The 230686-nt window shown below is 36.3% G+C and carries 196 protein-coding genes, 16 tRNA genes and 1 pseudogene (2 of these 213 cut by a window edge); 88 read left to right on the top strand and 125 right to left on the bottom strand.

The features are described from left to right. On the top strand, window positions 1-1326 hold the 3' portion of the coding sequence (locus ACP3T3_RS19355; protein ID WP_426477367.1) for a carbon starvation CstA family protein. 516 nt of this gene lie to the left of the window's left edge; 1326 of the gene's 1842 nt are visible here — the last part of the coding sequence; its start codon lies beyond the left edge, outside the window; the stop codon is at window positions 1324-1326. 77 nt (window positions 1327-1403) lie between these two features. On the opposite strand, the gene ACP3T3_RS19350 is transcribed toward ACP3T3_RS19355, so the two are convergent. From ACP3T3_RS19350 to ACP3T3_RS19330, 5 genes are all read right to left on the bottom strand, one after another. Next, window positions 1404-4172 (bottom strand): TonB-dependent receptor plug domain-containing protein, encoded by a 2769-nt coding sequence (locus ACP3T3_RS19350; protein WP_426477366.1) that lies wholly within the window; start codon window positions 4170-4172, stop codon window positions 1404-1406. Between the two features lie 1598 nt (window positions 4173-5770). Next, window positions 5771-8101 (bottom strand): ATP-dependent helicase, encoded by a 2331-nt coding sequence (locus ACP3T3_RS19345; RefSeq protein WP_426477365.1) that lies wholly within the window; start codon window positions 8099-8101, stop codon window positions 5771-5773. 98 nt (window positions 8102-8199) lie between these two features. Next, entirely contained in the window at window positions 8200-10767 is a 2568-nt protein-coding gene (locus ACP3T3_RS19340; RefSeq protein ID WP_426477364.1) for a hypothetical protein, read from the bottom strand. Next, on the bottom strand, window positions 10767-11465 hold the full coding sequence (locus ACP3T3_RS19335) for a GLPGLI family protein (RefSeq protein ID WP_426477363.1): 699 nt from the start codon (window positions 11463-11465) through the stop codon (window positions 10767-10769). The genes ACP3T3_RS19340 and ACP3T3_RS19335 overlap by 1 nt, the downstream gene beginning before the upstream one ends. Before the next feature lie 114 nt (window positions 11466-11579). Continuing rightward, entirely contained in the window at window positions 11580-11843 is a 264-nt protein-coding gene (locus ACP3T3_RS19330) for a hypothetical protein (RefSeq protein ID WP_426477362.1), read from the bottom strand. Window positions 11844-12221: 378 nt separating this feature from the next. On the opposite strand from ACP3T3_RS19330, the gene ACP3T3_RS19325 reads away from it, so the two are divergent. Both ACP3T3_RS19325 and ACP3T3_RS19320 read left to right on the top strand, forming a co-directional pair. Next, the gene (locus tag ACP3T3_RS19325) at window positions 12222-13535 is read left to right on the top strand and encodes a M16 family metallopeptidase (RefSeq protein WP_426477361.1); all 1314 of its coding nucleotides are present in this window, start codon (window positions 12222-12224) and stop codon (window positions 13533-13535) included. Window positions 13536-13584: 49 nt separating this feature from the next. Further along, a complete protein-coding gene (locus tag ACP3T3_RS19320) occupies window positions 13585-15630 on the top strand; it encodes a M16 family metallopeptidase (RefSeq protein ID WP_426477360.1) in 2046 nt (681 codons plus the stop codon). A 59-nt stretch (window positions 15631-15689) separates the two neighbouring features. Here the strand turns inward: ACP3T3_RS19320 and ACP3T3_RS19315 are convergent, their stop codons facing one another. Together ACP3T3_RS19315 and ACP3T3_RS19310 are read right to left on the bottom strand one after the other, a co-directional pair. Next, window positions 15690-16532: an IS3 family transposase gene (locus tag ACP3T3_RS19315; RefSeq protein WP_426476643.1), complete on the bottom strand. Its 843-nt coding sequence runs from the start codon at window positions 16530-16532 to the stop codon at window positions 15690-15692. Window positions 16533-16555: 23 nt separating this feature from the next. After that, window positions 16556-16990 (bottom strand): transposase, encoded by a 435-nt coding sequence (locus ACP3T3_RS19310; RefSeq protein ID WP_426476642.1) that lies wholly within the window; start codon window positions 16988-16990, stop codon window positions 16556-16558. Between the two features lie 165 nt (window positions 16991-17155). On the opposite strand from ACP3T3_RS19310, the gene secG reads away from it, so the two are divergent. Further along, complete coding sequence (secG, locus tag ACP3T3_RS19305) at window positions 17156-17509, top strand: preprotein translocase subunit SecG (protein ID WP_426477359.1); 354 nt, start codon at window positions 17156-17158, stop codon at window positions 17507-17509. A 52-nt stretch (window positions 17510-17561) separates the two neighbouring features. Here the strand turns inward: secG and ACP3T3_RS19300 are convergent, their stop codons facing one another. Continuing rightward, a complete protein-coding gene (locus tag ACP3T3_RS19300; RefSeq protein WP_426479991.1) occupies window positions 17562-18401 on the bottom strand; it encodes a glycosyltransferase family 2 protein in 840 nt (279 codons plus the stop codon). Next, a complete protein-coding gene (gene recR, locus ACP3T3_RS19295) occupies window positions 18397-19008 on the bottom strand; it encodes a recombination mediator RecR (protein ID WP_426477358.1) in 612 nt (203 codons plus the stop codon). Before recR ends, ACP3T3_RS19300 begins: the two co-directional genes overlap by 5 nt. A 236-nt stretch (window positions 19009-19244) precedes the next feature. On the opposite strand from recR, the gene ACP3T3_RS19290 reads away from it, so the two are divergent. The 4 genes from ACP3T3_RS19290 to ACP3T3_RS19275 all read left to right on the top strand — a co-directional run bounded on the left by ACP3T3_RS19290 (window position 19245) and on the right by ACP3T3_RS19275 (window position 22662). Then, window positions 19245-19850, top strand: a complete 606-nt coding sequence (locus ACP3T3_RS19290) for a hypothetical protein (protein ID WP_426477357.1) — start codon at window positions 19245-19247, stop codon at window positions 19848-19850. A gap of 23 nt (window positions 19851-19873) precedes the next feature. Then, entirely contained in the window at window positions 19874-20365 is a 492-nt protein-coding gene (locus tag ACP3T3_RS19285) for a hypothetical protein (RefSeq protein WP_426477356.1), read from the top strand. A gap of 82 nt (window positions 20366-20447) precedes the next feature. Next, window positions 20448-21890 (top strand): aminoacyl-histidine dipeptidase, encoded by a 1443-nt coding sequence (locus tag ACP3T3_RS19280; RefSeq protein ID WP_426477355.1) that lies wholly within the window; start codon window positions 20448-20450, stop codon window positions 21888-21890. Window positions 21891-22080: 190 nt separating this feature from the next. After that, window positions 22081-22662: a TIGR00730 family Rossman fold protein gene (locus tag ACP3T3_RS19275; RefSeq protein ID WP_426477354.1), complete on the top strand. Its 582-nt coding sequence runs from the start codon at window positions 22081-22083 to the stop codon at window positions 22660-22662. 77 nt (window positions 22663-22739) lie between these two features. On the opposite strand, the gene ACP3T3_RS19270 is transcribed toward ACP3T3_RS19275, so the two are convergent. Both ACP3T3_RS19270 and ACP3T3_RS19265 read right to left on the bottom strand, forming a co-directional pair. Next, window positions 22740-23069, bottom strand: a complete 330-nt coding sequence (locus ACP3T3_RS19270; protein ID WP_136521702.1) for a 2Fe-2S iron-sulfur cluster-binding protein — start codon at window positions 23067-23069, stop codon at window positions 22740-22742. Window positions 23070-23081: 12 nt separating this feature from the next. Then, on the bottom strand, window positions 23082-24137 hold the full coding sequence (locus ACP3T3_RS19265; protein ID WP_034697025.1) for an NAD(P)/FAD-dependent oxidoreductase: 1056 nt from the start codon (window positions 24135-24137) through the stop codon (window positions 23082-23084). Window positions 24138-24290: 153 nt separating this feature from the next. Here ACP3T3_RS19265 and ACP3T3_RS19260 point away from each other — a divergent pair, with 153 nt between their 5' ends. After that, the gene (locus ACP3T3_RS19260) at window positions 24291-25061 is read left to right on the top strand and encodes a DUF3108 domain-containing protein (protein WP_426477353.1); all 771 of its coding nucleotides are present in this window, start codon (window positions 24291-24293) and stop codon (window positions 25059-25061) included. A gap of 271 nt (window positions 25062-25332) precedes the next feature. Here the strand turns inward: ACP3T3_RS19260 and ACP3T3_RS19255 are convergent, their stop codons facing one another. Together ACP3T3_RS19255 and ACP3T3_RS19250 are read right to left on the bottom strand one after the other, a co-directional pair. Then, window positions 25333-26343: a phenylalanine--tRNA ligase subunit alpha gene (locus ACP3T3_RS19255; protein ID WP_426477352.1), complete on the bottom strand. Its 1011-nt coding sequence runs from the start codon at window positions 26341-26343 to the stop codon at window positions 25333-25335. 125 nt (window positions 26344-26468) lie between these two features. Further along, window positions 26469-27128, bottom strand: coding sequence for a YceI family protein (locus ACP3T3_RS19250; RefSeq protein WP_426477351.1), 660 nt, complete (start codon window positions 27126-27128; stop codon window positions 26469-26471). A gap of 75 nt (window positions 27129-27203) precedes the next feature. On the opposite strand from ACP3T3_RS19250, the gene ACP3T3_RS19245 reads away from it, so the two are divergent. After that, window positions 27204-28139, top strand: coding sequence for a sulfate/molybdate ABC transporter ATP-binding protein (locus ACP3T3_RS19245; RefSeq protein WP_426477350.1), 936 nt, complete (start codon window positions 27204-27206; stop codon window positions 28137-28139). A gap of 247 nt (window positions 28140-28386) precedes the next feature. On the opposite strand, the gene ACP3T3_RS19240 is transcribed toward ACP3T3_RS19245, so the two are convergent. After that, window positions 28387-28731, bottom strand: coding sequence for a zinc ribbon domain-containing protein YjdM (locus ACP3T3_RS19240; protein WP_027373877.1), 345 nt, complete (start codon window positions 28729-28731; stop codon window positions 28387-28389). A gap of 431 nt (window positions 28732-29162) precedes the next feature. Here ACP3T3_RS19240 and ACP3T3_RS19235 point away from each other — a divergent pair, with 431 nt between their 5' ends. The 14 genes from ACP3T3_RS19235 (at window position 29163) to ACP3T3_RS19170 (ending at window position 43184) form a co-directional block, all read left to right on the top strand. Next, complete coding sequence (locus ACP3T3_RS19235; RefSeq protein WP_426477349.1) at window positions 29163-30368, top strand: RsmB/NOP family class I SAM-dependent RNA methyltransferase; 1206 nt, start codon at window positions 29163-29165, stop codon at window positions 30366-30368. A gap of 180 nt (window positions 30369-30548) precedes the next feature. Further along, window positions 30549-32216: a GLPGLI family protein gene (locus ACP3T3_RS19230; protein ID WP_426477348.1), complete on the top strand. Its 1668-nt coding sequence runs from the start codon at window positions 30549-30551 to the stop codon at window positions 32214-32216. A gap of 320 nt (window positions 32217-32536) precedes the next feature. Further along, window positions 32537-34204, top strand: coding sequence for an asparagine synthase B (gene asnB / locus ACP3T3_RS19225; protein ID WP_426477347.1), 1668 nt, complete (start codon window positions 32537-32539; stop codon window positions 34202-34204). A 426-nt stretch (window positions 34205-34630) separates the two neighbouring features. Continuing rightward, window positions 34631-35473, top strand: a complete 843-nt coding sequence (locus ACP3T3_RS19220; protein WP_426477346.1) for a hypothetical protein — start codon at window positions 34631-34633, stop codon at window positions 35471-35473. A 144-nt stretch (window positions 35474-35617) separates the two neighbouring features. Then, window positions 35618-37021 (top strand): MFS transporter, encoded by a 1404-nt coding sequence (locus ACP3T3_RS19215; RefSeq protein WP_426477345.1) that lies wholly within the window; start codon window positions 35618-35620, stop codon window positions 37019-37021. A 232-nt stretch (window positions 37022-37253) separates the two neighbouring features. Then, entirely contained in the window at window positions 37254-38129 is an 876-nt protein-coding gene (locus ACP3T3_RS19210; RefSeq protein WP_426477344.1) for a pirin family protein, read from the top strand. A gap of 151 nt (window positions 38130-38280) precedes the next feature. After that, entirely contained in the window at window positions 38281-38454 is a 174-nt protein-coding gene (locus tag ACP3T3_RS19205) for a GNAT family N-acetyltransferase (RefSeq protein ID WP_426477343.1), read from the top strand. 61 nt (window positions 38455-38515) lie between these two features. Continuing rightward, the gene (locus ACP3T3_RS19200; RefSeq protein ID WP_426477342.1) at window positions 38516-39415 is read left to right on the top strand and encodes a pirin family protein; all 900 of its coding nucleotides are present in this window, start codon (window positions 38516-38518) and stop codon (window positions 39413-39415) included. A gap of 10 nt (window positions 39416-39425) precedes the next feature. Further along, the gene (locus tag ACP3T3_RS19195; RefSeq protein WP_426477341.1) at window positions 39426-39965 is read left to right on the top strand and encodes an NADPH-dependent FMN reductase; all 540 of its coding nucleotides are present in this window, start codon (window positions 39426-39428) and stop codon (window positions 39963-39965) included. Continuing rightward, window positions 39958-40536 carry a TMEM175 family protein gene (locus tag ACP3T3_RS19190; RefSeq protein WP_426477340.1) on the top strand — a complete coding sequence of 193 codons (579 nt, stop codon included), beginning with the start codon at window positions 39958-39960 and terminating at the stop codon, window positions 40534-40536. Before ACP3T3_RS19195 ends, ACP3T3_RS19190 begins: the two co-directional genes overlap by 8 nt. Window position 40537: 1 nt before the next feature. After that, complete coding sequence (locus ACP3T3_RS19185) at window positions 40538-40756, top strand: (4Fe-4S)-binding protein (RefSeq protein WP_426477339.1); 219 nt, start codon at window positions 40538-40540, stop codon at window positions 40754-40756. Further along, window positions 40756-41151, top strand: coding sequence for an OsmC family protein (locus ACP3T3_RS19180; protein ID WP_426477338.1), 396 nt, complete (start codon window positions 40756-40758; stop codon window positions 41149-41151). Before ACP3T3_RS19185 ends, ACP3T3_RS19180 begins: the two co-directional genes overlap by 1 nt. Window position 41152: 1 nt before the next feature. Continuing rightward, window positions 41153-41440, top strand: coding sequence for a GNAT family N-acetyltransferase (locus tag ACP3T3_RS19175; RefSeq protein ID WP_426477337.1), 288 nt, complete (start codon window positions 41153-41155; stop codon window positions 41438-41440). Window positions 41441-41624: 184 nt separating this feature from the next. After that, entirely contained in the window at window positions 41625-43184 is a 1560-nt protein-coding gene (locus ACP3T3_RS19170) for a sodium:solute symporter (protein WP_426477336.1), read from the top strand. 68 nt (window positions 43185-43252) lie between these two features. Here ACP3T3_RS19170 and ACP3T3_RS19165 read toward each other — a convergent pair whose 3' ends face one another. After that, a complete protein-coding gene (locus tag ACP3T3_RS19165; protein WP_426477335.1) occupies window positions 43253-45484 on the bottom strand; it encodes a reprolysin-like metallopeptidase in 2232 nt (743 codons plus the stop codon). Between the two features lie 296 nt (window positions 45485-45780). Here ACP3T3_RS19165 and ACP3T3_RS19160 point away from each other — a divergent pair, with 296 nt between their 5' ends. The 3 genes from ACP3T3_RS19160 (at window position 45781) to ACP3T3_RS19150 (ending at window position 48302) form a co-directional block, all read left to right on the top strand. Further along, window positions 45781-46299, top strand: a complete 519-nt coding sequence (locus ACP3T3_RS19160) for a hypothetical protein (protein ID WP_426477334.1) — start codon at window positions 45781-45783, stop codon at window positions 46297-46299. A gap of 109 nt (window positions 46300-46408) precedes the next feature. Next, window positions 46409-47260, top strand: coding sequence for a transketolase (locus ACP3T3_RS19155; RefSeq protein WP_426477333.1), 852 nt, complete (start codon window positions 46409-46411; stop codon window positions 47258-47260). Between the two features lie 97 nt (window positions 47261-47357). Further along, window positions 47358-48302, top strand: a complete 945-nt coding sequence (locus tag ACP3T3_RS19150) for a transketolase family protein (RefSeq protein WP_213278207.1) — start codon at window positions 47358-47360, stop codon at window positions 48300-48302. A 171-nt stretch (window positions 48303-48473) separates the two neighbouring features. Here ACP3T3_RS19150 and ACP3T3_RS19145 read toward each other — a convergent pair whose 3' ends face one another. Both ACP3T3_RS19145 and ACP3T3_RS19140 read right to left on the bottom strand, forming a co-directional pair. Next, window positions 48474-49010: a hypothetical protein gene (locus tag ACP3T3_RS19145; RefSeq protein WP_426477332.1), complete on the bottom strand. Its 537-nt coding sequence runs from the start codon at window positions 49008-49010 to the stop codon at window positions 48474-48476. Then, complete coding sequence (locus ACP3T3_RS19140; protein ID WP_426477331.1) at window positions 48970-49449, bottom strand: hypothetical protein; 480 nt, start codon at window positions 49447-49449, stop codon at window positions 48970-48972. The genes ACP3T3_RS19145 and ACP3T3_RS19140 overlap by 41 nt, the downstream gene beginning before the upstream one ends. 1045 nt (window positions 49450-50494) lie before the next feature. Between ACP3T3_RS19140 and ACP3T3_RS19135 the strand changes: the two genes are divergently transcribed. The 4 genes from ACP3T3_RS19135 to gwsS all read left to right on the top strand — a co-directional run bounded on the left by ACP3T3_RS19135 (window position 50495) and on the right by gwsS (window position 53788). After that, entirely contained in the window at window positions 50495-50686 is a 192-nt protein-coding gene (locus ACP3T3_RS19135; protein ID WP_426477330.1) for a TIGR04139 family peptide modification target, read from the top strand. 90 nt (window positions 50687-50776) lie between these two features. Next, window positions 50777-51643, top strand: coding sequence for a hypothetical protein (locus ACP3T3_RS19130; protein WP_426477329.1), 867 nt, complete (start codon window positions 50777-50779; stop codon window positions 51641-51643). After that, window positions 51640-52545 (top strand): grasp-with-spasm system ATP-grasp peptide maturase, encoded by a 906-nt coding sequence (gene gwsG, locus ACP3T3_RS19125; protein ID WP_426477328.1) that lies wholly within the window; start codon window positions 51640-51642, stop codon window positions 52543-52545. The genes ACP3T3_RS19130 and gwsG overlap by 4 nt, the downstream gene beginning before the upstream one ends. A gap of 172 nt (window positions 52546-52717) precedes the next feature. Continuing rightward, a complete protein-coding gene (gene gwsS / locus ACP3T3_RS19120; protein WP_426477327.1) occupies window positions 52718-53788 on the top strand; it encodes a grasp-with-spasm system SPASM domain peptide maturase in 1071 nt (356 codons plus the stop codon). Window positions 53789-53869: 81 nt separating this feature from the next. Here the strand turns inward: gwsS and ACP3T3_RS19115 are convergent, their stop codons facing one another. The 3 genes from ACP3T3_RS19115 to ACP3T3_RS19105 all read right to left on the bottom strand — a co-directional run bounded on the left by ACP3T3_RS19115 (window position 53870) and on the right by ACP3T3_RS19105 (window position 59714). Further along, complete coding sequence (locus tag ACP3T3_RS19115) at window positions 53870-54247, bottom strand: hypothetical protein (protein ID WP_426477326.1); 378 nt, start codon at window positions 54245-54247, stop codon at window positions 53870-53872. 71 nt (window positions 54248-54318) lie between these two features. After that, on the bottom strand, window positions 54319-54789 hold the full coding sequence (locus tag ACP3T3_RS19110; protein WP_100075360.1) for an Lrp/AsnC family transcriptional regulator: 471 nt from the start codon (window positions 54787-54789) through the stop codon (window positions 54319-54321). Window positions 54790-54923: 134 nt separating this feature from the next. After that, window positions 54924-59714 carry a translocation/assembly module TamB gene (locus ACP3T3_RS19105; RefSeq protein WP_426477325.1) on the bottom strand — a complete coding sequence of 1597 codons (4791 nt, stop codon included), beginning with the start codon at window positions 59712-59714 and terminating at the stop codon, window positions 54924-54926. A 4-nt stretch (window positions 59715-59718) separates the two neighbouring features. On the opposite strand from ACP3T3_RS19105, the gene tsaD reads away from it, so the two are divergent. The 3 genes from tsaD to ACP3T3_RS19090 all read left to right on the top strand — a co-directional run bounded on the left by tsaD (window position 59719) and on the right by ACP3T3_RS19090 (window position 62081). Further along, complete coding sequence (gene tsaD, locus ACP3T3_RS19100; RefSeq protein ID WP_426477324.1) at window positions 59719-60735, top strand: tRNA (adenosine(37)-N6)-threonylcarbamoyltransferase complex transferase subunit TsaD; 1017 nt, start codon at window positions 59719-59721, stop codon at window positions 60733-60735. A gap of 219 nt (window positions 60736-60954) precedes the next feature. Then, entirely contained in the window at window positions 60955-61284 is a 330-nt protein-coding gene (locus ACP3T3_RS19095; RefSeq protein ID WP_426477323.1) for a transposase, read from the top strand. Between the two features lie 101 nt (window positions 61285-61385). Then, window positions 61386-62081 carry an RsmE family RNA methyltransferase gene (locus ACP3T3_RS19090; RefSeq protein WP_426477322.1) on the top strand — a complete coding sequence of 232 codons (696 nt, stop codon included), beginning with the start codon at window positions 61386-61388 and terminating at the stop codon, window positions 62079-62081. A gap of 47 nt (window positions 62082-62128) precedes the next feature. On the opposite strand, the gene ACP3T3_RS19085 is transcribed toward ACP3T3_RS19090, so the two are convergent. After that, window positions 62129-62803 carry a TrmH family RNA methyltransferase gene (locus tag ACP3T3_RS19085; protein WP_426477321.1) on the bottom strand — a complete coding sequence of 225 codons (675 nt, stop codon included), beginning with the start codon at window positions 62801-62803 and terminating at the stop codon, window positions 62129-62131. A gap of 167 nt (window positions 62804-62970) precedes the next feature. On the opposite strand from ACP3T3_RS19085, the gene ACP3T3_RS19080 reads away from it, so the two are divergent. The 5 genes from ACP3T3_RS19080 (at window position 62971) to ACP3T3_RS19060 (ending at window position 68285) form a co-directional block, all read left to right on the top strand. Beyond that, a complete protein-coding gene (locus ACP3T3_RS19080) occupies window positions 62971-63987 on the top strand; it encodes an asparaginase (protein ID WP_426477320.1) in 1017 nt (338 codons plus the stop codon). A 54-nt stretch (window positions 63988-64041) separates the two neighbouring features. Next, window positions 64042-64128 (top strand) — tRNA-Ser (locus tag ACP3T3_RS19075). A gap of 185 nt (window positions 64129-64313) precedes the next feature. Then, complete coding sequence (locus tag ACP3T3_RS19070) at window positions 64314-64730, top strand: hypothetical protein (protein ID WP_034696971.1); 417 nt, start codon at window positions 64314-64316, stop codon at window positions 64728-64730. A gap of 419 nt (window positions 64731-65149) precedes the next feature. Then, a complete protein-coding gene (locus ACP3T3_RS19065; protein ID WP_426477319.1) occupies window positions 65150-65947 on the top strand; it encodes a hypothetical protein in 798 nt (265 codons plus the stop codon). Window positions 65948-66197: 250 nt separating this feature from the next. Beyond that, window positions 66198-68285: a hypothetical protein gene (locus ACP3T3_RS19060; protein ID WP_426477318.1), complete on the top strand. Its 2088-nt coding sequence runs from the start codon at window positions 66198-66200 to the stop codon at window positions 68283-68285. 188 nt (window positions 68286-68473) lie between these two features. On the opposite strand, the gene ACP3T3_RS19055 is transcribed toward ACP3T3_RS19060, so the two are convergent. From ACP3T3_RS19055 to ACP3T3_RS19005, 11 genes are all read right to left on the bottom strand, one after another. Next, window positions 68474-69169, bottom strand: coding sequence for a hypothetical protein (locus ACP3T3_RS19055; RefSeq protein WP_426477317.1), 696 nt, complete (start codon window positions 69167-69169; stop codon window positions 68474-68476). Window positions 69170-69530: 361 nt separating this feature from the next. Next, window positions 69531-71063 carry a M20/M25/M40 family metallo-hydrolase gene (locus tag ACP3T3_RS19050; protein WP_426477316.1) on the bottom strand — a complete coding sequence of 511 codons (1533 nt, stop codon included), beginning with the start codon at window positions 71061-71063 and terminating at the stop codon, window positions 69531-69533. Window positions 71064-71233: 170 nt separating this feature from the next. Continuing rightward, the gene (gene map / locus ACP3T3_RS19045; protein WP_426477315.1) at window positions 71234-71998 is read right to left on the bottom strand and encodes a type I methionyl aminopeptidase; all 765 of its coding nucleotides are present in this window, start codon (window positions 71996-71998) and stop codon (window positions 71234-71236) included. Between the two features lie 583 nt (window positions 71999-72581). Next, window positions 72582-73043: a hypothetical protein gene (locus ACP3T3_RS19040; RefSeq protein WP_426477314.1), complete on the bottom strand. Its 462-nt coding sequence runs from the start codon at window positions 73041-73043 to the stop codon at window positions 72582-72584. A 10-nt stretch (window positions 73044-73053) separates the two neighbouring features. Then, complete coding sequence (locus tag ACP3T3_RS19035; protein WP_426477313.1) at window positions 73054-76653, bottom strand: DUF6443 domain-containing protein; 3600 nt, start codon at window positions 76651-76653, stop codon at window positions 73054-73056. A gap of 8 nt (window positions 76654-76661) precedes the next feature. Then, entirely contained in the window at window positions 76662-80414 is a 3753-nt protein-coding gene (locus tag ACP3T3_RS19030; protein ID WP_426477312.1) for a DUF5977 domain-containing protein, read from the bottom strand. 6 nt (window positions 80415-80420) lie between these two features. Further along, on the bottom strand, window positions 80421-82028 hold the full coding sequence (locus ACP3T3_RS19025; protein ID WP_426477311.1) for a T9SS type A sorting domain-containing protein: 1608 nt from the start codon (window positions 82026-82028) through the stop codon (window positions 80421-80423). Between the two features lie 275 nt (window positions 82029-82303). Beyond that, window positions 82304-83752: a TolC family protein gene (locus ACP3T3_RS19020; RefSeq protein ID WP_426479990.1), complete on the bottom strand. Its 1449-nt coding sequence runs from the start codon at window positions 83750-83752 to the stop codon at window positions 82304-82306. Further along, on the bottom strand, window positions 83733-86924 hold the full coding sequence (locus tag ACP3T3_RS19015) for an efflux RND transporter permease subunit (RefSeq protein WP_426477310.1): 3192 nt from the start codon (window positions 86922-86924) through the stop codon (window positions 83733-83735). Before ACP3T3_RS19015 ends, ACP3T3_RS19020 begins: the two co-directional genes overlap by 20 nt. A gap of 21 nt (window positions 86925-86945) precedes the next feature. Next, complete coding sequence (locus ACP3T3_RS19010; protein WP_426479989.1) at window positions 86946-88028, bottom strand: efflux RND transporter periplasmic adaptor subunit; 1083 nt, start codon at window positions 88026-88028, stop codon at window positions 86946-86948. 148 nt (window positions 88029-88176) lie between these two features. Next, on the bottom strand, window positions 88177-88563 hold the full coding sequence (locus ACP3T3_RS19005; protein ID WP_426477309.1) for a hypothetical protein: 387 nt from the start codon (window positions 88561-88563) through the stop codon (window positions 88177-88179). A 657-nt stretch (window positions 88564-89220) separates the two neighbouring features. Between ACP3T3_RS19005 and ACP3T3_RS19000 the strand changes: the two genes are divergently transcribed. Both ACP3T3_RS19000 and ACP3T3_RS18995 read left to right on the top strand, forming a co-directional pair. Continuing rightward, window positions 89221-89613 carry a multicopper oxidase domain-containing protein gene (locus ACP3T3_RS19000; RefSeq protein WP_426477308.1) on the top strand — a complete coding sequence of 131 codons (393 nt, stop codon included), beginning with the start codon at window positions 89221-89223 and terminating at the stop codon, window positions 89611-89613. A 37-nt stretch (window positions 89614-89650) separates the two neighbouring features. Then, window positions 89651-90085, top strand: a complete 435-nt coding sequence (locus ACP3T3_RS18995; protein WP_426477307.1) for an META domain-containing protein — start codon at window positions 89651-89653, stop codon at window positions 90083-90085. 68 nt (window positions 90086-90153) lie between these two features. On the opposite strand, the gene ACP3T3_RS18990 is transcribed toward ACP3T3_RS18995, so the two are convergent. From ACP3T3_RS18990 to ACP3T3_RS18950, 9 genes are all read right to left on the bottom strand, one after another. Continuing rightward, the gene (locus ACP3T3_RS18990) at window positions 90154-90414 is read right to left on the bottom strand and encodes a SemiSWEET transporter (RefSeq protein ID WP_426477306.1); all 261 of its coding nucleotides are present in this window, start codon (window positions 90412-90414) and stop codon (window positions 90154-90156) included. A gap of 34 nt (window positions 90415-90448) precedes the next feature. Further along, window positions 90449-91483 (bottom strand): NAD(P)/FAD-dependent oxidoreductase, encoded by a 1035-nt coding sequence (locus ACP3T3_RS18985; RefSeq protein ID WP_426477305.1) that lies wholly within the window; start codon window positions 91481-91483, stop codon window positions 90449-90451. Window positions 91484-91622: 139 nt separating this feature from the next. After that, the gene (gene gldN / locus ACP3T3_RS18980) at window positions 91623-92561 is read right to left on the bottom strand and encodes a gliding motility protein GldN (RefSeq protein WP_426477304.1); all 939 of its coding nucleotides are present in this window, start codon (window positions 92559-92561) and stop codon (window positions 91623-91625) included. 20 nt (window positions 92562-92581) lie between these two features. Beyond that, entirely contained in the window at window positions 92582-94174 is a 1593-nt protein-coding gene (locus tag ACP3T3_RS18975; protein WP_426477303.1) for a GldM family protein, read from the bottom strand. Between the two features lie 53 nt (window positions 94175-94227). Next, window positions 94228-94920 (bottom strand): gliding motility protein GldL, encoded by a 693-nt coding sequence (gene gldL, locus ACP3T3_RS18970; RefSeq protein WP_034693712.1) that lies wholly within the window; start codon window positions 94918-94920, stop codon window positions 94228-94230. A gap of 60 nt (window positions 94921-94980) precedes the next feature. Further along, a complete protein-coding gene (gene gldK, locus ACP3T3_RS18965) occupies window positions 94981-96402 on the bottom strand; it encodes a gliding motility lipoprotein GldK (RefSeq protein WP_426477302.1) in 1422 nt (473 codons plus the stop codon). Between the two features lie 108 nt (window positions 96403-96510). Continuing rightward, entirely contained in the window at window positions 96511-98364 is a 1854-nt protein-coding gene (gene glmS, locus ACP3T3_RS18960) for a glutamine--fructose-6-phosphate transaminase (isomerizing) (protein WP_426477301.1), read from the bottom strand. A gap of 33 nt (window positions 98365-98397) precedes the next feature. After that, window positions 98398-100041: a DUF4270 family protein gene (locus ACP3T3_RS18955; RefSeq protein ID WP_426477300.1), complete on the bottom strand. Its 1644-nt coding sequence runs from the start codon at window positions 100039-100041 to the stop codon at window positions 98398-98400. Between the two features lie 13 nt (window positions 100042-100054). Further along, window positions 100055-100825 carry a glycogen/starch synthase gene (locus ACP3T3_RS18950; protein ID WP_426477299.1) on the bottom strand — a complete coding sequence of 257 codons (771 nt, stop codon included), beginning with the start codon at window positions 100823-100825 and terminating at the stop codon, window positions 100055-100057. A 171-nt stretch (window positions 100826-100996) separates the two neighbouring features. Here ACP3T3_RS18950 and panC point away from each other — a divergent pair, with 171 nt between their 5' ends. After that, entirely contained in the window at window positions 100997-101845 is an 849-nt protein-coding gene (gene panC, locus ACP3T3_RS18945) for a pantoate--beta-alanine ligase (RefSeq protein WP_426477298.1), read from the top strand. 189 nt (window positions 101846-102034) lie between these two features. On the opposite strand, the gene ACP3T3_RS18940 is transcribed toward panC, so the two are convergent. From ACP3T3_RS18940 to ACP3T3_RS18930, 3 genes are all read right to left on the bottom strand, one after another. Then, window positions 102035-102107: transfer RNA gene (locus ACP3T3_RS18940), tRNA-Lys, on the bottom strand. Between the two features lie 55 nt (window positions 102108-102162). Continuing rightward, a tRNA-Leu gene (locus tag ACP3T3_RS18935) sits at window positions 102163-102245 on the bottom strand. 34 nt (window positions 102246-102279) lie between these two features. After that, window positions 102280-102352 (bottom strand) — tRNA-Lys (locus ACP3T3_RS18930). Between the two features lie 115 nt (window positions 102353-102467). Between ACP3T3_RS18930 and ACP3T3_RS18925 the strand changes: the two genes are divergently transcribed. Beyond that, window positions 102468-102983, top strand: coding sequence for a shikimate kinase (locus ACP3T3_RS18925; RefSeq protein WP_426477297.1), 516 nt, complete (start codon window positions 102468-102470; stop codon window positions 102981-102983). Between the two features lie 19 nt (window positions 102984-103002). Here the strand turns inward: ACP3T3_RS18925 and ACP3T3_RS18920 are convergent, their stop codons facing one another. Beyond that, window positions 103003-103440, bottom strand: coding sequence for an RNA-binding S4 domain-containing protein (locus tag ACP3T3_RS18920; protein WP_426477296.1), 438 nt, complete (start codon window positions 103438-103440; stop codon window positions 103003-103005). A 55-nt stretch (window positions 103441-103495) separates the two neighbouring features. On the opposite strand from ACP3T3_RS18920, the gene ACP3T3_RS18915 reads away from it, so the two are divergent. Next, window positions 103496-104254 (top strand): hypothetical protein, encoded by a 759-nt coding sequence (locus ACP3T3_RS18915; RefSeq protein ID WP_426477295.1) that lies wholly within the window; start codon window positions 103496-103498, stop codon window positions 104252-104254. Between the two features lie 72 nt (window positions 104255-104326). Here the strand turns inward: ACP3T3_RS18915 and ACP3T3_RS18910 are convergent, their stop codons facing one another. The 5 genes from ACP3T3_RS18910 to ACP3T3_RS18890 all read right to left on the bottom strand — a co-directional run bounded on the left by ACP3T3_RS18910 (window position 104327) and on the right by ACP3T3_RS18890 (window position 111085). Beyond that, complete coding sequence (locus ACP3T3_RS18910) at window positions 104327-105844, bottom strand: FMN-binding glutamate synthase family protein (protein WP_426477294.1); 1518 nt, start codon at window positions 105842-105844, stop codon at window positions 104327-104329. A gap of 53 nt (window positions 105845-105897) precedes the next feature. After that, window positions 105898-107244, bottom strand: a complete 1347-nt coding sequence (mtaB, locus tag ACP3T3_RS18905; RefSeq protein ID WP_426477293.1) for a tRNA (N(6)-L-threonylcarbamoyladenosine(37)-C(2))-methylthiotransferase MtaB — start codon at window positions 107242-107244, stop codon at window positions 105898-105900. A gap of 66 nt (window positions 107245-107310) precedes the next feature. After that, window positions 107311-107901, bottom strand: coding sequence for a DUF1572 domain-containing protein (locus ACP3T3_RS18900; RefSeq protein ID WP_426477292.1), 591 nt, complete (start codon window positions 107899-107901; stop codon window positions 107311-107313). Window positions 107902-107985: 84 nt separating this feature from the next. Then, window positions 107986-110088 carry a T9SS type B sorting domain-containing protein gene (locus ACP3T3_RS18895; RefSeq protein WP_426477291.1) on the bottom strand — a complete coding sequence of 701 codons (2103 nt, stop codon included), beginning with the start codon at window positions 110086-110088 and terminating at the stop codon, window positions 107986-107988. Window positions 110089-110287: 199 nt separating this feature from the next. Next, window positions 110288-111085: a hypothetical protein gene (locus ACP3T3_RS18890; protein WP_426477290.1), complete on the bottom strand. Its 798-nt coding sequence runs from the start codon at window positions 111083-111085 to the stop codon at window positions 110288-110290. 202 nt (window positions 111086-111287) lie between these two features. On the opposite strand from ACP3T3_RS18890, the gene glgP reads away from it, so the two are divergent. From glgP to ACP3T3_RS18855, 7 genes are all read left to right on the top strand, one after another. Then, window positions 111288-112952: an alpha-glucan family phosphorylase gene (gene glgP / locus ACP3T3_RS18885; protein WP_426477289.1), complete on the top strand. Its 1665-nt coding sequence runs from the start codon at window positions 111288-111290 to the stop codon at window positions 112950-112952. Between the two features lie 73 nt (window positions 112953-113025). Beyond that, on the top strand, window positions 113026-113499 hold the full coding sequence (locus tag ACP3T3_RS18880; protein ID WP_426477288.1) for a hypothetical protein: 474 nt from the start codon (window positions 113026-113028) through the stop codon (window positions 113497-113499). 12 nt (window positions 113500-113511) lie between these two features. Next, window positions 113512-113697 (top strand): DUF6496 domain-containing protein, encoded by a 186-nt coding sequence (locus ACP3T3_RS18875; RefSeq protein WP_426477287.1) that lies wholly within the window; start codon window positions 113512-113514, stop codon window positions 113695-113697. 444 nt (window positions 113698-114141) lie between these two features. Further along, window positions 114142-115737: a sulfatase gene (locus ACP3T3_RS18870; RefSeq protein WP_426477286.1), complete on the top strand. Its 1596-nt coding sequence runs from the start codon at window positions 114142-114144 to the stop codon at window positions 115735-115737. A gap of 15 nt (window positions 115738-115752) precedes the next feature. Further along, the gene (locus ACP3T3_RS18865; protein ID WP_426477285.1) at window positions 115753-117363 is read left to right on the top strand and encodes a sulfatase; all 1611 of its coding nucleotides are present in this window, start codon (window positions 115753-115755) and stop codon (window positions 117361-117363) included. Between the two features lie 131 nt (window positions 117364-117494). Continuing rightward, the gene (locus ACP3T3_RS18860; protein ID WP_426477284.1) at window positions 117495-118499 is read left to right on the top strand and encodes a formylglycine-generating enzyme family protein; all 1005 of its coding nucleotides are present in this window, start codon (window positions 117495-117497) and stop codon (window positions 118497-118499) included. A gap of 49 nt (window positions 118500-118548) precedes the next feature. After that, window positions 118549-120678, top strand: coding sequence for a S9 family peptidase (locus ACP3T3_RS18855; RefSeq protein ID WP_426477283.1), 2130 nt, complete (start codon window positions 118549-118551; stop codon window positions 120676-120678). Between the two features lie 62 nt (window positions 120679-120740). Here ACP3T3_RS18855 and ACP3T3_RS18850 read toward each other — a convergent pair whose 3' ends face one another. The 3 genes from ACP3T3_RS18850 to ACP3T3_RS18840 all read right to left on the bottom strand — a co-directional run bounded on the left by ACP3T3_RS18850 (window position 120741) and on the right by ACP3T3_RS18840 (window position 122751). After that, complete coding sequence (locus ACP3T3_RS18850) at window positions 120741-121565, bottom strand: GLPGLI family protein (RefSeq protein WP_426477282.1); 825 nt, start codon at window positions 121563-121565, stop codon at window positions 120741-120743. Window positions 121566-121690: 125 nt separating this feature from the next. Continuing rightward, the gene (locus tag ACP3T3_RS18845) at window positions 121691-122488 is read right to left on the bottom strand and encodes a GLPGLI family protein (protein WP_426477281.1); all 798 of its coding nucleotides are present in this window, start codon (window positions 122486-122488) and stop codon (window positions 121691-121693) included. Between the two features lie 89 nt (window positions 122489-122577). Further along, window positions 122578-122751 (bottom strand): bacteriocin-like protein, encoded by a 174-nt coding sequence (locus ACP3T3_RS18840; protein ID WP_426477280.1) that lies wholly within the window; start codon window positions 122749-122751, stop codon window positions 122578-122580. 265 nt (window positions 122752-123016) lie between these two features. Here ACP3T3_RS18840 and ACP3T3_RS18835 point away from each other — a divergent pair, with 265 nt between their 5' ends. The 6 genes from ACP3T3_RS18835 to recG all read left to right on the top strand — a co-directional run bounded on the left by ACP3T3_RS18835 (window position 123017) and on the right by recG (window position 131923). Beyond that, a complete protein-coding gene (locus tag ACP3T3_RS18835) occupies window positions 123017-124672 on the top strand; it encodes a peptide MFS transporter (RefSeq protein ID WP_426477279.1) in 1656 nt (551 codons plus the stop codon). Between the two features lie 131 nt (window positions 124673-124803). Beyond that, the gene (locus ACP3T3_RS18830; RefSeq protein ID WP_426477278.1) at window positions 124804-126558 is read left to right on the top strand and encodes a peptide MFS transporter; all 1755 of its coding nucleotides are present in this window, start codon (window positions 124804-124806) and stop codon (window positions 126556-126558) included. A 57-nt stretch (window positions 126559-126615) separates the two neighbouring features. Next, the gene (locus ACP3T3_RS18825) at window positions 126616-127545 is read left to right on the top strand and encodes a PDDEXK nuclease domain-containing protein (RefSeq protein WP_426477277.1); all 930 of its coding nucleotides are present in this window, start codon (window positions 126616-126618) and stop codon (window positions 127543-127545) included. An 83-nt stretch (window positions 127546-127628) separates the two neighbouring features. Next, window positions 127629-129104, top strand: a complete 1476-nt coding sequence (locus ACP3T3_RS18820) for a peptide MFS transporter (RefSeq protein ID WP_426477276.1) — start codon at window positions 127629-127631, stop codon at window positions 129102-129104. A gap of 41 nt (window positions 129105-129145) precedes the next feature. After that, window positions 129146-129679, top strand: coding sequence for a thioredoxin family protein (locus ACP3T3_RS18815; protein WP_426477275.1), 534 nt, complete (start codon window positions 129146-129148; stop codon window positions 129677-129679). A gap of 156 nt (window positions 129680-129835) precedes the next feature. Further along, a complete protein-coding gene (recG, locus tag ACP3T3_RS18810; RefSeq protein WP_426477274.1) occupies window positions 129836-131923 on the top strand; it encodes an ATP-dependent DNA helicase RecG in 2088 nt (695 codons plus the stop codon). A gap of 613 nt (window positions 131924-132536) precedes the next feature. Here recG and ACP3T3_RS18805 read toward each other — a convergent pair. The 4 genes from ACP3T3_RS18805 to dapA all read right to left on the bottom strand — a co-directional run bounded on the left by ACP3T3_RS18805 (window position 132537) and on the right by dapA (window position 135438). Next, a complete protein-coding gene (locus ACP3T3_RS18805; RefSeq protein ID WP_426477273.1) occupies window positions 132537-132983 on the bottom strand; it encodes a response regulator in 447 nt (148 codons plus the stop codon). After that, complete coding sequence (locus ACP3T3_RS18800; protein ID WP_426477272.1) at window positions 132976-133557, bottom strand: helix-turn-helix domain-containing protein; 582 nt, start codon at window positions 133555-133557, stop codon at window positions 132976-132978. Before ACP3T3_RS18800 ends, ACP3T3_RS18805 begins: the two co-directional genes overlap by 8 nt. A 294-nt stretch (window positions 133558-133851) precedes the next feature. Next, window positions 133852-134355, bottom strand: a complete 504-nt coding sequence (locus ACP3T3_RS18795; protein ID WP_426477271.1) for a GNAT family N-acetyltransferase — start codon at window positions 134353-134355, stop codon at window positions 133852-133854. Window positions 134356-134565: 210 nt separating this feature from the next. Next, window positions 134566-135438: a 4-hydroxy-tetrahydrodipicolinate synthase gene (gene dapA, locus ACP3T3_RS18790; RefSeq protein ID WP_426477270.1), complete on the bottom strand. Its 873-nt coding sequence runs from the start codon at window positions 135436-135438 to the stop codon at window positions 134566-134568. A gap of 107 nt (window positions 135439-135545) precedes the next feature. Between dapA and ACP3T3_RS18785 the strand changes: the two genes are divergently transcribed. From ACP3T3_RS18785 to recO, 4 genes are read left to right on the top strand one after another with little or no spacing between them, the layout of a single operon-like run. After that, window positions 135546-136304 carry a 5'-nucleotidase C-terminal domain-containing protein gene (locus tag ACP3T3_RS18785; protein ID WP_426477269.1) on the top strand — a complete coding sequence of 253 codons (759 nt, stop codon included), beginning with the start codon at window positions 135546-135548 and terminating at the stop codon, window positions 136302-136304. After that, window positions 136304-137254 (top strand): bifunctional metallophosphatase/5'-nucleotidase, encoded by a 951-nt coding sequence (locus tag ACP3T3_RS18780; protein WP_426477268.1) that lies wholly within the window; start codon window positions 136304-136306, stop codon window positions 137252-137254. Before ACP3T3_RS18785 ends, ACP3T3_RS18780 begins: the two co-directional genes overlap by 1 nt. A 1-nt stretch (window position 137255) precedes the next feature. Further along, window positions 137256-139511, top strand: a complete 2256-nt coding sequence (locus tag ACP3T3_RS18775) for a T9SS type A sorting domain-containing protein (protein ID WP_426477267.1) — start codon at window positions 137256-137258, stop codon at window positions 139509-139511. Next, complete coding sequence (gene recO, locus ACP3T3_RS18770) at window positions 139511-140197, top strand: DNA repair protein RecO (RefSeq protein WP_426477266.1); 687 nt, start codon at window positions 139511-139513, stop codon at window positions 140195-140197. The genes ACP3T3_RS18775 and recO overlap by 1 nt, the downstream gene beginning before the upstream one ends. Window positions 140198-140215: 18 nt before the next feature. Here recO and ACP3T3_RS18765 read toward each other — a convergent pair whose 3' ends face one another. The 10 genes from ACP3T3_RS18765 to ACP3T3_RS18720 form a co-directional block, all read right to left on the bottom strand. After that, window positions 140216-142885, bottom strand: coding sequence for an MGH1-like glycoside hydrolase domain-containing protein (locus ACP3T3_RS18765; RefSeq protein ID WP_426477265.1), 2670 nt, complete (start codon window positions 142883-142885; stop codon window positions 140216-140218). A gap of 117 nt (window positions 142886-143002) precedes the next feature. Further along, entirely contained in the window at window positions 143003-143812 is an 810-nt protein-coding gene (locus ACP3T3_RS18760) for a glucose 1-dehydrogenase (protein WP_426477264.1), read from the bottom strand. A gap of 73 nt (window positions 143813-143885) precedes the next feature. Further along, window positions 143886-144359: a GNAT family N-acetyltransferase gene (locus ACP3T3_RS18755; RefSeq protein ID WP_426477263.1), complete on the bottom strand. Its 474-nt coding sequence runs from the start codon at window positions 144357-144359 to the stop codon at window positions 143886-143888. A 5-nt stretch (window positions 144360-144364) separates the two neighbouring features. After that, window positions 144365-144982, bottom strand: coding sequence for a DUF1684 domain-containing protein (locus ACP3T3_RS18750; RefSeq protein ID WP_426477262.1), 618 nt, complete (start codon window positions 144980-144982; stop codon window positions 144365-144367). A 488-nt stretch (window positions 144983-145470) separates the two neighbouring features. Beyond that, window positions 145471-146271 carry a GLPGLI family protein gene (locus tag ACP3T3_RS18745; protein WP_426477261.1) on the bottom strand — a complete coding sequence of 267 codons (801 nt, stop codon included), beginning with the start codon at window positions 146269-146271 and terminating at the stop codon, window positions 145471-145473. A 70-nt stretch (window positions 146272-146341) separates the two neighbouring features. Continuing rightward, a complete protein-coding gene (locus ACP3T3_RS18740) occupies window positions 146342-146743 on the bottom strand; it encodes a hypothetical protein (RefSeq protein ID WP_426477260.1) in 402 nt (133 codons plus the stop codon). Between the two features lie 69 nt (window positions 146744-146812). Further along, complete coding sequence (locus ACP3T3_RS18735; protein ID WP_426477259.1) at window positions 146813-146986, bottom strand: aminoglycoside 6-adenylyltransferase; 174 nt, start codon at window positions 146984-146986, stop codon at window positions 146813-146815. A gap of 6 nt (window positions 146987-146992) precedes the next feature. Beyond that, a complete protein-coding gene (locus ACP3T3_RS18730; RefSeq protein WP_426477258.1) occupies window positions 146993-147394 on the bottom strand; it encodes a hypothetical protein in 402 nt (133 codons plus the stop codon). Between the two features lie 75 nt (window positions 147395-147469). Next, the gene (gene mqo, locus ACP3T3_RS18725; RefSeq protein WP_426477257.1) at window positions 147470-148975 is read right to left on the bottom strand and encodes a malate dehydrogenase (quinone); all 1506 of its coding nucleotides are present in this window, start codon (window positions 148973-148975) and stop codon (window positions 147470-147472) included. Window positions 148976-149242: 267 nt separating this feature from the next. After that, the gene (locus tag ACP3T3_RS18720; protein ID WP_426477256.1) at window positions 149243-150283 is read right to left on the bottom strand and encodes an NAD(P)H-dependent glycerol-3-phosphate dehydrogenase; all 1041 of its coding nucleotides are present in this window, start codon (window positions 150281-150283) and stop codon (window positions 149243-149245) included. Window positions 150284-150507: 224 nt separating this feature from the next. Here ACP3T3_RS18720 and ACP3T3_RS18715 point away from each other — a divergent pair, with 224 nt between their 5' ends. Then, window positions 150508-151536, top strand: a complete 1029-nt coding sequence (locus ACP3T3_RS18715) for a M23 family metallopeptidase (RefSeq protein WP_426477255.1) — start codon at window positions 150508-150510, stop codon at window positions 151534-151536. A gap of 341 nt (window positions 151537-151877) precedes the next feature. Here ACP3T3_RS18715 and ACP3T3_RS18710 read toward each other — a convergent pair. From ACP3T3_RS18710 to ACP3T3_RS18685, 6 genes and pseudogenes are all read right to left on the bottom strand, one after another. Then, window positions 151878-152778: pseudogene (locus ACP3T3_RS18710) on the bottom strand (IS982 family transposase). Window positions 152779-152881: 103 nt separating this feature from the next. Beyond that, entirely contained in the window at window positions 152882-154054 is a 1173-nt protein-coding gene (locus tag ACP3T3_RS18705) for a MoaF-related domain-containing protein (protein ID WP_426477254.1), read from the bottom strand. A gap of 17 nt (window positions 154055-154071) precedes the next feature. Next, window positions 154072-154725: an NAD(P)-dependent oxidoreductase gene (locus tag ACP3T3_RS18700; RefSeq protein WP_426477253.1), complete on the bottom strand. Its 654-nt coding sequence runs from the start codon at window positions 154723-154725 to the stop codon at window positions 154072-154074. 58 nt (window positions 154726-154783) lie between these two features. Next, complete coding sequence (locus tag ACP3T3_RS18695; RefSeq protein ID WP_426477252.1) at window positions 154784-155194, bottom strand: Rrf2 family transcriptional regulator; 411 nt, start codon at window positions 155192-155194, stop codon at window positions 154784-154786. A 66-nt stretch (window positions 155195-155260) separates the two neighbouring features. Further along, the gene (locus ACP3T3_RS18690) at window positions 155261-156211 is read right to left on the bottom strand and encodes a hypothetical protein (protein WP_426477251.1); all 951 of its coding nucleotides are present in this window, start codon (window positions 156209-156211) and stop codon (window positions 155261-155263) included. Between the two features lie 139 nt (window positions 156212-156350). Beyond that, window positions 156351-156785 carry an FKBP-type peptidyl-prolyl cis-trans isomerase gene (locus ACP3T3_RS18685; RefSeq protein ID WP_426477250.1) on the bottom strand — a complete coding sequence of 145 codons (435 nt, stop codon included), beginning with the start codon at window positions 156783-156785 and terminating at the stop codon, window positions 156351-156353. A gap of 285 nt (window positions 156786-157070) precedes the next feature. Between ACP3T3_RS18685 and ACP3T3_RS18680 the strand changes: the two genes are divergently transcribed. After that, window positions 157071-158078 carry a catalase gene (locus ACP3T3_RS18680; RefSeq protein ID WP_426477249.1) on the top strand — a complete coding sequence of 336 codons (1008 nt, stop codon included), beginning with the start codon at window positions 157071-157073 and terminating at the stop codon, window positions 158076-158078. 361 nt (window positions 158079-158439) lie between these two features. On the opposite strand, the gene ACP3T3_RS18675 is transcribed toward ACP3T3_RS18680, so the two are convergent. The 7 genes from ACP3T3_RS18675 to ACP3T3_RS18645 all read right to left on the bottom strand — a co-directional run bounded on the left by ACP3T3_RS18675 (window position 158440) and on the right by ACP3T3_RS18645 (window position 164438). Further along, window positions 158440-159414, bottom strand: coding sequence for a TerC/Alx family metal homeostasis membrane protein (locus tag ACP3T3_RS18675; RefSeq protein ID WP_426479988.1), 975 nt, complete (start codon window positions 159412-159414; stop codon window positions 158440-158442). Between the two features lie 157 nt (window positions 159415-159571). Next, entirely contained in the window at window positions 159572-160180 is a 609-nt protein-coding gene (locus ACP3T3_RS18670; protein ID WP_149835168.1) for a TerD family protein, read from the bottom strand. A gap of 69 nt (window positions 160181-160249) precedes the next feature. Next, window positions 160250-161197, bottom strand: a complete 948-nt coding sequence (locus tag ACP3T3_RS18665; RefSeq protein ID WP_426477248.1) for a hypothetical protein — start codon at window positions 161195-161197, stop codon at window positions 160250-160252. Between the two features lie 16 nt (window positions 161198-161213). Then, a complete protein-coding gene (locus tag ACP3T3_RS18660) occupies window positions 161214-162389 on the bottom strand; it encodes a toxic anion resistance protein (RefSeq protein WP_426477247.1) in 1176 nt (391 codons plus the stop codon). 2 nt (window positions 162390-162391) lie between these two features. Beyond that, window positions 162392-162949: a TerD family protein gene (locus tag ACP3T3_RS18655; protein WP_426477246.1), complete on the bottom strand. Its 558-nt coding sequence runs from the start codon at window positions 162947-162949 to the stop codon at window positions 162392-162394. Further along, window positions 162939-163763 carry a phosphoribosyltransferase family protein gene (locus tag ACP3T3_RS18650; protein ID WP_426477245.1) on the bottom strand — a complete coding sequence of 275 codons (825 nt, stop codon included), beginning with the start codon at window positions 163761-163763 and terminating at the stop codon, window positions 162939-162941. The genes ACP3T3_RS18655 and ACP3T3_RS18650 overlap by 11 nt, the downstream gene beginning before the upstream one ends. Window positions 163764-163769: 6 nt before the next feature. Continuing rightward, the gene (locus ACP3T3_RS18645) at window positions 163770-164438 is read right to left on the bottom strand and encodes an HAD family hydrolase (protein WP_426477244.1); all 669 of its coding nucleotides are present in this window, start codon (window positions 164436-164438) and stop codon (window positions 163770-163772) included. 628 nt (window positions 164439-165066) lie between these two features. Here ACP3T3_RS18645 and fusA point away from each other — a divergent pair. Beyond that, window positions 165067-167133 (top strand): elongation factor G, encoded by a 2067-nt coding sequence (fusA, locus tag ACP3T3_RS18640; RefSeq protein ID WP_426477243.1) that lies wholly within the window; start codon window positions 165067-165069, stop codon window positions 167131-167133. A gap of 917 nt (window positions 167134-168050) precedes the next feature. Here the strand turns inward: fusA and ACP3T3_RS18635 are convergent. After that, window positions 168051-169589 carry a SulP family inorganic anion transporter gene (locus ACP3T3_RS18635; RefSeq protein ID WP_426479987.1) on the bottom strand — a complete coding sequence of 513 codons (1539 nt, stop codon included), beginning with the start codon at window positions 169587-169589 and terminating at the stop codon, window positions 168051-168053. A gap of 617 nt (window positions 169590-170206) precedes the next feature. Here ACP3T3_RS18635 and ACP3T3_RS18630 point away from each other — a divergent pair. From ACP3T3_RS18630 to ACP3T3_RS18610, 5 genes are all read left to right on the top strand, one after another. Further along, window positions 170207-170635: a transposase gene (locus ACP3T3_RS18630; RefSeq protein WP_426477242.1), complete on the top strand. Its 429-nt coding sequence runs from the start codon at window positions 170207-170209 to the stop codon at window positions 170633-170635. 44 nt (window positions 170636-170679) lie between these two features. Continuing rightward, entirely contained in the window at window positions 170680-170985 is a 306-nt protein-coding gene (locus tag ACP3T3_RS18625; protein WP_426477241.1) for a helix-turn-helix domain-containing protein, read from the top strand. A gap of 511 nt (window positions 170986-171496) precedes the next feature. After that, on the top strand, window positions 171497-171727 hold the full coding sequence (locus ACP3T3_RS18620; RefSeq protein WP_426477240.1) for a hypothetical protein: 231 nt from the start codon (window positions 171497-171499) through the stop codon (window positions 171725-171727). 11 nt (window positions 171728-171738) lie between these two features. Next, a complete protein-coding gene (locus tag ACP3T3_RS18615; protein WP_426477239.1) occupies window positions 171739-172542 on the top strand; it encodes a GLPGLI family protein in 804 nt (267 codons plus the stop codon). A 259-nt stretch (window positions 172543-172801) separates the two neighbouring features. Continuing rightward, window positions 172802-173254 carry a VOC family protein gene (locus ACP3T3_RS18610; RefSeq protein ID WP_426477238.1) on the top strand — a complete coding sequence of 151 codons (453 nt, stop codon included), beginning with the start codon at window positions 172802-172804 and terminating at the stop codon, window positions 173252-173254. A gap of 238 nt (window positions 173255-173492) precedes the next feature. Here ACP3T3_RS18610 and ACP3T3_RS18605 read toward each other — a convergent pair whose 3' ends face one another. The 25 genes from ACP3T3_RS18605 to ACP3T3_RS18485 all read right to left on the bottom strand — a co-directional run bounded on the left by ACP3T3_RS18605 (window position 173493) and on the right by ACP3T3_RS18485 (window position 192411). Beyond that, a complete protein-coding gene (locus ACP3T3_RS18605; protein WP_426477237.1) occupies window positions 173493-176189 on the bottom strand; it encodes a DUF6493 family protein in 2697 nt (898 codons plus the stop codon). A 704-nt stretch (window positions 176190-176893) separates the two neighbouring features. Beyond that, the gene (locus tag ACP3T3_RS18600; protein ID WP_426477236.1) at window positions 176894-178885 is read right to left on the bottom strand and encodes an AAA family ATPase; all 1992 of its coding nucleotides are present in this window, start codon (window positions 178883-178885) and stop codon (window positions 176894-176896) included. Window positions 178886-178988: 103 nt separating this feature from the next. Further along, window positions 178989-179540, bottom strand: a complete 552-nt coding sequence (locus ACP3T3_RS18595; RefSeq protein ID WP_426477235.1) for an exonuclease domain-containing protein — start codon at window positions 179538-179540, stop codon at window positions 178989-178991. A gap of 103 nt (window positions 179541-179643) precedes the next feature. Continuing rightward, window positions 179644-180060, bottom strand: coding sequence for a cyclic-phosphate processing receiver domain-containing protein (locus tag ACP3T3_RS18590; protein ID WP_426477234.1), 417 nt, complete (start codon window positions 180058-180060; stop codon window positions 179644-179646). 80 nt (window positions 180061-180140) lie between these two features. After that, window positions 180141-180626, bottom strand: coding sequence for a ribonuclease H-like YkuK family protein (locus tag ACP3T3_RS18585; RefSeq protein ID WP_426477233.1), 486 nt, complete (start codon window positions 180624-180626; stop codon window positions 180141-180143). Between the two features lie 157 nt (window positions 180627-180783). Beyond that, a tRNA-Gln gene (locus ACP3T3_RS18580) sits at window positions 180784-180855 on the bottom strand. 373 nt (window positions 180856-181228) lie between these two features. Beyond that, a tRNA-Glu gene (locus tag ACP3T3_RS18575) sits at window positions 181229-181300 on the bottom strand. Window positions 181301-181378: 78 nt separating this feature from the next. Further along, window positions 181379-181512, bottom strand: a tRNA-OTHER gene (locus ACP3T3_RS18570). A gap of 186 nt (window positions 181513-181698) precedes the next feature. Continuing rightward, window positions 181699-181780 (bottom strand) — tRNA-Cys (locus ACP3T3_RS18565). 220 nt (window positions 181781-182000) lie between these two features. After that, window positions 182001-182072 (bottom strand) — tRNA-Asn (locus ACP3T3_RS18560). A 4-nt stretch (window positions 182073-182076) separates the two neighbouring features. After that, window positions 182077-182150 (bottom strand) — tRNA-Ile (locus tag ACP3T3_RS18555). A 2-nt stretch (window positions 182151-182152) separates the two neighbouring features. Then, a tRNA-Glu gene (locus tag ACP3T3_RS18550) sits at window positions 182153-182227 on the bottom strand. 6 nt (window positions 182228-182233) lie between these two features. Further along, a tRNA-Pro gene (locus tag ACP3T3_RS18545) sits at window positions 182234-182305 on the bottom strand. 66 nt (window positions 182306-182371) lie between these two features. Continuing rightward, window positions 182372-182445 (bottom strand) — tRNA-Arg (locus tag ACP3T3_RS18540). Window positions 182446-182450: 5 nt separating this feature from the next. Then, a tRNA-Lys gene (locus ACP3T3_RS18535) sits at window positions 182451-182527 on the bottom strand. A 76-nt stretch (window positions 182528-182603) separates the two neighbouring features. Further along, window positions 182604-182671, bottom strand: a tRNA-His gene (locus ACP3T3_RS18530). 574 nt (window positions 182672-183245) lie between these two features. Next, a complete protein-coding gene (locus tag ACP3T3_RS18525) occupies window positions 183246-183374 on the bottom strand; it encodes a penicillin-binding protein (RefSeq protein WP_120233400.1) in 129 nt (42 codons plus the stop codon). A gap of 234 nt (window positions 183375-183608) precedes the next feature. Beyond that, entirely contained in the window at window positions 183609-184637 is a 1029-nt protein-coding gene (locus tag ACP3T3_RS18520) for a hypothetical protein (RefSeq protein ID WP_426477232.1), read from the bottom strand. After that, on the bottom strand, window positions 184624-186321 hold the full coding sequence (locus tag ACP3T3_RS18515) for an APC family permease (protein WP_426477231.1): 1698 nt from the start codon (window positions 186319-186321) through the stop codon (window positions 184624-184626). Before ACP3T3_RS18515 ends, ACP3T3_RS18520 begins: the two co-directional genes overlap by 14 nt. Then, on the bottom strand, window positions 186311-188689 hold the full coding sequence (locus ACP3T3_RS18510; protein ID WP_426477230.1) for a hypothetical protein: 2379 nt from the start codon (window positions 188687-188689) through the stop codon (window positions 186311-186313). The genes ACP3T3_RS18515 and ACP3T3_RS18510 overlap by 11 nt, the downstream gene beginning before the upstream one ends. Then, the gene (locus tag ACP3T3_RS18505) at window positions 188680-189423 is read right to left on the bottom strand and encodes a hypothetical protein (RefSeq protein WP_426477229.1); all 744 of its coding nucleotides are present in this window, start codon (window positions 189421-189423) and stop codon (window positions 188680-188682) included. Before ACP3T3_RS18505 ends, ACP3T3_RS18510 begins: the two co-directional genes overlap by 10 nt. Then, complete coding sequence (locus ACP3T3_RS18500) at window positions 189396-190529, bottom strand: AAA family ATPase (RefSeq protein ID WP_426477228.1); 1134 nt, start codon at window positions 190527-190529, stop codon at window positions 189396-189398. The genes ACP3T3_RS18505 and ACP3T3_RS18500 overlap by 28 nt, the downstream gene beginning before the upstream one ends. A gap of 12 nt (window positions 190530-190541) precedes the next feature. Beyond that, on the bottom strand, window positions 190542-191120 hold the full coding sequence (locus ACP3T3_RS18495; protein WP_426477227.1) for a DUF4919 domain-containing protein: 579 nt from the start codon (window positions 191118-191120) through the stop codon (window positions 190542-190544). Further along, the gene (locus tag ACP3T3_RS18490) at window positions 191107-191763 is read right to left on the bottom strand and encodes a hypothetical protein (RefSeq protein ID WP_426477226.1); all 657 of its coding nucleotides are present in this window, start codon (window positions 191761-191763) and stop codon (window positions 191107-191109) included. The genes ACP3T3_RS18495 and ACP3T3_RS18490 overlap by 14 nt, the downstream gene beginning before the upstream one ends. A 255-nt stretch (window positions 191764-192018) precedes the next feature. After that, the gene (locus ACP3T3_RS18485; RefSeq protein ID WP_426477225.1) at window positions 192019-192411 is read right to left on the bottom strand and encodes a VOC family protein; all 393 of its coding nucleotides are present in this window, start codon (window positions 192409-192411) and stop codon (window positions 192019-192021) included. 261 nt (window positions 192412-192672) lie between these two features. Here ACP3T3_RS18485 and deoD point away from each other — a divergent pair, with 261 nt between their 5' ends. Beyond that, window positions 192673-193383 (top strand): purine-nucleoside phosphorylase, encoded by a 711-nt coding sequence (gene deoD / locus ACP3T3_RS18480; protein ID WP_426477224.1) that lies wholly within the window; start codon window positions 192673-192675, stop codon window positions 193381-193383. A 64-nt stretch (window positions 193384-193447) separates the two neighbouring features. Here deoD and ACP3T3_RS18475 read toward each other — a convergent pair whose 3' ends face one another. From ACP3T3_RS18475 to ACP3T3_RS18465, 3 genes are all read right to left on the bottom strand, one after another. Continuing rightward, the gene (locus ACP3T3_RS18475) at window positions 193448-194233 is read right to left on the bottom strand and encodes a TatD family hydrolase (RefSeq protein ID WP_426477223.1); all 786 of its coding nucleotides are present in this window, start codon (window positions 194231-194233) and stop codon (window positions 193448-193450) included. 241 nt (window positions 194234-194474) lie between these two features. Further along, on the bottom strand, window positions 194475-195125 hold the full coding sequence (locus tag ACP3T3_RS18470) for a hypothetical protein (RefSeq protein WP_426477222.1): 651 nt from the start codon (window positions 195123-195125) through the stop codon (window positions 194475-194477). A gap of 3 nt (window positions 195126-195128) precedes the next feature. Next, the gene (locus ACP3T3_RS18465) at window positions 195129-195842 is read right to left on the bottom strand and encodes a DUF434 domain-containing protein (protein WP_426477221.1); all 714 of its coding nucleotides are present in this window, start codon (window positions 195840-195842) and stop codon (window positions 195129-195131) included. Window positions 195843-196078: 236 nt separating this feature from the next. On the opposite strand from ACP3T3_RS18465, the gene ACP3T3_RS18460 reads away from it, so the two are divergent. Then, window positions 196079-196918: a DUF4822 domain-containing protein gene (locus ACP3T3_RS18460; RefSeq protein ID WP_426477220.1), complete on the top strand. Its 840-nt coding sequence runs from the start codon at window positions 196079-196081 to the stop codon at window positions 196916-196918. Window positions 196919-197001: 83 nt separating this feature from the next. Here ACP3T3_RS18460 and ACP3T3_RS18455 read toward each other — a convergent pair whose 3' ends face one another. The 13 genes from ACP3T3_RS18455 to ACP3T3_RS18395 all read right to left on the bottom strand — a co-directional run bounded on the left by ACP3T3_RS18455 (window position 197002) and on the right by ACP3T3_RS18395 (window position 210754). Next, the gene (locus tag ACP3T3_RS18455) at window positions 197002-198051 is read right to left on the bottom strand and encodes an MBL fold metallo-hydrolase (protein WP_426477219.1); all 1050 of its coding nucleotides are present in this window, start codon (window positions 198049-198051) and stop codon (window positions 197002-197004) included. A 203-nt stretch (window positions 198052-198254) separates the two neighbouring features. Continuing rightward, window positions 198255-199181: an alpha/beta hydrolase gene (locus tag ACP3T3_RS18450; protein WP_426477218.1), complete on the bottom strand. Its 927-nt coding sequence runs from the start codon at window positions 199179-199181 to the stop codon at window positions 198255-198257. Between the two features lie 112 nt (window positions 199182-199293). Continuing rightward, window positions 199294-200217, bottom strand: a complete 924-nt coding sequence (locus ACP3T3_RS18445) for an alpha/beta hydrolase (RefSeq protein ID WP_426477217.1) — start codon at window positions 200215-200217, stop codon at window positions 199294-199296. Window positions 200218-200595: 378 nt separating this feature from the next. Then, window positions 200596-201462, bottom strand: coding sequence for a helix-turn-helix domain-containing protein (locus ACP3T3_RS18440; protein WP_426477216.1), 867 nt, complete (start codon window positions 201460-201462; stop codon window positions 200596-200598). 96 nt (window positions 201463-201558) lie between these two features. Then, window positions 201559-202083, bottom strand: a complete 525-nt coding sequence (locus ACP3T3_RS18435) for a hypothetical protein (RefSeq protein ID WP_426477215.1) — start codon at window positions 202081-202083, stop codon at window positions 201559-201561. A 395-nt stretch (window positions 202084-202478) separates the two neighbouring features. After that, window positions 202479-204626 carry a peptidase domain-containing ABC transporter gene (locus tag ACP3T3_RS18430; RefSeq protein WP_426477214.1) on the bottom strand — a complete coding sequence of 716 codons (2148 nt, stop codon included), beginning with the start codon at window positions 204624-204626 and terminating at the stop codon, window positions 202479-202481. A 48-nt stretch (window positions 204627-204674) separates the two neighbouring features. Then, window positions 204675-205598 carry a hypothetical protein gene (locus tag ACP3T3_RS18425; RefSeq protein ID WP_426477213.1) on the bottom strand — a complete coding sequence of 308 codons (924 nt, stop codon included), beginning with the start codon at window positions 205596-205598 and terminating at the stop codon, window positions 204675-204677. Between the two features lie 10 nt (window positions 205599-205608). Beyond that, on the bottom strand, window positions 205609-206964 hold the full coding sequence (locus ACP3T3_RS18420; protein ID WP_426477212.1) for a radical SAM protein: 1356 nt from the start codon (window positions 206962-206964) through the stop codon (window positions 205609-205611). Between the two features lie 56 nt (window positions 206965-207020). Next, window positions 207021-207221: an ecotin gene (locus tag ACP3T3_RS18415; RefSeq protein WP_126653576.1), complete on the bottom strand. Its 201-nt coding sequence runs from the start codon at window positions 207219-207221 to the stop codon at window positions 207021-207023. Between the two features lie 90 nt (window positions 207222-207311). Further along, window positions 207312-207512, bottom strand: a complete 201-nt coding sequence (locus tag ACP3T3_RS18410) for an ecotin (RefSeq protein WP_426477211.1) — start codon at window positions 207510-207512, stop codon at window positions 207312-207314. Between the two features lie 40 nt (window positions 207513-207552). Further along, a complete protein-coding gene (locus ACP3T3_RS18405; RefSeq protein WP_426477210.1) occupies window positions 207553-207771 on the bottom strand; it encodes a hypothetical protein in 219 nt (72 codons plus the stop codon). A gap of 628 nt (window positions 207772-208399) precedes the next feature. After that, window positions 208400-208597, bottom strand: coding sequence for an ecotin (locus ACP3T3_RS18400; RefSeq protein ID WP_426477209.1), 198 nt, complete (start codon window positions 208595-208597; stop codon window positions 208400-208402). Between the two features lie 30 nt (window positions 208598-208627). Further along, window positions 208628-210754, bottom strand: coding sequence for an outer membrane beta-barrel family protein (locus ACP3T3_RS18395; protein ID WP_426477208.1), 2127 nt, complete (start codon window positions 210752-210754; stop codon window positions 208628-208630). A 209-nt stretch (window positions 210755-210963) separates the two neighbouring features. On the opposite strand from ACP3T3_RS18395, the gene ACP3T3_RS18390 reads away from it, so the two are divergent. The 5 genes from ACP3T3_RS18390 (at window position 210964) to ACP3T3_RS18370 (ending at window position 218343) form a co-directional block, all read left to right on the top strand. Then, window positions 210964-212694: a helix-turn-helix domain-containing protein gene (locus ACP3T3_RS18390; RefSeq protein WP_426477207.1), complete on the top strand. Its 1731-nt coding sequence runs from the start codon at window positions 210964-210966 to the stop codon at window positions 212692-212694. Window positions 212695-212838: 144 nt separating this feature from the next. Next, a complete protein-coding gene (locus ACP3T3_RS18385) occupies window positions 212839-213012 on the top strand; it encodes a hypothetical protein (RefSeq protein ID WP_426477206.1) in 174 nt (57 codons plus the stop codon). Window positions 213013-213068: 56 nt separating this feature from the next. Continuing rightward, a complete protein-coding gene (locus ACP3T3_RS18380) occupies window positions 213069-215294 on the top strand; it encodes a CocE/NonD family hydrolase (protein WP_426477205.1) in 2226 nt (741 codons plus the stop codon). Then, window positions 215294-217489 (top strand): lantibiotic dehydratase family protein, encoded by a 2196-nt coding sequence (locus ACP3T3_RS18375; protein ID WP_426477204.1) that lies wholly within the window; start codon window positions 215294-215296, stop codon window positions 217487-217489. The genes ACP3T3_RS18380 and ACP3T3_RS18375 overlap by 1 nt, the downstream gene beginning before the upstream one ends. A 5-nt stretch (window positions 217490-217494) precedes the next feature. Further along, window positions 217495-218343, top strand: coding sequence for a thiopeptide-type bacteriocin biosynthesis protein (locus tag ACP3T3_RS18370; protein WP_426477203.1), 849 nt, complete (start codon window positions 217495-217497; stop codon window positions 218341-218343). Window positions 218344-218467: 124 nt separating this feature from the next. On the opposite strand, the gene ACP3T3_RS18365 is transcribed toward ACP3T3_RS18370, so the two are convergent. Beyond that, a tRNA-Ile gene (locus ACP3T3_RS18365) sits at window positions 218468-218541 on the bottom strand. A gap of 62 nt (window positions 218542-218603) precedes the next feature. Next, window positions 218604-219002: a methylmalonyl-CoA epimerase gene (gene mce, locus ACP3T3_RS18360; protein ID WP_426477202.1), complete on the bottom strand. Its 399-nt coding sequence runs from the start codon at window positions 219000-219002 to the stop codon at window positions 218604-218606. Window positions 219003-219095: 93 nt separating this feature from the next. Here mce and rbfA point away from each other — a divergent pair, with 93 nt between their 5' ends. The 8 genes from rbfA to ACP3T3_RS18320 all read left to right on the top strand — a co-directional run bounded on the left by rbfA (window position 219096) and on the right by ACP3T3_RS18320 (window position 227259). Beyond that, window positions 219096-219455 (top strand): 30S ribosome-binding factor RbfA, encoded by a 360-nt coding sequence (gene rbfA, locus ACP3T3_RS18355; RefSeq protein ID WP_089697032.1) that lies wholly within the window; start codon window positions 219096-219098, stop codon window positions 219453-219455. 3 nt (window positions 219456-219458) lie between these two features. Beyond that, window positions 219459-220664, top strand: a complete 1206-nt coding sequence (locus ACP3T3_RS18350; RefSeq protein WP_426477201.1) for an ABC transporter permease — start codon at window positions 219459-219461, stop codon at window positions 220662-220664. Window positions 220665-220743: 79 nt separating this feature from the next. Further along, entirely contained in the window at window positions 220744-222537 is a 1794-nt protein-coding gene (locus ACP3T3_RS18345) for an endonuclease (RefSeq protein ID WP_426477200.1), read from the top strand. 63 nt (window positions 222538-222600) lie between these two features. Beyond that, window positions 222601-223338, top strand: a complete 738-nt coding sequence (locus tag ACP3T3_RS18340; protein WP_426477199.1) for a shikimate dehydrogenase family protein — start codon at window positions 222601-222603, stop codon at window positions 223336-223338. 75 nt (window positions 223339-223413) lie between these two features. Continuing rightward, complete coding sequence (locus tag ACP3T3_RS18335; RefSeq protein WP_426477198.1) at window positions 223414-225216, top strand: DUF349 domain-containing protein; 1803 nt, start codon at window positions 223414-223416, stop codon at window positions 225214-225216. A 64-nt stretch (window positions 225217-225280) separates the two neighbouring features. Continuing rightward, window positions 225281-226306 (top strand): bifunctional diaminohydroxyphosphoribosylaminopyrimidine deaminase/5-amino-6-(5-phosphoribosylamino)uracil reductase RibD, encoded by a 1026-nt coding sequence (gene ribD / locus ACP3T3_RS18330; RefSeq protein WP_426477197.1) that lies wholly within the window; start codon window positions 225281-225283, stop codon window positions 226304-226306. A 62-nt stretch (window positions 226307-226368) separates the two neighbouring features. Beyond that, a complete protein-coding gene (locus tag ACP3T3_RS18325) occupies window positions 226369-226542 on the top strand; it encodes a bacteriocin-like protein (RefSeq protein WP_426477196.1) in 174 nt (57 codons plus the stop codon). A 111-nt stretch (window positions 226543-226653) separates the two neighbouring features. Next, on the top strand, window positions 226654-227259 hold the full coding sequence (locus ACP3T3_RS18320) for an IMPACT family protein (protein WP_426479986.1): 606 nt from the start codon (window positions 226654-226656) through the stop codon (window positions 227257-227259). Here ACP3T3_RS18320 and ACP3T3_RS18315 read toward each other — a convergent pair. Further along, on the bottom strand, window positions 227256-227966 hold the full coding sequence (locus ACP3T3_RS18315) for a zinc metallopeptidase (RefSeq protein ID WP_426477195.1): 711 nt from the start codon (window positions 227964-227966) through the stop codon (window positions 227256-227258). The two genes, ACP3T3_RS18320 and ACP3T3_RS18315, sit on opposite strands and share 4 nt — an antisense overlap. 104 nt (window positions 227967-228070) lie before the next feature. On the opposite strand from ACP3T3_RS18315, the gene ACP3T3_RS18310 reads away from it, so the two are divergent. The 4 genes from ACP3T3_RS18310 to ACP3T3_RS18295 form a co-directional block, all read left to right on the top strand. Beyond that, the gene (locus ACP3T3_RS18310; protein ID WP_426477194.1) at window positions 228071-229201 is read left to right on the top strand and encodes a GNAT family N-acetyltransferase; all 1131 of its coding nucleotides are present in this window, start codon (window positions 228071-228073) and stop codon (window positions 229199-229201) included. A gap of 58 nt (window positions 229202-229259) precedes the next feature. Continuing rightward, entirely contained in the window at window positions 229260-229436 is a 177-nt protein-coding gene (locus ACP3T3_RS18305; RefSeq protein ID WP_426477193.1) for a hypothetical protein, read from the top strand. Between the two features lie 274 nt (window positions 229437-229710). Next, on the top strand, window positions 229711-230082 hold the full coding sequence (locus ACP3T3_RS18300; RefSeq protein WP_034693436.1) for an NADH-quinone oxidoreductase subunit A: 372 nt from the start codon (window positions 229711-229713) through the stop codon (window positions 230080-230082). Window positions 230083-230182: 100 nt separating this feature from the next. Next, window positions 230183-230686, top strand: partial view of an NADH-quinone oxidoreductase subunit B gene (locus ACP3T3_RS18295; protein WP_002983540.1) — the 5' portion only. 57 nt of this gene lie beyond the right edge of the window; only the first 504 of its 561 coding nucleotides appear in the window; the start codon lies at window positions 230183-230185; its stop codon lies beyond the right edge, outside the window.

Raw genomic sequence — 230686 nt, 5'->3', positions numbered from 1 at the left:
ATCACTATGCCAATTGCGATCATTATGGGACTGATTATGCGGTATAAAAATAACAGTGTTCTGTTTGCGAGTATCTTAGGCGGTATTCTTCTGATTGCCGGGATCATCGGAGGGCACAGCCTGATGCAGAATCCTACAATGAATAATTTATTCTCGTGGGATATTAAAACGATTTCTATTGCAATTCCTCTGTATGGATTTATTGCTTCCGTGCTACCGGTATGGCTTCTTTTAGTTCCGAGAGATTACCTTTCAACTTATTTAAAGATAGGAACTATTATTATGCTGGCTATCGGGGTTATTGTCATCCATCCTACTATACAAATGCCTGCTATTACAGCTTTTGTTAACGGTGGCGGCCCTATCATTGGTGGCCCTGTACTCCCTTTTATCTTCATTGTGATTGCCTGTGGAGCGATTTCCGGATTCCATGCGGTGATTGCTACGGGAACAACTCCGAAGATGCTTAATAAAGAAAGAGAAATTCTTTTCGTAGGCTATGGAGCTATGCTTGTAGAAGGATTTGTAGCATTAATGGCACTTATTGCTGCCTGCACATTGATGCCTGGTGATTATTTTGCGATCAACACTCCAAAAGAAGCCTATGATTCTTTCCTTGCAGCACATCCATCCTTACACGGTGTAGATATTGATTATTATTCACAAAAGATAGGTATTGATCTGTATGGAAGAACCGGAGGTGCTGTATCGCTGGCTGTGGGAATGGCTCATATTTTCAACAAAATTCCGTACATGGATCAGCTGACCGCTTACTGGTATAATTTTGCGATTATGTTTGAAGCCGTATTTATTCTTACGGCTATTGATGCAGGAACAAGAGTCGGGCGTTTCTTTTTACAGGAAATGCTGGGATCTGTTGTTCCAAAGTTTAATGATAAAAACTGGATTCCGGGAATTATCATCAGCAGTCTTCTTTTCACTTTTGCCTGGGGATACCTGGTGTATACCGGAAATGTAAACAGCATCTGGCCGTTATTCGGAATCAGCAATCAGCTGCTTGCGGCCTGCGGACTTATTGTCTGTACAACAATGCTAATCAGGATGAACAAGGGAAAATATGCTTTATGCTCAGCTGTTCCGGGTGTTTTTATGGCTGGAATTACCTTTTGGGCAGGTTATATTCAGGTAACAGCTATCTATATTCCGAAAGGACAGTATTTACTGGCTGCCCTGGCAGTAACGGCAATGGTTCTGATGCTTATCGTATTCATAGGAGCTTTCAGGAAATGGTATCAGCTTCTTCAGATCAACAAAACCGGGATTGATCATTATGGTGAACCTGTGAAGGAGCTTGTAGAAAGATAAGATTCATGTTATTCATAAAGAAAAAACAGTTCAGGATTTCTGAACTGTTTTTTTATAAGCAGTATCTTTTGTTTTGTTTAAAAATTGAAATTAAGTCTTGCAAAAACGTATCTTCCATTCTGTCCAAACTGTGATGTGGAACGTGAATAGATGAATTGGTCGTTATTCGTAGAGGCAGTAAGATTTTTTGTCGGATAGATATCAAACAAATTGTTTACACCTAACGTCAGTCCTACATTTTTGGTAAACTGATAAGCAGCAGATAGATCAGTAATGATCTTATCACCAATCTGCTGGTGTTCATTAAAATCAGTAATTCCGTCTCCGTTCACATCAATAATATCAGCACCCGTTACTTTTCCGAAATAGGTATTTCTCAGATATAAACTTGCATTTTTCCCTGAAAGCGTATGCGAAAGGCTGGCTTTCACCCTGGGAACAGCTTCCTCCAGATACACTCTTGATTTTTCAGAGAAGTATACTTTCTCCAATTGTGGCGACTGTAAAAGCCCTGAAGAGTGGATATCCCCAACCTGTCTGGTTTTATTAAGGTTAATAGCAAAGCCGTTATCCAGTTTTATTCCTGAAAATCTCACATTATGTGAAATTACTACATCCAACCCTTTTGTTTCCGTATCAATGGCATTGGTAAAGAACTGGGCACCATTCACATTTAATTTATCATATTCTTTTTGTGCATCAGAAGGCACATCCTTTCTCAGGAACTGATCCGTAAGAATAATACGGTTATCAATTCTCGTGAAATATCCATCTGCTGTAAAGCTAAGTCCCACCGAAGGAATTCTATAAGTAAATCCTACACTTGCAGATTTGGAGGTTTCCTGCTTCAGTTTTGGCATATCCAGTAATCCAGCCAGCTGAGAATCATTGCTGAAAGTTCCTATTTCCAACAGTTGATTATTCGTAAATAATGTAGATGTTACATTATAATAAATCTGGTGGATAGATGGTGCTCTGAATCCTGTAGATCCAGCAAATCTCACATTGAAATCAGGAGCCACTTTGATCCTTGATGCCAGTTTATAATTGAAAGTCGATCCGAAATCTGAATAGTTTTCATATCTGGCTGCTGCATCTATCAATAGCCAGTTTGTAAAATTAAACTCTACATCTGCATACGCTGCTACCGACTGTCTGTTTTTATCCACAGCATTTCCTGGTTTAAATCCGTTGAATACCTGAGATCCTCCTGGAAGTAATGCGCCGAAGAAGTCTGTAGGTCTCACAGAATTTCCGCTCCATACATTTCCGGAAACGTCATATGTCGCATAAGAAGCTTCTTCTCCCTGGGTGATTTTAAAGTTCTCGTAACGATGCTCTGCTCCAAACGCTACGTTGATTCCTTCCCATACATCATATTTTTTTGAGAAATCTAAATTGATGGTATTTTGAGAAAATCTTAGTCCACCCGCATTAAATTCCCTTGGTGAAGCAAAACGCAAAGAAGTATTTCCTGTATTCTGGATATTATAGGAAAATGAATTCTGTCCGTACGTAGTACTGAAATCTATATTCCAACCGTCCCAGTTTCCTTTTATTCCGGCGGCTAATGAGATATCCTGAATATCTGTCCCGATCTTTGGAAGGTATCCGCTAGGATATAACCCTGTGAAAGTTCTGCTTTCGCTTGGTCTTCTGTAAAATCCTCCGGAAGTTCCGTGTCTTAAGCTGTACCCGCCAAAAGTATATACTTTCCAGTTATCACTTACAGGAATCTCGGCATTTACAAAAAGCTGGTGATTATTAAGCTTAGACTGCCCTACCTGCATATTAAAATCTTTTCTGGTCTGCCCTCTGTAAGCCAGCTCCTGATCTGTGATATAATTAAGCTGATCCTTGGTGAAATTCGCAGATTTCAAAACATTCTGTAACGCAGAAATGGAATTGGCTCCCTGGATAGAATTTTGCAGGTCCGGAGAGAAATAGCTTACATTCTGTGCATACTGATGGATGTAATTCACTAGCTGTTGTGAATTGGGTGTAGTACCTATATCTGTAAAAAGAGAAGAAAGATTCACACCGTCATTCAATGCACGCTGTTCAATGGCATTGTAAGCGTTGTAAATAGGACCGCTTTCTGTTCCTGCTCTGTACGTTGGATTTCTGAATTGTGAAGACCAGGTAATATTAAAGAAACCACCTTTGGTTCCGATTTTATTCCCATAGTTCAGATCCAGCTGAATATTCTGACCGTCAAAATCTCCGGTATGATCATTAGCTGTTGGCGTAAGATTTCCTCCATAGCTGATCTGTCCTGCCAGTTTTCCTGTATCTCTTTTCAGATCAAGATTGATCACGCCGGCAATAGCATCGGAACCGTATTGGGCAGCAGCTCCATCTCTTAGTACTTCAATTCTGGTCAAAGCAAAAGACGGAATAGCATTCAAATCGGTTCCTACCGTACCTCTTCCGGGAGTTCCGTTGACGTTTACCAATGCCGAAGTATGTCTTCTTTTTCCATTCACCAGAACCAAAACCTGATCAGGCCCCAACCCTCTCAGCTGGGCAGGATCCAAGTGATCTGTCCCATCAGAATTGGTCTGAATAGTGGAAGTGAATGAAGGCGCTACAGCATTCAAAATTTGTCCGATATTGGTTTGTGGAAGTATTATTGAAGATTCTTTTACATTGAATACATCTACGGGAACCGGGCTTTCTGTTTTAGATCTGGCACCGGCTCTTGAACCCAATACAACTACTTCTTCTACAGTATTGGTTTTTATGCTGTCTTTATTTGTTTTTATACTGTCTTTTTCCTGTCCGTAAGTAAATACGCCAAGGAAAAATAAAACAGAGGCCGAAAGAATAGTTTTTTTATTTCTCATAGTTTAGAATTTGATTAACATTTATGTTTTTACAAGGTGCAAATGTAAAATTTATTTATTAGTCTACAAAATCAATAGACTTTGTTTTTATGAAAAATGATTATCGTTTCTTTCTATTCCTCACTTAAAGTTATGATAAATTAAGGCAACATTCATAAAACATTGTTATAGAAGGTTAACTTCAAAATAAATACTGAAAACGCGATGTACGCTAAGAAAAATACATTATTTATTTATTATTTCGATCGCAAAGGCACTTCGTTCAGCAAGGTTAATTACTTCGCTAAGTGAAACGCCTTCGCGTTCGTAAAAATATACATAACGTGATAGTCACATTGCGAACTTTCCGTTAAAATGATTTTGATAAAAACGCGATGCATGCTAAGAAAGATACATTATTTATTTATTATTTCGATCGCAAAGGCACTTCGTTCAGCAAGGTTAATTACTTCGCTAAGTGAAACGCCTTCGCGATCGTAAAAATATACATAACGTGATAGTCACATTGCGAGCTTTCCGTTAAAATGATTTTAATAAAAACGCGATGCACGCTAAGAAAAATACATTATTTACTTATTATTTCGATCGCAAAGGCACTTCGTTCAGCAAGGTTAATTACTTCGCTAAGTGAAACGCCTTCGCGTTCGTAAAAATATACATAACGTGATAGTCACATTGCGAGCTTTCCGTTAAAATGAATTTTATAAAAATGCTATATACGCTAAGAAAATACATTACTTGTCTACTTATTCTTTTGATCGCAAAGGCACTTCGTTCAGCAAGGTTAATTACTTCGTTAAGTGAAACGTCTTCGCGATCGTAAAAATATACATAACGTGATACTCACATTGCGAGCTTTCCGTTAAAATGATTTTAATAAAAACGCGATGTACGCTAAGAAAAATACATTATTTACTTATTATTTCGATCGCAAAGAAACTTCGTTCAGCAAGGTTAATTACTTCGCTAAGTGAAACGCCTTCGCGATCATAAAAATATACATAACGTGATACTCACATTGCGAGCTTTCCGTTAAAATGATTTTAATAAAAACGCGATGCACGCTAAGAAAAATACATTATTTACTTATTATTTTCGATCGCAAAGAAACTTCGTTCAGCAAGGTTAATTACTTCGCTAAGTGAAACGCCTTCGCGAACATAAAAATATACATAACGTGATACTCACATTGCGAGCTTTCCGTTAAAATGATTTTAATAAAAACGCGATGTACGCTAAGAAAAATACATTATTTATTTATTTTCGATCGCAAAGGCACGTTCAGCAATGCAGATTATTTCGCTAAGTGAAACGCCTTCGCGATCGTAAAAATATACATAACGTGATAGTCACATTGCGAGCTTTCCGTTAAAATGATTTTAATAAAAACGCGATGCACGCTAAGAAAAATACATTATTTACTTATTATTTCGATCGCAAAGAAACTTCGTTCAGCAAGGTTAATTACTTCGCTAAGTGAAACGCCTTCGCGAACATAAAAATGAAACAGTTCAAATAGTAACTTTGCGAACTTTGCATTTAAATAAAAAAACGGATCCAAAAATTGAATCCGTTTTATTTATATTTACATTTTGAAATTAAATCTTGGTCAGTTTAGCATATTTCAGAATCAGGTTTTTCTCACCCTCATGCATGAAAACTACTTTTGCTTTGATATTCTGGGGATCTGTTCCATCAAGGAAAGTAACTTCTCCAATTCCGAAACGGTCATGCCGCACTTTATCTCCCACTTCAATATCCTGAGAGGAGGCACCACTCGGATTGATTATTTTAGCTGTGCTTACCGGTTTCAGTTTTCTAGCTTCTGGCGCTGGTTTTGAAGCATCACCTCTGTCGATGGTCTTTTTCTCAACCTTTTTGAAAGATTTCATTTCGGAAGGATGTTCATCAAAAATATTGGATTTCACTCCGGAATTATTGATAAATCTTTTTTCCAAAGCCGGATTAAGGAATTCAATATATTCATCATCAATTTCGCTTAGGAATCTTGAAGGTTCTGCATCCGTAATTTTTCCCCATTGGAAACGGGAAACGGCATAGGAGAAAAAGGCCTGTTTTTCAGCTCTTGTCAATGCCACATAGAATAATCTTCTTTCTTCTTCCAGATCTTCTCTGGTTGCAGAGCTCATAAAACTTGGGAAGAGATTTTCTTCCAATCCTACCAGATGTACAACCGGGAATTCCAGTCCTTTTGAAAGATGAATCGTCATCAATGAAACCATATCATCTTCCAGATTTTTATCCTGAGTATCTGCTGAAAGTGCAATATTCTCAAGGAAGTTGGAAAGACTCGGATCTCCATCTTCAAGCTGCATCTGTTCTTCAATGAAACCCTGCATAGAGTTCATCAATTCCTGTACGTTTTCTACTCTTGAAATTCCTTCCGGAGTCTGATCGTCTTTTAAAAACTTAATTAAGCTGCTTCGTTTTGCGACTTCCATTGCCACACTGTAAGCTGTTTCTGTTTTCAGCAATACCTGAAAAGCTTTGATCATAGACCAGAAATCGTTCAGCTTATTCAATACTCCATTGTTCAGCCCCAGTTGTGGTGCATACATCGGAAGATTGTCCAATACTTTTGAAACCGCAATATTGTGAGCATCTGCAAAAACGATCAGCTTATTCTGTGTTGTTTCTCCAATTCCTCTTGCAGGATAATTGATAATCCTCATCAACGCTTCAGAATCATTTTCATTAATTAACAAACGAAGATAACCAATAAGGTCTTTTACTTCTTTCCTTTGGTAGAAAGAAAGTCCTCCATATACTTTGTACGGAATATTTTTACGTCTCAGCGCGTCTTCAAAAGCACGGGTCTGAGAGTTGGTTCTGTATAAAATGGCAAAATCGCTGTATTTTCTCTGGTCGCGGTTTCGGAGCTCCCAGATATTTCCCGCAACGAAGTTCGCTTCATCGGCATCGGAAAGAGACCGGTATATTTTGATCTTGTCCCCTTCTTCATTATCACTGAAAACATTTTTCTTAAACTGCTGCAGGTTTTTAGCAATAACAACATTAGCTGCATTTACAATATTCTGTGTAGAACGATAATTCTGCTCCAACGATACTGTTTTGGCGTCTGTATAATCTTTTTTAAAGTTTAGGATATTGTAGATATTCGCTCCACGGAAAGAATAAATAGACTGGGCATCATCCCCTACCACACAGATATTCTCAAATTTTGAAGCCAAAGCTTTTACAATAAGGTACTGAGAGTGGTTGGTATCCTGGTACTCATCTACCATAATATACCTGAATCTGTCCTGATATTTTGCCAATACTTCAGGAAAACGGGTTAACAGCTCATTGGTTTTCAACAGCAAATCATCAAAATCCATCGCTCCGTTTCTGAAACACTGATCCACATACCGCTGGTAAATCTGCCCGATGAATTTCATATTTGCTTTCTCATCCGCTTCCATCAGCTCAGGATTGTTGAAATAAGCTTTTACGGTGATCAGGTTATTCTTATAGGTTGAAATTCTAGCCTGGACTTTCTTAGGTTTATAAAGATCGGCATCAATATTCATATCCTTCAGCACTTTTTTAATCACGTTCAAAGCATCCTGCTGATCATAAATGGTAAAATTGGAAGGGTATCCAAGGTAATGCGCCTCAATTCTTAAAATTCTTGCAAAAACCGAGTGAAACGTTCCCATCCAAAGACTTCTTGCATTACTCTCGCCTACTACTTTCGCGATACGGTCTTTCATTTCACGGGCCGCCTTATTGGTAAAGGTAAGTGCCAGGATATTGAAAGGATCTATTCCATTGTGTATTAAATGGGCGATACGCATGGTCAATACACGCGTTTTCCCGGAACCTGCTCCGGCAAGCACCATCAAAGGCCCTTGTAAAGAGGTAACGGCTTCATATTGTGATTCATTGAGTCCTTTCAAATAATCCATACAGCAAAAAATTTTGGGACCACAAAATTAAGGTATTCGGAGGAGAATTCAAACTTTCGTGGTAAAAGTTGAAAATCAGAGTAAAAGTAGATTATTGATCAAAAACTAAATTTCATACCTCCCATGATAAAGCCATGTAAAGCTGTAGTAATAGTTTCTTCAACACCCAGCTGGCTTGTAAAGCTATTAATGTATGCAAATGAATGTATGTTCAGAATATTATTAAATTGTAAATTGTATTCAAAATTTGATTTTTCTTTTTTATAAGAAAACTGACCTCCTATTAAGAAGTTATAAAGTGTATTATGTTCTGTCTTCTGAATCAAATACTCACCTAATACATTGCCAATCCACTCTTTTCGAATGTTTGCTCTTATTCCTAAGGATAATTTTAGATTATTTTGCTTAGAAACAGTGTTATAAAAACTTTGTTCAAAAACACCTTTGCTAAAAGTATATCCCAAATCAAATTGTAAAGGTTTATTTTTAAAGTTTGTAGTCAATTTTTGAGATATTTCAAAATTCTTAACAATAGATAAATTCTCATTACCGTTAATGAAGTTTACTTCTTCATTTTTCACACCAGTTAGTTTATTTCTTAATATGTAGTTTTTACTGAATCTCTGTTCATCAGAAAACAGGAATATCAGCCGGGTTTTATATTTGCCAATTATATTACCAATCTCTGAAAATGTTCCATAATTAATTGTATTTGTTGTATAACCTGGGCTTGTTTTATTATACATAAACATTACAAAAAGGCTATTTCCCTTCTCAAAATAAGCTCTATGCCATGTCAATTTATAACTATCTGTTTTACTTAATAAATCAGGAATTACATTTACGTTCTTGTAAAATGACAAATTCTTAGTATATAATGGACCATATTGTAAAAGTTTCAACCCCGGCATTTCATATCTTGAATTATATTCAATCCCGAACTCACTAAATGCTCTTGCAGCCGGACTGTATTTTACACTCATTTTCTTTTCGAAATAGTGATTATTAAAACCATTGATATTTAAAAAATCAGAACCCATTGAAGCAGACAGATCAAATCTTCCTAATTGCTTATAAATATTTAAATCATTTACATAGTGATAAATTTCTAAAGTCCTATTCTCAGAGCCTCCCCCAAACAATTCTGTAAGTTCAGAATTATCCTTTTTAAAAGAAAACCCGGAATGAAAATTAATATTCAGAATCTTGTTTTTATTCTTTAAGTAAAAATCAAGTCCGTATTTATTTGAAGTCGTTATAAACTGCTGAGAAAGCACATTGGTATCTCCTAAAAACAGATTATTATTAGAACCAATATTCAGATCCTCCTTATAAGATTCATTTAACTGGCTGAATGCAAGTATCAATTTAACTGTCGAAATATTCTTATTCCATGAAAGATAATTACTCACACTATTATTAAGTACTTTATTCCCGACATTGAAAAAATTGGAATCAGATGAGTACCTGTCAATTTTTTGACTGAAACGATCTTCTGTTGGATTATATCCAAAATTATAATAAAGAAAACTATTATCGGAAAAGGACTTTTTAAGCTTTATTTGTGTAGTTCCAAAGAAACCCCTGTTGGCTTCAGCCTTATTTTCTAAAAAATTAAAACTCAATGGTTGCCCTTCAAATGCTATTCTCTGAGAGGTTGAAAATTTATTTAATTGAGCATTATTTAAAATCGAAAATGCTGTAATACTAAAGCTTTTTTTTGATTTGGAATATTGCAAGGCCCCAAACTGATTGTCTTTAGACTTAACCTTTCCATCATTATTTAGAAAGCTTGGAATATCAATGTTCCCTTTTGCGTCAGAGTTATCTATATCTTCCTGAGTATTCATTTCATAAAAGTCCATAAAATTGATAGGGTCTTTTGCTATGTTATTGACATCAGCTATTAATGCCAAATTTCCCATCTTTCCAAACTTAAAAAGATTTGCATGTCCCAGGTATAAATTTTTAACACCATAATTACCTTCAATATTACCTGTTACCTTTCCTTTATACCCTTCCTTTAACTTTAAATTAAGAGCCGTAGACTGATTTCCATTTATTGTAGTAAAATTCTGCCAAAGGTCAATACTTTCAACCATATCAGCAGAAATATTTTGTGTAGCCATTTTATGGTTTTTCCCAAAAAATTCATTTCCTTCTATGAGAACCTGGCCAATAGCATTGCCTTTATAGGTGACTTTTCCATTCTCATTAATATCTAATCCGGGAAGTTTTTTTATTAAGTCCTCTGTAGTTCTTTCAGTACCATCTCTCACAGCTTTCAAATTAAAAGCAACAGCATCTTCTTTAGCACTTGCTATTTTCGGCCTGGATTTAATTTCTACTTCCTGAAGTACTGTTATTTGAGACTCCAAAGAAAAATCAAAATTCAGTTTTTCGCGGGTATCAATATCTACAATTTTTGTTTTGTAGAATAGAGAAGTGAATTTTAATGAAAAGACTCCCTTTTCAGAGAGTTGAAAAATACAGTTACCTGCATTATCTGTTTTTTGAAAAGCTAATGTTTTCCCATCTTTTAAAAGCTGTACATTAGCATCTTCTATAGCTTTTCCATTAGTATCTTTTATATGAATGCTTATATCTTGTGAAAATGAATAACAAAACAATAGTGAAAAAACAATAATTAAATATTTAGAATTCATTATAAATGAACATCCTTTTCAGTCCTTTTAATTTTTTTACTTTCCTCAATATAGCCCTCTTTTTTCTTAAAAAACTCTCCATCGTTTAAAACTTTCAAATTAGGATTAATAGATTCAAAGTCTTCTTTGGCAGCATTATTACTTATTTTTGTTGCATAAACCAGCTGGGTTTCAGTTTCAACTTTTAATACGAGGCCAGGCAGATTATTATAAACAAACGGGCCTGCACTTGTTGGGATATCTTCGGTATACCATACTTTAATTATTTGCCCTTTATCTGTTACTAATTCAGCCAGTTTACATTGGTATTTTTCAATATATTCTATCTCATTTTTATAATCAATCTTTTGGAATTTCGGGACAGAGTAATGATAAAATTCTTCATCACCAATCTTCTGATACTGGTAAAATCCTTTATCTCCTTTTTTATGGTAAATTTTAATTTTAGGGAAGGAAAAGCTTTCTTTTTTCCTCATAGTAGTATATTCATCCATTTGTTTCTTCTCTCCATCAACCGTTATATCTTCTTTTAAAATATTTTTAAAAAAAGTATCTCCATCAAAGAAATATAAAATTTCTTTTTGTGGCTTTTTTAATTCTTCATCCACTTTTCTTTTAAATGCTTCCGATGAATTAACATCCAATGTACGAGGCTTAATTATTGCATCATATTCAACTTTTAAATTTTGTGCACTCATAAAATTTAAAAGGAGTATCGAAATAAAAGGAACATATCTCATAATTTTCATTTTAATTAATAGAAAGGACTGTCTAAATAGTTAAACAGCCCCTTAGATTTGCTTATTATCTACTTAACAACCATACCAGTAAGTGGTAACATCCCAATAGTACTCAGTCACCTGCCAAACATTCCCCACCATATCTGTTTCAGTATAAGTTGTACTACCGGGTGTAATTACGGTAGTGTGACAAATGCCATACATTTTTTGCACCTCCTCAAGAGAATTTGCCCTAACTGTTGTTGACTTAGAGAAGTTTTGAATTGACATATTGCTTTTTGCAAAGCTTAAGGTTGTACCCGCAAATAAAATTGCAACAAATAATACTTTTTTCATAATTGGGTAATTTTAAATTAATTAGTGTTTTTATTGAAAATAACTAAGTAAATATATATTAATTTTAAATAAAAAATAAAAAGAAACAACAAAAATCAATAAATTCATTTTAATAAAAATCAATAATTTAACCAAATAAAATGGTTTATAATTTTAATTTCTTAAAAGAAATTTTTTTAGGTAATTTATTTCTCATTATAAGGATTAATTATTTAAATTTTATTTTAAAAAAAAATAATTTTAAAAATTGTAATCCGTAGAAGGACATTTACTTATATTATTGAACAGAAATTTTCAGAAATGTTATCAATTCCAAAGAATTATCCTGTAACATTTAATTCACTTTTCATACTAATAGATAAACAATTTCTAAATTTTATGAAAAAGCGACTTCTTTCTGCTGCTGCCGTAGCTTTCTTCGGGCTAATGCTGAATGCACAGCAAATCAAATTCGAAGAGTATGACCTTCCCAATGGTCTTCATGTAATTCTTCATAAGGATAATTCGGCACCTGTTGTCACAACGGGGGTGATGTACCATGTAGGTGCAAAAGATGAAGTAAAAGGCAGAACAGGTTTTGCTCACTTCTTTGAACACCTTTTATTCGAGGGAACTCCGAACATCAAGAGAGGAGACTGGTTTAAGATCGTTTCTTCAAACGGAGGACAGAACAATGCCAACACCACCAATGACAGAACGTATTACTATGAAACCTTCCCTTCCAACAACGAACAGCTTGGACTTTGGATGGAGGCTGAAAGAATGCGTCACGCTGTCATCAACCAGATTGGTGTGGATACACAGAGAGAGGTTGTAAAAGAAGAGAAAAGACTGAGAATGGATAACCAGCCTTATGGAAATCTTTTCACAACAATTCAGAAAAATTTATTTACCAATCACCCGTACAACTGGCCGACAATTGGTTCTATGGAGGATTTAAATTCTGCTAAATTAGAAGAGTTCCAGGCGTTCTACAAGAAGTTTTACGTTCCGAATAACGCTACTTTAGTAGTTGCAGGAGATATTAAACCTGAGCAGACCAAGAAATGGATCGAAACATATTATGGAGGAATTCCAAAAGGAACACTTTATCCAAAAGATTTCCCGAAAGAAACCCCTATCACTCAGGAAAAAGAAGTTACGGCTACTGACCCGAACATCCAGCTTCCTGCTTATGTATTCGCGTACAGAACTCCGGCTAACAAAGAAAAAGATGCTTATGTTTTAGACATGCTTTCTTCTTATTTAAGCAGTGGTAAGTCTTCAGTTTTATATAAAAAATTAGTTGACCAGGATAAAAAAGCACTTCAGGTAGCTGCTTTCAACCAGGGACTTGAAGATTACAGTATTTTCGCATTCTTTGCAATTCCGATGGGCCAGACTACAAAACAGGCTTTACAGACCGATATTGATGCAGAAATCAAAAAGCTTCAGACTACTTTAATCTCTGAAGAAGATTATCAGAAACTTCAAAACCAATACGAAAACCAGTTTGTAAATGCCAACTCAAGCATTCAGGGAATTGCTGCTTCATTGGCAACCAATCACGTACTGATGGGTAATACAAATCTGATCAACAAAGAAATCGACATTTACAGATCTATCACGAGACAGGATCTTCAAAATGCAGCTAAAAAGTATCTTAATTCTAACCAAAGAATAATCATTAACTACGTACCTGAGAAAAAGTAATCATTTCAACTTTTGGGTTAAAATATGATTAAAATTTAAATTTTTACAAATGAAAAAGCAATTAACATATATAGCTGCAGCGTTTTTCTTTACAGGAATGGTTTCAGCACAAAAAATAGATCTTAATGCAATGCCAAAACCGGGACCTACTCCTGCAATCAACATTGCAAAGCCAAAAACTTTCCAATTAAGCAACGGTCTTACAGTAATGGTGGTTGAAAATAACAAACTGCCGAGAGTAAGCGCAAGTCTTTCTATGGACAGACCTCCGTACAATGAAGGAGCTGTAACCGGAGTAAGCGAAATTATGGCTGAGCAGTTCGAAAACGGAACTACCAATATCAGCAAAGATGATTTTAACAAAAAAGTAGACTACCTTGGAGCGAACCTTAATTTCTCTTCAGGAGGTGCTTCTGCCAATTCACTTTCAAAATATTTCCCTGAGGTATTAAGCCTGATGGCTGACGCGATTATTAATCCAAAATTCTCGGCTGAAGAAATTCAAAACTCTAAGGAAAGAGCTGTCGAAGGATTAAAATCTGAGGAAAAAAATGCTTCTTCTATTGCGGAAAGAGTTTCCAATGCTTTGATGTATGGAAAGAATACGTCTAGAGGTGAGTTTGAAACCGTTGAATCCATCAATAAAATCCAGCTTGCTGACGTACAGAATACTTATAAAAAATACTACGCTCCCGATAATGCTTACTTAGTAATCGTAGGAGATGTAAAATTTGATCAGGTAAAACCTTTGATTGAGAAAGCTTTCAGTGGCTGGAAAAAAGCGAATACTCCTATCACCCCGTTAGAACCGGCTTCTAATGTTGCTAAAACGGAGATCAACATAGTGGATGTTCCTTCTGCAGTACAGTCTGTTGTTTCTTTAAACAACCTGAACAGCCTGAAAATGAAAGATGCCAACTACTTCCCTGCAACAATTGCCAACTATATTCTTGGAGGCGGTGGTGAAGCCAGACTTTTCATGAACCTTCGTGAGAAAAACGGATTCACGTATGGTGCTTATTCCAGTATGGTGGCCAGCAAATATTCGCCACAGTTCTCTGCAAGTGCCAGTGTAAGAAATGAAGTTACCGACAAAGCGGTTAAAGAATTTATGAATGAGCTTAACGCTATCTCTACAGTAAAACCAGAAGAGCTGGAAAATGCTAAAGCTAAGCTGAAAGGTTCTTTCATCATGTCTTTAGAGCAGCCGGCTACTATCGCAAGATTTGCTTTAAATCAAAAAGTTCAGGATCTGCCTGCTGATTTCTATACCAATTACTTAAAATCTATCGATAAAGTAACTGCCGCAGACGTTTCCAATGCTGTGAAAGCTACCATTTTACCAAACCAAAGCAGAATTTTCATCGCCGGTAAAGCGTCTGATATTTCTGAAGGACTGGAAAAACTGGGTTATCCTGTAAAATATTTCGATAAGGAAGCCAATCCTGTTGCGAAACCGGCAGTACAAAAAGTGGATGCCAATGTAACGGTTGCATCAGTAGTGGATAAATACATCAATGCTATCGGAGGAAAAGCCAATCTGGCAAAAATCACATCTTATACAACCAATGCTTCAATGTCTATGCAAGGGCAGAATATTGATTTCAAAATCATTAAAGCACAAGGCGGAAAGGAGCTTACCACGGTAACAGCAATGGGACAGGTGGTTCAGAAGCAGGTATTTGATGGAAAGACTGGTTATTCTATGCAAATGGGACAAAAAGTTGACATCACACCGGAAGAAATTGCTGAAAAGCAAAAGAATCTCGAGCTTTTCGAAGAATTAGGTTTTGCAAAATCTGCCGATTATAAATTGGGCGGAATTGAAAAAATCGCTGGTGAAGATTCTTATGCGATTAAAGGTGGAGATACAACGTATTACTACAGCGTTGCAACGGGGTTAAAAACCGGCGAAACCAAAAAAGTAAAAGCTAAAGGTCAGGAAATGACAATTCCAACTACATACTCCAATTACAAAGAGGTAAATGGGGTAAAAATGCCTTACACCATCTCTGTAAGCCAAATGGGAATGGACATGACGATGACTGTAAAGTCTTATGAGATTAATAAGGCTACAGATGCTGATTTTAAATAATAACATCCTATTGACTAGTCCTGAAATAATGATACAAATTAAAGGATAAAAATAAATAATTAAACCAGAGTAAATTTACTTTTGCTTTGGTTTTTTGTTTTATAAGTTTTCATTTTTAATTTGGACTGTTCATGCATTTGATTTGGTGTTAAATAATGATTTGAAAAATGTGGTCTGAACTCATTATAGATGCTAATGGATTGCTCCACAATTTTTCTTCTCATTGAAGTCTCAATATCATATTTATCAATATCGAATTCCTGTTTTAAAATACCATTTACTCTCTCTGCAATAGCATTTTCATAAGGATCAGAGTTCTGTGTCATACTGCATTTTATCTTATGCTTTATCAATATTTTCTGATACTCATTTGAGCAATATTGCAATCCCCTGTCAGAGTGATGAATCAATGATTCTTTATCAGTTTTATTGTTCTTTAATGCCTTTTTCAATGCCATCAGGCTACTTTCCGTATTGAGATTATCTGCAACATAGTGACCTACAATTTTCTTAGAATAAGCATCAGTTATCAGACTTAAGTAACTCGGTTTTTTCCTGTTTCCAATATAGGTAATATCTGCTACCCACACCTGGTTGGGTTTGTTGATACAGTACTCCAAAATCAGATTTTTATGTTTTCTGAATCTATGATGAGAATTGGTTGTGATATGATAGCTTCTCTTTGATGTGATCAATAAATGATTAGCTCTCAAAATATCAAAGAACTTATCCCTTCCTATTTTCAGAGATCTTAAAGGTTCCCTCAAAATAAAATATAGCTTTCGACCTCCTAATTTTGGCATTTTTATGCGGATATCTTCTACGAGGGTTATTACTTTTAATGCTTTGCTTTGTGAGCGTTTATATCCTCGGATACTTCTGTAATAGACTTGTCTATCCAACCCGAACAATTCGCAGGTAAAAACTATGGTTTCTTTTTCTTCACTGCGGAAGTTGGTGATTGTTCGGGTGATGAGTTTTTTCTGATATCAATATCATATTCTTTCTCAGCAAGATTTATCATCATATCAAAAAATATAGCTTTTTTATCAGCAATGTAAGCCTGTTTCTCTAAAAATGCTTTCTGTTTTTCAAGCACTTTAACTTCTGCCTCTAATTCCATGATACGCTGTTCAGGAGTCTTTTTCATGGTAAATGGTGTTTGGTATTCCCAATCAAAGGTACCATATTTTCTCAACCAACTAACAATTGTTGAGCGTGCTTGTATACCATATTTTTTCCGACTGTCTGTAATTCCTGATTTTCCCGTTTCTATTTCTCTTACAATTTGAAGTTTCAAATTCAAACTGTAATCTTTCTGGGTACGCTTGACATAGCGCGTTTCTAAGTTTTCTTCCATAACGATTGTTTTTTTGTGTATCGCTATTTCAGGACGGGACATATTTTTATACAAAAAACGGCAACAATTGTTGCCGTTTTTATTTTTGTCAACATTTGGCGACTTCTTTTTTTGTCATTCAGTAAAAAAAGATTAAATTTGCCCATTCAAAAAGATATCAAATTAATGGATACTATATTTACACTATTGATGGTTCTTGTTATGGTTGCCAGTGTTTTATTGGTAATTATCGTTATGGCACAAAATCCTAAAGGAGGAGGCCTTTCAAGTACATTCGGAGGTGCATCATCTGCACAGTTTGGAGTACAGAGAACCAATGATTTCATGGAAAAAGCAACATGGACTCTGGGCGGAACTATCATCGTTCTTATCCTTTTAAGTGTTGTGATTACAGGTAAGCCGTCTCAGGCACTTCCTACACAACAGCAGCCTGCGAAGAAAGAAGCTCCTGCAAAACAGTCAGCTCCTGCTTCTAAAACGGCAACTCCGGCACAGACTCCTGTAGCACCGGCAAAATAAGAAGAATATTATCTTACATAAAAACAAAAGCAACTCGTTTTGAGTTGCTTTTTTATTTTAGCTTAATCTTTTCAATCTGATGACGAAGCTTCAGTCCTGCCTTTAAAAACGAATATTGTACAGGTTTTGATGCTTTATAATACTTATCAATAAAAATCTGCATAGCTCCGTAGAATCTCTTAAGATACACTTCATCTTTAATCGTGCTTTCTCCTTTGTGATGAAGAATTGAAACTTTCCCGTAATAGAAATTCTTATATCCGTTCCTTAAAAACGTATAGCAGAGATCAATATCTTCTCCATACATAAAGTACGCTTCATCTAACCCTCCTATTTTTTCATAAACATCTTTTTTGGCTAGTAAAAATGCTCCTGTGAGAACTTCTACTTCTGCGACAGCATTTTCTTCTATATCATTTCTGTAATAAGATTTTGAGCTGTTCTTTTTAAAGTTGGTAAACAGCTTTTCAAAAGAATTAAACATATCCGGAACGGAGCGCTTGCTTTCGGGCAGAAAATTTCCTTTTGCATCATGCATCCTGACACCGAGACATCCGAAAGAAGGCTGCGAGTCCGCAAAGTCTAACAGTTCTTTCATATAAAACCCTTCCAATTCTGTATCCGGGTTCAAAAGCAAAATATATTCTCCTTTCGCAGTCTGAACCGCCTGGTTATTTGCTTTTGAAAAACCACCGTTTGTTTCAGAAGATATAAAATGTACGTTGGAAAATTCAGGAATAAGATTCCGCCAGGAAGTATCTGCAGAAGCATTATCAATGACAATTACTTCATATTCCACCTCTTGCATAAATTTCTGAAGGGACAGGAGACAGCTTCTGAGTAATTGGGTAACATTATAATTAACGATAATAACAGACAGCTTCATATCAATCTTTTTCGTTGTAGGGCAGCCTGTTGATAATAGATCTTCCTAGAGAAATTTCATCTGCATATTCCAACTCATCACCCACAGAAATCCCTCTTGCAATGCTTGAAAAATTCACATTGAAGGTTTTAAATTTCTTGTAAATATAATAAGCTGTTGTATCTCCTTCCATTGTGGCACTCAGTGCAAAAATGAATTCCTTTACCTTCCCATCGTTCAGTTTCTTTTCAATGCTTGGAATATTCAACTGGCCGGGGCCTACCCCTTCCATTGGAGAGATCTTCCCCCCAAGAATCAGATATTTCCCTGCATATTTTCCTGTATTTTCAATAGCAATTACATCCCGCACATCTTCAACGATACAGATCAGTTCGTCATTTCTCTTTTCATTGCTGCATATTTCGCAGATGTCAAAATCTGAAAAGTTATGACATTCTTTACAGTATTTAATTTCGTTGACAAGATTAATCAGGGAGTTTCCAAGACTTACGGCTCTGGAATTAGGCTGTTTCAATAAATGTAATGCTAATCTCAAAGCTGTTTTTCTACCAATTCCGGGTAGTCCCGAAATCTCATCTACCGCTTTTGCCAACACTTTACTAGGGTAATCCATAGGTGCAAAAATAAGGATTAAAGTTGATAATTAACAGTGAATAATGAATCGTCAATACGCTTCACTTGTGAATTTATATAAAGTGATTATTGACGATTGACTTTGCGCAGCAAAAATTAACCATTGACCGTGAGATTAATGTCTCATTATGATATTTTACATTTCTCCCATACCTGAGAACTCTAAAAAAACCTTTATATTTGCGGCTTAAATTAAATATGAAAAAATAAACTGATATGGTACTTAACAATTTAAATTATCCTCTGGATTTCAAATTCAAAATCACTACTTTAGCAAGTGACTTCAACATTACTGACAAAAACGGAAATTATGTAGCGTATGTTCGTCAGAAAATGTTCAAGTTGAAAGAAGATGTTATCGTTTTCAATGATGAGAGCAAGTCTAAAGAATTATTCAGAATCAAAGCCAATCAATGGATTGATTTCAATGCTTCATATTCCCTGAATGATCTTATTGACAATAAAAACTTCGGCAGACTGGCCAGAAAAGGAATGCGCTCCCTATGGAAAGCAAGCTATGATATTCTGGATGCCCACGATCAGCCTAAGTTTAAAATTCAGGAAGACAGCGCATGGGTAAGATTCTGGGACAGCTTTGTAGGGGAAATTCCTATCATCGGAATGTTCACAGGGTATTTCCTTAATCCATCTTACACGGTAACAGGTATTGATGGAAAGGCTTATTTTAAACTGAAAAAAATGCCTTCATTCTTTGGAAGAAGATTCCAGCTGGACAGGCTGATCGATATTGATGATGAGGAAGAAAGCTTGGTAATTCTTTCCTTATTAATGATGACACTTCTTGAAAGAGCAAGAGGATAAACCAATAATAAAACCACAAACACATGAAATATTTAATCATTTTATTTTCCGCATTTCTGCTGACAGCCTGTAAAAAAGAAAAAGAAACTGTTTCCAGTTCCGCTCCTGCCGATTCTTTACATATTGCTAAAGATTCTGCTTCCACGGGTTCGTCTTCCGGAAATATTCTGGTGGGAACTATTCCGTTTCCTAAAGAAATCAAAGAATGTTCCTGCTATTTTGCAGTAAACAAAACTGATTTTGAAAAAGAAAGATACATCTATGCCGATGATGCCGGAAAAACAGCTTATATGATGCTTGACGGGAAAAGACTGGCCATGAATCTTATCTCATCAAGTGATATGGAGGTAGATGAACTGCTTACCAAGGAAATAGAAAATGATGATTACAAGATTTCTGTAAAAGGTAAAAAAATAAAGGGCGAAGAAGCTTTGCTGTTTGAAGGGACTCTGACTATTGAGAAACCGGATGGCACTACCTTCACTACTCCGATTTATGGAGAATGTGGATGTTAATAAAACGAAATCATACAAAAATGCTTCTGTGTATTCCACGGAAGCATTTTTTATTTCGTAAATTTGAGAAAAATAAAATTCAATGGAATTATCTAATATAGAACCGCAGATTATATGGAAAAATTTCTCCAAATTAAATGCTGTTCCAAGACCTTCAAAAAAGGAAGAAAAAGTAATAGCTTTTATCAAAGGATTTGGTGAAAATTTAGGACTGGAAACTACGGTAGATGAAGTAGGAAACGTTATTATTAAAAAACCTGCCACTGCAGGAATGGAAAACCGTAAATCTATCGTGCTTCAGTCGCACCTTGATATGGTTTGCCAGAAAAACAATGACGTTAATTTTGATTTTGATACGGAAGGAATCAAAATGGAAGTTGATGGTGACTGGGTAAAGGCAAAAGGAACTACCCTAGGAGCTGACAATGGTTTAGGAGTAGCAACCATCATGTCTGTCCTTGAAAGTTCAGATATTCCACATCCTGCATTGGAAGCTCTTTTTACCATTGATGAAGAGACAGGAATGACAGGTGCTCTAGGATTAAAACCGGGACAGCTGACAGGACAAATTCTATTGAATCTTGATACTGAAGAAGATGACGAAATTGATATCGGCTGTGCAGGAGGTGTAGATGTAACAATCACTCAAACGTATGCTGCAGAAACTTCAAAAGGACAAATTGTAAGAATTGAAGTAAAAGGTCTTCAGGGAGGACACTCCGGAATGGATATTCATAAAGGTTTCGGAAATGCCAATATTATTTTGGGAAGACTTCTTTACATCGGACTGGAAAACCAGAATATTGAACTGGTTTCTATTGACAGCGGAGGTTTGAGAAATGCAATCCCAAGAGAAGGTGCTGCTCTTATTTCCGTGAGAAACGCTCAGGAATTTATCGAAAATGCAACTGCTCTAAAAAAAGATATCTTAGAAGAATTTGCAACGGTAGAACCTGGAATTCAAATTAATATTGAAAACTCTACATCTTCTGATAAAGCGATTTCAGAACAAGATTCCAAAAAAGTGATCCTTACTTTAAAAGCTCTTCACAACGGAGTGTACAGAATGAGCCCGGATGTAGCTAACCTTGTAGAAGCTTCTAACAACGTAGCAAGAGTTGAACTGAAAGGCGGAGAGCTTAAAATCCTAAACCTTACGAGATCTTCTGTAGATTCTTCAAAATATTCAGTGGCAGAACAATTAAAATCTGTAGCAGAACTGGCTGGAATGAAGGTTGAATTCAGCGGTTCATATCCGGGATGGAAACCAAAACCAGGTTCAGAGATTGTGCAGCTGATGGAGAAGCTTTATACTGAAAAGTTCAGTGAGAAACCTCATGTAGTAGCGTGTCACGCAGGTCTTGAATGTGGGATCATTGGTGCCAACTATCCTGAAATGGAAATGGTAAGCTTTGGACCAACCATCAGAGGAGCGCATTCACCTGACGAAAGAGCCAATATTCCTTCAGCACAAAAATTCTGGAGCTTCCTGAAAGATATTTTAGCGAATATTCCTCAGAAATAGAACATTAAAATAGCTATATTGAATATCCAAAGTCTGATGATTTTGGATATTTTTAGTTTTAATTGAAATAAAGATGCTTCAACAAGCTCAGCATGACATCTCTAATACTAACGGTTTTTTTAGAGATAAATTTTTAGCTGTGTCATGCTGAGCCTGTCGAAGCATCCAAACCATAAAAAAATCTTATACAATGAAAAGTATCACCGTATTCTGCGGCTCAAGCTTTGGCTCGCACAACATTTACAGAGAACAGGCATTTTTATTGGGACAAACATTAGCAAAACAGGATATACAGCTTATTTATGGAGGTGCAGATGTTGGCCTGATGGGAACCATAGCAGACGGAGCATTGGCCGAGGGAGGTAAAGTAACAGGAGTTCTGCCTCAGTTTTTACAATCCAAAGAAATTGCTCACAAAAATCTGACAGAGCTTATCATCGTGGAAACCATGCATGAAAGAAAAACTAAAATGAATGAACTCTGTGACGGAGTGATTGTTCTGCCAGGCGGTTATGGAACACTGGAAGAACTCTTCGAAATGATCACTTGGGCACAGCTCGGACTTCACAAAAAACCCATCGGAATCTTAAATATTGACGGATTTTATGATGATCTGATCAAACTGGTTCAGGCCATGGTGGACAAAGGATTTTTAAAACAAATAAACAGAGATATGCTGTTGATCAGCGATACCATTGATGAACTGCTGGAAAAGATGAGAAATTATCGTGCTCCTACAGTTGGAAAATGGATTTCTAAGGAAGAGATTTAAACTGTAAAGCTTTTATAAAAGAAAAAACCCGTCCGGAAAATCCGGACGGGTTTCTTATTAAGATTAAAAAATATTTTCTAAGGATAAGGAGCAATCTCCACTTCGAGCCCTTCCATGGCATCGGCAATATGCAACTGGCATCCCAATCTGCTGTTGTCTTTCACGTGGAAAGCTTCAGCAAGCATGGCATCTTCTTCATCTCCCATTGGTTCCAAACCGGGATCATTAATTACATATACCTGGCATGAAGCACACATCGCCATTCCTCCGCATACCCCAATAGTACCTTCTTCTGCCAATTCATAGGAACGGATAATTTCCATTAAGTTCATGGACATATCCGTAGGCGCTACGACCTCGTGGGTTACCCCTTCTCTGTCGGTGATTTTAATATTAACGTCTGACATAATTCTGCAAAATTAGTCAATTTTTTTCACAACTGCCTTCTCTGCTTCTTTACGGCTTCCGTCAAATCCGTCTACTCCACTTACGGTTGTATATTTTAATACGAATTTTTTACCTGGATTTAGTCTGTTATAAACACTCTGGCACATCAACGTAGCTTCATGGAAACCACAAAGGATCAGCTTCAGTTTTCCGGGATATGTATTAATATCTCCAATGGCGTAGATACCATCAATGTTTGTTTGATAATCAAGAGCATTATTTACAACAATTGCATTTTTCTCGATGTTCAGTCCCCAGTTTCCGATCTCACCCAGTTTTGGAGTTAATCCGAATAATGGGATGAAATAATCTGTTTCAATATCATAAGCTTCCTGCCCTTCCACTTCCACAGTGATTGCTTCTACTTTTCCGTCACCTTTAATACCGGTAACTTCTGCAGGTGTAATTAATTTAATTTTTCCCTGGTTTTTCAGATCCTGAACTTTTTCTACAGAATCCAGAGCCCCTCTGAACTCGTTTCTTCTGTGAATCAAAGTCACCTCACTGGCCACATTTGACAAGAAAACACTCCAGTCAAGAGCAGAGTCACCACCTCCGGCAATCACCACTTTTTTATTTCTGAAGTGCTCAGGTTCTTTCACAAAGTACTCAAGACCTTTTTCTTCATAATCAGCAAGATTGTCGAAAGTAGGTTTTCTAGGTTCAAATGTTCCCAGTCCGCCTGCAATTGCAATCGCTTTACATCTGTGAACAGTTCCTTTGTTGGTGATCACTTCAAACCACTCATCATCTACTTTTGTATAAGAAACAGCGGTTTCTCCCAAAGTAAATCCAGGTTGAAACTGTTTGATCTGCTCCATCAAATTATCCACCAATTCTCCAGCATTCACTGAAGGATAACCCGGGATATCGAAAATAGGTTTTTTAGGATAAAGTTCCGCTAACTGCCCTCCCGGTTGTGGAAGCGCATCAATAATATGGCACTTCATTTTTAATAAACCAGCTTCAAAAACTGCAAAAAGTCCTGTAGGTCCCGCACCTATGATTAATATATCAGTGGTTATCATAATCTTTAAGATAATTTAATTATACATGTAGCTGCAAATTTACTAATTTTAACGCTACGCCTATTTAATTGATTCTAAATAAAAACCTGAGATTTGTCAAATATCTATTAATTAAGTTTTTAAATTTGGCAGTGTTTTTGTAAATGTCTTGTTATGAAGAAAATTTTAACTCTTTTTGCAGTACTTATATTCTTTTTAGGCTCAGCCCAGATTGATAATATCGCAGATGGCGAATCTATTACTCTCAGGATTCACTATGGCTTCCTGAATGCAGGAACAGCGAACCTTACTACAAAACAGACCAACTACAGGGGCATACCTCATCTCTATGTAAAGGGTACAGGGCAGACTACGGGCGCCGTAAAAGCATTCTTCAAAGTGGAAGATTTATATGAAAGCTTCATCAATACGCAGACCGGACTACCAAGTTTCTACGTCAGAAATGTGCGTGAAGGAAGCTACCGCCAGCATTTTGAAACGGTTTTTAATCATGATAATAACACGTTAATTTTAACAGATAAAAAAACTCCGGCCAATGGTTCTAAGGTTTTAAAATCAGTAAAAGGAGTTCAGGATATGCTTTCCTGTTTTTATTATTTAAGAAGCAAAAGCCCGGATGAATTGAAAGTGGGAACGGTCATCAATATGAATGTATGGATTGACGATGAAATGTTTCCTTTCCAGCTGAAAGTAACTGGTACAGAAAATTTAAAAACAAAATTCGGGACCATCAACTGTTTAAAGATTATTCCATCTGTAAAAAGCGGAAGAGTATTCAAAGAAAAAGAAGGTGTAACTATGTGGGTTTCCAATGATGCCAACCACGTTCCTATGCTGTTGAAGGCGGAACTTGCAGTAGGATCACTGAAAGCCAGCATTGATGATTATAAGAATGTAAAATATCCTTTGAAATTCAGCAAATAACAACTATACGTTTTTAAAGATACAGCCTGTAAGTTTTACAGGCTTTTTTATATTCAATGTAATAGAATGTTACCATGGATTGTCTTAATTATAGAGGCAGACAAAGAGCTGCAGCATGTCAATACTTCAATTCAACAGCGGTTGATCCAAAGTATGGGCATAAGAAACAGACACGTGTAAATTTTTCAATAAGATCAGTTTTTAATTACGTTTTGTTTCTTAGGTCAGTAATTAAAAACAAAAACCTCCGGAGCTCCGGAGGTTTGATTTTTTATAGTGTCTTGAACTGTTCCAGTGTTCTGATATCATTTTCGAAGAACATTCTGATGTCGCTCATCTGGTAAAGCAGCATGGTGATTCTTTCAATACCCATTCCAAATGCATATCCTGAATATTTCTCAGAATCAATATTTACATTTTTCAGTACGGCAGGGTCTACCATTCCGCAACCCATGATTTCCAGCCATCCTGTTCCTTTCGTAATTCTGTAATCTGTTTCAGAGTTTAATCCCCAATACACATCAATTTCAGCACTTGGCTCTGTGAACGGGAAGAAAGAAGGTCTCATTCTGATTTTAGATTTTCCGAAAAGTTCAGTTGTAAAAAACTGGATCGTCTGCTTCAAATCTGCAAAGCTTACATTCTCGTCAATATATAATCCTTCAATCTGGTGGAAGATACAGTGAGAACGTGAGGAAATTGCTTCATTTCTGAAAACTCTTCCTGGAGATAAAATTCTGATTGGCGGCTGATTTTCTTCCATATAACGGGTTTGTACGGAAGAAGTATGCGTTCTTAAAAGAATATCCGGATTCTGCTCAATAAAGAATGTATCCTGCATATCTCTAGCCGGGTGATATTCCGGAAGGTTAAGTGCCGTAAAGTTATGCCAGTCGTCTTCAATCTCTGGTCCGTCTGCTACCGCAAAACCAATAGATTTAAAGATTTCAATAATTCTGTTTTTTACGAGATTGATCGGATGTCTTGATCCCAATTCCAATGGAAAAGCAGGTCTTGTAAGATCTTCTTTTTCTATCACAACAGAAGACTCTGAAGCATTTTTCAAGTCCTCCAGTTTTACAGCAACTGCCTGCTTCAAAGTGTTGATCTTTTGGCCGAATTCTTTCTTTTGGTCGTTAGGAACTTCTTTAAATTTTTCAAAAAAATCGTTAAGAACCCCTTTTTTACCGTTGTACTTGATTCGGAAGTTTTCGATATCTTCCTTAGAGGTAGCATTGAAGCCGTTTACTTCGATCAGTAGTTCTTCTATCTTTTCTATCATTATTTTACCCTTTCAAAATGTTTTGCAAAAATACGATTTTAAGTTGAATAATAAGTCCGTCATAAAAAAATCTGCCTCTTTTTCGGAGGCAGACTTCAATCACTTATTTCACTTAAATAAAAAAATTATTTCTTTTCTAAAGCTTTAACGTTGATCTGAAGAGTCACCTCGTCTTTAATCACACCGTTTTCAGCAGGAGCCTGGAACTTCACTCCAAACTCTTCTCTTTTGATATCTTTGGGTTCAGTAGCCACACTCACCTCTCCATTTTTCACAGAAACATTAGCTTTAAACTGAACAGGTTTTGTAATTCCTTTAATGGTTAAATTACCATCCAAAAGAGTATTGTAATCACCTTCTGTAGCCGGAGTAACCTTTGTAATCTCATAAGAAGCTGTTGGAAATTTTTCAACTTCAAAGAAATCACCGCTCTTCAGGTGGCCATTTAATTTTCCTAAATCTTCAGGACTGTCTTTCAAATCCACAGAAGTTAAAGAATTCATATCAGCAACGAATTTTCCGCTTTCCAGTTTTCCGTCTTTCACCGTTACATCTCCACTTTCAAACCTGATTGTTCCAAAATGGCTTGTATTTTCAGATTTAAATACTTTATATCCCTTCCATTCAACCTTACTGTTTAGCGTATCCAAAGTGAACTGGCTACCTTCTTTAGTAGTCGTCACTTCATTACTTTCGCTCGCAAGTGGTTTGTCTTTTTTACAAGAAACCATTACAGCAGCAATAAATAATGCAGGAATCGCTAACGAAAACAGTTTTTTTCTCATTTTTGATTTATTTTTATTAGTTCCGCTAATATAATAAAAAAAATTATGTTTTCATAAAAACCTTACATTTGTAATATGCTATTAGAAATAAACAATTTATTTTTCTCTCACAACAAAGAAAATCCCCTGTTTCAGAACCTTAATCTAAGGTTTGAAGAAAACAGAATCATAGCTCTTGCCGGGGAAAGCGGATGCGGAAAATCCACTCTTCTTAACCTGATCTATGGCCTTTTGGATTGGGAAAGCGGAGAAATTATTTTTAACGGAACAAAGCTTTTAGGACCAAAAGGAAATCTTGTTCCCGGAGAGCCGGAAATGAAATTTGTAGCACAGAATTTTGATCTTATGCCGTATGCTACGGTTGCCGAAAACGTAGGGAAATTTATTTCAAATATCAATTTAAAACAAAAAAAAGAAACCGTAACAGAACTTCTGGAAGTGGTAGGTCTTCAGGAATTTGCCCATGTACTTCCCAAATATTTAAGCGGCGGGCAGCAGCAGCGGGTAGCTATTGCCAGAGCCTTGTCTGTACTTCCCAAGCTTCTCATTTTAGACGAACCATTCAGTAATCTGGATTTTCCGAGAAAAATTGAGCTTAGAGAAAGACTTTTCAGATATGTAAAGCAACATGGGGTTTCTTTAATTATCTCCACTCACGAACTTCAGGATATCATGCCATGGCTGGACCAGATTGTTATTCTGCAGGACGGAAGGCTGATTCAAAATGAGAATCCGGAAGAAACCTACAGAAATCCCTACAACTCGTATGTTGCGAAATTATTCGGAGAAGTGAATATTTTCAGCGAAACTGAAGCAGAAGATTTTCAGCTTCCAAAATTTTCTTACTATCCCAAAGAAATCAAAATTACAGAAACCGGTCTCGAAGCCGAAATTCTGGAAAGCCGATTTGCAGGAAATTACTATTGGAATAAGCTAAAGGTAAGAGGAAAAGAACTTGTTGTTTATACCGATGAGAAAATATCCGGAACGACATCTGTTTCGTTTATTTAAGGCAACCCTTTACTATGCATATAACTTATAGATTTACTTATACTTATCCATAAAAAAATACAAACGTAAGAAACTGTTATAAAAACTTTTTCTTACATTTGTATCTCTAAAGCATAAGGAAATTTTTGGTTAATTCTCTTTCTGCCTTCCAGACGGACATTAGCAAAATCTTGCAATTAAGTCTTATGAAAGATTACACTGTCCAATTTTTTCCTTTTTTATTGTGAGGCAAAAAAATGAAGCTTTCTTATGCTTTCTTCACAAATTCTGATTTAAGAGCCATCGCTCCGAACCCATCAATTTTACAGTCAATATTATGATCACTCCCCGGTCTTAAACGGATATTTTTCACCTTAGTTCCGGCCTTTACCGGTTTTGGTGCTCCTTTTACAGGAAGATCTTTTACCACGACTACAGAATCTCCATCCTGAAGCTCATTTCCGTTGGAATCCAATATTTTTCCTTCATTAGCTGCTTCAGAAGCAGCTTCCTCAGGATTCCATTCGTAGAAACACTGGGAACACACCATCATATTATCGCTCGGGTATGTAAACTCGGAGCTGCATTTTGGACAAAGTACTGTGTCACTCATATTTTTATTTTTTGCAAAGGTAGAACTTTTTAGAGGTTGAAGTCAATAGATAAAGCTCAGTATAGTAGATCATAAGCGCCTGTTAATTTTACACACATAGGTGAATTAAAACAAATTAAATAAACTTACTGCAAAGAAAATACAGTATAGCAATGAACAGTGTATATTTTGTCAGCAAATATTTTTCATTAAGCAAAAAACACAGGTTTATTCGTCTTAGAGTAAAAGGCTATCGTCAACAAATAAAAAATATAAATAATCGGAAAATCTTTACAAATTCAGCATGAAAAATTAATTTGCAGTATAAAAATTCACCAGCAAAGCGGATTGACCATTCACAATTCACAACCCTTCATCAACTCTCTCACCCCAAATTCCAAACTCTCAATTAAAAGTCGTATTTTTGCAGATTCAAACAGCGAAGCAAATTTATGGAACTTATTCACAGAAACTTGGCAATCGGAATTCACGATGCCTTACAGGAGACATTTTTTGAGAAAAACAAATACGCCGATAAAGTTATTGAGAGACTTTTGAAGGCAAACAAAAAATGGGGAAGCCAGGACAGAGCCGTTGTTTCTGAAATTTTCTACAATATTATCCGTTGGAAAAAACGCCTTGAATACTATATGGGTGAAGGTGTGAAGCCCAACAATATTTACAAACTGATTATTGCGTATTTACTTTGGAGTAAAACCAATTATAAAAAATTTGAAGAATTTGACGGAATTAAAATTGCCGACATTCTTACCAAACTTAAAAAGAATACTGTTCCTACAAAAGCAATAGAACATTCTATCCCCGAATGGCTGGCTGAAACTCTTGAAAAAGAACTGGGTACCAACTGGGAAAGAGAAATGCTGGCTTTAAACGAGCAGGCTCCTACAGTTTTAAGAGCGAACTCCTTAAAAACAACCACTAAAGAACTTATCTCTGATCTTTCGGATGAAGGTGTTGTTTCTTTTCCTATTAAAAATTATCCGGATGCTGTTCAGCTGGAAGAAAAGAAAAATGTTTTCCTTACCACAGCGTTTAAAGAAGGATTATTTGAAGTTCAGGATGCCTCTTCTCAGAAGATCGGATATTTCCTTGATGTACAGGAAGGCCAGAGAGTTGTAGATGCGTGTGCAGGTGCAGGTGGAAAAACACTGCATTTAGCAGCATTAATGAAAAACAAAGGCCAGATCGTAGCATTAGATATCTTCGAGTGGAAACTTGCAGAATTAAAGCGCCGTGCAAAAAGAGCCGGAGCTCACAATATTGAAACCCGTATGATCTCTGACAACAAGGTGATCAAACGTCTTCATGAAAAAGCAGACAGACTATTGATTGATGCGCCATGTTCAGGTCTTGGAGTTTTAAAAAGAAACCCGGACAGTAAGTGGAAAATTGATCAGGACTTTATCGACAGAATTAAAAAAGAACAGCAGCAGATTCTTCAGGACTATTCTAAAATGCTTAAGAAAGGAGGAAAAATGGTATATGCTACATGCTCTATTCTTCCATCTGAAAACAATCTGCAGGTAGATGAGTTCATCAAAAATAATCCTGGATTCAAGTTGGTTAAAGACGAAAAAGTAATGCCTAGCGAAGGATATGACGGATTTTATATGGCTTTGATTGAGAGAGTATCTTAATCTAAATCCAACAAATAATACATAAAACTACTCTATTTTGGAGTAGTTTTTTTGTTTATAATCTTCTGAAAATGTAACATTTTTTGTAACATTTCGGCTAAATTTTCTACTATTAATAGATTAAACCGTTTTGACGCTGTAGAAAGTTTAGAATACCTTTGCAGCAAACTCATTTTATTTATGCATACAAGAATTGTTTTCAATTTTCTGGCTGTTTTCCTATACTGTCTGTTTTCTGCACAGACATACGAGATTCAGTATACCAGCTCTTATAACGGAAAAGCAATAACTGATCAGCCCTCAACAATCGTTTGGGTCAATGAGAAAGAAAATTTCATTCTCAACAGTACGATCAAAGAACAAAAAAACAGCTATCCTTATGAGATCACTAAAGTTGAAAAACCATCCAATACTATTATTTCTTATGCTTTTTTAAAACCGGGATCTATTATTTCAGCATCAGATGCCGAGTCCGTTGGAAAACAGGATTTTGAGCTTACCCATGAAACAAAAAAAATCTTAGGATACAACTGTAAAAAAGCGGTTACCAAGGTCAATTCAAATACCATTGAAGTCTGGTACACGAATGATCTGAAACTGAAAGGCGGTCCATCTGTTTTAGGACAGAATCTGGGACTGGTTCTGGAAGTGGAGAGAAATAAAAACTCCTTAATCACGGCAAGCTCAATTAAAAAAATCAAAAATACCGGAATTGAAAACATTCTAAAAGGAAACATCCAGACTACCGATCAGCTGGGATACAAAGATTTACTTTGGAAAAGCAGATTTACTACGCTGAATGTTTTTGAAAATGAAACCATCAATTTCTCAGACGCTTCAAAATCTGACGACCAGATTAAAAGATACGCCAACGGAACCATCATTCTTAAAAAAGTAAAATTCCCTGCGATTACAGAAGGGGAAAATATTTTTGTGGAATTGAAACAACAGTCTAACGGTGATGCCTATGACAGAACGGGAACTGTATTTTTTATTCCGCAGGATAAAGAGAAATCTTTTTTTGACGGATTGGAAAAAGGAGTAAAAACACTTCCCCTCTATGAAAACGGAAACGGAAAACAATATTACGGAGTAACAGCTACCGACAACTATAATCCTGCTGTGGAAATGATGCGATTCTTTACCGCTTTTGGAATTCAGAAATTCAATCATATTCAGCTTAAGGGAAAAAACTGGCAGACCATAAGCCCTTACCGACAGGATATCACAGAATTGAAACCCGCTTTATCAGGGAAAGAACTTTGGGTAGGTGCATTTATTGGGAACTATGATAAAGGCGGACATACGGTAAGTCTTGATATTACCATTCACAAAAGCGATCAGACCGTTAACAGAAACAATATAGCCATTCCCTTGTTTAATACTTTAAATATTATGGAAATGGCAGGACAGGACTATTCTACTATGTTTAATCAGGAAAAAGGACTCCTTATCAATTTCACTTTAAACAAAGATGTGAAAAATGCACAGCTAAGATATACCACAACAGGACATGGCGGCTGGGAAAACGGAGACGAATTCATTCCAAAAGCTAATTCTATTTTGGTTGACGGAAATCCTATATTTTCATTTGTACCGTGGAGAACAGACTGTGGCTCATACCGTTTATACAATCCGGCTTCAGGGAATTTCCAGGACGGACTTTCCTCGTCAGACCTCAGCAGATCAAACTGGTGTCCGGGAACGGTTACTAATCCTAATTTCATTCCTCTCGGAGATCTGAAAGCAGGAAAACATACTGTTCAGATAAAAATTCCTCAAGGACCTACAGAAGGAACAAGCTTCAGTTCATGGAATGTTTCGGGGACGTTACTGGGAGTACAATAAAAAACAAAACCTTCTTGCATGAGAATTGCAAGAAGGTAAAAACACAAATGATGAAAAAAAATTATTTCGAGCCACAAAGTAAAGGGTAAAATTCATATAATTAATTACCATAGATTAATAAATATGTCATTTTTATTTCGTATGGATTAACATCATTTCGGGCTCAACGAAAAAAATTAATCAAAAACATCTTAATTTCAATAAATAGTTAAAAATTTTAACTTTAAAAAATTAATTGATTAAAAATTTTCGTTTTTAAATATTTTTCATTGTTAATTATAAACATCACTAATACTTTTGTTCCATAAATAATAAAAATTATGTGTGGAATTGTATGTTTATTTGACGCCAAACAGAAAACGGATCTGTTAAGACCTCAGGTGTTGGAAATGTCAAAAAAAATCCGTCACAGAGGACCGGATTGGAGTGGAGTTTTTCAGGATGAGAAAGTAATTTTCTCCCATGAAAGACTTGCTATTGTAGATCCTACCTCTGGAAAACAACCTTTATTTACAAAAGACGGAAAAGTAGTATTAGCTGTAAACGGTGAAATCTACAACCATAGAGAATTAAAAGAAGAATTTCCTGATTACGAGTTTCAGACTCAGTCTGACTGTGAGGTGATCCTTGCGCTTTACAGAAAATACGGAAAAGATTTTGTTGAAAAACTGAACGGGATTTTCGCATTCGCATTATACGATACTGAAAACGACATCTACCTTATCGCCCGTGATCATATGGGAATCTGCCCACTTTATCAGGGTTGGGATAAAAACGGAAACTACTATGTTGCCTCTGAATTAAAAGCTCTTGAAGGCATCTGTAAAAAAATAGAAACCTTCTTACCGGGACATCTTATGTACAGTCCGGACGGAGCTGAACTCCAGCAATGGTATACAAGAGACTGGGACAGCTTTGATCATGTAAAAGAAAACAAGACAGATATCGCAAAATTGAGAAAAGGTCTTGAAGATGCCGTTCACAGACAACTGATGAGTGACGTTCCTTATGGAGTACTTCTTTCCGGAGGTTTGGATTCATCGGTTATTTCAGCAATTACTGCAAAATTTGCCCGTCAGAGAGTTGAAAGTGGTGATACCCAGGAAGCGTGGTACCCAAGACTTCACAGCTTTGCAGTAGGACTTGTTGGTTCTCCGGACCTGGCAGCAGCTCAAAAGGCTGCAGAACACATCGGATCGGTTCACCATGAAGTTAACTTTACCGTTCAGGAAGGATTGGATGCAGTACGTGACGTCATTTATCACCTTGAAACTTATGATGTGACAACGATCAGAGCATCCACCCCGATGTATCTTTTGGCAAGAGTCATCAAATCTATGGGGATTAAAATGGTTCTTTCAGGAGAAGGTTCAGATGAACTGTTCGGCGGCTATTTATACTTTCATAAAGCTCCTAACGCAAGGGAATTTCACGATGAAACAGTAAGAAAACTGGGTAAACTTCACCTTTACGACTGTCTAAGAGCTAACAAAGCATTAATGAGCTGGGGAATTGAAGGCAGAGTCCCTTTTCTTGACAAAGAGTTCATGGATATTGCCATGACCCTTAACCCGCAAGATAAAATGATCAGTGCCGCCGAAGGGAAGATTGAAAAATGGGTATTAAGAAAAGCTTTTGAAGATATGCTTCCTGATTCTATTGTCTGGAGACAGAAAGAACAGTTTTCCGACGGTGTAGGATATTCATGGATCGATACCTTAAAAGAAATTGCTGAAAAAGAAGTGACAGATGAAATGATGGCTAATGCAAGATTCAGGTTTCCGCTAAACACTCCTCAGAACAAAGAGGAATACCGTTACAGAACTATTTTTGAAGAACATTTTCCAAGCGAAACCGCAGCAGCTACCGTTCCATCTGTTCCATCTGTTGCCTGCTCCACCCCTATTGCCTTAGAATGGGACGAAGCGTTCAAAAAAATGAATGATCCGAGCGGAAGAGCTGTGAAAGTGCATGAAACTTCGTATTAGAGAGGCATGCTGATGAATGGTCAATAGTCAATCCGCTGCGCTGGTGATTTTGTTGCGTGATTCGGGTTTCTGGGATTCGGGATATTTTAACGCTATGTCCGCTAAGCTATTTATTAATTTTTGAGAACGATCGCAATGGCATTTCACTTAGCAATACACTAAACTAATGCCCTCGCTGAATGAAGTGACTTTGCGAACGAAATATATAAGATTAAAGATAAACCTTTGCGCCCATTGCGTTTGTTTTTCAATTATTTACCATAATAATTCGCTGTTGACATTTACATTTTTCTCATTGAAACCTTTAACTCCCTCAGTTATAATTTATCAATCCTGTAGCAATACAGGATTTTTTCTTGAATTAACAGTAACAATATAGCATAATTTAACTCACAATCAAAAATAATATCTAATAAATAATTATATTTGGAAAACGAAAATATCAATTATAAAAAAATGAGAAGAAACCTTACTGTTTTATTTGCCTTATTATTCATAAGTTTTGCTTTTGGACAGGGAAAATACGGCAAATATCTGAATTCAAAGAAGCTTGCTTTGGCTTATAAAAGTGTGAAAGATCAAGATAAAGATGACTATTATCAACAATACTATTGGCTTGTAAAGGCAGAGCAGCTGAAAACTTATCCTCACTTAAAAGATATAAAACCTGTCGTTTTATATCAGTTTGTAAAATATGTAAATCCACAGAATCCTACAAAAAAGCTGGATGACAGAGGTAAAGAATTGAGAGCAACTGCAGAATTATCTTTAAATCAATATTTTAAAAATAAAAAATTTGAAAACAATTCTGTTTTAATGTATAACCTTGAGACGTATGTAGATCCTTCAAAAGGCCAGTACTACACTAAAGTTGATCCGGAAAAAATAAAGGAGCTTGTACCGAAAGAATTATTTGCTTTCAATTCATTCAATAGGAATATAGGGGAAGAGAAGACTTATTACCTTTGGATTGACAAGAAAAAAGAGGATCTGAACATTGTGGATATCATCCCTAACGAAAAAGAAGACAAAGCTTTCTACACAAGATTGAAACAATATCTTCCAAGCTATAAATTTTCAAAATATGTTCCTTCTGTAAAAAAAGGAAACAAATCTGATAAAACGGATATTGAATACTATTACATTATGCCGTTTGAGCAGAATACCGATAATATCGAATACAAAACAAAGGATTTCAAAACTTTCATTTTAAGCCAGTACAGAAAAGCGGGTGATGAATGGAAAGGCGTAGAAAAACCTAGAAAATAAATCAAAAAGTCCTGTGAAATTTCGCAGGACTTTTTTAATTTTATATGGATTTCTTTATCTAAAGATCAGCCTGCTTAAAGCAAGCAGGATTCTTCAAATAAAAAAATAAGTCTGGAAGTTTTTATACTGCCCAGCCTATATCAAATGACAGAAGCAACCACACAGCAGACATCCATAAAAAAAATATTACCCCTGATTCTGGCTACCGCTATCTTTATGCAGATGCTGGATTCAACTATACTGAATACTTCCCTGCCTTCCATTGCAAAAGACCTGCACGAGTCTCCTCTTAATATGCAGAATGCCATTATCAGTTATGTACTGACATTAGCTGTTTTTATGCCGGCCAGCGGATTTCTGGCAGACCGGTTCGGGACCAAAAAAATATTCATCTTTTCATTGGTACTGTTCAGTTTAGGTTCCCTGTTTTGTTCCTTGTCTCAAAATCTCACGCATCTGGTTATTTCAAGGGTTATCCAGGGCGTCGGAGGAAGCCTGATGACTCCCGTTGGAAAACTGGCGCTCATTAAAACATTTGATAAAAATGAACTTCTCAAGGCGATGAACTTTGCCATTATTCCTGCCCTTATCGGACCTGTACTGGGGCCATTAGTCGGAGGCTATATGGTAGATTACCTTTCCTGGCACTGGATATTCCTGATCAATATACCAATTGGTGTTTTGGGAATTCTACTGGGATTAAAATTCATGCCTAATTATAAATCCGATGATGTGGATTTTGATTTAAAAGGCTTCTTAATCTTTGCTGCAGCTTCCCTCCTGCTTTCTGTCTCACTGGAACTTTTCGGAGATATGCAGAATATAACTCCGGTTTTACTTGTATTCATCATGGGTTTCCTGTTCCTGTACTATTATTACAAGCATGCAAAAAGAGGAGGAAATCCTATCTTCCCGTTAAATCTCTTTCAGGTAAGAACTTTCCGTGTGGGCATTGTAGGAAACCTTGCCACCAGATTAGGAATAAGCTCTGTGCCGTTATTGCTTCCACTGATGATTCAGATCGCCTACAAACAATCTGCAGTAACATCAGGCTGGATTATAGCACCTATGGCTCTGACCGCCATTTTCGGGAAATCATCTGTCATTAAAATCTTAGATAAATACGGTTATCGCCAGACTTTAATGGTGAATACCTTCATCATCGGAACACTGATCTGCCTACTTGCTATTCCCAATATACACACCTCTTTATATTGGTTTATTCCTATTATTGCAGTATTGGGTTTTTTCAACTCTATACAGTTCACTTCTATGAACACCATTTCCATTGCCGATCTCCGAAATTTTCAGACGAGCAGCGGAAACTCTTTAATCTCAGTCAATCAACAATTAGCAATCGGTTTTGGAATTGCCTTTGGCCTTATTGTTTTAAAGCTGTTTGAAAATACAGATCTGATCAGAGGAGAAATCCACAATGCCTTTCGGCTCACTTTTCTCACTGTGGGCATCTTAACGATTTTATCAGGATTTGTGTTCAGAAGACTGCATATTTCAGATGGAAAGAATATGAAATCGAAAGATGAATAGGCAGGAAAACAGGCAGAATCGTCAATTAGCGCTCAAACCTTTCAATATTCATTTTTTATTTCATTTTGGAGATTATTTTCCTGAAAATAAATAAAGATAATGCATATCATTCATAAGTTTTGCCTATCTGCATCTTACCATTTCTACTTTCTGTTCTACCTACGAACTTAACACAGATCAATGCTTTTCGCATATAAGTATGGTAATTTTGTTTACATAAATCAACAATGTGATGGCAACTAAAAAAATAGAAATCGTAGTATCTCCAAGACCTGCACACTTTGTAGGCGATGGGTTCAGGGTTCACAATTTCATTCCGGGAGTCCCTGGATTGGATATGAAAAGAATGGATCCGTTTATTATGCTGGATTACAATTCGAAATTTCATTTCAATGGATCAGACAGACCAAGAGGCGTGGGAGTTCACCCGCACAGAGGTTTTGAAACGGTAACCATAGCATATAGCGGAAAAGTAGAACATCATGACAGTGCCGGAGGCGGCGGGATCATCGGAGAAGGTGATGTTCAGTGGATGACTGCTGCCAAAGGGGTTCTTCATAAAGAATATCATGAAACGGAATGGGCAAAAGAAGGAGGTATTTTCCAGATGGTGCAGCTTTGGGTGAACCTTCCTGCAAAAGATAAAATGAGCTGCCCGAAATACCAGGCTATTGGAAACGCTGCAATGGAAAGAGTGGATCTGGGTGAAAATGGTTTTGTAGAAGTGATTGCCGGAGAGTATGATGGGCATAAAGGACCTGCCAGTACATTCACACCGGTTCATATGATGAATGCAAAGCTTAAGGCAGGCGGAAAAGCAGACTTCAATTTTCCCGCCCATTTCAACACTGCAGCTTTGGTTATTGAAGGAAGCATTATCATTAACGGGGAAGAAACAGTTAAGGCAGATCATTTTGCTCTGTTTAAAAACGAAGGGGAAACATTCACTATCGAAGCAAAAGAAGATGCTGTTGTTTTGATCATCAGCGGTGAACCTATCAACGAACCTATTTACCCTCACGGACCTTTTGTGATGAATTCCAGAGAAGAAATCATGCAGGCTTTCGAGGATTTTAATACCGGAAAATTCGGATATCTGGAAGATTAAAAGATTTAAATGTATCTTAATCTTAAAGTACTCCTTTTTTATTAACTTTATATAATGGCAAACCTTATAGGTTTTAGAAACCTATAAGGTTTAACTGTTATTTCAAGAAATACCATCTTTACAGAAACAAATACCCTTAGCATAAAAATATATGAAACCAGAATTTGAAAATATACCTCTTGTAAAAGCCGAAAAAAGATTCGAAATAGAAGAAAGTGGGAAAAAGCTTCTTCCGTTCTGTCCCTATGTTTTCGCTTTTATCAGGAAACATCCTGAATGGAAACGTATTGTTGATGAGAGATTTGAAGGCTACGATAAACTTTAACCTTCATCAGAACTTACCAATTGATTTTAAATAACAATATCTTAAAAAGTAGTACATTATCATGTCAAATATCGGACTTATTATTGAAGAAAAAGCAGCAGATATCGGAAATTTCCTGGTAGGAAGACTCCTCCCATTCCGTGAAAAAAGAGCGGTTGGCCCTTTCGTTTTTATCGATCATATGGGGCCTTCGGAATTGAAGGATTATCAGAATCTTGATGTCCCTCCGCACCCGCATATCGGCTTATCTACCTTAACTTACCTGCTGGAAGGTTCTATTTTCCACAGAGACAGTATCGGAAGTGCTGTTGAAATAAAACCGGGTGCCGTGAACTGGATGACCGCCGGAAAAGGAGTTGTACATTCAGAAAGGACACCAGAATATTTAAGACACAGTGATAAAAGGCTACATGGATTCCAGATCTGGGTGGGTCTTCCTAAGCACCTTGAGCAGTCGGAACCAACTTTTCATCATATCGAAGAAGACGAGATTCCGGTTTGGGAGGAAGAAGGTATTCAGTATAAATTAATTGCCGGTGAGGCATTCGGGCGAACATCTCCGGTCCCGGTACACAGCAAGCTATTTTTTCTGGAGATCAAAACAAAAGACGCCAAGAAAATAAGTATCGGAAAAGATCTTTATGGAGAAGCAGCCATGTATGTGCTGGACGGAACAGTGACTACAGACGGAAACTCTTATGGTTCAAAACAGCTGATGATCGCTAAAGACACCAAGCTTTGTGAGTTTGATATGAGCGAAAACGGAACGGTTTATCTTTTCGGTGGTGAGCCATTCGATGAGGAACGTTTTATATTCTGGAATTTTGTTAACTCGGATAAAGAATTAATTGATCAGGCCAAAGTAAACTGGAATGATCAGAATCACGAAGCGTTTCCTTTGGTTCCAGGCGATGAAAATGAATACGTTCCGCTTCCTAAGGCTATTTTAAACAGAAAATAATTTTCAGCACATGAAAATATTAGCATTTGCAGGAAGTACATCTTCCACTTCGATCAACAGGGAACTGGTAAAATTTGTTCTGAAAGATTTTCAGGATGAAGAAATCAATCTGATTGACCTCAACGATTTTACCATGCCCGTTTTCTCTGTAGACCTTGAAAAGAAAGGGTTTCCCGATGAAGCGCATCAGTTTTTAAAAGTTATTGAAGAATGTGATGTGATCATCTGCTCTCTTGCCGAGCACAACCGTTCTTACAGCGCAGCTTTTAAAAATGTTTTTGACTGGTCTTCAAGGATCAATGTAAAAGTATTTCAGAATAAGCCCATGTTTTTGATGAGCACTTCTCCCGGAGGTTATGGAGGAGGAAATGTAATGAATACAGCAAAGACATTTTTCCCGCAGTTTGCTGCAGATATCAAGGATACCTTTTCACTGCCAAAATTCTATGAAAACTTTGACATGGAAAGCGGAGTCATCAATCCTGATATGCTGAATGACCTGAAAAGCAAAATACAGAACTTCAAAAACCAGGTTAAAACAAATGACTAAAGGAAGACTAGAAGCCTTCAGTGATGGTGTTCTTGCTATTATTATCACCATTATGGTACTTGAACTGAAAGTGCCGGAGGGCAATAGCTGGGCCAGCCTCAAGCCTCTTCTGCCCAGATTTCTCGCTTATATTTTCAGCTTTATTTATGTAGGAATCTACTGGAACAATCACCATCATCTGTTTCAGGCTGTAAAAAAGGTGAATGGAAGCATTCTCTGGGCCAATCTTCACCTGCTGTTCTGGCTTTCGCTGATGCCGGTTGCTACAGAATGGATTGGAACCACTCATTTTGCCCAGAATCCGGTGGCAGCTTATGGGATCTGTCTCAGCATGTCTGCAGCAGCCTACACTATTTTAGAGAACCTGATTCTCCGGCAGGAAGGTGAAGATTCCAAACTTAAAGAAGCTATTCATTCAAAATTTAAAGAATATATATCGCTTGTATTTTATATTCTGGGGATCGCCACTTCATTTTTTTATCCTTATATTGCCATAGGTTTTTATTATATCGTGGCTCTCATATGGCTGATTCCGGACAGAAGAATCGAAAAAACATTAAAAGAAAACTGATATGGAAACACACGAATATCCCAACGGCGAAACCACTGTTATCTGGCAGCCCCAAAAGTGTATCCACTCGGCTGTATGCGTAAAATTACTTCCAAAAGTATACAACCCTAAAGAAAGACCTTGGATAAAAGCAGAGAATGCAAGTCCGGAAGAGCTTAGAAAACAGATAGATCAATGCCCTTCTGGTGCATTAAGTTATAAATTCAATACAGAAAAATAATGGCGGTAACGGTAAAAGCAAGTTTAGGAAAAACAAAATATTATACACAAGTAACAGCCGGCGAAAATCAGATCATTACTGATGAACCGATTGATAAAGGCGGACAGAACAAAGGTCTTAACCCAATGGAAATTCTGGCAACGTCACTGGCAAGCTGTACAGCTGCTACATTGAGAATGTATATTGAAAGAAAGGAATGGGATGTGGAAAACATCCATGTAGATGTAGAGCTTGAAAATTTCCCATTAACAAAAAGAGCCATCTTCAAAAGAGATATCAGCTTTGAAGGAATTCTGGATGATGAGCAGAGAAAAAGACTGCACACCATTGCTGATGCATGCCCTGTTCATAAAATATTAACCAACGATATAGAAATACTAACTAAATTCTCATAACATGATCGAAGTAAAACAAAACAACGACGAGAAACACGGAAGTTTTGAAGCTTTCACAGATGGAAAACGTGCAGGAATAATGACGTACACCTGGGCAGGAGAAGAAAGATTTATTATAGACCACACTGAGGTGGAAGAGGCTTACAACGGAAAAGGTGTAGGCAAGGAAATGCTTCTGGCAGCAGTGGATTTTGCCAGAAAGAACGGGAAAAAGATTATTCCCCTCTGTCCTTTCGCTAAGGCAAGTTTCCAGAAAAGTGAGGAGCTTCAGGATGTTTTAGTGAATTAACCACTATTTTCACCCTTACAATATAATCCTTCCGGAGATCGTTCCGGAAGGATTTTTATTTTCGTATAAATTACAGACTTCAAGTAAATGAATAGCTATAATTGGTTCCGAAGCTAACAGTATTTCAAATTCATGATCCCCGACTGATCTTTTTTATATATTTGCTAAAATTTAAAAATCAAGCATGAATCCAGGAACTATCCTTTTGCTATTTGTTTTCATCTATTTTATCGGCCTGTTGGTGATTTCTTATTTCACCAGCCGGAATTCTGATAACCAGTCATTTTTTATCGGTAACAAAAAGAGTAAATGGTGGCTCGTAGCATTCGGGATGATAGGAACCAGCTTAAGCGGAGTTACCTTTATTTCAGTTCCGGGAACTGTGGGAAAAATGACAGGCTCGGAATACATCTATGGAGGTTTTGAGTACTATATGATGGTGATCGGGTTCTTCATCGGGTATTTTATTGTGGCAGCAATATTGCTCCCACTCTACTATAAGATGAATCTGACATCTATTTATACCTATCTGGGAAAAAGATTCAACGTGGAGGCTCATAAAATCGGCTCCATCTTTTTTATTATTTCAAGGGCAATTGGTGCTACGGCAAGATTATACCTGGTCGTGAATGTTTTACAGATATTTTTACTTGAAGGTTTGGGAGTTCCGTTTTGGGTAACTTCTCTTGTCCTTTTGCTGATGGTACTTCTGTACACTTTTGAAGGAGGCGTAAAAACCATTGTCATCACAGATACGCTGCAGACTTCTTTCATGATCATCAGTCTTGTGGCGTGTATCGTTTATATTTTATCCAACCTGAATCTGTCGTTTGGTGAGGCTTATACCATTCTGGAACAGAAAAACTATACGCATTTCATCAATTTGGATCCGAATTCCAAGACCTTTTTCCTGAAGACGATTCTGGGAGGAATTTTTATTACGATTGCCATGACAGGATTGGATCAGGAAATGATGCAGAAAAACATCTCTGTGGATAATCTTCAGAATTCAAAGAAAAACATGCTGACTTTTGCAGGAACACTTCTTATTGTGAACCTTGCCTTTTTATTCCTGGGAGGATTATTATACCTTTTTGCATTACAGCATGGAGCAGAATATGGAACGATAAAAGCTGAAACTGTAACCCATATCTTCGGATTTAAAGATACAGCCGGAAATATTAAAAACGTCATGGGAGATGACCTTTTCCCGGCCTTATCACTTCAGGGATATTTCCCGATGGCCATTTCCGTTATTTTCATCATCGGATTAATTTCAGCGCTATTCCCTTCAGCTGACGGAGCCTTAACAGCTGTTACAAGCTCATATTGTGTGGATTTATTAAATCTTAATGAGGATAAAACCAAAACAGAAAAAGAAAAGAAACGCCTCCGTATGAAAGTACATTTAACTTTCACTGTAGTTTTCTTTATCCTGATCATGGTTTTCAAAGCATTAAATGACAAATCTATTGTTTATCTGATCATGGAAATTGCAGGATATACTTATGGACCGCTTTTAGGACTGTTTGCTTTTGGAATTTTCACCAAGTTCCAGATTTCAAGAAAATATGCTATTCTTGCGGTTACCCTTTTAGCACCGGTATTGACTTATTTAATCAATCTTGCTGTTACCACTTACACAGATTACAAAATTGGTGTAGAACTGATTGTCCTGAACGGATTGCTCACCTTTATTGGTTTGTGGCTGGTAAAAAACAAGCAACATTTAAGAATAGTTTAACCTCTATAAAAAATAAAATGCTGTCCTCAATTGAAGACAGCATTTTTTATTAGAATCAATGAAATAGTTTATTCTTTAATCCATTTGATTGTTTTCTCAAATTTTTTAGATTTAACTTTGATCAGATAGTCACCTTTAACCAAATAAGATAAGTCAAAAGTACCTGTTTTATCATGGCTCACTTTGTTGTTTGCCTGGCTGAATACCAATCTTCCGCTTATATCGTATACGGTAATATCATATGCTTCGTTTGAATTGGTAAATTGAACATTCAGTAATCCTTTACTTGGGTTAGGATATACAGCAAATACATCTTTATTTCCTGCTGTTTCATTTACACCCAATGTCTGCGTAATGGTAAAGTTAACAGGATTAATGTTGTAGAAAACATTTGTCTCTGCAGCCACCATAATTCTGGCCTGTGTCGTATTTACATTAGGAATGGTAATGGTTTCAGAACCATCATTCGGAGTGGAGGCCAGGATCACTGTAGGATAAGTAAGCCCGCCATCTGTTGAAAGGTAAATATTGACAGTAGCGCAATTCACGGGGAAGGCAGTGGTGTTTGCTACATCCCATGTAATGGTCTGAGTAGAATTACCTGCCCAGTTTACAGCAGTAACGGGTGCTGTCACATTGAAAGGTCCGGAATTTCCATCAACGGTAATAATAGCATCATCATTAGATACTCCTGCACAGCCTGCGTTATTATCTCTTACAGTCAGTCTGAACTCCATCGTTCTTGCATACGATGGTAAAATTTCGCCTTTAGACACCGTACCATTGATTACATCTGTAATTTTCGGAAAATATCGGTAAGGAACGGTTACCGGTATAAATGATCTGAACAGGGGTGCATTTAATGTTGGAGCATTCCAGTCACCTGCAGGGCCTACATCATTCTGTTCCCAGCTGTACGTCAGCGGATTGTTATCTATATCAGTAGCAGAACCTTCCAGTCTGAACGGTGTACTCTTAGGGATGGTATAATCACCGCCTGCATTTACAGTTGGAGCGAAATTATTAACAGGAAGTGTAACCTGGCATGTTGTTGACTGTACTTTCGTCGTGATAGACTGGAATGATTTGGTATGGAAAGTAGGAATACTGTTAGCAGCCAGATTATTTGTACTTCCACAAATTCCTGCATAAGCCATAATGGTAATTCCACTTCCCGGCTCTACAGCATTGGCTGCACTCCGGTTACCACTACAGTTACCTGTAATTGCATTAAATGTATGCGGACCTCCAAACTGATGTCCCACTTCATGGGCTACATAATCAATATCGTAAGGATCTCCAACAGGATTCGGTGAGCCGGTGATTCCTCTTCCTTTATTTGTTGTATTACAGATTACTCCTAATCCCGCCAGCCCGCCACCACCGGTACTGAAGGTATGGCCGATATCATAATTCGCATTTCCTATCAGTAAATCAATCTGGGTCTGGCTTTCATTAATCAGCGTATTCGCATTATTATTGCCGTTAAATGGATCTGTAGCAGCATTTGTAAAAACTACATTTACCTCATTAGCTACTAATATCAATCTTGAAGCCACTTCCTGCTCATACACTCCATTTACTCTGTTTACGGAGGTTACAATTGCTGAAAGCGTTTGTGCAACGGTAGGCGTCGCTGTACCTGTTGCTGCTACTGCATATTCCCCTGTACATGCTACGGCAAGTCTGAAAACTCTAATTTGGCCTCCTACGCTTGGGGAAACGGTCTTTTGTTCGCTTTTTTTTTCAAGCGTAGCATCATCATTTTTCAGTCCGCAAGTTCTTGGATTTTTATCAATTAAATCACTTTTTCTGTAAATGATATAATGGTTAATATCTTGTTTTGCATAAGGATCAATATAGGTATCTCCCGCTACCACAGACTTTATCTGCGCATGGAATCCCAGCTCGGTAAAATCCATTTTTATTGTAGCATACTTATCATCAATCCCCTGGCCCGTAAAAGTAACAATCTGAGGAAACTGACTGGCTAATCCCGGAGCCATCACCGAAGATTTCCAGATTCTGAATTTTGCTTTTGTACCGTCCGGCATTGGCAGTACAATGATTGGAGCGTTGTCTTTACGGTCACTGTCTTTTAACTCCGGAACAGAATTAAAATAGCTTTTCATTCCAGCCACATCCAATGTGCAGGTCATTGATTTTTCCGGCTGAACTGTCCTGTTTTTAGGGTCCGCTTTAATGGATCTTTCGCTGATCACAGTAAAAAAATCCTGTGCTTTCCCTGAAGAAATGGATATAATGAATATCCCCAAGTAAAATAATTGTTTAATTTTCATATATAATGGTATGTAATTTTTATGTGCTCAATTATTAAAATCAGAGACTGAAAACATTCAGCCCTAGGAAATAAATCAAATAATATTGAATTATAAATTTAATTAAATTTATCCAAATTATTGATATGAAGGAATAAAAAAACGGATATAATTTTAAAGAAACAACAAGAATCCGCTTAAATAAAGTAATAAAATCAAAATAATCCGACTTATTTTTTTTCTTATTATTAAATAAACACCTGCAGTATTTCAATATCTTTGACACGGATAAAATAAAAAAACAAAAATTAAAAACTATGAAAAAAATTATTCAAATTTTTGTATTTGTATTAACATTCAGCTGTATGAATGCTCAGGAGAACTTTGAAGTATCAACATTAAGAATCGGGCCGTTTAAAGTGTTTATGCCAAAGGTTGAGGCTGAAAAAATTGCAGGAACAAAACTGGCTAACTCTAACGGAGAGAAAAAAAATTTAGTCAGGTATAATGGGGAAACCATTCAGATTGACCTTTTTGATAATTACATCAATGAGGCCAATCCCAGTGTCCCATCCATTACCTACATGACGACGACAAGCAGAAAATTCAAAACCAAAAGCGGAATCGGTGTGGGAAGCACCCGGGATGACCTGATTAATGCCTACAGAAACTATCCCAACTTCAGCGTACGTCCGGATTCGGATAAAAATGATAAGCCTGTTAAAGATTCCGGTTATTTCAATATTGAAGACAGCCAGGCGGGAACCTTATTAAGCTTTAAGTTCGTTAATAATATCATTACTGAAATTTCCGTTTATCTTAATGAAGGCTGTTAAAAATGGTAAAATATTCAAATCATGCAAAATCCGGATGTAAAAATCCGGATTTTTGCATTCCATAAGCCGGCAAAAAATTGTAAATTCGCATGCAAATAAATCAGATATAATGAGTAAAAGTATTGAAGAACTAAAATCTCTTACCACACAGATCAGAAGAGACATTTTAAGAATGGTTCACGCTGTAAATTCAGGACACCCGGGCGGAAGCTTAGGCTGTACAGAATTCTTCACAGCTCTTTATGGAAAAGTGATGAACTATAAGCTTCCTTTCACAATGGAAGGCAAAAATGAGGATCATTTTTATCTATCAAACGGGCATATTTCTCCCGTATTCTACTCTACTTTAGCAAGATTTGGTTTCTTCCCTGTAGAAGAACTGAGCACTTTCAGAAAACTAGATTCAAGATTACAGGGACACCCTACTACTCATGAAGGACTGCCGGGAATCAGAATCGCTTCAGGATCTCTGGGGCAGGGGCTTTCTGTGGCACTCGGAGTTGCCCAGGGTAAAAAAGTAGATGGTGACCAGTCTCTTGTTTACACTCTTCACGGAGATGGTGAACTTCAGGAAGGTCAGATCTGGGAAGCATTAATGTATGCTGCCGGCAAAAAGGTAGATAATATTATCTCTACTATTGACTATAACGGTCGTCAGATCGATGGTGATACAGATGATGTATTAAGTCTGGGAAATCTTCATGCTAAACTTGAAGCATTCGGATGGATTGTTCTGGAAGAAAAGAATGGTAATGATCTTGAAGCGGTAATTGCAATCCTTGAGAAAGCAAAAACAGAAACAGGAAAAGGAAAACCGGTATCCATCATTCTTCATACAGAAATGGGTTACGGAGTTGATTATATGATGGGATCTCACGCATGGCATGGTAAGGCTCCAAATGACGAACAGCTGGAAACAGCATTCAAGCAATTGTACCTGGAAGCTCCGGCTGATTATTAATTATAAATGATAAATTATTATTGGTAAATGATGCCTTTAGAACTTTATAATATTGTTAATCTGCCATCATTTATCAATGATCAAAAACTTAAGTAAAATGAAATATACATATACAGAAAAAAAGGACACTCGTTCAGGATTCGGAGCCGGATTAGCAGAACTAGCTGACAAAAACCCTAATGTAGTAGCACTTTGTGCAGACCTTATCGGTTCTTTGAAGATGGAGAAATTCATTGAGAAAGCTCCTGAAAGATTTTTTCAGATTGGTATTGCAGAAGCTAACATGATGGGAATTGCCGCAGGTCTGAGCATTACAGGAAAAATTCCTTTTACAGGAACTTTTGCAAATTTCTCTACATCAAGAGTATATGACCAGATCCGTCAGTCTATCGCCTATTCTAACAAAAATGTAAAGATCTGTGCATCTCATGCAGGCCTTACATTAGGAGAAGATGGAGCAACTCACCAGGTTCTTGAAGATATCGGTATGATGAAGATGCTTCCGGGAATGACAGTGATCAATACTTGCGACTACAACCAGACCAAAGCTGCTACCCTGGCGATTGCAGATTTTGAAGGCCCTGTATATTTAAGATTCGGAAGACCAGTAGTTCCTGTATTCATTCCAGAAGATATGCCTTTTGAGATCGGAAAAGGGATCATGCTTCAGGAAGGTACTGATGTAACGATTGTTGCAACAGGACACCTGGTATGGGAATCTCTTGTAGCTGCTGATGAGCTTGAGAAAGAAGGTATTTCTTGTGAGGTTATCAACATTCACACGATTAAACCACTTGATGAAGAGATCATTTTGAAATCTGTTGAAAAAACAGGTAAAATTGTAACGGCTGAGGAGCACAACTACCTTGGAGGTTTAGGAGAATCTGTTGCGGGTATGCTTGCAAGAAGAAGACCTACAAAACAGGAATTCGTAGCGGTAAATGATACTTTCGGAGAGTCTGCAACCCCTGCTGAACTGATGAAGAAGTATAAAATTGATGCTGCTGCAGTGAAAGAAGCTGTAAAAAGAATTTTAGCTTAAAATAAGTTATTATATAGACAAAAACCCGGCGGTTTCTTCGAAACCGCCGGGTTTTTTTATTATTGTATATAAACCACCCCGGCGAAAATTCAAAGAATTTTCGCCACCCCTCCAGCAGAGGGGAATGGTTATACCATCCATTCTTTATTGTATTAGTTTTTACCCTGATTATTATTGTTCCGGTTGATTCAAAGGAATTCCTAAAGCAATAAGAACCGGGCACAATATTTCTTTGATGTATTCATCTTCTCTTCTGCCGAAAGCTTTTGACCCTGAAAAATAATTACTGATTCTATAGCTTTTTACAAACTGATTTCTCTTTTTCCCGATTGAGTAATAATATCCACCTCTTTCATCATTTATAAAATAAGTCATTTCATCAAAATTCATGAGTTTTCTAGAAAATAATAATTTTCGGTAAATGCACTTCTCTGACTTATCAAAAATATATTTAACCGGAATTCTGAAAAAAAGGTCAAACAGGAAGCAGATCATATAAATTGCCCACAACCCCATTACAATTTTGAATTGGTCACCGGATATTTTATCCCTGACATAATACATAATAACAGGAAAAGTCATTACGCCCAATGCCAGCCACCATACCAAAGTACGAAGGAAGTTATAATTGGGCATAAAGCTTATTTCACCTCCGTTCTCTTTAAACTTATAACGGTCGATTACGTTCATGATCTGATCCTTTGACATTCATAATATCTTCTGTTTCGTTTACCATTTTCTGTATTCCTTTTTGGGTAACTGACTGTCCTATAGTAAGGTATTTTTCTTTACCGTCAACCTCAAAACAAATTGATAACACCACATTTGTGGTGATAAAACCGAGATATTTGGTCGCCAGTACATGAAAATTCCTGAAATCCTCTATCGGGTATGTTCTTGCAGGAACAAAAATCGTATGCTTTCCTGTGATAGTCTTCCGGTCCATATCAATAATGAATTTCTTGGTGAAGAAATTGATCATAATAAGGGCTGCCACAGCAATAATAATATAGCTGACGGTTCTTGCATTATTAAAGATCAGTCCTGCAATGATGAGAAAAATAATACAAAGCACCGTTATAAATACCGGCTGGTTTTTAAAAATATATTGATTTCCTTCTTGTTTATAAAATTGGTAGTTGTTCATAATTAATGTAAATGTTTTTTAAGTTTTGGTTAAAATCTGATGCTGTAAAGTTGCTTATGGTAGTGGTTATTTATAAGAGGCTTCTGAGACAATTATTTTATCAGCTTCATAGTATATATTTAACGTGTTTTTTTATTCATCATACTTTTAATTGCCCCAGGCAGCCATCCAATTCAGAGCTTCACTTTTTACTCGTTATCATTAAGCCTGATAATAAGATCTTTTAAGATCTTTTTTCTCAACTCATAATCTGAAACCGTGAAAATCAGGAAATTTCAAATCTATATTTCTTTTTAAAATGGCCGGTAAAATTACCTTTATCCTGTTAAATCAGCATAATATATTCTCTATAATACCAGCCAGTTTCATGATTATAGCTATCCTATTTTTAAATTTTGCCTGTTAAAGGGGAATTTTTACCTCAAATATTTTACCGATTAATGATAAAGGTTTTTCGACATTTACATAATTAGTAAGAAATAACCATATAACGTTTAAAGAAGAAATTCAACGGTCTCATTTCAATTCAAATATAAAAATCAGTATTTTTTGTCAAAGTTTACAGCATAATCGCGCCACTTTTAGACTGAAAACCATTGTTTTTTTGCAAACAATATCTCTTGTAGCATGCAATTTCTTTTAAAACAGGTTTAAAAACACCTGACTTTCCAGTATTGATTCCAATTATTTCACTGTATTGTACAATAGAATATATTACTATACAACATCCTATTATGCTTAGGGGCTTTCTTTAGATTTTGTTACTTCACTTTATACTTTTCAATGTTTGAAATATTTCACTAATCCTATTGATATATGAACAATCTGCATGTGCATATATGTACAAAAAATAAACAAATCACTTACACATTTTATCCCATTGAAGTGATATGAATATGTATAGATTTGAAAACATCAACGTTGACAGAATACATTTTCAACTTTGGATTGTATGTGTACAGTACATGATAAATATGAAAATTATTCACCCACATGTCAGGGTTTATATGGCACAAATGTTTACATAACACAAAAAATTACAAACATGAAAAAGTTAAAAGGAATGAAGAGCAACTTCTCTTCTTTGGAAAACAAAAAATTAAATGATTTGAAATCAATCACAGGTGGTTTAATGGCTTCAACTGCTATCAATTATGTTTCTACAAACAATGGAGATTGTTATGATAAAGAAACATGGGTTGATCATAAGCTTTCTTCCACTTTAGAAATCTGCTAAGATTAATCTTAATTAATTATGTAGGGGAGGAAAGTATTTCCTCCCTTTACAAATAAGAGTATCGCAAAACCAATAAATACTGATTGTCTGATGAAACAAAATTCAATTTTGGTATACCTACTCATTATTATTTTCATCGTTCTTTCCTGCAAAAGCAATGATTATATTGTTTATTATAACAGAGTGAATGAAATTGATAGTCTTTACCGGATTGCAAACCAACCTGAGAACGCTATAAATCAATACCGAAAGCTGTTTAAAAAATACAAGCCTAAAAATCAGGAACGCATTAAAGAATATGAGACTTATATAAAGCTGGCAGATCAACATCAAAAGAATTTCGGTGGAAAGAAAAGTCTATATAAGCTTATCCCTCTAATAGCTCCCTATGAAGGTTCGGAAAAAAGTTATTTCGGTCTGTTTCAAAAATACGGGATTGACAGTACTGAGGTGAGACAAAGAATTGCAAGCTGGAAAAAAGGGTTGAATAGGCGGCTGGTAGATTCTTTCAGCATTGCTTTTGTCCGTGATCAGGCGGAAGGCAGGAGAAACCCTCAGCTCATGGAAAAAAATGACAGAATAAATGCACAACTGTTGAAATGGACCTTTGAAAACTATGGTTATCCTTCAGTTCAAAAAATAGGTCTCATAGGAAATGGCGGTGTTTTTATGCCAATGCACCCTTTGTTCAGCCATATGGCAGATGCAAAAGAATACTCTTATTTCAAAGCCAAAATGCTGGAATATATAAAATCCGGAGACTGCATCCCAAAAGACTATGCTAATATGGTAGACCGTCACAATCTGCAAATCAGTAAGGAAGGAACCCTATATGGTATTTACCTAAGCTATGATGCTATTGTGGATACCATAAAAGCCAATCAGGAAAGAAAAAAAATAGGTCTACCTAGTATTAAACATTCTTCTAAAATCACAAAAGATTACTTTAAAAAATGATTCTTATTATTTCCAATAACAATGAAAGAACCACTAATAAAATTATAGAATGGCTCCTTCAGATGAAAAAGAAATTTATCCGTATCCATGAAGATGAAGTTTTCGAAATTGCAGTTGAGAACAAAAAAATATTTTTAAGAAGTACCAGAAATTCTTTTTTTCTTGATGAAATTACCAGTGTATGGTACAGAAGAGGGCGATTAAAGATTAAACGCCTGCAGTATAATAATGTTTCTGTGAATGCTCATATGAACGAAGTACAGCATTGGTTGGAAGATTATGTACGAGTAAGCCTGGAATCTAAAAAACATATCAATAAAGAAAGTAATAGTGATATTAATAAATTATTGGTATTGGAAGAAGCTATAAAAGCAGGTTTAGAAGTTCCAAAATATTTTCTGGCAGATAATACGGATCATGTCCCGCTGGATAAAACCATTACAAAAACGATCGGTGGAAATCCTATACTGGATAATATCGTTAAAAATCAAAACGGTATAATGTACACCTCAACAGTACAAAAAAGAGAAAAAAAACAGTTCTTCATTACATTCTTTCAGGATAAAATTGATAAAGAATTTGAAATCAGAACATTTTATCTTAATGGCAAATGCTATTCAATGGCTATTTTCTCTCAAAATGATGAACAAACAAAAACTGATTTCAGAAAATATAATTTAGAAAAGCCTAACAGGAATATACCATATAAGTTATCCTTTGATATTGAAAAAAAAATTAAGCTTCTGATGCAGGCATTAGATCTTAATTGTGGGTCATTGGATTTCATCAAAGGAAAGGATGCTAAATTCTATTTTTTAGAAGTTAATACAATTGGGCAGTTTCTGGGATTATCTCATACCTGTAACTATTCATTGGACAAAGAAATAGCAGATTACCTATGAAAATTAAAGTTAAAGAAAAAAATAAGCTTCCGCTTACCTTCAAGCATATTGAACCCTTCAATGATCAGAAAATCAAAAAACCAAATGATATAATTTATGTTTTAGATTGTGAAAAATACCAAACCAGTTTCCATATAAGAGAAACACCAATTAAATCATTGACCCGGTTATTATGAAATACTTTAATTTATTCTCAACCATCATTATCACCAAAGGAGCCAGCAGAATTCTCATTTCGGATTTACAAAGAAACGTATCTGAACTATATCCCCTGGAACTATATGAGATTACAGAAGAGCTGAAAACCCATTCCATTGAAGATATGATGAAAAATTATGATCAGGAATCCAGATCAATTGTTCATGAATATGTTAATCTTCTGTTGGAAAAAGAATATGGATTTGTTACCGAAAACGATTGGGACAGAAACTTCCCCCCTCTTTCTTATGAGCATCATGAACCCAGTGCCATCACTAATCTCTTTATCGAAATGGAAGATATTGGGATCATAAAGAAAATACATCCGTCCGTTGAAAATCTTGGGATTAAGCATTTGATAATTTATAGTCTGAAACCTTTAACCTTAAAAAATTGTATAGAAATTGACAAAACTTTCAAAACCTCAGTCTTATCCGGAATAGAAATTTTTTCACCATATCATCAGAAAATCAACCTATCTTTTATACAGGCCCTTCAAAAAAACACGGTCAGAATATACAGTCTCATTTTCTACCATTGTGCGAAAACTCCTTTCAAAGCTAAAAATGAATACAGATTCTCACTGCAATTCCTGAAAGATGACCTGAAACTTTCTGCCTGTGGAAAAGTGGAACTGAAGTATTTCAACACCAATATTTCTAAAGTTACAGAAGCTATGAAGCACAATTCATGCCTGTATAAAAAGATAGGCATTGACAAAAACGGTGACATCAAAAACTGTCCGCTTATGAATGAAAGCTTTGGAAATATCAATAGCCAAAGTCTTGAAGAAGCAACCAATCAACCGGGTTTCAAAAAATACTGGAACCTCACCAAAGACAGTATACAAATCTGCAGCGACTGTGAGTTCCGTTATGTGTGCACAGACTGCAGGGCATATACTGAAAATGCAGAAAAAAACAAAGAAGGCCTCAATGTATCAAAACCTCTGAAATGCGGGTATAATCCCTATACGGCAGAGTGGGAGGATTGGTCCGAAAACCCTTTAAAGCAAAAGGTTTTCCATTCGCTGGAACTCAAATAATGTTTTTCCCTTATTAATTATTCAAAAACCGCTTTTAAATTGAATTTAAAAGCGGTTTGTTATTTTATAATTAATCAGGTTTTATTTAAAAAACTTCCATTTCGGGATAATGGCAAGCATTCCGAATCCTGTAAACAGAAAAAGATTGGTAACATCCGTATACAGAAATGTAGACAGGTAATAGTTGTGCATAAAGAAATGCAGCACCAGTAAAGCCGGAAACATAAAAATTCCTATTTTTCTGTAGAAAAACATCAGCACCAGGCCGATCATCATCAGTAGATCAATAGAAAAAATAACATAGAAGTACCACCTTGGAATTTCGAGGTATTCATGCTGCAGATATTCATCCACATCTATTCCAAGCCCCATTACAGTAAACAACATCAGGGCAGCAAATGCCAGTATGAATCCCCATCCTTTCTTCGGGTCTTCGTCAAAATAGCTGTATTCTTCCATACCTGCAAAAATAAAGAACTTATGAGAGATTTCATAAGTTCTTTTATAATTATTCGTTTAAAAAATTTGACTTACACAGAGATTGCGTCAATCAGTCTGTTTTTATCACTTAAGTATTCCTCCATAGAGATCATACTTTCAGTTCTCATTACATCCTGAATGTCATCGATCTGGTAAATAATTCTTTTAGCATCATCAGTATTCTTAGCTCTTACTTTACAGAAAATATTATATTTTCCGGAAATAACGCTAGCCTCGATTACGTTAGGAATAGTTGACAATTCTTTTAATACTTCCTGAGTACGGTTTGATTTTGTCAACAGGATACCTATGAAAGCTGTAAAGTGATAATCCAGCTTACCATAATCAATGTTAAGAGATGATCCCAAAATAATACCTGCATCTTCCATCTTTTTCACTCTTACGTGAATTGTTCCAGCAGAAACATCCATCTGCTTTGCAATTTCAGTAAAAGGCATTCTTGTGTTTTCTACTAAGAAATCAAGAATTTTCTTGTCTATTTCGTCCAGTTGATAGTTCATATTAGTTAAATTACAATTTCTTTAAAAAATCTATGTATTTTTTGCAAATTTACGAAAAATAATTTAACTAAAAAATATATATCAAATATTAACAATAATTAACACAGATGATAAAAATCATTAAAATATTCTAATTATTTACCATTTGATTTTATAGAATCTGTTTTTATTTCACCTTTTGCTTCAGGAGTTTTTTTGTCTTTTTTCTTCTTTTTAAACAAAGAATTGAAGCTTTTACTCCATACTACCCCTCCTCCATAGGCTTGATTTGCAGAACCGTTTGTACTTACCATTCCGATGTTCGTAGGCTTGGAATAGGCACGTATCACCAATGAACCGTCATTCTTTTTAGATAAATCATATTCTACAGATCCTTCCGTGGAAAGATAATTGTTTTGGGCACCATCTGTTTTTGATAATGGAATACCTAAACCGGTTTTGATATTAACTCTTGGGGAAAGAGCCACACTCACTCCGGCATTGGCCCGGTCTCCAAAATTTGAATTCTGGTCTCCTTTTACATAATTAAGGTCAATCTGGAACTCGTTACTCATTGTATTCAGAACAGATCCCAGCTGTTTCAGAAGCATATTGTACCCGGAAGATTCTGCAACATTTCCTACATTGACATCGAATCCACCCGAGTTTGATACATTGAAGGTACTCAACAACAGGACAGATCCGAACTGCAGAACCTTCTCTCCTTCCTGGCTCATTTTTGCAGCAAGAGTTTCCCTAACCTGGCTGGATACATCCATAGCAGTTACATTAAGGTCAATCTGAGGGTCTACCAACGACTGGGTAATGTGGGCCTGCAGCAGGATACTGATTGGCTGCAGTTTTCCCATGCTCAGATATTCTCCGGCATTGGAAACCATTCTTATATAATTGGCATTAATATCCAGTGCAGGTTTCATCGCATCCCCATCCCATCTGATGCTGCTGTTTCTTTCAATCTGGAACGTCTTATTAAGGATCGCTTTAGAAACAAATGTTCCGTTATCCACTTTATAGGTCCCGTTCATTGAAATATTTCCCTGTCTGTTCATATGGAATCTTAACGGATCGGCAGATCCTTTTACCGTAATATTTCCCACATCATCTCCTACCAGTACATTTACGGTAGTTCCTTTATCTACTGCCAGATTGAAATCAATATTCATATTGGCTCCTGTTTTTTTCTTTTCTTCCAGCGTGATCAGCCCATCTTTCCCTTCTTTCAGGAACCGCAGCATTTTAAATTCTTCCACATTGGAAGTAGAGCTTGAATTAAAGGTAAAGGTACTTCCGTTAAGCGCCTTCATATTAGGAGTTGTTATACTCAATCCTGAAACAGGTCCATCCACGTACAGATCTCCCTGCCCGTAGACTCTTCCCCAGAACAGATCAAAATCTTTTTGCGTGGTATTCAGCATCAGCAGGTTGTCTGCTCTCATTACGAGAGATACCCCCATTGAAGAAAGGGTTTCAAACTGAATCGCCCCGGAAATATTCCCTTTGGAATTGGTTCTTCCGTCATGTACTTCAATATTGTTGAGGATCGCAAGTCCTTTGGTGAGCTGAATCACTGTATCATCAAATGAATAGTCTACCCCGGTAAACAGAAGTTTCAATCCAAAATCTTTTAAAGCAATATCCCCGCTATAGTCAAGATTGTTAAGCTTACCGTTTATTTTAAGATCTCCTGTGGCCTTTCCGCGAAGATTGCCGAAAACAGTCTGTACAAACTGCTGGGTAAATGCCAGATCAAAATCACGCATTTCTGCGGTAAGGTCAATAATTGGTGACGATGTATTATTATTAACGGTTCCTGTGAGGTTAAGACTGTTATTTCCAAGTACACCTGCAGAGTGAACTTTTACATCAATATCATAAACATTCAGTGAGAAACCATTCGTTGCGGAGATAGAAATATCTCCCATATCATTGCCGTTCATCTTAATGTCATCAATGTTTAGATCTACCAGTGGCTGAAGGGTACTTTTATCCATTTTGATCTTGACACTTCCGTTAGCAAGACCTTTTATATCCATAGTATTTCCTCCGGACTGCATTTCCAGCAGTTTTTCCACAGCAAAATCATTGATGTCCGCATCTATATAAAAATCTTTTGCTGATTTAAACTGTGCTTCTTTAATAAACAAAGCACTTTTATCGGAATAAACCCTCAGATTTCTAATGTCAAAATCTCCTGTTTTTCTTCTGTATGTAATAGAATGATTCAGTTCAGGGCTTGTATCTATAGCCCAGGTCACTTCATTGAATTTTACTTCGGTAGGCTCAAACCTGAATACATAATCTCCCGCCGCATCAGTAGACTGATCTACATTGATGGCGTATTCTTTCAGTTTTTCATTAATCTCATCATCAGGACTTCCATGTTTAAATACGGTAGCTAAATGAAGGGTATTCCCATTCTCATTATTCCCTTTAAGCTCGAAATCTTTAATTACATTTTTATTATAGAGTATCCTATTGATTTTAGCATACAATTGCTGATTAAGGTCTGCCGTGTTAATTCTCACCTTAACACTATCCACCATGGCACTGTCTCTGCTGATATTCTTACGGTCGTTAACTGTATAATCGGGATTGGAAGCTGCCAGCGCTTTATCGGCATCTGTAATTTCTTTCTCCTTCGTCATCATATATTTCAAAGAAGCAGCATCAAGATTCAGGATCAGATTATTTGAGTTACCATCATATTCCCCTTCTACAAAAGCTCCCTGAGGTATTTTCAGTTCAGGTAAGAAGTAATTAACCAGTCCCTGCTGAATGTCAAACTTCAGTGCAAAATTCTGCCCACGGTACAATTTTCTTGGTGGTGGTCCCACTAATATTTTTCCGACTCCGTTTTCTACCATCCCGGCAAGATCCGCCAGACTGTATTTTCCCGAAATCTTACCTGTAGCGGCTCCCGGAGCATCCACATCAATCACACGTCCTCCTGCTTCTATAAATGTCTTTAATTTAGCATTTGGAATCGTATATTTTTGAGTTGCCGTAGCAAAATTCAGATTATTAGCATTGACATCTAAAGTAAGATCATTAATAGAAGACATAGCCATCTTTCCTTCAACCTGACCGCTTACCACCTGACTGCCAGGTTTATTGGTAAAATAATTCATATTCAGATAACTGACATCCGCATTCACATCCATGGATACTCTTGAAGTACTGAAATCTATTAATCCTTTAATATTCGCTTTAGCCTGCTCATCATTAACGGTAATAAGACCGTTGTATTTTTTATGATCCAATAATCCGTCAAGGTACAGATTATTGATCGTTTTATCCATAATTTCAACACTTGCAATCTGAGATTTAGTTGTCAGACGCATAGTATTGACATCAAAGCTTTGTCCGTTAACATCAAATTTTCCGGAAATCAAACCTACTGTTTTATTCTTTGTAATGACAGACGTATTAAGGTCTTTCACATCAAGATATCCGGAATATTTTGGCATTGCGGTACTGTAGCCTGTTAAGGTAAGTTTGGAAATTTTAGCCTGCCCTATTCCGGTCATTAGATTTCCGCTGTCCACATAGATCTGGTCCGGATTTACTTTTGCGGTTCCGTTATATTTCAGCTTCCCGAAATCATCTGCAAAATTCTTCATCTTTTTGGAGATAAATGAAGGCATCATGGCTTTTAAATCCTTGTAGGTAAAATCTGTGGAAAGATCTTTCGTTTCAATGGCAAAATTTCCTTTCAGCAGGTTGTCAACCTTCATTGTTTTGGTGGCAATATTGACATCAGGATTTCTGATCAGGAAGTTTTCCAGATGGAATTTGTTCAGAGGACCTGTCATTGTTCCTGCAAGGTTGAACGGTTTGATATTATCCCAGTTCGTTACAAAATAGCTGATATCGTAACCGCTCAACTGGCTTCCCTGCTTGATATTCATATCCCACCGTACCTTGTCAGCAAAATCTGCCCAGGATCCGTCGTGAAGATTAAACTTAATATCTCCCTGGAGTAAAGTGTGATCTGTATTCAGCGTAAGGTCTTTTAATGATAAAAACTGCTTCGTTAGAGACAGTTCTGTTGAAAATGTATCTACAATATGAGATTTCCCCCATCTTGACGTTACAAATGACATATTATTGATCAGCGCTGAAACATTCGGTCCGTTGACTTTTACGTTCGGTGCTTTTAGATTGAAATTTGTTGCAGTAAGCCATTTCCCCTGTTCTCCTGAAGAGTTTTGATTGACAATGGAAACTTTGGAATCTATAATCTGTACCCTGGAATTCAGCTGAAAAGGAGGTTTATTCGGGTCTCTTTTCTTTCCATTATCAAAAAGGTCTACAAACCTGACAAAATTGGATATACTGTCTCCTTTATAGGTAATCACTTTTATATCAGCATTGACAAGTGCAAGAGAATTGAAGCTTAAAGAATTACTGTTTCCCGAAATGGCATTCACCGCCAGAGACATCCAGTCTGAATCTGCACGGAATTCACGGGCTGTGATAAAATTAAAACCTTTGTAATCTTTTACTTTTAACCCTTTTATCGTTACGTCCCCGAAATAATTTACATTTACACTTTCTGTAGAAAAATCAGACTTAAAATCGTTATTAACCAGCTTCAATGCCTGATCAGCTGCCCATTGCTTGGTAACCGGAAGATTAATGGCAATAAGCACACCTCCAACCAGAACAATTCCAAGCCAAAAGAGAATCAAAAGAAGCTTTGCCCACCAGGTATAACTGGTCACGTCTTTCACCGCCTGCTTTCCAAACTCTTCAGCTGTTTCCACAGGATGATGTATGGCATCTGAAGCCAGCTCAGATGCTTCTTTCACTGTCTCCCGAACTTTTTCTTCTACATTTCCGACAGTTTTCTGTACCTGATCACCTAGGTTCTCAGCTACTGATTTTTTATTCTCATTCTCGTTATTATTCTCTAACTTTGCCATTATTATGAGCGACTCTATAATTTTAGGTATTGAATCGTCCTGCGACGACACCTCAGCAGCTATCATCAAGGGAAATTCTATTCTTTCAAACATTGCCGCGAATCAGGCCATCCACAAAGAATATGGTGGTGTTGTTCCTGAATTGGCTTCACGGGCCCATCAGCAAAATATTATCCCCGTTGTTGAAAAATCTTTTTCCAAAGCAAATATACAACAAAATGCTATCTCAGCTATAGGATTTACACGCGGACCCGGACTTTTAGGATCTCTTCTTGTAGGAACATCATTTGCTAAATCTCTGGCTATGAGCCTAAATGTACCATTAATTGAAGTAAATCACCTTCAAGCCCACATTCTGGCCCATTTCATCGAAGATGCAAATCCTGTGCCGCCTGCCTTCCCTTTCTTATGTCTTACGGTAAGCGGCGGACACACCATGATTGTATTGGTAAAAGACTATTTCGAGATGGAAATCATTGGAAAAACTATTGATGATGCCGCAGGAGAAGCTTTTGATAAAATCGGGAAAATCTTTGACCTTGATTATCCTGCCGGACCTATTATCGACAGACTGGCCAAAGAAGGAAATCCTGATGCTTTTAAATTCAATAAACCGAAGCTTGAAAACTATGATTATTCTTTCAGCGGTATAAAAACTTCTGTGTTGTATTTCATTCAGAAAGAAGTCAGAAAAAATCCGGATTTCATCAAAGAAAATCTTAATGATCTGTGTGCCTCTGTACAGAAATCCATTATTGAGATCCTGATGCATAAGCTTGAAAAAGCGGCCAAAGATCTTAACGTAAATGAAGTGGCCATCGCTGGTGGTGTTTCTGCCAATTCTGCTCTGAGAAAAGCAATGGAAGACAATAAAGAAAGATTAGGCTGGAATATCTATATCCCCAAGTTTGAATATACTACAGACAATGCTGCGATGATCGCTATGGTAGCTAAGCTGAAATTTGAGCGGGGAGAATTTACGGATTTAAGAACTTCCGCAACAGCAAAATACGATTTGTAGAGTGTGGAGCCACGAAGTGGCGAAGTAAAAAGCAAAGGGTTTCAGCCCTTTGAAATTAAATAGACCAACAGTAACGAGCTACGAAGTAGCAGGATAGAATGGGACAATCTCTTGTTAAAAATTATGTTCATATCATATTCTCTACTAAAAACAGAGAACCGCTAATTGATGATAATACAGGAAGAATTATTTTCATATCTGGCAGGAATTTGCAAAAATATGGAATGTAATCCCGTAAGAATTGGAGGCTATAAGGATCATGTTCATATCCTTTGTCTTTTATCAAAAAAAGTAACTCTTGTAAAACTTTTGGAAAGTTTAAAATCTCATTCTTCAAAATGGATTAAAACTAAGGATAAAAAATATTCTCATTTTTATTGGCAAAATGGCTATGGAAGTTTTTCAGTTAATCCGAAAGAAATAGAAACCGTAACACAGTATATCAACAATCAAAAAGAACATCATAAAATTAAAAGCTTTAAAGATGAATTTTTAATATTTCTAAAAAATTATGTGATAGAATTTGATGAAAGATATATTTGGGATTAATATTTCGCTCTTTCAGAGCTCATTAAATAACCTCAATTCAAACAAAGACCTACAGTCTTTGCTAATTATTGCACCACTTTGTGGCTCTTAAAAAAAATAAAATGAAACTATTCTACGGAGAAATTAACGGAAATAAAGTAATTATCCACGATGAAGAGCAGCAGCATATTGTAAAAGTTCTTCGGATGAGGGATGGAGAAGATATTCACGTGACAAATGGCAAAGGGAAACTGGCTTCCGGAAAGCTTGTCATTGAAGGTAAGAAAGCAGGTATTGCTATTTCCGGGATCAAAGAAGACCTGCCAGGGTTTACTCCTAAGCTTCATATTGCCATTGCCCCGACCAAAAATATTGACAGAATAGAATTCTTTGTGGAAAAGGCTGTGGAGATGGGTATTTCTGAGATCAGTATTATCCTAACAGAGAAAACAGAACGTAAAAACATCAATATTGATAAGATCAGGAAACAGGCTGTTGCCGCATCCAAGCAAAGTCTGAGGTTTCATTTTCCGGTTATCAATGATGCTGTAAAACTGACTGACTTTCTGAAAAACATTGATCCGGAACATACTTTTGTAGCGCACTGTCATGAGAATCTGGAAAGAATTGACCTTAAAAATATCCCTCAGCTTGAACAGCTTACATTTTTAATAGGTCCTGAAGGCGATTTTTCTGAAAAGGAAATTGCATTTCTGGCAGAAAATAAGGTAAGAGCCGTATCTCTCGGAAACCAAAGACTGAGAACAGAAACGGCCGGTGTTTTCGTCGCCGCATGGAATTATTATAATATGATATAAATAACAAAAGAGAAGGTTTCAGGCCTTCTCTTTTTATTTCCGATTCATTATTTCCAGTCAACATTATTTTCGCTTAGGTACTTTTCAAAAATCTGCTGTCCGCTTCTGATTGAATTAACTGTCCAGAGGATTTTCATTCTTAAAAGCTTTTTTTCATTTAATTTATACTCAATATCGGATTTTATCAGCTTTTGTTTCAATTCATACATACAAATGGAAGCCGCTACAGAAACATTGAAGCTTCTCGTAAAGCCATACATCGGAATAGCCAGTGTTTCATCGGCAAAATCTAAAATTTCCTGTGAAACCCCTTCCATTTCAGTTCCAAAAACTAAAGCAATAGGCTCTGTAATTTCATATTCAGGAAGCATTTTTGCATTATTTTCCAGAGAGACAGCTACTATTTTATATCCACGGTCTTTAATATTCCGGAAGGATTCCATATTCCGGGGAAGTTTTTCAACCTCAACCCAGGTATCGGCCCCTTTTGTTACGCGAAGATTGGGCTCAAAACTATATTCTTCCTGCAACGCCACTACTTTATGGAAACCGCAAGCTTCCACAGAGCGTACAATGGCTGCTGCATTTCTAAACTGATAGACGTCTTCTACAACAGGAAGCACAAAGTCTGAACTTTCCTGGGAGAAATGTTCAATTTTTGCCAGTCTTTCCTCTGTTAAAAACTGTTTTAAATATTCATAAGTCTGTGCTAAATCATTCATCTGCATTTAGTTATTTTTTCAATAGCCTCGTGAAACGTCTTCATTTCTCATCATATCTTTACAAAATTTTATGATAAGCGTTTCATTCATTTTCAAATCTTTGCAAATTAACGTAATTTTGGCCTATGAACCCTAATCGGGCTCCAATTCTTAATTAAAATTAGTACATGAAGCGAAAAGTCCTGCTCATCTATACCGGTGGAACCATCGGAATGGAAAAAGATTATGAAACCGGAAGTCTCCGTGCCTTTGATTTTGGAAATATATTTGAAAAGATGCCTGAAATGAAGCTCATGGAATGTGAAGTCTTCGTTCATCCTTTTGCCAAACCACTGGATTCTTCGGATATGGGGCCTGAAGAATGGAGAGTGATCGCTAATTATATTCAAAAAAATTATGATGATTATGATGGTTTCCTGATTCTTCACGGAACGGATACGATGTCTTATACCGCATCAGCATTAAGTTTCATGCTAAAAGGATTAAGAAAACCTGTGATTATGACCGGTTCTCAGCTTCCGATTGGTGATCTGAGGACAGATGCCAAGGAGAATCTTCTGACCAGCCTTTATTATGCCAGCCTTTATGAGAATGACGAAGCAGTTATCCAGGAGGTTGCCATTTACTTTGAATACAAATTATTAAGAGGAAACAGAACCTTGAAATATTCTGCAGAATATTTTGATGCCTATGCCAGTCCGAATTATCCGATCCTGGGGCAGTCCGGAGTTCATCTGAATATTATTAAAGACAATTTATTCCGTTGTGATCCAAAGGCAAAATTCCATGTGGACGAGCATATTTCTGAAGATATTTTATTCTGGAGAATTTTTCCTGGAATGCACCTGAGCCACTTCAGGGAAATCCCTAAAATGAAGGTTCTGATTCTTCAGGTTTTTGGTTCGGGAACTATTTTCAGCAGTGCAAAAACTCAGGAAACGCTTCAGGAAATCAGAAATAACGGAACTGAAATAGTGGTGGTAAGCCAGTGTATTTCAGGAGGTATCTCATTCGGGAAGTATGAAAACAGCAACATCTTCTCCAGAATCGGAGCGATCAGCGGAAGAGATATGACTGCGGAAACAGCAATTACGAAAGCAATGCACCTTATTGATAATCCTAGCTACTCCGGAAGCTTTGCTGAAAATTTCACCAGAAGCCTTTGTGGAGAAATTACTGATTAAATTGCAAAATAATTTGGATATTCCAGAAAATACGCTATTTTTGCAATCTCAAAAAGAGAGGTGTCCGAGTGGTTGAAGGAGCTACCCTGGAAAGGTAGTATACGGGTAACTGTATCGAGGGTTCGAATCCCTTCCTCTCTGCAAGAAAAAATAAAAGCCTGCGCTAATTTTTAGCACAGGCTTTTTTGTGATTAATAATTTCCGGATTACCCTGCTTTCCCAATAGGTATTTCTACCCAAAACAACAATTAGTAATTTACACCCTATTCTATCCGCCTGATTCTTTGTTACTTTGGAATATAAAATAACCTAAAAACCAATTTAATATGACATCAACAAGTGTAAATGCAAATTCTTCAGGCCAGCTGGTACTTGGAAACGGAGCACAGTTCTGGGTGTATCTTTCACCCCAAAATGATACTTCTAAAATGATTTCTACATGGCGGGTAACTTTTTCACAGGGAGACTGGAGCGACTTCATCTCAAGTGAGAATCCTACCAAGCAGATTCAGACCCCTAATCTTTCAGGGATTTTTGAAATCAAGGTAGAATTATTAAGCGGATCTACCGGTACATGGCGCCAGATTCCGCCTCAGGCTGGAAGCCATAATGAGATAGGCTGTAATTCCAACTGTGCTTCAATGGTAGGCATTGTTGCTGACAGTACGAATCCGCCTATCGGAGCTATCAATGCTCATTTCTGGACAACATGGGATGCCATGTGCGGAGTAAGACAGAACTAAAGTGTAAAAATAAACCAGTCCATAAAAATCAGATTGCCACAGTATTTATATTGTGGCAATTTATTTTTGTATGTATACCACATACAATCAAATAATTACACAATAAGCTCATAGCTTTAAAACTCCTTTTCCATAAATTACTAACAAGTTATCCACAATTTACCCACAATTAAAATACTGTTCTGAAATTCATTTTTTTTCCTTAGAAAGTTTTATTCCTAAATCTGTCCCAAATCCTCCTTTTACTTTGTCTTGTTTTTAAACAGTTTTAAAAGTTTTTGAATAAACATTCTATGAACCAAGTTTCTAATTTTGTGATTACTAAGTATTTTCTCTGCGTATCAACAGTATTCTTATCCGTCTCATGGTTTCGCAGTTATTTAAAATTAACAGTAAAACAGTTATCCATACTATTGAGCATGAAGAAATTTTTTACAGCATTATTTTTATGGGGATGTATAGGAACATCTATAAAGGCCCAGATCAGTCCGCCCGGATTGGGAGATGCCAACAATGCATTCTGGGGAGCCTTCGGAGTGAAGCGACGGTTAGATTCTTTGGGTAAAAAACAAGCTTTGAGTTATATTGCAATCGGAAGAAAGAGCAGTCCGGATGATCATAATCTATTTTCGAAACAGGCTATTGTTGTCTTGAATCACGAAGTCTACCATTCTTTTGCTCCTCATCAGCAGTATAGCTATGCGTTAAGTTACCGCCGTCAGCCACAGTATGAAAGTACGGCACCATATGACAGGGAAAATACGGAACAGGAATTCAGAATTTACGGAAGATATGCCTATACATTTGATCTTGGAAAAAGATGGAGGCTGAAAAATACCATAAGGCAGGAATTCAGGAAGTTTTTTGATGCAGATTTCCATCAAACAGAGGAAGACTTTCAACTGAGAACGCGCATCAAGAGCCAATTGACCTATAATGTATCTCCTAAAAACAATCAGAAACTGGCATTAAGCGCAGAAGCCCTGTTTTCTGTCAGTCATCTTAATGAACCCGAGTCCAAATGGGGTTCGTTCGGATATCGCGAAATGCGGATTGCAGCTTATTATATGTTTACCATCCCTAATTCACCTTTTACAGTAGATATAGGATATATGGATGATCTGATCAGGGATAGCAGGAGCATTCATCATGGAGGTGTTCATTATCTGGCAGCCGACCTGATCTGGAATATTCCTTATAGGAAGAAAAATTATTAAAACAACTTTTAAAAAGTTTTGTACAATAGGTATAAGACTTTTTATTTTTAAACACGTCAAGTTCTGTCGTATCAGCTTATTATTTTTGCCATAGATCAAAACAAGAATCTTGCAAGAGTTGTACATCTATCATTAAAATAATAACACCAAATACAAAAACAATGACTTACACCAATGATTTTTCGCAGCAGGGAGCTCATATCCTAATGACAATCTAGTACAGCTGGTAGATAGCTTCACTGACGAAAATGTGAATTTTAAAAAAGTAACTACATGGCACGACGGATCAGCAATGACTCCAACAAAAGCCGACGGTATTATTTACAGACAAAAAGGCAGCGATTACTATGCAGATGTAGAATGGCTTTCTAATCGAACGGTATATGTCAAAAGGTTCGGGGCAAAAGGAGATGGAATAACCAATGATGCACCCGCCATCAGAAGAATGATTTCTTTTCTTCCTCAACGAGATTTTATTATGTCATTTGAAAATGCAAAATATATGCAGGGGGACGGAAGTTTTACAGAGAGATATGCACTTGGTACAAATCCTGAGACCGGAGCACCTGTGTACATCGGAGGAGAAAACGGAAAAGACAATATAGGACATGAACTCTTTTTCAGCTTTACAGATAAATCAAATTTTACTATCTATGGTAACGGAGCTGCGGTAAAGGCTCATCCTGATAATCCCCCAATTATTAACATGCGTGGTTTTGAATTTTTACGATGTAAAAATTTTAAAATAGAAAATCTCAATTATGACGGTTCTAAAAATGACAGAAAGCCAGATGGCGGTGATCCACATAAATATAATAATCAATCGGGTTTCAAAATAAGTTCATCACAAAGATATGAATTACTAGATTGTAGATCTGATAACTGCTGTATGGATGGTTTTTATATTTCTTCAGATGAGCTTTTTGCAGAAGTAAAAACCAACATCTGGAATGAAGATGGAGTTTTAAGAAATTGTCATGCAGACAATAACTACAGACAAGGATGCTCCGTTGTAAACAGCAAAAGATTCAAAGTGATTGGAGGATCATATACCAATACAGGGAAAACCTATGGAACATCACCGGAAGCAGGAATTGATATTGAAGAAGGCACCCTGTCTGATTTTGGACGCGGCAGTGTTGATACGGTGATTGATGGTGCTTTATTTGAAGATAACAAGAATACAGGTCTGTCTCTTCATGTAGGAGCACGAGATAGCAATGTTACCAATTGTGTTTTCAGGAACAATCCATTATTTGTAGCTCCGGATGAGCATGGATTAAGCTGTAATAATACCATCTATAACAATAATTTTTATGATTCTCATGCCGAATTAAGAGGTGGTGGAGAGCATTTCTACGGCAATCGCTTTCATTTGTCACCACAATATTCATTTCATTTACAAGTAATTTATAAGTATCCGCATTTTATAAATAAAAAATGTCGTGAAACTCTGGTTTACAATAACTATGTTGAAAGAGAATCCGGAACCGGTCCTATTGGACAAGTAGCAGGGTCCTTAACTATAGGAGAGTATAAAGATGGTGTAAGAGTCTTTAACAATACTTTCATCAATCTGGCATCAAAAGATAATTTTCTATTCATCTATGGTCCGCAAAACAGAACATTAGAATGTTACGACAATACTTTCCATAATACGGATACATTTATTATCAATGCACCTATTAGTAATCTTACGTATACCAATATTGAAAGCTTTCTCAAAAACGCTTACAATAACAAAATTGAAATCCCCGGAATTTCTCCCATGGTCACTACAGTCAAAAAGGCCCAAGCAGACAAACTAGTGAGAAGCTTTCATCTGACAGATATCCACACAAATAAATTTGTAGATATCACCTTTGATCAGTTCACTTCTGCATTTGAAGCCAGAGATCTCTATCTTAAAGTTACAACAAAAGGCTACTGGTATGAGAGTGATTCTACCCAGGTAAAAGAAGAAATTATTTCTTTTACAGATGTAAAACCTATAAGCTATACCGGTACATTAGACGATTTTAAAAGACTTCCTGTTTCAACAGGTATTTATACTAAAAACAATAAGGCGGCCCTTACTTTTGCTCAAAGCAGTTTAGATTCAGCCAATCAAAAGTGGGTTCTGGACATTGTTATTGAAGTACTGGGGAATTATACAGATGATTTTCCGGTAAATATTTCTGCTCCTTATGATACCAACAGTCAGCCAATGATTATCAATTTACCACAGATCAAATCAATAAACCAGGCAGATTCATCAGCGATTGATATTACTGCACTTCGTAATGATTTTAACAGTCTGCTATTAAAGTTAAAAAATGCAGGGGTAATGCAAAACTAATATAAATACTACACTTAATCAAGGTTGTCTCATTACTGAGGCGGCCTTTTTATTTTATCTGTTTATAAAAATTATTTATTCTTGAATTAAGAGGTTATTATAAAATCCCAATCATTACTGACCGGGATTTTTGTTTGAAACATAAGTTTCTCTGCAATATAATTAAGTATGAATGTTTGGTGTAAAATTTAGTTGCACAATGTCAGAAACTCACGGCTCGTCTGCACGTTGAATTTCGCTTCTGCTCTTGAACGTGCATAAATAGTATGTTTAAACGCATGTACGGTTTTCAGTTTCTGATCTATGAATTCAGCAATCTGTGCTACAGAAAAAAGAAAATCTCTGTATACCGCCATATTGACCGTTTGACCATAGTATGGAAGATAAGCTTTTAAAAAAGGAATTGTTTTCTGATGGCGGTTGTAGCTGATACAGTATCCTACTCCTTCTACGGACGTAATAATAGCATAGTTATTAATATAATCCTGAATATTTTTATTACCCTCTAAGGCGTGCGCATTTTTTGAACAAAACTTATTGATCTTATCCAGAATGTGCTGGGCATATTCCATCATGGAAATATTTTTAAATTCAAAAACCTGGTTTATTCCATGGGAAGAAGAAGTTCCGTTTTGACAATCAATACAGAAAGAAATCCCGATTTTTTCATGGTAAGGGAAAAAACAGTCTTTCACTTCAATAGAGGCATCCGGCTTTAAGCTGTCATCCGTAAAGTTATAATAGACATACGGACTGTAAAGTTCAGCAAGAGCTTTCAGATAATCTGTTTCACTGGTATTATGATATTCTTCAAACCATTTTTCAAGGTTATCGTAATAATTACTTTCGAAGTCGTTAAAGTTTAAGTAAAATGGCAATTCCATAGCTCTGTAATTTTGATATGACAAAGCTATATCCGTAATGCGACAAAACTTGACGCAATATATTTTTTTGTAAAAAGATTTGAAAGATTGTTCAGCCAATCGTCAATTTTTGCTTCGCAAAATCAAGAGTGAATCATTATTAACGCGAAGGTTCGCAAGGTTTATTGGGTAACGTTTTATATTTTGTTCGCAAAGGCACTTCGTTCAGCCAAGATCTTAGTGTATACATTGCTGAGTGAAATACCTCTGCGATCGAAAGAAATTAAACATTATAAAAAACTTTGCGAACGCTGCGCTTAATAACATGCTAACTTATATAAAAATTCACAAGCGCAGCGAATTGACCATTCACCATTGACATTTACTTGTCGTAATTCTTCATAATGTACTCAAAGTAGTGCATCATCTTCAGATAGTTTTCAATGCTAAGGTATTCATTGGTGCTGTGAATGCTTTGCTGTTCGGCACTGTTGATTTTAATCGGCATGAATCTATAGACATTTTTACTTACAATCTCGTATTTACCGGCATCCGTTCCAGCCATGGTAAGGTATGGGGAAACAATAGCTCCGGGATGAATTTCTTTAACTCCGGCTTCTATCATTTTAAAAGCTTTTGTATGGGTTGGAGAAATAGCAGAGGCTTCTCTTGTATTGTCAATTTCTTCTACCTCAACATCAAATCCTTCCGTGGCTTTGGCAATATGATCACGGACGTCCTTTACCGAATTTCCGGGGAGCAGTCTGAAATTAACGACAAATTCCACTTCAGGGGAAAGAACATTGGTACCATCGCTTCCTTTCATCATAGTCAGGGCCGTGGTGGTCCTTACCAAGGCATTGGTTGTATTGTTTTTAGTAAGCTGTGAGATCAACACCGGTTTTAAAAGCCATTGATTGGCCAGTGCCATTCTTGTGGTAAAAGGCATTTCACCACCAATATTAGTAAAGAATTCTTTGATTAACGGGGTAATAACAGGCTTCATCTGATGGTCTTCCAGACGCTGCATAATCACGGCAGCTTTTCCGATGGCACTTTCCATAGGAGGCATTGATGAATGCCCGCCAAGTCCTTTTACTTTTATTTTCGCAGAAAGAAATCCTTTTTCCGCACATCCTATAACGGCTACATCTGTATCTATTCCTGCTACATTTCCTTTTCTCATAATCAATCCACCCTCATCATAAACAGCATCGAACTTCAATCCTTTTTTCTTAAAATAATCGGCGATCTGAATCGCTCCTTTTTGTCCGCCCACTTCTTCATCAAAGCCGAATGCCAGATATACATCACGTTGTGGAATCTGCTTATTTTTAATCATGGAATTCATGGATTCCATTAGGGAGAATAACATTCCTTTCATGTCTATTGCTCCTCTTCCGTAGATTCTCCCGTTGGCAACAGCTCCCGAAAAAGGGGCAAAATCCCAGTCTTCAGCTACTTTTGCAACAGGTTCAGATGGTTTATCATCCGGACGGAATACATTTTCTTCATTATTTTTTATATCGGCATCTCCGGGAGGTACCACATCCATATGGGAAAGAAATAAAATGGGCTCCAGTGCAGGATTGCTTCCTTTAAGCCTGAACACCAATCCATACTGATTGACCTCAACATTTTCTGTATTCTGATATACCAGTGGGTAAGATGCTTTTAAATAGGTTTTGAACTGATCAAACGGGGTATAATCGAATTCTCCCAAACTGCCCGTAGAAACAGTAGGAATTTTTATTCCCCCAGACAATCTCATAACTGCTGAGTCATTTTTTACAGGCTTCCAGTCTTCGCCAGCGCCTATATTGTTTTTCTTAAATGGATAGGTGTAGGTTTTAACCAATACTATGGCAGCCAGAATAACCACGATTCCCAAAAGGATTAAAAGAAATTTTTTCATAGAAATAGTTGTGAAGTGATTTATTTCTATAAATATAGCAAAGTATTGGGTGCCTGACAATTTAAGCCTCGCTTTTTCAACCGGAGGATCTCCTGAATACATGGTGGCCAGGAAATGATGATAAATCCTGTGCCTTTGCGATTCACTTTCTATGAATAAACAATTCTGGTTTAATTCAGGATTTCGTTCATTTCGGTTAAAATGATTGGCTTTCCGTCGGTAATGACAATCGTATGTTCGTGCTGAGCCATATAGCCGCCTTTATTTCCTGCCATGGTCCATCCGTCTTTTAGTTCTACAGCAATATTGGAATCGGTAGAAATAAATGTTTCAATAGCCACGACAGAGTTTTTCTTAAAACGTCTGGAATCATAACGGTTTCTGTAGTTCAGCAATTCGTCAGGCTGCTCGTGTAAGCTTCTGCCTACTCCATGCCCTGCAAGATTCTTTATCACTTTAAAGCCTCTTTTCTTTGCTTCTGTTTCCATCAAATGTCCTATGTCAGCTATTCTCACACCACCTTTTATATTATCAATAGCTTTTCTCAAAATATCTTTGGAAGCTTCCACCAGTTTTTGGTGCCCATGGATATCTTTTCCAATCACAAAGGAACCTCCGTTATCAGCCCAATAACCGTCCAGCTCTGCAGAAACATCAATATTGATCAGATCACCTTCTTTCAAAATCCTCTGATCCGTTGGAATACCGTGGCAAAATTCGTTATCTACACTGATACATGTCCAGCCTGGAAATCCATACGTCAGATAAGGAGCAGATTTCGCCCCGTAACCTTCCAGGATTTTAGCGCCATACTCATCAAGATCTTTCGTGGTCATACCCGGTTCAGCATACTCCATCATCTTCTTCAGGGTATAAGCAACGGCTTCACTTACTTTTTGCATTCCGATCATCTGATCTTCGTTGGTGATTGACATAGTTTTAATTATTGTTGATAACTACAAAGTTAGGAAATTAAAATATTCAGATACGTACCGTTTTAGCACAAATCTATGTATTGAAAAATAGGGTTACTACCCCCTTCACCAACCCCCTCTGCCCCCTTGGGTAAGGGGGTATACCCGGTTATATAAGAGGCTAAAGGGGGGTCCAAAGGGGCTCCAGGCACTTTGATAAGGGGTTAGAGGGGCTTATACAACTGGCTAGAGGCCGTTGGCCAAGGGTCTGAAGGTACTTATGAACTGTCAATAGCTACTTGATGAAGTGGGTGGAGAGGCTTGTCATAGTGTATGGAGACAGTTTACGAAATGATTATAGCAAATTAATGAGCGGCTGCGGAGACTTACTGTAGTGATCGAAAGCATTTCCGAGCTGTTGAAGATAGTTGATAACCAGTTCCAAACACTTTAATACTATGAGGATATTTTACCGGATATTTTTTAACCTTTACTTTACAGAATATATTGGCTTCCAATAAAATGATAAAAACCACTGCTGTGCAGTGGTTTGGTTTTATTTGAGGACACGAGCGAGACGATCGCGCCAGTGAGTATATTTTGCCTATGTTATTTTACTAACATCCAAATCACTTATCAAGTGTATATCACCTTCAATTTTAGTTTGCATCAAAATATCTAAAATATCCGGAGGTAAATCAATTATTTCTAAGGGTTTTATAGGAGTAGCAACCAAATGATAATGATTATCTATAAAATCATTTAAATTAGTCTTATCAAAAGAGTAAAGACCTCTTTGAGTAAAATAGATAAAATCTCTTAAATATCTTTCATCAACACCACTTCCAAATATTCTAGTTAATAATTCATCTAACAAAGGATTTACTATTGGATCGGATATTTTTGGCAACCCCTTAAAATAAGATACTAATTTTTTATTGTTTACTTCTGAATTTGCAACTGTTTCAGGTAATTTTCCTGCTCCAGAAGCAACAAAACTAATATATTTACCATCAGTAAAAAACCAGTCAATGTCTAATGTTTGTTGTTCTATTTCTGTATACATAAAAATATAATTATTTTCCAAAAGTTGCTTTGCAATTACCACACATTTGAACAACTTTTCCTGTTCTAGGTCGTATTGCTCCTGTGAAATTAACTTGCGATGGAAAGGCCTGTGGATTTTTTAGGAGCAATTCATTTCCAGCATGAAATTCCGCACAACATGCTACTGATGTTTTATGAATATTTTTTGTTCCAGCTCCACCTAGCATTTCTACTACACCTTGTAATTGTGGTGCAATTTCAGTCGGAGCATCTGCGCTAATTCCAATCACTGTTTGCCCATTTAGTTCTGCCCCCACCACTGCCGATGGTGCACTTCCAGAAGCATATATATCAGATGCTGTCTTTTCAACTCGAGAGCTCAATCTCCTGATCCTATTAGCAGTTCTTAGTGAAGATATAGCGGCTCCTGTACCTCCAGTAAGCAAATCAATAGCTGCACCTTGTACTAATGGATTCTCAGAAACTTGCATCTGTAATTCCGTTTTACCACGTGATTCAGGAACAGAACCAAATGTAGGTCCCCAAGGATCACCAGATGATGGTGGAGTACCTATACCTCCTCCTCCAGCACTTCCAACATAAAATGTACTAACATGACCTTCTGAATTAAAAGTATCTGTAATACTTAAGTTAGTAGTATGAGAACTTACATTCCATGTTCCATTACCTCCTTTATTAACCGCTATACCATAAGAACCTGAACCTAATTTATCTGCCCACTGCTCAGCATGAATTCTAGCATCAGATTTGAAAAGATTATTAAAAAAACCTGCTCCTCTAACCCATCTACCATCGGGGTCTGTATAATTTATTGGGTTATCTAGGGTATAGTTATAAGGTGAATATCGTCTATACATTTCCCCCAAAGGATCTACAACTCCCCATCTTCCCAAATCCGGCATGTACATCCTCGCTCCATAATCGTACATTCCAGTCTCCTGCAATTCCTTGCCATTATACTTGTAATTCAAATATCCTCCTAACAAACCTTTCACTCCTCCAATATGGTTTAATCCAAACGGATAATAATTATTGGTATCTATTGATTCCAGAACTCCAGCATTATTTTTAGCAAAAGTCACCCTGGTATTTCCCAAGTGATCCATATAGTTGTAAATATAACGGTTTTCTGCGAAACTGTAAAAACCCTCTGATGTAGCAACAAAATCAAGTATCCATGAAGGTTGAATTGGCCTAAAAACATTGGTATCATTTTCATTTTTAAAAGCTTCCTGCTCATAGGCAACACTTGTCCGGCACCAAAGGCAAGTGGAGACCTCTGAATATTGATACTGGAACCCGTCCAGATAATCTGTCATATTAGTGGTGATCATTGTACTTCCTTTTCCTCCTTCACTTCTATAGGTTTTGCGGACTTTTGTTCCATCTGCTCTGTAAAGATAATTTAATCCAAAACCTGTGACCACACCAAGTGGACTGTTCTGGCTAATTGTAAAAGAGTTAGGCAAATTGAGATGATTGTATACAATAGTTTGGATTCCCTTATCTTTCATATCGGTCATATTTCCATTAAGGTCATAACCAATAATATTGTTTCCTCCTTCATATCCCGAGTTGTTAGGTGAATTTTCTATCACCTGATTTAGACGGTTCCCTGTATATTTATATTCAAGATTATCCACTTGTGTTGCGGTAGTTCCCGATACTGGATAAGCATTCCTCTTCAAAGTCATGATATTTCCATTCAGATCATAGGTTAGGTTCTCATTGAAATTGTTATTATACGGATTGGTAGCCCCAGGTTCTGTATAGATGGCATCTTTCAGCCTGTTAAGAGGATCATACGAATACGAATATCTTTTCAGAACATCTTCTGAAGCGTTTCTCCAATTCACCTCTGCAATATTTCCATTATACCTTCCTGAGGCTAAATTGGTGTATACAGGATTAGTATATTTAATTTCATACCCAAAGAGTTTTCCGTTCAAATTTGCTGGATCGTTGATTTTCGTCAACCATCCACGGATATTATACTTATAATCTATTGATTGCAGTGAATTGCCAAGATCTGTTCCTCCCACTTTTTTATTGGTAACCTGAGAAATTTCATTATAGGTATTTTGTGTCAGAATTTCTACCGGGTTACTGTCTACCTGATGTTTGTGTACTAATAACCTGTTCTGATTGTCATAATCAAACGTTTCTGTGATGACTCTTTCAGTATCAGTATCTAATCTTTTATGTCTAGTGACAGCCTGCTTCGTAACACCTGCAAAATCAAGCTTGGATTCTGTATGGGTATATCCACCTAAATGATTGATAGAGTGGCTTCCAATTATTCTTCCCTTGTTATCATAATAGGTATAGTTTTTTGTCCAATTATCATCTTCAATATTCTTTACAAAGCTTATCACAGGTAGTCCTTTGGTACTTCTTCCATCGATTGTAGGCATCTCGGAGAGTACGGGCTCTCCCTGAATATTTGAAGGAAAGGTAGGATTAAAACTGTATTCAGGATAAGTATCATAGTAATTAACACTTAAGACTTGAGTAACATTGGAAGGAGTGGAAACCTTAGTATAATATACAGGCATACCGTTTAAAGTCAAACCAGCTGCAGCAGTTCTGGTTTCATATAGATTAACATTGACATTGGCACTGTTTTGCATCGATGCCCTGCTGGCAGTATTATTGGTGATTCCCGTGTAAACGGTTCTTCCAAACTGGTCATATTTGGTAAAGAGCCATTGCTCTTTTCCTTTAAGCTCAGTATCCTGAGTCAGAATAAGCTGGTCAGCTTTATTATATACCATATACTCCCAGCCTTTGCCAGGAAGCTTCTTTTCTACCAGCCGGTTCCTCCCATCATATTTATATTGGTAGCATAAATCATTAAGTACCATATTGGGATCTGCTTCTACAGAAGCCTTGGGAGGAATCACATAAGCCAGCTGGTTATAATCATTGTAAACATAATAAGTATCTGCGTTTTCTGTAGCACTGATTACTTTTCTTACCAATGTAACCTGTCCCTGTCCGTTTTTAAATTCAATGGTAGGGTTTCCGTCTTCATTGGTAACTGTATTTTTATACAGCTGCCCTATTCCATAGGTCCCGGATAAGGAGAGTTGGGAAGTAAAAGTGGTATAGTTAAAAGTGGCAGTATACTTTTTAACCTCGCCATCTGCATTAACATCATATCCAAATTGTACGGGTTTATTGTCCCAGGCAGTTCCAACTTGTTTTTGCGCTAAAATACGGTCTAATGGTGAGGTCTCCAGAATTTTCTCTGAATAGATCTTTTCATTGCCATAGGTGGTAGGGTAAACGCCCAAAGGACCTGAATAGTAACTTCCGTTAGCTGTAGAAAGCTGGGGAACGGGAAGGTAATCTTTCACCTGCCTTCCAAACGGATCATATTCGATATGGGTCACAACATCACGACCCAAAGGTGATGCTTTTACATTCACGATTTGTTTGGGCCTTCCGAGTCCGTCAAAATATTGGACGGTTTCGGAGGTCTTAACATTAGCAAGGGTAGGGTCGGACAGGTAGGTCTTTGAATAGATATAATTTTCCGTATTGGTAAGCTGTCCCTGTGCAGTTCCCATGAGAAGAGTTCCTATTATAATTAGTATATTTTTCATTCTTGTTTTTATTTTTGGTATTGAAAATAAAAATTTATTGAATTCTGCGAAGCAGGATCAACCGTTCCAGAAATAAGTGTTGCATTGCAATTTCCAGAGGTATCAATAAAAATTCTCCATTTGCGATTAAAGCTTGTTTCTGTATAAATTATTTCTCTATTTACTGAAGGTATACAAGATGCTCCTACCTTACCAAAGGTTAACCCACTTCCCCAGCTCTGCCAAATTCCATAACTTGAAAATGAAACATAAAAATTAACATTGCTATTTACTGTCGTTGTTGAATTATAAATATATGATGGATTTCCGAGTACTGGAGAGAATGTAAAATCGCAAGATACAATCGGTATACAAGCACCATTTTGATTAGCTATATTTTGTCCATTAGTATTAACGTCTTCTATTGCCATCAAATTTGCTGCTAGTTTGCTCACATCAGAAGTATATGTTCCACTAGGAACAATATAGGTATAAGAACCTCCTACTGTATTACCAGTACAGTTTGTTCTTGTAAACACTCCACTTTTTTCATCATTAGTATTCACTGTAGGAGAGCTATTACCGTATCTATATTTAAATTCTTTTATTATTTTATTATTAACATCTACGATTTTTTCTAATCTATTAGTAATATCATATTTATAATACTCTCTAACTCCTGAAGGTGGTGTAACACTTGTTACTCCAATTAAAGGGTCATGAGTATAAGTAGTAACCTGATAATTGTTTAAATTATTATTTTTTCTAAGATTATCCTGTGCAACTAATAGCAACTCTTCTTTAACAGGATTTCCTGCATCTTCATTAGATAATGTAATGATGTTCTGAATATATGTACTTACATCATCATATTTAGCTCCTTCGATTTTTGCTATTGGTAAGCTAAAGTTATATCCCCAAATAATAGATACTGGGGATCCGTTTTTGGTTGTGTATTGGATAAGATTTCCTTTTGCATCATATTTATCCAATGTCACCTCTGTTGAAGATGTATTATCAATCAAATCAGAGGATTTTACAGATTTAGGGAGTATAAAATCACCAATCTGAACATCGGGTAATGAAGTAGGATAAATAGTTTCTATTTTTGATAAAGTTTTGGTTAATCCATTTTTTGTTTGTGTTACAATAGTCTCCATTGGAATTTCAACCATGTTCTTACTAATCATTAACTGATTTCCTTTTTCTTCAGCATAACTATAAGAAGTTTCATTTATCGACGTATCGGGAAATGTTGTTTTCTCTGTTTTAGGTAAATATCTGTTATTATAAGTCGTAAATAATTTTGTTTCCATATAATTACCAGTACCAGCTGGAAAATATTCTTTAGTTACGATAGATTCAAGCAAAGACTTATATAGGCTAATCGTATAAGTATGAATAAGTCCTCCAAATGGAGCATAACCATTTGTTGTAAAATTATGATCAACAAACGTACTTACAGGTTCTAATACTGCTCCAGATATAAAATAGGTATTTAAGTTATCTTGAGAATTAAACTTATAATTATATCCTACCTCTTTAATTAATGAATTATTTTCATCATAATATCTTTGTTTGGTTATATCCCCATTTCCAATAACATAATTCTTTCCTCTAGGCATCATGGTCAAACAAGAACCACTTACATTATTAATAAAATAGTTCTCGGTTTTTCCTTTTCCATTAACCTGTTCTATAACTTTAGAATACCCTACAGCGCCTTTTTGGGTAAGAGTTGATACACCTTCAGCCAGAGTACCTTCATATACTGATATCCTAAATGGATATTCTGCATATGTACTAGGTAAATATTGAATTGAACAACTTGGATTTGATACTATTGAACCTCCACCGAGATCACTTTGTAAGGTATAACATCTGTTTTCTATTTCATAAAATTTTGGAAATTCAGCTAAATTTCCATTGGATATAATTTTTGTTTTATTATTATTGAGTTCTTCATAAACATAATTTTTAATTAAAGGAACTGCACCTGGCTTTTCTATTGTTTTAATATTTTTTATCCTCACTCCTCCTCCCAAACTATAATCCTTTTCGGGATTTGAACTAATATTATCCATTAATGACTGTATTGGATAATTGGAAAATGTATTTAATTCATATTCGAACTCTGTTCTTCCCCCTGTTGGATAATTTATCCCTGTCAAAATTCCCGCTAATGCACTAAGAGAAGCTCTCCTATCGGATAAATATTTTTTACCATCTGCTTTATAAGTATAAAGCATAGTTGTCTCTTCATCAAAAATAGGTGTTGTTGGACTTGGAATTTGATATGCAGGGAGTTGATACCAGTATCCTGTTGGGTCTTGATTAAAAGATGTAAGGGTAAATGGATTTGTTCCTTTTACAAATTTATCCGGAGATGGAATAAAAGTATCATCATTATTCTGCCCATTGTAATATCCCCAAAAATCTACAGCAAAACTCAATTTATTAGGTAAGTTATATGCTGTATTATAATCAAAAGAATATCTTTCATTAGTCAGTGATTCGGTAAGGCTTAATAATCTCAATCTGTGTGTTAGGACTTTATTGTTTGGTGCTACTAACCAGCTAGCTATTTTTTCTGTATTAAGATTATCGTTAGCTATTAAATAGTCATAATTGAAATCATATTGTTTAATAAGTTTATAGTTGTTATATATTTTAACAGAAGTTAATTTCTTGGATTTATTAATATCCTCCCTGTCTTCCCAAGTAAATTCAACTTTACCATTGGTAAATTCAATTTTCTGAATATAATTTTCATCTATTCTTTGTTTATTATAATAATTTGCTCCAAAATTATTATTAAAATAGCTAGGTCCTGTACCACTTCCTGAAGGTATTCCTTGAGTAGGGGTAAAATTTACTCTTGTACTTCTTGAACCTGCTAATCTCCATATTCCGCTAAGTGAAAAATTAGAATAAAAAAACTTAATACTTTTTCCTTTTGTATCTTCTATTTTCGAAAGAAGATCAGAAATTCCGGTAGCGGGTGTTGTATAATTAGATCGTGTTATCTCTCTTTGATCAAAATAATAATTTAATCCTTTTTCGTCAGTAATCTGAAAATTATAATCTCCAAAAGCATTAGGCTGAAAACCCATACTAGGAATGATTTTAAAATTAATATTAGCCTGTCCCTCTATAGCAAATTTTGGATAATTAGTTTTAGTTGTTTTTGTCATATCCAAATAGGCTTTATAACTTTTACCTGGCAAATTAATAAGAAACAAATCAGGCTGAAAATCATATTCTGGATATAGAGAACCTTGCGGATCATTAACAAGCATTCGAAAAGTATTACTATAGTATGAGCTTACAGCAGTACTGTTATTCCATGTAGGAGTAGGGCAACCTGTTACTGATCCAACATAACCAGTGGCATTTTTAGGATAAATATTATAGTATCCATATGTACTAAAGTCATTGGCTCCCGCCATAATATGTGATACCATCCCACCTGTATTTAATGACCACCCTAATCCTACAGAAGAAGCTTCATCATTTACTTTTATTCCGCCAGAATGATATGAAATAGAGATTGGAACTTCAATATCACCTTCTTTAATTGTGTAAAGAGGTATAGTAATATCAGGTACTCCTGTATACAAAGAAACTGGTGTTTCGGCATACCTGAATAATGCTGCCGTATTAGGAGATACTACTGCTGTATTATTTACAGCGTTTTGGATAATAGAATTTGAAGCAGTTTGGATTTGAGCCTGAATTACCATTGTAGATAAGCAAGAAATCAATAGGATTATTTTTTTCATTATGTTTTATTTCTTAATCAATTTAGCATTAGCCATTTTATTAGTATCAGTTTTTATAGTTACCAGATAAGCTCCCTGAATGAGTGCTTGAGTATTAATCTTCGTTACTTTATTTTTTGTTTTAATACTTTGAAGCTGTCTTCCGCTCATGTCGTACAACAGAATATCAGCTTCTTTAAAGTCAAAGCCTATTTCTACGTAAGCATAATCTGATACTGGGTTTGGATAGATCTTGATATCGTATTTTTCGATTAACTGGTCAACCTGTTTGTCGCCAAGCTTTACTATTTTCCAGTTTTCTTTGCCGAGTTCTTCTGCACTGGTTCCGGCAAGGATAATGGAGCCGTCTCTGTTTAGCTTTAAATCAGAAAGTCTCTCTTCCTTCTTGCTTGATTCTCCTTTCACGTGTTTTCTCCACTGCTCATTTCCATTTTGATCCAAATACAGCATCCAGAAGGTTTCATCATCCGTTTCTATTCTTCCTTCAGCCTGGGTGTAGCCTCCCAGCAGAATGCCTTTAGACTTCTCGCTTCCATCTTCCATCCTTCCGTTTACTACGCTCATTCCCATCAGGATATCTCTGTTTTTGAAGTTGTAGGATTTTTGCCACTGTTCATCACCTTTTTCATTTAAAGAAATCAGCCATAAGTCTGTACCTTCTTCAATTCCAACCGTTTTATTGCCTGATCTTTCTGATCTGGATTCTCCCCCGATGATAAAGCCGGTTGAAGTTAACGCCAGGGTTCTGATATGATCATCGCCTTTCCCTCCAAAGTTCTTTTCCCATTCAACTTTTCCGGTCTTATCCAGCTTGACAATCCAATAATCGCCTTCACCAAAGTTGTTGCTGGCTTTGGAATAAGAGTCGTTCTTCACACTACTTCCAGCCTCCAGCTTCCCGCTTCCAGCCTTCACTTCAGAACTCCTCGAATACATTCCCAATAACGCTCCGCCATCTTTCGTTGGAATCATCTTCTCTACTTCATCCAACCCTTTTCCTCCTAAAATTAATTGGGAGAGTTCTTTTCCGTCTTTGTCCAATCTGGTAATTAAGACATCTTTGGAGCCGTATCCTTTTGCAGCGTTTTGCACGTTACCTGCAACAAAAAATCCCAGATCTGTCGTTTGAATCACTGCTCTGGCTTCTTCATCGGCGGGCGAGCCAATGGTTTTTTGCCAGATTTGGTCCCCAAATTCATTGATCCTGATCAACCAAAAATCAGATCCTCCGTTGGAGTCGTCTTTTTTATCCAGCCCTTTTCCAGAATAAGAAGTTCCGGCTAAAAGAAATCCACCATCCTGGGTGGTAACGGTTGCTGATAAATAATCATGGTTCTGCCCTGAGAAATATTTTTCCCAGACTTCTTCACCCTGCTGGTTTAATTTGACCAGGTGAAAATCGTAACCGTTGTTTTGCTTACTTCCAGCCTCCGGCTTCCCGCTTGCTGACTGTATAGAACTTCCAGTGATCAGATACTGCTGATCGATGGTTGTGGTGACCTGGCTCAGGAAATCCTGGGTAGAGGATTGGATGTCTTTCTGCCATACCACTTCCTGGGCAGATGTGCCCAGAACAGCGCCTAAGGTGAGCGCTCCGAGATAAAGTTTTTTCATTCCCGTATTGTTGTTTTTGAGTTAGTAATTAGTTTCTTAAAACTTCGCGAATTTAACATTTTTTAAGACATGAAAGTCACTTCCGTGAGATCTAATGTAAATCATACTATTTATTGTTTTATTCTCTTTACATATATTTAAAATTAATCTTATTCTGATGCAAAAACATCTCTGTATAACGACAGAACCCGTCGTATTAAAAATAAAAAGGGCCAACTCAAAAGAATTGACCCTTCCAAAAAACATTAACTGTTTATTGATAGAATTATGATGTTTTATTTCCAGCCTCCACCTAAACTTTTATAGATGTCGACTACTGTGCTGAGCTGTTTCTGTTTTGCTTCAATAAGCTCCATTTTGGCATCCAGCGCATCTCTCTGGTTCAGAAGAACTTCAAGATAATCTGCTCTTGAATTGCGGAACAACTGATTAGCTATATCAATAGACTGGTCCAGGGCTTTGGTTTCCTGTGATTTCAACTGATAATACTGATCAATATTTTTAACCTTCGACATTAAATTGGCGACATCCAGATAAGCATTCAAAATAGTTTTGTCATATTCATATAATGCCTGGATCTGTTTTGCATCCGCCGTCTGAAAATTAGCTTTTATCGCACTTTTGTTGATCAGGGGCCCCGCCAGTTCACCTGCCAGATTGTAAGCAATTGATTCCGGCAATTTAACAAGATATGAAGGTTTGAAAGCCTCCAGACCTAATGTTGCCGAAATTTCCAGAGAAGGATAAAACTCTTTTCTTGCTGCTTCCACATCCAGCTTTGAAGCTTTTAATTCCAGCTCCGCCTGCTTGATATCAGGTCGGTTGGCCAGTAACTGTGACGGAATTCCGGTATACACAGTTGGAGGAATGGTAGACATAAAATTTTCCTTTGTTCTCACGATCGGTTGTGGATATCTTCCCAGCAAGGCATTGATTTGGTTTTCCTTCTCCGTGATCTGCTGGCGGATCGTATATTCTGCCGCTTTGGATTTTGCCAGTTCTGCTTCAAATTTCTTTACCGCAAGTTCCGTTGCAGCAGCAGCTTCTTTCTGAATTTTGGAAATTTCCAATGCTCTTTGCTGAAGCTTGATATACTGCTGTATGATATCCAATTGATTATCAAGAGCCAACAATTCATAATAATTGTCAGCAACTTCTTCAATAAGATTAGACAGGACAAAGTTTTTTCCTTCAACGGTAGAAAGATAATGGGCCACTGCAGATTCTTTTTCTGTTCTGAGTTTTTTCCAGATGTCAATCTCCCAGCTTGCGTTTAATCCTGCTTCAAAATTGCCCAGTGGATCCGGCATTTCTTTTCCAGATTCAATCTCTGTGGTAGCATCACCGGCACCTTCACTGGTGTAACGTCCGGATTTTTTTAATCCTGCTCCTATTCCGGCGGAAACTGTTGGAGTAAGCCTTCCTTTTTTAGCTAAAACTCCACTTTTGGCAATTTCAATCTCCTGAAGAGTGATTAATAATTCCTGATTATTTTTTAAAGCTGTTTCAATCAGGGTTACCAGGTTTGGATCTGTAAAGAACTGTCTCCATGGAGTTGTTCCGCTATTGTTATTAGCATCCTGCTGCTCTTCCTGATTAAAGTTCTGAGGAATATTTTCTTTTACCTCGTCTTTTATGACAGTCGCCATCGGCGCCTTACAGCTTGCGAGTACAAGCGATAAGGCAATGGCTGTGATTATATTTTTAGTCTTCAAATTTTCCATCATGTTCGTAAGGTTCAGTTTGTTCTGTTAAAGGATTCTCTTCTTCATATTTTGCCAGTCTGGACTTGTCTGCAATGGTTCCGAAGATATAATATAATCCCGGGATAATCATCAATCCGAAAATGGTTCCGATCAACATCCCTCCTGCTGCTGCCGTACCAATGGTTCTGTTACCAACCGCTCCCGGTCCTGTTGCAATAACCAATGGAATCAAACCGGCAATGAATGCAAACGATGTCATCAGAATCGGACGGAAACGAATGGCAGCACCTTCAATAGCTGCTTTTGCTACAGGAATTCCCTCTTCGGCTTTCTTCTGTACAGCAAATTCTACAATTAACACTGCATTTTTACCCAGAAGCCCGATCAGCATGACCATTGCTACCTGCGCATAGATATTGTTTTCCAATCCTAACAGTTTTAAACATAAAAAGGCCCCAAAAATACCTACCGGAAGAGAAAGAATAACCGGAAGCGGCAGGATGAAACTTTCATATTGTGCCGAAAGGATCAGGTAAACGAATCCTAAACATACGAGGAAGATAAATACGGCTTCATTTCCCCGGCTAACTTCGTCTTTGGAAATACCTGCCCAGTCGATACCAAAACCTCTCGGAAGTGTTTTATCCGCAACTTCCTGAATCGCCTGAATCGCCTGTCCGCTACTATATCCGGGTGCCGGAGTTCCACTTACCTCTGCGGAGTTATACATATTATGTCTTGTAATCTCCGATAATCCGTATACTTTTTCCAATCTCATAAAGTCTGAATACGGAACCATCTGATCCTTATCATTTTTAACATACAGCTTCAGCAGGTCAGTTGGCAGGGCACGGTATTGAGGTCCGGCCTGAACAATCACCTTATATGGTCTGTCGAAACGGATGAAACTCGTCTCATAGTTGGAACCGATCAATGTAGATAGGTTATCCATTGCTTTTTCAATGGTGACTCCTTTTTGTTCTGCAAGATCGTTATCAATTTTAAGCATATATTGCGGGAAACTCGCAGAGTAGAATGTAAATGCCGACCCAAGTTCCGGGCGCTTCTTAAGCTCCTTCACAAAGTCATTACTTACCTGCTCCATTTTATGGTAATCTCCACTTCCTGCTTTATCCAGCAGACGGAGTTCAAAACCTCCTGCAGCTCCATATCCGGGAACGGAAGGCGGCTGGAAGAATTCTATATTGGCTCCCGGAATATTTTTGGCTTTTTCCTCAAGCTTTTCAATAATTTCTGCGGCAGATTCTTTACGTTCTTCCCAGCTTTTAAGGTTGATCAGACAGGTCCCTGAGTTGGATCCGGTACCTTCCGTTAAAATTTCATACCCGGCAAGGGAAGAAACGGACTGTACTCCATCAATATCTTCAGATTCTCTCAAAAGTTCTTTGGCAATCTGATTGGTTCTTTCTAAGGTAGATCCCGGAGGGGTCTGAATAATGGCATAGATCATTCCCTGATCTTCAGCCGGGATAAATCCGGAAGGCAGAGAGTTGCTCAGGAAGAATGTACAGGCACAAAATGCCAGCAGTAACGGCAATGTTATTGTCTTTTTTGTCACTGTTTTATTCAGCATCTTCTCATATCTTCCTGCTCCTTTTGTAAACACATTATTGAATTTATCCAGGAAAAGAGTAACCGGAGTTTTCTTTTTAGCTTTTCCGTGGTTATTTCTTAAGATCAGAGCACATAAAGCCGGTGTCAATGTAAGTGCCACCACTCCGGATAAAATAATGGATGAAGCCATTGTAATAGAGAACTGGCGGTAGAATACCCCAACCGGACCGGACATAAATGCAATCGGAATAAATACAGATGCCATTACCAATGTAATTGCGATAATCGCTCCACTGATTTCATGCATCGCTTCTTCTGTTGCTTTCAATGGAGAAAGATGTTTTTCTTCCATCTTGGCGTGAACGGCTTCAATTACCACAATTGCATCATCTACCACAACCCCGATCGCCATTACCAGGGCAAAGAGGGAAATCATATTCAGGGTAATTCCAAAGGCTGACATTACAGCGAACGTTCCCACTAATGAAACCGGAACGGCCAAGGCTGGAATCAACGTTGAACGCCAGTCGCCCAGGAACAGAAATACCACGATAGCAACCAGAATGAAAGCCTCAAATAAGGTATGGATCACTTTTTCCATAGAAGCATCCAGGAACCTTGAAACATCATAGCTGATGTCGTAATGCATTCCTTTCGGGAAGTTATTTTTTTCAAGATCCTTCATCAAAGCTTTCACATTTTTGATAACGTCACTTGCATTGGAACCATAGGATTGTTTTACGGTGATCGCCGCAGAAGGTTTTCCGTTCAATGTGGAATAAATATCATACATGGAACTTCCAAACTCTATATCGGCAACATCTTTCAGCCTTACAGATTCTCCGTTAGGTTTTGCTTTTAATATAATGTTTCCGTAATCTTTTTCATTATTGAAACGTCCCGGATATTTTAATACATATTCAAAAGACTGTGAGCGTTTTCCTGAACTTTCTCCCGTTTTACCCGGAGATGCTTCCAAACTCTGCTCATTCAGAGATTCCATCACTTCATCAGCTGAAATATTATAGGCTGTTAACCTGTCCGGTTTAAGCCAGATACGCATGGCGTATTCACGGGTTCCCAGGATATCGGCAAAACCAACACCACTTACCCTTCTCAGCTCAGACATCACATTGATATCTGCATAGTTGAAGAGGAATTTCTGGTCAGCCTTGGGATCATCACTATACAGGTTAATGTACATCAACATGTTAGGCTCTTCACGCGTAATCTTTACCCCCTCACGTACTACAAGAGGCGGTAATTTATTGACTACCGAAGATACACGGTTCTGAACGTTTACTGCAGCTACGTTGGGATCGGTTCCCAGATCAAATACAATCTGGATAGATGCTTCCCCGTCATTTCCGGCATCTGAAGTCATATATTTCATACCGGGAACCCCGTTCAATCCTCTTTCTAAGGGGATTACTACGGACTTAATCAGCAATTCGTTGTTAGCTCCGGGATATTCCGCTGTAATATTTACTTTAGGCGGAGAAATGGATGGAAACTGCGTCACCGGAAGTTTCACCAATGACAATATCCCCATAAATACAATAATCAATGAGATTACTATGGACAGAACTGGTCTGCGAATGAATTTTTTAAACATACTGCTTCATTTTAGAGACCCCTACTCTGCTTTTAATTTCAATGATTGAAGAACTTTCTTAGGATCCTGGAATTTTGTTTTCACTTTTTGATCATCCTTTACTTTCTGAACTCCTTCAAGAAGGATCTGATCCCCTTTTGAAATTCCTGAACCTACTACATAAAGATCCTGAAGCTCATAGGCTACTTTGATATTCCGGGATTTTGCCACTCCGTTTTTATCAACTACAAATACATATTTCTGATCCTGAATTTCATAGGTTGCTTTCTGTGGAATAATCAGAGCATTATGGACCGGCACTGACATCTGTACTTTACCTGTTTCGCCGTTTCTTAAAAGTTTATCCGGATTTGGGAATTTTGCCCGGAAAGCAATATTTCCCGTTTCATTATCAAACTCTCCTTCAATCGTCTGGATTTCTCCTTTCTGCGAATAGGTTTCTCCGTTTGCAGTGATCAGAGATACCTGATTACTGCCTCTGTCGGCCGCATGGGTCTGATAGCTTAAATATTCCGGCTCAGAAACGTTGAAGTATGTATAGATACTTGTATTGTCTGATAACGAAGTCAGCAGATCACCTTCATCTACAAGACTTCCTAATTTAAGAGGAATTCTATTGATAATACCGGAGAACGGCGCTTTGATATCGGTAAAGGAAAGATGGATCTGAGCCAGTTTCATTTCTGCATTGGCCGCATCAAGCTTAGCTTTTGCCATTGCTTTTTCATTCTTGGAAACAATGTTGTTTCCTGCTAATGTGCTTGCATTTTTAAGTTCGATAGAAGCCTGTTCTACCTCTGCTCTTGCTTTTAACAGTTCTGCCTGGTAGAGCTTAGGCATAATCCGGAACAATGTCTGTCCTGCCTGTACGTATTGTCCTTCATCTACAAAGATTTTTTCCAGGAAACCTTTTTCCTGAGCTCTGACTTCAATGTTTTTTACCGACTGAATCTGGGCTACATATTCCTTATTGATTACTGTATCCATTACTACAGGGGATGTTACCGGATATACGGTAACTTCTTCTTTTTCTTCTTTTTTCTTATTGCAGCCAACTGCCAATAAAAGGGCACTCAACGCAATTCCCGAAGCAACTCTCTTTATCATAATTCTAGAGTTTATATAAATCGTTAATGTTTTTGAATAAAAATAAACGGTAATAAAAGGGGTACGGTGTGCTGATTACCAACATATACACAACGCAAAGTATTTCCGCCGTAATAAGGCAGAAAGAAAACAGATCGTCAGAATTTTAAATTCTGATTGAACGGATAAGAATAAACCTTTTAGTGGCAACGCCAAGAACAAAGCCATGAATATCCGGATTAAACCGCTTGTTGCTTTTTAATCCAAAAATATAGACAAGACTGAAAACTGCAGAGAAAACAACAATCGCCTGCCATACATCAGACAGCTGGAAATCATTTTCGGCAAGTTCTAAAGTGGAATTATCCATATTATCGGCCATTTGCTGAATAGAAAGCTTTTCAAAAGTCTGATTCAAACGGTTGGCTTTTTTTGGCATATGATGAGAAACATGGCCGGAATAGTCATTTCGAAGAATTTTAACATTGAGTCTGCTTTCTACTACAAAGAGCAGAAAAAGACCGGTTAAAAGGTATACTATAAAGTTTCTCATTTTGAAGTCGCAAATGTACACCCAGATTATGATATTATCATAATAGATTAACAAAATTTAACTCTCCTTTAAATTAGCTGAATACAGAAATCTGATAAGTATTAAATATTTCCTTTATTCAGCCATAATCCGGGCAATTATGACATTTCATCTGTGCAGTTTTTGATTCTCAAAAATCAAGCCAATTTTATGAATTAAAAAAAATTCTGTTATAATGCTGTTGCTTTTTTAAACATTTTTAAAGGCCTGATGACCCAATTTTTGAAAACAGTACAGAAGCTTAGTTCAAAAAAAATGAAAAACTAAACTTTATCATAATTTCAGATTATTAACATTAACTTATTGTTATTCTCTTCTTTTTGAGTTATTTTTGCCGAAAATTTATACAACAAATGAGAACTGAAAAAAAAGCATTCTATACTACTGAAGATAAACCGGTTAAAAACCCTGAATTAACAACAACTATCCTTATTATTCAACAATAATTATTACTTTCTTTTTCGTGAATAATGTTTCAAAAAGCAGTGAGTTAAATTGACGTCAATTTAAATTTTCTGTTACTTTATGTAAAATTAACATATATTTATTAAAAATATTTGTAAATTTATATAGCATTAATACCATAATTCATGAAACACTTTAAAATCACTTATCACTATGAAAAAATTATTTACTCCGATCATTCTGGGATTGTCCATTCTTTCCTTAACAGCATGTAAACACCCCGGAAAAGAAACTGAAACAATTACTGCTGTGGCTCCTGAAAATACAGATGACATTTCAAAAAATGTGTATGTTGACAGCTATGGAGAAAAAATAGAAGTAACCATCAACAACACCAAAAATACGGCAACAATACATTTAAACGGTAAAACTTTTGACCTGAAAAAAAGCGGTGCCTTACCCGAGTATACAGCCTCTAATGAGGAGTATCAGTACTCTGATATTAAAGGAAATATAACTTTCCTGAAAAAGAATGCAGATATGGTCCTGTTCCATCTTAAACAGGCAAAAAAAGAGTCTGGTCCTGCAAAAATGGCATCGTATTAGCATAAGGATTAGCATTCATATTAAAAAAATAAACATTATGAGAAGTTTATATTATTATTTTTCAGCATTGATTATCGCAGCATTGTTCGTGGTTTCTTGTAAAACACAAAATACTCAAAAAGCCAGTACCGATATTACGGGGAAAACATGGAAACTTACTGAGCTTAACGGGAAGCCGATTGAGCTGAAAAATCCTAAGAACAATCCCTATTTTAAACTTGAGATGGATGGAATGAGATATCAGGGACATGCCGGATGTAACGGTTTAGGAGGAACATTTGAGATTAAACCTGAGGTCATGACAATTAAGTTTAATCAGGGGATGTCTACTATGATGGCCTGCGAAGATCTTGATATTGAGAATCAGTTTACCAAAGCAATCCTTGCAGCAGATAATTACTCTGTAAATGGAAATACCCTTACTTTAAACAAAGCAAGAATGGCTCCTTTAGCTAAGTTTGTTCTTCAGTAATTTGTATGCAGCAATAAAAATATAAAGACGCTTCGTTGAATGAAGCGTCTTTTTTATGTTGATAGGTTTTACTTTTTTTTGTTATACATGATGTAACAGACCAGAAGACTGAGATTCACAAGAACAGCAAATGAGTTTGACAAAATAATAGGAAGTTCGTCTTTTTTAAGGCCATACCATACCCATAGGGAAAGTCCTGAAATAAGAACCAAAAGCATAAGCAAAGAAATATCCTCCACGTTCTTTTCTCTGATTACCTTGATAAGCTGAGGAATCATTGAAACAGAAGTAAGAACCCCTGCCACTATCCCTAATATATTTTCATTCATAAATTTTACATCTTTGAATATCTGCTAAGATACATTATTGAAACCTGTTCATAGAAATTTCTTCATGTAATGGAATATTTTCTTCTATAAAGCGGAATAAATCTCTTGAAAAGTAACAGCCATTCAGGATACCACGTGCTCCGAGTCCATTAAAGACATACAGATTACTGAATTTTTCATGTTTGCCAATAATAGGCCTTCTGTCCTTTACCGTAGGGCGGAATCCAAAATGCACTTCTTCCACTTCGAAATCATAAGGATAAAATGCTGAAAGCCCTTTAATTAATTGTTCCACTGCAGATTCATCAATATGATGGTGAAGCTGCTCCCTGTCATAAGTTCCTCCATAAAAATACAATCCGTTTCCTGTTGGAAATAAGAAATGTTTCTTTTTAATCGTTATGTTTTCCGGAACCGGCCGGGAAAGTTTCACTTTTATGTGGTGCCCTTTATTCGGGTTCACTGTAATCGCTGAAAAGTACGGGTTATATTTTACTCCCATTCCTTCGCAGAAAATAATATTTTTGAAAGTAAGATCTTTATAAACCGATTCAGATGGGTTCAATTGATTGTAATCGAATTTTTCTTTTACCAAATGATCATTTTTTTCAAAATAACTGAATAAACCACTGAAAAATCCATTAACATTCAACCTCGCAGACTGATTCACCTTGCCGGTAAGAAAATCATTTTTTACCACGTCTAAACGATCAAAATTTTGATCAAGAAAATTCGACAATTCTTCATTACCTGATTTTTTCAGCCATAAGTGCTGTTCGTTCTCATCATGAAAAATTCTGTGAATAGGAGCATTGATCAGATAGTTTTCTCCGGCATATGATTCTATTTCTTTAAGATTCTCTTTAAGAAAATCTATTTGTTCCTGCGCCTTCCAGAATGTGGTAAACTTCTTCAGGACAACCGGATTAATAATTCCTGCTGAAACCTGAGAAGCACTTTTTCTTCCTTCAGAAAAGATCACAAAGGATTTGTTATTTTTAATTAGCTGATGAGCCATAAAAAGTCCTGCATAACCGTCTCCTACAATAATATAATCTACATTTTTCATATGAGAAATTTCATTTGTTTAAAGGTCATATGTAATTGCCTATGTCATTGATTATTGCCTGGCAATAAACAAAGGGTGATTTCATAATAAAAAAACCTGAGTAAAAATACTCAGGTTTTCTATAAATATCAAGTGAAATCTAGTAATTCCACATATCATTTTCCATTTCAAGAATCTGTGCCTTGATTCTGTCACTTTCTTCCAGCTGCTCATCAGCATTTTTAGGAATATAGTCTTTAATAGTACCGTCTCCTAAACCGCTTGAGGATTTATAAATGATAGAAGAGAATCTTCTTGCGTTGATAACATCATCGAAAGACAGGTCAGCAGAAGAATTTTTTCTATTGAAAACAAAATTATTCGCTAAAACATCTCTTGCACTTGGATAATAGATCCAGAACAGGTCAATAAGTTCATCGTTGCCGGCAATTGGCTTCCCATCAGGACCGATAACTCCCTGTACTGCAGGATCTGGTCCCATAGCAGCAATACCCAGAGGTCTGTATTTCATCTGTCCGTCTCTTTTATCAATAAACCACATACCCATGATCTTAAGAACCTTTACTTTGTCAGTAGTGGTCTTAAAAACGTCAGTATATTGTTTCTTTTCAGCCTCAGTCAGTTGTCTTCCTGAGTTTAAGATATCAATAGCCGCGTCATTGATGATCACTTTTTCCAGTCTTTTCTGGATTCCTTCCGGGGAAAGCTTTACAGTAAAGTTTTCATCATCATATACCTGCTCAATTTTTCCGCTTAAAGCTGCATCAAGCAGTAACTGATATAAAGATCTTGTAGGAGTAGCAAGGAGACCATCAGGATTATCATAGTAGAATGGCTGGTTGATCTTATCATTCATATCAATGATCTCCCATACAAACATGCTCTTAAGGATATCTTTATCTTCTACAAAACCATATTCAAGAGGCTTTACTGTTTTATCTACAATAGTATCACCAACTTTTTGTTTGTTTTCCGCTCTCATCTGTCTGAACTCTTCCGGAGAAGATGCGTTCAGAATAGTCTGGGAAAAAGCAAATCCCGAAACTAATACTAAAAGGGTGCTAATATATTTTTTCATAATAAATTACAATTTTAGTCCTATGGAATGTTAATGATTATAGGAGTAATGTTTTTAATAACCTGACCATCTAAACCTTGAGCAGTAACTTTAATATCAAAGACAGAAACTACATCTCCGGATCTGAGATTTTTCACTAATCCAGCGGCATCATTCAATGAATTTCCGTGAACTAATAATGCTGCTCTACCTGGTACTCTCACCATAAACTGAGTTACAGTAAACGAAACCGGGAAGTCAAAGTCAGGAATTGCTGCCTGTACTGTTTGGTTCTGGATAGAGGTTGCCGGCATAGACACTATACTACTTCCTCTGATCTGACCTTGTGGTGGCGGCACATTCTTAATTCTATATTCAAATACCTGAGATACTGTTTTTCCATAAGGATCTATTCCCGATAATGTTAATTTAACGGTGTTACCAGAAGTTGGTTTCACACTCCATTTACCAGGTCCTGTATTTTTCACTGATGCTCCCGGAGCAGATAATGAAAGTTTAGAATTATCAGCGCCTAAGATTGATCCTGAAACAGGGTTCTCAAGTCCTCTATACATTACATTCATTTTATCAGCAGAAAGCAATAGTCCTTTTTCAAGTTTTACTTCTCTAGGTCCTGCGATTACATTATAAGTATGTGTCCATGGGAAACTTTGTGGTTTACCTGAAGCATCTGTTAATGTAATAGTACCTCCTAATTTATGTTCACCAATTCCAGAACCTGAAATTTGGGTAATACCTTTACCGTTTTCTACTCTGCCTACACCAGAGATACTGATCTTGTTACTGTTAGAATAAGTTCCTAACATTACTTTTACTTCCGCTTGTTTTCCAGCCTGGATATCTACCGGACCTGAAACGATAGGCTCGTAGCTTGAGAATTTGATATTCGCATCTACTTTTTCCTGAAGTAATAGTGCCAATGCATCAGACTGTACGTTTCTGGCATCATTTTGGATAATTTCCAAATTAGATATGGCAGCGATTAGCGGCTGATGATAGAATTTATTCTGGAACCAGGTCTTTTCGTTTGGAGAAGTTCCTTTTGGATACTCCGCAATCAGAGACTTGTTAGCTCTTTCCACTAAATCTTTAAGCTGGCCATTATTTCCAAAAGTAGCATTGATATAGTTTTTGACATCATCAATTTTACGTTTTAATTCTAATGCATTATTCGAAGGGGCATTTTCATCTCCTTCTTTAAAGAAGTATTCAGTTGTTGCTTCATTATTATTAAGTGCCGCAAAATTTTCACTTACATCAATCTCTTTTCCTGTTTTAGGATCTTTGTCATGAAACTCAGATTGTTTCTTTAACAGAGTTTTGATTTCCTGAGCAGAATTTACCAGCACATCAATTTTGGTTTTCAATACTTTGTACTGAGCCCAAGGCTGTGCGTAAGTATCAGGAACTTGCTGAGCCTTCGCTTCCAGTGTTCTTTCAAAGATCTTCTCGTTTTTTCTTTCTGTTAAAGTTCTGGTTTCATTCAATGCTCTGGTAGAGTCATAGTATGATCTGATGATTTCTGCATCAATATTTAGGGCCATCATCGCGATGAACACCAAATACATCAGGTTGATCATCTTCTGACGAGGGGTCTGTTTTCCTTGTGCCATTCTCTTTTCTTTGTTTTTTTGATTAAGTAGTTAAATTTAGAAATGGTTAGGAATTAAGACTTCATAGCAGTTAGCATACCACCATAAACTCTATTTAAGTTATTAAGATTAGATGTTAAACCTTGTAGCTCTTGATTGAATTTCTCAGATTGCTCTGCAGACTTCTGCATATCTGCAACATACTTGTTGGCAAATTCAGATTGTCTTTTGCCGCTTTCAAGCTGCATTGCATAAAGGGCATTCATGCTTTCCATATGCTGAGCAGCCTTATTTAATTGATCATTATATTTATGAGTAGAAGCAGATACGTCAACAGTTTGATTGATCTGATCAACAGAGTTTGAAAATTTATCAATTCCTGTTCTTAATCTTTCAAATAACTGAACATCTAATCTTGCATCCTGAAGCATTTTATCCAATTTGTTAGAAAGAGAGTTTTCTAATTCTGCAAATTGGGCGCTTGTATTTTTAGTAGTTACATTAGAGTGTAAAGGGTTTGGATTAGCATGCTTATCTAATAACTCAGGATAAACATTTTCCCAGGCATAAGACTCTTCAGTTTTTGGAGGGTCAAATGCAAAAATGATAAAGATAATTGCCTCAGTAATAAGCCCTACGGTAAGAGCAATATTCCCATTAATTGGTCCCAGGGTAATGTGAGTAATTTTAAGCCAAGCTCCAAGAATTACAATTGCAGCACCGAATGAATAAAAGAAATTCATCCAAGCATCTTTAGTCTTAAACATATTGAGTTAGTTTTTTTAATGTTAAATAAAATTGTTATTGAAAAATAATTATCTGATTAGTTATCTGTTAACTCTTCTTGGCTTAACTGCTGCTTCAGGAATATCCTGTACAGTTCTGAATCCGATATAGCTTCTTGCGGAATCTTTTCTTTCCCAATCTCTGGCACCTGTCATTAGTGCATATCCTATATCTTTCCAAGATCCACCTCTTACAGATTTCTTCGTATCATTCTTATCTTTAGTAGAAGGATTTAATGTAGAAGAGAATCCGTATGAAGAATTGTTATACGAAGATGATGTCCATTCAGAAACGTTTCCAGCCATATCAAATAACCCAAACCCATTTTTCTTAAATTTCTTAACTGGAGCTGTATATGTATAAGTACCCTTTTTCTCGTCTTCCATGTAATTACCTCTCTTAGGTTTGAAGTTAGCCAGGTAGCAACCTCTGTCATCCATTAAATATGGACCACCCCAAGGGTAAGTAGCATTTTGCATTCCTCCTCTGGCAGCATACTCCCATTCGGTTTCTGTTGGCAGACGGAATATTAATGGTCTTTGTTTTTTTCTTTTTAAACTTTCGTTGTAATCTGTTTTCAATTTAGATCTGAAGTTACAATAAGCCCTTGCCTGATCCCAGGTTACCCCCACAACAGGATAGTCTTTGTAAGCCTTGTGCCAGAAGTACTGTTCAAACAAAGGCTCATTGTAAGCAAAGTGGAAATCTTTTACCCAAACTGTAGTATCAGGATAGATCGCGATACTTTCGCTTCTCAGGTAATTAGCTCCTCTTTCGTTATCTGCAACAGCAGCATCCATATCTCCCCAACGGTAAGTATATTTCAGCTTGCTTACGTCTAAAATTCTTTCGTTTCCGATTCTTGAAGAAGAAGGCAGATACATAGATTCTAAAACTTCTGCGTATTCTACATCCGGATATTTTGTTGTACTCCAGTGTAAAGGAATTTTCCAATCTAATCTTTTGCTGGCATCATAGCCACCATCTTCCCGGCCACCCTGGCCTTCCATATATTCTTGATAAGGTGTTAAATTTTCTTCTTTTTTAGCAAGATATGCATAATCTCCTATTGCAGCCCCTTTACGTCCGCCTTCATCACCACCTTCTCCGGCAGCTTCAGCTAGTAAAGTTCTCGCGATAGAGTCTCTTACATAATTGATAAATACTCTGTACTCCGCGTTGGTAGTCTCTGCTTCATCCATGAAGAAAGAAGAAACAGTAACTGTTTTCAATGATGCTTTTTCAGGGGTATTTGTCGGATCCTGGTCTGCTAAACCAGCAACAAATGAACCTGCAGGAATGGCAACCATTCCGTATGGTCTTTCCGCAACAAATGATTTAGTTTTTTCTCTTGGTATCAATTCTCCTTTTGTTCCTGGCTTCCCTACAGAAGAGCTGCCACCACCTGAACAAGATACCGATGCTACCGACGCAGACAATAATAAAAGAAATATCCTTTTCATGTTAATTTTTATAATTAAGCCGTAAATATATAATTTTTTTAAGAAACTTTTAAGATTTTTTTTGAAATAACGGAATAAATCTAAATTTATTTTATTTACAACAACTTTTTATTCAACAGTTACAGATTTTGCAAGGTTTCTCGGTTGGTCTACGTTGGCTCCTCTATATACTGCAATGTAATAAGCAAGCAATTGTAGAGGCACGGAAGCCACGATTGGAGAGAAACATTCTGAAGTTTCAGGGATTTCGATAACATAGTCTGCCATTTCACTCACCTGACGGTCTCCTTTATTCACTACGGCGATAATTTTTCCTTTTCTCGCTTTAATTTCCTGAACATTACTTACAATTTTATCATAGTGACCTTTTCTAGGTGCTATAATTACAATCGGCATGTTTTCATCGATCAGGGCAATCGGACCGTGCTTCATTTCTGCAGCCGGGTAACCTTCTGCATGGATATAAGAAATTTCTTTTAATTTTAATGCTCCTTCTAAGGCAGCAGGATAATTGTATCCTCTTCCTAAATAAAGGAAATTGGTAGCTTTCACAAAATCTTTTGCAATATTCTGAGTAAGCTCATGCGTGGTATTCAGCACTTCTTCAATTTTCTTAGGCATAGCATCAAGCTCAGCAATTAAGCTCATAAATTCAGCATTTCCTAAGTTTCCGTTGTGTTTCCCTAATTTTAATGCAATTAAGCTAAGAATAGTAAGCTGTGCCGTAAATGCTTTTGTAGAAGCAACCCCGATTTCAGGACCGGCATGTGTATAAGAACCTGCATCTGTAATTCTTGCGATTGAAGAGTCTACAACATTACATATTCCATATATAAATGCACCTTTTTCTTTTGCCAGTTTTAAAGCTGCCATTGTATCAGCAGTTTCTCCGGACTGAGAAATGGCAATCACCACATCTTTATCTGTAATGATTGGGTTTCTGTATCTGAATTCTGATGCGTATTCTACTTCAACCGGAATTCTTGCATATTCTTCTATCAGATATTCTCCGATAAGACCTGCATGCCATGAAGTACCACAGGCAATGATAATAATTCTGTTGGCATTTTTGAATCTCTCCACATGATCCCAGATCCCCGCCATTTTGATCACTCCTTCATCTACAAGAAGTCTGCCTCTCATCGTATCGTGTACGGATTTAGGCTGTTCAAAAATTTCTTTAAGCATAAAATGCTCATAGCCGCCTTTTTCGATCTGCTCAAGGCTCAGTTTAAGTTCCTGAATTTCTGGCTCAATTTTAGAGTTATCATTGATGGTTCTGATATCTACTCCTCCTTCAAGAGAGATGGTAGCCATGTGTCCTTCTTCAAGATAAATGGCTTCTTTTGTAAATTCCACGAAAGGGGAGGCATCAGAGGCAATAAAGTATTCTTTCTCACCGATACCGATTGCAAGAGGAGAACCTAATCTTCCTACCACCAATACTCCGGGATAATCTTCATGAAGTACAGTGATTGCATAGGCTCCATATACTTCATTTAATGCATATCTCACCGCAGTTGGGAAATCAATATCAGGATTAAGATCCATAAAATACTGAATCAGGTTTACCAATACTTCTGTATCTGTTTCTGATTTGAAAGTAAAGCCTTTTTCAGTAAGCATTGTTTTAATCGTATCATAGTTTTCGATAATACCATTATGTACAATTGCTATTTTTCCGTTGTTTGACAAATGCGGGTGGGAATTTCTGTCACTAGGAACTCCATGGGTGGCCCAACGGGTGTGTCCCATTCCAATTTTAGACTTTCCTTTCAGTTCTTTCGAAATATTCACCAAATCCTCAACCTTACCTTTTGTTTTTTCTACTTCCAGCTTATTACCTGGGCCTTCTAAAACAATTCCGGCACTGTCATACCCCCTATATTCCAATCTTCTAAGACCATTAATTACAATTTCATAAGCGTCTTGAAATCCTGTATATCCTACTATTCCGCACATATTTTATTTTTGTCTAGTGTTGTTTGTTGTTTTCTATTTTTTCGTACCATAAGTCACCATCAGCTGGATTCTTTTGGCATTGGTATTTGTTTTATCTACTCCTGTCAGAATAATTCTGTTCATATCAAATGCTCTTGTTGTATTACGCACTCCTAAAAGGGCTCCTGTAGGATTGGCGGCAAATGTTCCGGCAGTGATTATTAAAGGTTTATTAGGAATCAGCTGTTCAACTTCATCTACTTTTTCTTTCTTCTCTTCCACAAGATCCTTGATCGTTTTTGTAACTACAAAATCGTAATAACCAGGGTTTTCTTTATAATAATACAATCCAAGCCCGTTTGTCAGATCTGAAGTGAATTTCAATGCTGAATAATCGATCAGATTTGTAGTCATTGGGTTTGTTAAAAGTGTAAACCTGCGGTCTTCAGTAGAACCTGTATTTTTCCATGTTGCAGGATCTACATATACTCTTATCTTAGCACTTAAAATACCTGCTTTCTTTTCAACATAGATTTTCTTAAGGTCTGCAATTGTCTCATTCTTAATTTTCATTACTACAGAAGGTCCTCCCATTCCCTGAACAAAAAGTCTTGCATCACCTTCACTAGGGTTACTTCCAGCCAATGCAGTGGCAGCAGCCGATCCGGTTCTGTCATATTCATACAGTCCGATATGAGCATTAGCGCTTCCTAAGTTGAAACTAAGCGAAGTCTGTGGTCTTGTTGTTGTTCCGTTATCTGTTTTATCATATTTATAGTACATGATAAGCTGCAGATCATTAGGAGAGAACTGATACAGATATTTATCCGTTTCATCCACAGAAATTTTTATTCCTTTAAAATACCTGATAAAGTTAGCAGCATCCTGAAGTTCAGGTTTTCCTTTTTTATCAAGAATATGAGTCTGGAAAAAGTCTGTATTGCTCAACTTCATTCTGAAACCAAGGTTTCCTGTAAATACAACTGAGTTGTCAGATTTTTTTGTGATGGATACAGAGCTGATATTACCGTTAAACACACCCGATCCTAACAGTTCGCCAGTAGTTACAGGAGCATTGGAACGTTTATACTTATCATCATTTGCATCCAGGAACGTTGTTACTTCATGTACATTGATTTTCATTGATTTTGAAGCCCCGCCTATTTTACCGTATTTACGTACAGGATACGTTTTCTTCTCAATGGAAACAGCAGTAGCTACTCCATCTACAGGAAAGTCACTTTTATCAAATGTATTGGTCTTTAATGAATCGCTTTCAAAGAAATAAGTATTCGTAGTAGTATTCGCAGGTGGTCTTACTACAAGCACTACAGAGTCTACTTTTGGATTGGCTCCGTTAAAGTCATAATTATCTACCGGCATTCTGAGCTGAGTAACATAAGATGCTCTCTGCATCCCAAACTGATTTTCAGTAAAAGCACCAAGAACGCCAACCGTGGAAGCAGCACCTGATTCGCTTAATCCACTGATCAGTCTGGCTGCATCACTTCTGATTGAATCGTTGTTGTTGTAATTGTATGCTATGACAGGATATGAAATTTCGTTACCTTGTGCTGCATCACCATTAAACAACTGCTCACCAAGAGAATCCGGATCAGGTTCACAGTTATAAAGGAATGTACTTCCGAAAATCGCCAATAGAAGCATGGCGAAGGTCCTTTTAAGATTATGAGTCATTAAAAATGTGTTTTTAATAAAGTTGATTTATAGAATCTATGTCCAGATATTCCGATTTTTGGATTGCTGTTTCATTGAAGGCCTTATCCAGATCTTCATCCAGAAACTCGTCACCTTTCACAACGGCATCTACATAGTTCATACTCTCGATAACAAAACTTTTAATAGTTGGGTTATCTAACGCTTTTAATCCTGAAATATTATCAAACTGCAGCTTTTCATTGATCTTTTTATCCAGATCAGCATCTTTCTCATTGTAAAGAGAAAGTACAATTTTAGCGTCTTTGAAATAAGTATCTGATTCGTAGTAAGTTTTAAGATAAATCGGAACAAAAGAAGCCATCCATCCATTTAAATGAATAACATCCGGCACCCAATTCAGTTTCTTAATTGTTTCAATAACTCCTCGGGCAAAGAAAATAGCTCTTTCGTCATTGTCTTCGAAAGGATTTCCTTCATCATCGAAATAATATTGTTTTCTTTTGAAGTATTCTTCATTGTCAATAAAGTAAACCTGAAGTCTTTCCCCCGGAAGAGACGCTACTTTAATGATCAGAGGCTGGTCCAGGTCATTGATAATAATATTCATCCCTGAAAGACGGATAACCTCGTGAAGCTGGAATTTTCTTTCACTTATTTGTCCAAATCTTGGCATAAAAACTCTTACATCATTGCCTTCTTGGTGCATCTTAAGTGCCATTTTGTTTACCACTGCAGCCATATTTGTATCTTCCTGATATGGATACATCTCTGTAGTAATGTACAGTATTTTTTGATTCGGCATAAATTTTCTATCTAATTTTTGTAAAAATGCTTTAATGTGCAAAATTACAAAAAAACATCCAACATTATTTTAATTAACATTTTTTTACGATAATTCCCTTTTCCAAATTAGTAAAAGCACATATTATTATGCGATATTTTTACTATTTTTGAAATAGCATTAAAATAAACTATGGAAGTTATAAAAAACAGGAAAGTCCTTCAGGATTTCATTGAAAGACAGAAAGAAATGGGAAAAAGAATCGGCTTTGCTCCTACTATGGGTGCCTTACACAAAGGCCACCTTTCCCTGTATGAGGCGGCGAGAAAAGAAAATGACCTTGTTATTTCTTCAATTTTTGTAAATCCAACCCAATTCAACAATCCTGAAGACCTTGAAAAATATCCTCGGGATATCAACAGGGATATACTTATTCTTCAGAATTCAGGGCTTGTAGATGCTGTTTATATCCCGGAGGTCATAGATATTTATCCTGAGAAAGCTGAAAGCCGGCACTATGATTTTGATGGATTGGAAAATGAGATGGAGGGAAAATCGAGACCGGGGCACTTTGACGGAGTAGGAACTGTTGTAGAAGAGCTTTTCAGACAGGTACAGCCTGACAATGCTTATTTTGGCGAAAAAGATTTCCAGCAGCTCGCTATTATTAAAAAGATGACTGAGAAAAAACATCTTCCTGTTAAAATAACCGGAGTTCCTATTTACAGGGCAGAAAACGGATTAGCATTAAGCTCAAGAAACCAAAGGCTTCATGAAGACCGAAAAGAAGTTTCCAAAGTAATTTATGAGACTTTAAAAAAAGTAAACGACTGGTTCAGAACCGTTACTATTCCGGAGATCAAGGAAAGAGTAGCTGATATTTTTGATGACCAGCCGGGAATGAAGCTGGAATATTTCCTGATTGCGGATGAAAACACATTACAGGAAACTGATTTTTTCTATAAAGACAGAAGTTTCAGAGCATTCATCGTCGTTGTTGTAGATGGAGTAAGGTTAATTGACAATATGCATCTGGATTAATCCTTCTGAATTAAAATATAATATCCCTGATTATCTGATATAGTTGGGGATTTTTCATTGAATAAATCAGCACGAAAATACTGTTTGAGCTTATTGCATACAAAAAATCAAAGGCCTCCTGAAGGAAGCCTTTGAAACACCAAATCACAAAATATTAATATGAAAAAAATTTACTTTTCAGTAAACTTGTGACCCGGCTGGGATTCGAACCCAGGACCCATACATTAAAAGTGTATTGCTCTACCAGCTGAGCTACCGAGTCGGCCACAATTAAAATGAAATAAATTTCAGTATTAATTATAAAATTTTCTTTGCAGTGCCTGCGACTGGACTCGAACCAGCACATCCTTAGGAAACCACCCCCTCAAGATGGCGTGTCTACCAATTTCACCACGCAGGCAATAAAATTACAAAAAAGTAATTTTTATTGCTAGTGACCCGGCTGGGATTCGAACCCAGGACCCATACATTAAAAGTGTATTGCTCTACCAGCTGAGCTACCGAGTCGGCCACTTATACAACAAGTTTTCATTTAAGTAATGTCCCTTGTTTTAAGTGGTGCAAAGATATGACTTTTTTCTTTATCTCAAAACTTTTTCGCAAATTTGTTTAAAAAAAATTCATGGTAATTTCATTGATCGGATACATGGGAAGTGGCAAATCGCACATTTCCAAAATATTAAGCGAAAAAATCAATTTTAAATTAATTGATCTCGATAAAGAGATTTCCAGAAGAAATAAATTAACCATCCCTGAGATTTTTGAAAAAAAGGGAGAGATTTACTTTAGAAAGCTTGAAAGAGAAGCTCTGGAAGAGATATTGGCGTCTGAAGAAAATGTGGTTTTAAGCCTTGGCGGAGGAACTCCTGTGTATTATAATAATATGGAAATCATCAATCACAACTCCAAAAGTTTTTTTTTAAGAACAGGGGTAGGAACTTTGGTAGAAAGACTTTCAAAACAGAAAGAAAAAAGACCATTAATTGCCAATATAGCTGATGAAGACCTGCCGGAATTCATTGCTAAACATTTATTTGAAAGAAATCAGTTTTACAGTAAAGCGCAATTCACGGTAGGAACAGATTCCAGAACACCTGAAGACATTGTAAATGAAATAGTAGAAAAGCTCTATCTCTAGAGCTTTTTTATGTTTATTATTAATCTTCATCATCTGTTTCGGTGTCTGTCTCTCCAAAGAAATCATCCCAGTCTGTAAAATCGGAATCGATATCGTTTCCTACATAACCGTCCATATCTCTTCGGTCTTTTTTGGTAGGCCTTCCTTCTCCTTTATTTCGGTAATAGTCTTGTGACATCTTGCGAAGTTTCAACAGTTCGTATTGTTCTTTATCTGTCACATCCTGGATATGAAGGGGTACCAGCTTGGCTCCTATCCTGCTTTTAGGAATCTGAATTACTTTTATTTTATAATCAATTTGATTCTTACGGATTTTAATAGTATCTCCTTCTTTTACCTCTTTAGATGACTTTACGGCAGACGTTCCTATAGAAACTCTGTTCTTTTTAATCTCCTCTGCTGCAATACTTCTCGTCTTATAAAAACGAATGCTCCATAAAAATTTATCTATTCTCATAATTTTTTATACTTTTGCCGTTATATTATTTGTAAAGTAATTAAAGTTTTTTGAAATGAAAAAAATATTTTTATATATCCTTGCAGGATCTTTATGTTTTTCTGCTTGTAAGAAAGATGATGATGTATCAACCTATGTAGAACCTGAAGATGTTGCTACACAAAACACATATGATGATCAGGCCATTAAAAAATTCATGGATGAAAACTATCTGGATGCACAGGGTAATATAAAAGCTTTCAGCTCTACGGACACAGCAGATGATAATGAAAAGAAGCTGTCTGAACTGAGCCCTGTAACGCTACCTTCAGGAACGATCTATATTGTCAGAAGCGGAGCTCAGCCTGTAAATCCTGGTGCGGATCAGATTATTAAAAATAATGACATCCTTACCTTAATGATGAAAGCTACGACTTATCTTGCGATTAATACAGACGGGCAGTCTTCATTTACTTCTTCAGCATCCTTTGTAAACACAATCAACGGCAGTGGTATTCCTATAATTGATCCAAAATTCTATTATATTTCTAATGTAGAGGGCAAGAAGGATCCATTGATAGCAAACGCAACAACCGATGCCGCCAAACAGCCAAGTTATTATACAATTGAAGGGTTTAATGAAGCTATGCAGAAGTTTACAGCATTTAAAGACTATTCCAGCGGATCACCTTATAACTTACAAGGAGTAATTATTGTTCCTTCGAGAGCTGCTTTTGCTAGAGATCCATATTATACCCCTTACAGCTCTGTTTCACTTAGAAATAAGACTTTTGTTTTCAACTTCCAGGTGTACGGAAGAGCAGACAGACCATAAATAGCATCAAATTTAAATAAAATAATAACCCCACAATTATTTGCGGGGTTTATTTATATCCATTTCATCAAATTACCATCTTGTCTTCTGTTTTACATTTCCTAAAATATCCGGGAAATAAAGGTCTGCAAGGTGGTCAAACTCATCACCTCTCATAAACATGGTAGCGTCTACTTCTTCATAAGAGCTTCTTCCGGCAGCAGCAATCAGTTCATTGCAGGTGTGAAGTGTATTTTTATGGAAGTGATATACTCTTTCTGCCTTATCCGTGACATCAAGCCCTTTAATAAGCATTTTATCCTGCGTTGCTACTCCCGTAGGACAGTTGTTGGAGTTACATCTCAATGCCTGGATACATCCCAGAGAGAACATAAATCCTCTGGCATTGTTACACATATCCGCTCCCATTGCAATTGCTCTCAGGATATCAAGGCTGGTAAGAACTTTACCGCTGGCAATTACTCTTAATTTACTTCTTACATTATAGTTGTTAAGCGTTCTGTTCACAAATATCAAAGCGGGCTCCAATGGCATTCCTACTCCGTCAGAAAATTCCGGCGGTGCCGCTCCTGTTCCTCCTTCTGCTCCATCTATGGTAATAAAGTCAGGGTAGATTTTCAGCACATTCATTTGAACACAGATGTCCTCAAATTCTTTCGTATCTCCGATACAAAGTTTAAAACCAACCGGTTTTCCTCCAGACAGGTCTCTTAATTGCTGCACAAACCTCAGCAATCCTGCCGCATCAGAGAAAGCACTGTGTGATGGCGGTGAAATAACAGTCATTCCCGGTGTTACGTGACGAATGGCTGCAATCTCCGGGGTATTTTTCACTCCCGGAAGTACCCCTCCATGTCCTGGTTTAGCACCCTGTGACAATTTGATCTCAATCATTTTCACATTAGGAAGAGTAGAATATTTGGTAAATAATTCAGGATTGAATTTTCCTTCATCATCACGGCATCCGAAATATCCTGTCCCGATCTGCCAGCATAAGTCTCCTCCTTCCATATGATAAGGTGAAATTCCTCCTTCTCCTGTATTATGGTAAAAGTTTCCTTTTTTTGCTCCTCTGTTTAATGAAATCTGTGCCCTGTCGCTCAATGCTCCGAAACTCATTGCTGAGATATTAAGTAAAGAAGCGTGGTATGGCTGTGTACACTGCTCTCCCCCAACCCATACTCTGGGGAGCTCTTCTGCTGGTGACTTTGCATAAATAGAATGCTTGATCCCTTCATATTTTCTGTGATTAACTTCCAGCTGTGTACCAAAAGCTACCGTATCACTTAAGTTTTTTGCACGTCTGTATACTGCAGAACGCTGGTTTCTTGGAAAAGGCTTCCCATCTGTTTCCCTTTCAATAAAGTATTGCTGCATTTCGGGTGAAATACTCTCGAAAAAATACCTGAAATATCCCAATACAGGAAAATTCCTCAAAATAGCATGTTTCGATTGGTAGGCATTGTACACACCCAATGCATAAATTGCGGATAACAGCGTGGGTATCCAATAATGCGCTCTGATCAGTATTGCTATAATCCATGTAGCAACTACTAATACAATTCCCCAAGATAAAAACTTATCTCTCATGAATGTAGTATTTAAAGTTTAAAAATAAATTTAGTAGAATTTTTGCAAAGGGCCTATGCTTTTGCTAAAAAATTTTGATAGGAAGATTGCACAGAAACCGTGCCATCTGACAGGATTTTTTCTAAATTCAGAAATTCAATTTGATTTACAGAGACAGGATCAAAGTCTTTCTGGACTCTCACATAGTTTTCTGTGAAGCCAAACATTTTCCCGTCTTTATTTTCATGCTCCCAAAGAACAGGAAGCGTTTTTCCAAGTTGGGTCTGATAAAATGCCATTTTCTTCTTTTCAGAGAGAATTCTCAGCATTTTATTACGCTTTTTTCTTTCCGCTACAGGAACTACACCGTCCATTGCTGCGGCTTCTGTATTTTCTCTTTCAGAATAAGTAAATACGTGAAGGTAAGTAATAGGAAGCTCATTAAGGAAATTATAGGTTTCCATAAATCTTTCCTCTGTTTCTCCCGGAAATCCTACAATAACGTCTACACCGATAGCGGCATCAGGCATTACTTCGCGGATCTTATTGACCCTGTCATTATAAAGCTTCGTCAGGTAACGGCGTTTCATCTTTTTCAGGAGATCATCGCTTCCGGATTGTAACGGGATATGAAAATGCGGAACAAAGCTTCTGCTTTTAGAAACCAGGTCAATACTTTCATCTTTCAACAGGTTGGGTTCGATAGAAGATATACGGATTCTTTCTATTCCTTCTACTTTATCCAGCTCTGAAATAAGGTCAAGGAAAGTATGCTCATGCCTTTTATTTCCAAATTCTCCTTTACCGTAATCACCGATATTCACCCCTGTAAGAACAATTTCTTTGATGTCTTTTGCGGCAATTTCCGTAGCATTTCTGAGAACGTTTTCGATTGTATCTGAACGTGAAATTCCTCTCGCTAACGGAATGGTACAGTAGGTGCATTTATAGTCGCAACCATCCTGTACTTTAAGGAAAGCCCTGGTTCTGTCGCCAATGGAATAACTTCCGATAAAGAAGTCGGTTTCTTCAATTTCACAGGAATGAACTATTCCTTCATTCTCAGATTTCTCCAAATCATCAAGATAGCTCAGAATATTGAATTTTTCCTTTGCTCCCAACACAAGGTCTACCCCTTCAATCTGTGAAATTTCTTCAGGCTTTAGCTGGGCATAGCATCCTACAATAACGACCAGTCCTTCCGGATTGGCTTTCATTGCTCTTTTTACATGAAGTTTACACTCACGGTCAGCATTTTCTGTCACAGAACATGTATTGATAACATACACATTTGCTTTTTCATCAAAACTTACCTTATCATAACCTGCATCTGTTAATTGACGGGCAATAGTAGATGTTTCTGCAAAGTTTAATTTGCAGCCAAGTGTATGAAACGCGGCAGTTCTGTGAAAAGTAGACATTTGTTACTCCTGAATTTTATGGGTGCAAAGATAGTAATTTTAATAAGAATGCAAGATTGATTCAATCTATTGTTTATATTCGTCCCGTACTTCAGGACTGTTTTGAAAGCAGACAGGAGATGAATTGATTTCGGGGTCCTGCTTTGAAAACCTTGTTTCCATTTCTGTATTAAATTCCTGGGAACGGTTTCTGGCGATGGAAAGAGTGCTCCAGTCTTCATTTTTTATCATCTTTGCAATATAAACGATCTGACCGATATGGTAAGGATAATGAGCCAATTGACGAAGAACCGCATCTATCACCGGATGTTCTTCTCCTCTGATATATGTTGTTGAATAGAGGTTATCTTCATTTATTTTATCCAGAGCATCAAAAAAGCAGGCCCAGCCTTTTTCCCAGTACTCAAGAACTTCTTTTTTCGTTGTAAAGGTATTGACAAATTCTCCATCACGGTTGCGCCAGGACTTTTCACCGTCTTCAGTCAGGAAATTGGTCCATCTTGAAAGCATATTTCCTGCAAGGTGTTTCACTATTATGGCAATGGAATTACTTTCTTCATTATACTGCCAGAACATCTGCTCATCCGTAAGCTGGTCAAAGGTTTTATCACCCAGTGATTTATAATATTCAAAACGTTTCACAAAAAGGTCTTTCATGCTTTCTATTTTGTGATCTAATTTATAAATTAAAAAAAATAAAAACCACTTCATTGAAGTGGTTTTATCTATATATTGTATTTATTATTCTCTGTTTTTCACCAGTACCCAGCCTGTAAATTTAATTGCTGTATTCTTTTTATCATTTTCATTCCATGTGATAGAATACCAGTATGTCCCTGTAGGCACTCTTCTTGCACCCTGGGTACCATCCCATTTATACCCGTTTGATTTGTCTGCCTGGAATATTTTATTTCCATATCGGTCAAAAACATTCATGATAAGATTTTGTTTGTTTGCCAGTGCAGAATAATCGATCACATCATTTATTCCATCTGCGTTAGGGGTAATTACATTCACCAGATTAGGGACAACGATTCCTATTTCTATTGGATCACAGTCATAAGCATCTTTTACGTATACTTTATGATCTCCTCTGGAAAGATTATTGAAGACATTGGAATCCTGCCAAATGATATTGTCTATTGAATATTTATAAGCCGGTGTTCCTCCGATTACCGATACTGTGATTGTATTATTTGAAATATCAATACCGGAAACAACAGGCTGCTCTGAAGGAAGTACTTTTACAGTCTGTGTTGTAATACATTCTCCTGTTTTAAGTTTTACCCAATATACGCCTATTCCAGCTTTGATACTCTGTGTAGTGGCACCTGTGCTCCACTCATAACTTTTAAATCCAGGCCCGGCATCCAGTGTCGTCTGATCTTCCGCGCAAATAGTCACATCTTTAAGTTTATCAGAATATACAGGCGCAATAACAATTAAAGTAATTCTGGCTATCGTATAACATCCCTGGGCATTAGAAACCCTTACATATACAAATCCGTCTGGAGCAATATAATTATTGGCATTCAGTATCTCATTGGACTGATTGACAGCATCGGTCAATGAAGGATAGTATTTTTTTGTCGGATTCGTTTGTCCTGTTACCGAAGCATTCACAAGATTGAAAGAAGCGGTAGATGGGCTTGCTTCGATAAAGCATGATCTCAGGATTGCTTCATTCACGACCACAACCGGATAAAATTTTAAGGCAATCTGAGCTACAGCAGTACAACCGAATTCTGAGATCACCTTCACATAAATAATTCCCTCCGCAGACACAAATGCCATTGGATTGGTAATCTCATTAATCCCGGCATTAAGATCTGCCATGGTGTGGTAATATTTTTTGATAACATTCGGGTTTGCAATAACATCCGCTGTGGTTAAGTCAAATAAAGCCGTTCCTGCATTATTATTGTTACACTCGGTCAATGTTACATTTTTCACCGTAATAGAACCATTTTTGAATTTAAATGTTCCTACCTGTTTACATTTATTAAGCGGATTGGTTGCATTGGCGGGATCGGTATAATTGATGCTGTAATAATAGACTGTAGTAGTATTGACAGTTACAGGAGCTGTAATAGGGTTATTTCCCGTTAGAGCATCATTCTGGCTCAGATGATAGCTCACCCCAAAGTTTTGATTTCCATTAACAATACCTGCAGATAACGTTGAGAAATCAAATAATGCGGTAGGAGAACATATAACGACTTCTCTTGGATCAGCAGGATTCGCCGCCGGAATTCCGGGAGGATTAAATGGCTGGGTCTGAATATTCGGATCTGTAAATGGTGACGCGAGTGTTGCTGTTCCGCCCCAGGTTAAAGAAAACGGAGCGGTGGTAGAACTGGTGCTGCTTACCCAGTTGTCAATAAACAAGTAATAGGTTTGTCCCGGCAGAACATCAAGGTATTTGCAATAAGGAGTCAGAGAACCACCTGCAGCGCTTAAAAGCGTACTTGTCATATTCAGTCCTGTAGCAGGGCCGGGGCCAATAACCGTTGCCGCATTACAACGAATGGGTGAGCCCAAACTACCACACGTTACATTAGGCCCAAAAATCGCCCAGTCATAATCAGCATCCGGATTATTCGGGACCAGATTAAAGGTAAGTGTTCCTCCTGTAGCGATTGTAATTTTATACCAAATTGAGTTGTGCTCTCCTGTAAAGTCTATGCAGCTTCCAGAGTTGACCAACTCTTTTATATTTCCATATCCTGTTGGACTATAAGTGATATTTGAGTTTCCGCAAACGGACAGTGCAGTAGCGCAGTCGGCTTGAGCATAGAAAGTATGAGAGAGGTATAGAAGTATGAAAAGTAAAAGTTTTCTCATAGATTATATGTTTTATGGTTACATTAGTTATTCATCGTATTGATATTCAACACGCACCAAATATACCCATATTTTAATTACAAACAATAAAATCTAAATAATTTTAAACTATTACAAATTAAAAAGCCAAATAAGTCAATATTATTTACATTATTTTAAATTAATCCATGAAATAATCAATACAAACAAACCTTTAACTTTATTTTATACTTGTAATATTTCCACACAGATTTTCCAGGTGAAATATTTTGTGGAAAGGGCTTTTTACTTCTCTCAGATGCTCTCTATCCTGGATAAAAGTATATCGGGAAGCGATAGAATTCATATCGGAAACAATTACCAGCCAGCATTCATCTACCGAAGTATCATAATAAGGAAATTTTTCATTCTTCTTTTCAATGAGTTCCAGGATTTTTTCCGAGCAGAGTTCATCAAATAGATTCATGTTGTATTCATGGGTGATAAAAACATTTCTCCGGTGGAAAGATTTTCTTACACTTTTTACGCAGCCTGTAGCTTTATTTTTTTTAATGCTCTTATAAATGCTGATGATATTTTCCTGCTGTACTTCCAGGTTGTCAAATTTAGTTTCCGGGTGGAATTCTAAAAAATAAACACCACGATATTTCGTGGTGTCTTCCTGTTCTAATAATATTTCTGCCTGGCGGAACATTTTATTCAAAGTGCTTTCCACTTTCTTCATTTCCAGATGATTGATCACTTCTGTCAGTTCTATTCCGATTTTTTTGTCGTTTAATTTTGCGATAAAGTCTGGACTCTCGCAGGTAAGGTTCTCGAATTTAACATCGGGGAAATGATGCATAAAAGAGTTGAGAAGAAGGATCTCGGATTTTTTTCTGTACTTTTCACGATCATGCAGCGGAGATTCGTCTATGGTACGGTGATACTTCTCTATGGGCTTTTTTTTCAAATGCCTGTTCAGATAATATAAACTCAGATTCTTGATCAGATCTTCTTCAGAAAACGTCTTTTTCATGTGAATTTTTTATTTAATTAAAGAACACATGCTGCCATGGGCTTTCATCATTAAAAGTTTTTGATAATCATAAATTTACACTCTTAAAGATAAGTAAAAAAACAATTCAATACTTAGTTTTTAAATTAATTTATCGATTAATTAATGTAAAGTTTATTTTCATAATGTATACCTTTGCTTTTTCTAACACAAACGCACATTTATGGATTTTAGGAATTTCAAAATACCCTACAATATCAATCCTCAATATTCCAAAAAAGCCGTCTATTTTTCAATGGAATTTGCCCTTGAGCAGGTACTGAAAATATATTCGGGAGGACTTGGTTTTCTGGCAGGATCTCACATGAGAAGCGCCTATAATCTTAAGCAGGACCTTATCGGAATCGGTATCCTATGGAAGTTCGGTTATTATGATCAGGCGAGAAATCACGATCAGACTTTACAACCTGTATGGACAAGAAAGATGTACAGTTTTCTTGAAGACACCGGAATAAAATTTCAAATCGAAATCCATAGTGCCCCGGTATGGGTAAAAGTATGGTACCTTGATCCTGAAATTTTCAATACAGCACCCATGTTTTTTCTTTCCACAGATGTTCCGGAAAATGATCATGTTTCCAAAACGATCTGTCACAAATTATATGATGCCAATGAATCCACCAAGCTTGCCCAATATATTTTATTGGGAAAAGGAGGAGCCAAATTACTGGATGAAATGAATATTGAAAGAGATGTCTACCATCTTAATGAAGCTCATGGGCTTCCGGCAGCCTTTTATCTTCTGAAAAAATATAACGGAGATCTTAATAAGGTTAAAGAAAAACTCGTTTTCACCACGCATACTCCTGAAGAAGCAGGTAATGAAAAGCATAGTTTCAGATTATGTTATGATATGTCTTATTTTTCGGGATACAGCATGGAAGAAGTAAAAAAGATTGAAGGATCTGCTGATGACCGGTTCAATCATTCTCTTTGTGCATTAAGAATGGCCCGAATCGCCAATGGAGTTTCCCAGCTCCATGGTGTAGTTTCCAGAGCCATGTGGAACAAATATCCGGGAATCTGCGAAATCACTTCTATCACCAACGCCCAGGAATTTAAATATTGGTCAGATAAACCTTTATACAATGCAAAAGATGAAAATGATGCAACGGCTTTCGATTTCCGTAAAAAGTATTTAAAGAAAAAGCTGTTCAATATTGTTGCAGACCAGACGGGGAATTTATTCAACCCTAATATTTTCACCATGGTATGGGCAAGAAGATTTGCGGGCTACAAAAGAGCCGAACTTCTTTTGCATGACAAAGAAAGGTTCTACAAAATGCTGAACAATCCGAAATATCCGGTACAGATCATTTGGGCAGGAAAGCCATACCCAATGGACTACTCTGCAATTTCTACATTCAATACATTGGTTGAGGAAAGTAAAAACCATAAGAATATTGCTGTTCTTACAGGTTATGAACTCTCTTTAAGCAAGTCTTTAAAACAAGGTTCTGACGTATGGCTTAATAACCCGAGAGTTCCAAGGGAAGCATCAGGCACTTCAGGTATGACGGCTGCTATGAACGGCTCTGTCAATTTATCCACAGATGACGGCTGGATTCCGGAATTTGCCAGACATAGAGAAAACTCTTTCGTAGTTCCCAAAGCAGATTATCTGAATATGAGCATCTATGAACAGGACAATTATGATTTAAATAAATTATACGAAATCCTTGAAAATGAAATCCTTCCAACCTATTATGACCACCCTGAACAGTGGAGAAAAATCCAGCACAATGCAATGAATGATGTAAAAGATCATTTCAACAGCGACAGAATGGCGGATGAGTACTACAGAATCCTCTACAATAATCAGGAATAGAAAAAAGCTTTTCAAATCGCTTTTTGGCAAAAAAATTGATTGTCATTATATATAATCAAACCAAATAGTAATTATGGAAACGAATGCATACAACCAGAAACTGAACCGTTATGTATTGAACGACCAAATCGTTTATACAGGTTTTTCAAGCTTTAATGACGCTGAAGAATGTGCTCAAAAAAAAGGAGGAACATTGGTGGAAGTGGTGTTTAGAGATGGAAATGATAATCCTGAAATCACCGATGAGGCGGGCTTGATAGAAAAAAAACTTCATTACTATGTGTATGCAGGCGATGAATATAAATTTATCCATTCCTCAGATCCGGGATTCAGAAAGTATGCGGATGAACTGCAGAAAATTAAAGCAAAACAACAGCAGTCTCCACCAGATGAAAGATACTTAGCCAATTTTGAAATTGAAAATGCGGAAGACCCGATTATTGTGATCAAAAATGATCATTTTGAATCAGTCACATCCAGAGAGCGTTCAAAGTATTTGAAGCATGCCTGCGTTTATGAATTAGGGGTATCCCTGCCAAAATCTTAAAAAATTCTGATCATGAGTAAAACAAAATATTCAGAAAAAGCTCAGGACAAAGTAGGAAAAGTTATGCACGAATTCAAGGAAGGAAAACTGAAATCTTCTTCCGGAAAGAAAGTGACAAGCAGAAAACAAGCCGTAGCAATAGGTATTTCTGAAGCGAAAGAAGAAGGTATGAAAGTACCGAAAAAAAAGAAAAAATAATGAACTCATACATCCGGAAAGAATTCTTTCCGGATTTTTTTTATCTTATATTCTCACCAATTTCAAATAATGAAGAGCTGAAAAAATAAAAAAATACCGGAAAAATAAGCTGATCTTTTTTTAAAATGTAATTTATATTTAGCGTTAGCAGCAGCGTTAAATATTTAATTCATTGAAAATTAAAACATTACACTATTGATGTATATCTGATGTAGATCACTTTGAGGTATTTATTCTTTTTTGTTGCAAATTCGCATCATTCATAACATTATTCTTATTTCTTTCAAATAAACACAAATGATGAAAAAGAATCTTCAAATGTTGTATGAATAGGCAAGGCCCTTCTTTGCCTAGTGTTTAATTAACAATCAGCCTTGGAAATCTTTCTCTGCTAGTACACTTAGCTAACATTCTAACAAGGCTGATTATTTAAAACTAATTAATATGTTTGGAATCTCAACTTTAAAATCTGTATGTATTCTTCTGTTGATTTTACCGTTTAGTATACTTGCGGGACAAACACAACAAAAATCCAGACCCAATGTAATCTTTATTGTAGTTGATGACCTAAGGCCGGAACTAGGAGTTTATGGCAATTCAGTCATTAAAACCCCCAATATTGATAAACTGGCAAAAAGAGGTACAACTTTCACAAATGCATTTTGCCAGGTAGCTGTTTGTGCTCCTTCCAGAGCAAGTGCCTTAACAGGCTTACGGCCGGATTCCACCAAAGTATGGGTGCTGGGAGAAGAATTTCGTAAAATACATCCTGATGTGGTTACCATTCCTCAGCAATTTGAGAAGTTTAATTACCACACGGTGTCCATCGGAAAGATTTTTCATAACCATATGCCTGATTCTATCTCTTTTCGTGAGCCGGATCTCCGTCCTGACGGATATACCACTAAAAATATGATAGACAGGGATCCCGAATCTTTTTATTTCAGCGGAGAACTGAAGGCTGAGCTTGCTGCCAAAAGATTAGAAAGAATGGCTAAAGATCCTAAAAGATATGGCGACGGCTGGGCATACGGGCGTTCTGTAGAAATTGCCAACTGTCCTGACGATTCATTATATGACGGTGCTCAGACCTCACTTGCCATTAAGACTATCAACCGTATTAAAAATAAAAAGAAACCTTTCTTTCTGGCACTAGGGTATTTCAGACCACATTTACCATTTGTAGCTCCTAAAAAATACTGGGATTTATACGATCCTATGCAAATACCTATGGCAGATAACAGCTTTATTCCGTTCAATGCACCGAGTATGGCAATGTATAATCAAAGAGAGATGACGGCCTGCTATGACCTGGAATACGTGAAGCATCCTGCCTACTTCAGAATGCCGGAACAGGAAGCGAGAATACTTAAGCATGGATATTATGCATCCGTGAGCTATGTTGACGCCTGTATTGGGCGACTCGTGGATGAGCTTGAAAAACAAAAGCTGATGGATAATACCATTATTGTGCTATGGGGAGATCACGGCTGGAAATTAGGTGAGCATAATGCATGGGGCAAACAGACCAATTATTTAAATGATACCCGTGTTCCGCTTATTGTATATGCGCCGGGAATGAAAAATCCAGGCAATAAAAGCAATGAACTGGTAGAAATGGTAGATCTTTATCCTACCCTCTGTGATCTTGCAGGAATAGAAACACCAAATTACCTGCAGGGGCTGAGCTTTAAAAAACTGCTGAATGAAAAAACTGCTGAATGGAAAGGAGCCGTATTCAGCCAGTTCCTGCGCCCTGCCGGAGAAGGAATACATCTTGACAAAAAAAATTACATGGGATATTCAATGGTGACCAAAGACTATCACCTGATAGAATGGTACTATTGGGATAAAGAGACGAAAAAGCCCGGAGAGCGTGTGGCCCGGGAGCTTTATAATCTTACTTCAGATCCCAAAGAGAATTTTAATATTGCTCTTTATCCTGAAAACAAGGATATCCTCGAAAAGCTTTCGGATCAGCGTAGGAAAGGATGGAAAGAAGTAAAAAACAAGCTGATAACAACCAGCTCTTATCAATAAAAAAAATTATTCCTGATGAAAAAAAACACTTTTATAAAAATATTATTCATTATATCACTCTGTAATTGTATGGTGGTATGGGGAGGAAATTTTAATAAAGACAATCCTAAACCTAAAAAGAATATACAATCCAATATAAAACAGTCAAGACCTAATATCTTATTTATTCCTATTGATGATTTAAGACCTGAAATGGGCTGTTACGGAAATACCGTTATAAAAACGCCCAATATGGATAAGCTGGCAGCAAGAGGGGTGGTTTTTAAACGGGCATATTGTCAACAGGCAGTATGTAATCCTTCGAGAGCAAGTCTTCTTACAGGGCTGAGACCTGATTCCGTTCGTGTCTGGGATCTGCAGACAGATTTCAGGAAAAATCTGCCGGATGCAGTAACGCTTCCCCAGATTTTTAAGAATAACGGATATTATACGGTAGGTATCGGAAAAACCTTTCATAATACGTTGCCTGATGAAATATCCTGGAATGAAGAACTTCATGTAGCCGGATATCCTTTTGATCCGGACGCTGTGTATCAGCTGGAGAAAAATAAGATGATTCAGAAGGAAAAGGAGCTTACTCTTCAGAAAATTGGCAAAAGCAAGCCAGATGCTTATGGATTTATCTACACAAAGGCCAATTCCGTTGAAATGGCAGATGTAAATGATGATGCTTATTATGATGGAGCACAGACAACCATGGCTATTCAAAAGCTGAAAGAATTAAAAGGAAAAGACAAGCCTTTCTTTTTTTCAGTGGGATATTATCGTCCGCATTTACCATTTAATGCGCCAAAAAAATACTGGGATTTATATAACAGAAATGATATACCTCTTGCGAAAAATCAATTCATGCCTGAAAATGCTCCTGAATTTGCCGTACATGGTGATACCGAACTCAGAGCCTATAATGACAGATCAGATCTGCCGTTACCTTCGGAAAAACCTTATGATGTAGAAAAGCAACGGGAACTTCTTCATGCGTATTATGCATCTGTTTCTTACGCAGACGCTCAGATAGGAAGACTGTTAAAAGCGCTTGACGAATTGGGTTTGAGTGAGAACACCATTATTGTGTTGTGGGGAGACCACGGCTGGAAACTGGGAGAACATAACGGCTGGTGTAAGCAGAGTAACTATGAGATTGATACCAGAGTACCGCTTATTATCAGCGGAGCTGGAGTAAAAGCGAAAGGAAAATCAAGCGATGCCCTTACAGAGTTTGTTGATATTTATCCTACCTTATGCGATATGGCCGGAATAAAAGCTCCGGACTATCTTCAGGGAACCAGTATGAAACCTCTGCTTACTGACCCTGCCCGTACATGGAAAACAGCAGCCTACAGCCAGTTTTTATTGGGTAGATTCGGAGGGAAAACCAGAGGTGCACAGCATATAGAAAGAATGGGATACGCTATCCGCACCGATCGGTATAGGTATGTAGAGTGGTTCCAATGGAATAAAGAAACTGAAAAGCCAGGAACCTATCTGGCCAGGGAACTCTATGATCATAAAAATGATCCTGATGAAAATGTGAATATTGCCGAAGAGGTTTCTTCTAAAAAACTTGTTAACCAATTGTCATTACAGCTGCAAAAGGGATGGAGATATAGTAAGCCTAAATCATAAAACCCTGTAAATATCCATATAAAATGATGTTTTCCCTAATAAAGATAATTATATGTACAGGCCTGTTAAGTTTATATGCCTGCAATAAGAATAAAATCTTACCGGAAAAAGAGAAACCTGGACACACCTGCATGAATGTACCGAAAAAACTTGGAACTGCAGATTCCTCTCCTGTCAGCTTTAACGGGAAAACTTCTCTGGAAGGAATGGTATTGATTCCCGGGGGCGAATTCGATATGGGAGGTGATAACAGTCAGGCTGATGCAGATGAATATCCGAAACATAAAGTAAAAGTGTCTCCGTTTTATATGGATATAACGGAAGTAACGAATGTACAGTTCCGTAAGTTTGTCAATGCCACAGGATACATCACAACTGCAGAACGTAAACCTGATTGGAATGAATTAAAAAAGAACCTGCCCGAAGGAACTCCCAAACCTCCAGACAGTCTTCTGGTAGCAGCATCATTAGTGTTTAAACCTACTGCTAAGCCAGTAAATCTGAATGATTTCAGCCAATGGTGGAGATGGATAAAAGGGGCTAACTGGAAGCATCCCCAGGGGCCAAAAAGCAATATTGAAGGCAAAGACAATTATCCCGTAGTGCATATAAGCTGGGATGATGCCCAGGCGTACTGCAAATGGTCCGGTAAACGCTTGCCTACAGAAGCAGAATGGGAATTTGCAGCACGAGGTGGATTAAAAAATAATATTTATCCATGGGGAAATCAACCCATAAATACAGGAGCCCCAAAAGCAAACAGCTGGGAAGGAAAATTTCCCTACCTTAATGAAAAGAAAGACGGTTATATTACCCTTGCACCTGTACAATCATATAAAGCCAACGGATACGGGCTGTATGATATGGCTGGAAATGTCTGGGAGTGGTGCAGTGATTTATACAATTATGATTACTATAAAAAACTTGAAGGAAAGCTCGTTATAAACCCTCAGGGGGCAGACCGGTCTTATGACCCTCAGGAACCCTATAGTGTAAAACGCAGCCTGCGTGGGGGAAGCTTTTTATGTAACGACAGCTATTGCAGTGGATACAGGGTAGCACGGCGGATGAAAAGCAGTCCTGATACCAGTCTGGAACATACCGGATTCAGATGTGTTCAAGATATTATTCATTAATTTAAACATTTAATAAAATTACTATCTTTGGAATCCATTAATGTTAGAAATGAAAAAATTACTTTTAACTCTTACTGTAGCTGTAGTATTTCAAAATGTGTCGGCACAGGAAATCACCTTAGATAAAATATATTCAGGATATTACCGTGGGAAAGGAATCGCAGGGATTACTTCTATGAAAAACGGAGAGAACTATCTTGTGATTGAACCATCAGGAATTGCAAAATATTCTTACAAAACTTCACAGAAAGAAGGCAATCTTGTGGATGGAAAGTTTGAAAGCTATATCTTTTCGGATGATGAGTCTAAAATCCTTTTACAGATAGAAAGCAAGCCGATTTACAGACACTCTTTTCTGGGAAAATTTGATGTAAAAGATTTAAAATCCGGCAAAGTAATCAGTCTTAATGAAGGTAAACCGGTTCAGGAGCCTACATTTTCCCCGGATGCTACGAAAGTAGCCTTTATTTCTGATAACAACCTGTTCTATCAGGATCTTACTTCAGGAAAAATTATACAAATTACTACAGACGGTAAAAAGAATTCAATTCTGAATGGCCTGGCAGACTGGGTATATGAAGAGGAATTCGGACATGCAAGACAATATGAGTGGACTAAGAATTCCGATGCCATTGTATTTGTAAAGTCTGATGAAGGCCAGGTTCCGGAAATTTACATTCCGATCTATGGAAAAACCCTTTATCCAACTGAAATGCGTTATAAATATCCGAAGGCAGGTGAGAAAAATTCTGTAGTTTCAGCACAGCTATACCGTCTTGACAGTGGTAAAACAATGCAGCTGAACTTAGGTTCTTTCAAAAACTATTATATCCCGAATGTATTCCAGACTGCAAAATCTGATGAAATCGTTTTAATTACTTCCGAGAGAATCCAGAATGCTTCAGATATTTTAAAAGTAAATACCAAAACAGGAGCAGTTCAGAAATTATTTACTGAAACTGATGATAAATGGGTAGATACAGATAGTCCTACTCTTGAATTCCTTGAAGATGATTCTTTCCTTTGGTCTTCTGAAAGAGATGGAAACCGCCATCTTTACTGGTATGACAAAGATGGCAAGCTTAAAAAACAGATCACAAAAGGGAACTGGGAAGTAACTGACTATTATGGATTTAATCCAAAATCCAAAGAAGTTTATGTTCAGACAACTGAAAAAGGAAGCATTAATAAAGTGATTTCCAAAGTAAATATTGAAAACGGAAAAACTCAGCTGATCTCAAATGCAGAAGGAAATAACTCTGCCAAGTTCAGCAAAAATTATAATTATTTTATTGAAACCTCTTCTACGGCATCAAGACCTTACACTTATGTTTTAAAGGACAGTAACGGAAAAGCAGTAAAAGAACTTCAAAACAACAACGATCAGCTGCAGAAGTTAAAGGCTGATAATTTTGTTGAAAAAGAATTCATCACCATTCCCAATGCGGTAGGTGATCAGATGAATGCCTGGATTATGAAGCCTAAAAATTTCGACCCGAATAAAAAGTACCCTTTATTTATGTTCCAGTATTCCGGGCCGGGATCTCAGCAGGTTGCCAACTCTTGGGATAACGGAAATGCAATGTGGTTCAATCACCTGGTACAAAAAGGATATATCGTTGCTTGTGTAGACGGACGTGGAACCGGTTATAAAGGAGCTAAATACAAGAAGGTAACGTACATGAATTTAGGAAAGTATGAAATTGAAGATCAGATCACTGCAGCAAAGTGGTTCGGAAATCAATCTTATATTGACAAAAGCAGAATCGGCATGTTCGGATGGAGCTTCGGGGGTTATATGACCAGCCTGGCAATGACGAAAGGAGCTGATGTTTTCAAAGTGGGAATTGCTGTAGCACCAGTAACCAACTGGAGATATTATGATTCTGTATACACGGAAAGGTTCATGAGAACTCCTCAGGAAAACCCTGATGGATATGATAAAAACTCACCAACAGAATATGCCAATCTGTTGAAAGGTAAATTCCTTCTGATTCACGGAACGGCTGATGACAACGTTCATTTCCAGAATTCTATGGAGTTTTCTGAAGCTTTGATTCAAAACAAGAAACAGTTTGATTTCATGGCCTATCCGGACAAAAACCACGGAATAAATGGCGGACAGACAAGACCCCAGCTGTATCAGAAAATGACAGATTTTATCCTGAATAATTTATAAGCAGTCAATTTTATAATAAAACGCCCTTTCAGAGTTCTGAAAGGGCATTTTACTTATATTCATTAAGGATATCTTACGGCCTTATCCAGCTCAATAGGATTATTAAAAGATTTTAACTTTTTCCTTTCATTGGCTTCTGCAGGCTTTAGCTGCTCTTTTGTAAGGATCGTTCCATCATCAAGTTGCAATTTCTTTCCCTCAGTAAGGGCCAGCCTGCCATTCATAATATATTTGAAAGGGTTGTCATACAATTCTAATCTCAATTTATTCAATTTAGCATGATCCACAGGAATTGCCCGGGAAATAGAATTATCTAGCGAAACCCGTTTATATGAATCCTGGATTTTTTCACTTTTAATGACTTTGAAGTGATAGTCCTTCTTTATATCATACAGTTCCATAATAAGCCCGGGTAAACCATTAAATTTATAGGGCCCGTAAGGAATCGGGATATCTTTGGAAAACCATGCCACCCAGCTTCTTCCCCCAAATTCCGTTACAGCTTTTTGAACGTGATAGTCTCCGAATGTTTTGGTGCTATCTGAAATTTTCCAGTTCTGCTCTGCCTTTTCGTTAATTTTGTAAAAATTCACATCTCCTATATATTCATAGTTCTGATATTCATTGCTTTTATTTTTTTTAATCAGAAATGAAGTCAGCTTATAACCTTTATACCCATACAGATTTTTAGCGGCAAACAAAGAATCATTAACATAATAGACTCTATTGTAATAGACGATATCATCAGATGTAATATCCAGATAATAATTTTCCCTGGTGATATCTTTTGAGGTTGAATCTCTCTTATACTTCACCTCATAGATGAACCTGTTGTTCTGAGCGAACATCATACATGTTCCCAGCAATATAAATAATAAGCTTTTCATAACAATTTAATTTTCGGATAATAATTCCGGGATAAAGAACTCCAGATCTGCTCATTCATACTGAACCGGGTATTCCATGTCATTGATAAAGATATTAATTAAAAGGATAAGTCATAGTTAATTGGTTAAGGATATTTTACCGCTTTATCCAATTCTATAGGATTGTTACCTCCTTTTATCTGATTCTGAATACTTTCTGTAATTTCTTTAAAACTTATATTAACAGGATTTCCATTGGCATCGCCAATTTTTGTTTTAATATTTCTGATTTTTATTTCAGCTAATGGATCATTATAATAATCTATTTGTAATTTCTTATATGCATCCCAGGTTATTTCTTTTCCCTTTCTTAAATAGAACATATTATTTTTACCAGACTTTTTAATTTTGATAAGATTAAAATCAAAATCCTTTTGTTCATCTGAAAGTTTAATAATTAATCCCGGAAGCCCATAAAATATATAGGGTCCCTCTTGTATTGGACTTGTAGGATCAAACCAGGCAATCCAATTTCGCCCACCATACTGTGTTGTAGCTTTCTGGCATTGCACAGCATCAACTTTCATTGTATCAGATAGAACTTTCCAGTTTAATTGATCATTAATATTGATATAATATAAATCGTACATAGCAGGATGTGTGACACTTTTGTAAACTTTATTATTGATTAAGTTTTTGAAAGAATATATATCTTCAAAAATAGGCTTACGACTATTCCAATACCCATTTTTTTGCATTAATGAGTCTGCCTCACGTGCTTTTTCTGATCTAAAAACAGATTGCTTACCCAGAACATCCAGATAATAATATTCTTGTTTTACATCTTTTTTTTCAGTTCTGAAGGTAAGCTCATATATAAAAGTAATATTCTGTGCAGCTAAAATATTCGATATGAGTAATAAGATAAAAAGTAATACTTTCATGACAGTTTAAGTAGTATTAAGTATAAGAGAATAAAGAAAAAGAGATACTAATTGTATCTCTTAAAAACCTATCATTCAGGTTAACATCATTACATACAAGCATTATGAGATTCAACCACCTCGCCATTCTGTACCGTATACCAAAAGCCACACTCTAATCCATATTGTGCACATACATCATTAGCTCCCGGCTGACAAAAATCTTTGAAGCCTCCTTGGACACTTTTTAATTTTTCTCTCGAAATCTTTTTTAATTTTTTCATAATAGATGTTTTTTAATTATGTGTCACTATTGACGTTTCGAAACTAGAAAACAAATATCACTTTATAGAGAAATTAACTTGCATATTTTGTGTACAACCCGTTTTTACACTATTTATATTCTGTGTACAAGTTAAATCCAGCAACATAAATCACTCTTTACACTTAAAATTTTATATTCATTTCATTAATCATTTACGGTAATTATTATTTATTTTATCAATTAAAATTAAAAACCTATTTTTGGGAAATTTGAAAATTGATTATATGAAGACTAAACATCCTAAAGGGCTGCCCTTTCTCTTTTTTACAGAAATGTGGGAGCGTTTCGGGTATTACCTGATTCTTGGAATCTTTGTTCTGTATGTTATTGAGCCTACGGGTATGAAAGGCGGACTTGGACTTCCGGATAAAACTGCTGATGATATTTTCGGAACTTATATCGCTTTAACCTACCTGACACCATTTATTGGCGGATTTCTGGCAGACAGGGTTTTAGGATATATCAAATCTATTTATCTTGGAGGCTTTTTAATGGCTGCCGGATATATAGGAATGGGTGTTTTTAAAGATTTGCCTCTGTTTTATGCATCTTTGGCACTCATTATTATCGGAAACGGCTTCTTTAAGCCTACTATTTCAACTCTACTGGGAAACCTTTATTCTGAAGAACCTTATAAAGCCAATAAAGACTCCGGGTATAATATTTTCTATATGGGAATCAATATCGGAGCATTTATCTGTAACATTATTGCGGCTTTCATGCGTAATAAATTCGGATGGGGAGAAGCTTTCATCACGGCTGGTGTAGGAATGCTTATCGGGATGATCATTTTTACCATAGGAAGAAAGCATTACATCCACGCTGCACAGATGAAACCCGTACAGGAAGGAGATACCAAGCTTTCAGAAATTCTGATCAAAGTTTTCGTTCCTGCTATTGCTGCCGGAGCAATAGGTTGGTTCATTCCCAATAATATTTTTGGAAGTGACAGTACTGATGCCTTTATTTTTGCATGTGTACCTGTTATTTACTTTTATGCCTCTCTTTACTTTAAAGCTAAGCCTGACGAAAAAGCGTCTATCGGAGCATTGCTTTCCGTATTTCTGATCAGTATGTTCTTTTGGGCTGTTTTCAAACAAAATGGTACAGCTTTAACAAGATGGGCCAATTATTATACAGACAGAAGTGTTCCAGCTTCTCTTGAAAAGCCACTGGAAGGCATTTATATGGTGGATGGAAAAAGCTACGGGGACAAAGAAACGCCTGTATATGATAATCAGTTCCGTTCTCAAAAAGATGACAACGGAGAGACTAAAAAGGAAGTGGGAAAAGATGTTTATTTTAAAAATATATCTCCTGAACAACGTGCCGCCCTTGAGAAAAACCCTGAAAATAAAGTTTATCTGTACAATACAGAATTATTCCAGTCTATCAATCCATTCTGGGTTATTGCTCTAACACCTGTTATCGTCGGATTCTGGGCATTGTTGAGAAGAAAAGGAAAAGAGCCTTTAACACCTACTAAAATTGTGTTAGGGCTATTCATATCCGGACTTTCCTGTCTGGTAATGGTTTTAGCGGTGATGGCCGGAGATAACGGCGCTGTGAAAGTCTCTCCTTTATGGCTGGTTGCGAGTTATGGAGTAATTACCATTGGTGAACTATGCCTGTCTCCAATGGGCCTTTCTTTCGTTTCTAAACTTTCTCCTGCAAGAATTACAGCATTGATGATGGGAGGGTTTTTCCTGGCCAACTCTGTTGGAAATAAGCTTTCAGGAATTCTTGCCAGCACATGGTACAGTTACGAAAACAAGACGAATTATTTCCTTGTCAACTTCGCTTTGTTAATATTCGCTACAATTTTGGGTCTTTCTATGCTAAAAAGACTGAATAAAATTATGAAAGAAAAGGGACATTAATTCCTGATATTATAAAGATTAGCAAGCTGCGGAGTCGTTCCGCAGCTTTTTTATTTAAAAATAAAATTAAAATCTTGCCAAAAACCCAAAATAAACTATATTTGTCAGTCTTAACAAAAATTAACAATAGAATGGATAATACTGAAGCATTGAGTCCGAAACCGGATGAATTTGTAGAGAATAAGAATTCCAGGCATCCTAAAGGATTATGGGTTCTTTTCGGAACAGAAATGTGGGAGCGTTTCAACTTTTATGGAATGAGAGCACTTTTGACGCTCTTCATGGTAAATTCCTTATTAATAAAAGAAGCTGATGCAGCAATCATCTATGGTGGATTTTTAGCTTTATGTTACTTAACACCTCTTTTAGGGGGATTTATTGCTGATAAATATATCGGGAACAGATATGCGATCATCATTGGAGGATCATTAATGGCTATCGGCCAGTTCTTGTTATTCATCAGTGCCTCCACTTTTTCAGCGGATATTGGCAGTGCTAAACTGATCATGTGGCTGGCATTATTCGTGATCATCTTTGGTAATGGATTCTTCAAGCCGAATATTTCTTCAATGGTAGGAAGTCTTTATCCAAAGCAGGAAAAGTCTAAACTGGATTCCGCGTTCACCATTTTCTATATGGGGATTAACATCGGGGCATTCTTAGGCCAGTTTATCTGTCCGTACGTAGGAGACGTAAAAGATGCTGCAACAGGAGTAAGAGATATTTTCGCTTTCAAATGGGGATTCTTGGCTGCTTCAATTGCGATGGTAATTGGAACTGTAACATTCTTTATCCTTAAAAACAAATATGTAGTAACTCCGGAAGGAAGACCTATCGGAGGTTTACCAAAAAATAATACAAGTGCAGATTTTGAGGAAGGAGAAACTCAAACAGCTAAATTCTCAGGGATGTCTTTAGGAATCACTGTAGGTATATTTGTTGCTCTGTTCTTCGTATTCAGATATTTACTTGTAGGAGAATTTGGGTTCAACTCAGTGGAAATGGGGCAAATGATCAAAGGAATCATTTATCCGTTTATCTATTCAGCGGGTATTGCTCTTGCCTTCTTAATTATGTCTTCTGCAGAAAATAAGGTTGAAAGACAGAGAATTTGGGTAATCTATATCGTATCATTCTTTATCATTTTCTTCTGGGCAGCATTTGAACAGGCAGGATCTTCGTTAACCTTTATCGCAGATAACCAGACTGACAGAAACATTTTCGGATGGAATATGCCGCCTTCAATGGTTCAGATTTTCAACGGTATCTTCGTTGTTCTTTTAGCGGTTCCTTTCAGTTTATGCTGGGACAAGTTAAGAGCTAAAGGAAAAGAACCGGTATCTCCGTTCAAACAAGCTATGGGATTAGCGTTGATTGCTCTTTCCTATTTCATTATTGCACATAACGTAAAAGACCTTGGAAGTTCTGGTTTATTAGCGATCAAATGGTTGATGTTACTCTATTTCATCCAAACATGTGGTGAGCTTTGTCTTTCTCCGATTGGTTTATCATTGGTGGGTAAACTGGCTCCAAAAAGATTTGCTTCATTACTGTATGGTGTTTTCTTCATTTCTAACGCTGCCGGTTATGCATTGGCAGGTTCACTAGGAGCTCTTATCCCTGCAACAGGTGATAAATTCAAGAAAGCTGAAGAACTGGGAGTTAATCTACAGGATGTGCTGGACAAAAAAGTAACTCTTACTGCGGATCAGGTAGCTGCTTTTGATAAAGCTCAGCTTCCGTTACACAACCCTACTTTTGTAGGATTTGAAATCCATAACCTATTCGAATTCTTCATGGTATTCGTAGTACTTTGTGGTATTGCGTCTGTCATTTTAGGGTTAATCTCACCTATCTTAAAGAAAATGATGCACGGTGTAAACTAATTGTATCAACAAAATATAATAAACCTCTGCTAAGTCAGAGGTTTTTTTTATTTTCGTATGATGGAAATTTCCGAAGATTCTTTATTCCAGTCCGTAAAGGAAATTGTTAGACAGTCGCGCGAAAAAGTTTTTCGAATAGCGAATTCTACTTTATTGCTTACTTACTGGCAGATTGGAAAATTGATTGTTGAAGATGAACAACAGGGAAAAGAACGTGCAGAATATGGGAAATATACACTGAAAAAACTTTCTCAGAAGCTTACCCTGGAATTTGGAAAAGGGTTTGATGAAAGTAACTTAAGAAACATGCGCTCTTTTTATCATGTATTTCCAATATGTGACGCATTGCGTCACGAATTGAGCTGGACTCATTACAGATTACTGATAAGGCTGGACAACTCTGATAAAATGAATTACTATATCAATGAATCCGTTCAAAATAACTGGAATTACAGAGATCTCAAAAGACAAATCAATTCGCTTGCTTACGAAAGGGTTTTAGAACATAAAAAATCTTCTCCGGAAACTATTCACAGTGTTTTAAAAGATCCTTATATTTTCGAGTTTCTTGGATTAAAAGCTGATGAACAATTTTCTGAAAAAGAAATTGAAACAGCCATTATTGATCATATTCAAAAGTTTTTACTGGAGTTTGGAAAAGGCTTTGCCTTTGTAGCCAGACAACAACATATTTCTACGGATACATCAGACTTCTATATTGATCTTGTTTTCTACAATTATATCTTAAAATGCTTTGTCATCATTGACCTAAAAACAGGAGAACTTTCTCATCAGGATATCGGACAGATTGATATGTATGTAAGAATGTATGATGATCTGAAACGTGGTGAAGGAGATAACCCTACCATAGGAATTTTACTCTGTTCAGAAAAAGATGAGACCATTGTAAAATATTCCATTTTGAATGATAAAACAATTTATTTGCCAGCAAATACCTGCTGTACCTCCCAAAAGAAGAAGAATTAAAACAAATTATTGACCAGGACAGAATCCGTTTTGAACTGGATCAGGAAAATAAAAACCCTAATTAGAACTTAATCATACTCATTATGAGCTTAACTTTAGATGAAATACAAGATTTCAAAGGAAAATATCCAAAACAGCTTTGGACCTTATTCACTGTAGAAATGTGGGAACGTTTTTGTTTTTATGGAATGCGAGGCGTCCTTACCATTTTCATGGTAGATCAATTAGGTCTGTTAGAAGACAAAGCAAATTTACAATATGGAGCCATACAGGCTTTTATTTATGCTTTTACTTTTATAGGCGGTATTTTTGCTGATAAAATCTTAGGCTTTAAAAAATCTTTAGTTTTTGGTGGTATTATTATGTCTGTTGGTAATCTAATTATTGCACTTTCTCCCCACGACTTCTTTTATTTCGGGATTACTTGTTCTATTATAGGTACCGGATTTTTTAAACCCAATATCTCCTCTATGGTTGGAGAACTTTATAAAGAAGATGATCCAAGAAGAGATGCAGGGTATGGTCTTTTCTATGCCGGAATCAATATTGGTGGGCTTCTAGGTGGAGCTTTATGTGTTTACCTTGGAAAATATCACTCTTGGTCATGGTGCTTTCTGGCAGCTGCTATTGTAATGATCTTAGGTCTGATTACTTTTTTTGCTACCAGAAAAACATTAGGTCCTATTGGTGATTCTCCACTGCAATTCATTCCTAAATCCAAGAGAACTTTACGTGAAGTATTGGTATATATTGGGGCATTATTAAGTATGCCACTTATTTTCATCATGGTTAAAAACACAAGCTTTACAGATTATTTCATGTACCTCATTGGTATTGCTGCTGTAGGCTATTTCATTATGGAAACTTTAAAACAGACTTCTTCTTATCAAAAGAAACTGATCGCAGCATTCGTATTTATATTCATGTACTTTGTGTTTAATTCTATTTATGAACAAAGTGGTGGTTCCCTATCTTTATTTGCAAAAGATAACCTTGTACACAATTTGCTGGGATTTGGTATGGATCCAAATGTAATTAACAATAGTGCCAATTCATTCTTTATTATTATTTTCAGTCCACTTATTGGTTTAGCCTGGGTTGGTTTAAATAAAAAGAAACTTGAACCTAATACCATTAATAAATTTGGAATTGGATTCTTATTCCTTGCAGCAGGATTTTTCTTATTTTATAGTTTAAGATATTTTGCTGGTGCAGATGGAAAATCTTCACTTAACCTATTTACTTTCACATGGCTTGTTATTACTTTTGGTGAATTATGTTTAGGGCCAATCGGTATGTCTATTATCACCAAACTATCTCCTAAAAAAATGTTTGGAATGATGATGGGGTTGTGGTTCTTAGCAAGTGCCTTCGGACAGTTTGCTGCAGGAAAAATTGGAGCAAGCTTATCTGAATCCAACACGGGAAATACCAACATGAGTAAATTACTGGCTTATACTGATGGATATAAAACACTGGGTATTTATGCTTTAATTGCAGGAGTGGTATTAATATTGCTATCTTCACTCGTGAAAAAATTAATGCAGGATGTAAAATAAAAATAAGTAATTATGCTTATTTTTACATAAAATATCAAATTATGAAGAAAATTTTAAGCATAATTCTCTTACTTTTATTACATTTCAGCTTTGCTCAGGTAAAATGGATGACCATTGAGGAAGCTTTAAAAGCCCAAAAGGAAAATCCAAAAAAAATACTAATCGATTTTTATGCAGACTGGTGTGGTCCCTGTAAAATCATGGACAAGAAAACATACGGACATTCTGTAATAGCTCAGAATCTGAATGAAAATTACTATCCTGTAAAGTTTAATGCAGAAGAAAAAAAGAGTATTGAAATCTTTGGAAGAACATTTTCCAATCCTGAAACTGAACACAAAAAAGGAAGAAATTCCCTGCATGAGTTTACACAATATATGAATGTAGGTGCCGTTCCCAGTACAGTATTTCTGGATGAACGTGGAGATCCTATCACGATTCTTCAGGGGGAATTATCTGCCAAAGAGCTCGAGCCTTATCTGGAACTGATCTCAAAAGATTTATTTAAAAAGATTAAAACTAGAGAACAGTGGGAGGACTACCAGAAAAAGTTCAAATCAAAAATCAAAGATTAATTCAGCGTTCCAGGAGCCGGATTTTCGGGTTCTGTTTTAAAAATTCACCATACAGACTTCCAATTTTTTTTGGAAGTCTTTTTTATTTTACCGAAATTCGAACCTCTGTTTTTTTATACAAATCCAAGTTTTGAAACGCTGGTCTCAAATCAAAAAATGACTTTAGAAACTTCCATAGAATACGTAAAAGGAATAGGTCCCGAAAGAGCCAAACTCATTAAAAGTGTATTGGGCCTATCTACGGTAGAAGACATGCTGAACTTCTACCCTATCCGCCATCTTGATAAAAGCAAAGTTTATAAAATATCCCAGCTTCAGGAAGAAAGCAGCCAGGAAATACAGCTGAAAGGAAAAATTACTCAGGTACAGGAAATACAGACCGGTAAAACCAAGAGATTGTCTGCAAAATTCAATGATGATACGGGCAGTATGGATTTGGTTTGGTTTCAGTATTCAAAATGGCTGAAAGAGCAGCTGCCTGTTAATAAGGAGGTTTATATCTTTGGAAAGATTAATGTTTTCAACCGCCAGTTTTCTATGCCGCATCCGGAAATAGAAGCTGAAGAAAATAAAGAAGGAGATACCCGTCTGAAGCCTATTTATCCGAGTTCTGAAAAACTGACCAAAAGAGGATTAAATCAAAGGTTTTTCCAGAATGCTTTAAGGAATATCTGCAAAGAGATCCCGAATCTTATTGAGGAAAACTTCCCGGATTACCTGATGAAAACCTTCAAATTCATGTCGAGACAGCACACCTTTCTGAATGTTCACTTCCCGAAGGATAAAGAGCATTTTGATAAGGCTGATTACAGGCTGAAGTTTGAAGAATCATTCTTCTTTCAGTTAGGTTATGGTTTAAAAAAACTTCATCACAAAACACAGTCTCATGGGAATCCTTTCTCTATTATCGGCGATCATTTCAATAATTTTTATGAAAATCACCTTCCTTTTGATCTTACCAATGCGCAGAAAAGAGTTTTAAAAGAGATCAGAATGGATATGAAAAGGCCGGTTCAGATGAACAGGCTTCTGCAGGGTGATGTAGGATCAGGAAAAACAATGGTAGCACTTCTTACCATGCTTATTGCGATGGACAACGGATTTCAGAGTTGTTTGATGGCGCCTACGGAAATTCTTGCCCAGCAGCACTATAACGGGATCAAAGAACTGCTGGAAGAAACAGGAATCAGCATCCGTCTTCTTACAGGTTCAACCAAAGCCGCCGAAAGAAGAATTATACATGAAGAACTGGAAAACGGAACGCTTTCAATTTTAGTTGGAACCCATGCCGTCTTGGAAGATAAGGTTAAATTTAAAAATCTGGGATTAGCAATCATTGATGAGCAGCATAGATTTGGAGTTGCCCAGCGGGCTAAGCTTTGGGCAAAAAATAAAATCCCGCCACATATTCTGGTGATGACTGCTACTCCTATCCCGAGAACGCTGGCAATGAGCTTTTATTCTGATCTGGATGTTTCTGTGATTGATGAGATGCCTGTGGGAAGAAAGCCTATTATTACAGCTCACCGACGGGAAAAAGACAGATTGTATGTGTACAATTTCTGTAAAGATGAAATTAAAAAAGGCAGACAGGTCTATTTCGTCTATCCGCTCATTGAAGAATCTGAAACATTGGATTATAAAAACCTGATGGAAGGGCTGGAACATGTCATGGATTATTTTTCAGAGTACAATGTAACCATGCTTCATGGAAAAATGAAGCCGGATGAAAAAGATGCTGCTATGGCTTATTTTGCCTCCGGAAAAGCTGAAATTATGGTTGCAACAACCGTAATTGAGGTAGGAGTAAATGTACCCAATGCCTCTGTAATGGTGATTGAAAGTTCAGAGAGGTTCGGGCTTTCCCAGCTGCATCAGCTGAGAGGGCGTGTGGGAAGAGGTGCTGAACAGAGCTACTGTATCCTGATGACTTCCGATAAATTATCCAAAGAAAGCAGAACCCGTATAAAGACAATGGCTGAGACCAACGATGGCTTTAAAATTTCTGAAGTAGATATGCAGCTTCGGGGCCCGGGAGATATTCTGGGTACGCAGCAAAGTGGTGTGGTAGATTTTAAAAGATTGGATCTTATTAATGATTCGGCGATCATTAAAACAACAAAAAATACAGTGGAAAAAATTCTGGAAGCTGATCCTATGCTGTCCAGGCCAGACAATCTGATAATCAAAAATTATTATATCAGATATTACAAAGGAAAAAATAAGTGGAGTAAAATATCATAAAAAAACCGCAAGAAAAAATTTCCTGCGGCCCCCTTATAAAACTGTTATTTAGAAGAAATTACTTTTGGTCTGTCCAAAAAAAATTTATTTTAATAGTTTAGACTTAATATTTTGTGATGTGGTGTGAAAATATTTATATAACAATATATGATATAAAAGCAAAAGTCATAACTATTAAAATAAATTATAAAAAAACAAAATGAATTATTTTTTCCAACTTGCTTATTATAAAAACTAACTGTGTTTCGGTGGAGATGAGGGAATGAAACGAATAAAAATACCTCCAACTACTTATTGAGTTTTCATGATTGTACCGTTTTGTTTAAAGATCTTCTGTGCTTTAAAATTGGAAAATTATTATAATTCATTTTGTTACTAACATCGTGATTTATATAATTTTTGTTTTAGAAACAATTACTTCTCATTCATATGTATTTTCAACTATATAATGAAATTTGTGTCTGAATTTACTTTTACAAATGTCTGTATATTAATTCAAATCCCTTTTATATTATTTTAATTATTAGTTATAAAATTTTCACTTATTTGTGAATAGTATGCATTAAATACGATTTTAAATTACTTAACATTAAATTAATAAATCTTTTATTCATCAAACTTTCAAGATGAAATGATCTTTATTTAGTCCCGAAGTATGATACTGCCAGTTAATAGTAATCACATCAGTAAGTACCTTTTTCAGCTTCTCAAAACACTCAGGTTTTTTCATATAAATATTGGCTCCTTTTACAAAAATTTCTTCTATTTCACTTTCAGAAAGCGGTTCACTAAAAACAGCTGTTACCATGTTATTGAATTTCGAATCAGCTCCAATTTCTTCGAGGCATTCCATGCTTGATTTTCCTGGGATCATATAATTGATGAAAACAATTTCCGGAACTACTGCATCAGCGTTATTCAGATATTCCATCAGATTTTTCCCGTTTGTAAAGCATTGAACTTTTATAGAGATCTTCAGCTCTTTCAAAATATTTTTAAAAAAAATCAAGGTGTTTTCATCGTTATCAGCTACTATTACATTTAGAAATTCTTTATTCATACTGCATTTTAGGGTTTATTACCGTGCTTTGTAGCCTTCTTCGTTTTCCAATTATCTTTTGAAACTGAGATGGGGTGATTCCTGTTGTATTTTTAAACTGGGTGCTCAGGTGTGCCACACTGGAATAGTTCAGTTTATGGGCAATTTCTGTAAGGCTTTGCTTATTTCTTATGATCAGGGCTTTTGCATGCTCTATTTTTTGCAGAATTATAAAATTCTCAATAGACGTATAAGCCACTTCTGAAAACAGATTGGAAAGATATCCGTAGCTGTGATTCAGCTTCTCAGAAATATAAATAGATGCTTTTACCGGTATAATCTCATCAGAGAAGACAAGCTCTACAATGGCATCTTTTATTTTCTGTACCAGAGCGGTTTTCTGGCTTTCTATGATCTCAATACCATAATCTTCAAGGTTTTTCTTAAAAAGAATGTGCTGTTCCTGGGTCAGGGGCTCATAGAATTCCACTTCACCAAAGTTCAGTAACCTGTACTTCAGTCCGTGTTCTTTAAGTTTCTCGTCCAATACCTTTTTGCAAAGGGCATTGAAATCAAATTTAACATACATTTTCATCCTAGTATATATAAGCCTAATTATTTAGTAAATATAATAATTTATTTCAATTAAATGTGAAATAGATGTATATTTTTAACATTTTACTATATAGACGAAAAAACTCCTGTATTTTAGAATACAGGAATTTAAACACTAAGGATGAAAAAAATATACTGATAAAAAGCTGAGTAGCTTAAAACCAAGCATATGAATGTATTGTTATAAGTGATTTGGTTCTGAAACAAAGATGAATCAAAAAAAGAAATCACCTGTTATAGAATTACAGGATAAAGTTACAAAATTTTAAGTCAATTATCTGTGAATTAGAAATTCCATAACGTAATCATCCATCACAAATCCGTTTCCGATATCTAAAACCAACTCATTATAAATTTTAAACCCCTGAGATTCATAAAATTTTCTTGCATTATTTTCTTTATTTACATTGAGTATAATTCTATGGTCACTACTTTCACAGAGCTTTTTCTTCAGAAAATCAAGCGCTCCTTTTCCAAAGCCTTTTCCTTTACTTTCCGGAAGGAGATAAATCCTGTGAAGCTTTGTAGTCCCGTCTTCATATCCGTGTTCATAACCCATAAAGCCTTCATAAGAATCATTACCCTCATCAAAAATCAGGTAATAATGATAATCCGGATTTTCAAGGTGTTTTGAAATTTCATTTGCAGAATACATTTCGCCCAACATATAATCTATCTGTTCATCCGAAATAATTCCTGCGTATGCAGTCTCCCACGACCTCCTTGCCAAATTCTGGATCAAAGGAATATCTTCTGTTTTCGCTTCTATTAATTTCATTATTCTGGGTTTATTTTTAATTTTAAAATGCAAAGTTTACAAAAAATCTGGCTGATCTAACATTTTTATGCCGGCAAAATACTTTCACTTGTTAACAGGATAAATAAAAAGGTGAAAAGTATTGAACCTTCCACCTTATAAGTTTATGATGATATTAAAAATATTACCGGGAAATTCAGATGTATTTCAGATAACTTTTACCTGTCAGCATTAAATGTTAGCCATTTCGGCCTTAATTTTTGCATGAAGACCTTCAGAAGCCTTTACTAAAGGAAGTCTTAAGAAATTTTTGATGATTCCTTTTTCAGTCAGAATTACTTTAATACCGCAAGGGTTTCCTTCAGCAAAAATCAGGCGGGTAATATCTACCAGCTTGTTGTGAATGTCATACGCTTCTTTTACCTTGCCCTCGAAAGCCAGCTGTACCATTGTAGAGAATTCTTTAGGATATGCCTGTCCGATTACGGAAATCACTCCATCTCCACCTGCTAATGTTACAGGCAGTGTATATTCATCATCTCCGGAAACCAAAGAAAATCCTTCAGGTTTCTTTCTCAGAATATCAAAATACTGTAAAATATTGGGTGCCGCTTCCTTAATCATAAATAAATTAGGGAATTCTTTTGCAAGACGGATTGTTGTATCAGCTTCTACATTCTGCCCGGTTCTTGAAGGTACATTATAAATAATAATATTTTTCCCTGTGGAAGCTAAAGCTTTATAATGCTGATAAAGCCCTTCCTGATTAGGTTTATTGTAATAAGGAGACACTGAAAGTACAGCTTCAAATGCAGAAAGATCTGCTTCTTCGATCTGCTTCTTGACATCAAGAGTATGGTTGCCGCCAATTCCTAAAACCAAAGGAAGACGTTTATTATTCACCTTAATGATATGCTCAATTACCTGTTTCTTCTCCTCTGCAGAAAGCGTTGCGGCTTCTGCCGTAGTTCCCATTACTACCAAATAATTGGTTCCGTTGTCGATATTGTATTCAACCAGTTTTGTTAAACTGTCGAAGTCAACGGATAAATCTTCATTAAAGGGTGTTACCAATGCAACACCTACTCCTTTTAAAATGCTCATCTGTTAGAATTATTTTTGCCAAATTTAATAATTTACGGTAAGAATTTGTAATAAATAATAATGTTTTATTATACATATAGTTATATTTGCATATACTAAAAGAGATTATGAAAAATAAATTCTTGTTATTAGGAATTGCCCTGATGTCCCTTACAGCATGCAAAACAGCTTCTACGCTGCAACTTGCAGATGTAAAGACCCAGAAAAATATTTCTATTAATAATGAGCTAAAAAATGATGAGGAGTTTGTAAAATTTATCGAGCCTTATAAGCAAAAACTGGATAAAGAAATGAACCAGAAGATCTCTCACACCAATGTGGATCTTACCAAACAGGGCGATAACAGCAATCTGGGAAATCTTTTAGCTGACTATACGTTTGAAGGAGGTAATGAATGGATAAAAACTCATCTTAAGCAAAATGTAGATGCTGCACTCATCAATATCGGAGGAATCCGTACTATTATCGGGAAAGGGGATATCTTACTTAAAAATGTATTTGAAGTAATGCCTTTCGAAAATGAGGTGGTAATTGTAAAAATGAAAGGAGCAGATCTACAGGGGCTTTTTGAATATTATGCAAAAACGCAGGTCAACAATCCTGTTTCTCATTTATATATTGAAACGAAGAACGGACAGGTCATCAAATCATTAATCAATGGAAAAGAAGTAGATCCTGATAAAGATTATTATATTGCCACTTCAGACTATCTTGCGCTGGGAGGAGACAATATGAAATTCTTTGCTAAGGGAGAATCTATTGCAACAGGAATTAAAATGAGAGATTTATTTATTGATTATTTTAAGAAATCTCCTGAAGTAATGGTGAATTCAGATGTTCGTTTAAATTTTATCGGGAAGAAATAATGGATAGAAAAAGTTTTTTAAAAGCAATAGGCGGTGGATCTTTAGCAATGGCTTTAGCTCCCCATATGGTGATGGCGGAAGAATTAAAAATTCTTGATGTAAAGTCCGCAAATAAACTGACTATTCTTCATACAAATGACCAGCATAGCAGAATAGAACCTTTTGATTCAAGCTATACAAAAAATCCCAATCAGGGAGGTTTTGCGAGAAGAGCGAGTCTAATCCAGCAAATCAGAAATCAGGAAAGCAATGTGCTTCTTCTTGATTCAGGAGATATTTTCCAGGGAACTCCTTATTTTAATTTCTTCGGAGGAGAACTGGAATTCAAATTAATGTCCATGATGAAATATGATGCCTCAACTATGGGAAATCATGATTTCGACAATGGTCTTGACGGATTTTTAAAAGTGCTTCCTAATGCGAAGTTTCCTTTTATCTGTTCCAATTATGATTTTAAAAACACCGTTCTTGACGGGAAAACTTCCCCATATAAGATTTTCAACAAGAATGGAATCAAAGTAGGAATTTTTGGGGTGGGAATCCAGCTGGATGGTCTTGTAGGCAAAAAACAGTATGGTGAAACCGTGTATTCCAATCCGATAGATGTAGCACAACATTATTCAAATTTCCTGAAAAAAGATCAGAAATGTGATCTTGTGATTTGTCTTTCACACATCGGTTACGACTATAAAGACGAACCGGATAAAATAAGTGATAAATTGTTAGCGGCCAGTACAGAAAATATTGATATTATCTTAGGTGGCCATACTCATACATTCTTACCGGAACCCCAGTCTTTTACCAACAGACAGGGCAAAAATGTACTTGTTAACCAGGTTGGATGGGCAGGTCTTCTTTTAGGTAGAATAGATTTTTATTTTGATACAAACAAAAACGTACAGCATATTTCCTGGAACAATCAGGTAATAGACAGCAGCATAACCGCATAATATGAAAAAACTCTCTATAATTTCTCTTGGTATTTTAGCATCCCTGCAGCTGATAAAAGCTCAGGTTATTTCATCCAAAAAATGGGCAGATCTGTTTTCCTACAACAAAGTTTTAGCAATGAAAGAAGACAATGGGAAAATCATTGCAGCCACAGAAAACGGAATATTCTATTATACCATATCAACAGGAGAAATTACGAAGTTGTCTAAAGCCAATGGCCTTCATAATATCGGAATCACAGCCTTCGATTATAACCCACAGACAAAAACAGGTCTTATCGGTTATGAAAACGGATCTATGGATGTTATTACACCACAGGAGATTAAATATATTGTTGATATTCCTATTGCTGCAGGATATAACGGAAATAAAAAAATCAACCATATTTCTATAACCGGAGATCAGGCTGTCATTTCTGTAGGATATGGAGTTTCCATATTTAATCTTCAGAATAAAGAATTTGGTGATTCTGCATTTTTCCTGACCGGTGGGATTTACCAGGCAAGTAATGAAGCCACGATATTCGGGAATAAAGTATATTCTGTAACTGATACAGGATTGAAAAGCCATCAAATGAATACTACTTTTCCAGTATTTTCTACCTGGACTACGGAAGCACCGGGAGCTTTCAAACATATCGATTCAGAATCAGGACTGGTTTTCTCAACGGCTACGACAGCCTATGTGTACAACAATGGTACCCCAACCCAGCTTCCTACTAGCTTTGAAAAAATCCGGGATGTTGTCATTACTTCCAATAGCATTGTAGTTACTGATAACAGAGTATATACTTATGGTATTAATGGTGTATCACAAAATGCAGTAAGCCTTGGTGAGGAATGTAATACTGCCATAACAGCCGGTGGAAAAATCTTTGGAGGAACCGTATTATCAGGGATCAAGGATGAAAGTAACAATACTTTTAAACCATCAGGTCCTTACTTCAATTTTGCATATAATATCAATCTTTTTGATAACAATCAACTCTTGGTTTCCTCTGGTGCCAGAGCAAATAATTACAACCACCCGGTTATTCTTCCGCAAGGCCCTGGTTTTTATTATTTCAATGGTACAGAATGGATCTACCCTTCTTTTTTTGTGAAAAATCCTCCAACCTTTGTTAATGTTCTGGATGCTATAATAAGCCCTTACAATAATAATGAGGTGCTATTCACCAATTATACAATGCTGGATAACGGGGTGTATAAAATGAAATATAATGCCACAAGCAAAGATTTTGAACTGGTAAAATATTATAATCTTGGTGCGCAGCCTTACTACAGACGTCCTGTAGGTTTTGCTACAGATACTCAGAATAATCTTTTTGTTTCTTTTGGTTTTAATGACGGAAACCCTTCCATAGGAATCTATGATAAAGCCGCTGATGATTTTATCATCAAGAAAATAGTTCTTGCCAGTGACGGGATACAAAAGACCGTTTTCCATGAAAATATGTTATGGACTCCACTACCGAGATCTAATAACTTTTGGGTGTATGACTATAAGAATGCAACCAACCTTTCCGATGATACAGATTATATCCTGGACAGTTCTAACGGGTTTAATAGTTCGGGAGGAATTTTATCCGTAGCATTTGATAAATCCGGGGACGCATGGATTGGTACAGACGGAGGATTAAGAATTATGCCCAATGCTGCATCTGAAATAAAAAATCCGCAACCTAAAGTAGAACCTATCGTCATAGAACAAAATGGTTTGGGGGAAGAGCTGTTCAGGGAATCGGCGATTCTGCAGATTGCAGTAGATGCAGGTGATTATAAATGGGTATCTGTTGACGGCGGTGGCGTTTATTACCTTTCTGCTGACGGTCAGAGAACTATAAAACATTTTACAAAGGAAAATTCACCTCTTCCTACGAATAGTGTTACCGATATAAAAGTGGATAAAAAAACAGGTAAGGTATATTTTGTAACCTATAACGGTATTGTGACGTATCAGGGAGATGTTGCCGATGTAACATCTAATTTCGGTGATGTTATGGTGTATCCAAATCCTGTTGTATACTCTAATTTTAAGGGAAAAGTAACCATTAAAGGCCTTGCAGAAAAAACCAATATAAGAATTGTAGATGCTGCAGGAAATGTAGTGCATTCTGCGGTAGCCAGAGGAGGTTATTACGAATGGGATCTTAATAATCAGAAAGGGGTAAGGGTAGCATCAGGGATTTATTTTGTCCTGATGACCAATGAAGACGGCTCTGACAAAGCTACCGCCAAAATAGGAGTAGTCAATTAATGAATTCACAAAACGGTTTTTTACTTTCATTTATAAAATATGGGGAAAATGATGCGGTCCTGCATTGTTTTACTGAAGAAGAGGGTTTCCAGAGCTATTTTCTGAAAGGAATTTATTCCAAAAAAAATAAAAAGAAAGCCCTGCTGCAGCCATTAAGCCAGCTCAATTTTTCTGTAAACCCATCCAGAGGGAACGGCATCCCGACTGTTTCAAAGTTTGAACTGGTAAAGAATAATGACATTTATACTGATATAAAGGTCAATACAGTCATTTTCTTTATCTCAGATTTTCTGAGCCATATTCTTAAATATGAAAACAAAAACATTCCGATTTATTCCGGTATTGATCATTTTATCAATGAACTGACCCATAAAAATTATCAGGCCCACCTCCTATTTTTACTGGGATTTTTAAAAATTCAGGGGGTTGCCCCATTGCTGAGTGAAGGGAAATTTTTAGATCCGGAAACCGGGACTTTTTCCCATGGAATAAGCCATCAGCTCTTCAATGAAGAAATTTCCACATTATGGAAGGAAGCACTTTGTGCAGAAGATTTTTATGCCACAAAAATCCATTCTTCATTAAGAAAAGATTTCCTCGACAGCCTTTTGGTATACTATCATTATCATATCACAGATTTCAAAACTCCGGCTTCGCTGGAAATCATACAGCAGATATTTGAATAATTTATAGATTTGCTTCCTTTATTTCTCTTTTATTTTCCCAGCATCTTCCGGCATTTCAGTTTCAGATTCCGCAATTTCTTTTTTGGAAAACCTTGGCTGAAGGATCTTGGCAATAAGTCCCGTCCAGCCTGTCTGATGGGAGGCTCCTACTCCACGGCCGTTATCTCCGTGAAAATATTCATAGAACAGGATATAATCTTTAAAATCAGGGTCGGTCTGAAACCTTTCATACTGACCGTGAACCGGACGTTTTCCGTTTTCATCCTTTAAAAATATCTTTGCAAGTCTTTTGTTTAAAGCGTCTGCGATCTGATCAAGGTTCGAATAATTTCCGCTTCCTGTAGGATATTCCACTAAAAAATCAGGGCTGTAATAGAAGAAAAAGCGCTGAAGACTATCTATAATAAGGAAGTTGATAGGAAACCATACCGGGCCGCGCCAATTGCTGTTCTCACCGAAAAGCCCGCTATCACTTTCTGCAGGAGTATATTTTACGGTATAATCCGTTTCATTCAGAGTCAACGTGTAAGGGTTGTTTTCATATTCCTTTGATAAAGCCCTTACGCCATAGGTACTTAAAAACTCGTTCGGATTGAGCATCCTGCTTAACAGTCTTTTCAGGCGATGTCCCCGAAGCAATGATAAAAGGTGTTTGGAATCCTGCCCTTTGACTTCCCATCTTGAAACCAGAGAAGCCAGCTCAGGCTTATTATCCAATACCCATTTCATTCTTTTTTTAAAGTTGGGCAGATTCTCAATCATTTCATCATCAATAACCTCAACGGCAAACATGGGGATCAGCCCTACAATTGTTCTTAACTTCAGAAACATATGAGTTCCGTCACTGGAAGCAATCGCATCATAGAAAAATTCGTCCTGTTCATCCCAAAGGCTGAAATTTTCATCACCCATATTATCCAGTGAATGGGCAATCGAAAGAAAATGTTCAAAAAACTTCATCGCCATTTCTTCATACACTTTATTGTAAAGCGCCAGCTCCAGAGCAATTCTCATCATATTCAGGGCAAACATAGCCATCCAGCTCGTTCCATCCGACTGCTCCAGCTGTTCTCCGTTCGGTAAAACAGAATTCCGGTCAAAAACGCCAATATTATCAAGCCCTAAAAAACCTCCTTCAAAGATATTATTACCATTAAGGTCTTTTTTATTAACCCACCATGTGAAATTCATCAATAGCTTCTGAAAAGCACTTTCCAAAAACTCAAGGTCTGGCTTGTTTTTTAAATATTCATCAATTTTAAAGACTCTGAAAACAGCCCACGCATGTACAGGAGGATTCACATCACTGAGGTTCCATTCGTAGGCAGGAAGCTGTCCATTGGGATGCATATACCATTCAAAAAGGAAAAGCTTCAGCTGATGTTTTGCAAAATCAGGGTCTATCAATGAAAAACTAATGGTGTGAAAAGCCAGATCCCAGGTGGCATACCACGGATATTCCCATTTATCAGGCATGGAAATAATATGTTCGTTATTAAGATGCTTCCAGTCGTAGTTTCTTATTTTCTCTCTGGACTTTGGAGGAGGCATTTCCCCCGGATCGCCTTTCAGCCATTTTTCAACATTGTAATGGTAAAACATTTTGTTCCAAAGCATTCCGGCAAAAGCCTGTCTTTGCACAAGCTTTTCATCTTCCGAAGAAATTCCTTTCTGTATTTCTGCATAAAACTCATCTGCTTCTTTTTGTCTTTGCTCAAAAATCACTTCAAAATCACGGAATGGCTCCCGTAAATCTTGATCTGACAGTATGAATTCAAATACTTTAGATTCTCCGGCCTTAAAATCTTCATCAATGAAAAAAGAAGCTTTGGTTCCTGTATTCTGAGGATTCACAGACTGGGAGTTTCCCGTCATCACAAAATTATTGATTCCATCTTTACAGTATTTTGATTCATTGGGTGACTGGTAGATCCTCTCATTATTGGTTTCATTGTTACAAAACAAGGTCTTTAAAGATTGTTTGGCATACACATTTTTAATCTCAATATCCTGATGATTGACATTAATATGATCAGCATCTTCAGCAGACAATTGAGGCTTATAATCATCATATCCCCATTTCCAGGTATTCCTGAACCAGATTGTCGGCAATATGACAAGGGAAGCTTCTTTTTCAGATTTATTGGTAATTGTTACTCTGGCCAGGATATCATGCTGGCTTTCTTTTGCATATTCAATGAAAATGTCAAAATATTCATTACTATCAAAAATTCCGGTATCAATCAGTTCATATTCCGGCTCATCTTTTCCCCGCTCTGCATTAGTTTTTATAAGATCTTCATAGGGAAAAGCATTCTGAGGATACTTATACAGCATTTTCATATAGGAATGCGTAGGTGTAGAATCCAGGTAATAGAAATATTCCTTTACATCTTCACCGTGATTTCCCTGGCCATTGGTCAATCCAAAGAACCGTTCTTTCACCATTTTATCTTTCTTATTCCAGAAACCTACAGAGAACACAATCTTCTGAAGGTCATCACAGATCCCGCATATTCCTTCTTCACCCCAACGGTATGTTTTGGCTTCTGCAGTGTCATGATTGGTATAATTCCAGGCATCACCATTTTCACTGTAATCTTCACGAACAAGCCCCCATTCCCGGTTACTGACATATGGGCCCCATTTTTTCCATGAAATATCCGACATTCTCTGTTTTTCCGACATAAGTGATAATTATAAGTAACGGGTAATGAATAATATTAACATCGTTTAAAGCCAGAAAACAACTTCAAAAACTCTAAACCTTGAACTTTAAACTTTGAACTTTGAACTTTTGGGCATCTACCCTCCCGTAGAAAAGCTCTCAAAGGTGGTCATTCCACCATCCACAAAAATGCTGGCTCCTGTGATATAATCGGCAAGGTCACTGGCAAGAAATGCAGCTAAGTTTCCGATATCCTGAGGCTGTCCGATTCTGTTATAGGGAATAAGAGTAAGAAGTGAGTTGAGCGCTTCAGGAGTACTCCATGCATTCTGGTTGATCGGAGTCTGAATGGCTCCCGGACAAATAGAATTGACCCGTATTTTATCTGCGCCATATTCCTGAGCAAGAGTCTGCATCAACATTCTTACAGCACCTTTACTGGAAGCATAATTAGCATGCCCGGCCCATGGGATAATTTCATGGACTGAACTGATATGAATGATTTTTCCACAGGCAACAGACCTTGACGGATCTATTCCCCGTCGCAGAAATTCTTTAATGGCTTCCCTGGCGCATAGAAATTGTCCTGTCAGATTAACTCCTATGACAGCATTCCATTGGTCAAGAGTCATTTCAGTGAATTTTGCGTCTTTCTGAATCCCTGCATTATTGATCAGAATATCTACAGTCTGGTACTCAGCAATGACATCCTGAAACATTCTGATGACCTGATCTTCCTTGGAAACATCACATTGGTAGGTCATTCCTTTCCCTCCGGCATCCGTTATTTCCTTTAAAACAGCTTTGGCTTCATCTGTAGATCTTTCTGAGGAATGGTTGACAATGACTGTTGCTCCTGCCTCCGCCAATGATTTTGCAATTCCGGAGCCTATTCCGCTGGATGCTCCTGTCACCACAGCCACCTGATTTTGAAGTGATATTTCCATGTTTTGTAATTTGATGTTACTCAAAGTTATGGAAAGATATCTGCAGATGAAAAATTATGATTTTAAAATTTTATTAAAGTTTTTTGTACATCAGGTATTGAGGACCACTTCTTCCCATTCTGGTTTTACCGTCGAAAATGTATCCCGCCTGCAGATAGATATGGTATGCAGAATCGTTTTTCTGGTTTACGGCCAGTACAATTTCATCACAGGTATTGAAACGGTCTCTGGTGAAATCACCTACTTTCAGCATAGCTGCTTTGCCGATTCCTTTTCCCTGCATCTGCGGGTTCACCGATAGTGAACGTAATAAAACTGAATTTTCATTATCGGTAAGTTCAAACTTATCTTTCCCGAAGTCCAGCACAAAAAAGCCGGCTGGCATATTATTTTCAAATATCGTTACCGGAAATGCGTCGTTATCATCCCGTTCACTGATGCTTTGCAGAGCCTGTTGGGCAGTCGCCGTGAAGCTCATCTGATTTTCATCCAAAGCATAGCTTACTCCGGAAAGATCCTCAGGTTTAAAGAATTCCAAATGTATCATAAATATTAGTGATGGTAAATATCTTCATACATTACCCCTGCACGGATTTCCACCGGAAGTTTATTTTCTTCGGGAACGATAGGGCAATTATAATCGTAAGCGTTATAAGCGCAGAAAGGATGATAGGACTGATTAAAATCAAGCACAATCGTATTTCCTGCCGGAATCTTCAGATCCATATATTTTCCTCCTCCGTAGGTTTTTTTTTCATTGGTGGCATCGCGGAACGGAAGGAAAAGATAGTCTTTATATTTTTCCTGTCTGATCAGATCAAGACTCTGATATAAAGTCACAGTATAAGGCTTATCATCCAATTTAAAGGTAGCTTTTCCATATTCCTGATACGATTTTGTTTTTCCTGAAGAAGTAGGAAGATCAAAGGGTTTTGTATCTTTTGATTTTACAAATTTCGCGGTCACTCTGTATTTGGAATCAAAAGGGAAGAAAGGATGTCCTTTAAAATTTTTAAAATTATCCCCTCTCAAGGGACTTTCCTTGGGATTGCGATATTCAGCATTAAGGTCTTTTTGAAATTTCCGCACTTCCTTCTCTTCCTTTGAAAGCGTTTTCTGAGAAAAAAACAATAATGGGAGAAGTAAAAAGAGTATGATATATTTTTTCATGAGTTTAAAATTATAAGTAAAACTATGAATTTCGGAACAATAAAAGTTAAAATTGTACTAAAAAATACAATCTGTTTTAAATAAAATTAACCTCTGATAATCTGCTTATCATATTTATTTCTAAAGGAAATATAACTATCATCAAGTAACAATTCTATTCCTTCATCGCTTTCAAATTTTGCTGTTTAGATTATTGAGAATTTTTGTCAAATAAAATTTTATTTTTCATACTATCATTTTTTGATATTATCAAATCTCATTATGACTTCATTAATTTCATCCTCATTTAAATTTCCATAAAAAATATTCAATAGAGTTTTTATACGGTAACTTATTGGCTTCGTTAAGTCTAAAGTTTTTATTTCTGGTAGATCTATATAGTGTGTTTATTTGATTTAAAATAGCAATCAAAAAGCATCTTTATATCATTACAGATTAATGAAACCATTGACAGTTTCAAAATGGTGATACCATTCCGGCAGAAGCTTTTATTTATAATTGATTTTGTGATTCAACTCTAAAGGATTATTTTCTTCAAGAATAGATTTTTGTGCTTCTCTGATCATTTCATTCATATCTTTTTCATTTCCCTGAGGATCTGTAAATATAACTTTTTTGGCAGTTTTGGTATTCCAGGGGTCATTATAATATGATTTTCCTAGCTGCTCATATTGTGTCCAGTCGATTTTAATTGTTTTTGTCCTTACATCAAACCAATTGCTGCCTTTTTTTACCTGTATTAAATTGAATGAGTAATCATGTTCTGTATCTTCAATGGAAATGATTAAACCAGGTAATCCATTAAAAATATAGGGGCCATCATTAAAAGGCAATTCCGTCGTAAACCAAGCAATCCACTTTCTACCACCATAACTAACTTCTGCTTTTTGCGATTTATATTTTCCAATAGTTTTTTGTTCCGGTATGATTTTCCAATTTAGCTGTTCATCAATCGGTAGAACATAATTTGCCTTTAAGTAAGTAATAATTTTCTCTATTTTTTTATTAATGATATCTTTTTTAATATAAAATTGATTTTCAACCCCCATAATATATCCTCCACTTTTATTAATGAGCTTCAGGGAATCAGCATTTCTGGACATGGCATCTCTAAAAATAGAAGTATTATTCTCCAAATCCAAAATCATATTTTCAGTATTAATATTTTCAGGTTTTTCCTTACTTGTTCTATATTTAGCTTCATAAATAAAGCTAAACTTTTGTGAAAAAAAAGATGTTGATAGTAGTAAAAAAAATAAAATAAATTTCAATTTGTGTGGTATTTTCATAGAATCTATCGTTTTTTGAGATTATATTATAGAAAAAGCGTTTTAATGCTAAATCTCTATTATAGAATTTTTATGATATTGTAAAATAATAATCTTTAGTTTTACAATAAGCAACTTCTCCGTTAGATTTCATTCGTTCCCAAACTTTCGTTCTAGCATCTGGCCAGTTGTCTTTTCCTCGTTCAGAAATAATACGTTTTCTAAACAAAAATTTACAAAGTAAAATCATCGCTATTGAAATTCCTTTTCCTAGGTAATATTTATTATCTGCAAATAAATCAACCACCTTCAAATCAGTCCCATTTTCCATTATCCGTAGTGAAAAACTAAATTTTGGAAGTTCTTCTTTTTCTTTCTCCCAAATTTCAAATATTAATATATTACCATTGTGATCTTCTAAATATTCTTGTTGATAATTATATAAAAAGGTATAGCTTTTTTCATTTTTTGAAGTATTGAGTATGCCTATCATTTGGTGATTTTATTTATCGTTTTCTTCAATCATGGAAACAGGCTCACCAAAGAGTCTGATCCATTCATTTCAGGATTCATAAGAAATTCTGTTTTCAAAAACAAGTTCTACATCAAGATCACTGAAATCATCTACAGGAGCGTAAGGGTTTACCAATGAGCTGGTCAGGAGGACAGCCCGAATATCAGCATTGTTTTCAGCCCATTGAATAATCTGTTTCAGTTTTTCTTCCCTTGCGTTCATACTTACTTAATAAGACTCTGATATTTTGACGCGATACACATCAGAAGAATTTCTTTTGATTGACTCTACAAAAAAACCTCCTTCTTCAGGAATAACTTCTTTCAGATCAAAACTTTTGCAATCTTTGGGAAGTCCGGAAAATATCAGCGTAAACCAAAAGTCTTTCATAAAAGGAACCGGTGTCCAGTAGGGTGAAATTGAAATATTTTCCGCATGAATCAGCTTGCTTCTGTGATCAGACTGGTTATCAAAAAGATAGGTAGAATGCCAGATCCTGATCAGGTTACCCAAAAACGGAGATGCCGGGAAGCAGCAATGGACAATTACCTGTCTCTCTTCTTCTGTTTTCGCCTGAAGAGATTCCAGGATTTCCTTTGCAATGACTGGTTTTACAATTATTTCTTCCACCTTTTTTATAAGTAATAAGTAATAAGTAATGAGCAATGAGTAATAAAGGTTATTACTCATTGTTCAATACTGATGTTAATATTCTAATTCTAATTTTTCTTTTGTATAATTTCTTACTTTATGGGTCAGCTCAGGATTTCCTGCCAGTTTTTGTCCATAGGAAGGAATCATTTCAAGCAGCTTTCCTTTCCACTCCCCCTGAAGTTTTTCCGGGAAGCACTTTTCCAGCACATTCAGCATGGCATATACTGCTGTAGAGGCACCCGGCGACGCTCCCAGCAGAGAAGCAATTGTTCCGCTTTTGTTTACCACCACTTCAGTTCCGAATTCCAGCTTACCGCCTTCTTTTTCATCTTTCTTGATGATCTGAACCCTCTGGCCGGCTACTTTTAATTCCCAGTCTTCTTCTTTAGCATCTTTGATAAATTCTCTCAGATGCTGCATTCTCTGAGATTTCGTCATCGCCACCTGCTGGATCAGATATTTCGTCAGCGGTATATTATGCCACCATGCTCCGAAAAGTGATTTTAAGTTTTTGGTATTGACACTTTCAGGAAGGTCCAGATAGCTTCCTTCTTTCAGAAATTTGGTTGAAAATCCTGCAAAAGGTCCAAAAAGAAGAGCCTTTTTACCATCAATGATTCTAAGATCAAGGTGGGGAACAGACATAGGCGGAGCATCTACCGTTGCCTGTGTATATACTTTAGCATGGTGCTTTTCTACCAATTCCTGATTATGACTTACCAGCCACTGTCCGGAAACCGGAAAGCCTCCGTATCCTTCACTTTCTTTTATATCCGAACTGTCCAACAGCGGAAGCGCATATCCTCCGGCACCAATGAATACAAAGTCGGCAACTACTTCCTGTTTGTGGCTGTTAATCCTGTCTTTTACTTTCATTCCCCATTTACCGCTTTCCCGGGCATCAATATCCTTTACTTCATGGTATAAGAAAACCTCTACATTAGAATCTTCCAGAAGGTGTCTTCCCATTTTTCTTGTCAGGGTGCCGAAGTTCACATCCGTTCCCATATCCATCTTCGTAGCAGCCATTACTTCAGACTGATTTCTTTTGCTCATCACCAGTGGAATCCATTCTTTCAGTTTATCATGATCTGTAGAAAATTCCATTCCTGAGAAAAGGACAGATCCTGCCATTTTATCATGACGTTTTTTAAGATATTCAGCATCTCTTTCTCCAAATACCAGACTCATATGCGGACAGGAGTTGATAAATTCTTTCGGTTCCTGAATGTATCCTTTGGTAATCAGATAAGCCCAGAATTGTTTTGAAATTTCAAACTGCTCTGCAATACTTTCTGCCTTGGAAATATCAATAGACCCATCCGGTTTTTCAGGGGTATAATTTAGCTCACAAAAAGCGGAATGTCCTGTTCCGGCATTGTTCCATGCTGCTGTACTTTCTTTGGCAAACCTTCCGAGTCTTTCGAAGATTGCGATTTCAAGAGTTGGATCAAATTCATGAAGCAGCGTTGCTAAAGTGGCGCTCATGATTCCGCCCCCTATCAGTACAACGTCGTATTTAGGTTTCGGTGTTCTGCCTGTAAGCGATTGTGACATAATTTTTAAATTTTAGTTCAAATTTCGGGAAAAGTTTTAAAAACGGGAACCCGTTTTACGATTTTAACATGTTATTTTTTACATCCAAAAATACTTCTTTAGTACACAACAGAAAACCATGGAAAATTTCAATAAAACATCATTGAAATGACTGATAATAAATTAGTGCTTGTATTATCAGGATGTGTCAATAAAAGAACTTAAGCATCAGGAATACTTAAGTTTAATTATTTATATTTTACAGGGCTTTAAATTTAAGGCCCTGGTTTAATTCAGTTTTGCGGTCAGTTTTTTAAACTGCTTTTCAGCGTTTTTACCTTCATAAAGAATGGCATACACTGTATCGATAATCGGAAGTTTAAGATTTTTCTGTTTTGCCGTTTTATAAATAGAATCTGCAGCGTAGTATCCTTCTGCTACCATGTTCATAGACTGAATTGCAGATTTTACCGTGTAGCCTTTTCCGATAAGGTTCCCGAGGTTTCTGTTTCTTGAGAAAAGTGAATATGCCGTTACCAGAAGGTCACCCAGATAGGCGCTTTCATTCACATCTCTCGGTGCTTCATAGATGGCTTCCAGGAATGTTTCCATTTCACGGATCGCATTGGAAACAAAAACAGCGGTAAAGTTATCTCCATAGCCTAATCCGCTGGCTATTCCAGCCCCGATTGCAAAGATGTTTTTAAGAATAGCACTGTATTCATTGCCTAAGATATCCTTACTTGTGTGTACTTTGATAAAGTCTGAACTGAAAATTCCTTCAAGCTTTTCAGCGGTTTCATCTTCTACTGTCGCTATGGTAAGGTAAGAAAGTCTTTCCATTGCTACTTCTTCAGCATGACACGGGCCTGCAATAACCGCCTGATTTCTGAAACCGATTTTAAATTCATCACGAAGATAATGGGCTACCACATCATTTACTTTAGGAATGATTCCCTTAATTGCAGAGATAAAGATCTTATCTGAATAATCACATGTCATCTTATCCAGCGTATCAGACAGATAGATAGACGGAGTTGCCAGAACAATAACGTCACAGGCAGAAACCAGTTCATTAATATCTGTTGTCAGCTTTAAGCTTTTAAGATTAAAATGTGCAGCCGTAAGATAGGTAGGGTTATGTCCGCGAAGCTCAATAGCACCTTTTACAAATTCATTTCTTACGCACCAGTGTACTATTTTACAGTTTTCAACAAGCATTTTTACGATAGCGGTTGCAAAACTTCCGCTTCCTACAACTCCTACAGAAATATCCTTTTTATTCTTTTTTGGATTCGAAGATTCTGAAATAATTTTCTTTTTAGCCATAATTGGAATGTGAACTGCAAAGATATTAAAACAAAGGCGTAATGGAGGTTCTGAAACTATGATAAAAACCATTTTCTGAAAAAATTAACACTTCAGCACAATTAAACAGCTAATTACCCGTTAAATACAGAAAAAACTGAATTTTAATTAAAAATAACTCATAAAGGTTATTTTTAATTAAATTTGCAGCTTCAAAACCGTTTTAAATTTACCAAGAGAGAAATATGAAAAAATTTCTAAACAGCAAGAAGAACGTAAACATTCTCCTGGGAGGACTTTTACTAGTAGTTTTTGCACAGGGCCTCTTCATTGCGAAACTCTTTTCTGAAAGAGATGATAAAACCTACGAAGTCAACCTAGTAAAAATAAACACTGAAAAAGACAGTGTAGATTATCTAAAAATGAAAACTGATCTTACTCTCGTAGATCAGACTGTTGCCCAACTCAACTCCTTCCTGAGGTCCAAAGACATTACCAACGAAAAACTGATGATGCTCGACCAGGACAGTATTTCAAATTCTATTTATCTTTCCAAACAGGCCAACCGATACAGTCAGTACCTGATGGATCTTCAGAAAAAACTAATGCAGGTGCCGCTGGGGATGCCTACTGACGGATATATCTCCTCTAATTTTGGAGTGAGAAAGAATCCTATCCCCTTCAAAACTGTTTTTGCTTCAGTAAGACCAGGTGCAATAACGGAAGCAAAACCAGCTGTTGCTGCAGCTCCAAAACCTGAAATAAAAGCTGAACCTGTTGAAAAAATCATCGAACTTACAGACAGCTACGGAAATAAGAGAGAAGTAAAAGTAATGGTGACTCCAAAAGCCGCTCCTGTGGCTTCTGCCCCAGCTCCTTCCACAACTAAAGCTGTTGCCGGAACTACAACAACCAAAACCGCTGTGGCTGAAAAAAACAATCCACCGGCTGAAGCTGATCAGATGCAGTTCCATAAAGGACTTGATATTGCTGTTGCCTATGGTTCTGATGTAAGAGCTGCCGCTGCCGGAACCGTTATTTTCTCCGGACAGAAAGGAGGCTATGGAAACTGTGTTATTGTTTCTCATGGAAACGGACTGGCTACATTATATGGACATTTATCTGAACTGGTGTCCAAAGTGAATGACAAAGTAAAAGTAGGCCAGGTAATCGCTAAATCCGGAAATTCCGGGCGTTCTACAGGACCTCATCTTCATTATGAAGTACACAAAAACAATACTCCGGTCAATCCGAAACTGTTTATGAATTTATAAAAGAAAAGCTATCTCTTATGAGGCTGTTTTTTTTGGCTTCAAAGAAGGAGTCTTACAATTCATAAGGGCTCTTTTTTAAACACAAAAAGCACTAATAATTTTCACAAATATCACGAATCTAGTTCTCATGCTGATAGATCTGCAGAATCTGAAGAATCTGCGAAAGATTATTTTAACGCAAAGTTTTTAATTTTCCTTCTTTTGATCCTAAGGTGGCAAAGTTGGAATCAGCAAGCTGATTTAACGAAGCTTTAAGGATATTTTCATTGTTAATTCTTATGATAAAAAAAACAGCTGCATTGGCAGCTGTCATTTTTTATTTTAACGTGAGTTCGATATAACTAATGAAATAAATAAAGTTGTTTAGTATCTACAAAATTGTTTTTAAGCGAAGGTTTTTTGTCCATGAAATTATATGCTATCAGTGCAGAAAAAATAGTATTGAAGTAATTGGCTATACTTCTGTGTCTTGAATGCTCCACCTGACAAATATTTTTAAGCTGATCAAAGATGGTTTCCACAATAGCTCTTTTGCGTATCATATAGGCATCGAACATTGGGGTTAGAGATTTTGTTTTCATATTCTTTTTAAGCTTTGTTACCAGATGAATCCCCTGAGAAAAAAGATTTTGAAAAAGCTCTTTTGAGATATATCCTTTATCCCCAAAACTTTCCCATAAAGTTTTTTAATGAAGCTTTTATATTGAAGTGGATTTCTGTCATCTACATTTCCGGCAGTGATCATACAATCTATGATTCCACCCTTGTCATTGGTAAAAACATGAAGTTTAAAACCGTAAAACCATCCCAGAGAACATTGGCCTCTCATAGCAATTCCTTTAAAGGTTTTATGCTGATGAATCCTCCTGTTGTGGCACACCCTCAAAGGTGTACTATCTACAAAACTGATCCCGGTACAATCGGATAGATTCTCACTTTTCAGGAAAATACTCATGGGCATAAAGCTTTGTTTTTTCAGCTCTACCATTCTGTTGTAGCTTACTGTTTTGGGGAAATACTCTTTCATGAATTTTTGCACATACCCCAAATAAAAGGATTTGAACTCTCTATATCCGGAAAGATGGAAAAGGATCTGGATGGTCATCACTTCCGAAACAGACATGGTAAATTTCCTGTTCCTTTTTTTCGTAGAATCATAGCTTTTTCCCAAACTGGAATAAATTCTTTGCAAAAATCATCAACTTTGCAGAAAATTTCAGTAATTTTATTAGAACAAAACATAGGCGAAAATTTAGTTTAATTATTTGTAAATCAGAACTTTAATTTACTAAATTTTTCGCTTTTTTGCAAATCATCATACTAATTTCCTTACATCGAACTCACGTTATTTTAAGATTTTAAATGTTCCCTTCGGATGGGCAAATGTACCGTCAGGACCCGCAATATTTGAGTATACAATATTTTTATTATAATCCTGAATGTGGGTCACATTGAAACCAAGATGAGGCTCGTGCCAATAGACCATAAAAACATTTTTTGCAACTTCTACAGCAGTATATTCCACCGTATCTGTGCTGTTTTTTGAACTTCCGGCTGTTCCGGTGAAGGTCATCGTTTTATTATCTTTAAAATCGAGAATGAATTTTACATCTCCGAAATCCACTTCTACTTTCTGGCCGATTGCCGGATATGGTGATTTTAAATCCCAGTCCATTTCTTTCAGGAAAACTTTTACGCCCATTTCCAGCTCTTCTTTTCCTGGCAAATCAGGATATTTTTTAACCATAAAATCTACAATAGCAGAAGAAATTTTATTCTCCGTCACTGCTTTTTTATAATTTTCCAGATAACTTTTCACAAAATCAAGAGATTGCGGTGATGTAGACAATTCTGCAAAATGGGAAGGAATAACTTTTTCCGGTTTCAGTGCTTTCATAGCATCAATCTGCCCTATCCACTGATCAATTGCTTTCACATTCTGAGTATCAGCCATCCAAAGATGGGAGCCTGCAGAAACTGAAATTCCGCCAGCAATGGTTTTAATGGAAGGAATCCAGAGAAAACTATGTGCAGGATCTTCAGGATTCTGTCTGATCTCAATTTTGTTTCCTTCAAGATCAGGAATTGAGACAGCTGCTTCAGGAACAATAATTTCTGATGGAGCATCTGCTTTCAACTGCGGCTTCCACACTCCCATTTTATCATCTTTCGAAGCTGAGATCAGGTATGCTGTCTGAGCTGTTGAAATAATTTTTGCGTAGGGAAATGCTTTTTTAATCACATCGAGTCCAAAATAGAAATCAGGATCACTGTGAGAAATGAAAACGGTTTTCAGGTTCTTTCCTGTTGCTTTTATTTCTTTAACCAGCTGTTCTGCATATTGTTTCTGGAACTGGGCATCTATAAGTACAGCATATTTATCTCCATAAATAATGGTAGAAGTTATCGGGAATATAGCTTTGGTTCCCGGATTATATACTTTCACTTTGAGATTCCCGGCAAATATGCTGATAAATCCCAACATTGTTAATAACGACAATAATTTCTTTTGTATCATTTCTGTTCTTTTATCGATTAGTAAGCTGCTGTAAAACGTTCACGGATGTGGTTGTTCTGTTCCAGTTCATCTACCAAAACAACGGCTACATCTTCTACAGACAGGCGGCTTCTGCCGTTTTCATCAAATACCGGAGTTTCTAATGATGTTCTGTATTTTCCTGTTCTTTCTCCTGCATTGGCCTGGTTCATTTCGATAGCGGGGCTGAAGAACGTCCAATCTAATGTATTATTTTCTTTGATTTTGTTTAAATAATCTCTTGCTGCTGTTGCACCAGGCTTGTACGCTTCAGGGAAATCCGGAGTATCTACGATTTGTGTGTTATCCGGAGTGTAAAGGCTTCCTGCTCCACCTACTACGATCAGTCTTTTTACTCCTGACTGCTCTACAGCTTTTTCAATGTTTTCTGAACCGTTTAAAAAATCATTGTAAAGGTTAGGATTTGTCCATCCTGCGTTGAAGGTACTGATTACCGCATCACTTCCTTTCAATGCTTCTGCCAGTTCATTTACATTGTTTACATCAACACTTTTTGCTGTTACATTTTCCTGTATTTTTACTTTTGATGCATCTCTTACTAACGCTTCTACCGCATATCCTCTGTCTGCTAATTCTGATACTACGTGTGCTCCTACAAATCCTGTTGCACCGATTACTGCTACTTTTTTCATAATGTTTTATTTTTAATTAAATTGTAATAAATTTTGTTACATTTAAGGCTAAATTTTTTTATTCGAACTGGTCAGTGAATTCCTGTAACGACTTGTCTCCTAAAAAGTTTACCACCAATTGATCTGTTTCTTCAAATAATGTATTTAAATGATTGTTGATCTCCTTTCCCACACTGCATGCCGGATTGGGATTCTGATTTTTTTTGCCTAATACTTCTGTATTTTTTACTGCCTTATAGATCTCAGATATTGTGATCATTCCGGCATTTTTTGCAAGCTGGCTTCCTCCTTCTTTTCCCTGTCTGCTGATAATCAGGCCTGCTTCTCTCAATACGCTGATCTCCTTTCGGATAATCACCGGATTCACATTGATACTACCGGCCATCCAGTCAGAAGTAAGCCACTCCTGGGGACTTTTCGCCAATAATGTCATTATATGTACTGCCGTAGCAAATCTTGTATTGTTCATTGTAATTACATGGCAAAGGTAAACATTTTTTTAAATGTAACAAATTTTATTACAGTTAATTTTTTCTTAAAGGATTAATTTATCCAGATCAAGCAGCAAATAATTGATATTTTGATTGATGGTACGGGTAGCCGACTGCATCTGATTAAGCATGGCAGCACGGTTATGAAGATCATCTGCCCTGTAAAAACCACCGTCACTGAAAATAACAGACTTATCTGCAGCTTCTTTATTGTCATCAAACTGATAATGGAGCCACCTCAATTTCATATTTCCGATAATGGAGTGCTCTTCTCTGTTGGAAAACTTTTTCTCGGTGTACATATACCAGATAAAGGGTGGAAAATTGGGCGATTCCAGCTTTTCTTTCCAGATATCTCTTAAAAGATTTCTCTGATGGATAAATTCCACTTTTTTTCCTTTGGGATTAAGTGTTGCCAAACCGAAACCTGCTCCAAGAAGCCCTCCGCTGATATCAATGGCATTACTCCATCCCTGGTCATGTACAATTCCTCCGGCTATGGAAGCTGCTGCTCCGGCGGCGATAGAATAAAGGATCAGTTTGTTGTTTCTCGACGAGTTCAGGTTATCTACATAATTTCCGATCTGGGCTACCCTTTCGCCCTCACAGTCGAACTCTGCTGCTACGGCATCCAATTCAGTCAGGGCAATTGTAATTTTACTGTTTATTTTTGTCTTTAACTGTAAAACTTTAACCTGTGAAGCAAGGGATGAATCTTTTTTAAGGTCAATAATCTGATGAACTTCATCTAAATTATCCAGCGCATTTAATATAAGGATACTCTGATCAGAAAACACCTCTTTCAGTTCTTTATTGGCTGCTAAAATAGAATCAGAATTGTAAGAAGGAATTTTATTGCTGTAATTATATTTGAACGGCGCCTTGCAGTAGCTGTCTTTCAGTGTAAGGATATTCTGCTGAATAGCCTGATTCTTCCTTGAAACACAAGAAGTAAGAAATCCGAAAACTATCAGGAGGTAAAAAAGTTTTTTCATTCAGTCATTTTTTGTGCAGGATTGATGAATTGTACAGGATTCATTATCTTCTTCAAGATTACAATTATCAATACGAATATAGCACAAATAAAGAAATTTACCTGAAATCAGGTAAATTTTAATCTATTTTTAAGAAGGATTATTTAATATCCAATAATTCAACCTCAAAAACCAGGGTACTGTTGGGCCCGATTTCTTTGCTGACTTCCTGATCTCCATAGGCTAAATGCGGAGGAATAATTAGCCTCCATTTGCTGCCAACCGGCATCAGCTGAAGTGCTTCCGTCCATCCGGAAATAACCCTGTTCAAAGGAAAGGATGCTGGCGTACCTCTTTTAACTGAGCTGTCAAATACTTTACCGGAAATAGTTGTACCGTGATAGTGGCATTTTACAGTAGATTTAGGTCCTGGTTTCGGGCCATCGCCTTCTGTAATAATTTCATACTGCAAGCCGCTTGGTAACTGCACAACGCTTTCTCTTTTACCATACTCTTCCATATATTCTTTACCCTCTTTCAGGTTCTTTTCAGCCAGTTCTTTTTTACGTTTAAATAACATATCTGCTACTCCCATATTATATTTTTTACAAAGATAAGTTTTTTTAGGGATGAAGGAAGGGGTGAGAATCTGAAAATTGGAACACCTTAATATCAAACAACATTTCAATTCACTATTATTTTAAAACAATTAAACATTAATAATCAACAAGTTGTACAAAAAAAATTATGAAAACACTTTACTATACAGCTTCTCGCTGCCTACTTTCGGCTTCGGGGCTTACTCAAAATTCAAATAATTGTAATACTTGCTTAACACAGATTTCAAAACTTGGCGTTATAATTGGATTTTAAAAACTAAATGCCAAATCCACTAAAATATAATAAGAAGTTTGATGAACTGAATGAAGAGGAAAAAAAGCTTCTGGAAATCAATAAAAAAGCAATTGCAGATTTTGTTGAACAATCCTCTTCCATCAGTGACGTCAATTATGCTACCAGGAATGCTCATGCTAAAACCTATGTGGCAGCAAAGGGCACGTTCCTGATAGAACCTGATATCCCCGAATCATTACAACCTTTCTTTGATAAGGAAAAATTTGATCTTACCATACGTTTTTCCAATGCCCAGCTGAAAATTAAAAAGTCAGGGAAAGATATTCCCGCCTACGGTTTTGCAGTACAGATCCGCGATGAAAACGAAGGCTTGCTCGCGAATTACCCATTGGTCAATTTTCCGTTGTTTCCTATCAATTCTGTTTCAACATTTTTAAAATTGTTTACTGCTGTTAACCGGCTTTATATGAAACAGTGGCGCAGCCTGTTCCCTATGTTTATTCAGGTACTGAAAATAATTCCTTCATTACTAACGGGTGATATGATCCGAAATATGATCAAATTTATCGGGAAAAGAAATGATTTCATTCTGTCATTTGATTATTATTCAGTAGGTGCTTACCGTCTGGGGGATCACGTCATTAAAATAAAGCTGTCTCCTAAAGCTGTGGATAAAAACACAGGCAAAAGACAAAAAATCACAGATTCTTTAAATAATTACCTGGAAACTCATGATTTTGCAGCAGATGTTTTGATACAGATTTGTTATGACCTGAAAGATCAGCCCATCAACCGACTTAATGTTGAATGGAAAAATTCTCCATTTATCAAAATCGGAGAGGTCAGGATCAATAAAGATTCTTTATTAGATTCACGCAACTGTACGACTGAGCTTCTTTCATTCAATCCTTTTGAAAGTAAAGTCTTTTTCCAGCCTGTAGGAAAGATTCAAAAGTTACGTGATGAAGCTTATAAAGTTTCTGTGCAGACAAGGAGGAAGATCAATAAGTTACTGCATGGGAAAAATAGCTAGCATAATGATGAATGATGAATGATGAATGATGAATGATGACTTTTGAATATAATGAACATAACTTATTGTATTAAATTAGTGATTATTTTTATTGATACAGCATATTAAGGACGCAAAAATTTTATCTCTGATAAAATTTAATATCGCTAATAATAGTTCAGAATAAGGCTGATAATTGAAAAATACCTTGCTAAAATATTTTGATAATTGATTTCTTTATCTCAAACCTTATAGGTTTTTGAAACCTATAAGGTTTAAATTTGAAAAAGTAATCTTACCTAAAACCCATATTATCAACAAAATATCATCAACAAAAAAACCTCCGGAAATCCAGAGGCTTCTCATATATTTTTAAATTCAATTATTTCTCTTCCAATTCTTCTTTCTTCTCTTCTTCTTTTTCAGGGAAGATGATCGATAAAAGAACAGAGATCACCAATACTCCTCCTACGATTCCCAATGAAACCGGAGACGGAATATGAATCCATGGGGCAATAAGCATTTTAACTCCAATAAAGGAAAGAATAATCGCCAATCCGTATGGAAGTTTGCTAAACATATGGATAAAATTCGCTAACAGGAAATATAATGATCTTAATCCTAAAATAGCAAAGATGTTCGATGTATAAAGGATAAACGGGTCATTTGAAATTGCAAAGATCGCCGGAATAGAATCTACTGCAAAAAGAACGTCTGTAAACTCAATTACTCCTACTACTACTAAAAGTGGAGTCGCCATTTTGATACCGTTCTGAATGGTGAAGAATTTATCTCCATCATAGTTATCGGAAACTTTCCAGAAACTCTTGATCAGCTTTGCTCCTGCTGTGTTGCTGTAATCTTCATCATCATCGTCGCCGCCATCGCCCCAGGATTTGATTCCTGCATATACAAGGAACAGACCGAAAAGGGCCATTACTACGTTGATCTGTACTGGCTTCCCAAAGATATTCATTTCAGGAAGATAGGTCAGATTGATCAGTCCTACTCCGGCAAAAATAAATATTGCCCTGAAAATTAAAGCTCCAATGATTCCCCAGAAAAGAACTTTGTGATGAAGGTATTTCGGAACTTTAAAGAATCCGAAAACGAGGATAAATACAAATAAGTTATCCACAGATAGCGCTTTTTCAATCCAATAGGCAGCCTGATACTGTGTAAATTTCTCTACTGCCAAGGCATGGCTTTCAGGACTTCCATCGGTATTGAATACCCAATAAACCACCCCTGAAAAAACCATTGAAAGTGAGATCCATACAATGGACCAGATCGTAGCTTCTTTGGAAGAGACTTCATGACTTTTTTTATTAAATACTCCTAAGTCCAGGAGCAGCATGATAACGACCGTTACCGCAAATCCCCACACCAGACCTGGGTGCAGTTCTAAAATACTTTGATGTTTTTCCACTTGAGTTATGTTATTATATGATAAAAGCAATAGATGTACAGCGTACAAATATTGCTAATTTATTTATCTTTTGATTGACAATTGATTATAAGTAGTTCATCTGAACTGTCTGAACCGTCTGCTCCAGTTTTTTATCTGCTGTAGGATCTCCGATCGCGTTGAATTTCCATTCTCCGTTTCTCTTGTAGAAAACACCCATTACCATGGCAACGTGCCCACTGAAAGAAGCATCGTTTGCAATATCATATTTTGCAAAAACTTCTCTGACATTGGTAGGCGTTCCTTCATAAATACGGATAGAAGCAAAAGGAATGGTTCCGAAATCCTGGCCTCTGTAGCTGTTCAGTACCATTGCCACATGTTCTACATTCGGCTCCAGCTGGCTGAAATCTACGGTAATCACTTCGTTATCCAATCCGTCATCTCCGTTTACGTCACCGGTAAGGTCATCTCCACTGTGTCTTACAGATCCGTTTCTGGATTTAAGGTTTCCGAAATAGATTACTTCTGTAACATTTTTGTTTGAATCATATAAAATACAGCTTCCGTCTAAGTCTACTGCTTCTTTTTTAGTCCCAAAAAATCCTTTTTTCTCAATTGCTCCCCAGTTGATTCCTACGCAAGCCTGAGAAAGCTCAGCTCCATTTTCTTTTTTAAGGTTGATTCTCTGACCTTTTTGTAAGTTGATAGCCATTTCTTTATGTTTAGTTGTTATTTACATTTTTGCAAAAAAGTGAATCTTCTTTGCTTTTCAAATTTCGTCTTAGTTATTATTCAAATTTAAATTAAGCATTGCCCGCAGAATATTGGTTTCTTCATCGAAGTCAAATATTTTGCTCATAATGTCCATATTTTCAAGGTTTTTAATATAATCTTTCAAAACACCTTCTACTTCTGCCGGTAACGTACGCTTTCTTTCGTTCATACTGTGTTCCAGCTGCTCATTTTTACTTTTCAGCTGATCAATAATAGAACTTTGGTTCGATTGATTTTCAGAAATATCCAGCTTATCCAGTTCTTTGTCAAAAAGATACAATTTCTTTTCGTCTACACTGAAAATAAAATGATCATCAGACTGAAAGATTTTGAAAAGTTCATAATCATGGGTTCCAATAAGGTAACCGCATACAAAACGGACTTTAAATCCCTTTATATTAAGCCTTCCCAACAGTTTTCTTTCAATGGAATAGTCTTTATACTGATATGCCGGGAAAGAATCGGATTTCAGCAATGTTTCATCTGCTCCTGTCCTGTAAAATTCCTGGGCATATTTTTTATGAAAGTACAGCACATTCTCCCAATTGGCTGTAAAACTGTCTTCTGTAAGATCTTTATACAATGTTTTCAGATGTTGGGAAAATATACCGCTGTACATTTTCCTGTCGGTCTGAAAACTGTCTGCCTGTCTTTCTTCAAAACCTGAAATATATTTTCCGTTAATATTAATTTCATTAATGACCGCCAGCATATCATTTTCCTTCTGCTTTTTAATTTTAGTCAGAAGTTCTATGAGACTGTCCGTATACTGCAGGTGGAAAAGTTCCAGTTTATTGTAATCTAAAGCCGTATTTTCCTGGAACAGATTGTGAATAATATCAGTTTTGATGTAAATTGATATGATGTCAATATGTTCAAAAAAATTCGCAAGAAGCTTAAGCTTTGTTAATCTTCTTTTGCTTTGCGACAATATGGTTGCTGCATCATCCCCCACCTTGGTATCCTATAAATTAACCTCTGACATTAGCTTTTAGTTCATGCTCCAATGTCTGAAGATCCTGATCCAGTTTTCTTCTGTTATCTGCTCCCTGTTTCTGGATTTGTTTCACTTCATTCAATGTATTGATCAGCATTGATGTTGTTTCTTTCAGCGTTTCTACAGATACAATAGTCTGCTCATTCGCTCTGGCAACATTCACTGAGTTCTGGCCAAGACGTTCTGCATTCTTTCTTAAAATCTCTTCTGTAGTGGAAGATACCTTCTGCTGGATTTCAATATTCTGCTGCTGTCTGTACATCGCTACAGCCAGTGAAAGCTGGTTTTTCCATACAGGAAGTGTAGTGGTAAGAATGGTCTGTGCTTTTTCTGCAATAGAAACGTTGTTGTTCTGTACCAGTCTGATCTGTGGAAGCGACTGCATCATGATTACACGCACCACCTTAAGATCAGCCATTCTTCTGTCTAATCTTGCAATAAAATCTCTTTTATCTGCAATCTGATAATCCTGAAAGTTCTGAGGATTTGCTTCCATCTGGGCAAGCTCTACCGCAGCTCTTTCCATTCTTATATTTCCTGCAATTACAAGGTCTTCAATTTGTTTAATAGAATTTACATTGCTTTCAAAAATAGTCTGAAGTACCGCATTATCTTTTGTAGAAGTAATGATTCCTGCATTTACTTTATAAGAGATCTGCTCTATATTGTTGATGATCTTGTCATATTTTGCAAATAAGTTTTCCACCTGAGTAATGACCTTCTTCATGAACGGTAATTTGCTTAGGAAGCTTTTCACTTTATTTCCGTTAAGCTCATCTACATCTACATAGTTAAGCTCTACCAAAAGATCATTGATAAGCCCTCCTACTTCTCCGGAGTTTGACCTTCTTACATTTCCTAAGAAGCTGTCACTCTGATTGGTTAATGTTTTCTGAAGTTCCGCCCCGAAATTCACGATAGAACCTGGATTGGCCTCGTCAATAGAGTTCGCAAGAACTTCATATTTCTGACGTTCTTCTGACTGCAGCTGCGTCAGATTTACATTTCCTTCTCTATCCACAAGAACTGCCGGTGCTGCATTCTGAACAGGCTGAGCCAGAGTTGGCGGAACCATTGGAGTAGGTTCAAAGGTTTTAAGAGGTTCTATTGATCCTAGCGGATCTATGGGTTGATTTTCCTGATTGTCCATGATTATTTCTGATAAATTGATACAAATTTCTCAAGGCCGTCTCTTTGTCCTGCCCCTACAGCCTCAAATTTCCATTCTCCGTTTCTGTTATAGATTCTTCCGAACTCTACAGCGGTTTCGATTGAGAAATCTTCATCTAATTCATATTTTAAGATCTCTTCATTCGTATCTGTATTGAAAATTCTGATGAAAGAATTTCTTACCTGTCCAAAGTTTTGTTTTCTCGAATCTGCATCGTGAATCGTTACTACTACTGTAATTTCTTTGATCGCATCATCTATTTTCGTAAGATCAATCTTGATCTGCTCATCATCTCCTGCTCCTTCTCCTGTAAGATTATCACCAGTGTGGATTACAGATTTGTCCGGAGACTCAAGGTTGTTATAGAAAATAAAATGATTATCTGAAACTAATTTTTTGTCGTCCCCAAGCAAAAATAAAGAAGCATCAAGGTCGAAAGCTGTTCCTGTAGAAGTATTATTGATATCCCATCCTAAACCTACAGTAAATTTAGGTGCGTTAATGTTTTCTCTTTGTCCTTTTTGTAAGTTAATAGCCATAATATAATTCCTTTTGTGTTAACGTATTGATGTTATTTTCGTATTCTTTTATTAAATGATAATTGTTACTGATGGCCAGCTCCAAAAGCAAGTCCATCTGTTCCTTTTTTACTTTAGACGTAAGATAGTCAAAATTACTTGAATCCAGTCCTAAAATATATTTTACAATCCTTGTATTGAACTGAAAACTTTCTTTATTCATCACTTCTGCAACATGATTTACATTTTTTACTGCATAGTAGTTGAAAAAGTTTTCAATTTTTGGATCAAGGTCAAAATTCATCAGCTCTGCGTAATACAGGAACATAAAGTCTGCTTCTACACTATATTCATCCAGAATCCTGTTCACTGTATATTCATGACTTCCCGTGATTTTTATATCGTCTATAAAAATACAAAGTTTTCCTCTCAAAAAATCCTTATCGATATAATAAGTATCATTGGCGATGAGATTTTTACGGTCTTCAAAATTAAGATTCCCGTAATCTGTGATATACGTATGATTACGGTTGATTTTAGATAAAATACTGGACTTCTTTCCTTTTTGAAAAAAATGAAAATCCAAATATTTTTTAAAGTAAAAACATAAAAAATTGGATGCTGTAGGAATCGCCATATACGGGCTTGGCAGCACAACGATCTCTTTATCAGTATCTAAAAGTGTTTCGTTTGCAGAAATAAATCCGTCAAATAATTCTCTTGCAAATTTTTCAGCATACGATTTATCACCATACTTGAAATAGCTGTATTCTGCAGGTGAGAAAGTAAACTCATCTGCCGAATGAATGTGGTGTAAGCTGTACCTTGTATTCATGTTTATTTAGTGTTTAAGTAAGTGGGCACTGAAACCGAAGTCTTTTGCTCCCTGGTAATCTGCTACAGGATTATCTCCGATGTGCAGAATCTGATCGAGCGGCAAGTCCTGATCTTTGATCTTATTCTTCACTTCCTGAAAAATAAGCGGGTTCGGTTTGGAACAGTTGATCTCATCCGAATAGATGTGGAAATCGATGTACTGATCCAGGTTTTCATGAATCAGAAATTTCCTCATTGTTTTTCCTTTAATAAATCCTGTGTTGCTCAAAATATTAATGGTCTTTCCCTGATTTTTAATATCTTCAAAAAAACCATGAACATTGTCAAAAATCATTACTGGTCTGTATTCCAGAAACAGGTTTTCGCTTTTTATATAAAAGTCATTGAGCTTTTCCTTTGTCAAAAGTTTCACATCCACATCCAAAGCACCCAAAATCATCAGATAAATTTCAAAAGTATCAATATTCCCTCCCGTTACTTCATTAATGGTATTGCAAAGATCATCGTAATATTTTACGGTTTTCGCAACTTCTTCTATCGGTTTATCTACGTTAAAAAATGAGGAGAACAGCTCAACTCTTTTTACTTTAAATTCAGGATGAGATTTGATTAAGGTGAGCCACAGGTCAAAGGAAAAATGACAGTGGTTATGAATGTCGATATCTGTTTTCAATAGGTTTTAAGTTAAAAGTTTTTATTTAGCTTCCTGAAAAAGATTTAAAATTTTTTAATCATCAAAAAGTGTTTAACTATACTATTCTTCCCAAAGATAAAATTTTTATCATAAACGCATTACGTTGTTGCCTGTTTTAAGATATCTTTATGAAAAATTGACGAATTTCACAGCCCCACAGAAGATGATTTATGAACCGTTTAATTTCCGTTCACAAAAAAATAGTTGAAAAATTCTTTGGAAATCAAAAAAAAATTATAATTTCGCAACCGATTAAAAATCAACAATGTCAACAAAAATGATAAATATTATAACGTTAAGCAATCCTGTCAGAGCTGTGTTCTTTGGCAGCACTGAATATTTATCTGAATAGTTCTATAGATCTTTTATACTAAAAAATATATTAAAGACCTGTCTATTCGGATAGGTCTTTTTTGCTGCCCTATTTTCAGATTTTAACAATTCAAAAAAAATCTGTTGTTTGTTAAGATCTCTGAAAATTTCTCTTTGATACAAAATACAGAAAATGTTTTGCCGGCTTTATGAGACCGGAGTGTATTTTGTGCTCATTTTTTTCAGAATCTTTTCTAAACACGGATCTAAAAATCAACAATTTAAATCAAACAAAATGAAATACAACACACGAAATATAGGGATCATAGCACATGTAGATGCGGGAAAAACAACGTTATCAGAAAGGCTTTTATATTACACAGGGCTTATTCATAAAATCGGTAATGTAGATGATGGAAATACTACCATGGATAAAGACATCCAGGAAAGAAACAGAGGGATTACCATTTCATCAGCTGCCGTTTCTACACAATGGAAAAAAGATGATAAGGTGTATAATATCAACATTATTGATACGCCGGGACACATTGATTTTGCCGTGGAAGTGGAACGTTCTTTAAGGGTTCTGGACAGTGTTGTCGCAGTTTTCTGTGCTTCTTCAGGGGTACAGCCACAGACTGAAAATGTTTGGTTTCAGGCTGAAAAGCACGGAACATCCAAAATCTGTTTCATCAATAAAATGGATAGAATTGGTGCAGATTTCTTTGCGGTTCTTAATGAAATAAAAACCAAACTCAATGCTGTTCCTCTTACTCTTCAGATTCCGATTGGAGCTGAAGTACATTTTGAAGGTGTTATTGATCTTATCAAAATGAAAGCATTATACTGGACCGATGAAAACGGTGAAACCATTGTGGAAAAAGAAATTCCTGATCATTATATGGCTGAAGCTGATGAATACAGGATAAAGTTAATGGAAACTCTTGCAGAAAATGATGAGAAGTTCTTTGAGATTTTTATGGATAGTGAACAAACAATCACAGTCAACATGATCTCAGAAGCGGTACAAAAAGTGTGCAGATCAGGATCTGCCGTTCCTGTTTTATGTGGTTCTGCTTTTAAGAATAAGGGAATCCAGCCTCTTCTTGACGCTGTGGTTACTTATCTTCCGGCTCCGGATCAACTCGCTGACCTGCAGGGAAGAGATCCTCAGACAGAAGAAACGGTAACATTGGAAAGAAATGAAACAGCTGCTTTTTCAGGGCTTGTCTTCAAAGTAGTGATTGATAAACATATGGGAAGACTGGCTATGCTGCGTGTATATTCCGGAAGAATAAGATCCGGAGATACAGTACTGAATGTGAGAACGGGTGAAAGCTACAGGATTTCGAGAATTTTACAGATGCAGTCGGATAAAACTTTATCACTTGAGGAAGCTAAAGCTGGAGATATTGTTGCTTTAACGGGAATAAAGGATGCCAAAACCGGTGATTCTTTATCTTCTATAGACAAGCCGATATTACTGGAAGCGATCACGATTCCGACTCCTGTGATCAGAGTCGCTATCGAGCCTAGAACCAATGGTGATGAGAAATCTTTCGGTTTGGTGCTGGCAAAAATCCAGGAAGAAGATCCTTCGTTGGTGGTAGAAAGAGACCCGCAGACCGGGGAAACTTTATTGAGTGGATTGGGTGAACTTCATCTTGAAGTTACACTGGAAAAAATCCGTTTGAATCATGGCATTGAAATCAATCAGGGAAAACCTAAAGTTTCTTATCGTGAGATCTTAACGGAAACTAAAGTTCACAGAGAAAAGCTTTCCAAGCAAAACGGAGGAAGCGGCCAGTTCGCTGATATTACTTTTGAAATCGGACCAAGGAATGATCATGAATATGGATTGGAATTCATCAATATGATCAAAGGAGGTGTTATTCCTTCCGAATTCATTCCTTCCGTTGAAAAAGGTTTCAGAGAAGCTATGGAACACGGACCATTGAAAGGATATTCTCTGGAAAATATGAAGGTTACTCTTCTGGACGGTTCTTTCCACGCTCAGGATTCTGCCGCATTCGATTTCGAAATTGCAGCAAGAGAAGGATTCAAAGCGGCGGCAAAGAAATGTACTCCTAAACTGATGGAACCTGTTATGCAGGTAGAAATCCAGAGTATTGAGGAATACACAGGTGCTGTCACTGCGGACATCAACAGAAGAAGAGGAATTATTACTTCGATTGATGAAAAATCAGGAAGAAAGATCTTTGCAGCGGAAGTTCCGTTAGCTTCAACTTTTGGGTATATTTCTGACCTGAGAACATTGACCAGCGGAAGAGCTTCCATCAGCATGAAATTATCGCACTATGCCTTAGTGCCCGATTTTATCGCGAAAACATTAATAACCTAAACAAGCAAGGACTGTAGATTTTTTCTTACAGTCCTTGTCTTGTTATTGAGGAGTTTTATGGTGAATGGTGAATGGTCAATCCGCTGCGCTTGTTAACTTTTTATGCACTACAAAATTCACTATTCACTTGCGAAGCAAAAATTCACTTATTGACTATAAAATTGTGAATGATCAATGGTCAATCGTCAATCCGGTGCGCTTGTCAATTTTTTATGCACTACAAAATTCACTATTCACTTGCGAAGCAAAAATTCACTTATTGATTATAAAATTGTGAATGGTCAATGGTCAATGGTCAATGGTCAATCCGCTGCGCTTGTCAATTTTTTATGCACTACAAAATTCACTATTCACTTGCGAAGCAAAAATTCACTTATTGATTATAAAATTGTGAATGGTCAATCGTCGATCCGCTGCGCTTGTCAATTTTTTATGCACTACAAAATTCACTATTCACTTGCGAAGCAAAAATTCACTTATGATTATAAAATTGTGAATGGTCAATGGTCAATGGTCAATGGTCAATCCGCTGCGCTTGTCAATTTTTTATGCACTACAAAATTCACTATTCACTTGCGAAGCAAAAATTCACTTATTGATTATAAAATTGTGAATGGTCAATAGTCAATGGTCAATCCGCTGCGCTTGTCAACTTTTTATGCACTACAAAATTCACTATTCACTTGCGAAGCAAAAATTCACTTATTGATTATAAAATTGTGAATGGTCAATGGTCAATCCGCTGCGCTTGTCAATTTTTTATGCACTACAAAATTCACTATTCACTTGCGAAGCAAAAATTCACTTATTGACTATAAAATTGAGAATGGCCAATCGTCGATCCGCTGCGCTTGTCAATTTTTTATGCACTACAAAATTCACTATTCACTTGCGAAGCAAAAATTCATTATTGCTCCTTATTTTTCAGGCATCACCTTATACGTCGGGTCTTCCTGAATATTAATTTCCACTACAGCTTCCGCATTTTTAAGTATTTTCCGGCAGTCTTCGCTGAGATGGCGTAAGTGTAATATTTTATTGTGTTCTTTATAGCGTTTGGACAACTTATCCAGGGCATCTATTGCACTCATATCGACAATACGGCTTTCTTTAAAATCAATAACAACCTGATCAGGATCGTTTATGGGATCGAATTTATCTGTAAAAGTTGTTGCTGAACCGAAAAATAAAGGTCCGTATACTTCGTAATACTTTACTCCGTTTTCATCAATATATTTTCTTGCTCTGATTCTTTTGGCATTATCCCAGGCAAAAACCAATGCTGAAATGATCACTCCAATTAAAACGGCTAAAGCCAGATTATGCAAAACCACAGTAATCAACGCAACGGTTACTCCTACAAAAATATCCGACTTCGGCATTTTGTTAACAATCCTGATCGATACCCACTGGAAAGTACTGATGGCAACCATCATCATAACGCCTACTAAAGCAGCCATAGGAATTTTTTCTATCACAGGTGCTCCACACAGAATAATTATTAAAATCAGCAGAGAAGCAATAATTCCCGACAATCTTGCTCTGGAACCTGCATTAAGGTTTACTAAGGTTTGTGCTACCATTGCACAGCCGCCCATTCCGCCAAAAAAGCCATTGGTAATATTAGCCAGTCCCTGGGCAACAGATTCTTTATTTGCACTTCCCTTTGTATTGGTAATTTCATCCACCATCGATAATGTCAGAAGAGATTCAATAAGACCTACTCCTGCCATAATTAAGGCATAGGGAAAGATAATCTGTAAAGTTTCCAGAGAAAAAGGAATCTGCGGAACATGAAAGTTGGGAAGATTTCCACTGATATGGGCTATATCTGCTACCGTTTTTGTTGGAATATTAAATCCAAGAACTACGGCAAAGACAATAATAATGGCAACCAGAGAGGCGGGAACGACTTTTGTGATTTTTGGAAAAAAACAGACTACGCCAATTGTAAGCGCAGTTAAGCCTGCCATGATATATAAAGGCATTCCCTGCAGCCAGCTTACCGCTCCGTTGCTGTCTGTAATTTTGAACTGTTCTACCTGTGCCATAAAAATAATAATGGCCAATCCGTTCAGGAATCCGTACATAACGGGTTGTGGAATCAGTCTTACAAATTTCCCCAGTTTAAAGATTCCCACCATCATCTGCAGCATTCCGGCAAGTGCTACCGTGGCAAAAAGATATTCTACTCCATGAGATTGTATGAGAGCAATCAGTACAACGATGGTTGCTCCTGCTCCACCGGAAACCATTCCGGGACGGCCGCCCAAAACAGCTGTCACAAGTCCCATCATAAAAGCAGCATACAGTCCTGTAAGCGGAGACAAACCTGCAAGAATAGCAAATGACAGCGACTCAGGAATCATCGTCATCGCCACAGTAAAACCGGCAAGCAATTCATTCTTGTAGTTTATTTTTTTCGAAAAGTCGAATAAGGTCAGCGTATTTTTCATTGATTTGCAAAGGTATGGACTGTCCTGATGGTATACAATTTTTCTTTTTGTCATTTTTTCTGCAGTACATCCATCAACTTAAATAATTAACACATTAGTTTCTATAATATGTTAATTTTAATTAAAATAAACATATAAACTGTGATTTTTACACTTCTGACTATTTTTGTCTCTTATTTTTGTTTACATTTGAAGTAAATAAGTAATTATTTGGTACTAATTTAAAAATTCAATGCGTAAAAAGCTGTTTATCAATTCATCTACAGCCTTCACTCATAGAATTGTATAAAAACCTTAATAGGTTATATATTATTTCACACAAATGGCAGGAAAGAAGTTTGAAAGAGAAGAAGAAGAAACCCATTGAAAATAAGAATATATCCCAAGTACATTAAGGTGATCCCTACCCACCTGTTTTAAGTTATTTGGTAAGTTACAGACCTGTTTTCTAAGATTAATGATCTTATGAAACGTATTTTAGTATTCCTGAATCATAATTTCTATTCTATCCATTTCAGATTTTTGTGAACTGCCTCTTGTTACATTTGATAATATATATCATCTATTTCCGTTTTTTTATGTATAAGTTTAAACAAAAGAATAATATTCAGTAAAAAATGTTATATAAAGAAATCCATATTGGGAAATTTATCAAGGAGAGGGTTAATGAAAATGAAATAACAGTAGAGAGGATATGCAAATTTTTAAGTAAAGATGAAGAAGCTGTCGAAATGATGTATGACAGCAAATCAATGGATACGGATCTTCTTTTAAGGTGGAGCAAACTGTTGGAATATGATTTTTTCAGACTATACAGTTCACATTTAATTTTATATGCACCGCCTTCAGCTATTAACAAGACCGGCCAAAAATCCGAAAAAACGCCCTACTTCAGGAAAAATATTTACACTCAGGAAATCAAAGATTTCATTATGAAAAGGATTCTTTCCGGTGAAATGACCCAAAGCGAAGTCATTAAAGAGTATTCCATTCCTAAAAGTACCCTGCACAGATGGCTTCAGAAGACTGATAATGCAAACGGATAAACACATAAGACATGCGCCCCAATTACAAAAAAATTTACCAGGATATGCTTAAAACAGAGCATCCTGAAAAGCTGAAAGATCCGAAAATCAAAGAACTTCTTGAAAAGCTTCACACGAGTGAGGATGTTCTGAAATTCAACGAAAAATTGTTTAAGCAGTCCAGAGAAAATCAAAAACTGAAAACCTATGACAAGCAGACCATGCTGAAATTGCTGCAGTACCAGAAAAAACACGGTCATTCCACAAGCTATATGTCGAGAAAATATAAGATAAGCAGAACAACGCTTTCCAAATGGAAACTCATGTTTGAAGAAGAGCTTGAAGATACTATGAAAAATGCCGGTAAATAATCTGCCGGCATTTTTTAAAGGTAATAATAAGAAAAAACCGGGCTAAACGTTTGCCGGAGTGACCAGCTTCACTATTCCTCCCATAATTGTGCTATGATGAATTTTTCCCTGATGACACTACCCTATCAGTAATGACTGAAATCGTTTCTGAAAATTAACAAGATTAAATCTTCAATGGAAATGCGAGGAAATTATTACGGAGATTTTGCCCAGAAAAAAGCACGTCCTTTGTTTAATGCTAAAACAGAGTATCAAAATAATGTTTAACTTCTAAAAAACGAACTGTTTTTATCTATTTCCGAACAAGTTTCGGGACTTTTATTTTTTCATTAGAAATGCGTTTAAAGCAAATTAAGGAATATTATGAAGCTAAATTCATTTTTCACTTAGCTCACATTCTACACAATAACAAAGTTTTAGTAAATACGGATGTTCGTAATTTACGATAAAATTAATTTGTATACTTGTTATAAGATTGCAATCACAAAAATAATTTAAAAATTAGACAATTATGAAAAAATTAATTTTATTAGCAGCCTTTGGAGTTGCTGGACTTGTTAGTGCTGAAGAAAGCGTTTTTAATGCTAAAGAAAAAAATAATCAAAAAGCAACTGAATGGTGTGGAACCGTTACATATTATACATCGTGCGGATTTCCTATTCAAGACTCTTATTGTACGAGTTGGGGAGAACAATGCTTAATGGATAATATGGCCTTATTGGATGAATATTTTTGTGATTAAATCAAAGCTTAATGTTAAAAATATTTTCACTAATAATAATTTTAACGAACAGTATTTTTGTTTTTTCACAAGACAAGAATACTGTTCTTTATTCTAACTTGATTTGTAAATATCATGTTAAATTTCTCAAAGATTCAACAAATAAATCGAGCGAGAGAGAAGAAATAATGACACTTTTTATTGGGGACAATGTTTCTCTTTTTAAAAGTGATCAAAAGGCAAAAAGTGATTCACTAAAAGAAGCCATTGTAAAAAATAGTATGAACAATATTACTTCAGAGAATCTTAATATTGATTTTTCAAAAGTTCCACGTGTGAATATGAGTCAAGAAGTATTACTACGAGATGGAAAGTTAAAAATTTATGATAAAGTATTTAAAAATTTGTTTTCATTTGAACCGGCTAATAAAGTTGAATGGAATTTATTAAATGAGACAAAAAAAATAAATGGATATAATTGTAAAAAAGCTATTGGTAAATATGGAATGAGGGAACTTACTGCATGGTACACCTTGGATATTCCAATATCAGAAGGTCCTTATACTTTCAAAGGTCTTCCAGGGCTTGTTATTTACTTAGAAGATCAAAAACAAACATATTCTTTTGAATTATTTTATTTGAAAAAAGAAAAGCGGGAAATTATACCTCTTAAAAATGATGCCTCCACAACCTACGAAAAATTTTCAAATGCAAGGCAAAATGCTAAAGATAATGCTGTAAGTAATGTAGGTGGACTTCTTCATAGAGAGATGACAAAACAGGAAATGGACTTAGTAAGGAATAACGCAGGTAAATCAAATAATTATTTAGACTAAAGCACTTTAAAATAAGGTGCTATTATAAATTATGTGAATTAGTCAATACTTTATCTGACAGTTATCAACAAATTGAATTAATATTGAAAACAGATATTGATATTTAATAACAATCTAATTTCTAATTTCTAATTTCTAATTTCTAATTTCTAATTTCTAATTATAAAATCCTTCTATCATTCATTTTTATTAAAGAAATCAGCTCTCGTAAGTTTTCCAGCAAGGGTTTTCTAGCTTTGTCCTTATTAAAGATTAAGCTATGATTAAAGGATTATATGAGACTCATGTTCAGGTGAGCAATCTGGAAAATGCAATACAATTTTATACCGGAGTATTAGGGCTAAAGTTAGCTCATAGAGATGAAACCAGACCTATTGCTTTTTTATGGGTTGGAGAAGGTAAAGAATTTATGCTGGGTCTTTGGGAGCAGAAAGAGAATCTTCAGACCAGGCATTTTGCTTTTTCCAGCAGTAAGGAAGATATTTTAAATTATTCAGTCGAATTTCTTGAAAGAAAGAATTTAAAGCCATACAATTTTCTGAAAGACGGGAGTGTTGAGCCTATGGTATTTGCATGGATGCCAGCACTCGCTATCTATTTTAATGATCCTGATGGAAACCAGCTTGAGTTTATTGCTGTTCTGGAAGGCGAAGGCAAACCGGAATTGGGTGTACTTAGTTATCATGAATGGATAAGCCAGGGAAAAAATTGATACAAAAGATTTACAAATGTCATTACAAAGCAAAGGCGTCAGGATATCAGGTTTAGATACCGGATTTATGCCTTTGCGTTTGTCATTAAATTATAAGCATAAGCAGCCTTTTTCACGGCATTACCCTAAAAGAAAGATAAATCGTTTTTATCTCTCACTGTATTGACTGAGAAAAAGTTTTCTCCGTCTCTTTCCTGAAAAGAAACCCGGAATAGCTATAAATAGGTGTATTTCTTAATTATTTTTTTAGAAAAAGATTGCAGATTTTTTTCAGGCTAGAATTTTCTTTCCAGGTATTTATTTTTTTTGTGACTTCATGATGAGCTTCCGAATGATTCAAGGCTAAAACTTCATGGTAGATTTCCAGGATTTTTTTCAGATTGGTAACAGGTGCTTCCATCTGAAGCAGAATATTGGAAATCAATTCTTCCAGGGCGATATTATGATTTTTGCTGACATTCAGCATATGATGCTGTATAAGATCTGTAAATCTTTTAACAGGTGCCCACTCCAGCTTTTCATGCATACCGATCACCCTTCCTAACCGGGCATTATCCATTATCTGGCCGGAAACATGTTCAAGCCACATTTCAGCCGCTGTTCCACGAATAGTTTTATCGCTATCCATAAAAATAGTCCCTAAAAACAAATATCCGATTTCATCAAGAGGCTTTTTAATCTGGTAAAGGGTATTTGCAGTATTTAAAACCAGGCCTCTTTCGTACACTTCAGCAATTCCTGAATAGAAAAGACAGTGTTTGATAACTTTCGCCAGAGCATTGGCCGGAGTATTTGGAAAACACAGCATCAAAGCAGGAATTTCACTAAGTTCTTTCTGTTCAGCAACAAAATACTCCATAAATAAAGGTTCTTTTCGTTTTTCAAGGTGATATTTCGGAATAACAATATTAAGTTCTACAGGATAATAAGAATTTTTCCTGGTATCGATAGTTTTCCACTTGTAATCTCCTGAAAAGAATTCTGCAGGAATAGTATCATAGCCAAAACCAGTGAATTCTTCAAAAACAGTTTCCGGGGAGCGTGTAATCCCTGCTGTCATCCACCATGAAGGATGTTTAAAATTACCTTCCGGCTTAGCATTTTTACCGAGAAAGAACAGCATCAGTTCTTTATATTCACCTTTCAATCTTTTTTCAACTTCTGCTATAGCTTCTGCAGTATTGTCTAAGGCACAACGCTGTAATGCGAGCTGAATATCAAGATGATGAGGTTCTGCATCTGCATTCTGATAACTTTCCAGTCTTTCTACCAAAGTGACGGGAGAAATCCAGCATGGAGCATGGGTAATCGGAAATAAAAGAGGAATCTTATCTCCGGATTTTATTTTTTGAAAAGCGTATATGGCAAGTTCTTTAAATGCCTGTCTGGCAGGACAATCGGCTCCCACACTTTCTATTGGTCCTAATTTTTTCTGATAATTTGAATAAGACTCTCTTTCTGCCTCTTCATCTTTGGTCTTCTGATAGATTCTTTCCAGGTTTTTAAGTTGAACAGGATATTGCTCAAGTAAGCTTAAGCCGTAATTGATAATGGCATTACACAGTAAAACATTCAGATAAGGAACTTCCCATTTGGAAATTGTTTTACAGGCTTTCAAAAATACCGGTTCTATAAGTTTCACAGATTGTGCGTCAACATCACCGGCAAAACGGATAAATCCGGTCAAAGCAATATCACAATGTTGACTGTACGGATCATCCATTGCCACGGGAAGATAAAACATCAGATCTTCAAAGTTCTGAAGTACCCTGACAGCATTTTCTTCTGTAGCTAAGGATAATTTTTCAGAAGCTATCACTTCCAGTTTGGGCTGTCTTTCTTCAATATATTTTACCAGAAGTGGGCGTACATTCGTCAGAATATTATCTGAATAATGGGAAAGCGCCTCTATTATATTTTCAGAGACCGGAATGTATTTCAAAATGATCTTCGCTGCCTTTGACTGTACGCCGTCATCTTTGCTTACAAACGCCGTACTTAAAGCCATTCCCAGCATTTCAGGATCTATTTTCTTTTTCTGAAATATTTTTTCAGTAAGCATCAGGCTGGAAACAACTACCGTTTTTACCTCCGAGCCCAGCAGGTTCGGAAGGTGAAGTGAAAATTCCTCATTTTTAAAATCAGGGATTCCCACTATTTTTTTCAGATGTGATAAGATGGTATTCACCGCTTTTGATTGTGAAGAAGCCAGCCCTGCAAGCAATTCATCCTGCAGATCGGATAATTCTTCTTCCGTTGGTTTTAAAGATGTAAATGCATCCATAAACCAGCCCGTTACATTTTTATTAAAGTTTCTGTTGGATGCCAGAAGGCATTCTCTCAAAAATCTTTTTCTGTCAATTTTTTTTTCTGCAATCAGCTTTTGGACGATAGGAAACCATTCTTTGCGGAAAGGCAAAGATTTGGAAGGATATTCACACAGATACCAAAAATGGGTATTGAGCGTTTCCGGATGGCGGTCCAGATCAGCAGGATAATTACTCAGATGATGCCCCAGCAATTCAGGTTTGGGCTGTACGTAGCCTTTTTCTGTCCATCCTAAAATATCTCTATAATTGAATGCTGTAAATTCAGCTTCTACAGATTCATTGATAAAATCTGAAAACCATTCCGGGCAGCCCCACTCCAGTATCTGTTCGGTCTGTTCTGCGTTTCTGAAAAGGCTCCAGTAATTTTTACCGAAATTCTTTTTATCCATGCATACAAATGAAGCAATATCTATAATGGAATGCTGGTTCACAGATCCTGCTGTATGGTAGGAGTTTTTGGTCATTACGATCTTACTGATCTCACGGTCCAGTTTCTTAATAGAAGGTACCAGCACCTTTCTTTCCTCCATGCTCAGCTGCTTTAGAAAAGGGATAATCTCATGTATTTTTTCCTCGTTAAGGATCTCATAAAGTCTTTCTTTCATGTGCTTTCAATTTGATATATAGTCTTTGCAGGTTATTTTCTTTTTTTAAAACCGTCACAGGATAATTTCCAATAGCTTCTTAAGATTGAAAACCGGTTTTTCAACAACTGACAGCATGGATGTCACCCGTTTTCTGAAAATGATATTACAACCGGTAAACAGACTGATAAGTTTTAAAATCCTGTTTGTATATTTTTATTATGCTTGTTTAAAAGAAAAAGCAATTTCTTTTATCTTTTGGATAAGCTTTTTTAAGAAAAGGTATAGTTTCTTTTATTTTATAGTTTAAAAATATCATCTTAAAATCTCCATCAATAAGCATAAAATCATTCTTATCAGCTAAATTAACAAAAATTGCCTGACAGACAGTAAATTATCCCTTAAATGTGATTTTTTTAACAAAACATTAAGTTAATAAAACGAGCTCTACCACGATGTTTAAAATTATTAAAACAATTCCCTGTTTAAAGATATATATACAAAAAAGTGAATAAAAGCCCTGTACTTTGATATTTACACATCATTTGGTGTCTTAAATTCAGAATTTGTATGTCTTATGGTAAAATTATTTTACTCCGCAGATACGTTAATTTTTTTTAAAATATTTAATATGGATTTTTGGTGAAAAACCGGCAAAGTGAAATTGTATTGATTTCCAATTATCAAGTCGGATAATTGAACTATACAATTTTATGGGTAAAAGATTACATCTTAAAAGTTTTTTCTACCTCTGTCAACCCCATTTTTGCCAAATGTTTGTATACTGTTGGTAAGGTAAGATTTCTTTTTTCTGCAATTTCAAAAGGAGGCATTCCTTCGTCAAATAACTGAAAAGTAATAAGGTGTGTAGGTTTTTTTGCAATGACTACAGAGGTATCTACTTCAAGTGTTCTGTCAAATAAAGGAAGGTCTAAGAGATAACATTCTTTCAGTTTTTCAATAAAGTCTGCAAGATCATACAGGAATATTTTAGTTTCTTCATTAAAGGATTTTAGTCCTTTTGTTCCTACAGTTTCCGAATAAAAATCTTTTAAAGGCAGCAGAAAATCTTCTGCGATCTTTTTATAGAAAAAATTGACAGCACCTTTGCATTTATCTTCAATTTCAGACCATTGGCAAGTTCCGGCTGCAAAGCTTATTGCTTTTTGATGAATAATTTTTCGGAACTTTTCGGAAATGATAAAAAGTATTTCACTTTCTGTTTTAAAATCTTTTAATAGTTTTTTTATTTTTTTTTGATCCGGTATTTCTACTGATAAGGCAGCCGCTTCCCAAATCATAACAGCATCTTTCAACCAGCCGCCATCCACAGTCATCCTTACTTTATGCAGGGTGTGATCATACTTTTCCCGCTCAACGAGTTGTTCTAAAGTATCATTGGCATTGGTTGACAGCTGAAAATGTTCAATTCTGGGATCACAAAATATGGCTTCAGGTGTAATTTTAGATTTCAGAACAATTCCTTCCAAAGTCCGGCAGCGGCTTAATGCAACATATACCTGTCCGCTGGCAAAAGATCTACCTGCATCAATGATTACCCGATCGAAGGTTAATCCCTGGCTTTTATGAATGGTAACCGCCCAGGCCAAACGTATCGGATATTGTTCAAAACTTCCCAGTATTTCCGTTTTGATATTCTTTTCCCCATCAAGTATATATCTTTTTTGCTCCCAAACTTCTTTCGTCACCGTTATTTCTTTTCCGGTTTCTTCAAACACGGCCTTGATAAGGTCTTTATCCAGATAGGAAACTTTTGCGAGTCTGCCATTGTAAAACTTTTTCTCAGGAGATGAATCATTTCGGATGAACATGATCTGGGTTCCTACTTTCAGTTCTAAAATTTTATCATTGGGATATTGGGTTTCTTTAAACTCACCAATAACAGCTGCTTGATAAAAATGAGAATCTTCACGCAGCTCAGCCAGCTTTTTCTGATTAATATGATCAGCTATTCGATTGTGAGAACAAAGATGGATATAGGTTTCATTTTCAGGCTCAAAATCAGGATTATATCTGGAATTTAATTTTTCAAAATTCAAATTACGGATATCTGCATGCCTTACAGCATCAAGTATTTCCAGAAATTCCAGGCTCTGCTGACGATATACTTTCTGTAATTCTACTGTTACCAATGGGATGCCTTGGAATGCTCTGGCGGAAAAGAAAAACGGTGTCTGATAAAATTTTGACAGGATACGTTCTGAATCATCCCTAACCACAGGAGGCAGCTGGTATAAATCCCCAATTAACAGCAACTGTGCTCCTCCAAACGGCAATTGATTTCGTCGGACTCTCCTTAATGAGTGATCCATCATATCCAGCAGGTCAGCTCTCAGCATTGAAACTTCATCAATGATAATCAATTCAATTTCACGGAAAAGATCAAGTTTATCTTTCCGGTATTTAAAATGAGGAAAAAGTTCATTGATATTCATTGCCAGATTAGGATCAACAGCCTCTGTAGTTGGTACAAATGTACGTGAAGGAATCGCAAATAATGAATGAATTGTAACTCCACCGGCATTAATAGCTGCAATACCTGTAGGTGCAACAATAATGTGTTTTTTGCGGGTCTTTTTCACAAACTCATTCAGGAAAGTAGTCTTCCCTGTTCCTGCTTTTCCTGTCAAAAATACATTTCTGCCGGTGTGTTCAAGTAAATCAGTGAGTCCGTCCAATGAATAAAAAGTTTTCATCAAAGTTAATTTATAAAAAGCTAAAACACCCTATTTATAAAAAATAAGACTCTCCTTTTCAAGAGAGCCCATATGATTGATAATGTTGAAATACTTCATTATTTTAATAATTCTTAAGGCACCAATGCAGAATCTTCGCAATGTTTTTGGCATCGTCTACTCCTCTGTGGTGTGTGCCCTCTAAAGTCATTCCCAATTCACCCAAAGCTCTGTTCATCCCGACACTTTTCCTGATGGCAGGATGAATTTCACCGAATAATGTTTTTACATTGATATGGTCATCACTCATAGGATAATCTGTGTAAAATCTTCTTGCCTGATTCTGCAGCATGTTCAAATCGTAGTTTCCATAACTTGCCCATGTCAGTTCTTCGGAATCATATTCTGCTCTCAGGATATCAAAAGCGTCATCCAGCATAATCCCTTCATGGTCCAGCATATGTTGGGTAAGGGTGGTAAGCTCCGTACAGAACGGACTTACTTTTGAATATTGGGGTTTTACTAAAATCCCTTCATTTTTTGAGATTTTACCTGTTTTTGCATTCATAATGCATACCCCTATTTCAATAATCTCACTTTCCTGGCCTCTTGGCGGCTGGTTTTCCCAACACGTTGCTTCGAGGTCTACTATTAGTATATTTTCTGTTGTTTTCATTTGTTAAAAATTTAATTGTTAAAGGAGGAAGAGGGAAATTTTACAATGTCTAATTATTTCCGGCCTCCAGCTTAAGTCTTCCAGCCTAATAATCTTCTTAAAATTATGGCCCTATTATAAGCATCGTTTGTTCCGCTGTGATGAGTGGCTTCAATTCTTTAAAGTTTTGCAGCAGGCTTAAGATATTTTCTTTTCCTACCGGATTCATAAAGTGACAGTAGAATTTTGGAAGATCCAGATAGTTATCCATACAATACTCTATCAGCCATCTGGCACAATCATATCCGGTTTTTTCAACAAATTCCTGAGAATCCTGTTTCAAATAATGTTCGTCTGCAAGATCATGATCAAAAGAAATCATTTCCGGAAGTCCTTTTTCCAAAATCCTGTTGATAAACTGTTCGTAATTACGAACGATATGCCAGTCGCTCCTGAGGAAAATATCCTGTTTTGTATAATGATAGACCTCTATTGGGTATCTTATATCATCCAGAAATAGTAATCTTTTTGTTTTTTCCATGACTTTTTTTGATTAGAAGCTGAACACTGAAAGTTTATAATGTAGTGTCAAAAACTTCCAGCATCTGACTTCATATCTTTTTACACCATCATATCAGCACAGCTGGAACTTGCGAAGGCATAAGGTTTTGCCTTGAACACATAACCCATTCCCAGAATATATCCCATAGCATCTTTTAATGCTACATTGGATTTAAAATCGGGGTCGGTATTAATATCTGCGTGTACCTCCATTTCCACACCATAAGTATCCAGCACAGAGCAGATCGCGTATGCGATTTCAACGGATTTGTTGACCTCATTCAGCATTCGCTCCTTGATACTGATACTCTGTATTTCTCTTTCTTTTCTGATAAAGGTAAACGCTCCTTTTCCCTCACGAATAAATACTACTGCCGTAGCATAGCTGATGGCATCTCCGTATACATGGGAGTCTGATCCCACACATACTTTCAGACGGTGTCCGTTAGCCTGTTCGCGGATGATGGCTTCTTCTACCAGCTGAGTGATAGAATGTTGGAAAATTTTTCCATTCATATTCTGCCATGTTTGTTGTTGCGTTTCCATTTTTTCTACATGTTTTAAATTTATAAATGATTGTTGATAATTGATAAATGATAACCCGTCACTGGTTTCATCTTTTTGCACTCCTAACCGGGCTCAAACCGATATCATCCGTTTTGGAGACTGAGATGCTGCCATTACACTATCAGATTAAATGCTGTTGATTCATTAGGACTCGAACCTAAACTCCAAGAATCAAAATCTTGTGTGCTGCCAATTACACTATGAATCAGATTAATTCATGAGTAATAAGTAATGAGTAATATCAGAAATCAGTCAGGTATCAATGATTGCTCATTGCTTATTACTTATACCATGTTAAGTTTGAGAAAGCTCTGTCTATTGATAAAACTATGCCTGTTAGTGTTTGTAAAATCTTCTGCGCTGACAGACCTTTCTCATTTCCTAATTAATATTTTGTTTTAAAAAAAAGTAAAAGACTGTCTGTTTTTATTGATTAAAGATCTTCTGCTCTTGACAGTTTTTTTCTTTTTTCTTTTTTCTTTATTTTTGTGTGAATGATAACTGGCCAATTTCTTTAAAAAAAAATCTGAACTTTCATGGTATTAATATCAATTCAATATTGACCAGCTATTCACATCCAGTACTCTATAAGGGAATCGAACCCTTGTTTTCTGCTCGAAAGGCAGGCGTCCTTACCGTTAGACGAATAGAGCATTTGAGCCACTGACCAGGAATCGAACCTGAACAACAAGAGTATATTTCCTGCATGCTGCCATTACATTATCAGCGGTTGGTGGAAGCAGTAGGATTCGAACCTACTCAGCAATGAAGCAATAGATTTTAACTCTATTACTTTCATTTTTAAGGAATCGTTCAATTCGTTCCTCATGTCAGTGCCCCGACTCTCCAACTTCGGTGTACTTCCTGATTTTTATAAGCAATTAATCAAAGTAATTCCTCATTTTTTTCCTTTCAAAAAAAAGAAAAGGTCTGTCTTTATGTTGAATGTTTAAAGATCTTCTGCGCCCGACAGCCTTTTTCTTTTATTAATAAAGGATATTCTTGCTATAGATGATAAAAGATTCTTATATCTCCTATAGTTTTTACATTGAGATGGTTATGGGATTCAAACCCACTCAGTTTACACAACGGTTTTGCAGACCGTCCCGACTCTTCCACTTCGGCGAACCATCAGATTAAAAAATAAAGCCTGTCTTAATGTGTTTGATATAAGAACTTCTGCGCTCGACAAACTTTATTTTTACCTAAAAATTTATAAATGATCACAATTAATTTCTAATGAATCCGGAGAGAAGAAAAGCCTGTCTGTATTTTTCGTGTTTGGCGTAAAGATCTTCTGCGCTCGACAAACTTTTACTTTTTCTCCTGAAACAATTAACAATTAGTTACCTGCGATTCTGGAAAGACTCGAACTTTCAACTTCCGGTTTAACAGACCGGTGCTCTGCCATTGAGCTACAAAATCATTGTAATTCCGGAAGGACTCGAACCTTCAACCTTCGGTGTATCAGACCGGCACTCTAACCACTTGAGCTACGAAATCATTGGTATTCCATAAGGGGATCGAACCCTTGTCGTTCGGTAGAAAGCCGAATGCACTTACCACTATGCTAATGGAATAATTTGTCTGGAAAGCAAGATTCGAACTTGCGACCTCCCGCGTCCAAGACGGGTAAACAACCACCGTTATCTTTCCAGCTTTAAGGCTCACTTCTGTTTCTTTTCCGGGAGACAGCCGGATCGGAAAGTTTCTATGAACCTTTGTGATTCCGAGAGGACTCGAACCTCTAACCCTGGGTTTAGAAAACCCATGCTCTGTCCGGTTGAGCTACGGAACCGTTTTTGGTAATCCCAGAAAGATTTGAACTTTCAACCCCCGGTTTAAAAGACCGGTGCTCTAACCCATTGAGCTATGAGATTGTTTTAAAGTTGTGAATAGTCAATAATCAATTCGCTTCGCTTGTCAATTTAAATTTCACAATTCACATTTTTTATTTGGGTATCTCCGGGGATCGAACCCTGTTCTCCGGTTCCACAGACCAGCGCTTTACCAAATAAGCTAAAGAAACCATAAAAAAAGCGCCTCTTTTCGGGAGGCGCTTCATATATTTTAACGTTAAAGATCATTAGCTGACCCACATATATAAGCACCTTTTATCCACAATTCCACTTTCAAGAATACACGCAAAACCTGTCGGCTCCTGTCCGAATAGTCTTGAATATTGATTGAATATGTTGTGTAACTGTTTCATTTTATTTTTGTTTGTTTCTAAATTATTTTTAATTGAATCCTGAAACCTGCTGCTTTCAATTTTCGGTTGCAAAGTAAATAGGATTTTTTGGAATCTGCAAATAAATTTTAAATTCAAAGCATTGACAATCAATTAATTACGTATAATTTCTAGAATAGAGAATTTCTGTCCGCAATATTTTGCAGATATCTTAATTACCTAAATGACTGTCTCTCACCGGGTTGCTTATCACTCTATTTTATCGTATTAAAGTTTCATTGTTGATTAAAAAATTTTCATGTTTATGGTTATTTTTTTTCATTCTAAATAATTTCTGACCTAAAAAACAAAAAACGCCTCGAAAAATCGAGGCGTTTCTGTTGTATTTTGATTAAATTTTTACAAGTTTACAGTAAATAATTTCCAAAGTCAGCACATTTCGCCTCATTCCATATCACCTCATCATACCCGAATAACCCTTTATTTGAAGGGCTTTCGCATAGTTCCGCATTGATATGTGCTCTTTGTATTGTCATAATTTTCTGGGGCAAAGATAAATCTTTTTTGGTTTTATTTTATCATTCTCACAAGGAAGGGTAATAAAAAAGGAAGTTTCGGATACTTAGTATATAATGCTTTTTACCACGCAAAGTTTTAATTTCAGGGGTATCATATTTAGTGAGCTAAGGAGAATCAATTAAAAATTGATTGATGAAGCGAACGTTTTATTTTTGCTTAATAAGAGCTGTACTTCTTCCCAATTTTTGTTTTTAATTCCTGAACATTTTATTTCTTCCTGTTTTGAATCTTGAAATGTCTTTCAGGATCACCTGATCATCGGGATTAAAATATTTCAGTTCGTTGACAATTTCGGAACGGGTGTTTACTTTTTCGGCAATGATTTCATAAGCTATATTTCTGGTAGCGGCATGCAGTTTCGGATCTTTTTTGAATTCGTACTTCATGACTTCCAGGTAAGTAATCTTTTTATGAGCTGGAGTTTTTTCATACAAATCCTTTATTTCTGACTCCAGTTTTTTAACATCAGAAATATTGGCAAAGTAGTTATTCAAACAGTTGAAGGCATCCCGATCTTCTTCCCAGCCTTTCAGCAGTACTTTTTGCGCATCTTCAGGTTTTTCCATTTTCTTACGGTATACCAAAGAAGCTTTTACCATCTGGTTATTGTTGGTGTAATCATCTGCAACGATCTGATAATAATGATGGGCGTTTTTAAGATCACTGATTTCTTTATAGAGATCGCCTACTTTTTCTTTCTGCTCCATTTCTTTGTAAAGATCTATTGCTTTTTTGTATTGCTTTGCTTTTTCATAGCAGACCGCAGCATCGGATTTATTGTTCAGTTTTTTAAGATATACTACGGCTGCTTCATTATAAAATCCTCCGTTTTCCAATGTCTTTGCACCTCTGTAATTATCCTGCAGCAGATTCATATAGACTCTGGCGGCTTTTTTATAATCGTTTTCAGCAATGTATTTCTCGGCAAGTTCTTCATATTTGCTCCGGATTCTGTCAAAAAGGGAATTTTCAAGATAAAAGTTACTGCTTCCAGTGCCCTTTCTTCCCGCAGCATTCCTGTTGTTTTGTTCCTTATCTTTTAAAGAAGTAATGACAAGAAGGATAATAAAGGCTACAACCAGGAAAATAACCAATGTCCCGACCACACTCCAGAAGCTTTCATGGAATAACTGGGCAACGATTCCGATAACTTTAAACATCGCCAACAGCACGAATGCGGCCATAAATTTGTCTATAAATTTCTGTTTATTTATCATCATCGGAATTTAAAATGGTTTTATCATCTCTAAACAGGCGATAAAGGAGCAGCATTACACCAATGACCAGAACCCATACAAACCAGTTGTATCCAAACATTTTCACCAACGGATAAAATAAGTACACCAGCATAGCCATAAGGATTGCAATTAAAATAAACTTTACCCAGGCCGGCACACTATCACCACCGAGGTTTAAAGATTTATTTTTAAACAGGAACGAATACAGCCCTACTCCGGCAATCATCAGGATAACCATGTACAGAATATCTGAAACAGGAGCCTTTTTTTCCAGCGGTGTTCCTTCTGCACCGATTGCTTTGACTTTCGATTTATCCATTAAAGCTGAAGAAGGATCTATGATATCCAGTGTTCCATAGAGTTTCCCCAGAGAATCAGCCATCAAAGCCTTCCTTTTTTTCAGAAGATATTTTACAACATCGCCATTCACCGGTTTTCCCTGAGTGTATTGTTTTAAAGAATCAGAAATCTGACGCTTCAGCTTTTCTGTTTTTTGTTCAAGATGTTTTGTAATTTTCCGGGTGTAAATGGTTTTGAGAGAATCTCTGCTTTGTTTTTCTTTATTAACAAGCTTTTCGATGTCCCTTCCAATCTCACCGACTTCTCTGCCACCCGCTTTTTTATAGTTTTCTTTGTCTTCTTTTGTTTTGGATTCTATGATCCCCGCGTTCATAAGCTCTCTGGACAATCCTTTTCTCTGCTGGTGATACATGGAATCAATCTTAAGATCAATTTCGGACGTTCCCGACTGGAAAGCAATCATATCCGAAGGTGCTTTTACAGCATTGTTCACAATGGTTCCCGAAGAAGTTCCTGCTTCTTCCTGGTCCGGATTGTTTTTATCTGAAGGTAATGTAATCTTTAAAACGATAGCTGCAATAATAAGCGCCCAGAATACTCTGCGGAAATTCTTTGTTCCTGCACTTTCGGTTTTACTTCCCGCTCCTCCGCCAAATAATCCTTCCAGCCATGTAAATTTTCCAAATCCATCGCCTCTGGAAGTTCCCATAACGTCAAGAGAAACACCTAACTCTATGGCTCTTTCGGGGTATTTTTCAATGTATTTTAAGTATTTTTCTATTTCTTTTTTATTTCCGTCCATTACTTTTTTAAGGTCAAACGGCAGGTTGTTCATCCATTCTTCTTCGGTTTGCTTTGGCTGTAATGCTTCCATTACTTTTTCGTCATCCATTTCCACCGTGAAACTTTTTATTTCCTGGGGAATTGAAACCCCGTTCAGCGGTTTTCTGATTCTTTCATCTATGGTTCCAGGTTGTTGAATTAATGCAGTCCAGTCGATTTCTTCAGACAATTTCACCAGTCCGAATTCGGGATGCATAATCAGAAAACGGGAATCAAGCTGTGCCCAGTCTTCAGGGTTTATTTTGGGATAAAAGGTTGTATTTTCAGGGATAAAAAGCCTGTCGTCCACACTCTGGAAGTAAGCATTTCTTCCTATTTCCTGCGGAGCAAGATCATTAAAAATAAGAAAACATCCATACAGCACATTGGGATTATCTGAGGGAACAGCAAAAGATTTTACCTGACTTAAATTAATGCCAAGTATTTCCATTTCCTGAAGCCATACCACAGGGGAGGAACCTTTGATCAAAAGTCCTTTTTTGGGAAAACTATTTTTCGGGAAAGGTTTTATTCTAAGCTCCATAATCCAAAATCTGTTCTATAAAAGGTTTTAAAAACCTGTCACACATATCATCCATTGTTTTTACTTTCAGCAGGGCGTGCTCAGGAAGATAGTATTCCGACCCGCCAAATTCAGTATAGGTTGCCAATGATAGGAAGCCACCCAGCGTGGAAGGAATAAAGAATTCCTCAATACTCTTGTTACTGCTTCGGAAAGTCAGCATTCCCCGCGAATCGGTAATAATTTCACTTCCATCGGGAAACGTAAATTTATTTTTATTCTGTTCAGCAAAAATTTTGATATCATATTTATTTTTGGAAAAATCCAAAGTGTTTTCTGAAGCACTGTACAATTCATTTCCGGAAACAACCAGGTTTCCATGCTGATTGATCCCGATTTTATTGAAATTATTGATCACTCTCAATCCGCTTCCCTCCAGCTTGGCAACTTCGGCTTCAGCTTTTATATTATTTTTTTCAAATTCTTTGTCTTTTCCGCTAATAGGTTCTACAGAGATATTCCCATCAATATTGATTTTGTAATGGGTAATGCTGTCCGGATGATACAGGTAAAAATTCCTTCCAAAATATTTCAGCTGATAAGACTCCTGAATATTCATTCCTGTAAGGTTCTGTTCAGAATATTCTCCGGTATTAAGGTTAAGCTTTGATATTAACTTCTGATCGGGCTGATACTGGCACAGAATAAAATGCTGCTGCCTGTTTTTAGCAAGGGCAAACTGTCCTTTGGGTTTTATGGAAATTTTGTCAAACAAAACTTCACAGCCATGATGGGTTTTATAATAATCATAAGAATGTCTGTCGTAATAATTATCAGAAAGATACGTCTTCAGCAGTTGCTTTTTCGAGCTCAGAATGAAAAATTCTCCATCATACAAGAACTTAGCAATCTTATTAACAGGTGTTGGAAATAAGATCGGATAGTTTTGTGGAAGATCAGTTTTCTTACCGTTGAAATTCTGAGTAGATTGTTTTTGCTGTGGCGGATTGGCCCACAGTTCCTGTAATGGAAGTTTTATTTTTTGAATATGCTTTCTTGCTCCTTTATGATGCTTATAAAAATTAATTTCACCATCTGAAGCAGTCGTCACCAGAAATTTCAGCTTATCCCTGTTCTGATGTACTACGCGCTGAATTTTTTCATCAGCCATAGTATCCTGATGGGTAATAAAGAAAACTTCAATATCTTTTTCTGAGTGCTGTTTGTCAAAAAAATCTTCCAACGCTTCTGAAACTTCCAATACCGGGCTTACCTGATTGAGGTTTTCCACCACGTCTTCTACTTTGTTAAGTGCCATAGGAACACCTGCCTGTCCTAAAGCGAAGACTTTACATTCAGCATGGGCTTTGGGATGTTTGATAACGGCAATTGCAGACGCATATGCCAATACTTTTGGGGTTCCCCAGTTTCTGAGGGAAGTATCGATCAGGATAATTCTTTCAAAAATATTTTCTTCGGGCGGAATTTCTCTCTGAATGTAAAGCACTTCATTATTGGCCACCCTATTCATAAAGATGTCCTCTTCATTGGCAAATTCGGTGAGAAGCATCCTGTGAAAATCACCTTTGTTGGTCATATCAGAAATTCCTCCTATGGGCTGTTCACCGGGAGAAAGATGGCGCATCGGGATTTTCAGTCCGCTCCAGATTCTTTTGATCAGACTTCCTACCTGAAATGTTTTGGGCTCTTCAATTAATTCTTTGATAAAATCTTTATGGGTATCCGCCGTTGTATCTTCTTCTGCCACCTCATCATTCAGCTCCGGTTCATGAATCAGACCCTTCATCGCCTCAATGATGGATTGTACGGTAGGAAACTTTTCGTTCAGATTCAAAGCACTCAGATCTTTGTTTAGAACGGCTGGTCCTGCGTGTTGTTTTTCTGCACTGGAAGCAAGTTCCTGTGGTCTTTTATAATAGAATCTTAAGAAACCATCTGAAAAGCTCGGTGACAATCTGTTATGACCGTTTCCAAATAGTGTCTGCAGCAGTACAATTTTGTTCTGTTTCTGCTTGTAAACTTTGGGAAGTTCTTTTATTTTTTCAAGGAATTCAATTTGTGTTTCCACACTGAATTCAAAATCTTCTCTACTATAAAACTCAGCGGTACGTCTTAGTGGGCCGGCAAAATCTGTATAGCCATCCTGCATGGCATATAAAACCATAAGCAATGCCCCGAAGGGAGGCCATCCCACGGGCTGAAGATAGTTCAGAATTTCCATTACATAAGGTCTGTAGGCAATTGCTCCCACTCCCGGAACCGAGAGGAGATTGTTGTCATGATAACCGCAATCTCCGGGAACATCTTCATCTGTTTTCCATTCCCAAAAGTAATTTTCATAGGACTGGAAATAAGTATTTAATTCCATTCTCTTGATTTTTGGGTAAGGCGGAATGAGCTTACGGACAACGGACGGAAATCTGTGTTCTTTATCAACAGGTAATTTCCGTTTTTATCCCACAACAGCCATCCTTCCGACTCTTTATTATATTTCTGCTGTAACAGCGTACTTAGATTTTTAAATTCAAAATCCAGACCTGCAGGCAGTAAATGTCTGTCTTTTGACCAGTATGTTTTTCCAGGAAAGCTTAAGAGTGGAACTCCTATAAATAAAGCTCTATTTCCCAACAGGATCCATTTTATTTTTTCAAGTTTAAACTTAGGCAATGTGACGATGCTTTCTTTAAGGTCTTCAATAGCACAGAGTAAAGCAATTACCGGCTGTTCTTCATGGCTTTCTTTGAGTTTGATCTGAACCTGTTCGTGGATGCCAAAATAGTTTTGGTTCGAAGGTGGAAAGCTAAGTTGCAGCGCTTTATCTATGGGAATCCACAGCAGTGCTGTCGGCATTTTTTTGCTTGGCACCAAAGCTTCTTTCCTGAATAGGAGTCCATCCCGAAGCTCATACAAGATAAGATCCGGTAACTGTTGTATTTCCGAAGCGGCTGCCTGTTCTTCGGTAAAGCCTTTCAGCCAGATCGTTTCATTATCCATGGCAATCTGAACATTTTTCCAGTCTCTGATTGAGCCCAGAAAATCTTCATCAGCACGGGGAATTTCCGCCCGGAATTCTTTTAAACGCTTTGAAGAATCTTCTGCCATAAGCTCTCAATTTCTTGCTGAATATACTGCTTCTGTTCCGGATTCCTGATCCAGTCGCAACGGGTCTGCAGATATCTTAGTTTATCTTTTATTACATTCTGTTCCTCAAAACTCAATGTTCCTCCATTCCATTTTTCCATGAGAATTTTTACGTCTTTCATGACTTCCTCGGGATCGGGTGTTTTATTCTGCATTGCCTGTGGATGGGAATCCGGATGATCATCTTTCTCAATCGTCCTGTTGATAATTCCTTCCAGGATTTCAATCTGTTCTTCTGTATCCCATATATGTTTTAATACCCACAGATCAGAAAGTACGGCTTCTTTTCTTCCGCAGATCAGGGCACTTGCTGCAATCAGATTCTGAAGTTTCACCGCTCTACGGTCTGAAATGGCAATTCCTGTATTTCTGAGGCTCATAATGGTATTCAGATAGACTTCATAAATCGGTTTAAGGTCTATTGTTCTACACATATTCTGGAGCTGCCTGATCTCATCAGCATGAATTTCCGGAATTTCCGTTTCTTCTTCGTTTTCCAGTTTTCTTCCTGCTAAAAGTACCTGTTGTAAGAGTTCGGGATTGACGTAATCCACTTTGATTCTCAGCAGAAAACGGTCAAATAATGCGTTCAGCGCTTCATCTTCGGGAAGAACGTTACTTGCTCCTACAAACATAAGTGCAGGAAGGTGTTTGGTTTCTTTTCCTCTTTTAAAAATCTTCTCGTTAAGAGCCATCAGAAGGGAATTCAGAATCGCTGAATTGGCATTGAAGATTTCATCCAGAAAAACCATAGAGGCTTCGGGCATCATTCCTTCTGTATTGGTCAAAAGTTCACCTTCTTTCAGTTTTCTGATATCAAAAGGTCCGAAAATCTCGTTGGGTTCTGTAAAACGGGTGAGCAGATATTCGAAGTTTTTTCCGTCTTTCACTGTTTTTGCCAGCGTTCTGACAATCGCCGATTTTGCAGTTCCCGGAGGTCCGTATAAAAAGGCATTTTCCCGTGCCAAAAGGCATATTCCCAACAGGTCTACGACATCATTTTTACCTACAAAAGTATCTTTTACGTAGTTCAGTACTGTATTAAGCTGATTGATATTCTGGTTCATTGATTAAAAAAATTAAAATTTCCACCATTTTTTCTTATCTGTGATCCCTTCATTATTTGCTGCCTGTCCGTTTCTTTTGCTGAATGAAAAAGCCAGTCTCTGGTAAGGGTCTTTGATATCAAAGTACAATTGCGTACCATCATCGAGTGTAAGCGCATCCATGATCTTATCTCCGTCCTTAACCAGGTTTTGTGATACATCCTGTTTATTGAGATGGTGCCTTACCAGATCCCGTTCATCGGAGATTCTTGTAATAATATAGGGAGATTTTTTGGTTCCTTCTCCTGTTTTTTCAAGGCATTCAAAGATAATCTGTGTTATGGTCATTTCAATATTCCTGCCTTTTTCATCACCCAATTCTTTATAAGCAAAATATTTACAGATATGTGCCCTGGGGCTCAGCAGAATATTGATATTTGCATAGCGTATAACTTCTTCAAATTTTCCTTCATTGAGTAAATCCTGTAAGTTTTCTATGTCTTCGGAATAGGGATCATATTCCGGATCACTGATCACCAGCTCACGGCATTTAAGGAATGTTTCTTTGGTGGGGTCAGTTAAAAATTCAAATACTTTCTCATACGTTTTCATTAGGGTCTTCGGTTATAGTTTTTAGTTCTCGCCAGAATGCGTCTTTGTGAATTCCGAATTCGGCTGTTAGTAGTTTATTGATCAACGGAATTTCCGCCAGTTTATAATCTCTTTTTTCAACAATTCTTTCCAGATACAGCTTCCGGTAGGTTTTGTGTTTTAATTCTTCCTGCCAATTGATATTTTTCAGATCAAGATCATATCCTATGCCGGAATAATGAAACTGCGTCAGGATATTTTCCAGCATTGTAATCAGAGGATCTTCGGGATCAATTGTATTCAGAGCAATAATGACCTGCGGTAAAAACCTCAGTGACAAATCTGCTGATAAGATAGAAGAAATATCCCGGCTGCCTTTAAATCCGGGAATAAGATTTTCAATATTTTTTCCAGTATTTTCCCTGATAAGATAAAGCTGTGCACTATGATAGAGTACTTTCGCTGCCCAGACGGCAGTATCTTTGCTGCAGGTAAGCTGGTCAGACAAAAATTCAAGCCGTTCTTTTTCAAATTCTGTTTCAAAATAATCTCCGGCTTCCTCCTCTTCCTGAGGGGAAATTTGCTGTAAGCTGGAAAAAAGCGTAATACATTCTTCCTTACGGAGCAAAAAGATCGTGTCTAAAAACGGTGACTTGGTTTCCATGATCTAACAAAAATAAAATTATTTCGTTGAGAATAAAATTTTTATGGGGAAGATTCATGTTAAATATGGAATTAAAGTGTTGGAAAAATGCAAAGGCATAAGCATTAGGCTGCTTTAAGGTGTAAGAAAGTCAAAGATTTCAGTAAGGTTACGTTTTAAAATTTAAACCTTATAGGTTTCTAAAACCTATAAGGTTTGAGATTATGTATTCATTACCATAAAGATGGCTTCGTCTCCATGGCTCCTCGCCATGACTTACTGCGATACGATTTCAATGATATTGTTTTCCGGGTCAAGGACCACACTTTCATAATAGCCGTCTCCTGTTGTACGGGGTTCTCCGGCTACTTTATATCCATCTCTTCTCAGAATTTCTGTAAGTTTATCTACTTTTTGTTTGTTATCCAAAGAAAATGCAAGATGAATAATTCCGTACTGCTGGGATTCATAAGAGTTTTCACTTTCTTTAATGTCCGGTCTGGTCATGATTTCAAGGCGGCATCCATTATCGAAGCTTAAAAAATAGGATTGAAAGTTTTTAACGGGGTTATGGTATTTTTCATTGGAAACGGCTCCAAAATATTTCTGATAGAATGCTCTGGATCTTTCAATATCTTTCACCCAGATGGCAATATGCTCGATTTTCATTTTTAAAATTTTAAATGTTTTTCTTCTGCAAAAGTAGCCGGACAACTTTCACGATGCCTGCTCTACGTTATTATTTTGTTGTTCTGTATTTACAAGGTTAGGTTTTGGATTATACAAAGGATTTTATTTAAAATATTATTTAAAGCATTTATTAATAATATCTTATATATTTTATTAAGAAGAGGTGGTTTCATTGTTTCCATTTTCGTAATTACAGAAACAAACTAAAAGTTATTATCTTTGCCCATTCAAAAAAACATTATGAGTATTCACATCAGTGCAAAAAAAGGAGAAATTGCTAAAGTAGTATTGCAGCCGGGGGATCCGCTTCGTGCACAGTATATTGCTGAAAATTATTTGGAAAATGCTAAACTGGTAAGCAAAACCAGAGGTATTTTTTATTATACAGGGCTTTATAAAGGTAAAGAAATCACTGTAGGAGCGAGTGGAATGGGTTTTCCAAGTATCGGAATTTATTCTTTTGAGCTGTTTACAGAATATGAAGTAGATACGATCATCAGAATCGGGACTTGTGGTGCTTACAATACAGATCTTCAACTTTTTGATATTTTAAATATTGACAAAGCAGCCAGTGAAAGTACTTATGCCAAATATGCATGGGGAATTGAAGATGAAATCCTTTCTCACCAGGGGAATATCTTTAACACCATCAATGAAACGGCTAAAGATTTATCTTTAAATGCTAAAGCAATCAACGTGCACAGCAGTGATATTTTCTACAGAAAAGATCCTGCAACTCCTGCTATTGCTACAAAATACAACTGTCCAGCAGTAGAAATGGAAGCTTTCGGTTTATTTGCCAATGCTCAGCATTTAGGGAAAAATGCGGCTACCATCCTGACGGTAACGGATATTATCCCAACTCACGAGAAAATTTCTGCTGACGAAAGAGAAAAAGCCTTGAATCCTATGATGGAACTGGCTTTGGAATCAGCTATAAAGAGCTTGTAAAAGACGAATTAGCTTTTGCAAATGGTTTACAAAAAGAGCTTTACTTTATCAGTAGAGCTCTTTTTTATAGTCTGAAAAAATTTCTGGCGGTTTCTGTGGTCTCGTCTGCAACCTCGGAAATGCTGATCTTCTTCAGATGGGCAATTGTTTGTGCTACATAAGGTAAGAATGAAGGTTCATTTCGCCTGTTCTGCATTCTGGGCATATTTTTCGGAAGCATAAAAGGGGCATCTGTTTCAATCATCATTCTGTCAAGAGGTACATATTTTATAACGTCTTCAAGATGTTTAAATCTTTTTTCATCACTGATTGCTCCTGTAAATCCTAAGTAAAATCCTTTGTCAAGATAAGTCTTTGCTTCGTTCAATGTTCCGGTAAAACAATGTACTACCGCTTCAGGTAACTTTGAAAGAAAGTCATCTGTGATTTCATTAAACCTTTTAAATGCTGATCTTTCATGAAGAAAAAGGGGTTTATTCACTTCTATAGAGAGTTCCAACTGTGCCAGATAACATTTTTCCTGAATAGGTCTTGGAGAGAAATCACGATCAAAGTCAAGGCCGCATTCTCCTACGGCAACCACATGATCCTGTTTTAACAATTTCCTGAGTTCACCAATACTTTGTTCATTTAAAGATTTGGCATCGTGAGGATGAATTCCGGCTGTTGAAAATAAAATTTCAGGATATTCTTCTGCAATTTCTGCAGATTCTTTGCTTCCTCTTACGCTGGTTCCTGTGAGAATCATATGTTCAACACCATGATCCAAACCGCGGTTGATAATTTCTTCGTGTTCATTATAGAACTGTTTATTGGTCAGATTAATGCCAATATCAATGTAGGTATTCATTTTGTTTTCTGAATTTTATTAAATGTTATTTTCAAATATAAAAAGGGAAGCAGGAATAATTCTGGAAGGAAATTTTTGGTCTGATTCATAGCTTCTGTTTTATATCTGCAAAACTAGAAGCATGCTGCGCAATGTTTTTACGTAGTAGAAAAGGCTAAAGGCTAAAGAAATAGAAGCTGTAATTGGTGAGCATTTTATTTCCCGCAGATTTAGCAGATGACACAGATGTTTACGTTTTTATTTATTCGTTGATGAATTTTTCGAGAAAACCAATCAGTTTTGTTCCTCCGTGGCTCCAGCGGATTCCGTGGCCTTCTTTTTCGCGGACTTCAAAAACGAGTTCGTGTTTGTAATGAAAAAACACATTCCACCAGGTTTTATTTTCAAGAATATCATTGATTTTTGCCATTACTTTTTCCTGTTTTTGCAGGTTATTTCCTTTAATCTCTCCCCAAAAATCATCATCCATTCTTCCAATATGTTTTTCCCAGGCTCTCTGCGCAATGGTAATTTCACTGTTAAATGGTTCCCGGCAGGCATTGATCAGTATTGTTTTCAAGGGCGGAATCGCATTTTCATCGCGGATGCTTGCTGAGGTCAGTCTTTGCCCTAAAACATTCAGCCAATGTTCAAAAGGAATTGCTTCCAGAGATTTTGTTTTTACCACATCTGAATCGTTACTCTCAAGAATGGTAATGAATTTTTCAAAGCTTTCCCGTCTGTTGATTATTATTTCCTCGTTAAAATAAGGGTGATCCAGATCTAAGGCATCCTTCTTAAACTTAGACATATTTTTCTCCAGGCTTTCCAGATGCTCTTTTGCTAATACAGCTTGGTATTGATCTTTCCATGCTTCGGAAAACAGGAAAATATAGGGTTCAAACAGATTCATTCTTTACATCATTTTGATCAGGTTGACAGAGAGACTTTCTTCTCCGATCAGATAAGCAATCAGGTTAAACCATTCTTTACAATGATCCAGAATCCAGGCATCTGAGGAAATGATGAGTCCTGAACTTTCTGCCAGAAATTTATCCGGATTGTACTGAAGATCTGCTTCCCAATTGAGCTGGTACTGTTGTGCATATTCAAGAATGATCTGCTTAATTCTTCCACTGTTGGAGACGGGTTTATCAAAGATCCAGACAAGTTGACGGATCTGGTTTTTCTGATAAAAAGACGCTACAAGCTCTACAGCCCTTATAGTTTGATTAACTCTTTTATACGTTCCATGAACGCCCGAAAGGTCCCGGATACAGCCGTCCAGTCCTTCAAAAATATAAGCTTCAGAAAGCAGACTTTCCAATAGAATTAAAACATTAAAGCCATCCAGATAAACTGTTTTCCCTTTTAAATTTGGAGCTTCTAATCGTTTCAACTTTCTGTTTTGAAGCTGTATGGCAGATGCAGATGCTCCCCGCAAAGCTTGTATCTGACGGGCTTTCAACCTATATCTGTTTCCAACAAGTTCAGAAGCAGCTTTTTCCGGATATTCTCTACTCAACAGATAATGCATGTCTTCAACAGCCTGTTTCAGTTTGGTGATCTGTTTCTCTGAGCCAAAAAGGGTGTCGTCGCCAGTATTTTTCCCGCGGTTTCTGTTATTCATATTCAAAAATAGAATTTTTGGCGGATGTTGGAAACCACCCCGTCAAAAATTCTTTGAATTTTTGCCACCCCTCCAAGGGAGGGGAATTTCACACCTTTGATTGTTAAATTTGTCAAACATATTATTTTTCTCATTTTATTTTGGAATCTGTTATGTTTTCTACAACAAAAGAGATATTCCGTACAATGTTTTGATATTGATTCAGAATAAGTTTGCAAAGACTTAAAAATCCTTTTATGAATACACTGAAAAAATTATGTTATCTGTCTGCAGCCATACTGCTATCAGCATCTTTTGTTTCATGTTCAGACGATGATCAAGAAATTATTACTGAGCAGCAGACCCCCTCACAGGTATTGTCTTCTACTCCCTGGGAAACTACCGGAGCTAAAGATAAAAATGGAAATAGTGTAGCACTTACTGATGCCAGCGTAGCAGGATATGTAGGATTTGCTTACTTCAAGGCAGACGGAAAGTTTGCTATTTATAATCTGACTGATGTGCTGAGATCTATGGGAACATGGTCTGTAGATGCACAGGGGAAAGCAAGAACTATTGCCGCACTGAACCCGGATGGAACCACTATTTTCACCCATAATGTTGAAATTCTTGTGCTAAACAGAAATGAATTCACCTACAGGATCCGCCCTGACTCCAGTGACCCTTCTGTTTATTATGATATTATTCACACAAGAACTTCTCACGCAGAACCGGCTAACGGACAGCTTACACTGGCTTCCACTCCATGGGAAACTACCGGTGCCAAAGATAAAAACGGAAATAATGTTGCGTTAAATGATGCCAGTGTTGCCGGATTTGTAGGATATTCTTACTTCAAAGCTAACGGAACTTTTAAAATTTTCGGATTAAACGATGTATTACGATCTGAAGGAACATGGTCTATTTCTCCGGACGGAAAGAAGAGAACGCTTACCACACCTACTTTTACACGTGTTGTGGATATTCTGCTTCTGAATGAAACAACCTTTACTTACAGAATTACTCCTGATGCTGCCAACCCAGCTGTATTTTACGATATTATTCATACAAAGGTAAACCACAAGGAACCTTTGTAATGTCTATTTTTTTATAATAAGGAAGAACCTGCTCTATAATGGGCAGGTTTTTATTTTTAATTAAAATATCCTTTGTGTAATTATCATATGTATTCTTCCCACCATTTCTTCCAGCTTATTGATCCTAACTGATCCAGGTTTACTTTTTCTCCGATCACCGGAAGAGTTACCGGAATATTATTTTCTTCCGCATGTTTTGATGCCAGCTCCAACGGCTCGTACCAGATGTGCTGGGCAAGCTTGAATTTGGAATTGTGTACAGGGATAAAATTCCTGGCTTTCAGTTCTTTTATTTCTGTTATCAACTGGTCTGGCAATGTATGGATATAAGGCCACTTTTCGTTATACTGCCCACTTTCCATTACTGCCAGGTCAAACGGTCCGTATTGATCGCCGATTTCTGTAAAATGATTTCCATAACCGCTGTCGCCGCCCAAAAACAAATTTTTTGTGGGAGTTTTTAAAACAAAGGAAGTCCAGAGTGAGATGTTACGGTTCAGCAGTCTTCCCGAAAAGTGTCTGGCAGGTGTAAGTGTGATTCTGAAACCTTCTGCGATGTCTATACTTTCCCACCAGTTTTTTTCTATGATTTTGTCAAAGCTCCAGCCCCAATATTCGAAGTGCTGTCCGGTTCCCAGCCCACATATGACCTTGCCTACTTTATCCTTTAATTTCTGAACTGTTTTATAATCCAGATGATCCCAGTGATCATGTGAGATAAGCAGAAAGTCTATATCCGGCATATGTTCCGGCTTATAATAATCGGCTCCCTGAAAAGCTTTTATGGAACCGGGCATGGGGGAAGCATTTCCGCTGAAAACAGGGTCTATCAGAAATTTCCTGCCATCTGCCTGTATGAAATAGGAGCTGTGTCCGAACCATATCAGGACATTTTCTTCAGGCTTCAGATTTTTAAGATCGGTAACAACAAACGGAAGCGCTGTCCGGGGTGATGTATTTTCTACTTTGCAGAGGCTTTGGAGAAGTAATTTGGTCATACTTTCACCTTCTAATAAAGCAGGTGTTGTTACTATATTCTGAAACTTTCCGTTGAGGTAATTGGGAAGTGTACTGAAATATTCTTTTCTTTTTTCATCGGGAAACTGCCCGAGCTGTTTTTTTAAATTTTTCATTCACTTAATTTTAAATCCAGCCTCGTTTTTGAGAAATAATCATTATCACATTGACCGGCAAATCTTAATTCAAAATAAATATAAGCATAAGAATTTGAGATGTGGAAATAAAATGGAAAAGATATACCTGTTTTTGTAATCCTGGTTATGTAATTTTCCATAAATAAATGCTGCCCTACAAAATGTAAGGCAGTATGTAGTAATTAAAGATTTTCTCTGAAGAATGGAATTACTTTTTCCAAAGCCTGCTGTACCGGCTCAGGCTGATCGTAGAGATCATAATGTGAATAGCCTTCAATAATGACCAGCTCTTTCTTTGCAGAGGCAGCTCTTCTTACGATTTCGAATCCGTCTCTGTAAGCACCGAAACCTCCGGGTTTATCTCCTATTACAACCAGAATGGGTTGTGTAAGAAGGGTTTCACTTAAGTGAAATGCATCCCAGCCCATTCCTGCCGCCATATTTGAATATACAGCATTGGTGGCGCCACCGGGAGCCTGGCCACGGGATGTTTTATAATAATCTGTTGCTTCTAGTATGTCAATATCTTTGATGCCTGCTTCTTTTCCCGCATGCACGGAATCGGGCAGCATATTGATGGTTAACAGCGCTGCGCCTGCCACTTCTGCTGAACGCTGTTTAGTCACATTTCCAAGAACTTCCATAGGACTTCCCCCGGCAAATCCGTCTCTCAGCAAGCGCCCGAAGTTGACTCCCGTAATTGAAACCACGGCCTTAATTCTTCTTTCTGTCATGGCAATATTCAGGGAGTAGCCTCCACCACCGCAAACACCGAGAATTCCTATTTTGTCTGTATCTACATAAGGGAGTGTTTCCAGATAGTCGATAGCATACCGCACATCTTCGGTACGAAGAAGCGGATTTTCAATATACCTTGGTGATCCTTCGCTTTCTCCCTGGAAAGAAGCATCAAAAGCCAGCACCACAAATCCTGCTTCCGCCAAAGCTTTTCCATATACATTTCCTGCGGTCTGTTCTTTACAGCTTCCTATGGGATGCATTGAGATTATGGCAGGATATTTTTTCTTATCGTCAAAATCTGAAGGAAATAAGAGTATTCCTGCATTATCCCATGCAATATTTTTGAATGTTATTTTTTTTGTATTCATTTTGTAGATGTTTTTTTTAAGATAAAAGCTGGAGGAGAGAGACTGGAATTTATTACAATCTATTCCTTTTTTTCTCTACTCCACCTTTTATATTTTATTTCAGTTCTTTTATTTACCCTAATTTTTCGTGAAAGAAGGATATTAATTGTCCTGCCGCTTCATTCACATAGTTTTCCCTGTCATACAGGGACATGTGGTTTGCTCCTTCAACAATATATTTTATTTTGTCTGCTGATGCGGCACGTTCAATAAGATCATCGCTCATCCATGCACTTCCGGCTGCACTTCCCACTATGGCTAATAAGGGCTGTGTAAAAAATGCTTCAGCTTTGTTGTAGGCATCATAAGAAATGATTTGTGAAAGGCTCCTTGTTGTTGCAAATCCTGGTGCCGTAGGATACTGGCATCGGTCTGTGTGATAATATTCCCAGGCTTCTCTTAATTCTTCATTGGGAGCATCTTCTTCTTTTTCAGGAGCTAAAGGAATAGTCTGTAGGTCTGTACTTTCTGCATCTGCTGTTCTTGCATTGGAGCCTGCCAATAAATAAGGCAAAGCATCTGCATCTTTTACGGTATTTTCCCATCCATTTCTGAACATGGAGCCGATATTGACTGCACTTACCATTCCTACGGCTTTGATTCTATGGTCGTTGATTGCCGCGTTAGCTGTATATCCTGCTCCTGCACAGATTCCCATAGCCCCGATTTTTTCTGGATCAACGTAAGGAAGTGTTGTAAGATAGTCGATCACTGCACTTACATCTTCTGTTCTGATATAAGGGTTTTCCAGTTGTCTGGGTTCTCCTGTGCTTTCGCCCTGATAAGAGGCATCATATGCAATTGTTATCAATCCCTGTTCAGCGAGCTTTTTGGCATATAATCCTGCGGTCTGTTCTTTTACTCCGCCTCCGGGATGAGAAACTACTACTGCCGGATATTTTCTGTTCTGGTCAAAACCACCAGGGAAATTGATGATTGCTGATAAGATAGTTCCCTGACCGTTTTTGTTTTTGATGGTAATTTTTTCTTGTGACATGATTTGTATATTTTATTTGTTTCTTTTGATAGGTCAAAGGTAGGCATATATAAGTCTTGAAACGGAAACGCATTACCTGAAAACAGATACATTTTACCTTTTTTGATATGGGCTGTATAATTTAGTACATAAGCCTGGTGAATCGGGTATAAAAAAGAAAAAGTCCTTCCGTTTAAAATTCAGGATAACATTCCGTTCGGTCTGGATAGGGTTCACTATTCCCCTAGCCCCGATAGAAGTGGTTACCCCGCAACAGGAAGGGCTGCCTTGGCTCAGTATGGCAGATTTCGGCGTGAGGAGTATGAACGGATAGCGGGATAAAGCTTCTTAAAAAACAAGACAACTCATTGAGCTGTCTTTTATCATATTCTGTATTATTTATTGGTTCCTGAAAACCTTTGGCGATAATCCGGTCTTTTTCCGGAAAAACCGGGCAAAGTAATTGGGGTAATCGAAACCGAGGCTGTATGAAATTTCACTTACAGAAAGTGTGGTATTTTTCAATCTGTCTTTTGCCAGTTTAATTACGTAGTCGTGAATATGGTCTATAGGGGATTTCCCTGTGAAGTGTTTGGTAAGATCTCCAAAATAGTTGGCTGAAAGGTTACTTTTCTGAGCAAAATAAGCCACAGAAGGCAATCCTGCCACATTTTCATTTTCCCGGAAATAGTTTTCCAGGTTGTTGTAAAATTCATCAATGACTTTGTGATAAATAGTACGTCGGGTATCGAACTGGCGGTCGTAAAATTCTTTAACGTAGGTGAGAATCAGATTGACATATGAAATGATAACCGTTCTTGAATAGTTTTCTTTTTTAAATTCATGATCGGCTTTTCTGAACAGATCCCATAGAATGGTTTCTTCTTCTTTTGTCAGAAAGAGGGCTTCATGGTTGTTGTAATGAACAAAACTATAGTCTTTGGCATATTTTTCAAGATATCTGGCGCTTACCATAATGCAGAGGCCAGAGAACGGCGGTGCTATTTCCCACTCGAGCGTATTTTGCGGACAGTCTGCATACATATAAGAAGAATCTGACTGGTCTTCCAGCAGTTCATAGGAAACAAAACCAGTTTCCATAGGGGGTTTGATAGCCAAGAGGTAAAAATCAATAGTAACCGGTTCGGATTTTAATCTGATATCATGATATTCTTCGAAGTTCACGATGTGTAAGTCGTCGCTTTTTAAACCATCAACATTCAGATAGCGGCTAAATTCGGGTATGCTGAGTATTTTCGTTGTCATGTTACTTCTTTGAATGATGTAAAATTAAATATTTACGGTTATTCATTAGGGATACCTATTCAGGAAAGAAGGATACATTTTACTGACAGGTAAAAACTATTTGATCAATCCCAACATAATGGTTCCTAATATTAAACAGAATAAAATAAATACAGCAAAAGCCTTCGCAAACGTGATCCAATAATTACCTTTATCGAATGTGAAATCCAGAGGGTTGATGTTGTATATGGAATATACTGATGGATTGATGTGTAAATCCGGCCTGAAATACACAATTCCCTGAATATATCTTCGCCGTAAAGCTTTAAGATTTCCAATATAGCAGCTGTAGCCGGAATCTACTCCATCGAAATCTGCATCTGCTACAGATCCATTGTTATTTACCTGTAATACATAGATTTTATTTCTGGGAGTGCAGCTTACATCATATTCATCTGGAAAACCATATTTTTTCAGGTTATGATAAAGAATGCTATCTACCGTTCCGTCTCTTCTTTCATAATGAACCCCCTGATCATCCACTACAATTTTGTTAACCTCTCTCTTCCTGGCTTTCTTCCGATAAAGAATAAAACGGTATAAACCAAAACCTAAGACCGGGTAGTAAAATACTGCTGCCACAACAAATATTACAACTTTCCTAAAAAAAATAACAGGTAGTGCCACCAATATCAAAAACATCACCATTAATAAAAGTATAGCCAACGTTCTGGTAAGCCATGTCATAAGCCACCACGGCTCAGAGACTAATGGCAAAAAATCTTTTCTTACATCCTCTCGCATTGGTTCAAGGTATGAAAAAAGTAAATAATATGAAAGAACCGCCATAACTCTTTTATTCAATTGAAAATAAGAGTAAACAATGTTTAATGCTATACATAGGGAATTTACCAATATAACCTGTAATCTTATAATGATTATACAGAAAAGGAAACTTTCCGGTTTCCTTTTTTATTTCAATACATATTGTGTAAGAAATTTCTTTTTTTATCAATTATTATTTTAAGGCTCCTTTTTTATTGTCCCAGTTCCAACTGATTTTTAACTAAATTAAAATATTCTCCTTTTTTTGTTACTAATTCCTGATGGTTACCTTGTTCTACTATTTCACCTTTTTTCAAAACGATAATATTATCTGCACTTTTAACTGTAGATAAGCGATGCGCAATAATAATAACGGTTCTGCCTTTGAAAAACTCCTGTAAATTATCATGTATAATTTTTTCATTTTCTGCATCCAAAGCAGAAGTAGCCTCATCAAAGAAAATGAAATCCGGATTTTTATAAACAGCTCTTGCAATAAGAATACGCTGTTTCTGCCCGCCGCTTAAGTCATCTCCCGCAGCCCCTATCTTTGTATTAAATCCTAACGGAAGACCTTGGATCATTTCATATATATTGGCAAGTTTACAGGCACTGATCAATAGTTTTTCATCTGCGTCTCCCTGCATCGCAATATTCTCTCTTATTGTTCCGCTAAAAATGTAGGAATCCTGAAGAACAACTCCACAATTGTTTCTCCACCAATCATGATTTATAGTAAACAGACCTTCTTTTCCTAAGTTCAGTTCTCCGTCTGAACAGGGATAAAAGCCCAGCAACAGTTTAGACAAAGTTGTTTTTCCGCTTCCACTTTCACCAACAATTGCCACTACTTTCCCATTAGGAATTTCAAAATTAATATTTTTTAAAACATAGGACTGATGCCCTCCCGGATACTTGAACCATACATTTTTTAAACTGATATCCTGACGCAGCAGGCTATGATCTCCGTCTTTTAAATTGACGTTTTCATCAGTTTGCTGTAAAATTTCCTGAACTCTTTTATACACTAAACTTGAATCCTGGAATGAACGGAAAAACGCTACAAGATTTTCTATTGGGGCTGAAGCTATACCAATTATATAGCCTATACTCAACATCTCTCCAACAGTCATTTTCCCAAGTGATACCCAATAGACACAAAAAAAAGTGCTTGAAAATATAAATAACTGCTTAATAATACTGGTAACATTGGTTTGATAAATATCCAGAGTAAGACTTTTTACTTTGGTCTTGTATATTTTTTTTTGCAGCTCTTCCCACTTTGATATTTTCGAAATATGAGCATTGCTGATTTTAACAGAAACCATCCCTGTAATCATCTCAACAAGATGGTTCTTATTTTCTGAATTTAGTTTAAAAGCATAATAATCTATGATCCTTCTTTTATTATGAAACAAGTAAATCCATATCGTAGAAAAAACAGCAACTCCAATAAAGCCTAATGCTATATACTGATTGTATATTAAAAGCCTAATAACTAATACAATTAGTAAAAACACTGATAAAACATTAGACAGCAGCTGCCGGGTTAGTAACTGTTCAATTTTTGACTGTTCTTCTATTTTTTGTAATAAATCTGTATATAGTCTGTTTTCGAAAAAAGAAATAGGCAGCCTAACTGTCTTTTGCAGCAGGTCATTCAACATTTTGATGCTTACCTGTGAGCTGAAGTGTACACCCACAAAGTTTTGAAGAATGTTGATGAGCACCTGACCGCCATATAAAAGCATTTGAAATCCAAAAATTCCAACAATGATTTTTCCTTCTTTTGATTTCATTCCCTCATCAAACATTTTTTGAATCAGCTGAGGAAAAATATAGGAAATAACGGAACTGATTGTGATTAAAAAAATCAGCAGTCCTATTTTGAAGTTTTGTTTTTCTAAAACAGAATGAATATAGCTTTTAAAAATTTTTAAATCTTTTTGTTCAAAAGGAGGTTTGAATTCAACAAATTCTTCTGTTGGAATTAATTGCAGCCCTATTCCTTCGTGATCTGCTGAAGAAATCCAAAGTTTAACAAATTCTTCTTTTTTAAGTTTTAATCTTCCATATTTAGGATCTGAGATATAATAAAAATTATTTTTGATTTTATAGAGTACAACAAAATGTTCCTGCTCCCAATGTAAAACGCACGGTAAATGTACATCGTCATTCAATGTAGATAAAGGTACTTTAAAAGGAGTGGTATGAAAATAAAGCTTTTTGCCGGCATCATTTATATCTGCCAAAGTAACACCAGAACGCGTTACTTCGGTAAGATTTCTCAGATATACCAGGTCACAGTCTTTGCCATAATATTTTAAAATAATCTTGAGGCAAACAGGACCACAATCCATCTGTTCTATTTGGGAATAAAAAGGAAATTTGTTGAACACAATAATAAGTTAAATTGTTATGCCTAGTGTTTTTAGCTTTTTAGTAAATTTTTCATCATTCACTAATTGCGGATTATTGGTAACTGATATTTTATCTAAATAATTTTCTATTATAATCTTTACTAGTTTTTGCGGAGAACTTTGTATAGAAGAAAAATTTTCGTTCAAGAATTCCAAAAAATCCCCATCTTCAATTTTATTTATACATTGCATGGCTACCAGTAAGTTTTCCTGATCACCGGAAAATTCATTTTGCTTTAGAAGTGAATGAAAGATTTGTTGGAATATCCTTGCTGTTCTTTTATCATCCTTCAATGACTTCTGGATCGCGATATAAGAATTGTTGATGATATGTTTCAGCATTCCCTGTTTATCAATCCATGGTAAATCTTCCGCAATTTTTTGATAAAGGTCACCTTCATGTTTGTTAAACATAAAAAAAGCAATTATTTTTAAAACTTCTGCACTGTACTGCACTTCATCTTTTATACGTGCAAAAATTCTGATTTTGTTGAGTGACTGCTCTCCAATAATTATGGCAAAATAAGGAAATGTTTTGCTCTGAATCAAAGCACTTTCAATAGCATGATTAATATTTTCTTCCGCCAGTTCAAAATCATTCTCTACATAATTCTTATAGGCAAGCAAAGCATAGTCTAAACTTATCATTCCATGATAAATAGGATCTATAAAGTAGTTTCTAAGATTTTGCATTTTTGTATAATGATAATTTCCTAAAGTGGTATTCCCGGAACGAAAAGCAGAAAGTGATTTTTCAGATAAATTCATATAGTAAAACAACCCTGACTGATCATCTTCCGGAATCTCACTTTTAAATTCCTCAATCAAATTTTCAAAAATATGTCTCGGCTTTTTCACCTCATATTCACGAAATTCAACCGTTCTTATTTTATCTAAAATTATTGTTTCCATACATTATTTGTTAAGAAAGCACAGCCTGTTCATTAATATATCTCTGAAGAAGAATTCTATCATCAATATTAAATTTGAATGAAGGACACGCCGGGATATTGTCATACCAGTTTTTCGGGCACGCTCCACCACAAAGTGGAAGGAATTTGCAGCTCTTGCACCATGAGTTGTTATCCGGAATTTCATTAAACCAGTTTCTCATGACAATATTCTTACTGTCGACGTCCTTATCTTTCAGAATATTTCCGGCATAAAACTCAGAATTATCATATTTTGGAGTATACGGAATCTCCCAGCATGTAGAGACATTTCCGAAAGCATCAAATACTTCTGAAGTCTGGCTTACTACCATACATGGCTTGGTAACTCTTTCAGGAATGATCTGGGTTTTAAACTTTGCTTTTGACTGCAAAAGTTTCATGTAAACTTCTATTTCAAGCGCTGCAAATTCTTCTTTCGAAACTCCTTTAATGGTTGCTTTGTTATCCCCCCAGTCGTGAATTGGTGCCAGGTAGAAACTTACATGTTCTAAAATTCCTTCAGCTTCTAAATAATCAATAAAGTCTATCACATTATAACTGTTTTCTTTATCCACATTACATCTTATATTGAAGCTGGCTTCTTTTTGATAAAGTTCAGAATTAACAATTTCTTTAATATTTTTAATGATAATATCAAAACTGTTGGAGCCGTTTTTCAGATATCTTCTCTTATCATGGAATTCCTGAGTTCCGTCAACAGTAATCTGATATTCTGTAACTCTGTAATTTGTTACCAGTTTCTCAAAAAGAGAATATTTAAGGCTTAATGCATTTGTAATAATTTTGGAAGAATATTTTATGTTTTTTTCTTCACATAGGCTAATTAGCCGGGTTGACAAATTAGAAATAGCAGACAACCCTGTTAACGGCTCTCCTCCGTACCATGTGATGCTCAAATGTTCCAGATCGTTTGATAAATCTTCCATTTTATTAATGATTCTCTCATAGGTAAGATCTAATACTTCTTTTGACATACTTTTGCTGGTATGTAACTGACCACAGTAATGACATCCCAACTGACAGTTTCCGGAAGGCTGAATAACATATGAAAGTGTTTTTAGGTCCTGATGATCCACAGACATGATGTTATCAGATAAGATCTCCTTCAATTCATCTTCAAATTCAGGTACATAAAACTCATTTTTGATCAGATTAATAAAAATTTCTTCGGGAATCTCAGTGGTTTTAAGATTACATATTTTTTCATACAACCCTTTTTTCACTTCAATTGATGTTCCGGAACGGGTAGAAAAAAGGATGATATGATCATCTAAAATTTCTTCGTTTTCTATAGTATGTATATATCTTGATAATTTGTATTTCATAATTAATTTATTTTAATATTAAATAGAGTAGCACGAATGCTACTCTACTTTTTACTTTAGTTGTAACTCCAACATTCATTACCACTACAAGTCTGCGTACCTCCAAATCCCCAACAGTCATTCTGGCTTGTGCAGCTTGCCGCTAGTTCTAAAGGTAACTTACCTCCTTTGATTGTCTTTACTGAATTTTCGCTCATTCCCTGTAGCTTGTTTTCAGTGATTTTTTTAGACAATTCAAACAATTTTTTGTTTTTCATCACAATAAATCTTAGGTTAAAATTTTTTCTTGTAAAGTTTTAATTCCACACAAGACCCTGCAGAACATGATTTTGTGGAATCAGAGTATATTAGTTATAACTCCAGCAGCTGTTACCGCTGCATGTAGCTGTACCTCCAAATCCCCAGCAGCCGTTTTGACTTGTACAGTCTGCTACTAATTCCAAAGGCAGCTTACCTCCTTTGATTGTCTTTACTGAATTTTCGCTCAATCCCTGTAGCTTGTTTTCAGTGATCTTTTTAGACAATTCAAACAATTTTTTGTTTTTCATGACAATAAATTTTCATGGTTAATAATTTCCCTGAACAGTTTTAATTCCACACAGGGCCATACAGAACACAAATTTCTTTATGAAAAGCACCAGCAATCAGGATCTTTCTGCAAATCCGGTCTGCAATCACCCAGGTACACCGGCTACAATGGTAAGCGAGTAAACCACCGGTAATAAATACAAGGCCATCTTTTTGCGGTTTTTTCATTTTGACATTTGTGATTTTTTTAGATATCATTTCACGCTTTTTATTTTTCATAGAAATAAGTTTTTTATGTTTATTACGAATCTTAACTCTATTAAAAATAATTAAGCCCAATAGATCATGATTTTGAAAGAACTAATCTTCTTTCGTCATAAAATACTAACACTCGTTCTTTGAACAATCGCCAGCAGTGCCTCCGTATCCCCAGCATTCGTTCTCACGGCCGCATTCATTGGGTAACAATTCCAGAGGCACTTTTCTCTCCCCTAATAGTTTTTATTGCGTTTTCACCAGCTTCTAACAACTTGTTTTCAGTGATTTTTTTGGATAATTCATATAATTTTTATTTTTCATATCAATAAGTTTTCATGGTTAATAGTTTTGTTGAAAAGTTTTGGTTTCAGAGAGAGGCTGTGATAGCAAAGACCTTATGAAAGCTCAGCAATCATTAGATGAGCAGGTAAACGGTCCACAATAGGAATTATAATCAGGATGTCCATAGCACTGGCAATATTGTCCTTCCCTGCGTAGATGGTGAGAACTTCATGCTTTTCTAATTTTTTGATTTTACCGAGGGTTATTTTTTTAGATAACTCTCCAAGTTTTTGCTTTTCATATCAATAAGTTTTATGGTTATAAGTCTTTTTGAACAGCTTCAATTGCAAAAAGGATCTACAGAATTTTATGAATACATCCAGCAGTTGTTCTCTAAACACACCGGCGCCGGTCCACAATAAGCATAACAGTTCGGCCCATCATAGCACTCTTCTATGATGCTCTTCTTTCCAGCGTATATCGTGAGAACTTCGTATTTCTTTAATTTTTTGATCTTGCCCTGGGTTATCTTTTTAGATAACTCTTCAAGTTTTTTGTTTTTCATGATTATTAGTTTTTAATAAAAATTGCAGAATTACAGTCGGGGATTTTCATTTTGGGTTCTTCCTTTGTCAATATCTCCGGTATTCACCTTTTTTACTTTGTTATTTCCAAATGTTTTGGATATGCTGAGTGATATGGACCTTAAATTGGATTGTGAAAGGGCTTCAATATATCCGTCATTATTATATACTGTATTACGGGAGTTTGAAAGATTCAGCAGGTCTTTTACAGAAAGCTTGAATTTGAAATCTTTATAATTCTTTGAAACCTCAATCTGATTATTGATAAAATAACCGTTCTTCTTATTAACCAGGGTATATGGAGAGGTGTAACCAAAGTTGTAGCTGATGTTCCAGCCTTTATTCCAAAGGTTGTTTCCACTGATGGTAACAGAAGAGTTATTATACCATGAACTAGGATGGGTATCATAGATATCTGCATTATTGATATAATACATCCCTGTTGAAAGATTGAACATCCATTTGTTCTCAAATAACGGTTTGTTGTAGTTCAGCCCTACATAAAAACGTTTTACACTGCCTTCAAAGTTTTTAGGTCTCGTAACAGAAATATTATCCACAACCTCTGTATAAGGAAGAATAGGATTTTTTACAATTCCGAAATTGCTTACAAACACCCAGGTTCTTTTTATACTGTAGCTGGCATTAAACAAATACATCTTTGCTACATTCAGATCCGGATTTCCGGCTTCCCACCAGGTTTCGTTATTTTTATAGATAAACGGGTTTAAATCATCTACATAAGGTCTCCACAATGCGGTTCTGTAGCCCAGAGAAACTCTGTTGTTCTTATTGATCATATAAGAAAGGTTGATACTGGGTACAATATTGTTGTAATTTCTCGAGAAGTTCTCGTTAACCGTATTTTGTTTTGCACTGATGTTTGTGTTTTCATAACGCAGCCCTAGGTTAACGTCTAACACTGAAAAGAGTTTTTTCTTAACATTGGTATATAATGCGTTGATGTTTTCATGATAAATAAAATTATTAGAAAACAGGGTATTCAATGTACCGTCCGTATTATAATAGGTATAAGGATTATCTGTAGAAAGCCAATTAAACTTCCCTCCCGCTTCAAGGCTTATCTTTAGTTTTTCGAAAGTTTTGGAATAATCTATCCTTACTGTATAATTGTCTTTCTGATAATCATTATATATTAAGTTTGAATATGGATTGGTCAAATTAAAAAACTCTGTTGTATTGTCTCTGTGATGGGTGTAATAATCAAAGTTGATATCCAGCCGCTTGGATTTCTTATCATCATTAAAGCTGTAATAAGCATTTCCTCCGAAAAGATTCAGCTGATCATTTTGTGTATTTACCGTTCTGTTTTCAAAAATCCCACCTGTAGTCTCATAATATATATTTCTGTTTTCAAGGGAAGATTCAGGTGTTTTGTGATAATATTCCAAAATACCTCCTATACTGCTTTTCTCATTAAGCTCATAATCAAAACCTGTATTTCCTCCAAAGCTGGTTTCTTTAATCAACGTATTTCCTATAATCTGATTTCTGCTGGATTTTGAGCTATAGTTATCAATACTGTTTCTTTGCAGGTCATTATTATTTTCAAAAAACAACATGGTATTATTTGAAAATCTGTTTTTATGATAATTTAAAGCAATATTCACCTGCTGGCTGTTTTTTCTGTTTTGTTTATCTGTAATGGTAAAACTTCCCTTCAGTCCGTCTGTTTCAAGTTTCTTCAGCTTCAGATTAATAATCATCGCGTCTTCCAGGTCATATTTTGAAGAAGGATTGGTAATCAGCTCTATCTTTACCAGATTAGAAGCCGGCATCGCATTTAGATATTGTATTAAGTCTTTTCCTTTCAGAATTGATTTTCTATCATTGATGTAAACAGATGCATTGGTTCCTAAAAGGGTTATTTTATTATCATCTACTTTTAACAATGGTGTCTGAGAAAGAACTTCGGATATGTGATTTCCTACAACTAAATCGCTATTTTCAACATTAAAAACAAAACGGTCATCCTTTTGTTCAAAAAAAGGTTTTCTACCATTCACTTTTATTTCTGCAATTTGTTTTTCTATGACTGTTTTAATAGAATCTTTCTTCTCTTGAGAGAAACCCAACAACGGAAGCAGAACACTCACACCTATCAATATTTTCCTCATTTATTTCAATATTTCTGATGCAAACATCATAATTATACCCAAAGTCTACAAGATTAGTAATCCAAGATTGATCAATACCGGGATAGCCCTTTCCAAAAATTTACAAATTCACGATTCCGGAAAGCATTTATACAACTGATATGCACACACTTATACATATATCATAAAAATCCAATGATAATCCATAAATTTGCAGTGTATTTAGAGATATGAAGAAGTTTCATTTAATTATTTTAACTGTTTTTCCTGTTTTTTTCTTTTCTCAAAGCATAAAAGGACTACACATTCCAGACTCGTTAAAGAATAAAAGTTATAAGTATATTAATGATGCTTATAATAAAGTATTTCAGATTGACAATGATAAAGCTGAGCTTTTAGCCAATTATATTCTATTAAAAGGAAAGAAGGAAAGTAACAAAGACATCCTGTTTGATGGATATTATAATATTGCCCGGGTAAAAAATCTAAAAAATGAAAATGGCCATCCATTTGCAGATTCACTCATCTCTGCATCAAAAAACGTTAATAACTACGATTACCCAGCCAAATCTCATATATTAAAAGGTATTCTTTTCAATAATGAGGGGAAGTACAAAGCAGCTTTAGATGAATATACAGTTGCTATCGCCCTCAACAGGGCTGAAAATAAAGAACAGTTTTTTTATATAAACAAGCTCATTGCCATCCTAAAAACAGCCACAGAAGAATATCAGGAAGCCCTTCCTCTTTTTTTGAAATACTATGAGTATGAGAAAGATAAAATAAAAACCCACACTATAGATGCGAAAAACTATATTGCTTCTATTTTTTCTTTGGCTAATATTTATACTAAATGTAAGGACTATAAAAAAAGTATTGAATTTGCAGATCTGGGGCTGGCAGAATGTAAGAAATACAATAATTATTCTAATTACAGCTATCTGCTTATGATAAAAGGGATTAGCCTCTTTTATATAAAAGATTATTCGCAGTCTTATAAAATCCTGCTGGAAGTTGAAAAAGCATTGATAAATAATAAAGATTATACCAACCTCGGGGTTTTATATTACTATCTGGGGAAAATAAAATATGCAACCCGCAGTGAAAACGAAGCTATAGAATTCTTTAAAAAGGCAGATTCCATTTCTTTTATTTTCAACAGCTTTGAACCCATAAAAAGAGATGGATATGAAATTCTGATAGACTTTTATAAAAAGAAAGGCGATTTAAAAAACCAACTAAAATACATTGATAATCTGATACATAGCGACAGTATAATTGCTGTAAACCGCAAAAATCTTTCAAAAGAAATTCTGAAAAAGTATGATACTCCCCTGCTTATGAAAGAAAAGGTAAGTGTAATTGAAAAACTGAACAACCAGAATGCCTGGCTGATAGCGTCTTTACTGCTGATTACTTTAGTCTTCATATTCGTAATCAGAAAAAACAGAAAGAAAATAAAAGCATACGAAAAGCAGGCAAAAGTATTATCAGAAAAACCTTTGACTGCCCCTGTGCTGGAAGAAGAAAAAAAGAATGAAACTCCTATTACAGATAATCCTTCCACTATCGTTGAAAGAAAGGAAAAAGCTCCGAAAAGTGACCTTTCTTCCAATCCGAAATTTAAACTACTCATTGATAAAATAGAACAGTTTGAAAAGACTAATAGTTTTCTCAATAAAAATATTACTTTAGATTCTCTTTCAAAAGAATTTGATACTAACAGAGATTATCTTTCTAAACTGGTCAATGAATTAAAAGGCAAAAACTTTTCCCAATATCTGAATGAGCTTAGGATCAACTATATTGTTGAAGAATTAAAATCTAACGAAAAAATAAGAAAGCATACCATTGCTGCTATTGCTGATGATATTGGCTACAACAATGCTGAATCTTTCACAAATGCCTTTAAAAAAATAACAGGAACGCTTCCTTCTTATTATATAAAAGCCCTTAGTTAGACAAAACACAAATAACTAGCTATCAATACATTATAAAACTACATTGTCGGAATTTATCAATTCCGGCATATATATATTCTTTTTTAACAAGATTAGAACTTTATTTGCAACTCAAATTATTTAGAAATTAAAAGTATTTTACAAATGAAAAAATTAAAAAAAACTGAAAAAAAATTATCCTTAAACAAAGTTCAGATGTCTAAAATAAGAGGAGGGTTAAATTCTATGGTGAATGGTATTATGCTTGCAAATGGAGATAATGACACTGTTGTGGATAAGACACTTAATGACACTATCGATATAACAGTAAAAAACTAATAACCATTTCAATATTTTATCAGTAATTTTGAGAAAAATTACTGATTTTTATTTTTATGAGATACATACTGATTCTTCCTTTTCTTTTATTATTCAATACTATCCTTTCTCAAAAAATAAGCATTAAACAATTTAATGAATATAACATTGAGAATCTACAGCCTTTAATATCTTATTTAAGCACTGAAATACAAAAAAAATATAAAGAAAAAGACAAGGCTGTAAAATATGATAATCTTTTCAGAGTAAATTTGGCTGGGCAAAACTATGTTATTGCTTTAAATCAGATAGATTCAGTACGGAATGTTTACAAGAAAAGTAATCCTACTATTGCCTACGCAATGGGAACACAGTATGAGATCTATTTAAATGCTCAAAAAAACAAAAATTCCCATAAAGATTTTCAGGAAAAATATAAGGAAGAATTTTTTAAAAAGTATGAAAGTCTACCTATAAAATCACAGATAATACTTCCCCGTTATTTTAATGGTGATACTGAAAAAACGAAAAAAGAGATACTTACTTCCCTTAAAAGCGATTTTGAAAACAAAGACAGCATAGAATTAAAAAAAGCCATATTGCTTTGCAGAAACTATAATTCTTATATAGTAGGACCCACATTTGATATTGCAAAAAGCTATTTAAAAGAACTCGACTCTAAGAACTTCGAGGTAAAAGACAGTTTATTGGTCAATAATGAAATAAGTATAAGAGTTGTTTTAAACAAAAAAATAACCCATCCAGAATCTACAATTTTAGTCAATACCATTTATCCTGATACAGAAGATACAAATGATCAAAAGGTACAGGCAAGCTACGGCTATCATTCTGTTTATATATATCCCAGAGGAAAATATATAAGTAGTTCTGCAATAGAACCTTTTGAGCATGAGTCAGAGGATATTAATAAAGTTATTGATTGGATAATAAAGCAGCCCTGGAGCAATGGTAAAATTGGAATGATCGGAGGCAGCTATTTGGGATTCAGCCAATGGGCAGCGGCTAAAAATATTCACCCTGCATTAAAAACGATTATTCCGCAAGCTTCAGTAGGAATTGGTACTGTAGACTTTCCTATGAATAATAACATCTTTGCGTCATATTTTCTTCGCTGGATCAATTATGTTACCAATAATAAAATGCTTGATTCAGGCTTTAGGGATGAAGATCAATGGAATTCTGTTTTTAAAAAATGGTATGAAAAAGGAGAGGCATTCAACAGATTAGATTCTATTTCAGGTAAAAAGAATGAAATATTTCAACGCTGGTTAAAGCATCCGTCATTTGACAAGTATTGGCAGAAAATGACTCCTTATAAAAATGAATATTCTAAAATCAATATTCCCATTTTAACGATTACCGGATACTATGATTCTGATCAGCTTGGGGCTTTATACTATTTCAGAAATCATTATAAATATAACAAAAATGCAGATCATTATATGATTATTGGTCCATATGATCATTCAGGTGCTCAGGGTTATATAAAAAATAATTTAAAAGGATATACCATTGATTCGGCCGCTAATGTTGATATCGGAAATATTACAATGGAATGGTTTGATTATATTCTGAAGGGTAAATTAAAACCATCTTTCCTTAAGGATAAAATTAACTATGAGGTGATGGGAGCCAATGAATGGAAAAGCGTTTCTAACATTAATGATTTTAATAAAAACACGTTAAAATTTTATATCAGAACCAATAATCAGCTTTCTTTAGAAAATGATAAAGCTAAAAGTTTCACACCACTTACGATAGATTTAAAAGACCGGACCAATGTAGATGAACTTATTAAGCAGAAAGATAATGTATTGGATAATACTATTTATACCCCAGACGCCATTATATTTTCATCAAGCCCATTTGAAAAGGCTGTTGAATTTACCGGAAATTTCTTAGGCAAACTGAATTTATCTGTCAATAAAAAAGATATTGATTTATACATGAAATTGTATGAAAAAACTAAAGAAGGTAAATACTTCTTACTATCAACATACTACGGTAGAGCAAGTTATGCTAAGAACACTGAGAAAAGAAAACTCCTGCATGAAAACAAAAAAACAAGTATAAGCTTTACGAACAATGAGTTTGTGAGCAAAAAGATAGAAAAAGGGAGTCAACTGGTTTTAGTATTAGGAGGCATAAAAACCCCTTATATGCAAGTAAATTATGGAACAGGAAAAGATGTAAGTGAAGAAACTATTAAGGACGCTGCCTATCCTGTCAAAATAAAATTTTACAATAACAGTTTTATAGAAATCCCTATTTCCTTAAATTAATGCCACGTTTTCCTTTACAATTTTTTGACACCTTTATTGTCAGATCCCCACTTTTTTCTTACAAAGAATTTCAAAATATTTTTTATGATGAAAGTAACATTGATAAAAATTTAGAAAAACATTTTAGTAATACCATATTCAGAGAAGCTATTTACCTAGCTTCTCTTTCTTTGTATCAAGAGATAGAAAAGTCTGCAGGGAATGGCCTTATCATCTACAATTCTCTAAACGAAAGAATAAAAAATGCGTTACTAAAATATTATAACCGTACAAGTACCCGCTGCACACCATTTGGTTTATTTTCAGGTGTAAGTACTGGAAAATTTGAAAAAGAAAATAAAATTTCTTTATTTTCAGAAAATACAAAATTAAGAGATACAAAGCTGGATATGCATTTTTTAGTTGCATTATCTGACCATCTTCTTACAATTCCGTATATTAAAAACCGTATTTTATTCTTCCCGAACAACACTATTCACAAGCTTGGAAATAAAATCCGTTTTATAGAATATGAAAATAAAGATGGAAAAAGAGATTATATTATTTCTTCCGCTCCGTTTTCTGAAGAATTAGAATATATATTAACGTTTTCTGAAGCAGGTAAAACAATTCATCAGCTTGCCAATACCCTTGTTAATGAAGAAATATCTTTAAAAGAAGCAATACAATTTATTGATGAACTTATAGAAAACCAGGTTTTAATAAGTGAGCTTTATCCAAATGTTTCAGGATATGATTTTTTAGACCAAATCATCTTCATCTTAAGCAGAATTGATGCCCATCAGGAAAATAAGATTTTAATCACCATTAAGAATAAGATTAATGAACTGGATCAGAGCTTTGGAAATACTATAAATACATATTCTGAAATTGAAAGTATTATCAAAACTCTCAATTTAAAATATGAAAAAAAATATCTTTTTCAAACAGATCTTTATTTCGATAATGAGACAAACTTATCTTATCAATGGAAAAAAGAATTGAAAAAAGGAATTTCTTTTTTGAATAAAATTACTACTCCTTATAACGAGAGCAATTTAGACCTATTCAAAAAGGCATTTCATGAAAGATTTGAGGATGAAGAAGTTTCTCTTTCTTATGCCTTAGATCCGGAAATTGGAATTGGCTACTTACAAAACGATTCAGCAAAAGGCATTCATCCTTATATTGAAGATTTAATATTGCCACCCTCTGCTTCCAAAAAAAAATTCCAGTTTAAACTGAGTCCGATACAAATTATTCTCAATCAGAAATTACAGAAATCCTATTGGAATAAAGATTATATAATTCATTTATCTGATGAAGATTTTAACAATTTTGAAGAGGACTGGAAATATCTGCCTGATACAGTAGCAGTAATGGCAGAAATTATTTCGGAAGAGCAACATGAAAAGATATTTATTAAAGGTATCAGCGGAAACGCAGGTAAATTATTAGGAAGATTTTGCTCTGAAAAATCTTCCATAACGGACTTAGTGAAAGACATTGCCGAAAAAGAGCAGGAGCTCAATCCAGACAAGATTTTAGCCGAAATTTTACACTTACCTGAATCAAGAATAGGAAATGTAATAAGAAGACCTTCAATAAGAAAGTATGAAATCCCTTATTTGGCCAATTCTGTTCTTGAAAAGAAATATCAGATTTTGGTAGATGACCTATATCTGTCAATAAAGAATAATCAATTATTTTTAAGATCAAAGCTGCACAACAAAGAAGTTATCCCTCATTTAACAAACGCACACAATTATTCAAATAATTCTTTGCCTGTTTATCATTTTTTGTGTGATTATAATAATCAGAATGTAAAACCTTATTTATCTCTTGATTGGGGCAGCTTATCTCAAATCTATGATTTCTTACCACGGGTGGAATATCAAAATATAGTCCTTTCAAAAGCACGATGGAAAATAGATTCGGAGCAAATTCATTATTTTGCTTCAATGATTCAACCTGATAAAAAAGATATTCTCCTTCAAAAGGTTGAAGAATGGCGAAAATTAAAATTAATCCCACAATGGGTACAGTGGATAAAGGGAGATAACACTCTGGTTGTTAATTTGAAAAATTATGATTTAACCCAAATGCTTTTTTCTTCAGTAAAAAATGAAAAAGAAATTCTGATTGAAGAGTTTTTATATAATAATCAATCTGAGCATATGAATCAGTTCATTTTTACTCTTTATAAAGATCTATAAATAATATGATAATCAGAAAATTCCATCCTGGAAGCAAGTGGTTGTATTGCAAGGTTTACACTGGAATCAAAACTTCAGATATTATTTTACAAGAAGTTTTAGAACCATTAATTGAACAATTAAAAAATCAAAACCTTATTGAAAAATGGTTTTTTATTAGATATAACGATCCCAAATCTCACTTACGGATAAGATTCAACATTATAAGCTTGGATGATTACAGCTATATCTTAGCTATCATCAATTTATCATTTAAAGAGTACATGGAATCAGGAGAAATATCTTCTATCATTATGGATACCTACTCAAGAGAACTTGAGCGTTATGGTGAAAATACGATAGAATATGCAGAGGATCTCTTTTTTAAGAGCAGTGAACTAATCTTAAACTTTTTGGAGTACAGTGACGAAGAAAAAATTATGGTTTCTCTATTTTATATTGACCATATTTTAACAGCTTTCCATCTATCTCTTGAAGAGAAAACAGAATTTACAATGCGTTCTGAGAATGCTTTCAAAAAAGAATTCAATGCAGATAAAAACTTAAATAATCAATTAAAGAAAAAGTATAAGGAGTTTTATCCTCAATACTTTGAATTTATTACTTCTGAAGAATATGAAGAAATCAGAGATTTAATAAAAAGTAATATTGCTGAAATTACATTAACGCCTGAAGAATTTTCAAAATTGGAAAAAGATAATTTATTAAAAATAAAACTAAGAGATTTCTTCAAAAGTATTTTTCATATGCATATTAACCGGTTATTTATTTCTCATCAAAGAATATTTGAAATGGTAGTTTATGATCATTTATTCCGTATGTATAAGGCGAATAAAGATTATATGATAAATTAAGATGAATTTATGACAAGATAACTTTATCAATTTTTTGCTTATTCTATAATTTAAAATGTTGCAGTATTGTTGCAGTCAAGAAATAAAAAAAGCACCTACATTTCTGTAAGTGCTTGATTTTATGTGGTCCCACCTGGGCTCGAACCAGGGACCACCTGATTATGAGTCAGGTGCTCTAACCAACTGAGCTATAGGACCTCAAAACTTGGTTAAATTTTGTGTTTGCAAAAATAGTAAAATTTCTTTCACTACAAAATTTTTTATTGCTTTTCTTGGCAAAGTTCTACCAGTACTCCGTTCGTCGACTTTGGATGAAGGAATACAACTAATTTGTTATCAGCACCTTCTTTTGGTTCTTCAGAGATAAACTGAAACCCTTCTTTTTTTAATCTTTCTACTTCTTCCAGGATATTTTCGACTCCAAATGCTAAGTGATGAATGCCTTCGCCCTTTTTATCAATAAATTTTGAGATTGGGCTTTCAGGGTTACTGGCTTCCAGCAGTTCAATTTTACTTTCTCCCGTTTCATAAAAAGAAGTTACTACTCCTTCCCTTTCCACCGTTTCTTTTTTATAGGATTCTTTTCCCAATAGCTTCGTAAAAAGCTCATCAGAAACGCCTAAAGACTTTACAGCAATACCAATATGTTCTAGCTTCATAAATACTAATAAATATAATTAAATCGTAAATTTGATACTGCAGTTGAATTTCAAAGTATCAATTCAAACAAAAGTACTAAATTTGCAGAAATTATGGAAAGTAACAGACAAAGAAAAGTAGCACAGATCATTCAGGAAGACTTCGCAGAGCTTTTCCGCAAACAGGCTGCAGAAAGCAAACAGAGCATATTGGTATCTGTTTCAGATGTAAAAGTAACTGCTGATTTAGGAATTGCCAAGATTTATTTAAGCATTTTCCCACAGGAATTCCGTACCGCTGTGATGAAGGAGATTGAAGAAAACAAACCTCAATACAGAAACTTCATTGGCCAGAAAATGGCAAAGCAGGTGCGTATTATTCCACAACTTAACTTTTACCTGGATACCGCTCTTGATGATGTTGAAAAACTGGAAAGAGAATTAAGAGGCGAAGGCGACAATCCTGTTTTATAGATCTTGAAGAATATTGCATTTTACATAGCATCCAGATACCTTTTGGCAAAAAAGGGAAGTACTGCCGTTACGTTCATTACGTGGTTGTCCGTAGGCGCCATGACGGTTGCTGTGGCTGCAATGTTCGTCATTATTTCTGTTTTTTCAGGACTCGAAGACCTGAACAAAGACCTTATTTCCAATCTTCATGCAGATCTTACTTTAAAAAGCACTTCCGGAAAAACCATTAAAAATCTGGACAACGTCAATAAAGTACTGAGCAGCAATAAAGAAATCACCAGCTTTTCCCGTGTGATTGAAGAAAAAGTATATATCAGCTTCAATGGAAAAGGTGATATTGCTTATTTAAGGGGCGTTGATTCTGCTTACGTAAATGTAAATCCTATTAATAAAGAAGTATTCTACGGAACTTATCCTGGTTTCAAATACTCTAATGAGGTTTTGATGGAAAACAGTCTTGATAACAGACTTTCAATCCCTGTGGACTCTTCCAATCATTATGCAACGATCTTTATGCCCAAGCCGGGAACAGGAATAATCAATAAGGAAGAAGACATCTACAATAAAAGAGATATTCTGGTAACAGGTGTTTTCCCGGGAAAAGATCAGCTGGACAACTATATTATCTCTCCTATTGAACTTACGGAAGAGCTGCTCAGCCTTCCTAAAAAATCGGCTTATCAGATTGTTATTAAATTAAAAAATCCGGAAAATGCAGATGCTGTAAAACAAAGTCTGCTTGCTTCACTGGGGAAAAGTGTGGAAATCAAAACCAAAGAGGAAGAGAATGCAGCTTTCTGGAAAATGATCAACACTGAAAAACTTTTTATTTACCTGATCTTTGCACTGGTCATCTTTATTACCACCTTTAATCTTGCCGGAGCGATTATCATCCTTCAGCTTGATAAAAAAGAGCAGGCAAAATCATTGATATCACTCGGTTTCCCTTTAAGCCATTTAAGAATGACCTATTTTTACACCGGAATCCTGATTGTGATTTCTGGCGTTATTACCGGATTAATTCTGGGAACAGCACTTTGCTATTTCCAGCTGTATACAGAATTCTTCAGAGCCAATGAAGTACTGCCATTCCCGGTAAAAATTGTAGGTAAAAATTACCTTATCGTAGCACTTACTGCCTCTCTGTTCGGAATTACCATTTCATGGTTCTTTTCAAAAATAAGCAAGGAATATATTACTAAAAACTAATATATTAACTTTATATATTACATACAATTAACACACTTCGGTTTCATTTTTTCGTACCTTTACGCCCCAATTTTAAAAAATGAAACGAATTTTATCTTTTTTTCTTTTAGGCGCTACATTTATATGCGCTTTGGCGCAGGCTCCGGCAGGATATTATAATCAATCGCCAACCTTAACAGGTGCAGCTCTGAAAACAGCTCTTATGAACATTATCAGTACCGGACATGTTGATCATGGATATAGTGGTTTATGGACGGGCTATGCTACCACTGACCGTGATTATTTTTATGAAAATGACGGAACAATTCTGGATATTTATTCTGAAAATCCAAATGGAGCAGATCAGTATAATTTCATCCTGGGGACCAGTCAATGCGGATCTGCCGGATATTCTAATGAAGGTGACTGCTACAACAGAGAGCACGTTATTCCTCAAAGTTTATTCAACAGTGCTTCTCCGATGGTAGCTGATATTCATTTTATCCGGGCTACAGATGGAAAAGTAAACGGAATGAGATCAAATTATCCTTACGGAATCGTTGGTAACACTTCTTTCTTATCTAAAAACGGATCAAAATTAGGAACATCTGCATCGGCAGGATATTCAGGTACTGTTTTTGAGCCTATTGATGCTTTTAAAGGAGATATTGCCAGAATGATTCTTTATTTTGTAACAAGGTATGAAGGCCAGCTTTCGAATTTCACTACGGGTGATATGCTTGGCAGCACAGCATTTCCGGGACTGCAGCCCTGGGCCCTTAATCAATATTTAATTTGGAATGCAATGGATCCCGTCTCTCCTGAAGAAATTGCAAGAAACAATGCTTCTTACACCTACCAGGGAAACAGAAACCCATTCATTGATCACCCTGAATATGTCACTCAGATCTGGGGAGCTCCGGTTATTGACAGCCAGCCACCTACGGCAGCAACCAATCTTGTTGCCAGCAACCCTACTTCAAACTCTATTGCTTTAAGCTGGACTGCCGCAACAGATAATGTTGGAGTAACTTCTTACCAGATTTATGCCAATGGAACTCTGAAAGCTACTGTTTCAGGTACAACAACTTCTACTGTTGTTTCGGGATTATCTCCATTAACTCAGTACACATTTTACGTGATTGCTAAAGATGCTTTCGCAAACTCTTCGCCACAAAGTACAACCGCTACAGAAACCACTCTTGATACACCTGCCGGAGGAGGAAGCTGTGGAACTGAAAATTTTGAAATGATCAGTGGTCCTGTAAATACATACCTGACAGTAAACTGGACAAACAACGGAATTTCATGGACTGCTACAGATGCAAGAGCTGACCAGACCATCAACAATAAAGCCATTACCATCAGAAATGGCTCTTTAACAAGTTCAACTTTTTCAGGTGGAGTTCAGAACTTAACTTTAACTACTCAACTTAAATTCTCCGGAAGCGCAGGATATTTTAATGTTTTTGTAAACGATGTGAATGTAGGAATGATTCCTTACAGTAATGTTGCAACAACAACTACCATTTACAACATTAATGTAAGTGGAGATGCCGTGATTAAGATGACAAATTCTTCTCCTACCAACAGAGTTGCTCTTGATGATCTTAGCTGGACATGTTTCGGTAGTACGTTAGCTACTGCTGAAAACCAAAATGACAAATCAGCATTTACCATCTACCCTAATCCGGTAAGAAATAATGAATTATTTGTAAAAGGAGAAAACCTGGGTAAAATTTCAAAAGCTGATATCTATGATCTTTCAGGAAAATTAATTGAAACAATAACCAATCCTTTCAGACATTCAAACAAAATCAACCTTAAAGGTTTGGTTAAAGGAACTTACATCCTGAAAACAGATAATTTCTCTACTAAATTCATCGTAGATTAATGATTAAAAAATATTTCAAACCAAAGACCGGGTAAATCCGGTCTTTTTTTTTATTTTTGATAGATGGATTCCAATAAAAAATTAGGATTGATAGGAAAAAACATTTCCTATTCCTTTTCTAAAAAATTCTTTGAAAATAAGTTTCAAAAGCTCACGCTGAAGAACTTTTCCTATGATATTTTTGACCTGAAAGAAATCAATGAAGTGGAAAGCCTTTTTGCTTCTCCGGAGCTGCTAGGATTCAATGTGACTATTCCCTATAAAGAAAAAATAATTGATTATCTTGATGCATTGAGTGACGAAGCTGAGAAAATAGGTGCCGTCAACTGTGTCCTTATCAAGGATGGTAAAAAAACAGGTTATAACACAGATGCTTTCGGTTTTGAAAAGACTCTTCTTTTACACAAAAAGCCATCGCAGGATAAAGCATTGGTCTTAGGAAACGGAGGTGCCGCAAAGGCCGTTAAATATGCCCTTGACAAACATAATATCCCTTCAGTAACCATTTCCAGAAGTACCGAACTCAATTTTGAAAACCTTGATCAGAAAACGGTTTCAGAACACAAAATTATCATTCAGTGCACTCCTGTAGGCACTTTCCCGAATATTAAAGATTGCCTGGATTTTCCTTTTGACGGACTTTCTTCAGATCATCTGGTTATTGATTTGATTTACAACCCAAACTACACCCAATTCATCATCAATGCCTCTGAAAAAGGAGCAAAAACAGTCAACGGGTATTATATGCTTGAACAGCAAGCAGAAAAAGCTTGGGAAATTTGGAATTTTCAAAAAAAATAACATAAATTAGTGCTTTAATTGGCCTTACAGCTATAATTTAAAGGATATTAACGCCACTCACATAAAAGATTTGCTATGACTACAGAAAACAATCTTTCTGAAAACGAAGAAAAGAAAAATCCTAACGAAGTATCTCAGGACACATCAGAAAACACGGTTTCTCATGATGCAAACCAGCATGAAGATGATGCAGAGCACATAGAAGAACATGAAGAGGAAGAAATTTCTCTTGCTGATGCTTTAAAGGAAATGGAAAAAATCATCAACACTCCCAACGCCGGTGAGAATTTTAAAAGATTCAGCCAACTGAAGGAAAAAGCAAGTCATTACATTCATGATGAAGTGGAAGACAAAAGACATGAATACGTAGAAGCCGGAAATCCTGCCGAAAATTTCAGCTACGAACACCCTTCTCAGGCTAAATATTCTGCATTGGTCAACATTTTCAGGGAAAAACATGACGACTTCCAGAAGGGACAGGAAGAGGAACAAAAGAAAAACCTTGACCACCGCCAAAGCATTATAGAAAGACTTAAAAATTTATATACAGGCTCTGAACCGGGAATCAACCTTTTCAAATCCATTCGTGAGATTAAGGAAGACTGGTCAAAAGCCGGACAGGTTGCCAAGTCTGAATTCAAAATTCTTAATAATAACTATTTCCACCACCTGAATCAGTTTTATCAGATGCTGGATCTGAACAAAGAATTTCTGGAGCAGGAATACAGCCACAACCTGGAAAAGAGAGAACATATTATTGCACGAGCCAAAGAGTTGGAAAGCGAACCCGTAATTCAGAAGGCTCTTAACGAGCTTCAGTATCTTCATAAACTTTGGAAAGAAGAAGCTGAACCTGTTGCAGAAGAATTCCGTGAGAAAACATGGGAAGAATTTAAAGAAATCTCCAACAAAATTCATGAAAGAAAATCTGAACTTTCTGCTTCTATTGAAAAAGAACAAGGTACTAACCTTGAAAAGAAAAATCAGATCATCGCTGAAATCAAAAAGCTTTCTGAACCTGCAGAAACACCTAACCATAACTACTGGCAGAATGCCATCAAAAGAGTGGAAGATCTGCGTTCCGAATTCTTAAAAACAGGAAGTGTTCCAAGAAAACTTTCCAACCAGAACTGGAATGATTTTAAAACAACGCTAAGGGGTTTTAATACAACGAAAAACAACTATTACAAATCGTTAAAAGGATCCCAGCAGGCCAATCTTGAAGAAAAGCTGAAACTGATCCAGACTGCGCAGGATAATATGAATAATGAGGAATGGGATATCTCAGTACCTTTATTCAAAAAGCTTCAGGAAGACTGGAAAAAAATAGGCCACGTTCCAAAGAGCATGACCAATAAAATCTGGGATGAATTCCGTGATGCATGTAATGCATTTTTTAACAACTACAGAGAGAAAAGCAATACTTCTAGCGACAACTGGAAGGAGAATTATAAAAACAAAAAAACGCTTCTTGACGAACTGAAAGAGGTTTCCAATGATGAAGGAAGCATCGAAAGAATTGAACAGATCAAAACTTCATGGAATAATATCGGTAAAGTTCCGAGAGATAAAATTTCAATCAACTCTGAATTCAATAAGACTTTAAGAGAGAAGTTGAAAATAAACAAAATCAACGAACTTGAACTGAAAGAAGAAGGCCTCTCTGAAAACCAGCTTACCGACAAAGCAAGAAAGATCAAAAATCAAATCTCTGATCTGGAAGCCGAAATCGTAAAACTGGAAAACAATCTTTCCTTCTTCAACAAACCGTCAAGAGAAAATCCTCTTTTAAGAGATACTTACAATACGATTGATGAGAAAAAAGCTCATTTGGAAACATTAAAACAAAATCTCCACAATATTATCAGCGGAGATTAACAGATAACAAAATAAATAAAGGCGGAGCAAAGCAATTTGTCTTCGCTTTTTCTTTTTATACAATATGAACAACGACGAACTTTATATCAAGAGATGTATCGAGCTGGCCCAGAAAGCCCTTGGCCACACCTACCCCAACCCTCTGGTAGGAAGTGTGATTGTACACAACGGAGAAATTATTGGTGAAGGCTATCATCATAAAGCCGGGGAAAACCATGCGGAGATCAATGCCATCAATTCCGTTAAAAATAGAGACCTTATTCCGGAATCAACAATTTATGTGTCTCTGGAACCATGTGCCCACTATGGAAAAACTCCGCCATGCGCCTTAAAGATTAAAGAATTAGGATTTAAAAAGGTAGTAATCGGAGCAATGGATTCCCACGATAAAGTGAATGGTAAAGGAAAGAAAATCATTCAGGATGCTGGAATTGAAGCCGTGTCAGGAGTTCTTGAAAAAGAATGTATAGAACTGAACAAAAGATTTTTCACGTATCACGAAAAGAAAAGACCTTACATCATTCTAAAATGGGCAGAATCCGGTGACGGTTTTCTGGATAAGGATTTTAAACCGACAGCTGTTTCCAATACATTAGTCAATCAGTTTGTTCATCAGTTAAGAGCGGACGAGCATGCTATTTTGGTGGGAACCCAAACTGCTTTAAATGACAACCCAAGCCTTACGGTAAGAAATGCTGAAGGTGTAAACCCTGTCAGAATTCTGATTGATTTTGATTTAAAAGTCCCGGGCAATTTCAACATCTATAATACTGAAGCAAAAACATTGGTTTTAAATTCGGTAAAAGAAGGTGGTGCAGGAAATATTCAATTCATTAAAATCAACAAAGATAATTTCCTGACGGAACTCATGGAAGCTTTATACAAGGAACAGATTCAGTCCGTTATCATTGAAGGTGGCCGTTTTACACTGCAGCAGTTTATTGATGCTAATCTCTGGGATGAAGCTATTATCATTAAAATTGAAAATGTAAAGCTCGAAAATGGAACAAAAGCCCCGGAATTTAATCATACAGCCACTAAAACGGAAATATTTAGAGATAATACAGTATCATACTTTAAAGCAAAATAAAAGTATTTTATCACCATCTAATGAAATAATTCATTATATTCGTTTTACTAAAAAATATTATCATGAAAAATTTGAAAAAAATCTCAAGAATCGGTTTAAAAGCAATCCAGGGAGGAGCTTTTGTAACATGTACCTTACCTACCGGGGAACTTACAAAATGCAGAGATTTTTGTCCTTCAGATTTCTGCGGCCCCACAAACTATATGTGTCTGCTTCCACTTGATTTCTGCGGATAAAATTAAGAAAAGATATAGTACATAATATGGAAGCTGTCAGAAATCTGACAGCTTCTTTATTTAACTCCTTAGATTTATTTGATATTTTTGCAGAACAAAGCAGGAATTCCAATGACGTTTGAATACAAAACCATAGAAAAACCCATAGAAAATACCCTTTTAAAGGAAAAAGGAAGCAAGTTTATCGGATTTGCTTACCCGGTGACCAATGAAAAAGAATTAAAAAGTGCACTGGAAAAAGTCAGGGAAGAGCATCCAAAGGCCACACACCACTGTTATGCATTCAGAATCGGGTTACATGGTGAAAACTATCGGGCCAATGATGACGGTGAACCTTCCGGGAGTGCCGGATTGCCGATTTACAACCAGCTGCTGGCTAATGAAATCACAAATATTCTTGTGATTGTTGTCCGTTATTACGGCGGAACCAAACTGGGTGTTTCAGGATTGGTAAAAGCTTATAAAGAATCTGCTAAGATCACGTTGGAAGAAGCCAGTATTATTACAAGAGAACTGGAAACAGAAGTAAAGATCCAGTTTAACTTTAATCAACAGAACATCATCTTTACCTTACTTTCAAAATTTGATGCCAAAGTTTTGAATTTCGATGCCAACGAAAATTGTATTCTTACTGCCTCTTTGAAACTGGCACAAAAAGAAAACATCTCGGAAAAACTCTCCGAGATGCAATATGTTTCATTTGAATTTAATGATTAATCCCTTCTTCCGCTAAGAAGCAAAGAGCCCCAATAGAGAAGCTGTGCCAGAGAACCTAAGGCCGCCACCACATACGTTCTTGCTGCCCATCTTAAACTGTCCTGAACTCCAACAAATTCTTCTGCTGTTACAGTTCCGGTATCTTTAAGCCATTTCATAGCTCTGTTACTGGCATCATATTCCACAGGAAGCGTTACAAAAGCAAAAAGCGTGGTCACCGCAAACATGGCTACCCCGATGGCAAGAACAGTTGTATTTCCATTCGGATTCTCAATCGTTCTTGATGCAGCCATTACCGCGATACCCGCAATAAGGACAAACTGCATCAGATTGGAACTTATATTAACAATAGGAACAAGTTTTGAACGTAAATTCAACATAGAATATCCTACCGCATGTTGTACTGCATGTCCGCATTCATGAGCTGCTACTGCTGCAGCGGCTGCATTTCTCTGCATATAAACCCCTTCAGAAAGGTTTACTGTTTTATCTGCCGGATTATAGTGGTCCGTCAACTGCCCGGGAACTGATATTACCTGAACATCATTTATTCCGTTATCTCTCAACATCTTTTCCGCTATTTCTTTCCCCGAAAGGCCATTTCGAAGGTGTACATTGGAATAATATTCAAATTTTGATTTCAATCTGGAAGAAACCCACCAGCTCACCAGCATTGAAATACCAATAATGATATAATAACCCACCATTTTATATAAATTTTGTGTTTAATTTCACCCATAATCATATAAAAACTGTGCCAAAGTATAAGATATTATTATTTATATTTGTCCTCTAATTCCTCTCAAAAAACATGTCTACAATTTCAATTATTGAAGTAAAAACACCCGGTCAGCTCAAGCAATTCGTAAAATTCCCGATGGATTTGTACAAAAATAATCCGTACTATGTCCCATCCTTTATAAAAGACGAAATGAAAATCTGGGATCCCAAAGAAAATCCGGCTTTACAGTATTCGGAATCCAGACAGTTTCTGGCAATAAAAGATGGTAAAGTAGCGGGCAGGATTGCGGTAATCGTTAACCATAAAGAAGAGAAAGAGTTAGGAATTAAAAAGGTACGTTTTGGATGGATCGACTTTATTGATGATGCTGAAGTTTCAAAGGCACTCATTCAAAAAGCCGTTGATTATGCCAAAGAAAAAAATATTGACAAAATTGAAGGGCCAATGGGTTTTACCAATCTTGATAAAGCAGGTATGCTGACAATGGGATTTGATAAACTGGCCACTATGATTGGAATCTACAACCATGCATATTATCCTCAACACCTTGAAAATCTTGGCTTAGCCAAAGAGAAAGAATGGGTAGAATATGAAATGAACTTTCCAAAAGTGCTTCCTGAAAAAGTTGAGAAATTCAGTGGCCTAATTGCACAGAAATACAAACTGAAGGTTCTTAAATTCAAGTCAAAAGAAGAAATTCTTCCTTATGTAGAACCTATGTTTAAGCTTTTGGATGAAACTTATAAACATCTTTCTACCTACACTCCCATTTCAGAAGAGCAAATCAAAACATACAAAGAAAAATATTTTCCTTTCATCAATAAAAATTATGTTATTTGTGTGGTAGATGAAAATGAGCAGCTGATTTCATTTGCCATTACCATGCCTTCCTATTCCAAGGCTTTGCAGAAATCAAAAGGGAAATTATTTCCATTAGGATGGTGGCATTTTTTACAGGCCGGAAAAAAGAATGACCGTGCCAATTTCTATCTTATCGGAATCCATCCGGAATATCAGAGACGTGGTGTAACCGCTATTATTTTTAAAGAAATTTTTGAACGGTTTACCAGTATGGGAATTGATTTTGCAGAAACCAATCCTGAACTGGAAGAAAACAAAAGTGTTCAGCTCCTTTGGCAGGACTACAATCCCGTGAACCATAAGAGAAGAAGAACCTATTCAATGGAAGTGAATAAATAGTATTGCATTTCTAAATGTAAAAGTAATCCTACATTTTAAACTCTAAACTTCGAACTCTATGAAACCGCAGCTTATCATATTTGCCATTTTAATTACCGGATTTATCAGTTATAATTTCTTTTTTCAGTCGCCGGATGATAAAACAAATACGGTGATCAATATTCTTTTTGCCAGTATTCTTTTCGGATATATTTCATTCATGGCTTATACCCTTTTGAAAAAAATGAAAAAATAAGACTCTAAACCAGCATCAGTAAGTCCTTAACAAAAAGTTTTTATTCCGGATTAAATAAATCCAAAATATCACAAATGGACAAGGGCAATATCCTATTTTCGCCCAGTCACTACGAAAAAAGGGTAAAAACACAGCAAAAAAGCAATCCTGAAAAGCTAATTTTTATTGATTCTAAATTACCGGTTTAACTCATTTTCATCCTACTTTTAAGCTGATAAATTTCATGCTTTCTTGTTTATTCGCTAAATTTGCAAATTGAGATAATAATGCAAAAATGAATTTACCTGAAAGTTATATTCCAATCCTTATCCAGGCTGGTGTAGCAGTAGGATTTGTAGCTGTTTCTTTGCTGGGGGCACATTTCCTGGGTCCACAACAGAAAAAAGGAAACTCTGTAAAAAACCAAAGCTGGGAATGTGGGGTTCCTGTAGAAGGAAACGCCAGAACACCGTTTTCGATCAAGTACTTCCTGACTGCGGTATTGTTCGTACTATTCGATATTGAAATCGTATTCTTTTATCCTTACGCGGTAAATTTCAGAGAATTCGGTATGGAAGGATTCCTTGCCGTGCTTACATTCGTTGCGATCTTCTTCGTGGCGTTTTTCTATGTCTGGAAACGTGGCGCGCTGGATTGGGATAAATAAATTTTAACATTAAAAGATTGAATTTATTTAAGTAATTTAAAGATTGTAAAGGTCTTGTTTTTAATCTTTAAATATTTTAATCTTTAAATATTTACTAAAAATGTCAGATAAAAAACCAGTAATAAGAACAGATGCACCTGCTCCCGAAGGCTATGAAGGAGAAGGGTTTTTCGCAACAAAACTGAGCAGTGTAATCGGAATGGCAAGAAAGTTTTCACTTTGGCCGTTACCTTTTGCAACCTCTTGTTGTGGTATCGAGTTTATGGCTACCCTGAACCCGACATATGATGCTTCAAGATTTGGTATGGAAAGAAACTCTTTCTCTCCAAGACAGGCAGATATGCTGATGGTTTGCGGAACTATATCAAAGAAATTGGGACCCGTCCTGAAAGAAGTGTACACTCAGATGGCTGAGCCGAAATGGGTGGTAGCAGTGGGAGCTTGTGCTTCCAGCGGTGGTATTTTTGATACATATTCTGTACTTCAGGGAATTGATAAAATTATTCCGGTTGACGTTTATGTTCCCGGATGCCCTCCAAGGCCAGAACAGATCATTGAAGGAGTAATGCAGGTACAGGCTCTTGCCGAGAGCGAAAGCATCAGA

Origin of the sequence: Chryseobacterium sp. CBSDS_008, from assembly GCF_049959325.1 — a bacterium.
Lineage (GTDB): Bacteria > Bacteroidota > Bacteroidia > Flavobacteriales > Weeksellaceae > Chryseobacterium.
This window is presented reverse-complemented; position numbering and strand designations above follow the sequence as displayed.

Excerpts from the sequence above, each read along its gene's own strand:
- ACP3T3_RS18750 (WP_426477262.1), bottom strand. The coding sequence starts at position 144,982 with ATGAAAAAATATATCATACTCTTTTTACTTCTCCCATTATTGTTTTTT.
- glmS (WP_426477301.1), bottom strand. The coding sequence starts at position 98,364 with ATGTGCGGAATAGTAGGATATACAGGATTTCAAGACGCTTATGAAATT.
- ACP3T3_RS18515 (WP_426477231.1), bottom strand. The coding sequence starts at position 186,321 with ATGGAGCTTAGAATAAAACCTTTCCCGAAAAATAGTTTTCCCAAAAAA.
- ACP3T3_RS18460 (WP_426477220.1), top strand. The coding sequence starts at position 196,079 with ATGAATACACTGAAAAAATTATGTTATCTGTCTGCAGCCATACTGCTA.
- ACP3T3_RS18760 (WP_426477264.1), bottom strand. The coding sequence starts at position 143,812 with ATGGAAATATCACTTCAAAATCAGGTGGCTGTGGTGACAGGAGCATCC.
- ACP3T3_RS18520 (WP_426477232.1), bottom strand. The coding sequence starts at position 184,637 with ATGATGATAAATAAACAGAAATTTATAGACAAATTTATGGCCGCATTC.
- ACP3T3_RS19235 (WP_426477349.1), top strand. The coding sequence starts at position 29,163 with ATGGAACTTATTCACAGAAACTTGGCAATCGGAATTCACGATGCCTTA.
- gldL (WP_034693712.1), bottom strand. The coding sequence starts at position 94,920 with ATGTTTAAGACTAAAGATGCTTGGATGAATTTCTTTTATTCATTCGGT.
- ACP3T3_RS18740 (WP_426477260.1), bottom strand. The coding sequence starts at position 146,743 with ATGATAGGCATACTCAATACTTCAAAAAATGAAAAAAGCTATACCTTT.
- secG (WP_426477359.1), top strand. The coding sequence starts at position 17,156 with ATGGATACTATATTTACACTATTGATGGTTCTTGTTATGGTTGCCAGT.
- ACP3T3_RS18585 (WP_426477233.1), bottom strand. The coding sequence starts at position 180,626 with ATGGAAACGCAACAACAAACATGGCAGAATATGAATGGAAAAATTTTC.
- ACP3T3_RS18505 (WP_426477229.1), bottom strand. The coding sequence starts at position 189,423 with ATGGCAGAAGATTCTTCAAAGCGTTTAAAAGAATTCCGGGCGGAAATT.
- ACP3T3_RS18590 (WP_426477234.1), bottom strand. The coding sequence starts at position 180,060 with ATGGAAAAAACAAAAAGATTACTATTTCTGGATGATATAAGATACCCA.
- dapA (WP_426477270.1), bottom strand. The coding sequence starts at position 135,438 with ATGAGCATTTTAAAAGGAGTAGGTGTTGCATTGGTAACACCCTTTAAT.
- rbfA (WP_089697032.1), top strand. The coding sequence starts at position 219,096 with ATGGAAAGTAACAGACAAAGAAAAGTAGCACAGATCATTCAGGAAGAC.
- ACP3T3_RS19210 (WP_426477344.1), top strand. The coding sequence starts at position 37,254 with ATGGCAACTAAAAAAATAGAAATCGTAGTATCTCCAAGACCTGCACAC.
- ACP3T3_RS19055 (WP_426477317.1), bottom strand. The coding sequence starts at position 69,169 with ATGGAATTGCCATTTTACTTAAACTTTAACGACTTCGAAAGTAATTAT.
- ACP3T3_RS19310 (WP_426476642.1), bottom strand. The coding sequence starts at position 16,990 with ATGGAAGAAAACTTAGAAACGCGCTATGTCAAGCGTACCCAGAAAGAT.
- ACP3T3_RS19005 (WP_426477309.1), bottom strand. The coding sequence starts at position 88,563 with ATGAGAAACTTTATAGTATACCTTTTAACCGGTCTTTTTCTGCTCTTT.
- mtaB (WP_426477293.1), bottom strand. The coding sequence starts at position 107,244 with ATGTCTACTTTTCACAGAACTGCCGCGTTTCATACACTTGGCTGCAAA.
- ACP3T3_RS18600 (WP_426477236.1), bottom strand. The coding sequence starts at position 178,885 with ATGAAAACTTTTTATTCATTGGACGGACTCACTGATTTACTTGAACAC.
- ACP3T3_RS19150 (WP_213278207.1), top strand. The coding sequence starts at position 47,358 with ATGAAATATACATATACAGAAAAAAAGGACACTCGTTCAGGATTCGGA.
- ACP3T3_RS18875 (WP_426477287.1), top strand. The coding sequence starts at position 113,512 with ATGAGTAAAACAAAATATTCAGAAAAAGCTCAGGACAAAGTAGGAAAA.
- ACP3T3_RS18855 (WP_426477283.1), top strand. The coding sequence starts at position 118,549 with ATGAAAAAATTACTTTTAACTCTTACTGTAGCTGTAGTATTTCAAAAT.
- ACP3T3_RS18800 (WP_426477272.1), bottom strand. The coding sequence starts at position 133,557 with ATGAAAATGTATGTTAAATTTGATTTCAATGCCCTTTGCAAAAAGGTA.
- ACP3T3_RS19105 (WP_426477325.1), bottom strand. The coding sequence starts at position 59,714 with ATGGCAAAGTTAGAGAATAATAACGAGAATGAGAATAAAAAATCAGTA.
- ACP3T3_RS19195 (WP_426477341.1), top strand. The coding sequence starts at position 39,426 with ATGAAAATATTAGCATTTGCAGGAAGTACATCTTCCACTTCGATCAAC.
- ACP3T3_RS18450 (WP_426477218.1), bottom strand. The coding sequence starts at position 199,181 with ATGAATACAAAAAAAATAACATTCAAAAATATTGCATGGGATAATGCA.
- ACP3T3_RS18390 (WP_426477207.1), top strand. The coding sequence starts at position 210,964 with ATGAAGAAGTTTCATTTAATTATTTTAACTGTTTTTCCTGTTTTTTTC.
- ACP3T3_RS18605 (WP_426477237.1), bottom strand. The coding sequence starts at position 176,189 with ATGAAAGAAAGACTTTATGAGATCCTTAACGAGGAAAAAATACATGAG.
- ACP3T3_RS19030 (WP_426477312.1), bottom strand. The coding sequence starts at position 80,414 with ATGAAAAAAATAATCCTATTGATTTCTTGCTTATCTACAATGGTAATT.
- ACP3T3_RS18430 (WP_426477214.1), bottom strand. The coding sequence starts at position 204,626 with ATGGATTGTGGTCCTGTTTGCCTCAAGATTATTTTAAAATATTATGGC.
- ACP3T3_RS19250 (WP_426477351.1), bottom strand. The coding sequence starts at position 27,128 with ATGAGAAAAAAACTGTTTTCGTTAGCGATTCCTGCATTATTTATTGCT.
- ACP3T3_RS18695 (WP_426477252.1), bottom strand. The coding sequence starts at position 155,194 with ATGAACAATACAAGATTTGCTACGGCAGTACATATAATGACATTATTG.
- ACP3T3_RS18485 (WP_426477225.1), bottom strand. The coding sequence starts at position 192,411 with ATGAAAATCGAGCATATTGCCATCTGGGTGAAAGATATTGAAAGATCC.
- ACP3T3_RS18510 (WP_426477230.1), bottom strand. The coding sequence starts at position 188,689 with ATGGAATTAAATACTTATTTCCAGTCCTATGAAAATTACTTTTGGGAA.
- ACP3T3_RS19185 (WP_426477339.1), top strand. The coding sequence starts at position 40,538 with ATGGAAACACACGAATATCCCAACGGCGAAACCACTGTTATCTGGCAG.
- ACP3T3_RS18370 (WP_426477203.1), top strand. The coding sequence starts at position 217,495 with ATGATAATCAGAAAATTCCATCCTGGAAGCAAGTGGTTGTATTGCAAG.
- ACP3T3_RS18900 (WP_426477292.1), bottom strand. The coding sequence starts at position 107,901 with ATGAAAGACCTTTTTGTGAAACGTTTTGAATATTATAAATCACTGGGT.
- ACP3T3_RS18630 (WP_426477242.1), top strand. The coding sequence starts at position 170,207 with ATGTTATATAAAGAAATCCATATTGGGAAATTTATCAAGGAGAGGGTT.
- ACP3T3_RS19260 (WP_426477353.1), top strand. The coding sequence starts at position 24,291 with ATGAAGAAAATTTTAACTCTTTTTGCAGTACTTATATTCTTTTTAGGC.
- ACP3T3_RS19160 (WP_426477334.1), top strand. The coding sequence starts at position 45,781 with ATGAAAAAAATTATTCAAATTTTTGTATTTGTATTAACATTCAGCTGT.
- ACP3T3_RS19155 (WP_426477333.1), top strand. The coding sequence starts at position 46,409 with ATGAGTAAAAGTATTGAAGAACTAAAATCTCTTACCACACAGATCAGA.
- ACP3T3_RS18315 (WP_426477195.1), bottom strand. The coding sequence starts at position 227,966 with ATGGTGGGTTATTATATCATTATTGGTATTTCAATGCTGGTGAGCTGG.
- ACP3T3_RS18655 (WP_426477246.1), bottom strand. The coding sequence starts at position 162,949 with ATGGCTATTAACTTACAAAAAGGACAAAGAGAAAACATTAACGCACCT.
- ACP3T3_RS18925 (WP_426477297.1), top strand. The coding sequence starts at position 102,468 with ATGGTAATTTCATTGATCGGATACATGGGAAGTGGCAAATCGCACATT.
- ACP3T3_RS18990 (WP_426477306.1), bottom strand. The coding sequence starts at position 90,414 with ATGAATGAAAATATATTAGGGATAGTGGCAGGGGTTCTTACTTCTGTT.
- panC (WP_426477298.1), top strand. The coding sequence starts at position 100,997 with ATGGAAGTTATAAAAAACAGGAAAGTCCTTCAGGATTTCATTGAAAGA.
- ACP3T3_RS19330 (WP_426477362.1), bottom strand. The coding sequence starts at position 11,843 with ATGAAAAAAGTATTATTTGTTGCAATTTTATTTGCGGGTACAACCTTA.
- ACP3T3_RS18650 (WP_426477245.1), bottom strand. The coding sequence starts at position 163,763 with ATGAATACAAGGTACAGCTTACACCACATTCATTCGGCAGATGAGTTT.
- ACP3T3_RS18385 (WP_426477206.1), top strand. The coding sequence starts at position 212,839 with ATGAAAAAATTAAAAAAAACTGAAAAAAAATTATCCTTAAACAAAGTT.
- ACP3T3_RS18785 (WP_426477269.1), top strand. The coding sequence starts at position 135,546 with ATGAAAAATAAATTCTTGTTATTAGGAATTGCCCTGATGTCCCTTACA.
- ACP3T3_RS18495 (WP_426477227.1), bottom strand. The coding sequence starts at position 191,120 with ATGAAAACGTATGAGAAAGTATTTGAATTTTTAACTGACCCCACCAAA.
- ACP3T3_RS18835 (WP_426477279.1), top strand. The coding sequence starts at position 123,017 with ATGAAGACTAAACATCCTAAAGGGCTGCCCTTTCTCTTTTTTACAGAA.
- ACP3T3_RS19280 (WP_426477355.1), top strand. The coding sequence starts at position 20,448 with ATGGAATTATCTAATATAGAACCGCAGATTATATGGAAAAATTTCTCC.
- ACP3T3_RS19255 (WP_426477352.1), bottom strand. The coding sequence starts at position 26,343 with ATGATAGAAAAGATAGAAGAACTACTGATCGAAGTAAACGGCTTCAAT.
- gwsG (WP_426477328.1), top strand. The coding sequence starts at position 51,640 with ATGATTCTTATTATTTCCAATAACAATGAAAGAACCACTAATAAAATT.
- ACP3T3_RS18425 (WP_426477213.1), bottom strand. The coding sequence starts at position 205,598 with ATGGAAACAATAATTTTAGATAAAATAAGAACGGTTGAATTTCGTGAA.
- ACP3T3_RS19090 (WP_426477322.1), top strand. The coding sequence starts at position 61,386 with ATGAAACTATTCTACGGAGAAATTAACGGAAATAAAGTAATTATCCAC.
- ACP3T3_RS18825 (WP_426477277.1), top strand. The coding sequence starts at position 126,616 with ATGATGGAAATTTCCGAAGATTCTTTATTCCAGTCCGTAAAGGAAATT.
- ACP3T3_RS19275 (WP_426477354.1), top strand. The coding sequence starts at position 22,081 with ATGAAAAGTATCACCGTATTCTGCGGCTCAAGCTTTGGCTCGCACAAC.
- ACP3T3_RS18985 (WP_426477305.1), bottom strand. The coding sequence starts at position 91,483 with ATGAAAAATGTAGATTATATTATTGTAGGAGACGGTTATGCAGGACTT.
- ACP3T3_RS18950 (WP_426477299.1), bottom strand. The coding sequence starts at position 100,825 with ATGCCGAATCAAAAAATACTGTACATTACTACAGAGATGTATCCATAT.
- ACP3T3_RS18375 (WP_426477204.1), top strand. The coding sequence starts at position 215,294 with ATGCCACGTTTTCCTTTACAATTTTTTGACACCTTTATTGTCAGATCC.
- ACP3T3_RS19080 (WP_426477320.1), top strand. The coding sequence starts at position 62,971 with ATGAAGCGAAAAGTCCTGCTCATCTATACCGGTGGAACCATCGGAATG.
- ACP3T3_RS19190 (WP_426477340.1), top strand. The coding sequence starts at position 39,958 with ATGACTAAAGGAAGACTAGAAGCCTTCAGTGATGGTGTTCTTGCTATT.
- ACP3T3_RS18890 (WP_426477290.1), bottom strand. The coding sequence starts at position 111,085 with ATGAAAAAGACGTTTTCTGAAGAAGATCTGATCAAGAATCTGAGTTTA.
- ACP3T3_RS19110 (WP_100075360.1), bottom strand. The coding sequence starts at position 54,789 with ATGAACTATCAACTGGACGAAATAGACAAGAAAATTCTTGATTTCTTA.
- ACP3T3_RS18420 (WP_426477212.1), bottom strand. The coding sequence starts at position 206,964 with ATGAAATACAAATTATCAAGATATATACATACTATAGAAAACGAAGAA.
- ACP3T3_RS18335 (WP_426477198.1), top strand. The coding sequence starts at position 223,414 with ATGACTACAGAAAACAATCTTTCTGAAAACGAAGAAAAGAAAAATCCT.
- ACP3T3_RS19265 (WP_034697025.1), bottom strand. The coding sequence starts at position 24,137 with ATGATAACCACTGATATATTAATCATAGGTGCGGGACCTACAGGACTT.
- ACP3T3_RS18745 (WP_426477261.1), bottom strand. The coding sequence starts at position 146,271 with ATGAAAATACCACACAAATTGAAATTTATTTTATTTTTTTTACTACTA.
- ACP3T3_RS19175 (WP_426477337.1), top strand. The coding sequence starts at position 41,153 with ATGATCGAAGTAAAACAAAACAACGACGAGAAACACGGAAGTTTTGAA.
- ACP3T3_RS18340 (WP_426477199.1), top strand. The coding sequence starts at position 222,601 with ATGGATTCCAATAAAAAATTAGGATTGATAGGAAAAAACATTTCCTAT.
- recO (WP_426477266.1), top strand. The coding sequence starts at position 139,511 with ATGAATTCACAAAACGGTTTTTTACTTTCATTTATAAAATATGGGGAA.
- ACP3T3_RS18305 (WP_426477193.1), top strand. The coding sequence starts at position 229,260 with ATGAAACCGCAGCTTATCATATTTGCCATTTTAATTACCGGATTTATC.
- ACP3T3_RS19325 (WP_426477361.1), top strand. The coding sequence starts at position 12,222 with ATGAAAAAGCGACTTCTTTCTGCTGCTGCCGTAGCTTTCTTCGGGCTA.
- ACP3T3_RS18625 (WP_426477241.1), top strand. The coding sequence starts at position 170,680 with ATGCTTAAAACAGAGCATCCTGAAAAGCTGAAAGATCCGAAAATCAAA.
- ACP3T3_RS18415 (WP_126653576.1), bottom strand. The coding sequence starts at position 207,221 with ATGAAAAACAAAAAATTGTTTGAATTGTCTAAAAAAATCACTGAAAAC.
- ACP3T3_RS19180 (WP_426477338.1), top strand. The coding sequence starts at position 40,756 with ATGGCGGTAACGGTAAAAGCAAGTTTAGGAAAAACAAAATATTATACA.
- ACP3T3_RS18395 (WP_426477208.1), bottom strand. The coding sequence starts at position 210,754 with ATGAGGAAAATATTGATAGGTGTGAGTGTTCTGCTTCCGTTGTTGGGT.
- ACP3T3_RS18440 (WP_426477216.1), bottom strand. The coding sequence starts at position 201,462 with ATGACAACGAAAATACTCAGCATACCCGAATTTAGCCGCTATCTGAAT.
- ACP3T3_RS19350 (WP_426477366.1), bottom strand. The coding sequence starts at position 4,172 with ATGAGAAATAAAAAAACTATTCTTTCGGCCTCTGTTTTATTTTTCCTT.
- ACP3T3_RS18610 (WP_426477238.1), top strand. The coding sequence starts at position 172,802 with ATGATTAAAGGATTATATGAGACTCATGTTCAGGTGAGCAATCTGGAA.
- ACP3T3_RS18345 (WP_426477200.1), top strand. The coding sequence starts at position 220,744 with ATGAAACGAATTTTATCTTTTTTTCTTTTAGGCGCTACATTTATATGC.
- ACP3T3_RS18805 (WP_426477273.1), bottom strand. The coding sequence starts at position 132,983 with ATGAATAAAGAATTTCTAAATGTAATAGTAGCTGATAACGATGAAAAC.
- ACP3T3_RS18715 (WP_426477255.1), top strand. The coding sequence starts at position 150,508 with ATGAAAAAATTTCTAAACAGCAAGAAGAACGTAAACATTCTCCTGGGA.
- ACP3T3_RS19200 (WP_426477342.1), top strand. The coding sequence starts at position 38,516 with ATGTCAAATATCGGACTTATTATTGAAGAAAAAGCAGCAGATATCGGA.
- ACP3T3_RS18755 (WP_426477263.1), bottom strand. The coding sequence starts at position 144,359 with ATGATACATTTGGAATTCTTTAAACCTGAGGATCTTTCCGGAGTAAGC.
- ACP3T3_RS19170 (WP_426477336.1), top strand. The coding sequence starts at position 41,625 with ATGAATCCAGGAACTATCCTTTTGCTATTTGTTTTCATCTATTTTATC.
- ACP3T3_RS18765 (WP_426477265.1), bottom strand. The coding sequence starts at position 142,885 with ATGTCGGAAAAACAGAGAATGTCGGATATTTCATGGAAAAAATGGGGC.
- ACP3T3_RS19320 (WP_426477360.1), top strand. The coding sequence starts at position 13,585 with ATGAAAAAGCAATTAACATATATAGCTGCAGCGTTTTTCTTTACAGGA.
- ACP3T3_RS19115 (WP_426477326.1), bottom strand. The coding sequence starts at position 54,247 with ATGGAAGAATACAGCTATTTTGACGAAGACCCGAAGAAAGGATGGGGA.
- ACP3T3_RS18465 (WP_426477221.1), bottom strand. The coding sequence starts at position 195,842 with ATGAATAACAGAAACCGCGGGAAAAATACTGGCGACGACACCCTTTTT.
- ACP3T3_RS18840 (WP_426477280.1), bottom strand. The coding sequence starts at position 122,751 with ATGAAAAAATTAAAAAAGATTTCGAGAGAAAAATTAAAAAGTGTCCAA.
- ACP3T3_RS19345 (WP_426477365.1), bottom strand. The coding sequence starts at position 8,101 with ATGGATTATTTGAAAGGACTCAATGAATCACAATATGAAGCCGTTACC.
- ACP3T3_RS18490 (WP_426477226.1), bottom strand. The coding sequence starts at position 191,763 with ATGGAAACCAAGTCACCGTTTTTAGACACGATCTTTTTGCTCCGTAAG.
- gwsS (WP_426477327.1), top strand. The coding sequence starts at position 52,718 with ATGAAATACTTTAATTTATTCTCAACCATCATTATCACCAAAGGAGCC.
- recR (WP_426477358.1), bottom strand. The coding sequence starts at position 19,008 with ATGGATTACCCTAGTAAAGTGTTGGCAAAAGCGGTAGATGAGATTTCG.
- ACP3T3_RS18500 (WP_426477228.1), bottom strand. The coding sequence starts at position 190,529 with ATGAACCAGAATATCAATCAGCTTAATACAGTACTGAACTACGTAAAA.
- ACP3T3_RS18615 (WP_426477239.1), top strand. The coding sequence starts at position 171,739 with ATGTTAAAAATATTTTCACTAATAATAATTTTAACGAACAGTATTTTT.
- ACP3T3_RS19035 (WP_426477313.1), bottom strand. The coding sequence starts at position 76,653 with ATGAAAAATATACTAATTATAATAGGAACTCTTCTCATGGGAACTGCA.
- ACP3T3_RS19000 (WP_426477308.1), top strand. The coding sequence starts at position 89,221 with ATGAAAAAATTATTTACTCCGATCATTCTGGGATTGTCCATTCTTTCC.
- asnB (WP_426477347.1), top strand. The coding sequence starts at position 32,537 with ATGTGTGGAATTGTATGTTTATTTGACGCCAAACAGAAAACGGATCTG.
- ACP3T3_RS18325 (WP_426477196.1), top strand. The coding sequence starts at position 226,369 with ATGAAAAATTTGAAAAAAATCTCAAGAATCGGTTTAAAAGCAATCCAG.
- ACP3T3_RS19015 (WP_426477310.1), bottom strand. The coding sequence starts at position 86,924 with ATGTTTAAAAAATTCATTCGCAGACCAGTTCTGTCCATAGTAATCTCA.
- ACP3T3_RS19240 (WP_027373877.1), bottom strand. The coding sequence starts at position 28,731 with ATGAGTGACACAGTACTTTGTCCAAAATGCAGCTCCGAGTTTACATAC.
- ACP3T3_RS19205 (WP_426477343.1), top strand. The coding sequence starts at position 38,281 with ATGAAACCAGAATTTGAAAATATACCTCTTGTAAAAGCCGAAAAAAGA.
- ACP3T3_RS18920 (WP_426477296.1), bottom strand. The coding sequence starts at position 103,440 with ATGAGAATAGATAAATTTTTATGGAGCATTCGTTTTTATAAGACGAGA.
- ACP3T3_RS18775 (WP_426477267.1), top strand. The coding sequence starts at position 137,256 with ATGAAAAAACTCTCTATAATTTCTCTTGGTATTTTAGCATCCCTGCAG.
- ACP3T3_RS19215 (WP_426477345.1), top strand. The coding sequence starts at position 35,618 with ATGACAGAAGCAACCACACAGCAGACATCCATAAAAAAAATATTACCC.
- ACP3T3_RS18320 (WP_426479986.1), top strand. The coding sequence starts at position 226,654 with ATGACGTTTGAATACAAAACCATAGAAAAACCCATAGAAAATACCCTT.
- ACP3T3_RS18720 (WP_426477256.1), bottom strand. The coding sequence starts at position 150,283 with ATGGCTAAAAAGAAAATTATTTCAGAATCTTCGAATCCAAAAAAGAAT.
- mqo (WP_426477257.1), bottom strand. The coding sequence starts at position 148,975 with ATGTCACAATCGCTTACAGGCAGAACACCGAAACCTAAATACGACGTT.
- ACP3T3_RS18705 (WP_426477254.1), bottom strand. The coding sequence starts at position 154,054 with ATGATACAAAAGAAATTATTGTCGTTATTAACAATGTTGGGATTTATC.
- ACP3T3_RS18975 (WP_426477303.1), bottom strand. The coding sequence starts at position 94,174 with ATGGCACAAGGAAAACAGACCCCTCGTCAGAAGATGATCAACCTGATG.
- map (WP_426477315.1), bottom strand. The coding sequence starts at position 71,998 with ATGTCAATCACCAACGAAGATCAGATGATCGGAATGCAAAAAGTAAGT.
- ACP3T3_RS18830 (WP_426477278.1), top strand. The coding sequence starts at position 124,804 with ATGGATAATACTGAAGCATTGAGTCCGAAACCGGATGAATTTGTAGAG.
- ACP3T3_RS19095 (WP_426477323.1), top strand. The coding sequence starts at position 60,955 with ATGGAATGTAATCCCGTAAGAATTGGAGGCTATAAGGATCATGTTCAT.
- ACP3T3_RS18815 (WP_426477275.1), top strand. The coding sequence starts at position 129,146 with ATGAAGAAAATTTTAAGCATAATTCTCTTACTTTTATTACATTTCAGC.
- ACP3T3_RS18910 (WP_426477294.1), bottom strand. The coding sequence starts at position 105,844 with ATGAGAGATAAGTTTTTATCTTGGGGAATTGTATTAGTAGTTGCTACA.
- ACP3T3_RS19290 (WP_426477357.1), top strand. The coding sequence starts at position 19,245 with ATGGTACTTAACAATTTAAATTATCCTCTGGATTTCAAATTCAAAATC.
- ACP3T3_RS18620 (WP_426477240.1), top strand. The coding sequence starts at position 171,497 with ATGAAAAAATTAATTTTATTAGCAGCCTTTGGAGTTGCTGGACTTGTT.
- ACP3T3_RS19130 (WP_426477329.1), top strand. The coding sequence starts at position 50,777 with ATGAAACAAAATTCAATTTTGGTATACCTACTCATTATTATTTTCATC.
- ACP3T3_RS18635 (WP_426479987.1), bottom strand. The coding sequence starts at position 169,589 with ATGAAAAATACGCTGACCTTATTCGACTTTTCGAAAAAAATAAACTAC.
- deoD (WP_426477224.1), top strand. The coding sequence starts at position 192,673 with ATGAGTATTCACATCAGTGCAAAAAAAGGAGAAATTGCTAAAGTAGTA.
- ACP3T3_RS18895 (WP_426477291.1), bottom strand. The coding sequence starts at position 110,088 with ATGAGAAAACTTTTACTTTTCATACTTCTATACCTCTCTCATACTTTC.
- ACP3T3_RS19140 (WP_426477331.1), bottom strand. The coding sequence starts at position 49,449 with ATGAACAACTACCAATTTTATAAACAAGAAGGAAATCAATATATTTTT.
- ACP3T3_RS18680 (WP_426477249.1), top strand. The coding sequence starts at position 157,071 with ATGCCAAATCCACTAAAATATAATAAGAAGTTTGATGAACTGAATGAA.
- ACP3T3_RS18850 (WP_426477282.1), bottom strand. The coding sequence starts at position 121,565 with ATGAAAAGCTTATTATTTATATTGCTGGGAACATGTATGATGTTCGCT.
- ACP3T3_RS19025 (WP_426477311.1), bottom strand. The coding sequence starts at position 82,028 with ATGAAAAAACTTTATCTCGGAGCGCTCACCTTAGGCGCTGTTCTGGGC.
- ACP3T3_RS19165 (WP_426477335.1), bottom strand. The coding sequence starts at position 45,484 with ATGAAAATTAAACAATTATTTTACTTGGGGATATTCATTATATCCATT.
- ACP3T3_RS18955 (WP_426477300.1), bottom strand. The coding sequence starts at position 100,041 with ATGACTCATAATCTTAAAAGGACCTTCGCCATGCTTCTATTGGCGATT.
- ribD (WP_426477197.1), top strand. The coding sequence starts at position 225,281 with ATGAACAACGACGAACTTTATATCAAGAGATGTATCGAGCTGGCCCAG.
- glgP (WP_426477289.1), top strand. The coding sequence starts at position 111,288 with ATGGATTTTAGGAATTTCAAAATACCCTACAATATCAATCCTCAATAT.
- ACP3T3_RS18780 (WP_426477268.1), top strand. The coding sequence starts at position 136,304 with ATGGATAGAAAAAGTTTTTTAAAAGCAATAGGCGGTGGATCTTTAGCA.
- ACP3T3_RS19270 (WP_136521702.1), bottom strand. The coding sequence starts at position 23,069 with ATGTCAGACGTTAATATTAAAATCACCGACAGAGAAGGGGTAACCCAC.
- ACP3T3_RS18445 (WP_426477217.1), bottom strand. The coding sequence starts at position 200,217 with ATGTCACAAGAAAAAATTACCATCAAAAACAAAAACGGTCAGGGAACT.
- ACP3T3_RS18735 (WP_426477259.1), bottom strand. The coding sequence starts at position 146,986 with ATGAACGCAAGGGAAGAAAAACTGAAACAGATTATTCAATGGGCTGAA.
- ACP3T3_RS18870 (WP_426477286.1), top strand. The coding sequence starts at position 114,142 with ATGTTTGGAATCTCAACTTTAAAATCTGTATGTATTCTTCTGTTGATT.
- ACP3T3_RS18675 (WP_426479988.1), bottom strand. The coding sequence starts at position 159,414 with ATGCTGCTCCTGGACTTAGGAGTATTTAATAAAAAAAGTCATGAAGTC.
- ACP3T3_RS19065 (WP_426477319.1), top strand. The coding sequence starts at position 65,150 with ATGAAGAAATTTTTTACAGCATTATTTTTATGGGGATGTATAGGAACA.
- ACP3T3_RS18405 (WP_426477210.1), bottom strand. The coding sequence starts at position 207,771 with ATGAAAAATAAAAAGCGTGAAATGATATCTAAAAAAATCACAAATGTC.
- ACP3T3_RS18410 (WP_426477211.1), bottom strand. The coding sequence starts at position 207,512 with ATGAAAAACAAAAAATTGTTTGAATTGTCTAAAAAGATCACTGAAAAC.
- gldN (WP_426477304.1), bottom strand. The coding sequence starts at position 92,561 with ATGAAAAAATATATTAGCACCCTTTTAGTATTAGTTTCGGGATTTGCT.
- ACP3T3_RS18380 (WP_426477205.1), top strand. The coding sequence starts at position 213,069 with ATGAGATACATACTGATTCTTCCTTTTCTTTTATTATTCAATACTATC.
- ACP3T3_RS18845 (WP_426477281.1), bottom strand. The coding sequence starts at position 122,488 with ATGAAAGTATTACTTTTTATCTTATTACTCATATCGAATATTTTAGCT.
- ACP3T3_RS18595 (WP_426477235.1), bottom strand. The coding sequence starts at position 179,540 with ATGAAAACAACAGAAAATATACTAATAGTAGACCTCGAAGCAACGTGT.
- gldK (WP_426477302.1), bottom strand. The coding sequence starts at position 96,402 with ATGAAAAGGATATTTCTTTTATTATTGTCTGCGTCGGTAGCATCGGTA.
- ACP3T3_RS19135 (WP_426477330.1), top strand. The coding sequence starts at position 50,495 with ATGAAAAAGTTAAAAGGAATGAAGAGCAACTTCTCTTCTTTGGAAAAC.
- ACP3T3_RS18300 (WP_034693436.1), top strand. The coding sequence starts at position 229,711 with ATGAATTTACCTGAAAGTTATATTCCAATCCTTATCCAGGCTGGTGTA.
- ACP3T3_RS18865 (WP_426477285.1), top strand. The coding sequence starts at position 115,753 with ATGAAAAAAAACACTTTTATAAAAATATTATTCATTATATCACTCTGT.
- ACP3T3_RS19085 (WP_426477321.1), bottom strand. The coding sequence starts at position 62,803 with ATGAATGATTTAGCACAGACTTATGAATATTTAAAACAGTTTTTAACA.
- ACP3T3_RS19285 (WP_426477356.1), top strand. The coding sequence starts at position 19,874 with ATGAAATATTTAATCATTTTATTTTCCGCATTTCTGCTGACAGCCTGT.
- ACP3T3_RS18690 (WP_426477251.1), bottom strand. The coding sequence starts at position 156,211 with ATGAAAAAACTTTTTTACCTCCTGATAGTTTTCGGATTTCTTACTTCT.
- ACP3T3_RS18670 (WP_149835168.1), bottom strand. The coding sequence starts at position 160,180 with ATGGCTATCAACTTACAAAAAGGTCAGAGAATCAACCTTAAAAAAGAA.
- ACP3T3_RS18660 (WP_426477247.1), bottom strand. The coding sequence starts at position 162,389 with ATGGACAATCAGGAAAATCAACCCATAGATCCGCTAGGATCAATAGAA.
- ACP3T3_RS19145 (WP_426477332.1), bottom strand. The coding sequence starts at position 49,010 with ATGTCAAAGGATCAGATCATGAACGTAATCGACCGTTATAAGTTTAAA.
- ACP3T3_RS18915 (WP_426477295.1), top strand. The coding sequence starts at position 103,496 with ATGAAAAAAATATTTTTATATATCCTTGCAGGATCTTTATGTTTTTCT.
- ACP3T3_RS18470 (WP_426477222.1), bottom strand. The coding sequence starts at position 195,125 with ATGAATCTGTTTGAACCCTATATTTTCCTGTTTTCCGAAGCATGGAAA.
- ACP3T3_RS18880 (WP_426477288.1), top strand. The coding sequence starts at position 113,026 with ATGGAAACGAATGCATACAACCAGAAACTGAACCGTTATGTATTGAAC.
- ACP3T3_RS18400 (WP_426477209.1), bottom strand. The coding sequence starts at position 208,597 with ATGAAAAACAAAAAACTTGAAGAGTTATCTAAAAAGATAACCCAGGGC.
- ACP3T3_RS19230 (WP_426477348.1), top strand. The coding sequence starts at position 30,549 with ATGCATACAAGAATTGTTTTCAATTTTCTGGCTGTTTTCCTATACTGT.
- ACP3T3_RS18455 (WP_426477219.1), bottom strand. The coding sequence starts at position 198,051 with ATGAAAAATTTAAAAAAACAGCTCGGGCAGTTTCCCGATGAAAAAAGA.
- ACP3T3_RS19070 (WP_034696971.1), top strand. The coding sequence starts at position 64,314 with ATGACATCAACAAGTGTAAATGCAAATTCTTCAGGCCAGCTGGTACTT.
- ACP3T3_RS19050 (WP_426477316.1), bottom strand. The coding sequence starts at position 71,063 with ATGAAAAAATTTCTTTTAATCCTTTTGGGAATCGTGGTTATTCTGGCT.
- ACP3T3_RS18475 (WP_426477223.1), bottom strand. The coding sequence starts at position 194,233 with ATGAATACCTACATTGATATTGGCATTAATCTGACCAATAAACAGTTC.
- ACP3T3_RS18795 (WP_426477271.1), bottom strand. The coding sequence starts at position 134,355 with ATGAAATTAATAGAAGCGAAAACAGAAGATATTCCTTTGATCCAGAAT.
- ACP3T3_RS18700 (WP_426477253.1), bottom strand. The coding sequence starts at position 154,725 with ATGAAAAAAGTAGCAGTAATCGGTGCAACAGGATTTGTAGGAGCACAC.
- mce (WP_426477202.1), bottom strand. The coding sequence starts at position 219,002 with ATGAAGCTAGAACATATTGGTATTGCTGTAAAGTCTTTAGGCGTTTCT.
- ACP3T3_RS18310 (WP_426477194.1), top strand. The coding sequence starts at position 228,071 with ATGTCTACAATTTCAATTATTGAAGTAAAAACACCCGGTCAGCTCAAG.
- ACP3T3_RS19040 (WP_426477314.1), bottom strand. The coding sequence starts at position 73,043 with ATGTATACAGAAATAGAACAACAAACATTAGACATTGACTGGTTTTTT.
- ACP3T3_RS19020 (WP_426479990.1), bottom strand. The coding sequence starts at position 83,752 with ATGGAAAATTTGAAGACTAAAAATATAATCACAGCCATTGCCTTATCG.
- ACP3T3_RS18525 (WP_120233400.1), bottom strand. The coding sequence starts at position 183,374 with ATGACAATACAAAGAGCACATATCAATGCGGAACTATGCGAAAGCCCT.
- ACP3T3_RS19340 (WP_426477364.1), bottom strand. The coding sequence starts at position 10,767 with ATGAATTCTAAATATTTAATTATTGTTTTTTCACTATTGTTTTGTTAT.
- ACP3T3_RS18820 (WP_426477276.1), top strand. The coding sequence starts at position 127,629 with ATGAGCTTAACTTTAGATGAAATACAAGATTTCAAAGGAAAATATCCA.
- ACP3T3_RS18685 (WP_426477250.1), bottom strand. The coding sequence starts at position 156,785 with ATGGGAGTAGCAGATATGTTATTTAAACGTAAAAAAGAACTGGCTGAA.
- ACP3T3_RS18995 (WP_426477307.1), top strand. The coding sequence starts at position 89,651 with ATGAGAAGTTTATATTATTATTTTTCAGCATTGATTATCGCAGCATTG.
- recG (WP_426477274.1), top strand. The coding sequence starts at position 129,836 with ATGACTTTAGAAACTTCCATAGAATACGTAAAAGGAATAGGTCCCGAA.
- ACP3T3_RS19335 (WP_426477363.1), bottom strand. The coding sequence starts at position 11,465 with ATGAGTGCACAAAATTTAAAAGTTGAATATGATGCAATAATTAAGCCT.
- tsaD (WP_426477324.1), top strand. The coding sequence starts at position 59,719 with ATGAGCGACTCTATAATTTTAGGTATTGAATCGTCCTGCGACGACACC.
- ACP3T3_RS19245 (WP_426477350.1), top strand. The coding sequence starts at position 27,204 with ATGCTATTAGAAATAAACAATTTATTTTTCTCTCACAACAAAGAAAAT.
- fusA (WP_426477243.1), top strand. The coding sequence starts at position 165,067 with ATGAAATACAACACACGAAATATAGGGATCATAGCACATGTAGATGCG.
- ACP3T3_RS18860 (WP_426477284.1), top strand. The coding sequence starts at position 117,495 with ATGAATGTACCGAAAAAACTTGGAACTGCAGATTCCTCTCCTGTCAGC.